This window comes from Collimonas arenae, assembly GCF_000786695.1.
Classification (GTDB): Bacteria; Pseudomonadota; Gammaproteobacteria; order Burkholderiales; family Burkholderiaceae_D; genus Collimonas; species Collimonas arenae_A.
In genome coordinates this window covers 3,514,951-3,745,636 of record NZ_CP009962.1, presented here as the reverse complement: position 1 = coordinate 3,745,636, position 230,686 = coordinate 3,514,951, and the positions used below count along the sequence as shown (strand labels likewise).

Genomic DNA, 230,686 nt, shown 5'->3' with positions numbered 1-230,686 from the left:
GCTTGACTGCATCTGCGCTGAACTGGCGTATTCCTTCGGCCAGTTTTTCAGTCGCCATCGCATCGTCATTCAACATAGTGCGGAAGCTGGTTTCATCCAGATCGATTTTTTTCACATCACTTTGCAGCGAAGCTTCCGGGCTGAGCTTGCGGCTTACCGGGGTATCGCTTTCCGCCAACGCCTGCAACAGGTCGGGACTGATGGTCAGCAGGTCGCAGCCAGCCAGTTCGACGATTTGCGCGGTGTTGCGGAAACTTGCGCCCATGACTTCGGTGGCGTAGCCGAACTTGCGGAAATAGCTGTAGATTTGCTTCACCGACAGTACACCCGGATCGTCGGCGCCGCTGTAATCATGACCGCTGGATTTTTTGTACCAATCGTAGATGCGGCCGACAAACGGCGAAATCAATTGCACGTTGGCTTCGGCGCAGGCGATCGCCTGCGGTAGCGAAAACAGCAAGGTCAGGTTGCAATGGACGCCGGCTTTTTGCAGCACTTCGGCGGCGCGTATCCCTTCCCAGGTCGAGGCGATCTTGATCAGCACGCGGTCGCGATCAATGCCAGCCGCTTCGTACAACTTGATCAGCGCATGGCCTTTGTCGATTGTGCCCTGAGTATCGAACGACAGGCGCGCATCGGTTTCGGTGGAAACCCGGCCCGGAATAATTTTCAGGATCTCCTGGCCGAAAGTGACCAGCAGGTGATCGATGATCTCCTTGGTCGACAGCTGTCCATGGTCTTTCACGGCCTGAGCCAGCAGAGGCTGGTATTCCGGCTTCTGCACTGCTTTCAGGATGAGCGACGGGTTGGTGGTGGCGTCGCGCGGCGCGAACGCTTTGATCGACTGGAAATCGCCGGTGTCGGCGACGATCGTAGTGAATTGCTTGAGTTGTTCGAGTTGATTCATGGCAGCGTAGAAAAGCAGAGACTGTTAATCGGAAATGCCTTTCTGCCATTCTACGCAATTTATCGGCTTATGCTACCGATACGGGCACCATGAAGATCTTACTTCTTTAATAATCATGCTTGCGCCAGGTTTCAGCTGATTCGTTCTTCTGTCTTGGCATCAAACAACACAGCCTTCGACAGGTCGAACGCCAATTGCATATCGTCCTTCGGTTTGGCCGCTGCGCGTGGGTGGGTACGGCAGGTCACGCGGGCGTCATTGAAGGTAGTAAAGACCAAGGTGTCCGGGCCGGTTGGTTCGGTCAGTTCTACCGTACAGCCAACTTCGGTCGGATGATAGTTGCTGTTGGTATCGCTGGCCTCCGAGATACGCGCGCTTTGGGCATCCGTAATGTGCTCCGGACGAATACCGAGAATGATCTCCTTGCCGATCCAGGCGTCGATTTCCGGTCTTTGCGTTTGCGCAGGGGCCAGCGGCAGCAGGGTCTTGCGGCCGGCATGCACCAGTTCGAACGCCGGGCCATGGCCATTGGCCACCAGGTTGCCGCGCATGAAATTCATCGATGGCGAACCAATGAAGCCTGCCACGAACAGATTGCTAGGATTGTCGTAGATTTCCTGCGGGCTGCCGAATTGTTGCACCACGCCGTCCTTCATCACGGCAATACGGTCGCCGAGGGTCATCGCTTCAATCTGGTCATGCGTCACGTACACAATCGTGGCGCCAAGGCGTTGATGCAGCAGTTTGATTTCGGCGCGCATCTCTACCCGCAGCTTGGCGTCCAGGTTGGACAGCGGTTCGTCGAACAAGAACAGCGATGGATCGCGTGCAATTGCGCGGCCCATGGCGACGCGCTGACGTTGTCCTCCGGACAGCAGGGCTGGCTTGCGGTCCAGCAGATGGGTGATTTGCAGCGTATTGGCGACCCGTTCCACGATCTGCTTTTGTTCGGCTTTAGGTACTTTGCGAATGCCAAGGCCGAACGAGATGTTCTCGCGCACTGTCATGGTCGGATACAGCGCGTAAGACTGGAACACCATGGCGATGTCGCGTTCTTTCGGCGGTACGTCGTTGACGCAACGGTCGCCGATCATGATCTGGCCTTCAGAGACTGTTTCCAATCCGGCGATCATATTCAGCAGGGTGGACTTGCCGCAGCCGGAGCCGCCGACCAGAATCAGGAACTGACCGTCTTCGATTTCGAGGTCGATGCCCTTCAGGACTTCGTTGCCGTTCGGGTAAACCTTGCGCACATTGCGAATTGATAAGCTTGCCATCTTTAACTCATTCCTTAAATTTATTCATTACACGATCGCGATGGAAGCAGCGACCGGACGCTTCGATTTAGCCTTTAACCGCACCTGCAGTCAGGCCGCGCACAAAATATTTTCCGGCCAGCAGATACACCACCAAGGTCGGCAGCGCAGCGATGATGGCCGCCGCCATGTTGACGTTGTATTCGGTAACGCCGGTAGAGGTATTCACCAGGTTATTCAACGCCACGGTCACAGGCTTGGCATCGGAACCGCCGAATACCACGCCGAACAGGAAGTCGTTCCAGATTTGCGTGAACTGCCAGATGAAGCAGACCATGAAAATCGGCAGCGACAGCGGGAAGATGATTTTGCGGTAGGTCATGAAGAAGCCTGCGCCATCGATGCGGGCCGCCTTGACGAGTTCTTCCGGCACAGTGACGTAGTAGTTGCGGAAGAACAGAGTGGTGAAGGCGATACCGTAGACCACGTGGACGAATACCAGTCCCGGTGTGGTGTTGGCCATACCGGCCATACCCAGCAGGCGTGCCATCGGCAAGATCACTACCTGAAATGGAATGAAGCAGCCAACCATCAGCGCAGTGAACAGGATTTCAGAACCGCGGAAGCGCCAGTGTGCCAGCACATAGCCGTTGAGCGAACCGATCAGGGTCGAAATCAAGACTGCCGGCACGGCCATCTTGATCGAGTTCCAGAAAAACGGTGCCAGCCCGTTGCAATCGACGCCGGTACAGGCGCTGCTCCAGGCCTTGCCCCAGGCGGCGCCGGTGGGCGACATCGGCAGCGACAGCAGGTTGCCGGAACGGATTTCATCCAGCGTTTTCACCGAGGTGCTCAGCATCACGTACAGCGGCGCCAGGTAGTACAGCGCGCACAGCACCAGCAGCGTGTAAATGATCACGCGGCCGGCAGTCAGTTTGCTGCCTTCGTTATAGATGGAATTGCTAGTGCTGTCAGCGGCCATTGCGGGCTCCTTTGGTTTCCAGGTACATCATGGGCACCAGCACTGCCAGTACGGTAGCCAGCATCATCATCGCCGATGCCGCACCCAAGCCAAGTTGACCGCGAGAGAAAGAAAATTGATACATGAAAATTGCCGGCAGATCGGAGGAGGTGCCTGGACCGCCTGCAGTCAGCGCCATCACCAGGTCGAAACTCTTGATTGCAATATGCGCCAGCACCAGCAGCACGCTGAAGAATACCGGGCGCAGCGCCGGGATGACGATGCGGCGATAGATGGTCGGCAAGCTGGCGCCGTCAACCATGGCCGCCTTGATGATGCTGTCGTCGATGCCGCGCAGGCCAGCCAGGAACAGCGCCATCACAAAGCCCGATGACTGCCAGACGCCGGCGATCACCACGGTATAAATGGAGAAGTCTGAGTTGACCAGCCAGTCGAAATGGAAATTGGCGAAGCCCCAGTCGTGCATCATTTTTTCCAGGCCCAGGCCCGGATTCAAGATCCACTTCCAGGCGGCGCCGGTCACGATGAACGACAGCGCCATCGGATACAGGTAAATCGCGCGCAATGCGCCTTCGGCGCGGATTTTCTGATCTAGCAAGATCGCCATGACGAGGCCGATCGCCAGGCAAAACAGAATGAACAGGCCGCCGAAAATGCCCAGGTTGGCGGCAGCTACCCACCAGCGGTCCAGGGCGAACAGTTCGACATATTGATTGAAGCCGGAAATTTCATAATTCGGCAGCATCCGTGAATTGGTCAGCGACAGCCACGCGGTTACCGCGATAAAGCCGTACACGAAGACCAGTGACAGGATAATAGTAGGCGACAATACCAGGCGTGGCAGCCAAGCATCGGCGATTGCCGCAATCCGCCCTTGTTGCTTGGGGGTGTGGCTTGGACTCCCGACAGCGGCTGCTGTATAGGGGAGGGTGTGATCGGACATGCAAGTCTCCTGAAGCAGGATCAGAGCCATGCCTGGCGGTGGCAGCCACTACCGGACATGGCGGGGGCCGGAATCGATGTTACTCGCTCCGGCCCCTGTTCTCATTTACTCTAATTAAACAATAAAAAACAGAATTATTGCGTCTTTGCTGCTTTTGCCAGCGCCTGGACTGCTGCTTGCGAGGTCATGTTGGAGTTCATGAACTTGGAAACCACGTCGAGGATAGCGCCTTGTACAGCTGAATTCACTGCCATGCCGTGCGCCATGCTTGGCTCCAGCGTGCCGGCCTTGTTGGAGGAAGCCATGTCATCCATCGATTTGGTGGCGCAGCTGTCGAACTTGGCGCGGGAGACATCGGAACGGACCGGGATCGAACCCTTGTTCAAGTTGAAGATCTCTTGAAATTCAGGGCTCATGATGGCGGTCGCCAAAGTCAGCTGGGCTTTTTGCTGTTCCGGATCCTTGACCTTGAACATAGCGATCGAGTCGATGTTGTAGGTGTAGGACTTGTCAGTGCCTGGTGCTGGAACGCAGAGGAAATCCTTGCCTGGCAGTTTGCCTGCGGCAGTGAATTCGCCCTTGGCCCAGTCACCCATGAACTGCATGCCGGCCTTGCCATTGATGACCATCGCAGTCGCCAGGTTCCAGTCGCGGCCGGCGGCGTTCTTGTCGATATAGCCCTTGATCTTACCCAGTGTATCGAAGGTCTTGATCATGGTCGGGCCAGTCAGGGTGGCCGGATCGAGCTTGACCAGCGCCTTGTTGTAGAAGTCGGCGCCGCCTACGCCCAGAGCGACAGTTTCAAACACAGTAGCGTCTTGCCAAGGCTGGCCGCCATGGGCAATCGCAATGAAACCGGCTTTTTGCATCTTGTCGGCAGCGTCAAAGAATTCTGGCCAGCTGGTCGGTGCTTTTGCGCCGGATTTTTTCAAGACTTCCGGGTTGATCCACAGCCAGTTGACGCGGTGAACGTTGACCGGAGCGGCAACATAGTGGCCTTGGTACTTCATGGTGTTGGAGACAACCTTAGGCAGTAACGAGTCCCATTTGCCTGGAATGGCTGCTGCATCGATATTTGCCAGAACGCCTTCCTGGCCCCATTCCTGGATCGATGGTCCTTTGATTTGTGCCGCTGTCGGAGGGCTGCCGGCGATCACGCGCGCTTTCAGCGCGGTCGTCGCGTTTTCACCAGCGCCGCCGGCAACTGCGAAATCCTTCCAGGTGACGCCCTTGGCTTCCATGATCTTTTTCAGCTCGGCGACAGATTTAGCTTCACCGCCGGAAGTCCAGTAATGGAGCACTTCAACTTCAGCCGCGTGAACTGCCGCGGCGCTGGACAGCAATGCAGTGGTTGCGAATACCGATTTTATTATTTGACTCAGTTTCATACTTGTCTCCTGTGTTGAGTTGCGCTTGTGATTAACTAACGTTTGCTTAACTTGCCTAATCTCTTACTTAATCTAACGCTCAATCAATGGTTGCTTGATTCGAACGCCTGATGTGGTGATCGCGTTGCCTTGGCTACTCTTGGTTTTCTCCTACCTTACTCCTGCCTAAAAATCTGTCCCATTGTGCACCTGGACGGAAATCCGTTGTTGTGCCGGCTGTTTGCGCAAAGCCTTGCCTGCGCATATTCCAGTCCATGTGTATCATGTGAAAACTAGTAAAACTACATGGACTTTTGAGTTTGCCTGCAAATAAGCCGGTTTTACTCTCTTCGCCGCTTGTAATTGTAGTAATGCTACATTAATATTGCAATATAAGTTTTTTATTTATTACAAAAATTTTGATGCAACCACATATTCCTTTTACATTTACCTTATTTGGCGCTACCGGCGATTTGTCGATGCGGAAGATTCTTCCTGCATTGTTTGTTGCTCATAGGGAAGGGAAGTTGCATCAAGATGGCCGTATTATCTGTGTAGCCAAACAGGATTTCAGCCAGGAAGACTATCTGGCCTGGGTGAGCAAGAGCGCCGCGCCCTATGTAAAGGGCAGTTTCGCCGGCGTCGACAATGCGCTGTGGCTAAGCTTTTTGGCGCGCCTGACTTATTTGCCGCTGGATTTACTGGACAGCGCTGGCTACCTGTCGTTGGCCAAGACGCTGGCCGCCGGCAAGGCGGTCTCGGTATTTTATCTGGCGACTTCGCCGGCGCTGTTTGAGCCGATTTGCGCCAATCTGGCGGCCAGCAAGATCGACTTGTCGCAAGCCCGCGTGGTGCTGGAAAAGCCGCTCGGCCACGATTTGATGTCTTCGCGCGCAATCAACGATGCAGTGGCGCGGGTGTTCGCTGAAGAGCAGATTTATCGTATCGATCACTATCTAGGCAAAGAGGCGGTGCAAAACCTGCTGGCCTTGCGTTTTGCCAATTCACTGTTCGAGCCGCTGTGGCGCCGTGAATCGGTGGCGCATGTGCAGTTGACGATTGCCGAACAGTTGGGCGTCGAGGGGCGTGGGGACTTTTATGATTCCACCGGCGCCATGCGCGACATGGTGCAAAACCATCTGCTGCAACTCTTGTGCATGGTGGCGATGGAGCCGCCTACTTCAATGGATGCCGATGCCGTGCGCGACGAGAAATTGCGAGTATTGCGCGCCTTGAAGCCGTTTTCTGCGGAAGACATGGAGCTTAAGGCGGTGCGGGGCCAGTATGTATCGGGAGCGGTAGAAGGGCAATCGGTAGCCGGTTACCAACAAGAGCCAGGCGTCGCTACACAATCGCAGACAGAAACTTTCGTCGCTTTGCATGCTGAAATCAACAACTGGCGCTGGGCCGGCGTGCCGTTTTTCTTGCGTACCGGGAAACGGTTGGCGCAACGTACGGCGGAGATCATCATTACCTTCCGGCCTATCCCGCACGCCATCTTGCCGATGCCGGGCGGCCAGCCAGGGACCAGTAGCAATCGCCTGGTCATCCGCCTGCAGCCGGATGAGTCAATCCAGCTGCATTGCCTGGCGAAGCAGCCGGGCGACGGCATGACTGTGCAGCCCGTGGCGCTGGACCTGGCGTTCGACCAGGCTTTCAAGCAGCGCCGGGCAGACGCCTATGAGCGCCTGCTGTTGGATGCGATCCGCGGGAACCTGTCTTTATTCGTTCGGCGCGATGAGCAGGAAGCCGCCTGGCGCTGGGTCGAGCCGCTGCTGCGCCATTGGGAAACCAGCGCCTCTGCGCCCAAACCTTATATGGCAGGGAGCTGGGGGCCAACCTCATCGTTTGCGATGATGGAACGGGCTAGTGCGCAATGGCCGGAAGATCGCTGAACACTGGATTCCGACTGACCAATTATTTTAAGAAGCGAGGCAGGCCGGTAGTTCACCGCCGCCATCCTACCAACAGTATTTAAGTGAAAGTTTTACACCATGTCTTCATCCACGATCATGAACGCTAGCGAGAATTCGGCTACTAGCTATCTGGATGGCCCGCGTTTGCTGGCAGATGTCGGCGGCACCAATGCGCGTTTCGCGCTGGAGCGTGCGCCGGGCCAGATCGACACGATTCAGACTTTGCGTTGCGCAGATTATGCGGAATTTCCCCTGGCGGTAGAGGCTTACCTTGCCAACAGTGCGCGTCCGCAAGTGCGACATGCCGCGATTGCGATTGCCAATCCGGTGCAGGGCGACGACATCAAGATGACCAATCACGATTGGGAATTTTCGATTGAAAATACGCGCCGCCGCCTGAATCTGGATACGCTGCTGGTGGTCAATGATTTCACTGCATTGTCGATGTCCTTGCCGCATCTGGAGCAGTCGCATTGTCTCCAGGTCGGCGCCGGTAGGGCGCTCAGTGGCGGTGTGATCGGGCTGGTCGGGGCTGGCACAGGGCTCGGTGTCGGCGGCCTGATTCCTACCGAGGGGCGCTGGATTGCACTGGGCAGTGAAGGCGGCCATGTCACCTTCGCTCCGGGGGACGCCCGCGAAGCGGCGGTGCTGGCTTATTGCTGGCGTACTTATTCTCACGTTTCGGCCGAACGGCTGGTGTCGGGTCCCGGCATCGAAATGATTTACCAGGCGCTGGCCGAGATGCAAGGCATCGCCAATCCAGAGCCGCTGCAGACGGCGCAAATTGTCGAACGGGCGCTGCAGGGCCAGGATGGCCTATGTATGGAAGTGGTCGAATGTTTCTGCGCGATGCTTGGCACGGTGGCGGCTGACGTCGCGGTCACCCTGGGCACGCTGGGCGGTTTGTATATCGGCGGCGGCGTAGTGCCGCGGCTGGGTGATTATTTCGCACGCTCGCCGTTTCGCGCACGTTTCGAAAACAAAGGACGCTTCAGCAATTACCTGGCGAAGATCCCGACCTTTGTCATTACCGCGCCGTATCCGGCGTTTGTCGGCGTCGCTGCGATCCTGTCAGAGCATCTTGGCGGCGGCAACGCCGTGCCTATCCTGGAAAAAATCCGCAAGGCGCGCGACCAGTTCTCTCCGGCCGAGCAAAAGGTCGCCAGCCTGATCCTGGCCCATCCGCGCGCCGTGATGAGCGAGCCGATTTCAGAAATCGCCCGCCGCGCCGATGTCAGCCAGCCGACCGTCATCCGCTTCTGTCGCACCATGGGTTGCCAAGGCTTGGCCGATTTCAAGTTGAAACTGGCCTCGGGCGTCACTGGCACGGTGCCGGTTGCGCACAGTCAGGTGCATGTCGGCGATTCTTCGCTGGATGTCGGCGTGAAGGTGGTCGACAACACCATTTCCGCCATGATGGAAGTGCGCGACAACCTCAATGCAGATACTTTGTCACGCGTGATCGAGGTGTTGAGCCAGGCTAGTCGCATCGAATTCTACGGCTTCGGCAGCTGCGGCCTGGTGGCAGAGGATGCGCAGCAAAAATTCTTCCGCCTTGGCATTCCGTCGTCGGCTTACACCGATCCGCAACTGCAGGAGGTTTCCGCCGCCATGCTGAAAAGCAGTGACGTCGTCGTGGTCATCTCGAATTCCGGGCGCCTGCGCCATTTGGCGCCTGCGGTCGAGGTCGCGGTGCATTCCGGCGCGACGATCATCGCTTTGGCGCCGAGCAACTCGCAACTGGCCAAGCGCGCTCATTACACGCTGGCGGTCGAGCACGACGAAAGCAGCATGATGCACATCCCGATGGTGTCGCGGATTCTGTTGTTGCTCCTGATCGACGTGCTGGCGGTGGGTGTCTCGCTCAATCGCTCCAGTCCGTTTGCCGAACTACAGCGCCAGGCCAAGCGTGGCATCCTGACCCATATCGCCTCGCTGGATGAGTCGGCCAGCGACAAGATTACGGCTGAAGGCGGCGGCAAGACAGTGCAGTCAACCCATGCCGATCAGGAGGTGACCTTGTCGCCGAACGTCATCTCGCATATCAAATAAGCCAAAACAAGGCCGCCACACTCTTCATGGAAGAGTGTGGCGGCTTCAGCAAGCTATTCTTGTTCCGCTCTTCCTCAGAAAACGTAACCTGTCTCTCAAGCTGATATGGGATTGATCTTTGGCGCGGATTGACCTTGTCGCCGGAGTTGTTTCGTCGCGAGACTAGATTATCCGCCGCAAGGTATTGTCGCGTTTGATGAAGTGATGCCATAGCGCCGCCAGGGCATGTAAGCCGATCACCCAGTAAAAGACATTTCCCAGCGTCTCGTGAACTTCCTTCACGGTCTTGGCTAAATCATGATCAGGTCCGACGATCGTGAACGCCCCAAGTCCCGCCAATGTAACTGGATGGCCGGCGAGATTGACGCAGAGAATCCCGAGTATAGGCTGGAGGATGATGAATAGGTACAGTAATAAATGTGAAGCCTTGGAAAGCAATTGCAGAGCCGGCAAAGCTGCCTCCGGCGCTGGCGGCTTCTGATAGCTGCGCCAGGCAACGCGAACTATCGATAACGCCAGTACGCTACAGCCCGCCCAGAAGTGCGTCGCAGTCCAGAATGTACGCGAATCGCTGCCTTTGGGGCCGCGCATTTCAATCGCCAGGTAAGCCACGGCGACCAACAGGAAAATAGCCCAATGCAACAAGATTGCCGGCCGTGAGAAACGTTCTTGCGGGGAGAGGGGAGGCATCGTCGCCATTCTGTAGAATATTCGAGCTGTGATTCTGTCACACCGTTTTTGCAAAAACAATGCGGATTGGTAACTGATTGTTGCGGAGATAAAGCGGCTGCGCATAAAAAATGCCCATTCGCACGCGAATGGGCAAAGTCTGGGAATTACCCAGGGACGTCTTTCACTAATGCCACTCTTCGCAGCAAGCACTACTAGGCAGTACTAACAAGGATAATTGACGCTCCGAGCTCAAGCGGCGCGCCAATCATGCTTGCTATCTTTAGAACGAGTGGCTGATACCAGTGTAGAACGTGCTTTGGTTCTGTCCAGTCAAGCCGGTGCTGTCGCCGGTTTGAACTTGGAAATCGGTGTTCGAACCATTGCGGATAGTGCCGACGCTCGCGTACAGCAGAGTGCGTTTGGACAAGCTATAGTTGGTGCCGAGCATGAACAGGTTTGCGCTGCCGACGTCGTGGTTAAGCTTGACGTGATAGGCTGCGCCGATCAGTGTCAGGGCCGGGGTCAACTGGTAGTTGGCGCCGAGCCAGAACTGGTTGGCTTTGTTGGCTGATGCCATTGTGCCTGGTGCGCCCAAAGGCTGTGCAGGTGCCGAAAGATTCTGCCAGCCGGCGAACAGTTTTACCTTGTCGAACGTTACGTTGCCGCCGACGGTAATTTCCTTGGAGCGCGAGAACAGGTCGTCATAGGCACCGTTTTGACTGCGTGCCGTATCGTACATCGCCAGGAATTCATAGTTCTGCACTGCATAGCCGATCGCCAGACCGGTGCTGTTGCCGATATTCGAGCCTGTCGGTCCGCGGGTGAAAGAACCTGCCGCTTCGCCAGCGCCGTACATGGCATGTACATAGAAGCCACCCATATCTGGTGTGATGTACTGGATCTGGTTGCTGGTTTGTGGCCAGTTGCGGCCTTTGAACAGGGTGGACGTACTCATGTTCTGCTGTCCGGTTGGATCGATGCTCCATACACGGTCACTTGGCAGTGCCAGGTCGCGCCCGATTTTCACGGTACCGAAGCCGCCGTTCAGGCCAACGTACGAGCGACGATTAAACAGGCCGCTGCCGTTGAAGCTGCCGGTGTCAGCCTGGAATCCACTTTCCAAGGTAAAAATCGCTTTCAAGCCGCCACCCAGATCTTCGTTGCCCTTGAAGCCGATCATGCTGGTACCCCATTCGTTGCCGCCTACACCCCATTGGCCGCCACGAACGATATTGCCATTTGCATCTTTGCTTACTTGATTGCTTTGGTAGTTGATGCCGGCGTCAACACGACCGTAGATGGTCACGTTGGTTTGCGCCTGGGCCTGGCTGGCAAAGGCGCAAGCCAGAACTGCTGCGACCGCGAGTGGCTTCGCCAACGGCATGGTTTTCAGAACAGATTTTCTCATTTCATCTCCTAAGTAAAAATGTGGCGTTGACCACTGCTTTCCGAGTCTTGTGTAGCTCGAAATTCTTGAATCGGACTTTGCTTGTTACGGGTACTTTGCGGCAGTACCTTACTTTGCGTATTTGCTTCGTTTATTGCCGATTTCTTTATTGGTAAAGATGGTAAACCGATTTGTGAAATATTTGTTTTATTTGTGTAGTTTTACTATATTTGTGTTGCTAATTTACAGCATCGCTTGCTTTTACATGCCCGTCATGGGCGTGTGTTGGGGGTTGCCGAGCTATTAAAAAATGTTTTGATTTGGTGATTTTTTATTTGTTTTTTTATGGAAATATTTTTTTCTGTATTTTTACTACAAGTAATTTTGATACATTTTTGCGGATTGATGCCGCAGTATGGATGCTCCGGCAATCATTCTAGGTTTTCTCCAGCAAGGCGCGAACCTGGGCCAGTTGCGGCGGTTTGGCGCCTGCATTGAGGCAAGCTGCCGAGCCGCAGGCCACGGAAAATTGCAGGTGTTGCAACCAGTCAGGGGTGACGGGCTGGCCGGAAGATGCCGGCGCTGCACTTGATTCCTGTATCAGTGAGTAGATCAATCCCGCAATACCGGCGTCGCCGGCGCCCACCGTATCGACGACAGTAATCGGCGGCGGCGTCACTTGCCAATGTTCGGCGCCGGCATGGATCGCCGCGCCCTGCGAGCCTAGCGTCAAGAGTATGGTCGCCGATGGGTTGAAGTCGCGCAGGGTAGCCAACGCCGCGTCGGTATCGTCGCTGCGAAACAGGCCGGCCAAGTCTTCATCCGAGACCTTGATGACATCTGCCAGTTGCGCCATTTTTTTTAGTACGCTGTCGTAGCGCTGGTCCATCACATTGCGGAAATTGGGATCGTAGCTGATCTTGACGCCGCGGCTATGCAAGTCCTCCGCCAGTTCGATCAGGCGTCCGGCCAACGGCGCGCGCGTCAGGCTGATACCGCCGAAATGAACCCATTGCACCGCTTGTTGCCAGCCGGCGGGCAACAAGTCTGGATCGAAAGCGAGGTCGGCGCTGTTGTCGCCGATGAAATTGTATTGGGGTGGCGTGGTTTCATACACCACCGCCAGCAGCGGCGACCGCGCCGCGCGCTGCAGGAAGCGTAAATCGAGTCCGCTTTCCTGGCTGGCTGCGTAAAGTTGATCGCCAAACCAGTCCTGGCTGATGGCGCCGGCAAAGGCGGACGAGGCGCCAAGGCTGGCGGCGGCGCGGGCTACATTCCATGTCGAGCCGCCGGTCTTGCTCAGCCACTGCTCTTCGCCTGTGCGTATCAGGTCAGTCAGGGCCTCGCCGGCGCTGATGAATTGGGGGAGGTTGGCGGCTTGGGCGGATTTCGTGGTCTCAGACATAAAAGCTTCCATACAATGTTGATCTATTCAGCAGCAAAGCCGCCTGCATTTTTGACGTTGCATATGCTTCATTCAAGCGGGCAGCCTACCGCTGCCAGCGATTCCAGGTAGGCGCCCATCGGATGATAAAAATCGGTCTTTCCATGGGGCGGCTTTTCCGGGCCGTAACGCACGTTATTGCGTTGCAGGATCCGATACCAGCCGCCGCGCGCCTGATCGATCAGATGCATGCTGCTGTATTCCCATAATTTGTTGTAGCTGTCCCAGTAACCAGCATCGCCGCTGCGTTGCGCCAGCAATGCCGCTGTGGCCAGCGACTCCGCCTGCACCCAGAAATACTTGTCGCTGTCGCAAACGCTGCTGTCCGGCGCCAAGCCATATACCAGTCCGCCGAATTCCTGGTCCCAGGAGGCAGGTATGGTGACGTCGAAAAGTGCTCGGGCGCGCGGCAGCAGCCAGCCGCTGTCGCCTTGCAGATGCTGGCTATGGCGTTCTAGCAGCAACAGCAATTTCGACCATTCGGTCATGTGGCCTGGCTGGAAACCCCACGGACGGAACATGTTGCTGCTGTCGTGACGGTTATATTCCCAATCGATGCTCCAGTCGGCGTGGTAGTGCTCCCAGATCCAGCCGTCGGCCAGCGCCGCCTGGCGCACGGTGATGTTGTGCGCGAGTCGTTCGGCGCGTAGCAGATAGCGCCGTTCGCCGGTCGCTTCAAAGGCCGCAATCAAGGCTTCGCAGCTATGCATATTAGCGTTCTGTCCGCGGTAGGAGGAAACAACGCCTTCGGGTGTCGCTTCGTCCGCATACAAGCCGTCGGCTTCCGACCAGAACAGTTTTTCCATCAAGTCGAAGGTGGCGCCTATGCCTTGCGCCGCCTCGCTGATGCCGATCCTGAACGCGTGCGCATGCGCCAGCAGGACGAAGGCTAGTCCGTAGCAATGCTGGGTGCGGTCAATTGCAGCGCCGTTTTCCAGGACCCAGGCATAGCCGCCGTAGGATGGCTGCCAATGCTGTTGCTGCAAAAAGCGCAGGCCGTGTCTTGCGGCTTCGCGGTATTCCTCCTTGCCATCAAGACGCCAGGCCAGCGCATAGCAAAACACCATGCGAGCACTGTTGACCAGATGTCGGCTGGCGTCGTCATAAATGCTGCCATCGTCATTGAGGTAGTGAAAAAAACCGCCTTTCGGATCAATGGCGCGCGGATGGAAAAAAGCAATGTCGCGCCGCATGCGATCGCGCAGAAACTCGGGATCGCGATAGTCGGGCGGGGAGGAAGCAGGTCTCATGTCTATAATTTTTATAGGTTTATTGCTGAGGCAGGCCTGTTTGGGGGCGCGTCGTTAGCGAAAAAACGAATCAAACTGCATGTCGAACTGTTGCAAGGCTTTCTGGGCGTTCTGCATTTTCTTGCGGAATTCCGGGCCGCGTTTGAGCGCCAGGCCGACCGCCAGGATATCGATCACGACCAAGTGCGCCAGCCGCGCCGAGATCGGCGTGTAGGGATCGATATTGAAGCTCAGGTCGATCGGCACCAGCACTGTCGCCAATTCCGCCAACGGTGTGCCGCTCGGTCCCAGTACGATGATGTCGGCGCCGCCTTTTTTCGCCAGTTGCACGCTGCGTAACAGCGCCGCATTGCCGCCGCGCTGGGAGATGGCGACCACGCAGTCACCGGGTTGCAGCAGCGATGCGGCGATACTGTGGATATGCGGGTCGGAATAAGCGACAGTGGGGACACCGGAGCGGAAGAATTTATGCTGGGCGTCCGCCGCGACAATGCCCGACGTGCCTTGGCCGTAGAATTCGATCTTGTTGGCCTTGAGCAGAACGTCCAGCGCTTGCTGGATCGCATCGGCGCTCAGGTGGTTGCGCAGGTCGAGCAGGGTGTTGATGGAGCGGCTGCAAATCTTGTTGACCAGATCGGCTGCGATATCGTCTTGCGCCAGCATTTCATTGGCGCCTGGCAAGGCCACCGCCAGGCTTTGCGCCAGCTTCAGCTTGAAGTCGTGCCACCCTTCATAGCCGATGGCGCGGCAAAAACGCACTACTGTCGGCTCCGATACTTGCGCGTTCTTTGCCAGGGCAGTGATGTTTTCTGCCAGCGCCAGCTGGGGGTTGTCGAGAATGGTTAGCGCGACCTTTTTCTCCGACTTTGACAGCAAGTCGATCTGGGTCCGGATCGCGTCCAGTAGCATCGTCATTCAGAATCCCGGTGGATCATAGTTCTGGCAGCGCTTCTTCGCGCCATTGCAAGCCATCGCGTGCAATCAAGGCGCTGGAAGCTGCCGGGCCCCAGGTGCCAGCGGTGTAGGGAATCGGTTCGTCTTCTTCCTGATCCCAGAATTCCAGGATCGGCTCGACCCATTCCCATGCCGCTTCCAGTTCGTCGCTGCGCATGAACAAGGTCAACTGGCCGCGCAAGACATCCAGCAACAGACGTTCGTAGGCCTCCATCCGCGGCGATTTGAAGCTCTCGCGGAAATTCAGCTCCAATTCGACAGGCTTCAGGCGCATGCCGTCGCCCGGGGTCTTCGCCATCAGGTTCAGGGTCAGGCCTTCGTCCGGTTGCAAACGAATCACCAGGCAGTTTGGCTCAAAGCTGCTGTTGGGCTGAGCAAAAATTGAATGCGGAATAGTCTTGAAGCGGATCACGATCTCCGCCAACTGGTCGGCCATGCGCTTGCCGGTGCGCAGGTAAAACGGTACGCCGGCCCAGCGCCATGTATCGACTTCGGCTTTCAGCGCGACGAAGGTTTCTGTGCGTGAGTGCGGGTTGGCGTCCGCTTCTTTGCGATAGCCGGGTACGGCGACGCCTTCGACGTGACCGGAGCGGTATTGACCGCGCACCACGTTTTGCGCCAGGGTAGTCGGCGTAAAGCGCTTCAGCGAGCGCAGTACCTTGAGCTTTTCATCGCGTACCGCATCAGGGGTAATCGATACCGGCGGTTCCATGGCGACGATGCAAAGTAGCTGCAGCAAATGGTTTTGCAGCATGTCGCGCAAGGCGCCGGAAGTTTCGTAGTAGCCCATGCGATTGCCGACGCCGAGTTCTTCGGCGATGGTGATCTGTACGTCGGAAATCCATTCGCGACGCCACAGCGGTTCGAACAGCACATTGCCGAAGCGCAGCGCTAGCAGGTTTTGCACGGTTTCTTTGCCGAGGTAATGGTCAATACGGAAAATCTGCGATTCGGAAAATACCTGGCCGACTTCGGCGTTGATTTGCTTGGCGCTGGCGAGGTCGCGGCCTAGCGGCTTTTCCAGCACCACGCGCGAGTTCGAGGTGGCAAGGCCGCAGGCAGCCAGGTTCTTGCAGATTTTCGAGAACAAGCTAGGCGGCGTCGCCAGGTAGAACACATTGGTAATCGCATGATCGGGCCGCATTGCCTCGACCAGGGATTTGTAGGAAGCCGCATCGGTGGCGTCCATGGCGACGTACTTGATGCGTTTGCAAAAACGCTGCCAGACTGTGGCATCAAAAGTTTCCTTGCTGATGTGCGGCCTGGCGTCTTGTTCCACGTGCTTGATGAAATCGGCGTCGCTGCTCTCGTGCCGGCCGATGCACAGGATGCTGGCATCCGGCGGCAGGTCGTTGGCGCGGTCGCGCGCGTACATTGCCGGTAATAATTTACGCATTGCCAGGTCGCCGGTGCCGCCAAAAATTGCTAAATCAAATTCTGCAAGAGCCATGATAAATGAGACCTATAAGTTACTGCCGCTATGAGGAGTTAGGTGCTGGATGAAAGATTTTGCGTACTTTTATCCTGCGTGGAAAATATGACTACAAAGCTTTGCGCGCCATCGCAATCAGGCCATTGGTCGAGCTGTCATGGCTTTGCGGGGCCGGCGTGCCGGTCAGTTCGTTGAGGATGTTGCTGGCCAAAACCTTGCCCAGCTCAACGCCCCATTGATCGAAGCTGTTGACACCCCAGATCACACCCTGAACGAATACCTTGTGCTCATACAAGGCGATCAGTGCGCCCAGGTTGGCTGGGGTCAGCGCGTCCATCAGGAGCGTGTTGCTGGGACGATTGCCTGGGAAAGTACGATGCGGCAGCAGGGCGGCGATCTGTTCGGCCGACATACCCTTGGCTTGCATTTCCGTCTGAACTTCTTCCGCGTTCTTGCCACGCATGAAAGCTTCCGACTGGGCGAAGCAATTGGCCAGCAGCGCGGCTTGATGGCCTGGCAGTTGATGACTGGCGCTCAAGGTCGCAATAAAGTCGACAGGGGTAATGTCGCTTCCTTGATGCAGCAGCTGGAAATACGCGTGTTGGCCGTTGGTGCCAACATTGCCCCAGATAATAGGGCAGGTGGCAATCTCCAGCGTACTGCCGTCAAGAGCGACGCGCTTGCCGTTGCTTTCCATTTCCAGTTGTTGCAGATACGAAGGAAAATTGCCCAGGTCCTGGTGATAAGGTGCAATCGAGACCGAGCGGTAATCGAAGAAGTCGCGATACCAGATTCCCAGCAAAGCCATGATGACCGGCATATTCTGTTCCAGCGGTGCGCTTTGGAAGTGCTGGTCCATTGCATGGGCGCCGTCCAGGAATTCGCTGAAGCGGTCGAAGCCGACCGCCAGGGCCACCGACAGACCAATGGAAGACCATACCGAATAACGGCCGCCGACCCAGTCCCAGAATGGGAACATGTTGGACGGATCGATTCCGAATGCAGTGACGCCTTCTACATTGGTGGAGACGGCGACAAAATGCTTGCGCAGATCGGACTCTTGCGCGCCCACGCCGTTTTGCAGGAACCAGTTGCGCGCTGAATGCGCGTTCATCATGGTTTCTGCGGTGGTGAACGTTTTTGATGCAATGACAAACAAAGTTGTGCGTGGATCAACTTGCTGCAGCACGGCGTCCATATCGTCGCCATCCACATTGGACACGAAATGCAGATGCAGGCCGGCTTGCTGATAGGGGCGTAGCGCCTGGCACACCATCTTGGGGCCGAGATCGGAGCCGCCGATGCCTATGTTGACGATATCCGTGATCGGCTTTCCGCTATATCCCAGCCATGCACCGGAACGTAATGCGCCGGCGAACGTCTTAATTCTTTGTAGTACGGCGTGGACATCGGCGCTTACTTGCTGGCCGTCGATTGCCAATGCCGGCTGGGCTGGTGCGCGCAGGGCGGTGTGCAATACGGCGCGATGCTCGGTGGTGTTGATTTTTTCACCGGCAAACATCGCCGCACGCCGGCTTTCAACCTGGCGTTCGCGCGCCAGGGCAAACAGATGCTCCATGGTTTCTGCGGTGATGTTGTTTTTTGCATAATCAAGGAATATGCCGGCTGCTTTGAGGGAGAATTGTTCAAAGCGGGGTGGGGCGGAAGCGGGGGCAAACAGATCACGCAACGATCGGTCTTTGATTGCCGCGTAATGGGCATGCAAGGCTTGAAAGCTGGCGGTAGTATGAAGCGCTGTCAGTGGCATATCCGGAGTCTTTATGGTAGGTCAGGAATTTATACGACTATACAACAGTTGGCGGTAATTTCACTACAAATTATTTTGTAATTTATTGAAATGAGGTAACTTTAAGTCGATTGGTCAAGGTTTTGATCTATCGCTTTCTCATTCGCTTATCCGCTTTAGCTATTGTGCGCCGTATAGCTGGGTTTCTAGTCTTAGGCAGGGTTGCCCGGTTTCAAAAAAACACAATCGAACGAGGTTCGGGTTCGTAAGTTAACGTTGCAATGATATTTTTGTAGTAAAATTTCAAATCGTCTACTGTTTCAAGGATTTTAATCATGACTGTTCAAGCCAGCGTCGCCAAAGTCACCGAACGCATTATTGCGCGCAGCCAGCCTTACCGAAGCGCCTATCTGGCGCGTCTGGAGCACGCGCGCCGTCAGGATGTACAGCGCGGTGCGCTGTCCTGTACCAATCTTGCGCACGGTTTTGCCGCATTTCCAGTCAACGATAAATTGAGGCTGAAACAGGACAAAAGTTCATCGGTAGCGATTGTCTCTTCCTACAACGATATGTTGTCTGCCCACCAGCCATTCGAGCGCTATCCGCAAATCATCAAGGATGCAGTCCATGCCGCGGGTGGCGTCGCCCAGTTCGCCGGCGGCACGCCCGCCATGTGCGACGGCGTGACGCAAGGGCAACCTGGCATGGAATTGTCTCTGTTTTCACGCGATGCGATCGCCATGGCGACGGCGATTGCGCTGTCGCATAACATGTTCGACGCTGCGGTCTACCTCGGCATCTGCGACAAGATCGTCCCCGGCCTGTTGATCGGCGCCCTGCATTTCGGTCATTTGCCGGCGGTGTTTATTCCCGGCGGTCCGATGACCAGCGGCATGAGCAACAAAGAGAAAGTACGGATCCGCCAGCTCTACGCGGAAGGAAAAGTCGGCCGCGCCGAATTGCTGGAAGCGGAAGCGCAGTCCTATCACAGCGCCGGCACCTGCACTTTCTACGGCACAGCCAATAGCAACCAGATGCTGATGGAGGCGCTCGGTTTGCATCTGCCTGGCTCCGCATTCATTACGCCGAACACGCCGCTGCGCGATGCCTTGACTGCCGAGGCGGCGCGCCAGGCCTTGAGGATCACCGACCGCGGCAACCAATACCTGCCGGTCGGCCACGTCGTCAGCGAGAAGAGCATCGTCAACGCCATCGTTACATTGCTGGCGACAGGCGGTTCGACCAACCACACTTTGCATCTGGTAGCGATCGCCAAGGCAGCCGGTATCGTCATCGACTGGAACGATTTCGACGCCTTGTCGGCAGTCGTGCCGCTGATCACCCGGATTTATCCGAACGGCGACGCCGACGTGAATCATTTCCATGCCGCCGGCGGCACCGGTTTCGTGATTCGCGAATTGCTGGACGCTGGCCTGATGCATGAAGATGTCAAGACCATCCTGGGCGACAGCCTGCGCGCGCATTGCGCCGAACCGTTCCTGGAGGGCGAAACAGTCGTGTTCAAGGCAGCGCCGGAAAAGAGCGGCGATGATTCGGTCGTACGGACCGCCGCTGCGCCGTTTTCCGCCGACGGCGGCTTGCGTTTGCTGACCGGTAACCTGGGCCGTTCGGTGATCAAGATTTCCGCCGTCAAGCAGCAACACTGGGTGGTGCAGGCACCGGCGGTAGTGTTCCATTCACAAGACGCCTTCATGAAAGCCTTCCGAGCCGGCGAGTTGGACCGCGATTTCATTGCAGTATTGAGTCATCAAGGCCCGCGCGCCAACGGCATGCCGGAATTGCACGCGCTGACGCCGGCGCTGGGGATTTTGCAGGATGCCGGCCGCCACGTGGCGCTGGTCACTGACGGCCGCATGTCGGGCGCTTCCGGCAAAGTGCCGGCGGCTATCCATGTCACGCCGGAAGTATTGGCCGGCGGCCCGCTGGGTTTGGTGCGAACTGGCGACATGATCCGCCTCGATGCCGAGAAAGGTATACTGGAGGCGTTGGTGCCGGCCGAGGAATGGGCGCAGCGCCAGCCACTGGAAATCGACCTGTCCGCCAACCATGTCGGCATGGGCCGTGAACTGTTTGCGATGTTCCGGACCACGGTCAGCGCGGCAGAAGAGGGCGCAACCAGCTTCGGCCTGCCCCCTGCGATACCGGCCTCGGCAGAAACTGCAGAATCAGCACAACAACCACAGAAAGCAACGCTATGACATCCTCCAATCTCCTTTATGGCAACCAGTTGCTAGATATCATGCGCGCTTCGCCGGTAATTCCGGTGATCGCGATCGACGACATCGAACATGCGGTGCCCCTGGCCAAGGCGCTGGTGGCAGGCGGCATTCGCGTACTGGAAGTGACGCTGCGTACGGTGCACGGCTTGCCGGCCATCCGCGCCATTGCCGAGCAGGTGCCAGGTGCGATTGTCGGCGTTGGCACCTTGACGCAAGCAGATGAATTCGTCGCTGCACGCGATGCCGGCGCGGTGTTTGGCGTTTCGCCGGGTCTGACACAAGCCTTGATCGCCGCAGCTAAAGCGAGCGGCCTGCCGCTGTTGCCTGGCGTGATGACCCCGTCTGAAGTGATGGTCGCGCGTGAAGCCGGTTTCCGGCAGTTGAAGTTGTTCCCGGCAGTGCCTGCGGGTGGCGTCGGCATGCTGAATGCGATTGCCGGTCCTTTGGGCGATGTGACTTTTTGTCCGACCGGCGGCATTTCGCTGGAAAGCGCGCCGGACTTCCTGGCATGTAAAAACGTCGCCTGCGTTGGCGGTTCCTGGCTGACGCCGAAAGACGTGCTGAAATCCGGCGACTGGGCACGTATTACTGCGCTCGCGGCGGCTGCCAGCAAGCTGCGCAAGGCACTTTGATAGCAATTCCCCTCTGAGAATACGGGTATGGTTTTTCAATCATGTCCGTATTCTTGACGCGGCCTTCTCGCCGTCATTCCTGCTTGTTCTCCGCCGTACTTCTCTAACTTTTCCCTCTTAGATATACCCACATATTCATTGCTTTAAAGGTATGTCATTTTCGTCTTCAGACATTCCGGTAATAGCTTTTGTAAATCCCATTACTGGACGTCATCAAGAAAAATTGTTAGAATGACTCCCTCTCAACAACATCGTGCTTTCTCAACAGCACATTTTTGGGTTTCGTGGCTCGCGTCAGCGGGTTGTCTCATGCTCCGGCAGCGCCGGAGTTTCAGTTAGCGTCGGGGAATTATTCCTCGCATTCTGTACCGCCCCATGCGGTAGTCGGCTCGTTCAATGTCCTCCCTGCGGGAAGACCGGACGGGATCATAAAAAATTAGTTGTATGTCGCGCTGACAGGTTCCGGCTATGCCGTTGCGTGTTCGGTGGTCATTCAATATGCATCGCCAGAAAAGTCGGATTTGCGATCACGGGCTAGCGCTTGTGCTCGCCGCAGATTTCTATCGGCGATGCTTATGGAAGGAAAAAGCATGACAAATCGCTATCGCAACGCCATGATTGGCGCTGCCCTTACCATTCTGGTAGTGGCAGCCATTGGCTGGTCGATTGGCCCCTCGGTCATCCGTCAATACCAGGGCGACCTAGTCTATTACACCGGCCGTCATCTGGTGCTGGTTGGCTGGTCGCTGTCACTGTCGCTGCTGTGCGGTATTCCGGCGGGCATCCTGCTGAGCCGGCCATACTTTGCCAGGCATGCAGAAAAGTGGATGCAGATTTTCAATATCGGCAACACCATTCCTTCCATGGCAGTCCTGGCGCTGGCGCTGGCTTTGTTCGGCATTGGCGACAAGCCAGCCATCATCGCGCTGTGGCTAGCGGCGTTACTGCCTATCGTGCGCAATACCTATGAAGGTTTGAAGCAGGTTTCGCCTTCGATGAAAGAAGCCGCCAAAGGCATTGGCATGAAGCCGCTGCAGGTACTGTTCCGGGTTGAGCTGCCGAATGCCTTGCCGATTGTCGTCGGCGGCGTCCGCACTGCGCTGGCGATCATTGTCGGGACTGCGCCTTTGTCGATCCTGATCGGCGGCGAAAGTCTGGGTGGCCTGATCTTTCCAGGCATTTATCTGAACAACCAAGGGCAGTTGCTGCTGGGCGCTACCGCCACCGCAGTGCTGGCATTGATGCTGGACGCGATCGTTTCGCTGGGTAGCAATGCATACCTGAGCAAGCGCGGACTGCTGCGCTGATCCACCCCTAATCGGACAAGGAAAATAATATGCAATATTTATCAAGGGCGGCATCACGCGTCGGCGTTCTGCTCGCGCTGCTCAGCAGCCTGTTCAGCATGACGCCCGCCAGCGCAGACAATCTGGTGGTCGGTGGCAAGAATTTTACCGAGCAATTGATTTTGTCATCCATGACGCAGCAATACCTGAGCGCCAAGGGCTATGCGGTTGACCTGAAGAATGGCTTGGGCACCACCATCATGCGGCAGGCGCTGGAAAGCGGCCAGATCGATATCGTCTGGGACTACACCGGCACCGCGCTGATCGTCTACAACAAGATCGACGAAAAACTGGACCAGGATCAATCCTATGAGAAGGTCAAGGAACTCGACGCTGCCAGGAATCTGATCTGGCTCAAGCCATCCGCCTTGAATAACACCTATGCCTTGGCGGTGCCGCAAAAGCGCGCCGAGGAAGAGGGTCTGAACACGATCGAAGATCTGGCCAACAGCATCAACCAGAGCCATCAGCAAGATCCCGATAAAAAATACCTGATCGGCGTCGACTTTGAGTTTGCCTCGCGCCCTGACGGCCTGGAGCCGTTGCAAGCGTTGTATGGCTTCAAGTTCGGCCGCAGCGAAGTGAAGCAGATGGATGCCGGCCTGGTGTACACCGCCTTGCATAACGACCAGCTGAATGTCGGCCTGACTTATTCTTCCGACGGCCGAGTGCAGGGATTCAACCTCAAGCTACTGGAAGACAACAAAGGCTTCTTCCCGTTCTACAGCGCGACGCCGATCGTGCGCAAGGAAATCCTTGACGCCAATCCTCAACTGGCGGAGCAGTTGAACGCACTGTCGGCAAAAATCGACACCGCCAAGATGACCGAGATGAATAAAAAAGTGGATATCGATCAGTTGCCAATAGCCCAGGTAGCCGCGGATTTCCTGCGCGCCGAAGGCTTGATATGAGAGGTGCAGAATGACATTTTTTAATTATCTGTTTAGCGCCTGGCCGGAAATCCTGCACCTCACCATCCAGCACCTGATGCTGGTTGGCATCGCGGTCGGCCTGGCGATCCTGATCGGCGTGCCGCTCGGTATCGTGATGATTCGCCACCGCTGGCTGGCCAGTCCGATGATGGGTGTGGCGACCGTCATCCTGACCTTGCCATCGATTGCCTTGTTCGGCTTGATGATCCCGTTGTTCTCGCGCTTCGGCCAGGGCCTGGGGCCGCTGCCGGCGATCACTGCGGTGTTCCTGTACTCGCTGTTGCCGATCATGCGCAATACCTATCTGGCGCTGGATGGCATCGAGCACGGCATCAAGGAAGCCGGCATCGGCATCGGCATGACCTTCTGGCAGCGGTTGCGGCTGGTCGATCTGCCTTTGTCGGTACCGGTCATCTTGGGCGGCGTTCGTACTGCCGTCGTCATGAATATCGGCGTGATGGCCGTGGCGGCGATTATCGGCGCCGGTGGCCTGGGCGTCCTGATCCTGCATGCCATCAGCCAGAGCAACATGCAAAAACTCGTAGTGGGCGCGGTCTTGATCAGCTTGCTGGCGATCGTCGCCGACCTGCTGCTGCAATGGCTGCAGCGCCTGCTTACACCGAAAGGAATGCAAAAATCATGATTCAACTCGATCAACTCAGTAAAGTATTCACGCAAAAAGACGGCAACAAGGTCAAGGCTGTGGATGAAGTCAACCTGACGGTTGCCGAAGGTGAAATCTGCGTTTTCCTGGGACCTTCCGGTTGCGGCAAGACCACTACCTTGAAAATGATCAATCGCTTGATTACACCGAGTTCCGGCCGCGTGCTGTTGAATGGCGAAGATACTGCCGATATCGATGCAGTGACCTTGCGCCGGAAAATCGGCTATGTGATCCAGCAGGTGGGTTTGTTTCCCAACATGACCATCGAAGAAAACATCACAGTGGTGCCGCGTCTGCTGGGCTGGGACAAGAAGCGCTGCCATGAACGCGCAACCGAACTGATGGCAATGGTGGCGCTCGATCCCAAGCGTTTCCTGAGCCGCTATCCGCGCGAGATGTCGGGCGGGCAGCAGCAAAGGATCGGCGTGATTCGCGCGCTGGCGGCAGATCCGCCGGTGTTGTTGATGGATGAGCCGTTCGGCGCGGTCGATCCGATCAACCGCGAATCGATCCAGAACGAATTCTTCCAGATGCAACGCGCACTCAACAAGACCGTCATCATGGTCAGCCACGATATCGACGAAGCCATCAAACTGGGCGACAAGATCGCGATTTTCCGCGCCGGTAAGCTGGTGCAGGTGGATCATCCTGATACCTTGCTGGCGCGGCCTAAAGATGAATTCGTCGGTTCCTTCGTCGGCCAGGATGCGACCTTGAAACGTCTGCTGCTGGTGCGCGCCGGCGACGCCGCCACTACCTCGGCAACGGTGCAGGAGGATGCCTGCATGACGACTGCGTACGGCGTGATGGATGAGAACGACTACCGTTATGTGACCGTCACCAACGCCGCCAATCATGCGTTGGGTTATGTCTCGCGGCGCGATGCGCGCGGCGGCGGGCAGGGCGCTTGTATCGAAAAAATGAAGCCGTTTACCGTCAGCGCGGCGCCGGATGAAAACCTGCGCGTCGTGTTGTCGAAGATGTACAAGCACAGCACCAGCTGGATGCCGGTAATCGATCAGGATAATAGCTATCTGGGCGAGGTGACCCAGGATTCGATCGCCGACTATCTCAGTTCCGGCCGTTCGCGCGCCAAGTAAATCTTTCTGTCGTGAGTCAATCAGCGGGGGGGGGGGGGCTCAGGGTTTTGCGCCGGGTTTTGCACGATAAGCGCAGACCCCGCTTAGCATTTACAATGTCGGGTTTTGCTACTTGACGTTGTCATTCAAATCTATGCGCTGGTATTCAAGGTGGGTTAGCAAGGTTGGCGGGGCTAGCGCATGACGACTGGCGTGATTGCTTTGGTATTGTGCGCAGCCTTGCTGCATGCTTCCTGGAACGCCATGCTGAAAAGCAGCGGCGATCGTTTGTGGGCCATCACCCTGATGACGATTGGCTCTGCGGCGGCTGCGCTGCCCATCGTGTTGTGGGCGCCGATGCCGGCGGCTGCCAGCTGGCCCTATATCCTGATGTCGGTGGCGCTGCATGCCGGCTACAACCTGTTTCTGGTCCGCGCCTATCGGGCCGGCGATTTCGGCCAATCCTACCCAATTGCGCGCGGCTCATCGCCGTTGCTGGTTTCCCTAGGTGCGGCTTTTTTTGCCGGTGAGCAGTTGGGTGTTTTGACGCTCATTGGGGTTGCCCTGATTTCGCTCGGCATCATTAGCCTGGCCCAAATCAAATTCAATAACAAGCGCAACCTGGACGGTCACCGCCAATGGGACGCGCCTTTGTCTGCATTTACCACTGGCTTGTTCATTGCAGGCTATACCATCGTCGACGGCCTCGGTTCACGCCTGGCTGGCAGTGCAGCATCCTACGCTGGCTGGATGTTCTTGCTCGATGGCCTACCCTTGCTGGTGATTTACTTGTCGCTGCATGGTCGCCTGCCTGCGGTGGTGGCCACGCGTGCTACCTGGAACGCGCTCGGCGGCGGCGTCATGTCGCTGCTGGCGTATGGCATTGTGATCTGGGCGATTACCCTGGCGCCGATGGGACCGGTATCTGCATTGCGTGAGACGTCGGTTTTGTTTGCCGCGCTAATTGCGCGCATGTTCCTGGGTGAAGCCTTGACCTTCCGGCGGCTGTCTTCGTGTGCCGTGATTGCAGCGGGCGCGGTGATGTTAGGATGGGCGTCCTGAGCTATCGCGGACATCGTGTAAGCAAGCTGCAATGAAAAAGGCCACTGGAAATTCCAGTGGCCTTTTTCTTTAATGCACGGCGATCATGCGATCGCCTGGCTTGCTTGGCTGATTAACGGTCGCCAAACGAGCGACGTGCACCGCTGTCGTTCGAGCGGTTGCCTTTGTAGCCGCCACCGCCGCCTTCTTTACGTGGTGCGCCTGGCTTGCTGAAAGTACGGCCGCCCGGCTTTGCGCCGCCACGGTTATCGCCTGGTTTCCAGCCACCTGGTTTGTGGTTCGAGCGTGGCGCCGAAGCGCTGCGCTTTGGTTCGAAACCTTCAACGACATCGACAGGGATCAATTGCTTGGTGAAGCGTTCGATACGCTTGACGTTGACGCCTTCAGCGTGGTTCACCAGCGATACTGCAACGCCGTTACGACCGGCACGGCCGGTACGACCAATACGGTGAACATAGTCTTCCGGGAACTTCGGCAGATCGTAGTTGAATACGTGGGTGATTGCAGGAACGTCGATACCGCGCGCGGCAACGTCGGTCGCAACCAGCACACGGACTTGACCGCGACGCAGGCTGTCCAGGGTACGGTTACGCGCGCCTTGATGCATGTCGCCATGCAGGGCGGCGGCAGCGAAGCCGGCGATATTGAGGCGATCGGCGATCGTATCGGCGTCACGCTTGGTCGCTGTAAATACAACAGCCTGATCCATAGTGACGTCGCGCAGCAGGTGGTCCAGCAGGCGATTCTTGTGCGACAGGTCGTCGACGAAGTGAACCTTCTGTTGGATGTTTTCGTGCTTGCTGGCGGAACCGGCGATCTGGATGATCATCGGGTTCTTGGTAATGCGCTTTGCCATGTTGCCGACAACGCCATCCAGCGTAGCCGAGAACAGCATGGTTTGACGAGTTTCTGGAGTTGCGTCAACGATTTTTTCGATGTCGTCGATGAAGCCCATGTCCAGCATGCGGTCAGCTTCGTCCAGCACCAGGATTTGCAGTTGCGAGAAATCGATCTTGCCGGATTCCATGTGGTCGATCAAACGGCCAGGTGTCGCCACCAGGATTTCCGGATTCTTGGCCAGCAATTGCATCTGCTTCGGATAAGGCATGCCGCCCAGGATCGAAATCGCCTTGACGCGCTTCATGTGCGAACCGTATTTGTCGGTTGCGGTAGTAACTTGCAAAGCCAGTTCGCGGGTCGGCGTCAGCACCAGCATCTTTGGCTGTGCTGGCTTGAAGCGTGGACGCTCGCCGCGTGCGCGGGAGGCTTGCATTTCTTGATTAGGGGTCTTGTTGCCGGCTGCAGGGGCAGCCTGCTGCTCGGAAGCGAATTTGTGGAGGGCAGGCAGCATGAATGCTGCGGTCTTGCCGGAGCCGGTTTGCGACGAAACCATCAGGTCGCGGCCTTCGATAGCGGCCGGGACTGCTTGTTCTTGAACAGCGGTCGGCTTGGTGTAGCCAGCCTCGGTCAGTGCTTTGATAACGGACGTGTGGAGGCCAAGTGATTCAAAAGTCATTTTTCTTCTTTCGTAAAGTGCAGCGTCATAAGCTACAAATAATCGCGCAAACTATCGACCAGCGACGAATGCAGCGAACGCAAAAAAGCAACGCCAACCAACGAAATGACTAAGAGACAAATACAAAGAAATTTCGGCACAAAAGCTTTGCGCCGGGACGGTGTCAGGATCGACACACAAGGCGGGAGGGCTTTTACAATGCAATGTCCCAATTTGAGGCCAGGACACGCTTAGGCTTGCGCAGCTACATATTATTTTTTTACAGCAGGTTTTTACAGCGCACCGGAAACTGGATATGATCGTGAATCAGTATGCTGTCTGCGCTCGTTATTGCAACGCAGCACAGAATAATACAATACTTTTCGGCTTGGCGCAGCTTATTCATGCAATTGCCTGGAATATGTCGTTGATTTGTCGCTATAACGTTGTTTGTCGGGGCTGTGTTTTGGCCTTTTACAGATTCAGATACAATCAAATATTTACTAATCAACAATAGGAGTGGTGCATGGATAATAACGATGGTGAACAAAGGGCAGCATTGGGAATTGTCTGGGCGATCGTTGGCGTGGTCGTGGTGGCAATGTTGTTGCTGGCTGGTTATTTTGGCGTCACTGCAGGTAAAGGTGCTGACAAACCAGCCGCAACGGTGGCAGCACCAGCCACAGCCGCGTCTGGCGTTGCCGCAGGCGCAGAAACCGCAGTTGTCGGCGTTCCTGCCGTTGTGAAAATCCTCTTTGAAACCGGGAAATCCGAAGTCCCTGCCAGTGCCGCCACTGATCTCGGCCCCGTCGAGATGTATCTGAAAGCGAATCCGGCCGCTACGGCTGCGGTTTCCGGTTTTCACGATGCTAGCGGCAATGCCGACGTCAATGCGGAAGTGTCAAAAGATCGCGCCAAGGCTGTGCGCGCGGTACTGGTCGCGGCTGGTGTGGAAGAGGCCCGTGTGACACTGGACAAGCCGCAGGTTTCGTTGGCGGGCGACGATGCCGGCGCCCGCCGGGTCGAGGTGACTGTTCATCAGTAACCGGCCTTAATCCTCAGCGCAAACAAAAATCCCGGCATGATATGCCGGGATTTTTTTTCGGCCTGCATTTCTGTCAGGCGCAATTCCTTGCTAGCACAGAATTACTCGGCGATGCCGCCCACCACATGCGAGAAGCCGCCATCGACGTAGGTGATCTCGCCAGTGATGCCGCTGGACAGGTCCGACAACAAGAACGCGGCTGCATTGCCGACGTCTTCCACCGTTACATTGCGGCGCAACGGCGCGTGCTCGGCGACAAAACCCAAGATTTTGCCAAAGCCCTTGATGCCGCTGGCGGCCAGGGTTTTGATCGGTCCAGCGGAAATGCCGTTGACGCGGATGCCCTTAGGGCCTAGCGAACCGGCCAGGTAGCGGACGCTGGCTTCCAGCGATGCCTTGGCCAAGCCCATCGTGTTGTAGTTAGGGACCACGCGTTCCGAACCAAGATAGGTCAGGGTCAGCAGCGCCGAGTTCGGGCGCAGCAGCGGAATCGCCGCTTTTGCCATTGCCGGGAAGCTGTAGGCTGAAATATCATGCGCAATCTTGAAGCCTTCGCGCGACAAACCGTCCAGGAAGTCACCGGCAATCGCATCGGCGGGAGCGAAGCCGATAGCGTGCACCAGACCGTCCAGGTGGTCCCAGGATTTGCCGAGGTCGGCAAACAGGGCGTTGATTTGTTCGTCGCTACCGACGTCGCAGTCGAAAATCAATTCGCTGTCGAATTCTTTTGCAAAATTGGTAATGCGTTCCTTGAAGCGGTCGCCGACATAGGTAAACGCCAGTTCGGCGCCTTCGCGTTTGCAAGCTTGTGCGATACCGTAAGCGATTGAGCGGTTAGACAGCAAACCGGTGATCAGAATTTTTTTGCCTTGCAGGAATGCCATATTGACTCCAGATGTGCGCGCCGTTTGCATTGCGGGCGCTTGGTGGTGTACTTGAACTTCTTAACGAACAGGGCAAGATTGTAGGGGTTCGCCGCGCTGAGGGCAACCATGCCAGTATTTCGAATAGTCTTGTATTTCAGGCTTCTACGACAAATTTTAAAAAAGCCCCATGGCGCTGGGCAGCGGCGCCATGGGGCTTTTTAATACGAGAACATCGAATTGCCTCGATAAATATTAGCTGCAATCAGCTGCGCGAGCCTCTGGCGGAAGCCAATACCACCGGCTTGCCGTTCTTTTTCGCGGCCACCTTGTTTTTGCCGCTCGCAGCTGCGGTGTGATAACGGACATTGTGACCAGATTTTTTGCCGCCGGAGCTTGACGCCACCATGCGGTTCGGCACTTGCAACTGCAGGCTTTGGCCGCGGCTGACGCCATCATGATGCAAGCCATTCCAGGCTTTCACCTGGCTCACGCTGACGCGATAGCGCGACGCGATCGACGCCAAAGTGTCGCGCTTGCCGACTTTGACATAGATGCGGCGGCTTTCCGGTGCATCCGGGGTTACCGCCATGGTGGCATTGTCGGCGACTTCAGCGGTGATATCGGTATCAGAAGCTTCGGTTTTCGGTACGAGGATGGTGGAGCCGGCTTTCAGCAGCATCTTTGGCGGAATGTGATTGACTTCGCGGATGACGGCTGGGGTTGTATCGAATTTGGCCGCGATGGTTTCAATCCGCTCACGGGCGCTGCCGACGGTATGCGAAGTCCACGATGACAGCGTCTGGGTAAATTTGGTGAGGTTATTCTTGAATTTTTCAGCGTTGCTTTCCGGTAGCAAGATCTTGGTATCCGCGCTACCGATAATGACCGGGCGGTTGAATTGCGGATTCAGGGCCTTGAATTCGTCCAGCGACAATTCCGCCAACTGCGCCGCAACCTTGACGTCGATATCGCGCGTCTTGCCGATCGTCACAAAGTAAGGCTGGTTGTCGACTTTTGGCAACGCGATGTTATACATTTCCGGCGCAGCAATAATGTTCTTCACTGCTTGCAGCTTGGGAACGTAATTGCGGGTTTCGGCCGGCATCAGAGGTGCCAGGCTGTTGAAATCGGTCGGCAAGCCGGCGGCCTGGTTCTTGTTGATGGCGCGCTGCACCGATCCTTCGCCCCAGTTGTAGGCGGCCAGCGCCAGTTGCCAGTCGCCGAACATGCCATACAGTTTTTGCAGATAGGTCAACGCAGCGTCGGTCGAGGCCAGGACGTCACGGCGCTCGTCCTTGAACATGTTTTGCTTGAGGTTGTAGTCGCGTCCGGTAGATGGTACGAACTGCCACATGCCAGCTGCCTTGGCGCTGGACAGGGCTTCCGGATTGAAGGCCGATTCGATGAATGGCAGCAGCGCCAGTTCGGTCGGCATGCCGCGTTTTTCCAGCTCTTGGACTACATGAAACAAATAGCGGGAAGCGCGTACCGTGGTGCGCTCAAAATATTCAGGCCGGGCGCTGTAGAAATCGGTCTGGTTGACCACCTGCTGGTTATCCAGGTCGGGAATGGCGAACCCTTTGCGTATCCGTGCCCAAATATCGACTTGCTCCATGCCAAGCATGCCAGCGCTGGGGTCGTTCGGATCGATCAAGCTGAAAGTGGGGGTATAGATGGAAATGTCGTTGGCGTGAGCCAAGAGCGGAGTGCCAAAAAAAGCCAGTGCGGCGAAGGCGAATGTCTTGAGTTTTAGCTGGTACATGGGTTCAATTTATGTGACCGGGATGTCATCGACCGGTAATAATGGAATAACCGCAGTGTACGTAAGGCGGTTTTCCCCCGTCAAGCAGAAATTGCATTGTTACATGCGTTAAGTGATTGATTTATTAGGTATTACTTTCCGGAAATCGATATGCGGAGACTATCTAACGACCAACTACAATGAATCGTTCCGATTAACTTCATTCCTGGTGGCATTATTTGAAACCGTTTTTCCATTCCCGCAATGCAGCAAAAGCCGCTACCGGACCAGTTTCCAGCTGTTTGGCCGTGAGGCGGCCGCTGTCATTGAGGCTGGCAATAATCGTTGGCTGTTGGTAACGGAGGAAGGGGTTGGTGGCATTTTCCAATGCAATGGTCGAGGGAACCGTGGCTTGCTGGAGGTCGCGTTTGGCTTGTTCGTTTGCCATGCGGGCCACCAACTGGGCATTGTCTGGCTCTACCGCCAAGGCAAAGCGCAGATTCGAGATGGTATATTCATGAGCGCAGTAGACTAAAGTGTCTCCCGGCAACGTGCTTAGTTTTGCCAGGGAGCTGACCATCTGGCTCGGGCTGCCTTCAAACAGGCGTCCGCAGCCGCCGGCAAACAGGGTGTCGCCGCAAAATAGCCAGGGATGGCCTTGCGCCACGTAGGCAATATGACCGCTGGTGTGGCCGGGAACATCTATCACTGAAAGGCTTAACGCCAGTTCCGGAATGGTGGCGGTATCGCCCTCGGCCAGTCCTTGAGTGACGCCGGCGATGGTTTCGCCTGCAGGACCAAATACAGGGACTTTGAAATGTTGCAGCAAAGTTTGTACGCCGCCGGCATGGTCAGCATGGTGATGAGTCAGTAAAATAGCAGCAAGTGTCAGGCCATGTGCTTCGAGTGAGGCCAGAATCGGCTGTGCATCGCCAGGGTCGACCACTGCGGCATGGCGGCTATTGTGAATCAGCCACAAATAATTGTCGTTAAACGCCGGTACTGCCAACACACTCAACGATTTATTTAATAAGGCAGGCATGGGAAATCCGTCAGCAGAAAAGTCCATTATAGCGCTCGGCCCCTGGCTGCAGACACCCACCGGCAGTTACATGCTGGAATGGGAGCAGGCGCGCCTGGACGCGATGACGGCGGATATCTTCGGCTTCAACGCAATGCAGATCGGTGTACCGCAAATCAAGGCGCTGCAGGCCAATCGCATGCGCCATAAATGGTTGACGGACAGCCGCTTGCCGGAGGCCGGCGAGGCGCAGTCCGGTATAGTGGTGACCCACGATTTTGCAGAATTGCCGTTTGCTTCGCAAAGCCTGGATCTGGTGGTGTTGCCGCACGTGCTGGAATTTGCCGCCGAGCCGCACCAGATTTTGCGTGAGGTCGAGCGGGTGCTGATTCCTGAAGGACAAGTCATCATTTGCGGCTTTAATCCCGCCAGCCTGTGGGGAGTCCGGCAGACGGCGGGTCGCATGTCCGGAGCGCATTTCTTGCCGCAAAATGCTGAGTTCATCAGCTTACTGCGTCTGAAAGACTGGTTGAAGTTATTGAACATGGAAGTTAACCGTGGCCATTTCGGCTGCTATGCGCCGCCATATACCAGCAGCAAATGGCTGCACCGTTTTGCTTTCATGGAAAAGGCCGGCAATCGCTGGTGGCCGTATTTCGGCGCTATATATATTGTGCAGGCGGTCAAAAGAGTCAAGGGCATGCATTTGGTCGGTCCGGCTTTCAGCAAGCAGGCCATCAAGGCTGCGCGCGGGGTGCCTGCCACCAATAAGATTCATAAGACGGATCAAGCTGGTATTGAGTAATAACGATTTTCGGAGAGCAACCCGTACGCGGGCTGTGACAACAACAAGTAGTGAAAGTGAAGCAAGCAAGTATGGATAAAGTAGAAATTTTTGCCGATGGCGCATGCAAAGGCAACCCCGGCACTGGTGGTTGGGGGGCGCTGCTGGTGGCGGATGGCAAGGAAAAGGAATTGTTCGGCGGTGAACGCAATACCACCAATAACCGGATGGAGCTGAAGGCGGTCATCGAAGCGCTGACCGCCTTGACCCGCCCATGCGAGGTAATTGTGTTCACGGATAGCCAGTACGTGCAAAAAGGTATCAGCGAGTGGATTCACGGCTGGAAAGCGCGCGGCTGGAAAACCGCAGCGCGCGAACCGGTAAAGAACGTCGACTTGTGGCAGGCGTTGGATGCGGCGCAGGCGCGGCATAAGATCGAATGGCGCTGGGTAAAAGGGCATGCAGGCCATGTCGGCAACGAGCGCGCCGACCAGCTTGCCAATCGTGGCGTGACGACGGTTTTATAATGCAGCGATGAAATCGTCGCAGCTTTATCTGCGGCGATTTTTATGCGGCGTGTTTTTATGTTTGTATTGAAGAGTAAGTGACCATGCGACAAATTGTTCTGGATACCGAAACTACCGGTCTCAATCCGCGTACCGGCGACCGCATCATCGAAATCGGTTGCGTCGAATTGATGAACCGGCGGCTGACCGGTAATAATTTTCATCGCTATATCAACCCCGAGCGCGATTCGGAAGAGGGCGCGCTCGCAGTCCACGGCTTGACGACGGCATTTTTGAGCGATAAACCGAAGTTTGCCGAGATTTTCGATGAACTCCGCGAGTACACGCGCGGCGCCCAAGTCATCATCCACAATGCTCCCTTCGATTTGGGTTTCCTCGACGCTGAATACAAACTCCTGCGCCAAAGCCCATTCTCTAGCGATGTCGCTGGCGTGATCGATACGCTGGTGCAGGCCAAGGAAATGTACCCGGGCAAGCGCAACTCCTTGGATGCCTTGTGCGATCGCTATGGCATTTCCAACGCCCATCGCACCTTGCACGGCGCGCTGCTGGACTCGGAATTGCTGGCTGAAGTCTATCTGGCGATGACACGCGGCCAGAACAGCTTCAGCATCGATGTCGGTGGCGGCCACAATGATGTAGACGGTGGCGGCGCAACGCTGGAGTTGTTGCCTTTGGCGGAAATTGTAGTGCGCGCAGCCAATGAAGAAGAACTGGCCGCGCATGAGTTGCTGCTAAACGGCTTGGATAAGGACGCCAAAGGTACGTGCATATGGCGCAAACCCGCCCCCGAACCCGCAGAAAACATGCCATAAAAGTGCTCTCGTAAAAAATCTGCACAAGACACTAGCCACGGACAAGATTTGCTATTATAATTTCGCTTCTTTAGGCGCGTAGCTCAGCTGGTTAGAGCACTACCTTGACATGGTAGGGGTCGTTGGTTCGAGTCCAATCGTGCCTACCAGTATTCTCGGAGTTGTTGGGAATGCTGGGATAGTTCTGGATTAATTCAGAATTGATCAAGAAAAATCTATTGTAGGAAATGCTGAATGGAAGCCCGATATGGCTTCCATTTTTGCTTTCTGCCTCTCGCGATCTGCACATTAATCCCTTTGCATCGACGCTGAACAGCATCTTGGCTGAAGCATGTCCCATTTGCTGAGCAATGTAGGCGAAATTCACGCCGACCGTCAGCGTCATTGTGGCGTATGTGTGCCTAGTCTAATAAGTGCGGCGCTCCCTAATTCCAAGTTTCTTCAGCGTCGGCTTCCAATAATGATCTCTTTGCGAGCGTTCGTCATGCCAAGCGTTCCCGGTATTTGGATTGCTGAATATGTCGGATTTTTTCAAATAGGTATACGGTTTCTGTGCCTTCAAGGCAGCGATAGCACGTTTTACTAGGTCGACATTGCGCATTTCGTGCATCTTGAGACTTTTCTCTCGTCCTTTGAATGTTCTGGCCCTTTGTACTTTAATGGTGGCATGGTGCCAGTCGATATCTGCCCACTTCAGCGCAATGAGTTCTTCCGGACGCATTCCAGTCAAAAACGCAAACTCGAAATAATTCGCAACCTGTGGGTCGTACTCCTTCTTCATGTCGCGGAAGATTGCTTCCATATCTTCAGTGGAAAGCGGATCTGGCGACGCCTTTTGGTGCTTCGCGTTTTTTATTTCTTCCAACGGATTGTCCAGATTCTTGATGTCGCAACCGGCGAGGGTGAAGACCCCGCGCAAAGGAATCCCATTGACTCGGGCAGCCAACTGGGCGATGCCGATTAATAATGCCATGGCAGAGTTCGGTATTGATTCGCTGGCGCGGCAAGCCATGTTTATCCCTCAGATTGGTCACGAGTCAGCGCGTCTGACACAACTTGTCGAAAACTTGAACTACCATACCGACCGTATTCGCGCCATCGAGAATGCGTCGACGGCCGGATCCCGGTGGCGGTTGCTGGTCGGTCGTGCAGATGAGCTTGCCAGCAATCCTGAGCGACTGGGAAATGTCGTCTATGGCGGGCGCCTGGAGAACGGCGCAGAGGGTACCGGCGATGGCTACAGCTTCCGCGAGCGCGGTCTGATTCAAACGACGGGGCGGAGTAACTATGCCGCCTAGATGATCCTGGACATCGATTGCGTAGAACATCCGGAATTGCTCGAGCAACCGGTTGGTGCCTGCCGTTCTGCCGGTCGGTTCTGGAAAACCAACAATCTCAACAAATGGGCAGACGTCGGCGATTTCGACGGTGTGTGCGACCTGGTCAACCTTGGACGCAAGACGGCTGCAGTTGACGACGCGAACGGATACGCCGATCGGCTTGCTATTTATGAGCGCGCACGGAGGGTATTGATATGGGGTTGACGCTGGTGGGATTGTGGAAATTGGTGTGCACCGTGCTAGGTTGGCTATGGAACATCTTGCGGGCTCTTTTTCTGGCGGGGGCGTTGTTCATTGTTGGCAACATGCGCGGCGCTGGTCGAGTTCGCGTTGCATGGACAAAGGAAACCGAGCAGCGAAACGAATTGGCGCGCGAAACGGCGCGCGCCAGAACGGAAGTTGTTGCGCAAACCGAGATCGTGTATCGCGATCGGATCAAAAAAATTACATCAAGGAAGAGAAAATTGAAAAGCAAATGCCGATCTACATTATCGAAGTTGATAACAGTCGCTTCGCTGTCAATACTAGCTTCGTACGTCTCTACAATGCCGCTTGGTCAGGCGAGTCTACCGGACTTGCCGTCGAGTCTGACCGTGAACCCGCCGGAATTTCGCTTGCTGAAGTCGCTGCAGTCGAAACCGGTAATGCCACAAGTTGCATTGCCTGGAGAGAGATAGCTCTTGGGATGCGAAAGCATTATGGTGATTTGAAACGGTAAACTAATGATTCAATTTGAGCGTTAGGCAAGTCATTCATTTGGAATATATGTTGGTTGGAACAGCGTGTTTGTCATAGTTAGAAACAGGTAGGGTTGATTGCCTGCTGTCGCTCCTCAATCCGCTTTTTTGGCGGGCGATATTTTTGACGAATCAGTCGTTGTCAGCATCGAATTGAATCCCGATGACTGTATGAGATAACCGCAAATAATCGGGTCCGATTTATGGCAGAAAGTGTCTGTAGGTAAGTGGCGTACGTCCGCTCCAACGCTGGAATGCGCGAGTGAATGCGCTTTGTTCGGAATACCCTAGCAATTGGGCGATTTCAACTAATTGTAAGCGTGGATCGAGCAGATAATGCTCGGCCAGGCGATGACGAATTTCCTCGCGTAGCGCGCGGAAATTGACTCCACTTTCATCAAGGCGGCGTTGTAATGTGCGTGACGAGACATGCAGTTCGTTGGCTACTCGTTCTAATTCGGGTTCGCCTTCGCGAATAAGGCGCGCAATGCATCGGCGTACAGCCTGCTCGAAGTCGTCAGTTTGAGGAAGCTCGGCCAGCATTGTAGCTGCTTGCTGCTCCAGTACGTGCAACAACGATGCGTCTGGTTGACGTAATGGAGAAGTCAACCGATCTAAAGGAAAACGTACGGTTGTGGTCGCTTGCTCAAAAAGCACTGGACAGCCAAACCAGTCACGATAAGGCTTGAGGTCCGGTGGCGCCTGATTAACAAAACCAACTTCGATCAGAGAGCCCCGCAGCCCAGTGACGTCACGCGCGAATTGTATCAATCCGGTAATTGCACATTCATCGACAAGCGCTCCAGGGCGACCACGTTCCACACCCCATTCGAGTTTCACTTCGAAACCTTGTGCTGTCACGTGAAGCGGATTCGTATCATAGAGTAGGCGATGGTAGTGTTGCATGCGTGTCAGCGCAGCGGCTAAGTGCGGACACGCTAACAATACATATCCCATCACGCCAAGATGTGCAGGTGTAATAGTTTGGCCTAGATGTAAACCAAGCAGAGGGTCGTTCAAATGCTCTGCAGCTCGTTCTAATAAAACCCTCCAACGTCCCACTGGATATCGCAGTAAGCCACGATCGGCCGCTTCTGGAACTTCTTCTCCGAGCAAAACTGCCGCGTCTATACCTTTTTTTTCGAGATGCTCATATAGCAGACGTACATAGGTACTAGGAACTACGCCTCGTGCGGAGACTTCTGATTTTGGTTTTGACATGGCGCGAATTGTTAGAGATTTGCCGATCCTAGTCAAGTTCCTCAACGGTTCGCGGCCTTACAAGCCATATAAAGAAAGATGGTTTCCGCGTGGAACTAAAGGTGTTTTAGTTGTTTTTTTTAGGAGCAATCTTTAGAAGACGCCAACGGTAATGCAGTCTAGTTTAATTTCTTCTTCTGGCACAAATTGTTAAATTTTTGGCGCTGCTTGTCAAGCTTAAGTACGACTCGACGCCATAAAATTTCAACGTCACAAAGTTCCTTTACGTGTGTGATTTCTTTGTCGAGTAAACGAAATTTGGAATACATCATGAATATCCGAGACGACCAATGGGAAAAAATAAAGCCACTGCTACTCGGTAAAAAAGGCGAGGCGGGAGCTCATGCCAGAGACAACCGGCTATTTATCGACGCAGTCCTGTGGCATATCTCTACTCAATGCAACTGGGGGGATTTGCCATCCAAATTTGGTAAGTGGAATACCACTTATATGCGTTTCAAGCGTTGGAACGAAGGTGGCGTCTGGCACCAGTTGGAAGAAGAGCTACGTGACATCCCGGAGCTGTGCGAAATCATAAAAAAAATTGCAGTCTATGGTGATCAACGAAGTCAACAAATAAAACAGAAAGCTGCTAGAAAAAGCACTCGGAAAATTTACAGGGAGTCTATAAAAGCGGCAAAAGAGAGCAGTAAGAAGTCAATAAGTGAAGATGAATCAACCTTGCATTGGTTGAGTTTGTTTGATGGAATTCACGCCGTGTAATGCATGGCTACGTATGGGTTTTTCGGTGACTCACTTTCCTGCGCGAGCGACGGATGAACTGAGAACTCGAGTATCTAAAAATAGAATGTGGGAGGAAATATGAATAAGATATATCGAGTCATTTGGAGCCGGGCTGTTGGTCGGTGGTGTGTGGTTGGTGAGTTAGCCAAGAGCCGCAGCAGAGATAAGAGCGAATCGAAAAATGGCATTGCTAAAGGGGTGATGGTCGCGGTAGCTATCGCAGCGGGACTTGGTGGTGAGGCTCTGGCGGCACCATCTTATGTAGGTGGTATATTTACATCGGTGGGTTATGGTAGCGGTGGTAGCACAGGAAGTGGGACTATGCACTGCAGCGACACTATCTATCAGACCTATGGGCAGGGGAGTAGCTCGTATGGCTACAGCGGTGACTCCCAGGACGGCGTCGGAAATACATCGCTAAATTACTATGGCTCCAACACTATATGCGGGAGCAGCGATGCCAGTACGCAGACGAATAGAATTTTAGCTTACGCAAATAATCCGACGTCCAATGCCACTAATCTAACTATCGGCGGTACGCTTTACGCGAATACTGCCGCGTACTTACAAAACGCGAATATTCATAACCTCACTGTCACGGGTAGTTTTTCTATGCCGTATTTTGTGGCAAACACTTCACTCGCAAGTGGGACGGCAACAGGGACCGATTCTATCATTGCGGGATTTGGTGGTACGTCTGCTGCTGGGGCAGATTCGATTGCTGTTGGTAGTAATGCTATTGCTTCGGGCGCCAATACGATCGCTATGGGCTTAAATACTACAGCATCGAATCCGAATAGTGTAGCAATCGGATCGGGATCTACGGCGACGACACCGGGCGTGAACACCAGTAGTGCTGTAGTAGGCGGCGTAACATACAATGGGTTCGCCGGCACGGTGCCAGCTACTGCTGGTACCTTTAGTGTCGGATCCGGGGGGAATGAACGTCAGATTACCAATGTTGCGGCAGGTAGAATTACCGCAGGCTCGACTGATGCTATCAACGGGTCAGAATTGTATTCTGGCTTGAGCACCACGAACAGCAATATCACTTCGCTGTCGACCTCGGCATCGACAGGGATCAGTGCCAACGCCAGCAACATCGGTTCGTTGTCGACCGGCTTGAGCACGACCAATAGCAATGTGACGTCGTTGTTGACCTCGACATCGACCGGCATCAGCACCAATGCCAGCAACATCGGCTCGTTGTCGACTGGTTTGAGCACGACCAACAGCAATGTGACGTCGTTGTCGACTTCGACGTCAACCGGTATCAGCACCAACGCCAGCAACATCGGTTCGTTGTCGACCGGCCTGAGCACCACCAATAGCAATGTGTCATCGTTGTCGACCTCAGCCTCGACCGGCATCAGCACCAACGCCAGCAACGTTGGCTCGCTGTCGACTGGGTTGAGCACGACCAACAGCAACGTGACCTCGCTGTCGACTTCGACATCGACTGGCATCAGCACCAATGCCAGCAACATTGGTTCGTTGTCAACCGGCCTGAGCACGACCAATAGCAATGTGGCTTCGTTGTCGACGTCGACATCGACTGGCATCAGCACCAATGCTAGCAACATCGGTTCGCTGTCGACGGGGTTGAGCACCACCAATAGCAATGTGTCGTCGTTGTCGACCTCGGCCTCGACCGGCATCAGCACCAACGCCAGCAATATCGGTTCGTTGTCAACCGGCCTGAGCACGACCAACAGCAATGTGTCGTCATTGTCGACCTCGGCCTCGACCGGCATCAGCACCAATGCCAGCAACATCGGCTCGTTGTCGACTGGTTTGAGCACGACCAACAGCAACGTGACCTCGCTGTCGACTTCGACATCGACTGGCATCAGCACCAATGCTAGCAATATCGGTTCGTTGTCGACTGGCTTGAGCACGACCAACAGCAATGTGACGTCGCTCTCAACGTCGACCTCAACCGGTATCAGCACCAACGCCAGCAACATTGGTTCGCTGTCGACTGGTCTGAGCACAACCAATAGCAATGTGACGTCGTTGTCGACGTCAACATCGACCGGTATCAGCACCAACGCCAGCAATATCGGTTCGTTGTCGACCGGTCTGAGCACGACCAACAGCAACGTGACTTCGTTGTCGACGTTGACCTCGACGGGAATCAGCACCAACGCCAGCAACATCGGTTCGTTGTCGACCGGTCTGAGCATGACCAACAGCAACGTGACTTCGTTGTCGACGTCGACCTCGACGGGAATCAGCACCAACGCTAGCAACATCGGTTCGTTGTCCACTGGCTTGAGCACGACCAACAGCAATGTGACCTCGCTGTCGACGTCAACATCGACAGGTATCAGCACCAATGCCAGCAACATCGGTTCGCTGTCGACTGGTCTGAGCACAACCAATAGCAATGTGACGTCGTTGTCGACGTCAACATCGACCGGTATCAGCACCAACGCCAGCAATATCGGTTCGTTGTCGACCGGTCTGAGCACGACCAACAGCAACGTGACTTCGTTGTCGACAGGGATCAGTACCAACGCCAGCAACATTGGTTCGCTGTCCACTGGCCTGAGCACGACCAACAGCAACGTGACCTCGTTGTCGACTTCGGCGTCGACAGGGATCAGTACCAACGCCAGTAACATTGGTTCGCTGTCGACTGGTTTGAGCACCACCAATAGCAATGTGACGTCGCTGTCGACTTCGACATCGACAGGGATCAGCACCAACACCAGCAATATCGGTTCGTTGTCGACCGGCCTGAGCACCACCAACAGTAACGTGACATCGCTGTCGACTGGCCTGAGCACGACCAATAGCAATGTGACGTCGCTGTCGACTTCAGCCTCGACTGGGATCAGCACCAACGCCAGCAATATCGGTTCCTTGTCCACGGGCCTGAGCACGACCAACAGCAACGTGACCTCGCTGTCGACGTCAACATCGACAGGTATCAGCACCAACGCCAGCAATATTGGTTCGTTGTCCACAGGCCTGAGCACGACCAATAGCAACGTGACCTCGCTGTCGACGTCAACCTCGACAGGGATTAGCACCAACGCCAGCAATATCGGTTCCTTGTCCACCGGTCTGAGCACGACCAACAGCAACGTGACGTCGTTGTCGACCTCGACCTCGACCGGCATCAGCACCAACGCCAGCAACATCGGTTCCTTATCGACCGGCTTGAGCACGACCAACAGCAATGTGACCTCGCTGTCGACGTCGACTTCGACCGGCATCAGCACCAACACCAGCAACATTGGTTCGTTGTCGACTGGCCTGAGCACGACCAATAGCAATGTGACGTCGCTGTCGACTTCAGCCTCGACTGGGATCAGCACCAACGCCAGCAATATCGGTTCCTTGTCCACGGGCCTGAGCACGACCAACAGCAACGTGACCTCGCTGTCGACGTCAACATCGACCGGTATCAGCACCAACGCCAGCAATATTGGTTCGTTGTCCACAGGCCTGAGCACGACCAATAGCAACGTGACGTCGTTGTCGACTTCGGCATCGACCGGCATCAGCACCAACGCCAGCAACATCGGTTCGTTGTCGACTGGTCTGAGCACGACCAATAGCAATGTGACGTCGTTGTCGACTTCAGCATCAACAGGGATCAGCACCAACGCCAGCAACATCGGTTCGCTGTCCACTGGACTGAGCACTACGACTAGTGGTATATCATCACTTTCAACGGGAATTACCTCTTTATCAACCGGTGTCGCCAATTCGGTTCAGTACGACAATCCAGGGCATACCAAGGTAACGTTAGGAGGTGTTGGTGCCACGACGCCTGTGACTCTCACCAATCTTGCAGCAGGTGTGAACCCTACTGATGCGGTGAATTTCAGTCAGTTGACGTCGCTGTCGACTTCAAGTTCGACCGGGATTGCGTCCTTGTCGACGGGATTGAGTACGACGAATAGCAATGTTTCTTCGCTATCGACGTCTACCTCGACCGGCTTGAGTACAGCAACCAGTGGGATTGCGTCGTTGTCGACAGGGTTGAGCACGACAAATAGCAGTGTTTCTTCGCTATCGACATCGACTTCAACCGGCTTGAGCACCACGAATAGCAATCTGTCGTCGCTGTCGACATCAACGTCGAGTGGCTTGAGTACGACGAAAAGCGGTATTTCTTCCTTGTCTACGGGGTTGAGTAGCACTAACAGCAATGTCGCTTCGCTGTCGACGGGCTTGTCGTCGTTATCGACGGGATTGAGCCAAATTGGTTCTCTTTCAACGGGGCTGGTCGCTATCGTTTCAGGAAATTCTTCTATGTCGACCGCGTTGAGGCCGTTGGTAGCCGAATCGAATGCGGCCGCTGCGAATGGTGGAATGTTGGGCGGAACCACGATGGGTGGCTCCAACGGTGACGGCACGATGCGGACGCGCAGCACCAGTGGCACAGCCATCAAGACAGTCACGGCAGCAACTTGCACCACCGTCAATGGCATTGACGCCACTAGCACTGGCTTGTGTGCGCAAGCGACCAAAGATGGCGCAACAGCGCTTGGTTCGAATGCGCAAGCGACCGACGCCAACACCACTGCAGTCGGCTTCCGTGCCTTGGCTTCCTCGGCGGGCTCGGTGGCCATCGGCAACAACGCTCAAGCGACCGGCGATCCAACCGTCGCAGTCGGCCAAAACTCACTGGCGTCTGGCAATAACTCTGTGGCGATGGGAGCAGGGTCGCAAGCGACTGGCAACAACTCTGTAGCGCTGGGCGCAGGTTCTGTCGCAGATCAGGATAACACGGTGTCAATAGGTTCTCCTGGTAGCGAACGTCGCATCACAAATGTGGCTCCGGGCATCAATCCAACTGACGCTGTGAATGTTTCACAATTGACTAACGTGCAGAATCAGGTCGGAAATGTTCAACGGATAGCCTACAGTGGGGTAGCTATGGCGGGCGCATTATCGGGACTGCCACAAGTTGAACCTGGGAAAATATTCTCATTAGGCGCTGGCCTTGGTAACTATGCCGGCTACACGGCACTCGCAATTGGCATGAGTGCTCGTTTGGGCCAGAATACCATCGTCAAGATGGGGGTCAGTGCCACGTCAAGCGGTACGTTAATTAACGCTGGAGTGGGGTACTCGTGGTAACGATGAGTACAGACGGTTTGCCTAGGGTGATCTCTGGGTAAATCATACATTTGGCAGAGTCAGTGAAGATAATATGCTAGATGTCATCGATGGACTAGGGGCGGTTAGTTCTCCGATACATCCGGAGTCTTTTTTAGGGAGGCCATGATGGTATGCAGTATCAATTTAAGTGTCGTGGCCGCAAGTGAAGATGGAAAAATCAATTTTTCTGACTGCTGTGAGATTTTTGTCCATGCCTTGGTAGATTCTGAGATTGGGCCTAACGGAGGGGAAGGGGACATATCTTTGGCGATTAATCTCAAACGTCAAAATTTGGATGACATATTAGGTCTGTATATCGACGGTGAACGCAATATTGACACTCTTCGGCTTTATTGTGAAATGGCGTTGAATCATTACAGAGCAAAAATATTGGAATGAAGTATGAACGTTCACCAACCTGCAATAGAAGCGTTCCGTCGAATCACACATCGCTCAAGTTCGTCGATGAATCATGCTCAGCAGCCGTGTAAAGGACCATGCACCAAGTCATCCCCATTTGTCTAAAATATCGCAGACGTGCGCGAATACGCCTATGGGCTTAGAGTCGAACTTCGACGAGGATTTTCTGCTTTGCGTTACTAAAAATGACAAACACCCCTTGCCTCTAGTTGTACATGCTGTTTTTTCATGGGTCAGCTTCGGTGTTCTGGTATGGTTGCGGCTGCCTTGTCTAAAGTACTCACTATCGAATGAAAACACGTATTTTGATTTACCCCGAATTTGCTGTTCCCGCGGATTTGCGTTTGCAAGTATTGAAATTACAGGAAATAGAATGGCCGACTGCTGAAGCCATCGTTCTTCAAACAATACATGACCCTGATTTACGTCCACTCTCATTGATACTGGTTGCTGATGGTAGAGTGCTCGCCGCACTAGATATTCTGTCTAAGGACATCGACCATCTGAACCAGCGCTATGCGGTAAGCGGATTAAGCTGTGTAGTTACTTCCTCGGACGTTCGAGGTAAGGGCTACGGTCGGAAGCTTGTCGTCGCCGCACGAAATGAAATGGAAAAGAGCGCTGCCGATTTGAGTCTCTTTACCTGTGATCGACCACTTCAGAATTTCTACGAAAGTTGTGGCTGGCAAGTGTTAACCGAAGCGCCGCTTATTGGCGGCACGCCGGACAGCCCATTTCCAAGCGATCAGTTCGATAAGGTAACGATGGCATATTTTTTTTCCGATAAAGCTACGCGGAATGCGCAAGCGTTCAATCATTGTCGCATTGCTCTGTATCCCGGCGAAGTCGATCGACTCTGGTAACCGAGTTCGACTGCCTGAATCTCTTTCTATGGCACATTGATTAGCTACAACGGTTGGAGCCAGCCATGTCGAAAATGCTCCGTCGTAATCAACCAAGACCACGAACCAAGGGAAACATGAGTTGAAAACTGTATTCGATATTTGTCGTTATTACCCCTAAAGTACCTGTGTTACAGGTTCATAGCCTATCAGAATCTGTACTGGATGCTACTGGCCGAGTAGGCTACAAAAAAGCCCATTGCAATTATGGGCCATCTTCCGTCTTTCCTACTGAGCAGCGGATTAGAAGCAAGACGGCGCTGTTTCGACGGGGCCTTCTGTACAATAAAATTCGCCTTTTTTGTTGAAGCCAACTGCGCATCCGCAGAGGGCGAAAAGTAATGCCAAAGCCATGGCTATAATCCCGAACCTAAATTTCATTTAGAACCTCTCTTGTCTACAGAATTTTCACGTCACACAGTAACTCTTCCAAATTTATTTACCTCACCCATTTCAGTTAGGCGAGAGAATGTCGCAGCCTAAACCTGGGTCGCGCTACCTTGCACGGTCGTCTTGAAAGTAGAATCGATCGGCGTGCCATGCTCGTCGATCCACACGGCCTCGTATCTTTATCGTTCCGAGTTTTGCAAACGCTTTATCGACCTAAGCCTTGATCACTGAATAAGGCTCAGGAATGCAATCCTTATCGTTACATCTTACTGCCACTTTTGACAGCTTTACGGTGAGCTATTTTAGATCCCATACTTGGGTAGTGGGCCGAACTTTGTTCTAAGCGTTGTCAAAAATGTCGTTGCTTGGCTGACTGATGCCTGAAATAGCGTCAAGAAGACTTTTAACGGGATTGGTAGCTGGATTTCGGGATGGTTTTAACAGCGTAGCGGACGCCACTCTGCCTTTGTTTTGTTCGGGGATGTTTGTTGTTGTGTCGATTGATGTAGAGATATTTAAAGGCCTCTTCACGAATCACCCCGGATTTCCGAATCACTAATTCGAAAGAAAGGAAACCGCAATGACTATTACCAGTAAAGATTGGCACGCATGCCTGGTTCGATAGACGCGCCTCTCCTTTTTTAAATTCGATTATTGGTTCTTGATCTTGCGCCACAGTGTGGTGCGGCTGATGCCGAGGTATTTGGCTGCTGCTTCGCGGTTGCCGCCGAAGCGGGCCAGAACTTGTGTGATGTTTTCAGCCTTCTCTGGTGCGGCGCTTGTGGTTGCTGGCGCGATTGCAGGTGTTGGCATCGAAGCCTGGATAAATTCCGGTGCGACGCTGATGATGAAAGCGGGAGACAGCGCCTGTAGCGGTTCTGCCGCAAGGAACAGCGCCAGTCTTTCCATCAGGTTGCGTACTTCGCGCGCATTGCCGGGCCAGTTATGGGCGCTGAGCAAGGGTGCGCAGGCGACGATCTCGGCGTGCAGGTTCGGATGCGGCCGGGCGCCCAGGGCGGCCAGTGCTTTTTTCAGGCACCATTCGGCCAGTGCGATCAGGTCGTCGGGGCGCTCGCGTAGCGGCGCCAGCGTCAGGCGCAACACGGCCAGACGATAAAACAGGTCGGCGCGGAAACGGCCTTCGCGAATGCGCTGTTCCAGGTCGCAATGGGTGGCGCTGATGATGCGTACATCGACCGGAATCGGCCGGGTGCCGCCGACGCGTACTACTTCGCGTTCTTCCAGCACCCGCAGCAAGCGGGTTTGCAGCGTCAGCGGCATTTCGCCGATTTCATCCAGAAACAGCGTGCCGCGATGAGCCGCTTCGAACAGGCCGGCGTGCCCGCCGCGGCGTGAGCCGGTGAATGCACCTTCTTCATAGCCGAACAATTCCGACTCCAGCAGCGATTCCGCAATCGCGCCGCAGTTGACCGCGACAAATGGCTTGTTGCCGATGAGCGCGCGCGGATTTTCACGGTGAATCGCTTGCGCGACCAGTTCCTTGCCGGTGCCGGTTTCGCCCTGGATCAGCACCGTTGCCTGCGATTTGGCGTACAGCACGATCGATTGGCGCAGGGTTTCCATTGCCGGCGAATCGCCGCGCAAGTCGTTGACGCCATGTTTGGCGCGCAGCGTGTCGGCCACAGGTTTGCTGCGGCTATGGCTCGATTCGAGTCGCGTCAGGTGCGCGATTTCCAGCGCATCGTCGAAGGCCTGGCGGATCGATGCGGCGGAATAGACGAATACTGCCGCCAGCCCGGCTTCTTCAGCAAGGTCGGTGATCAGGCCGGCGCCGACAATCGCCTTGACGCCGCTGGCCTTGAGTTCGTTTATTTGCGCCCGCGCATCTTCTTCGGTTGCATAGTCGCGTTGCCGAATGTTAATGCCGAAGGCATTCTGGAATTCCTTGAGCGCCGGCATCGTCGACTGGTAAGTGATAATGCCGATGTCGGGAGTGATCCGGCGTGCGCGTGACAATGCCTGCAGCACATCGAAGCCGCTGGCCTTGGCAATCACGACCGGTACCGATAGCCGGCTTTTCAGATAGGCGCCGTTGGAACCGGCGGAGATCACTGCGTCGCAGCGCTCGGTTTTCATCCGTTCACGTATGTAGCGCACGGCCTCGTCGAATCCCAGATCGATAGGTTCGATCGTCGCGCGGTCGTCGTATTCCAGCGTAATGTCACGAAACAGGTCGGACAGGCGCGAGACAGAGACGGTCCAGATTACTGGTTTGTCGCCAGGGTTGCCGGCATCGCTGGCATCACGTCGGGCAGGGGCTGGGGATGGCATGTTTCAAATATGTTTAATGGATGCGTTTCAATGTTTGTGAATGTAACACGAGATGAAACGTTTTTTTGCTTGTCTAGACATTTTGGCGATTTGATTTTTTGTCATTTTGTTTCGTAAATCATTATTTTTATTGATTTATTTTAATTTTCAGGGTCCCTGTCCGGTTTTCGCATTTTGCTTGGCACAGTGATTGCTGTATATCTATAAAGTCCCAGTGCAGACATCTGCATGAAACAAATTTGCCATCCATCAGGAGAAGACATGAGTCAATATTCCGCAGGCGCGGCCTTTCGCAAGGCAGTACAAGAAGAGTCCCCGTTGCAGGTGATCGGCGCGATCAACGCGAACCACGCGTTGCTGGCCAAACGCGCGGGTTTCAAGGCGATTTACCTGTCTGGCGGCGGCGTCGCTGCCGGTTCGCTTGGCTTGCCCGACCTCGGCATCTCCAATCTGGACGATGTGCTGACCGACGTGCGTCGCATCACCGATGTCTGCGACCTGCCGTTGCTGGTCGATGTGGATACTGGTTTCGGCGCTAGCGCATTTAATGTCGCGCGTACCGTCAAATCGATGATCAAGTTCGGCGCCGCAGCGATTCACATCGAGGACCAGGTCGGCGCCAAGCGCTGCGGCCATCGTCCAAACAAGGAAATCGTCAGCAAACAGGAAATGGTCGACCGTATCAAGGCGGCAGTCGATGCCCGTACCGACGAGAATTTCGTGATCATGGCGCGTACCGATGCACTGGCAGTCGAAGGACTGGAATCCGCGCTGGATCGTGCGATGGCCTGTGTCGAAGCTGGCGCCGATATGATCTTCCCGGAAGCGATTACAGAGCTGGCGATGTACAAGCAGTTTGCCGCCGCCGTCAAGGTGCCGGTGCTGGCCAACATCACCGAATTCGGCGCTACGCCGCTATTTACGGTAGAAGAGTTGAGGTCAGCCGATGTCGGTCTGGTGCTGTATCCGTTGTCGGCCTTTCGTGCAATGAACAAGGCAGCCGAAAACGTGTACACCGCAATCCGCCGCGACGGTACCCAAAAGAATGTGGTCGATACCATGCAGACCCGCATGGAATTGTATGACCGGATCAACTATTACGATTTCGAGCAGCATCTGGATGCCTTGTTTGCGGCCCAGAAAAAATAAGACAACGCCTTAGTTACCTATTAATTACCGCGTCATTAGACCAATTCATTACACCGATTCTTTTCCGCCAGGAGATAAAAAAATGAGCGAAGCACAAGTACCCGCACAAACATCCGCTTTCAAGGTAAAAAAATCCGTCGCGCTGTCTGGCGTGACCGCAGGTAACACTGCGCTGTGTTCCGTCGGCAAAACCGGCAACGATTTGCACTATCGCGGCTACGACATCCTGGATATCGCAGACACTTGCGAGTTCGAAGAGATCGCTTATTTGCTGGTGCACGGCAAGTTGCCGACGGCTGCCGAACTCAAGGGCTACAAGGCAAAACTGAAATCCTTGCGCGGCTTGCCAGCCAGCGTCAAGGCCGTGCTGGAAGCGCTGCCTGCTGCATCGCATCCGATGGACGTGATGCGTACCGGCGTCTCTGCGCTCGGCTGTACCTTGCCCGAGAAAGACGACCACAATGCGCCGGGCGCACGCGACATCGCCGACCGCCTGATGGCGTCATTCGGCTCCATGCTGCTGTACTGGTATCACTTCAGCACCAACGGCAAGCGCATTGAAGTCGAAACCGATGACGACTCCATCGGTGGCCATTTCCTGCACTTGCTGCATGGCGTGAAGCCATCCGCTGCCTGGGAAAAGGCGATGCACGTCTCGCTGATTCTCTACGCAGAACATGAGTTCAATGCGTCTACCTTTACCAGCCGCGTGATTGCCGGCACGGGCTCTGATTTTTACTCTGCGATCACCGGCGCGATCGGCGCCTTGCGCGGCCCCAAGCATGGCGGCGCAAATGAAGCAGCGTTCGAGATCCAGAAGCGTTACGACAATCCGGATGAAGCAGAAGCAGACATCCGTAGCCGGGTGGAGAACAAGGAAGTCGTGATCGGTTTTGGCCATCCGGTGTATACAGTGTCCGATCCGCGTAACAAGGTCATCAAGGAAGTCGCGCGCAAGTTGTCAGTGGAAGCCGGTTCGACAGCGATGTTCGATATTGCCGAACGCCTGGAAACGGTGATGTGGGATATCAAGAAGATGTTCCCGAACCTGGACTGGTTCTCGGCTGTCTCTTACCACGTGATGGGTGTGCCGACAGCGATGTTTACGCCATTGTTCGTGATTTCCCGCACTTCCGGCTGGGCCGCGCACGTGATCGAACAGCGTATCGACAACAAGATTATTCGTCCTTCGGCCAATTATGTCGGTCCGGATAATTTAGAGTTCGTCCCTATCGGGAAACGCTAGTCGTTTGAGCAGGAATACCGGCCCGGATGCCTAGCCGTCCAGGCCGGCGCAAGCAAAGCCTGAAGCCAGCCCCTGATCGCCACTCTTTTTTTTGACTGAACCATGAACACAGCAAACCGTAAACCACTGCCCGGCACTCAGCTTGATTTTTTCGATACACGGGCCGCGGTCGATGCCATCCAGCCTGGCGCCTACGACAAGCTGCCGTACACCTCGCGCGTGCTGGCTGAAAACCTCGTGCGCCGCTGCGATCCGGCGACGCTGACCGCATCCTTGCAACAGTTTATCGAACGCAAACGCGATCTGGACTTTCCATGGTTCCCGGCCCGTGTGGTGTGTCATGACATTCTGGGACAGACCGCATTGGTCGATCTCGCGGGTCTGCGCGACGCTATCGCCGCCCAAGGCGGGGACCCCGCCATGGTCAATCCGGTCGTGCCGACGCAGTTGGTGGTAGACCACTCGCTGGCAGTTGAATGCGGTGGCTTCGATGCTGACGCATTCGATAAGAACCGCGCCATCGAAGACCGTCGTAACGAAGACCGCTTTGACTTCATTAACTGGACCAAGAAGGCGTTCAAGAACGTCGACGTGATCCCGCCGGGTAACGGCATTCTGCACCAGATCAACCTCGAGCGCATGTCGCCGGTGGTGCAGGTAAAAGATGGCGTTGCCTTCCCGGATACCTTGGTTGGTACCGATAGCCACACCCCGATGGTGGATGCGCTGGGCGTGATCGCCATCGGCGTGGGTGGCCTGGAAGCTGAAAGCGTGATGCTGGGCCGCGCCTCGTGGATGCGCCTGCCGGACATCATCGGCGTTGAGCTGAAAGGCAAGCCGCAGCCGGGTATCACTGCGACCGACATCGTGCTGGCGCTGACCGAGTTCCTGCGCGCGCAGAAGGTCGTCTCCTCTTATCTAGAGTTCTACGGTGAGGGCGCTTCCCATCTGACGCTGGGCGACCGCGCGACCATTTCCAACATGGCGCCGGAGTTCGGCTCCACCGCCGCGATGTTTTACATCGACGAGCAAACCATTAAATACCTGAAGCTGACCGGTCGCGACGATGCGCTGGTCAAGCTGGTGGAAATCTATGCCAAGGAAACCGGCCTCTGGGCCGACAGCCTGAAGAACGCCGAGTACGAGCGCGTCATCACGTTCGACCTGTCCTCCGTAGTGCGTAATATTGCCGGACCATCCAATCCGCACAATCGGGTGCCGACCTCCGAGCTGGCTGCACGCGGCATTAGCGGCAAGGTAGAGAATGAACCCGGTCTGATGCCAGACGGCGCTGTGATCATCGCCGCCATCACCAGTTGCACCAACACTAACAACCCGCGCAACATGATTGCCGCTGGTTTGCTGGCGCGCAACGCGAACGCCCGTGGCCTCACTCGCAAACCTTGGGTAAAGAGCTCGCTGGCGCCAGGCTCCAAGACAGTCGCGTTATATCTCGAAGAAGCAAAACTGTTGCCGGAACTGGAAACACTCGGCTTTGGGGTCGTGGCCTTTGCCTGCACCACCTGCAACGGCATGAGCGGCGCGCTGGATCCGGTCATCCAGAAGGAAGTGTTGGAGCGCGATCTGTACGCGACCGCGGTCCTCTCCGGCAACCGTAACTTCGACGGTCGTATCCACCCGTACGCCAAGCAAGCGTTCCTTGCCTCGCCGCCGCTGGTGGTGGCTTACGCCATTGCCGGCACTATCCGTTTCGACATCGAGAAAGACGTCCTGGGTATCGATGCCGATGGCCACCCTGTGACCCTGAAGGACATCTGGCCGTCTGATGAAGAAATCGATGCCATCGTCGTTGCCAGCGTGAAGCCAGAGTTGTTCCGCAAGGTCTATGAGCCGATGTTCGCGGTGGTTGCCGATACCGGCGAGAAAGTCAGCCCGCTGTATGACTGGCGTCCGCAGACTACCTACATCCGCCGCCCGCCGTACTGGGAAGGGGCACTGGCTGGCGAGCGCACGATGACAGGCATGCGTCCGCTGGCGGTGCTGGGGGACAACATCACTACCGATCATTTGTCGCCGTCGAACGCCATCATGCTCGATAGCGCGGCGGGTGCGTACCTCGCCAAGATGGGGTTGCCTGAGGAGGACTTTAACTCCTACGCGACGCATCGTGGCGATCACCTCACCGCCCAGCGCGCCACCTTCGCCAACCCGACTCTGAAGAATGAAATGGTGCGCGAGGGAGGGCAACCGAGTGGCAAGGTCAAAGCGGGTTCGCTGGCCCGCGTCGAACCGGATGGCAAGGTACTCCGCATGTGGGAAGCCATCGAGATTTACATGGAACGCAAGCAGCCGCTGATCGTGATCGCCGGCGCCGACTATGGCCAGGGTTCCTCGCGTGACTGGGCAGCCAAAGGCGTGCGGCTGGCGGGTGTGGAAGTGATCGTGGCTGAAGGCTTTGAACGCATCCACCGCACCAATCTGGTCGGTATGGGCGTATTGCCGCTGGAATTCAAGCCTGGCGTCAATCGCAACACGTTGAGCATCGACGGCACGGAAACCTTCGACGTGATCGGTGAACGGACTCCGCGTGCAACGCTGACGCTGGTCATCAATCGCCAGAACGGCGAACGGGTGGAGGTGCCGGTGACCTGCCGTCTCGATACTGCGGAAGAAGTGTCGATCTACGAAGCAGGCGGCGTGTTGCAGCGTTTCGCTCAGGACTTCCTCGAATCCTCATCGGTCTCGGCTACGGCTGCGGCCGTCTGACGCAGCATTTATTCATTGTGATTCTGTGCGGTACAGGGATGTGCCGTACAGACTAACCAGGACAATATCACCATGGCTCACGTACCTCAGATCAAGATTGCCGCTACCTATATACGCGGCGGCACCAGCAAAGGGGTGTTTTTCCGCCTTCAGGATTTACCCGAAGCAGCGCAGGTGCCGGGGGCTGCGCGTGACGCGTTACTGCTGCGCGTTATCGGTAGCCCGGATCCTTACGGCAAGCAGATCGACGGCATGGGCGGGGCGACCTCGAGCACGAGCAAGACGGTCATTCTGTCCAAGAGCGGCAAGCCCGGTCACGACGTCGATTACCTGTTCGGTCAGGTAGCCATCGACAAGGCATTTGTCGACTGGAGCGGTAACTGCGGTAATTTGTCCGCAGCGGTTGGTTCATTCGCAATCAGTAGTGGCCTGGTTGATGCTAGCCGTATTCCGCAAAACGGCCTGGCGACTGTGCGTATCTGGCAGGCGAACATCGCCAAGACTATCATCGCCCATGTGCCGGTCACCAATGGCGCTGTGCAGGAGACCGGGGATTTCGAGCTCGACGGTGTGACCTTCCCTGCAGCAGAAGTACAGCTCGAATTCATGGCCCCGGCAGCCGACGAAGAGGGCGGAGGCGGATCAATGTTCCCCACTGGAAATCTGATTGACGACCTTGATGTTCCGGGAGTCGGCACGCTCAAGGTCACCATGATCAATGCGGGCATCCCGACCATTTTCGTGAACGCAGAGGCGCTCGGCTACACGGGCACCGAGTTGCAGGACGCCATCAACGGCGATACCGAGGCATTGAACAGGTTCGAGACCATTCGTGCGCATGGCGCATTACGCATGGGGCTCATCAAGCACATCGACGAAGCAGCCAATCGCCAGCATACCCCGAAGGTGGCCTTCGTCGCCAAGCCAACCGGTTACGTTTCCTCCAGTGGCAAGCAGGTCGCCGCCGTCGATATCGACTTGCTGGTACGTGCGCTGTCCATGGGCAAATTGCATCACGCTATGATGGGGACGGCAGCCGTCGCCATCGGCACAGCGGCTGCGATACCAGGCACGTTGGTGAACCTCGCCGCAGGCGGAGGAGCGAAAAGCGCGGTGCGCTTTGGGCATCCTTCAGGCACTTTGCGGGTGGGTGCGGAAGCCAGCCAGGAAAACGGCGAATGGAGTGTGACCAAAGCCATCATGAGCCGCAGCGCCCGCGTGCTGATGGAGGGATGGGTGCGTGTGCCCGGCGATGCGTTTTGAGTATACGTTGAAAATTTACTAAAAACCTTCTCAAGTTATCGGTTGTATTATTATTATGGTTCCGTTGTAGGAAATACTGAATGGAAGCCCGATATGGCTTCCATTTTTGCTTTCCGCCTCCTGAATTTCTCGCTGCTTTTATTTCGTCGATAAAAAATCAATAAAAGGGTATTGAAAATCACTCGGGCATCGCCATATCGATATTGTCTTCTCCAACTCTCCCTAAGTTTTGGATTTAACCCGCTACCGCGAGGCAGGCGGGTTTTTTTTGTCCAAATGCTTCGTATCTGTTCACGATGGACCCTTTGCAAGGGGAGTGAAACAGTTTTTCGGCGACTCCGCGAAGGGACTTCGATTTGATAATATGCGTTGGTGTTGTCATTTGGAAAAATGCTAGTCGTGTTCATGCCAACTATGACAGATGCCGCCATGATGATAAAACTGAATGAATTGCTGGTGCGCCTGTGAACCTGACTGTCGATTTCGATTCAAGTACTACCATTGGCTTAAGCTTTTGTTTTTTCGCTTCTCGCGAAAGCGGTTTTTTGTTTGCCTTTAACTGGTGTCCGCCAGAGTCCGGTCAATATTGAAATGGCTTTTTCTAACTCCTTGGAGAGTGAATGAAATTTATGCATGAGCAGTCAGAGGATGGTGTCACCGAGCGTCTTTTTGACTTGACCGTCGCCGGCGCGCTGGTGCCAGGTGTGCTTTGGACGCCTGAAGCGGCTGCAGGTCCGCGGCCGTTACTGTTGATAGGACATGGAGGATCGCAGCACAAACTGTTTTCGCCACTGGCGGCCTACGCAAAAAATTACGCAAGGGCTTTCATTATGCTGTGGTGATGATCGACGGGCCTGGCCATGGCGCGCGGACCACGCCGGAACAGAGCGCTGGTTTCGGTGAAAAAGTCCGGCAGCAGATGAGTCGCGGCGAAGGTCTTGGCGGTGCGATTTTGGAGCAGATGACACAATGGGCGGTTCAGGCAAAACCTGAATGGCAGGCGGTTCTGGATGCCGTGCAATCTCTTGACTTCGTCGGCAGCGACGGGCCGGTGGGCTATCTTGGACTTTCGATGGGGGCGCTGAGCGGCATTCCGTTGGTCGCTGACGAACCGCGGATCAAGGCTGCGATATTTGGCCTGGCTGGTTTGCATGAGGGTAGCCATGGATTGGCAGAGGCGGCCCGAAAGCTCAATGTTCCAGTCGAGTTCCTGTTGCAATGGGACGATGAAATGGTGTCGCGGCAAGCTGCCATGGCGTTGTTCGATGCCATCGGATCGGCGGAGAAGACGCTGCATGCGAATCGCGGCGGGCATGGCGGCGTACCGCCCTTCGAACGTTCTGGCTGGATGCAGTTTTTCAGCCGTCATCTGGGACCGGCGGTCATCTCGTCGTAACGTCGGCCCAGCATTCTTAAGGCATGCGCTTCCAGATCGAATAGGCCATGGTGTCATTGCCTGATGCCGCGGCCGGCACCGAGTAGCTCACGACGCCGTTCTTGATCGTATAGTCACGTATTTGTTGCGTTCCTTCCCAATCAGAAGATTTTTCATGGTTTGATTTATTCTGTGGCGTCAGCCTTTGGCCACCAACATAGGCTGGCCATGCGTTCCTGTCGCTGAAATCCCAGGGATTCGTAAAGCCTGGCAGCGTGATGATTTTCATCGGCAACCATCACCAGCCTTGCTGCGTGCCTGAACGCATCCTCGGCAACATGATGTACAAGGGTTCGGCAGATTCCCCGGTTGCGATACTGCGGGTGTGTAAAAATTGCTTGAAAGCGGCCGGATTCTTCAGTGAAGAAGAGGCCGAGATTGGCGACCTGCTTATCTTCGACAAACGCACCCCACCAGTTGCCTTGGTTGTCGCGGATCATTTTCTGGTACATCGCTTGCAACCCGGATAGATGGCTCAGGAACTCCCGCTCGGGAAAGTGGCCAGCGTTTTCGGCAATCTTCATTGCCGTCCAGTCGGACCAATCAGCAGAATGCATGTAGGGGCGGATCGTGATTTCCCGATTTTTTTGATTTGGCGCGATCAGATCCGCAGGCTGAGCAATGAGAACGGCGCTTTCATGGAAGTCATAGCCGGCTTGGATAAATGCATCAAGCGTCACCGGCGAATCTTCAAGCACCGGCCATAGAAAAGTGCGATGCTTGATCAGCGGCGGCAGCCCGACCAGATTGCCAAAATCGGTTTCCAGCTTTGGACGGTCTTGATTGTGTGGTGCGCGCTCAAGCAATAACAGGTTGCCAAAGTAGTAATCGGGAGAGTCGGGGGTCTGCACCACCGTGTATTCCGCGTGTTCCGTGATTTCTCCCTTGACGCTATTGAACATGAGTTCAGTCAAGATGCCCCAGTGCGGAGATTTCTTTTCTTGATTTTTCATCGTGAAATAAATGTGGGCAAGCGGGCGCAGTCATTCCTCCGGCAAAATTGGGGGTAATTCAGATGAGCTTTTTTCTTGCGTTTGTCACGTCAATACTGCGCTAACATAAGCTAATCATTAATCACCTAGCCATCTAACGCGTCCGATGATTTCTGCACCGAAGAAAGCGCTGATTGTCATAGTGGTCGCATGCATCCTGATTGCGTTGGCTATTTTTCTCAGCCTTGCCTACGACAAGCGCAAATGGATAGAGTCATGCGTAAGCGGCAATGAGCTTTTCAGCAAAGAACAGACCGTGCAAATTTGCGAGCTACAGTACGTTAAATCCCAAAAATAGGGCCACGCGAAGGGATCGGTCTAGGCCGGATCAGGCCTGCGTTAAGTTACAGGACGACACAAGACAACTGGCCATGCTGCCGATAAGCGGGCTGACAAAAGAAAATGGGAGCACATTGCTGCTCCCATCTTTTGATTTTGCCGATTGCTCGCGATTGATTCGTTCCGACAGGACGAATATCGCTACAGACTTAAGGTCCCAGCGAATCTTTGGATAACTTGATTTTTATGCTTAACTGACGAAAAATTCTTAGGCTCTCCGTAAGTTATCGTTCATCAAGGATTCTGGATGTTGGACGCTTGCTTGCCTTTAGGGCCGTCCGTCACGTCGAACTTTACTTTTTGACCTTCTTTGAGCGTCTTGAAGCCGTCCATCTGGATAGCGGAGAAGTGTGCAAACAAATCTTCACCACCGCCGTCAGGCGTAATGAAACCAAAGCCTTTGGAGTCATTGAACCACTTAACAATACCTGTTGCCATGATAATCTCTCGAATAATTACACATCATATTAGTGCCAAAGCGATAAGCTTTTCACTAACTAATTTACACACGATCAAACTTTATAGTGTGGCCACGCACTCAGACTAATAGCGTAAAGAGGTCGCTTCTGTACGCTAACCAACTTAAGCCAGTTCGTCAATAGTGAATATGCATCGATAGTGTTGTTTTCATACCAATTCTGCGCCAGGCATGATGAAAATTGAATGGCGTGCGAGGCGCTTACGGCCACCCGCGTCGTTTCGCTGTCAGCGGACAGTGGCCAGAGTTTGTAAGAATTGTTCTCGCCACCAGTGCACATCGTATTGGCGGATATTCGCCAGCAGAGCCTTGTGGCGCGTCTGACGCTCAGCCAGCGGCATTTGCAAGGCGCGCTGGATTGCTTGCGCAGTGCCGGCAATATCGTAAGGATTGACCAGCAGCGCCTCCTTCAATTGTTCTGCCGCGCCAGCGAAACGGGAAAGAACCAGAACGCCCGGATCGGTCTCATCTTGCGCTGCAATAAATTCCTTGGCGACCAGGTTCATGCCATCGCGCAGCGGCGTCACCAGCGCGACATCGCAAGCGCGGTACAAACCGGGCAGCCGTTTGCGCGCGACGGTGCGATGAATGTAGCGTATCGGCATCCAGTCGAAATCGCCGTAATTGCCATTGATTGCGCCGCACAGGCTTTCCAGCTCATGCTGAATATCGGCATAGGCGTCGACGTCTTCGCGACTCGGCGAGGCAACCTGGAGCAAGGTCGCGCTATGCTGGTTTTCAGGATATTCGCGCAATAGCTCATTGAAAGCGCGTATCCGCTGCGGCAGGCCTTTTGAATAATCCAGGCGGTCAACGCCGATCAGCAAACGGCGTCGCGAATATTCGGTGCGGGTATTCTCAAATGTCTCGACCGCTTCGCGCGCAAGACCCATGCGTTGAAAATCATCGACATCGATCCCGATCGGAAAGGCGCCCGCCTTGACAGTGCTGTTGAAGGCGCGGAATTGGCCGGCGCCGATGGTTTCAGCGGTGGCTTCTGCTTTGACGTAATGCGAGAAATTCAGTAGATCGGCCTCGCTCTGGAAGCCTACCAGATCATACGCGAACAGCGCCCGCATCAACCATTCATGGGAGGGAATCGCTGCCAGAATCTGTTGCGGCGGCAGCGGGATATGCAAGAAAAAGCCGATCCGGTTGTCGCAGCCCATCGCGCGTAACTCAGCCGCGAGCGGGATCAGATGATAATCGTGGATCCAGATCAGATCGTCCGGCTTGAGTAGCGGCATCAGTTTGCGGGCAAACAGATGGTTGACGCGGCGGTAGCCGTTCAGATAACCGGATTCCAGGTGGGCCAGGTCGAGCCGGTAATGAAATACCGGCCACAGCACGCCGTTGGCATAGCCGCGATAATAGGCATCGTGATCTTCCTGGCACAAATCCATTTCGACTAGTGTGACCGGACCGGCTTGGTGCACATGCATCTCGCCTTCGCCGGGGGTACCTTCCTTGATTATGGTGCCGCTCCACCCGAACCAGAGGCCGCCGGTTTTTTGTAGCGTTTCGCCCAGCGCGACAGCTAGGCCTCCTGCCGCGGGTTTACGCGGATCTGCAAGCCGGTTGGATACTACGACCAGGCGCGACATAAACAGGTTCCTTTCTCGGTATTGAACACTAGGAAGGGTTGAGGTTGCCTGGCCTAGCTAGATAGCGCTCTCCCAGGCAACAGACAGGCGCATGGCGCAATTGATGATGCCGACCATGGAATAAGTCTGCGGAAAATTACCCCACATCTCGCCCGTGACCGGATGTGTATCTTCCGACAGCAGCCCGAGATGATTACGTGCCGCCAGCATGGCTTCGAAAATCTCGCGCGCCTGCTCTTTCCGACCGATGCGGGCCAGCGCATCGATGCGCCAGAAGGTGCAGATATTGAATGCCGTTTCGGGCCGGCCGAAATCGTCTGGCGCTTCGTAGCGTCGCATGTAAGGGCCGTCGCATAGATACTTTTCGAGCGTGTCGACGGTGGCGATGAATCGTTCATCGGTAGGCGCCACCAGACCGACTTCGACCATCAACAGCACGCTGGCGTCGAGGTCGCGGCCACCGAAACTTTCGGCATAAGCTTGCCGTTCTTCATTCCAGGATTCGGAGAGGATGCGCTCGCCGATCGTCGTTGCCCGCTGTTGCCAGTAGCCGGCGCGATCCGGCAGCTCCAGCTTGGCGGCGATCTTGGCCAGGCGGTCGCAGGCAGCCCAGCTCATCAACGCCGACGAGGTGTGGATCCGCGACCGGGTGCGCAGTTCCCACATGCCGGCGTCCGGCTGATCGTAGAGTGTGAACGCGCGTTCGCCGACGGCTTCCAGATGCGTAAACTGTTCTACGCCGGAACGGTGCAGCAGGCGTTCATCATGAAACGATTGCGCCGCGCCGAGGATGATATTGCCGTAGACGTCGTGCTGGAAATGCTCGTAGGCCTGGTTGCCGACTCTGACCGGCGCATGATGGCGATAGCCGGGCAGGTGGTCGAGTATCACTTCAGGCAAGGCTTGTTCCAGGCCGATGCCATACAAGGGCTGGACATGGCCGCCGGCGCTGCGCACCACGACATTGCCGAGCCAGCGCAGATAGTCTTCCATGGTGCCAAGCTCAGACAGGCTGTTAAGCGCGCGCACCACAAAGAAAGCGTCACGTAGCCAGCAATAACGGTAGTCCCAGTTGCGTGCGCTGCCAGGCGCTTCTGGAACGCTGGTCGTCATGGCGGCGATGATCGCGCCGGTGTCTTCGTACAACGATAGCTTGAGCGTAATCGCAGCGCGGATCACAGCCGCTTGCCATTCCAGCGGCGTAGCTAGTGTCCGGCTCCAGCCACGCCAGTAAGTCAAGGTCTCTTGTTCAAGATGACGTGCTGTATCGCTGATGCCCTCGCTCATGGTTTCATCGGGGCCGAGTATGAAGTTGAGCGGACGGCTGACGACGAATGCGGTTTCAGTCAGAACATAGCTGAGCGGAGCGTCGGTATTGAGGCGCAATGTCTGTGTCGCACCGTTGTAGCGTATGTGATTGCTGCCGCGTGTGATGACAGGTATTTCGCGGCCCCAGTCGAAACGCGGGCGCAGCAAGACGCGCAGGCGCGGCGCGCCTTTCAGCGGCTGTATGCGGCGGACGATGCACAACGGCCGGAAGAAGCGGCCGCGGCTGGCAAAGCGCGGTGCAAAGTCGGTGATCTCCACGCCTTGTCCCAGCGTGTCGAACAAGCGTGTGTGCAGCACCGCAGTATTGGGTTCATACCATTGCTCGCTATGCGAGAAACTCTCCAGTTGGAAACTCCAGATGCTGCCGTCGGCGGTCGGGTCGAGCAGGGCGTTGAATACAGGGTCGCCGTCGAAGCGCGGCAGGCAGCACCAGACGATACGCCCCAGTTTGTCGATCAGGGCGTTAAATGAACAATTGCCGATAACGCCGAGGTCGAGTGAGGAAGTAGAGGGGATTGCAGCATCGGCGACCGACATTGCCGTGGAGAGCGTGCTCATGACTTCTTTCCTCCGTTTAGTTATTGCATTATCAGGGCCAGCATGGCGCGCACCGCGGCGGCGCTGGCCAGGCGTGCGTGCGCCTGGCTGTCGCCTGGTCCGACCTTGATGCCGAGGCCGCCGCCTTGTGCAGACTGAACCCACGCGAAGCCGGCTTCATCGGTAATATCGTCGCCGATGAATACAGGGCGACGGCCGGCGAATGGCGCTTCTTGCATGAAAGCGGCGATTGCGCTTCCTTTGCTGATATCGGCAGCCTTGGCTTCGACCACCATCTTGCCGCGCAACATGACAAATCCTTGCTCCTGCAGTAGCGCTTCGGTCATCGCCAGCAGGCAGGCATGTTCGCATTCCGGCGCGCGCCGGTAGTGCAAGGCTAGCGCGCCGCGTTTGACTTCCAGCAGCAAGCCGGGATGCCGGGAGACCAGTGGGCTGAGATAGGGCAGCAAGCGTTCGACGGCTGGCACAGGGAGATACGTCAAGCGGCCATCGGCGCTGCGGCGCTCAACGCCGTGGACGCCGGCCGCAGGCAGGCGCAACGGCGCGAGGAAATGATCAATTTCCTCCAGCGGCCGGCCGGTGACGATTGCTAGCGCACCATCGGCAGCATGTTGTAGTCGTTGTAAATGTGTTATCAGGTCCGGTGGCACCCATACGCTCTCCGGGCGTGGAGCGAGATCTACGAGCGTATTGTCGAAGTCAAGAAATAGCGCATCAACGGCAAAATCGTAAGCATCATTTTGTGGAGGCATGCTATCTATGGTGGATTAATCAAGAATTAGTTCCCATGACAAATATGACGCATGCCAGTTTGATATCGAAGCGAGGTCATTGGACGCGTGTGTGAGCTTTAAAATCCTTGCGCTTTCATTGCCTCCAGCTCCATGGCGGCATTGCGCTCTTCACTGGCTTCGATCGGTTCCATTTCATCGTCGACGAACGTAGCTGCGCGCTCGGCGGCAATTTTTGCGGAATCCAGGTTATCGCCGAACTCTTCCTCGTCTCCGCCCGGGGGCTCCAACATGTCTTTCAACATGGCGCGCAGCTCCGGCGTATCCCACGCTTCGCCATGACGTTTCTTGACAGTGATGTAGTGACGGATTTCCGCGTCTTGCTCGGACGTCAACGGCAACCCGCGAAAGCTGGTTTTCGGATCAATATCGGCCATGATGTAACTCCCGAGAGGCTCTAGGAGTGAGTGTAGACCTATTGTGACCGCAAGTGCAATCGGAGGAGATTGGTACGATGTCCGGCAACCTGGCTGACAATTTATAGCTTGGGAATCCTGATCCGGCTTACCATCAGCGCGCCCGACGCCGCAAACATCAGCACCAACGGATGAAACTGAAAGCCGCCCACATATACGACGCCGAACCACAATTGCTCGCCTAGCGCGCCATACCATGCGGCAGCGGCCAGCACCAATACCAGCAGCATGGAAGTCGGGATCGGCGTGCCTTCGAAATACTTTACCTTGTCGCCGCCGTCGGACAGTTTTTCCGAAGTGACGTTGTAGCGCGCCAGGCGCGATACGCCGCAGGCGACAAAAAACACCAGGATGATGCGGTCGACCAGTCCCTGCATGCCGCAGCCATAGGCAATGATCGCGGGTGCCACGCCGAATGAAATCACATCGGCCAGAGAATCCAGCTCGCGCCCCATGGCGGAACTTTGCGCACGCCAGCGCGCAATTCGGCCATCTAGGATATCGAAAACCAGTGCCGCCGGAATCAAGGCGCAAGCGATCAACAGGTGCATCACTTCGCGGTTCTGCAGATAGGTCATTACGGAAAACAGGGAGCCGACGCCGCAAAATGCGTTGCTCAGCGTGAACCAATCGGCGAGATGGAACTCGCGGATCATCGAAAACGGTTTTGGTTTGGTCATTACTTCAATTCGCAGTGTGATAGTGGAAACAGGCAGAGGTTAAAAATACCTGTGCCAAATCTATCACATACCGCGAGGAAACCGGTATCCGTTGTTTGGACCGATTGAGTTATGAGCCTGCCAAAACGGTGTTCTTTGTCAGATGTTCAATGGCGGCGTGCCTTCCTTGAACAGCTTTCCAAGCTGGCTCCGCAATTCTGGCGTATCTTCGTGCTGGTGGACGCTTACAGCGTGCTGGACTGCGGCTTCCAGCAATTCGGTATCGTTGTCTGCGGAAATCGCTACCGAACAATGACTATCGCTGGGGTATTCGCGGCAATCGATGTATTTGCGTGACATGGTGTACTCCTTACTGGCTGTCATCGGATGTTGGCGCTTGTGACGCATGACGTCAAATTCTTGCTTCCAGCACCAGGTTGAACGGTGTTTCTGTCGCCCGGCGGAAGTGACTGAAACCCCCTTTGCTGACAACATCTTTCAAGCGCGCTTCCCCGGCTTGCGCTCCGAGGCCCATTTGTCCATCTTGCGATAACGAAGCAGGAGTACAGATCATGGTCGAGGCGGCGTAGAAAATACGCCCGACTGGATTGAGGTTGTCCTCGGTCTGGTCGTTGGCAAAAGGTTCCACTATCATCCAGGTGCCATCGGGACTTAACGATTGCCTGACGTGGGCGGCGGCGCCAATTGGATCGCCCATGTCGTGCAGGCAATCGAAAAAGGTGACCAGCTGGTAATTGTGGCCAGGAAAATCTTTTGCGGCAGCAACCTCAAATCTCGTCCGGTCTGCGACTCCGGCTTTTTCTGCAGCGTCGCGCGCGCGGCGGATCGATGGCTCATGGTAATCAAAGCCAACAAAGGTCGAATCAGGATAAGCTTGCGCCATCAGCACCGTTGAAGCGCCGTGACCGCAGCCAACATCCGCGACCGATACGCCAGACTTCAGTTTTGCCTCGACGCCTTCAAGCGCAGGTATCCAGGCGCTGACCAGATTGGCCGCATATCCAGGTCGGAAAAATCGTTCTGTGCCGTGGAAAAGAGCGTGGTTATGCTCATGCCAACCGACGCCTTTACCGCTGCGAAAAGCCGCCTCGAGTATGGGTAAATCGCAAAACATCGATTCGCATACCTGGAAGAAGCCGGGAATGAATACAGGACTGCTGTCGTCGGCGAAGCATAGTGCTTGTTCGGCCTGCAGCTCATAGGTTTTGGTGGCGGGAGTGTATTCGAGGAAGCCAGCTGCCGCTTGTGCAGCCAGCCATTCGCGCAAGTAGCGTTCGGTCATACCCGTGCGGGTCGCCAGTTCGGCGGAGGTCATCGGACCTCGCCCTGCCATCGCTCGATATAAACCAAGTTTGTCGCCAAGCAAAATCAGCGCGGCCGATGCGACCGCTCCGAACTCGCCTACCATACGGCCCATGAAATGTTGAAGTCGCTCTTGATCGATAGCCATGATGTGTCTCCTCATCATCAGCCAGAACGCAATTTTGCCGTTGCTATAGATGCTTGATCCCACTAATCCAGTGATTTCAAACGGCCTCCGGCGAGCACGCCGGAAAATAAATACTAGGCATCAAAAAAACGTTTGTCAACGCTGAGTTCATCCCTGTTATCAATTCATTCGGCACCCTTGGAATCACTCATTTCACAATGATGTTTCGCGTCAAGTTATTGCTGAAAATCATTCGGAAAATGAGAGACATGTTTAATAAGATTCTGCCTTGGCAAGTACCGGTTGAGCGCGGTACATATCAGGGAACAGGCGTTTGAGATCGTCGATCTTGGGCAAGTCGTTGATGACGATATACGGATAGCTTGGATTGCGCGTCAGGAAGTTTTGGTGATAGGACTCTGCCGGATAAAAGCCGCGCAATGGTTCTACTTTCGTCGCCACCACGTTGCTGAACACCTTGCTGTGGTCGAGTTGCGCCACATAGGCTTGCGCAACCTTGCGTTGCATGTCGTTCGCCGGGAATACCGCAGAGCGATACTGGGTGCCGCTATCCGGTCCCTGGCGGTTCAGTTCGGTCGGGTCGTGCGCCACTGAGAAAAATATCTGCAGTAGCTTGCCGTAGGTAACCTGGGTTGGATCATAGGTGATCTGCACTGATTCCGCGTGGCCGGTATCGCCGTCGCTAACACGGTTATATTGGGCCGTATCGCGGCTACCTCCCGAGTAACCGGAGACCACATTGGTGACGCCGCGTACATGCTGGAATACGCCTTGCACGCCCCAGAAGCAGCCTCCGGCGAGCACTGCGGTCTCCGAATGCGTGCCGGCGGCGACCTGTTCGTCGCTGACGGGTGCAGGAACCACCTTTGCGGCCTCGGATGAAAAGGCCAGGTTCTGGCTTAGCAGCACGGCTGCGCCTAGCCAGAGCACGCTGCGCAAACGCTTACTCCAGGATGAAGACGGGATTGCAGTTGCTTGTTTGATTTTTGTTGGCAAGTTGTCCATGATGGTCATCCTCTTCAGTGTGATCAGTGTGATAAATAGTGCTGGGCTGGTATTTAGTCGACAAAGGCTGGATTTCCTTACGACGGAAAGCCACTATTTCCATGTATCTTTGAGGTTGGGCTGGCCGCGCGAGAGCGCGATGTTGTTTCGATAAATTTTTTCATGGCAACATGCCGCAGGCAGTTTCCTGTCTGCCGATATTCGATACTTGATACTTATCTACGAGAGAGAGTGTATGACGGTTTCAATAAGGCCGCCGGTTGCTGCTGACTACGCCGCGATAGCGGTATGGATTCCCGATGCGGCCGCCTGCGCGCGCTGGGCCGGGCCGCAACTGACATATCCGTTCGACCCGGAGCAACTGCCGCAACTGCTGCAGGTGCAGCCTGGCGCCAGCTTTGCACTGTGTCAGGGTGATGCCGGTCTTCTCGGCTTCGGTCAGTACCGCTTGCGTCAGCCCGGTGTCGCTCACTTGTGCCGTATCATCATTGCGCCTTCAACGCGCGGCAGAGGTCTGGCGAAAGTCTTGTGCCGTCTGCTGATGGAAGAGGCAAGCCGTACCGCTGCGGCACAGGCTGCGACCCTACGCGTATATCGCGACAATCCTGCGGCCTGCGCTGTTTATACTGAGCTGGGGTTTGTCGAGGTCGAGGCTGAGTCGACCACCGAGGTGCTGTGGATGGAGAAGCAAATCAGCCACGCTGGCTAAGCGACGTAGCCTGTGGCGAGGGACGTAAGAATGCGTTCCTGAGCCAGGCATTCACGGGCTCGGAATAGAAGCGCGCGATCAGGCCAGCCACGATGGCGGAGAGAATCAGGAACAGGGTCAGCGCCGGAAGTTTCCAGGCATACGGCATGGCGCCTTTGGGGACGAAGCTGCGCATCAGCCCCAAAACGACGATATGGAACAGGTATAGCTCATAGCTGTGCCGTCCCAGCCAGCGGATTACACCCAGCATGCGATTCTTTTTCAGCCACGCCGGCACATTTTCATTGCGGGCGCCCAGTAACAATACGGCGGTGCCGGCGGCGATCAGACTGAAGCCAAAAATCTCGTTGCCATCGATGCCACGCAGATAGACCGTTACTACCAGGCATGCGGCGGCAATCTGGGTCAAGCGCCATGCGATCCCCTTCAGGCGCAGCTTGTCGGCAAACAGCGCAGCAAAACAGCCAAAGGCAATCGCATCGAAACAGGCCGCATACGCATACATGAAATAGATTTCGTCGTCAGTATGGAAGCTACGGTAGATCGGGCCGATGATGATCGCCAGCGTCCATACGGCAGCGATTGCCCATTGCCGTTTTAAGCCAAAGCATAGCAGTGGGAACACCAGGTAGAACACTTCTTCCACCGACAGCGACCAATAGATATTCATCGCATAGTTGAAATACCAGGCGTGCTGCATCAACACGTTGTGCCAAAAGGTCAGGACTGACAGCACCGCCAGCGGCATGTTGACAGCCGGCCATCCGGGCTTGGCGACGTTGATGAATTCCGGCTGGCCGAGCAAGCCCAGTACGACAATTGCAGCGAGCGCCACCAGCAGGCAGGGGAGTATCCGCGCCATGCGGAAAATATAGAAGCGCGGAATATCAACCTGGCCAAGGTTGCCGTAACGCTTGATCGTGGTAGAGGTAATCAGGTAACCGGAGATGACGAAGAACATCGTGACGCCATAGTTGCCGTTGATCGTCAGCGCACGGATGGCTTCCTTGGAAAGCAGATAGCGCAGCGGACTATCTGATAACGCATAGGATAATTGGTAGTGCAGCAGCAGGACCAGGCAAATTGAAATCCCTCTTAATACATCTACTCTGAAGTTGCGGGAATCATCAAGAGTCATGGATTTTCATTTCCCGGCGGGTTTTTGATAGAGCCGATTTTACTGTCGATTTATACGCGGCTGCGAAACAAAGCGTCTATTTTCTCTCTGTGCCTAGCCGTTGCTTGTCGCCGACGGCAACAAGTGCAGCTGGGCGTATTGCAGCAGCATGATAGTTTTGCCGTCGGCGATTCCACCGTCGGCGACCATCTGCAACGCGCGTTCCAGCGGCAGTTCCAGCACTTGTATATCTTCTCCTTCCGCTTGCAGCCCGCCACCAGCGCTGATACGTGAATCGGGCTCATATTCGGCGACGAAAAAATACAGTTTTTCGGTGACCGATCCTGGGCTCATGAATGCTTCGAATATTTTTCGGACATCGTGCACGCGATAACCGGTTTCCTCTTCGACTTCCGCCCTGATGCGCTGTTCCGGACTTGCGTGATCGAGCAGACCGGCTGCGGTCTCGATCAGAAAGCCATCGTGTCCATCGCCAAAAGTAGGAAAGCGGAACTGGCGGATCAGGATGACGCTGCGGCGCTCGCGGTTGTAGAGCAGGATGGTGGCGCCGTTACCGCGATCATAGGTTTCGCGCGTCAGGGTTTGCCAGCTGCCGTCGCTGCGGCGGTAATCGAAGGTGGTTTTCTTCAGAAGATACCAATCGTCCGACAATACCTCGACGTTGCGGATCTTGATTCTGCTGGCGTTGTCATCGTGCATGGGAAATCTCCTGATGGATTGTTTGCGTGAGCTTGCGTTGCTGTAATTTATCATGCAATATCGTGAAATATCAAGAAAAAACGTGCAAATCAACCGATACATAATCTATGCTTACTCTGCAACGCAAGCAGCACCTGCTGGAAATCCTTGAGCGAGATGGTCAGATCGTCGCCAAAACGCTCAGTGAGCAACTGGGCCTGTCGGAGGACACGATTCGGCGCGATTTGCGCCAACTGGCGAAGGAAGGCTTGCTGCAACGCGTGCATGGCGGCGCTCTGCCTGCCTCGCCGGCGCTGGCCGCTTTTGCCGAGCGGCAGCAGATATCGCCTGATGCCAAGCCGGCCATCGGGCGCGCTGCCGCCGCCATGATTCAACCTGGCCAAGTGGTGTTCATCGATGGCGGCACCACGGCAGTGCAACTGGTGCGACAGTTGCCGCAGGCTTTGCAGGCGACGGTGGTGACGCATAGCCCATCGATAGCAATCGAGCTGGTGACCTATCCGCACATTGAAGTCATCATGATCGGCGGCCGCCTGTTCAAGCACTCGATTGTTGGCGTCGGCGCGGCAGCGATCGAGGCCATCGGAAGGATTCGAGCCGACTTGTATTTCATGGGCGTATGCAGCTTGCATCCCGAAGCCGGCATCAGCACCGGCGATTTCGAAGAAGCCTGCATAAAGCGCGCGCTGAGCGATGCGGCGACGAAAACAATAGTGCTGGCTTCGCCGGAGAAGCTGGACACTGCTTCTCCATTCCAGATTGCGCCACTGAACCAGGTCAGCGAGATTGTGGTGAATGCGGGAGTAGCGGACACGCTGATCGCACCATATCGAAAGATGGGAATAGCGATTACCCTGGCTTAGCTTTTTGCCGGTATCTGGATATAATCAAGGCCTTCATCAGGAGGATTTTCGACATGAACAACTAATACTGCCATGCCCAGCATGGCCTTGATCGTCCCGATTCAATATGAAGAATCGGAGTCCGAGCCTAACTGACAGGAGTATTAACCATGCCGAAATCCGAGCCATTCAATCTGCTCGCCCACAACGCCGCAGCGTGGGACCTCCAAGCTTTGTCCGACAGTCCATGGTCGCAACCGGTCGGCAGCGACGTCATCACCGCCGCCCGTGAGGGGCAATGGCAAATCCATCTGACGCCCAGCCCGTTGCCAGCCGACTGGCTAGGCGATATATGCGGGAAAAGAATATTGTGCCTGGCTTCTGCAGGCGGTCAGCAAGCCCCGGTGTTGGCTGCGGCGGGCGCTGACGTCACTGTGTTCGACTTGTCCCGCGAACAATTGGAAAAAGATCTCGCGGTCGCCCATCGCGATGGTTTGTCACTGGACATTGTGCAAGGCGACATGCGCGATCTGTCGCATTTTTCTGATGCAACGTTCGATCTGATTTTCCATCCAATTTCCAATCAGTACGTTCCCGATATCCAGCCGGTATGGAAGGAATGTTTTCGTGTTCTACGATATGGCGGAGAGTTGCTCGTCAGCTTTTTCAATCCCGCGGTTTTTATCGCTGATCGGGATCCCGTCTATGCGGCGCAAGGCTTGGTACGACCGCGCTTCAGCGTTCCATACTCAGATCTAGAAGATTTGGATAGTGTTGCATTGGCGGCGAAACAAATGCGCCGTGAAGCCATGGTTTTTGGTCATAGCCTGGCAAGTCAGATCGGCGGCCAGCTCGCTGCCGGCTTTGCCCTGACGGGGTTTCTGGAAGAAATTCATCCTAATCCTCGCTTTGAAATCGAGAAATTCATGCCGAGTTTTATTGCGACGCGAGCGATGAAGCCTTAGTTGTTTTATAAGTCTTTCACTATAATGAATTCACCTGCTTGCGTAAATTCTTATATAAACATCCATGCGCCATATCAATCCACCAGACCTGTCACACGAACTTGTTTTCCTGCGTCCGCTAAGTAGAGATGATGCGGATGCTTGGTATGCGTATCTGACCATGCCGCATGTGCTGGAACATACCAGCTGGCAGCTTCGTTCCATTGACGATCTGTTGCAGAAATTCGACGCCATGGAATCAACGAATCCGGCATCTGAGCTGCGCTTCGCTATCGTACTGCGCAATACTGGCGCGCTGGTCGGAACGATCGGCTTTCACAGTTTGTCGCTAATGAATCGGACCGCAGAAATCGCGTATGACCTTGCGCCGGATGTTTGGGGTAGAGGCATTGCGCCATCGGCATGCATGGCGATGGTGGACTGGGCTTTTGCGCGTCTCGGTGTGGTACGGGTACAAGCTACTGCGCTTGATTCAAATGTCCGCACAGTCAGGGTGTTGGAGAAATGCGCTTTCCAGCGAGAAGGCTTGTTGCACAACTTCAGGATGGTGCGTGGCGAATCGCGAAATTTCTGGATTTACGCGCGCATCAATCCGAATCCTACTAGCGCAAAGTCCTAGCCTCGCGCTAGGCTGGTTTTACCAGGCCAGTTTCGGCGAGGCGTGCTTCGGAACGGTCGCCCAGCAGATAGCGTGGTCCGCTGCCGCGTCGTTGCGCCGTATCTTCCGGATTGTAGAGCGCACACTTTTTAAGCGACAGGCAACCGCAACCGATGCACGAGGTGAGCTGATCGCGCAATGCGGTTAGCGTGTCTATGCGCTGTTGCAGAAGCGGTTGCCAGGAACGCGACAGGCGTTCCCAATCCTGCTTGGTTGGTGTGCGTTGCAAGGGCAGGGTAGACAAGGCCAGTTTGATTTCTTCAAGGCTGAGTCCTACCGTCTGAGCCACCCGGATGAATGCTACCCGGCGCAGCACATCCCTGGAGAATTGGCGTTGCCGTCCTGTCTCTCGCTTGCTGCCGATCAAGCCTTGTTCTTCATAAAACCGCAATGCACTGGCTGCGACGCCGGAGCGTTTTGACAGCTCGCCGATGGTGATCAATATGTCATTCATGCTGTTCCTCGAAATTCCTGTTGACTTCAAGTTTACTTGAACTTTCATACTTCGGCTGTTGATATCGTTTCCGGGGCCATGCAATGAGCGAACTAATCCACGACCTGACACTTCAGCAGCTACTCGATGCCAACGGCCGTTTTGCGCTGAACGGCAAGGGCACGACGAATCATTGTCCGATGGCGCTCTGCGCGCTTGCCGCCATGGGCGCACAGCCGGCGCGCTTGCATGAATTCTTTGAGCAATGGATGCATCGCTTTGCGGTGCCGGACGCCACACCCGTTGTGCGTATAGAACGCGGATCTTGGCCGGAATATATTAGCCAGCCCGAAGCTTTTGCCGCCTTGCGTTTGTGCTTCCAGGAATGGATCATGGCAGAGGGAGTGGATGCAGTAATCGCGCAGATATTCAGCCAACTGCCATTTGCGCCGGCCAGCGGCGCATTTCACGCAATAATCCGGCTTTCCTATGGACTGGAAGCGATGCACGACGGCGAGATCGCGGCCGGCCTGGCGGCGCTGGTGAGCGGTAATCTTCCTATCGAAATTGACATCCGTGATCGTCCCCCAGCGGCGTCCGTCAACGCTGGCCTGACGGTACTGTCGGATGTATTGCACGGCGTCGAATTCAAAGGCGACATGATTACAACGCGCTTGCGAGCGGTGGCGGTGAGTTCCTTGTTTCGATCGGCGCTGTCGGCGCCGCCGAAGCTGACGCCGCTGAATGCGCAGCTGCTGGATGATATGGCGCGCGCGGCGATCCAGCTGTATTGGCAAACAAATAATTTCACAGCATTGCATATGGTGACCGGCTTACACGCGGTGCGCCGTGTTTTCAGCCATTTGCCCGAAGCAATTGCGGAGAGCCTGCTGCCGGATTTATGGAAAGCTTTCTGTGCCGCTTATGTGTCGATCGGGGCGCCGCCGGTTACCGATGGCGCCGGCTATTCTCTTGCGGATGGCGCCGATCCGTGGCCGCGGCTGTTCAGACTGGCGCTGGCATCCGATGACGATCACGATATCAAGACTGTGTACACATGCTATTGCGAGAATTTGCGCGCTCCTTCAACCTTGTATCATGCCGCAGCTGCAAGAAGGGTCAGGCATTTTGGCTGATATCTTGCGGCGGATTCATGCTAAATTTTAGACTTGAATTCTCTAACCAGCTGTTACGCCAGCTTTGGGTCCGCCGCCATGATCGACACCATACAAACAGTTGAATCCCGTGATCTGGATGAACTCAGGATGTTGACGGAACGGGTCATCGTCGCCGACACGGTAACCGGTGATCTTGCCTTGCAAATGGAACTGATTCATAACGTTCATCAAAACCTTGACTGGTGGCTGGCAAACCGAGAGCACTGCTGTCACCTTAAATATACGCGTGACGGCCAAACCGTCGCCGTGGTGCTGGTCAAGAATTTCTGGAATCTCTGCAGTCTGTTTGTGGTGCCAGAACTGCATCGCCAGGGCATTGGCCGTGCGCTCATCCTGGCGGCTATCCAGCAGTGCCGCGCGCTGACAGACAGGTCGGCCATCCGCCTTAATTCCGCACCCAATGCGGTGGCGTTTTATGAATCCATCGGATTCTATCCGGAAGTATGTACAAGAACGCTGCCGCCGGGATTCAAAGCCATGGCGCTTCAATTGTGAGCTGCGCACAGTCATTCTGCCTTGACTTCTAGTATCTTGTCGCATTGCGGTGAAAATTCTGGAGTCAAATCAAAAGGAGCAGGAGATGAGTGAACAACTGAGTGAACAACCGAGTGAGCAACCGACATCAAAGAATGCCGAAGGCGTGTTCGAGCCTTTCGATATCAGCCGCGTGCCTTGGGTAGAGTTCGCGCGCGGGGAACGCTTCGGCTTGCGCTACCAGCATCTCAGTTCGTTTGGCGGCGCCACGCAGATCGGGGTGGCCAACGAGGTGCTGGAACCGGGCAAGCAAGCCAACCAATCGCATTACCATTTGCTCGAAGAGGAGCACATTTTTGTCCTGGAGGGTAATTTGACGCTGGAGTTGGGGGAGCAGACCTTTGAACTCACTGCCGGACATTATGTTTGCTTCCCGGCCGGTCAAAAGGTTGGGCACGCGCTGATCAATCGCTCTTCCGCACTATGCCGTTATCTGGTCTTCGGTAATTCACATCAAGGCGATGTCGCGATTTTCCCGCAGACGGGGAGAGTGGACGTGAAGCTCATGAAAAAAAACTACCGCGAGTCGGCCACCATGGAATATTGGGAAGGTGTCGATGTTGGCCGGGAGTCGTCGCAGGATGGTGCCGCATAAAGGCGAGGCGTGTTCTAAACCTGGCTTAGCACTTGGCAAAGAACATCTTGGTCTTGGCGTCCTTGCGTTCCTTGTCTATCCACTCCCTGGTCTGGACCGGACTTTGTTGCGCATTGACACGTCCTTTGCGCGCAACGCGCTCGTCATCCATGCGGTCGAGCTCCTGTACGCGGTCTTGCAAGCGCCGGCATTCTTCGCTGGCGCCCGGTTTGGCATTGTCCAGCGATACGCGCGCGCCACTTTCCTGGGCTTGGGCGATGGAAAAACAGGCTGAGGCCGACAGCATGGCAAAGGCGATTGTTTTTTTGACGTTCATGTTTATCGTTGAATCCTATGTGGAATGCATGCGCGAAGGGCAGTCGACAGGCTCAATGACGTTGTCGATCACCCGGTAAGTTAGCGATGGCGATGATCGCCGCCGTCCCGGTAATCGCGATGACCGCCGCGTCGGTGATCGTAGCCTCCGCGATGGCCGCCACGCTGCCAGCCGCCGCGTCGCAGCTCCCAGCCGTTGCGGCCATGCTGCCACTGTGGCCGGTCGTAGCGATAGCCATTACGCGCACGTTCCCAATGACCGCCAGCCCAGACATGGCGGCGGCCATCCCAGTTCCAGTAACCGGGCGCCCACAGGTAGCCAACCCGCGGCGGCGGCACGATCTCGTATCTTGGCGGCGGTGGCGGCACGCCTATCGTAATATTCACGCCGACCTGGGCCATGGCTTGACTTGGCAACAAAGCGGTCGCGCTGACCGTAACCAGCGCGAGTGCGCATAGTAGAGATTTCATTGGTAACTTCCCGTGTTGTTCGTTGGGCTAACTATACCTGTGATTGACGAAGCGCCAAGTAATGATGCAATTGATTACACTCATTACTGATCGAATATGATTGCGCATGGCGTTCCGTGCTTGCTGCTGCATTGCTGGTTTTTGCCGGGTTTGCTCACACTGTCAACGGAAGCACCAATCCTGCGCGTCGCCGCGTGTTCATTCTGAGAGGAGGCTTCATGCTGCATACCTGCATCGATCACTTGGTTGTTGTCGCCGGAACGCTGGCGGAGGGTATGGAATATGTACGCCAGGCGCTTGGCGTAGAACTTGAAGCCGGCGGTGAACATCCGCGCATGGGCACCCACAATTGCCTGCTGCGGCTTGGTGACGGATTGTTCCTCGAAGTGATTGCCGTCAATCCTGGCGCGCCGCCGCCAGATCGGCCACGCTGGTTCTGGCTTGACTCCCTGGATCACGATGCGTCGCCAAGGCTGGCGACCTGGGTCGTTCGCACCAACGATATTCACGCCGTGGTTGCTGCGTCTCCAATTGCACTTGGAACGATTGAGCCGATGACGCGCGGCCAACTGAACTGGCTGATCACGATTCCTGGAGACGGCAGCCTGCCTCTCAATGGCGTCGCACCGACATGCATCGAGTGGCAGGCACAGCAGTCGCATCCCGCGAGCAGGCTGCAGAATCGGGGTTGTTCCCTGCTGCGGCTGGAGGCATATCACACCGAAGCGCAGCCCATCAACGACATGCTGACTTTGGTCGGTTTCCAAGGGCCGTTTGCCGCGATTCCTTTGGCCGCCGACGCGCAACCATGTCTGATTGCTCATATTCAGACACCAGCGGGGTTGCGCCAATTGGGTCTTCCTCTTGGCGATATCGGTAGTTAGCGCAGTTGTCTGGGCGTGTTTAATGACAACAAATTTACGTTGCTAGGTCGTTGGAACATAGCTTCCCATGCCAATCCTGTGAAAAGTGTTGTTTGTCAGCATTTTGTCAGGTTTCTTTCAGGTTTTTGACAGGATAGCGCTGTAATGTGTAGCAGTCCCAGTTTGGGGCCATATACGGATCTCTGTAAAAATTGATCGCATGTGCCAGATTCCTTGTTGACTGCTTTTTGTTAATAACCGGCGTTATTTCGATGTTTACAAACTCATTATTGCTGCGGCGCCCAGCTCCTGTGCTTTCAATATCCCCACTATCTCAAGCGCTGACGACTTCCCAGCCTGCAGCGCCAAGCTAAACCGGCGTCGCCAGTGCGATCTGGCTCCGGTTGCAAAAATACTATTCGTCCGTCGTCCGTCTTCCGTTTTGAGATGCATCACGGCGTGGAATGACGTGAAAACCGATCTTTCAATACGAGCACCATCATGAAAAACACTTTTATGCAGCGCAAGCCCCTAGCGATTCTTGTCATCGGCGCGCTGATCATCGCCGGAATCGCGATTGCCGGCTGTGATCGCCAAGGTAAGGCCGCGGCCGCCGAAGCGAATGCCGCCGCCACGCCGAATTTCATCAGGCAGGGCGACCGCATCACGATCCCACAGCGCTCGCCATTGCGTTCGCGCCTCGCTGTGCAAGCAGTCGCTTCGCTGGACGCCGTGCATGCACTGGAGCTGCCAGCACAGGTCGAGGCCGATCCTGCGCACACCACCAATATCTTGCCGCCGGTGGCTGGCAAGGTGCTTGAACTGAAGGTTGGCCTCGGCGATCACGTGCACAAAGGACAGTTGCTGCTCATAATGACCTCAGGCGATTTTGCCCAGGCGACCTCCGATCTGCAAAAGGCCCGCGATGCGCTGCAACTTGCCAAGCACATCGTAGAGCGGCAGCGTGGTGTGCAACAAGCGGGCGCCGGTGCCGCCAAGGACCTGGAACAAGCCGAAAGCACATATACGCAGGCCCAGGCCGAATTTTCGCGTGCCGATACGCGCCTCAAGTCACTGAGCGCAAACGGCGCGACGGCGGCCGACAGCGGTGGCCAACGCCTCAATCTGGTTGCTCCTACCTCTGGCAGTATCACGGCGCTATCTGTTAGCGCCGGGCAAAGCGCCAACGATCCGAACGCAGCATTGATGACGATCGCCAATCTGGAGAACCTCTGGATCACCGCTAACGTGCCTGAAAACATGTTGTCCTCAGTGAAGAAAGGACAGGCAGTGAACATTCGTTTGCCGGCTTATCCCGGCGAACAGTTCCATGGCACGGTATCGTTCATCAGCGATATCTTGCAGCCCGACACGCGTCGCGCGCTGGTTCGCATCGCAGTCTCCAACGCAGATGGCAAATTCAAGCCCAACATGTTTGCCAATGCTTCCTTCGCGGTAGCCCAGGCAGCACAGCCGGTGGTGCCGACTTCCGCGCTCTTGATGAACAACGACAACACCACCGTGTTCGTAGAAGTGGCGCCGTGGACGTTTGTGCGCCGTACGGTAGAAACCGGATTCGAAGAAAACGGCAGCGCACGTATCCAAAACGGCTTGAATATCGGCGACCGCGTGGTGACCAAAGGCGGAGTGTTGCTCAATGATTAACAACATTGTCCGCTTTTGCCTGCACAAGCGTTATGCCGTGATTCTGGTGACGACCCTGGTTGCGCTGTTTGGTTATTATTCGTGGACCCGAATGGCTGTCGAGGCATACCCCGAGTTGGCCGATGTACAGGCCCAAGTCACCACCCAGGTCTCCGGGTTGGCCGCAGAAGAAATCGAACAGCAGATCACGATTCCCCTGGAGCGCGTATTGAGCGGTACGCCGGGACTGGTGAACATGCGTTCGTCGTCGACCTTTGGCTTGTCCCTGATCACCTTGACGTTCAAAGACGGCGCCGAAGATTATTGGGAACGTCAGCGTGTCACCGAGCGCATCGCCACGGCGACGCTGCCGACCGGCGTCGCGCCGAGTCTTGATCCCGTCAGTGGGCCATCGGGCGAGATTTATCGCTACACACTCGAGTCGGATAGCAAAAATCTGATGGAGTTGTCCGAGATTCAGCGCTGGATCGTGATGCCTGCACTGAAACAAGTGCCGGGGATTGCCGATGTCAATAATTTCGGCGGCTTCACCATGGAGTACGAGCTCGAGGTTGACCAGAAACAATTACAGCGTTATGGCGTTGCGCTGTCTGATGTGACGACTGCAATCAGCAACAACAACACGAATGCAGGCGGTAGCCGCATTACGCGCGGCGAACAAGGTTATGTGGTGCGCGGTATCGGCATGATGCATAGCCTGACCGATCTCGGCAATGTGGTGGTCAAGCAAGTCAACGGCGTGCCTGTGCTGGTGCGGGATTTGGGTAAGCTGCAAAACAGCCATCAGGAGCGGCAAGGGATTCTTGGCAAGAACAACAATCCGGATGCGATCGAAGGTATTGTACTGTTGACCAAATATCAAAATGCTTCCGAAGTCATCAAGCTGGTACACGCCAGGGTCGATGAGCTGCAAAAGCAGCTGGCGCCGCAGGGCGTCAAAATCGTTCCCTATATCGATCGCGACGACCTGATTGAGTTGACCATACACAAAGTAAGCCATACGGTGCTGGAAGGGATCGGCCTGGTATGCATCGTGCTGATCCTGTTCCTGGGCAGCCCGCGCAGCGCGCTGGTGGCGGCTGTGACGATTCCGCTGGCGCTGGTAGCGGTGTTCATCATGATGTACATCACCAAGATGCCGGCCAATCTGTTTTCCCTGGGCGCTATCGACTTCGGCATTATTGTCGATGGTGCGATTGTGGTCACCGAGGCCATCCTGCGACGGCGCGAAGCGAAGCCCACTGAAGAGCTGACCCAGGCAGAAGTGCGGGCTGCGACCACTGAAGTGATCCGGCCGATTTTCTTCGCTACGCTGATCATCATCAGCGCCTATCTGCCGCTGTTCGCTTTTGAGCGCGCTGAAGGGAAATTGCTGTCGCCAATGGCGTTCACCGTCAGCTACGCATTGATCGGAGCGTTGTTGTGCAGCCTGGTGCTGGTGCCTGGACTGGCTTATATGGCCTTGCGCAAGCCGCGCAAGATCTTTCATAACAAGCCGCTCGAGTGGCTGAGCGCTGGCTATCGCAATACCTTGGGACGCTTGTTGCAGAATGCATGGGTGTCGTACACGATAGGCGTCGTCGCGCTGGTGGGAGTGATCCTGTTGGGCATGGCCACCGGCCGTGAATTCATGCCGGTGCTGGACGAAGGCACTTTGTGGCTGCAAGTACAGCTGCCGTCCGGCCTGTCGTTGGAAAAGGCTAGCGAAATGGCCGGTGAATTGCGCCACGCCTTACTTGAGTTTCCGGAGGTGGCCACTGCCGTCACCCAGCTCGGCCGCAGCGACGACGGCACCGATCCGTGGACGCCGTCGCACATGGAGGTGCCGGTTGGCCTGACGCCATACAGCAGCTGGAAGAATGGCGAGACCAAGGCGCAGTTCGTAGAACGCCTGAACGAGCGTTTCAAGAAAATGCCCGGCTTTTCCATTGGCATCAGCCAGCCTATCAGCGATGGCGTCAACGATGCGGTAGGCGGCGCTCACAGCCCTTTGGTGATTCGTGTGTATGGCGACGATTTCAAAGAGCTGCGCCGTATCGGTAACCAGATTGTAGGCGTGCTGCGCGGTGTGCAAGGAACTGCCGATGTCTCCATTTTCCAGGAGCCGCCGGTGCCGCAGATGGTGCTTGATATCGACCGTGCTGCCGCCGCACGCCTGGGCATCAATGTCAGCGATATCACCAGCCTGATCCAGACTGGCATGGGCGGCGCGTCCGTGACGCAAATGTATGTGGCGGACCGGATGTATAACGTGACGGTACGCTATCCCAAAGCCGAGACAAATACGCCGGAAGCCCTGGGCAATTTGTTGCTGACTGCGCCAGGCGGTGCACGCATTCCATTGTCTCAGGTAGCGCACATTCATACCGCGAACGGTGAAAGTACGATTACCCGCGAGAATACGCACCGGCAGTTGACCGTGCGCCTGGACTATGCGAATCGCGATCTGTTGTCGTATTACGAGGACGCAAAGGCTAAGGTTGCGCAGAACGTCCATTTCGATAACAACAAATATCGCCTCGAATGGGCTGGCCAGTTTGAAAACCAGGCACGGGCGCAGGCGCGGCTGATCGTGGTGTTCGGCCTGGTGCTGGCGTTGATGCTGATCATCTTGTTTGCCGGCTTTGGCAAGTTGCGGCAGGCATTGTTGATACTTGGCGTGGTTCCGCTGGCGGCGCTGGGAGGTTTGATTGCGCTGCACGTGACCAACAGCACCATCAACGTCGCCTCCGGCGTCGGCTTCATCGCCTTGTTCGGCGTGGCGGTGCAGAACGGTATCATCATGGTGTCCAATATCAACCGCGTGCGGCAACAGGGCATGGCTTTGCAGGAAGCGGTGCTGGCAGGCGCCTTCGAGCGTTTCCGTCCAGTGCTGATGACGGCCACCGTCGCGTCGGTCGGCATGCTGCCGGCGGCGCTGGCGACCGGAGTCGGCACTGACGTCCAGCGTGGTTTGGCGACAGTGGTGGTGGGCGGCCTGATCGTGGCCACCATGCTGACCTTATTCATTTTGCCGGCGTTCTATTATTCGCTGGAGAGCTGGGTGGAGCGTCGCCGCGGCGTCGGCGAAGTGCGCGATGGCCGCTGACCGGGCCGGCAGGTTATACCGTCGCATGACGGCTGGGGCGATGTAATCCAAGGCGCCTCCAGCCGTTTGCGGTTGAACCAGACAAGAATCTTGAGCAGGTAAAAACATGAGCACAGTTAAATCGCATTCAAAAGCCTGGACCGCAGGCGCACGCCTCGGACCAGCATCCGCGCTGGCATTGGTTCTGGCTTTATCCGGCTGTGCCGCCGGACCGGATTTCAAACAGCCGGAAGCGCCTGCGGTAAAAGGCTACACCAAAGAGCCGTTCGAAGCCAAGACAGCATCGGCCGCCACAGTCGGCGGCGACGCCCAGCAATTTGTCGAGGGCATGGATATCCCGGCCGAGTGGTGGACCTTGTTCAAATCACCGGCATTGAATACGGTGATCGAACAAGCGCTCAAGGCTAATCCGGACCTGAAGTCGGCGCAGGCGGCGTTGCGTGCCGCCCAAGAACAGGTAACGGCGCAGCAGGGCGCCTATTACCCGAGCGTAAACGCCAGTCTGGCGCCGACCCGCCTGAAACAGCCGTTGTCGGCCGGGCAGGGGCCTTCGCCGCTAACGTTGACTACTGCGCAGGTCAGCATTTCCTACACGCTGGATGCTTTCGGTGGTAACCGGCGTCAGGTTGAGGGTTTGCAGGCGCAAGCCGAACAGCAAAAATTTCTGCTGGAAGCGGCCTATCTGACGCTGACTTCGAATGTGGTCGCTGCCGCCGTGCAGGAAGCCGCGTTGCGGGCGCAGATCGCTGCGACACGGGAGGTGGTCAAGGTACAAAGCGAATTGCTGATGTTATTGCAGCGCCAGTATCAACTGGGCGATGTGGCCCAGGCTGACGTCCTGGTACAACAGGCGGCGCTGGCGCAGACCAGGGCTAGCCTGCCACCCCTGCAAAAATCGCTGGCGCAGCAGCGTGATCTCCTGACTGTCCTGGCAGGGCGTTTTCCGAGCGAAGAGTTGGAGCAGAAATTTGATTTGGCCAGCCTCAGCTTGCCGCAGCAACTACCGGTCAGCCTGCCATCCAGCCTGGTTCAGCAAAGGCCCGACGTACGTGCCGCTGAAGCCCAGTTGCATGCGGCCAGTGCCGCTGTCGGCGTAGCTACCGCCAATATGTTGCCGCAGATTACCTTGAGCGCAAATATCGGCAGCGCGGCAGCCCAGTTTGGCGATCTGTTTACTTCCGGCACCGGACTGTGGGGACTGGTTGGCGGCCTGACGCAGCCGTTGTTTGCCGGTGGCGCGTTGCTGCACAAGAAGCGCGCCTCGGAAGCCTTGCTAGACCAGGCAGCGGCGCAGTATCAAAGCACCGTGATTCACGCCTTCCAGAATGTGGCGGATAGCCTGCGTGCCTTGCAATACGATGCCGATGCACTGCAAGCGCAGTATCTGGCTGAGCGCGCGGCGGCAAACAGCCTGGAAATTTCCCGCAAGTCGGTACAGCTTGGCGCAGCCACGCCGCAGACCTTGTTGACCGCGCAACAAACCTACCAGCAGGCTGTGATCGCGTTGGCGCAGGCGCAGGCTGCGCGTTTTGCCGATACGGCTGCGTTGTTCCAGGCTTTGGGTGGTGGTTGGTGGAATCGTGGCGAACCATTGGCTGCTGCTGCAACGAAGTAAGCTAAATCTGCCAGTCGCGTCTGCAGCGTGATTTCGGCAGATTAGCAACACCCCGTGTTGCGCACTTGCCATGTCCCATAAATTTTCTGGTATGATCGGCAGCATCCAGTTGTCGTCTTTCGGGCGAGTCAATTGAAATCAATTCAACATCTGTAAGAGCGAGAAAGGCATCCCGGTTATGACACCGCGAACTACCACCACAATTTGTGAGCGACGCTAGTCGAGGCCTTTTTCTACCTGCATGATGAAAAAGCGCGGCTGGTCCGCGTTTTTTTTCGTCCGCATTTTTGTGAAACACAAAAACAAACACATTCAATTCAATCCGGTGTGGTCTAAGTGACCGCCGATATGGGGCTCAAAATGATAGCAGTCAAACTTCCCGATGGTTCACAACGTCAATTCGAAGCACCGCTGACTGTGGCGCAGGTCGCCGCCAGTATCGGCGCAGGCCTGGCCAAGGCGGCGCTGGCCGGCAAGGTCGATGGCAAGCTAGTGGATACTTCTTTTCTGATCGAGCGCGACGTCGAGCTGGCAATCGTCACTGACAAGGATGCAGACGGCCTGGAAGTGATCCGCCATTCGACGGCGCACTTGCTGGCGTACGCGGTCAAGGAATTGTTTCCTGACGCACAGGTGACTATCGGCCCGGTGATCGAAAACGGGTTTTACTACGATTTCGCATACAAGCGCCCGTTTACGCCGGAAGATTTGCTGGAAATCGAAAAGAAGATGGCTGAATTGGCCAAAAAGGATGAGCCGGTCACGCGTAAGGTTGTGGCGCGCGATGAGGCGATTGCCTATTTTGAATCAATCGGCGAAGCCTATAAGGCGGAGTTGATCGGCTCGATTCCGCAAGATCAGGAAGTCTCCCTTTATACAGAAGGCAAGTTCACCGACTTGTGTCGCGGCCCGCACGTGCCATCGACTGGCAAGCTGAAGGTGTTCAAGCTGATGAAGCTGGCCGGCGCTTACTGGCGCGGCGATGCGAAGAATGAGATGTTGCAGCGTGTTTACGGCACTGCCTGGGCCAAGAAAGATGAGCAAGAAGCTTACCTGCACATGCTGGAGGAGGCGGAAAAACGCGACCACCGCAAGTTGGGTCGCGCACTGGATCTGTTCCATTTCCAGGATGAAGCACCAGGCTTGATTTTCTGGCATCCGAAGGGCTGGACTATCTGGCAGCAGGTTGAACAGTTCATGCGCCGCGTTTACCAGGACAATGGTTATCAGGAAGTCAAGGCGCCGCAGATCCTGGATCGTTCTTTATGGGAAAAGACAGGTCATTGGGATAATTACCGCGACAACATGTTCACGACAGAATCGGAAAATCGCAGCTATGCGCTGAAGCCGATGAATTGCCCCGGCCATATCCAGATTTTCAATTCCAGCCTGCACAGTTATCGCGATCTGCCTTTACGCTTCGGTGAATTCGGCCAGTGCCACCGCAATGAGCCTTCGGGTGCTTTGCACGGCATGATGCGGGTGCGCGGTTTTACCCAAGACGACGGTCATATTTTCTGTACAGAAGAGCAAGTGCAGGAAGAGGTCGCGGCCTTCGATAAAGTGGTGCGCAAGGTCTATGCCGATTTCGGCTTCATTGAAGTGGCGGTTAAGCTGGCTTTGCGTCCTGAGAAGCGGGTGGGCGAAGATGATGTGTGGGACAAGGCTGAAAATTCCTTGCGCGAGGCAATCCGTGCCTCGGGCACTGAGTGGGAAGAGTTGCCGGGCGAAGGCGCGTTCTACGGTCCGAAAATCGAGTACCACCTGAAAGATTCCATTGGCCGTTCCTGGCAGTGCGGCACCATGCAGGTTGACTTTTCGATGCCCGGCCGGCTCGGCGCGGAATATGTGACTGAAGACAACGGCCGTAAAGTGCCGGTCATGCTGCACCGGGCAATTGTCGGCTCCCTGGAGCGTTTTATCGGTATGTTGATCGAAAATCATGCCGGTGCGATGCCCTTGTGGCTTGCTCCGGTGCAAGTTGTTGTTTTGAATATCTCCGACGCCCAGGCCGAATATGTGCAGAATGTTGCACAAACGCTGAAAAAACAAGGGTTTAGGGTAGAGACTGATTTGCGTAATGAGAAGATTACCTATAAAATACGGCAGCATTCTTTGCAGAAGCCGCCTTATATATTGGTTGTCGGTGATAAAGAGCGGGATGCAAACACAGTGGCCGTGCGAGCGCGGGGCAATGTCGATCTGGGCGTGATGCCTATCGACGTACTGGTGGAGCGCCTCAAGAACGAGGTTGAAACCAAAGCCTGAACGGGGAAACCCTAAGCGCCAGAGCACGGCTTAATTATTTGATTTTTAAAGGAAACTGCAATAGCTACGGACAAGTCACATCGCATCAACGGCGAAATTACTGCGCCAGAATTGCGCTTATCCGGTGTCGAGAACGAAGCACTCGGTATCGTCAGCCTGGCTGAAGCCTTCCGCCTGGCGGAAGAGGCGAACGTTGACCTGGTGGAAATCGCACCGACAGCACAGCCACCGGTAGCCCGTTTGATGGACTACGGCAAGTTCAAGTACCAGGAGCAGAAGAAGGCCCACGAAGCCAAGTTGAAGCAGAAGGTCATTCTGGTAAAGGAAGTTAAATTCCGCCCGGGTACCGATGATGGCGATTACAACATCAAGCTGCGCAATTTGACTCGTTTCCTGGACGAAGACGGCGACAAGGTCAAAATCACATTGCGGTTTCGCGGTCGTGAAATGGCTCACCAGGACATCGGCATGCGCATGCTGGAACGTTTGAAAGCAGATCTGGAGCCGTACGGACAGGTTGAGCAGTGGCCGAAGATGGAAGGGCGCCAGATGATCATGATCATCGGCCCGAAGAAGAAAAAGTAAGACAGATTTTAGGCTTCCCGGATAAGTCATTGTCCGGGAAGCCTGAATCGCAGCAGACCAGATTCTGCTGCAAAATCTGGCCGTGGCAGTTGGGCGGCTGGGTTTAAACAAGTGAGAGCAGGCATCCAAGCGTAACGTCATGTTGCCACCTGCAATCATGTTAAAAAAGGAGCTGTCCTTAAAGGACAGATAGTGTCATGCCAAAAATGAAGACAAAAAGCAGCGCTAAGAAGCGTTTTCGCGTACGTCCGGGTGGTACCGTTAAACGCGGCCAAGCTTTCAAACGTCACATCCTGACCAAGAAAACTACCAAGAACAAACGTCAATTGCGTGGTTCAGTCGGAGTCCATGATACAAACATGGTTTCTGTTTCGCGCATGTTGCCGAACGCTTAACCTCACTCATAACTAAGGAGCTATTATGCCTAGAGTAAAACGTGGGGTCACAGCAAGAGCCCGTCATAAAAAGATCCTGGTGCAAGCCAAGGGTTACCGTGGTCGTCGCAGTAAAGTCTACCGTGTTGCCAAGCAAGCAGTCATGCGCGCTGGTCAATACGCATACCGTGACCGCCGCAACAAGAAGCGCGTATTCCGTGCATTGTGGATCGCCCGTATCAACGCCGCTTCCCGTGAGCATGGCGTAACATACAGCGTATTCATGAATGGTCTGAAGCGTGCTTCGATCGAACTGGACCGCAAGGTTCTGGCTGATATGGCAGTGATGGACAAGCCAGCGTTTGCTGCGATTGTCAATCAAGTCAAGGCCAACATCGCTGCGTAAGTTTCTTATGTAGTTTTGCCGCCGCCGCGCAGTTCTGCGGCGTGGCAATCCCGAGCGGGGCAGAGGTCAACACCTTGTGCCCCGTTTGTGTTTTTAACCGCTGGTTTTTTGATTTGACCAGCGTATTTCGGCTTCATTGGAGCAGGAAAACTGCATGAACTCCCTAGAACAACTAGTAACGCAAGCCCAGGCTGATTTCACCGCCGCCGTCGACGCCGCCGCACTGGAAAATGCGAAAGCCAAATATCTGGGCAAGACCGGCCAGATCACCGAGCAAATGAAGGGACTGGGCAAGCTGGCTGCCGACGAGCGCAAGGCGCAGGGCGCAGTCATCAATTACGCCAAGGAACAGATCGAAGCTGCGCTGACTGCGCGCCGTGACGCCTTGGCCAACGCGCAGATGCAAGAGCGTCTGAATGCAGAAGCGATCGATGTCACCTTGCCGGGCCGCGGCCGTGGCGTCGGCGGTATCCATCCTGTGATGCGTTCATGGCAGCGTATCGAAGAAATTTTCCGCTCGATCGGTTTCGATGTGGCTGACGGCCCCGAAATTGAAACCGACTGGACCAACTTTACTGCCTTGAACAGCCCGGAAAATCACCCGGCGCGTTCGATGCAGGATACCTTTTACATTGAAGGCAAGGACACTGAGGGCAAGCCGCTGCTGCTGCGCACCCACACCAGCCCGATGCAGGTGCGTTACGCGCGCATGAGCAAGCCGCCGATCAAGGTCATCGCCCCGGGCCGTACTTATCGCGTCGACAGCGACGCCACCCATTCGCCGATGTTTCATCAGGTCGAAGGTTTGTGGATTGCCGAAGACATCAGCTTCGCCGACCTCAAGGGCGTCTACCTGAATTTCGTCAAAGCATTCTTCGAAACCGACGATCTGCAAGTGCGTTTCCGCCCATCGTATTTTCCATTCACCGAACCTTCGGCCGAGATAGATATTGCCTTCGGCAGCGGTCCGCTGAAAGGGCGCTGGCTGGAAGTCTCGGGCGCGGGCCAGGTGCATCCTAATGTGGTGCGCAACATGGGCCTGGATCCGGAACAGTTTATCGGTTTCGCGTTCGGCTCCGGTATCGAACGCCTGACGATGCTGCGTTATGGCATCAACGATCTGCGCCTGTTCTACGAAGGCGATCTGCGTTTCCTGAAACAATTTAACTAAAAGCTCCTCGCCGAAGACGCTGGCATTGTTTTTCAGTCGCGCCGTATTCAAGCCGGCTAGCCAGCGTTCCCTGCTTCTGTGACTAAAGGTTTTTGAAGGTTTTACCTATGCAATTCTCTGAAAGCTGGCTGCGTTCCATGGTCGATCCGAAGATGACTTCGGACGAATTGTCCCATTTGCTGACCATGTCCGGTCTCGAAGTGGAAGAGGTCGAGCCGGTCGCGCCGCCCTTTACCAATATCGTGGTGGGTCTGGTGGTTGAGACCGCCAAGCATCCGAATGCCGATCGCCTGAATGTCTGCCAGGTTGACGTCGGTACCGGAACTTACTTGAACATCGTCTGCGGCGCGCCGAACGTGCGTCCCGGCATCAAGGTGCCTTGCGCCATGGTTGGCGCCATTTTGCCGCCGGGAGCGGACGGCAAGCCGTTCGAGATCAAGCTGGGCCAATTGCGCGGCGTCGAGTCGCAGGGCATGTTGTGCTCCGCGCGTGAATTGAAGCTGTCGGAAGACCATGGCGGCTTGCTGGAATTGCCGGACGATGCGCCTGTGGGCCAGAATTTCCGCGATTACTACGAGCTGAACGATCTCAAGTTCACCATCAAGCTGACGCCTAACAAGGCGGATTGCCTGTCGGTGCTGGGTGTGGCGCGGGAAGTATCGGCATTGACCGGTACCCCGCTCAGGCAGCCTACCTACAAGACCGTCGCGGCGACCATCACTGAAACATTGCCGGTCAAGATTTCGGCGCCGGACCTGTGCGGCCGTTTCTCCGGCCGCGTGATTCGCGGCTTGAACGCCAAGGCGGCGACGCCGCAATGGATGAAGCAGCGTCTGGAGCGCAGCGGCCAGCGTCCGATCTCGGCTCTGGTTGATATCTCCAACTACGTCATGCTGGAACTCGGCCGGCCAACCCACGTATTCGATCTCGACAAGATCCACGGCTGCCTCGATGTGCGCTGGGGCAAGGCGGGCGAATCGCTCAAGCTGTTGAATGGCAATACCGTCAGCGTAGACGACTGGATCGGCGTCATTGCCGATGACCAGCAAATCGAATCGCTGGCTGGCATCATGGGCGGCGACGCCACGGCGGTTTCGCTGGAAACGCAAAACATTTATCTGGAAGCGGCTTTCTGGTGGCCGCAAGCGATACAGGGCCGTGCACGCCGTTTTAATTTCTCGACCGATGCCGGTCATCGTTTCGAGCGCGGTGTCGATTTTGCCACTACGGTTGAGCACATCGAGCGGATTACTGCCTTGCTGGTCGAAATTTGCGGCACGCCTGAAATCCAGGTCGGTCCGGTCGACGATCAAAGCGTCAACTTGCCAAAGCGTGATGCGGTCAAGGTGCGTACCTCGCGTGCGATTCGCGTCATCGGCGTGCCGTTGTCGGACAGCCAGATCGCCGATATCTTCACGCGTCTGGGTTTGGCGTTTACGCAAGAGAACGGTGTGTTTTCGGTGACGCCACCGTCGTATCGTTTCGATATCGAGATCGAGGAAGACCTGATCGAGGAAATCGCCCGCGTCTATGGCTTTGAAAACATCCCGGCCTTGCCGCCGGTAGCGCCGAATGCGATGTATATCGCGCCGGAGAACCAGCGTTCGCTGTTCACCATCCGCCGCCAATTGGCGGATCTGGATTATCAGGAAGTGATCAACTACAGCTTTGTCGAAGAAGCATGGGAAGCCGATTTTGCCGGCAACCTGGCGCCGATCAAGGTAGTCAATCCGATCGCCAGCCAGATGAGCGTGATGCGCTCGACCCTGCTCGGCAGCCTGATTTCCAACGTCAAATACAATCTGAACCGCAAGCTGAACCGAGTACGGATATTTGAAACCGGTGCGGTCTACATGCGTGACGAAGCGATACAGAACGGTCCTCTGGCGGTAGCTGGTTTCGCGCAACCAAAGCGCGTCGCCGGTCTGGCTTACGGCCCGCAAGCCGATGAGCAATGGGGCCAGGCCAGTCGTACTGTCGATTTCTTCGATGTGAAGGCTGATCTGGAAGCCTTGTTTGCACCGGTGGCTTTGCGTTTCGCCAAGATTGAGCATCCGGCGTTACATCCGGGCCGTGCGGCGCAAGTGCTGCTGGGCGATAAAGCTATCGGTTTCATCGGTGAATTGCATCCGCGCCTGCAACAGAAATATGAACTGCCTTTGGCGCCGGTCATGTTCGAAGTCGATGGCTTGGCGTTGCAGCAACGGCAAGTGCCAGCGTACGTCGAAATTTCGAAGTTCCCAGCCGTGGTGCGCGACCTTGCAGTGGTGGTAAAACAAGCGGTTTATGCGCAGGATTTACTGGATGTTTTTGCTGCTGAGCAGCAAGGAAACCCAGCATGCCGAATTCTGCAAGCCATTGTTTTATTTGATGAATATCATGGCAAAGGACTGGAAAATGACGAAAAAAGTCTTGCTTTCCGTTTTACCTTGCAAGATACTGAAAACACCCTCCAAGATGACACCGTAGAAGCCGCCATGTCTGCTTTGATCGCTGCTGTCAGCAAGGTGCCAACAGCAAAATTACGCGCTTGATTAGCCCCAAATCGCATAATTGACAATAAAACCTGCAGTAAAAAGCCGGATGAACGCGATGGCAGTAACAAACGCGTCGCCGGCGGCAGTAATCCAAGAAGACAGGGGTGTAACGACAGAATGAACAATATGCAGACAGTAGAATTTGAATCCGTTCTGGACGCCGATCTGAACCGGGCCATGCGTGAGGCGCAAGCTCGTTCGCAGGCAGAAAAGAATTTGCCGACACTGACCAAGGCGGAACTGGCTGAACTTTTGTTTGAGCAGGTTGGTCTTAACAAGCGTGAAGCCAAGGACATGGTGGAAACGTTTTTCGATGAAATCCGCGATGCGCTGGAGCGCGGCGAGTCGGTGAAATTGTCGGGTTTCGGCAATTTCCAGTTGCGCGACAAGCCGCAACGTCCGGGCCGCAACCCCAAGACCGGGGAAGAAATCCCTATTACTGCACGGCGCGTGGTGACCTTTCACGCCAGTCAGAAACTCAAGGGCATGGTTGAAGCCGCAAGCCTGCAACCCATCCAGCCTATTCAACAGTTTGCAGCCGCTCTTCCAGCTAATTCATGAACGATCGCGTTAGTAAGTCCGAGCTTGTCGTATTGCCGCCGATTCCGGCCAAGCGTTATTTCACCATAGGCGAAGTCAGCGACCTGTGCGGCGTCAAGCCGCATGTGCTGCGCTATTGGGAACAGGAATTCACCCAGCTCAAGCCAGTCAAGCGACGTGGCAACCGCCGTTATTACCAGCACCATGAAGTGCTGTTGATTCGCCGCATTCGCGAGCTATTGTATGAACATGGCTTTACTATCAGCGGCGCGCGCAACAAGCTCGATGGTCGCCTTGGCGCTGCGGCGGAAGCCGAGCAAGCCGCTGAAGCCAAGCAGCAGGAGCTGAATATTCTCGAAGTGCGTCACGAGCTGGAGGAGATTCTTGCCTTGCTGATACCCAAAACAGAGTCAGCTGTTGAGTAAATACTGAAGTGCAGAGGGGAGAGAAATCTCCCTTTTTTTGTATACGGAATATTCCGGCTGCACCTTATTTGATCCTTATTCGTCTATCCAATTTATTATGCTCAGCGATCCGCGCTTCCCCAACCTCTTCATCCTCAACCATCCTCTGATCCAGCATAAGCTGACGCATATGCGGAGCAAAGAAACCTCGACCCGGACTTTCCGCCAGCTGCTGCGCGAAATTACGCTGTTGATGGGATATGAAATTACACGCGACTTGCCGTTAACCACGCAGCTGATCGAAACACCGATGCAAAGCATGGAAGCGCCGGTGATTGCCGGACGCAAGCTGGCGGTGGTGCCGGTGCTGCGCGCCGGTATCGGCATGAGCGACGGCTTGCTGGATTTGGTGCCGTCGGCACGGGTCGGGCATATCGGCGTGTATCGCGATCCGGATACGCATCAGCCGGTGGAGTATCTGGTGCGATTGCCGGATCTGGCGGAGCGGATTTTTATTGTTTGCGACCCCATGGTGGCGACCGGTAATTCGGCGGTGCATGCGGTCGATGTACTGAAGAAGCGCGGCGTCGGCGATGAGCAGATCATCTTCCTGGCCTTGGTGGCTGCGCCTGAGGGCGTGCAGGTATTCCAGGATGCGCATCCTGGCGTCAAGCTGTATGTGGCGGGACTGGATTCGCACCTGGATGCCCACGCGTATATTGTTCCCGGCTTGGGCGATGCCGGCGACCGGATTTTCGGCACCAAGTAAATAAGAGGCTGTTGAAAAATTAACCTGGCGTTGTTGCCCTTGCAGGGCGCGCCCGGGCTTGCAAGCCCGGGTCGTTTCGCAGGCAGACGACAGTGTCGTCTGAAACCCCTGCTACACCCTCCTAGCCGTACTACTCGTACTGTCTTCGTCGGAGCGCCTAGCCATCTTAATTTTGCAACAGCCTCTAAGTGATTAAGTGATTAAATAGGTCGGAGTTTTTCGGCGATGCTACTGCCGAAAAAATCCGACTTGTTTAGGCACTGCATAGTACATAAGGTTGCCAGCGACGGCGGGCAACCTACTATCGCTACATCAACCCAGTAATTTCAAAACCTGCTCCGCCACGGCAACCGAAGACGCTGGATTCTGTCCCGTAACCAGATTGCCATCCACTACCGCATAGCTTCCCCAATCTGCAACCTTGCTGTAATTTCCGCCCAGTTTCTTCAATTCGTCTTCCACAAGAAATGGCACGATATCGGTCAATTGCACCGCAGCTTCTTCGCTATTCGAAAAGCCGGTAACCTTCTTGCCCTTGACTAGCGGCGAGCCGTCTTTGGCGCGTGCATGACGCAATACGCCGGGTGCATGGCAAACCGCCGAGACGGGCTTGCCGGCCGCATGCATGGTTTCGATCAGCGCGATCGAGTTCTTGTCTTCCGACAGGTCCCACAAGGGACCGTGACCACCAGGATAAAACACAGCATCGTAATCGGCAGCCTGCACCGTCGATAACTTGATGGTCGAGGCCAGTGCGGCTTGCGCGGCGCTGTCTTTGCGGAAGCGTTCGGTGGCTTCGGTTTGTGCATCCGGCTCGTCGCTTTTTGGATCCAACGGCGGCTGGCCGCCATGCGGCGAGGCCAGGGTCAGCTTGGCGCCGGCATCCAGGAAAGCATAGTAAGGGGCGGCAAATTCTTCCAGCCAGAAGCCGGTCTTCTTGCCAGTATCGCCGAGTTGGTCGTGCGAGGTCAGTACCATTAATATGTTCATACGAGTTCCTTTTACATTACGATAGGAAAAATTTAAACTGAAGGCTTATTCGTCGCCGCTGCGTATCACCAGCTTGCCGAAATTCTTGCCTTCCAGCAGACCGATAAATGCCTGCGGTGCGTTCTCCAGGCCATCGATGATGTCTTCACGGTATTTCATCTTGCCGGCGGCGATCCAGCCACTCATTTCCTTGAAAAATTCCGGATAGCGCTGACCGTAGTCGTCGAAGATGATGAAACCTTGTAGCTTGATACGACGTGTCAGCAGACGCCGCATCAGCGACGGCAGGTGGTCCGGGCCTTCCGGCTTACCGGTGGCGTTATAGCTGGCGATCATGCCGCACAGCGGTACCCGGGCACGCGTATTCAACAATGGCAGGACCGCCTCGAACACGGCGCCGCCGACGTTTTCAAAATAGACGTCGATACCTTTGCCGCAAGCGGCAGCGAGTTGTTGTGGAAAATCGGCGGCGCGATGGTCGATACAAGCATCGAACCCGAGTTCCTCCACGGCGTATTTGCATTTGTCGGCGCCGCCGGCAATCCCGACTACACGACAACCCTTGAGCTTGGCAATCTGGCCGACCACCGAGCCGACCGCGCCGGTGGCGGCTGCCACCACCACGGTTTCACCGGCTTGCGGTTGGCCGATGTCGAGCAGGCCCATATAGGCGGTGAAGCCTGGCATGCCAAGCAAGCCCAGCGCATAGGATGGCCTGCCCAGTTTCGGGTCCAGCCTGGTCAGGCCTTTGCCGTCGGACAGCGCATAGTCTTGCCAGCCGCTGTAGCTCAGCACCAGGTCGCCCACTTTGTAATCTGGATGTTCGGATGCTTCGACCTTCGATACCGTGCCGCCAACCATGATCGCTCCGACTTCGACCGGAGCCGCATAGGAGGGGGCATCGCTCATGCGACCGCGCATGTAGGGATCGAGCGACAGATAGACAGTACGCAGCAGTACCTGGCCTGCCGCGGGCACGGGCACCGGGGTTTGATCGAGTTTGAAATTCGCTGCAGTCGGGGCGCCATGCGGGCGCGAGGCCAGCAAGATGCGGCGATTGACGGCTTTACTTTGTGGCATGTTCGCTACTCCTTCAATGGGGTGAATGCCGGCGGTGTTTTGCCGGCGTGGATGGAATCAGTAAAGCGTAGTCGAAATAAATTGAAGTTCAGTCTTACAACGCTGCTTCGAGGATCTTGCGGCTGACTTCCAGCGTATGGTCCTGGTGCTCGCCGAGCCTGGTCATGCCGTGCTGCTTGAGCTGTTCCAGCACGGTTTCGACGGCCGGCTGGCTCAGTTCATAGTCGGACAAGCGAGTCTTGATACCCATGCTTTCAAAGAATTCGCGGGTGCGATCGATGGCGAGGTCGATGCGCGCATCTTCGCTGCCTTCGGTAATTTGCCAGACGCGCTCGGCGTATTGCAGCAGTTTGGCGCGTTTGCTTTCACGGCGCACCGCCAGCAAAGAAGGCAGTACGATGGCCAGAGTGCGGGCGTGGTCGATATCGTATTGAGCGGTCAACTCATGACCAATCATGTGGGTCGCCCAGTCTTGCGGCACGCCAGCGCCGATCAGGCCATTGAGCGCCAGCGTCGCTACCCACATCAGGTTGGCGCGGGCGTCATAGTCGTTCGGTTCAGCCAGCACCTTTGGTCCGGTTTCGATCAGGCTCAGCAGCAGGCCTTCGGCGAAACGGTCTTGCACCTGGCCTTGTACCGGATAGGTCAGGTATTGTTCGACGGTGTGGACAAAGGCATCGACCACGCCGTTGGCGATTTGCCGTGGCGGCAGTGTGAAAGTCTTGGTTGGATCGAGAATCGAAAATTGCGGGAAGACTAGCGAGCTATGGAAGGCCAGCTTGGCCTGTATCGATTTGCGGGTGACGACGCCGCCGTTATTCATTTCTGAACCGGTTGCGGGCAAGGTCAGCACGCTGCCGAAGGGCAGGGCGCTAGTAATGTTGGTGCCGCGCTTGATCGCGATATCCCAGGCTTCGCCTTCAAAATTGGCTGCTGCGGCGACAAACTTGGTGCCGTCGATGACCGAGCCGCCGCCAACTGCCAGCAGGAAATCGATCTTCTTGGCACGTACCTGTTCAACCGCTTGCATCAGTGTTTCATAGCTTGGATTCGGTTCGATCCCGGAAAATTCGTGGACTTCGCGCTGCCCAAGTGCAGCTTTGACTTCGTCCAGGGTACCGGTTTTCTGGGCGCTCGCGCCGCCGAACAGGACCAGTACGCGCGCGTTTTGCGGTATCAGCGTGGATAATTTGGCGATGGTCTCGCGGCCAAAGACGATCTTGGTAGGATTATAGAATTCAAAATTCAGCATGTTGTTTCCTTTGGGGGAGTAAGCCGCTCGAATCATCGAGCGATAAAAACGACGTCGTTTGCAAATGCGCAAGTTGGCGTGATGACGATGTAAGGGGGTTCAGGGCGAAGCCAGGGTGTTGACCGTGATTTCCATGGCGTTTTCGAGGGGACTGCGGTCACGTTGCAATTTGGCCAGAAGGCTGGCGCCCAGCCATAATTGATAAAGCATTTGTGCAGCTTTCTGCGGCTCCAGTTCAGGCCGCAAGGAACCATCTGCGATACCCTCTGCGATGCAGGCGGCCAGCCGGGCCATCACTTGCCGGGTGCCTTCGCACAAGACCAGGCGCATATCTTCCGAGAGATCGGCGACTTCCGCGCTCAGCTTCACTACCAGGCACTTGTGCATCGCTTCTGCGCCGGACTGCGTTTCGAGCCAGTGGCTCCAGTAGCGTAGTAAACGGTCTCGCGCCGACTCCGGTACGGGCTGCACGGTATTTTGCAGGACCTGATCCAGCGCCTGCAGATAATCTTCTACGTACTGTTCCATCAGCTCGCGGCCGTATTGCTCCTTCGAGCCGAAGTAGTGATAGAACGAGCCTTTGGGTATCGCCGCAGCACTCAGAATCTCGCTTAGTCCGACTCCGGAGAAGCCTTTGACGGCGATGATCTTTTGTCCTGCATCGAGGATGTGGCGCTTGGTAGTGTCGTAAGTTGTCCGCATGGTTTGGCTATTCTAACTCAAAATTAGACCGGTCGTCTAACGACGTTGAAAGCAACTAATTTTCATTAATCAGATGTTAAAGCAGGTAGATTCGATACTTGGATGTTATCCAGTCATGCTTTATCGACGTCTATTCATGTTTACGCATATCCGTTATGCTGATGGCGTTTATTGTGCAATTTTCATATTTGTTTGGAAATTGGCATTTTCCTACCCTTTTAGCGCCGCCCATGACATCCCGCACCAACCATCATCTTGATACCTACCTGCTGCGTGTGCTGCACACTTTGCTGGTAGAGAAGAGTGTCTCGCGCACCGCCATCAAGCTGGGCCAGTCGCAGCCGACCATCAGCAATACGCTGAAGCGTTTGCGCGAGCTGACCGGCGACGCCATCCTGGTGCGCGGCAAGACCGGCATGGTGCCGACCGAACGCGGTCAGGAGTTGCTGGCGCTGGCGAAACAAGGTTTGGAAGTCATTGAAAAAATCGCCGCGCCGGTGGCTGCATTTGAAGCCGACAGCACTTCGCGCGTATTTCACATTGGTACGCCGGACTACCTGAACATGCTGCTGATCCCCTCGATCATCGAGCAACTGCGCAAACGTGCACCCGGCGCCAGCCTGATGGTGCATGCGCTGGACGCTAACCTGGACTATGCCAGCGCGCTGGAAACAGGGCGTTTTGACATGGTGATCGGCAACTGGCCGGATCCGCCCGAGCATCTGCACCTGGCGCAATTATTCGATGACGATGTGGTGTGCATGATGCACCGCGATCATCCGGTGGCGAAGAAGGGTTTGACGCTTAAATATTATCTGGAAATGCCGCATCTGGCGCCGACACCCTACATCGAAGGGCACCGTAGCGGGATCGATGCGGCGCTGGCGGAGCAGGGCTTGAAGCGCAACGTGCAGGTGACGATTCCGTACTTCGCACTGGTGCCTCACGTGCTGTCGAAATCCGATTTGATTTTTACCACTGGCCGCCAGTTTGCCGAGCACATCATCGAAGACTGGCCGATCGGCATGTTTACCTTGCCTTTCGATATGCCAAAGATGCGCTTCTACATGCTATGGCATGCGCGTTCGCATGTGGCGCCGGATGTGGTCTGGCTACGGCGCCTGATTGCCGAAGTGGCGGCCGGCCTGGGGAAAACCTCTGCAAAGCAGCCGGTGCCGCACATTCTCTAGATGAAACATGTGCAGCACCGGTCTGGTTTAGTTCTTTAGTTTATTTTTCACTGTAATCAACATCCGGCCGTTGCGGCGATTTGCGTGAGGTGGCGCGCATGTACTGTGGCGCCCACGAAGTGACGTCGTGCAGCGCATCGGCTGCATGCAAGGGCCAGTACGGGTCACGCAACAATTCACGCGCCATCAATACCAGGTCGGCCTGCTCGCTGCGCAGGATATGCTCGGCCTGGCCGGGATCCGTAATCATGCCGACCGTGCCGCTGGCGATGCCGGCTTCGTGCTTGACCCTGGCCGCGAATTTGGTCTGGTAGCCGGGACCGACCGGAATACTGGCGCTGGCGATGTTGCCGCCGCTGGAGACATCGATCAGGTCAACTCCGGCTTCGCGCAACAGACGGCTCAAGGCCACGGTTTCGTCATCGTTCCAGCCGCCATCAATCCAGTCGGTGGCTGACAGGCGTACCAGCAACGGCAGTTCTTGCGGCCAGACTTTGCGTACCGCTGCTACCACTTCAAGCACCAGTCGCGCACGGTTTTCAAACGAGCCGCCATATTCGTCGCTGCGCTGATTGCTGATTGGCGACAAGAACTGATGCAGCAGGTAGCCGTGCGCTGCGTGAATCTCAACCACCTTGAAGCCCGCTTTGTGCGCGCGTACCGCAGCATCGGCGAAGGACTGGATCACACTCTTGATGCCGTCGATGGTGAGTGCGGTGGGCGTGGTATAGCTGACGTCAAAAGGAATCGCTGATGGTCCCTCCGTGTGCCAGCCGCCTTGTTCCGGCTCGACGCGGCCTTGTTGTTCTGCCCAGGGACGCCAGACACTGGCTTTGCGCCCGGCGTGCGCCAGCTGGATGCCGGCGACTACGCCTTGTTGCTCGATAAAGCGAGTAATGCGGCTCAACGGCGCAATATGCTCGTCTTTCCAGATACCCAGGTCTTGCGGCGAGATGCGGCCCTGCGGCACTACCGCGCTGGCTTCAAAGATGATCAGACCGGCGCCGCCGACAGCACGGCTGCCCAAGTGCACCAGATGCCAGTCATTGGCGAAGCCGTCTTCCGCCGAATACTGGCACATTGGGGCAACGGCGATCCGGTTGGCCAACGTCACACTGCGTAACTGCAAGGGAGAAAATAAGATGCTCATGTTCTTTTCCAGTTGGGTTGGTCAGGCAAGTTTGCTGAGGAGTTGATTACGAATCGGCATGGATATTGAATTGCAGCGCCGCCAGGCTGGCGTACAAGCCGTTTTGCGCAACCAGTTCGGCGTGGTTGCCGGTTTCGACTACATGGCCATGTTCCAGCACGATGATGCGGTCAGCACGTTGCACAGTCGCCAGACGATGTGCAATCACCAGCGTCGTACGGCCAACCATCGCCGCTTCCAGCGCGCCTTGCACTGCGCGTTCCGATTCGGCATCGAGCGCGCTGGTGGCTTCATCCAGCAACAGCAGCGGCGGATTTTTTAGCAAGGCGCGGGCAATCGCGATGCGCTGGCGCTGACCACCCGACAAACGCACGCCGCGCTCGCCGAGGAAAGCCTTGTAGCCTTCCGGCAGGCGTTCGATGAATTCGTGCGCCGCCGCCATTTTTGCTGCAGCGATCACTTCAGCGTCTGTTGCGTCGACGCGGCCATAGCGTATGTTTTCCATCGCATTGGCGGAGAAAATAATAGTGTCTTGCGGCACGATACCGATGGCTCCGCGCAATGTATGTAGGTCGAGATACTTGATGTCGACGCCGTCGAGCTTGATACTGCCTTCTTGCGGATCGTAGAAGCGCAGCAGCAATTGGAACAGGGTGGTCTTGCCAGCGCCGGAAGGACCGACCACAGCCACCGTTTCTCCTGGCCGGATATCCAGCGACAAGCCGTGCAACGCGGCACTCTCAGGCCGCGACGGATAGCGGAAGCCGATATTCGCCAGTGTCAGCGCCGCGCCTTGCGCCGTGCGTGGTGGCAGCGAATCGGGCAGCAGCACCGATTGCACCGGCGATTGCGCCGCCAGTAATTCCAGCAGGCGTTCAGTGGCGCCGGCGGCGCGCTGGGCGTCGCCCATGACTTCCGCCAGGGCGCCGATAGAGCCGGCCAGCAGGGCTGCGTAAAGGATGAACTGGCCCAGCTCGCCGCCGCTCATGCGGCCTTGGACTACCGCATGGGCGCCTAGCCACAGCACGAATACGATGGCGCCGAACACCAGCAGGATCGCCATCATGGTCAGCAACGAACGGGCGCGTATTCGCGCCATCGCGGTGCTGAAAGCATTTTCGATCGAGATGTCGAAGCGACGCGCCTCGATATTCTCATGGGTGAAGGCCTGCACGGTCGGCATGGCGTTGAGGATTTCTCCGGCCATGGCCGAGGCGTCGGCGACCCGGTCTTGCGAATCGCGCGACAGCTTGCGTACGCGCCGGCCATACCAGACGATCGGTAGCACCACCAACGCCAGCATCACCAGGATAATCGCGCTCAGCTTGACGCTGGTAATGAACAACATGACCATGCCGCCGATGAACAACAAGGCATTGCGCAGCGCCATCGAGATACTGGTGCCGACCAGCGCCTGGATCAGCGTGGTGTCGGTGGTGATGCGCGACAGCACTTCGCCGGTCTTGGTGGTTTCGAAGAATTGCGGGCTTTGCGTCACCACATGCGAATACACTGCGCTGCGCAGATCGGCAGTGACGCGCTCGCCTAGCCAGGACACCATATAGAAGCGCGCCGCCGTGGCCACGCCCAGGACGCAGGCGACGCCGAACAGCGCCAGGAAATACATGTCGATATGGCTGGCGCCCTGGATGCCGCCGGTGCTGAAGCCGAGATCGATCATTTGCCGGAACGCGTAGGGAATCGCCAGGGTGGCGCCGGCCGCCACTAGCAGCGCAATACTGGCCATTGCAAATTGCCGTTTGTAGGGAGCCAGGAATGGAACTAATCCGATGAGTGTACCCAGACTGCGTTTTTGAGGTTCTTTGGAGGTGATGGTTGTCATGTTGGATTCTGTATGGGCCGCCGTTGAACCTGGCCCTGCGGTTTTGCCTGGTGTTTACATTAAGCTGGGATCCTACAGCACGCCAGCGGATTGCGGAAAATGTCTGTAGCGGTTTCCTGTGCATTCATATTGCAATACGTCAAGAGATCGAGCGCACTTTGCGATCTATTCAACGCAAGCTTCAACCATTTATCGATTATCGATATACTTGTCCAGTGCCTAGCGCTTGACCAGCAGTTTGCTAGTGTAGTGGATGTTGCGCGATGGCGCAGGATTCCGCTACGGAGAACGTGAAATTTTGTAGCTGAACAAGCAACTAAATATGTCGTTCCAACGATTGCTATCTCAGGAGAATCCCTTGGCTCAACTGCGACAATCAGCGCATCCGGAAAACTGCGTGGCGCAAGACGAGGTTGAACAGCAACTGGTCGCCGGCTTGCTGTCGCCGCATGCGCATACCTCACCCAAATACCTTTACGATGTCCTTGGCTCACGCTTGTTTGCCGCAATTTGCGAACTGCCCGAGTATTATCCGACGCGTACCGAAGCGGCGATTTTCGAGCGCTATGCAAGCCAGATTGCCGTTGCAGTCGGCGCTGACGCAACCCTGATCGATTTGGGCGCGGGGAATTGCAGCAAGGCGGCGCGCCTGTTTCCCAGCCTTCGGCCGAAACAGTATGTGGCTGTCGATATCTCAGAGAAATTCCTGCAGGAGGCAGTCAGCGCGCTGCGCCAGCAATTCCCACAGATCAGAATGACTTGCCTTGGAATGGATTTTTCTTCCGAACTGGCTTTACCGCTGGCGATAGGGCAGCACCGACGCCAGTTTTTCTATCCGGGTTCCTCGATCGGGAATTTCGCTCCCCTTGAGTCATTGAAATTCCTGCATCAGATCCGCAAGGCAATCACCGGCAGTGACGGCGGCCTGCTGATCGGAGTCGATCTGGTCAAGGACAAACCGATCCTGGATGCCGCCTATGACGATGCGCTGGGTGTCACCGCGGCCTTCAACCTGAATCTGCTGCATCATCTCAATCGCTTGCTGGACGCCGATTTCCGGCCGCAAGACTGGCGTCATCGGGCTTTCTATAATGAAGAGCAGCATCGCATAGAAATGCATCTGGAAGCGCGCGAAGACCTCATCGTCCATTGGCGGCAGGGCGGCATACGCCGCTTCGCGCAAGGCGAACGGATCCATACGGAGAGCAGTTATAAATACACGCGGCAGGGCTTTATCGACATGCTGCAGCAAGCCGGATTCGGCAAGGTGCAAACCTGGAGCGACGAGCGCAACTGGTTCATGGTGTGCCACGCCCAAGTTGCTTGAACGCGTAATGTAGAAACGGGATGGCAATGGATATGGCAATACACATCGCGGAACCTGATACAGGCCGCCAGGCAATGACGGATTTGGCGCAAGCGTTTTCCAGCGTGCGTGAGCAGTCTTGCCGGCTGGTGCAACCCTTGTCGGCGGAAGATTGCTGCGTGCAATCGATGCCCGACGCCAGTCCCGCCAAATGGCACTTGGCGCACACCACCTGGTTTTTCGAAACCTTTATCCTGGAGCGTTTCGAGGCGGGCTTCCGGCCGTTTCATCCTGCGTTTCGAGTACTGTTCAATTCCTATTACGAAGGGGTCGGCGAGAAGCACCCGCGCGCCCAGCGCGGCATGATCACGCGACCCTCGCTGGAGGAGGTGCTGGCTTACCGGAAAAACGTCGATCAGCGCCTGCTGGCCTTGCTGGCGCAAGCGCTGACGCCCGAGTTTGGGTGTGAGCTGACGATGCTGGTTGAACTAGGCTTGCAGCACGAGCAGCAGCATCAGGAATTGCTGTTGACCGATATCATGCATCTGTTGTCGATGAATCCTTTACTTCCGCCTTATCTTTCCTCTGCCGCTGTGACGGATGCAGGCGCAGAGCGAATAGCCAGCGCGCTGCAATGGCAATCATTCGAGGCCGGAGTTATTGAGGTTGGACATAAAGGTGCGGGATTTTTTTTCGACAATGAAACGCCACGACACCGTCAGTTTGTAGAATCATTCTCAATGGCGTCGCGGCTGGTCACCAACGCTGAATTCCTGGCGTTCGTGGAAGATGGCGGTTACAACAATCCTCTGCTATGGCTGTCCGCTGGCTGGGATTGGGTGGCGCAGCAGAAAATCACGCGGCCCTTATATTGGCAAGATGCGCATGCCCAATTCGATTCTGCCTGGCGAGAATTTACCTTGCAGGGCCTGCAGCCGCTGGCTTTGCACGACGCTGTAACCCACCTTTCCTTTTTTGAAGCAGAAGCTTATGCACGTTGGGCCGGCACCCGTTTGCCGACCGAGGCGGAATGGGAATGTGCCGCAGCATATTCTGGCGCTGCAGCGGGAGCCGATTATTTCGGCGTGGCCTGGCAATGGACTACCAGCAGCTATGCGCCATATCCAGGTTACATGGCATTGCCGGGCGCGGTGGGCGAATACAATGGCAAATTCATGGTCAACCAGTATGTATTGCGCGGCTCTTCGGTGGCAACGCCGGCCGGCCATGCGCGCCTGAGTTATCGCAATTTTTTCCCCGCCACCGCGCGCTGGCAGTTTAGCGGGCTCCGGCTGGCGCGTTCTTGAGCGATTTTTTTCAGTTCTTGCAGTCCGGGAAAATAAACTCCTTGCTCAATTGCTCGATCAGGAAATCAACAAATACCCGCACCGCCGGCAGCAAACCTCTTTGAGTGGGATAGACGATCTGCAGATGACCGGACGGCATGCGCCAGTCCGGCAGCACGTGCACCAGCGCACCTTGCTCCACCTCTTCGATGCAGTACTCGGTCGGCAGCATGGTCAGGCCCAGGTTGCGTAGCGCTGCCCGTTTGCGCAGCGCGAAATCCTCCACTGCCAAGCGCGGCTCGCTCACCAGCTCGTAACGTTCCTTATCCGGCCCGTCTAGAGTCAGGTGGATACGCCGGTCATGGTCGGCAGCGCCGAGAAGGGGTAATTTCTCCAGGTCGCGCGGGTGTGTCGGCGCGGGATATCGGGACATCAGCGCCGGCGTCGCCACCAATACCGCCGAGGCAGCCCGTAGCCGCCTGGTAGCGAGATTCGGATCTTCGTCATCGGTTGCCCTGACGCGTATCGCGACATCCACGCCTTCCTCTAGCAGATTGACGCGGCGGTTGGTGAACAGCAGATCAATATTCACTTTGGGGTAGCGTTCCAGGAAAGCTGGCAGCGCATTGGCGACTTCGGACTGGGCAATCGCCACCACGCAACTTGCCCTTACTGTCCCGCTCGGCTCCGCCAGCGAGCTTGTCACGGCCAGTTCGGCCGCCTCTGCAGCGGCAATCATCTCCTGGCAATGCTGATAGTAGCGGCTACCTAGATCAGTGAGGGCGATACCGCGTGTGTTGCGCTGAAGCAAGCGCGCGCCTAGCCGGATTTCCAGTTCGGAAATGCGCCGCGACAAACGCGATTTCGGAATGCCTAGGCTGCGGCCGGCGGCAGTAAAGCCGCCTTGCTGCACCACGTTGGCGAAAAAATAGAGATCGTTCAAGTCTTGCATGACTGTCATTCATTGTTCTGTATGTGGAACAATATATCTTATTTTTGACCACTAGTTCTATTTTTGAGATGGGATTAGGATGTGCTTAATGATTCAGCGATCAGCGAATCACGGTTTTTATCAAACTCTCTGGCATCGAGATATTACGGATCGCTATAGATTTTGACCCACTCTCAATTTTATCGAACGGTATATATCATGAAACTATTACACATCGACTCCAGCATTCTCGGCGACGCTTCAGCTTCCCGCCAACTGACCAGCGAAGTAGTGGCAACCCTGCAAGCCGCGGATGCAGATCTTGACCTGACCTATCGCGATCTGGGTAAGGACGTGACCGTCCATTTGTCAGGCGCGACATTCGCAGCCAAGGGCACGCCTGCTGAAAAGCGCAACCTCGCGCAAAAGCTGGAAGTGGAACTGAACGAAGCGATTCTCAATGAATTCCTGGCAGCGGACGTGATTGTGATCGGCGCGCCAATGTACAACTTTACAATCCCGACCCAGCTCAAGGCATGGATCGACCAGATTTGTGTGGCCGGTGTGACTTTCCGCTACACGGAAAAAGGTCCTGAAGGCCTGGCCAAGGGCAAGCGCGTCATTATTGTTTCGACCACCGGCGGCAAACATGCCGGCACGCCAACCGGCATCGCCCATGAAGAATATCTGAAATTGGTATTCGGTTTTATCGGCATCACCGACATCGAAGTGGTGCGCGCGGATGGCCTGAACTATGGTCCTGAGGCCAAGGAAGCCGGCTTTGCCGCAGCACGTTCGCGCATCGGCAACCTGACCAGCGCAGTAGCCTATGCCTGATTGTGTCTGATTGTGCCTGATATGCAGCCTGGATAGGCTTGCACAAAAAAACCGCTACCTGATACCAGGTAGCGGTTTTTTGTTTGCCGCTCGTGACAGCGCTTGGTTAGTTGTAGCGCGGCGGGCAATCATTGGTAACTGATGCCCCACGAGATGATGTGAGCTGAAAGTACGGTAATACTTAGCCTGCACGATACCTGCTGCCGCGTGATCGCCGCGGCAACCGGATATAAAACTGCTCTTTATGCCGCCGCGGCGCTGCTGCCGATTTCCTGGTTGGCGGCGTTGCCGGCGATTTCAATCTGGCGGTTGACCGCACTCAGGATCGCCTTGAACGATGCCGTCAAGGTATTGGCGTCGATGCCGACTCCGAAACCGGTAGGCGCGTCGTTCAGGCGCAGTTCGATATAGCTGGCGGCTTGCGCATCTGCGCCGGCGCTGATGGCGTGTTCATGGAAATCCATCAGTTTGATGTCAAGTCCTAGCGCATTGACGAAGGCATCGATCGGGCCGTTGCCGTGGCCGCTGCTAGTGTGCTGCTGGCCGTCGCGTACGATATCGATATCGATCTTGACCGGCTGCGTCTGGCTGGAATCTTCGCTCATGCGATGGCCGCGGTAGACGTAGGGTGTTTGCTTGTCGAGGTATTCCTGCTTGAAGATATCGTAGATGTCGCTGGCGGCGATTTCCTTACCGGTAGCGTCGGCGGCTTTCTGGATCGCGCGGCTGAATTCGATTTGCAGGCGGCGCGGCATCGCCAGGCCGTATTCCTGTTCCAACAGATAGGCCATGCCGCCCTTGCCGGATTGGCTGTTGATGCGGATCACGGCATCGTAGCTGCGGCCGAGATCGGCCGGGTCGATCGGCAAGTAAGGGATTTCCCAGATGGCGTCAGCCTTTTGCGCGGCGAAGCCTTTTTTGATCGCATCCTGATGTGAGCCGGAGAAGGCGGTAAACACCAGGTCGCCGACATACGGGTGGCGCGGGTGGACCGGAATCTGGTTGCAGTCTTCAACGCACTGGCGGACTTCGTCGATGTCGGAGAAATCAAGCCCGGGATTGACGCCTTGCGTGTACAAGTTCAAGGCCAAAGTCACGAGGTCGACATTGCCGGTGCGCTCGCCATTCCCGAACAGGCAACCTTCAACCCGGTCGGCGCCAGCCATGACGGCCAATTCGGCGGCAGCGACGCCAGTGCCACGATCATTGTGCGGATGGACGCTGATGATGGCGGCGTCGCGGCGCGCCAGGTTGCGGTGCATCCATTCGATCTGGTCGGCAAACACGTTCGGCGTGCTGCATTCGACCGTGGTTGGCAAGTTCAGAATTACTTTGCGGGTTGGAGTAGCTTGCCAGGCGTCGACTACCGCATCGCACACTTCCTTGGAAAAATCCAGTTCAGCCATGCTGAAGGTCTCCGGCGAATATTCATAACGCCATTGAGTCTCTGGGCGGGCGTCGGTCAATTCCTTGATAAGGCGGGTGCCGGAGACGGCGATTTCCTTGACTTCATCGCGGCTCTTATCGAACACGATACGTCGCCAGGCCGGAGCGATCGGGTTGTACAGGTGAACGATGGCTTGCTTTGCATTTTTGAGCGAATCAACGGTGCGGCGGATCAAGTCTTCGCGTGATTGCGTCAGGACAATGATGGTGACGTCGTCGGGGATATGGTTTTCTTCGATCAGCTTGCGTACAAAATCGAAGTCGGTTTGCGAACCGGAAGGGAACCCGACTTCGATTTCCTTGAGGCCGATCTTGACCAGTAATTTGAAGAAGCGCAGCTTGCGCTCGGCGTCCATGGGCTCAATCAGGGCCTGGTTGCCATCGCGCAGATCGGTACTCATCCAGATTGGCGGCGCGCTGATGATATGGTTGGGCCAGGTGCGATCGCTCAACGGGATCGGCGGAAAAGGGCGATATTTGACAGCAGGGTTGTGCAACATCATGGTAAGCCTCTCTGGGAGCTGGTTAAGTGAGACAAATACGTGCGCTAAATACGTGCGCTGTAGCAAGTAAAACTAAAGAAACTAGGCGGAAAATGAAACCGGATATGTCGATGGCAGGAGGGTTGCCTGGCTGCCACTCGAAAAAATTAACGCGAGGCCAGGCAACCGATCGGTAGCTTTAGCAGGGATAGCGATAGCGAGCAGATGTGTACAGCGGGGATCGCGGCAAGCGTGATGGCGGTGCAGGTGATTGTTGGGTGCTGTGTGCAGTACATGGAATCGGGCTCTTTAACATCGAAATCCCTGATCGGAATTTCAGTTTTACTACTGTGATTTCTTGTCTGGCGGTGTTGCCGCCAAGGTATCCCCGTCAGAACGGGGCGAGATCATAGTGCGCGTAGTAGCGATAGCGCTAGTAGCGGCACTAGCAGCATAGCTGGCAGCAGGCCAGGAATCTGCAGTAGGGAGCGGGATTGGATGCGCGGAGAAGACATGCACTTAATGTATGAGATAAGGTCGAGGCTTGTCAAGCGCCAGTTGGCGTCATGCTGAAAATAGTGGGGAATGCGCGAAGATGTTGCGTTCCGGCAGCAAATCCCCTGGCCGTATTAGCGCGTGCCAAACAAGCCGATTAAACCGATGACAATCAGATACAGCGCAATGATGTAGTTCAGCAGTCTTGGAATCGCCAGGATCAGAATACCGGCGATCAGCGAAACGATGGGGGTCAGGTGCATGGTGGCAAACATGTGCATTCCTTTTTCGGGTGGCGAATGAGGCGTTGCATTCAACCCAATGGTATGCCGCACGCTGTTTTTCCGTTGTAGGACAACGCCGCCTGGGGGCGTAGGAAAACACTGAATCTGGTAAAAAAACGGCTTGGCTAGCCACTGTTTCAGGAGGAGAAACCGTCACAGTGTTGGCTAATGCCGATAAGGACACACACTCCGTCAATTACACGAACTGAAACTTGGCGGTTGGCGTCAGCAACGGGCAGGTCGTCGGCGCAAACCATTTCAGAACGCATAGAAGACGGATTTACTCCCTTCCCGGGGAATGCATTGGCGGCTTCGACATGCTGCCGAAATACGCAGGTTGATCGGATACTCGCCGGCACGCATATATGCCGCCAGCAATCTATTGCTTATAGCGCGCGGGTGCCGGAAATCAGGCGGGTAATAAACGCCGAGCGCTCGTTTTTTTGCTTGGGTAGCGCACGTTCAATCATCGAAGTCCATTGCTCCGATAATTGCTGGCACGTGGCGCGCAGCACGGGCGCCAGTTCTGGCCAGTCTGACAGCGTGCGCAAGTGCCGTTCAATGGTCCGGGCCGATTGTACGCAGGCGTCGGTCGCCAGATTGTGCATATTGTACTGAGATATCAGATGCAATACCGCCGATATCAGGAGTTCGGGCGGAGTACGGTAGCTCTCGGCCGTAGGCGAAGCACCTTCTGTTGGATCGCGAGGACTTATCATCAAATGCTCCTTGATCGAATTAACTTAAATGGTAATGATTCTCATTTAAATTATTATCCAGAGCGAGTTTGAATGCAAGCACTTTGCGGTTTTTTTAGCAAAAGCATGGATTTGATGCAGCGGGCAGAGGCAAAATGTTGCGGATACTCAGGGCTTGGGATTACGTGCAGGCGGGGGTATGAGTAGATAGGGAAGGCAGGACATTATGCATTCGACGCCATCCTGGCCCGTTTGCCTGAAGCCTGCTGCTTCATACAGCCTTTTCGCAGGGTTGCCTTCCAATACCCGCAATACGGTCGGTAAGTTATCGCTCCGGGCCTGGGTCAAGACCTTGTCAAGGATGAGCCGGCCCAGTCCTTGGCCTTGAAATTCCGGAACGATCTGGATCTGTGCGATATACCATTGGCCAGGCTCGCGATAGGCTTTCAGTAACCCGATGTCTTTGTTTTTGATTGCGACGATTTGCGCATGTTCAAACTGAAACAGGATGCGCGCTAGCTGCGAGGCGTCGTCGCGTGCCGCGTTCACGCGTATCAGGTGCTCGGTCATGGTCGCGTGGCGTAGCGCGGTCAGAAATGGTACGTCGGCTCCGGTCGCAGGCCTGAATTCGAGAAGCGTTTCTGTCGCCATACTCTTCCTTTAGATTCCTTTAGACGCTCATCGGCGCTACGGCCAACAAACTCATTTGTTCACCAGATGTTTCGGTACAGAGAGCGTCAGCACCGCCCCCAGCAACAATGATGCCGCTAGCACATACATGCCGCTGTTGGTGCTGTGGGTCTGGTCTTTCAGCCAGCCAACGAGATAAGGGCTGACGAAACCAGCCAGGTTACCGAGCGAATTGATCAATGCAATCCCGGCCGCCGCCGCTGCGCCGCCGAGAAACGCGGTCGGCAGGCTCCAGAACAGCGGCAGCACTGTAATGATGCCGATAGTCGCCAGCGTTAGCGACGACATAGCCAGGAAGGTGTTGTGGTCATATATCGTGCTCAGGATCAGGCCAACGCTGCCCAGCAGCGCCGGGATCGCTACATGCCAGCGCCGCTCGCGGCGGGCGTCGGCGCTTTGGCCGATCAGGATCATTGCGATTGCCGCTGTGGCGTATGGGATAGCGGTCAGCAAGCCGATGTTGAAGGTGTCTGTGACGCCGGTGGTTTTGATGATTGTCGGCAGCCAGAAGCTGACGCCGTACAGGCCCATGACGAAACAGAAATAGATTAGTGTCATCAGCCACACCTTGGGATTGGCGAACATCTGGCCGAGGGAGACTTCCAGTTTCTGGCTGGCTTCTGCATGGATTTGCGATTCCAGCAATTGCTTTTCCTCTTCGCTCAGCCAGTTGGCGCCACGAATCCGGTCTTGCAGATAAAGGAGCACGACTACACCTAGCAGCAACGACGGAATCGCTTCCAGAATGAACATCCATTGCCAGCCTGCCAGGCCGTGCACGCCTGGCATCGCCTTCATGATCCAGCCCGACAGCGGACCACCGATGACGCCGGAAATCGGCACACCCGTCATGAACAACGCCGTCATCTTGCCGCGCCGGTGAGCCGGATACCAATAAGTGAGATACAAAATAACGCCGGGGAAGAAGCCAGCCTCGGCGACGCCGAGCAGAAAGCGCATCGCATAAAAAGTGGCCGGGCTGTCGACAAAAATCATGGCGCCGGAGATGAGGCCCCAGGTAATCATGATGCGTGCAATCCATAGCCGAGCGCCGACCCGATGCAAAATCAAGTTACTGGGTATTTCAAAAATGAAGTAACCGAGAAAAAAAATCCCGGCGCCAAGGCCATAGACGGTTTCACTGAATTTCAGGTCGTTGAGCATTTGCAGCTTGGCGAAGCCGACATTCACCCGGTCCAGGTAGGACGCGACATAGCAAAGGAATAGCATCGGCAGCAAACGCCAGGTGACCTTGGCGTAGGTGGCGGTTTCAAAGGCGCTGCCGGCTGTTGTGTATGCTGGGCTTGAATGGTCTGACATGTCTCTTTGCCTATTGGTCTAGTTATAAGAGGCTGTTGCAAAATTAACCTAGCGTTGTTGCGTCGGGGCGGCCATCCGCTCCTAGCCGTACTGCTCGTACTGTCTTCGTCGGCGCACCTGGCCATCTGTGTTTGCAACAGCCTCTAAGAAACGACGGAGAGGATTTCAGCGTGACTGGATTGATGCGCAATGTATTGTAGCCGCCTCCTGATGAAATGGCTATTTGCATAGAGGGCGGTTAGTGCAGCCATGCGGATGCCAGGTGAAATGCATAAACTGGAAGGGGAAAGGACGCTGCGCCTCGCATTGCTTGGCGCAGATCGCCGAGTGATAGATACAGATACGCTACGGTTTGCGGCAGCTGAGATCGCCGCGCAGATACCAGTCTGCACGCGGTTCCGCTTCCAGTGCTGTGCCGGGCGTTGCTGGCGGAATCCTGGCGTCGAGCAGGACAAACTGCCAGCAGCGCCTGGCCTGGTCACGGAAGTAGACCGGTTTGCCCGGTTCTGCCGCGAGTTGTGTGGCAGGTCCTTGGATATACATGACGCCGTTGCTGTCGCGTTGCAGCCGGTAGCCCGGTACCAGCTCACGCTGGAGCGGGCCGTTGGCAGTGATCATGAGCCATGGAGCCGTGCTGCGAGGACGGCTCAGATCCAGCGTTTCGATCGCCCCTGCCGGATGCAGGGTGCGATCGATTTCCACCTGCTGCTTGCCCAAATGTCTGGGCAGGTCGTCAGGCCAGGGCGAAATGCTTGCTACTCCCTGCTGGCCCATGTCAATCACCAGCGCGCCCGCCGCGTTCACATCCAGATGCTTTACCTGCAGCGTCTGTGGCTCGAATGGCATGCCGTCAAAGCGCAGCGGCACAGTGGCGCCAAAGCTGGCGCAGCTGAAAAGCAGGGCGCCCGACAGGCACAGTTTGAGGGACGGTAGCAAGCATTTCCTCATCGCGCCGACCTGCTCATGCTAGCCAGGTCCTGCAGCAGGTTTGCTGGTGGTGCGTCTTCCTTGACCAAGGTTCCATAGCGCCGTCCGGGTTTGATCCTGCCGCTTACCTTGGCTTGTGCGCCATTGGCGTTAGGGACGACATCGCTATGTGAATTGAGCACCAACTGCAATGCAGTCCAGTCGTCGTTGTCCTTGATGACGGTATAGCCTGTGCCGTTCAGTTGGAATGCATAGGCCTTTTTCTGCTGCACTCCATCGACATTCCAGTCGCCGTAGGCGCCAGCGTCGTTGCCGCGGCCGATATTATCGCTTTCCAGCAAGGCTGCCTGATTCATGCCTGCTCCTGAACCGTTCGAATAGTCTATCTTGAAGTTGTCTGTAACTGGGCCGTCGACGATGACTCTGAAAGGCATCTTCTTGGCGGCATAGCCAGGCACGGCGCTGTTGCCGGTGGTGTTCATCGCATAGTACCAGCGTTGCGTCGGTCCCATTCCCTTGGGATTGAGCGGCAAGCCGTTCAACTGGTAGAGATAGTTCATGATGCTGAAATAGTTGGGCTTATAGTTGGCATCTTCGAAGCCGCCATGATGCAGGTCGAGCGTATGCCCGAATTCATGCATGATGGTGCCGGCCTGGTAGTTGACCAAAACATTCTTGTTGGCCGCCGCGCTCAGGTCCAGGTTGGCAAAACCCCATTGACCAAGCGTCACCAGGAATTTATTGCCGGGAAGTTCAGCGATGCCCGAGCTGCCTGAAGAACCATTGGCATTTTGCGAGGACGCCATCAGCATATAGCGGAACACCGGCTTGCGGCGTACATCCAGCGAGCCGCTGGAATACTGGTAGAGAGAGCCGCAGTTTGCATTTTGCACTTGCGGCGTATCCGTGCAGGATTCAAACGGTTGCGCGTGGCTGACGTCGCCGGACAGGTTGAAGTCGTCGGGGGCCAGGGCGGTATTGAACAGGTTGCCAGCATCAAAATGTATCTTGATATTGTGGCTCTGGAAAGCGTCGACTACTTTCTGCAGTGCCTCACGGCGCGGGCTCAGGGCTGGATCATTGCTGGTCATGTAGTCGACCTGGAGAAACAGGTCGCGCTGACCCTTGCGGGCGCCGAGCGTATACAGGTCGAGGCCGGCGAAGGTGCCGCCGTCTACCTTGGCGGTATCGGGAATGCCGTCATTGTCGCTGTCCACGGTGCCTGCAGGTACGTCATTGGGACCACCGGGCGTCGGAAATGTAACCAGGGTCCAATCCGTCTTGGTTGCGCTGACGGCGAAGTTCTGCGCGCCGCTCAAACGTACAATCGAGCGATCGAAATTGTCGAGCGGATCAAGCGTGGTCGTGGAGATGTAGTTGGCCAGCGCAGGAAAGGCGGCGACATTATCGCCGCTCCACGCGCCGTCCGTAGTTGGTTTGGTTTGCTCACTGCCGAAGCGCACAAAATCCGCCGTGCTGTTGTCGGCGACGCGCAATAGTTCGACGAAGCCGGCTTTGTCGGTCCAGTACGGCAGGTAGTTGACGTCTTGGGCGTTGGCCTGCGTCGCTGCGACGGTTTGCAGGATATATGCGGATTTGTCGGAGTCCTTCAGGTAGGAGGAGGGTTTTCCAGCCACAACAAAATAGCCGCCTGCGGGAATCGTTACGTTCGGCAGGTCGAACGTAATCGGGTTCGCGCTCAGCGCCTTGCTGGCGCTATCGACCCCGTTGGCACGCAGCCGATAGTCGCTCAAATTGATCGTTGCCGTTGAATTGTTAAAAAGCTCGACCCAACTCACACCATCGGTGCCGCGATAATTCGCGGCTACTTCACTCAGGTAGAGGCCCGGAGCGACAGGGGCGGCAGGCGTGGCGGAAGTCGCCAGCAATTGTGCGGATGGTGCCTTTTGTGCCGCCGACGCACCGGCCTTTACCTGCGCGTTGATGGCGTTGCCACCGCCGCCGTCGCCGCAGGCACTGAGAACCAGAGAAAGAACCAGAGGCAATGACGTCCGTGCTATTTTTTTTGATTTGAATCTGAGCATGAAGGAATTCATAGAATAGCTTTCAGTGATGAGAAATGATTAATCTTTGCACCATGAGGAGGACGGATAAGTCATTCATTGGCAAAAACTAGCTGCTGGCTGGCGGTGGGCGATATCTGCGGGTCCGGCGTACCTCCTGCGGTGAATTTGTTGGGGCGGCGAGAGGGACGTTCATTAGAGTGCCGCTTTGCCTCCCTTATTAGCGTTGCCCGTCGAAGCGCAAAAAAGGGACATGTTTCGTCAAATTATTTATATGAATATGGGTGAAGTGATTTTTCGGCTGGTGACTTCGAAGACGTATTTGTTACCGGATATTCCTACCGTTGCGGTTCCATGTTCTATACTCGACTTGATAACAGGAGTCAGTTCAGGAGCCAGTTGCCGACAACCGACGTCGCCTGCAAAATGACAAGCGCAAATTAACAATCAACATCTTTGAGGCCCGCGTTTTATGGAACTGCGTCAACTACGCTATTTCGTCGCCATCGTCGATCACGGATCGCTGTCGCGCGCCGCCCGGGTCTTGCATATCGCCCAGCCGGCGCTTACCCAGCAGATCAAGCAACTGGAAGACGAACTGGCGGCACAGTTGTTGCACCGTTCCGCGCAAGGCGTGATCGCCACCGACGCCGGCAAGATTTTCTACGAGCATGCGCAAGCGATCCTGAAGCAGGTGAGCGATGCCAGGTCTGCTGTCGCGCAGTCTACGGACAAGCCAACCGGCACTGTCGCCCTCGGTATCCCGCAAAGCGTTTCCGGCATCCTGGCCCTGCCTTTGCTGACCGCGATGCGTGCCAGATATCCGGATATTTCGCTGCAGCTGACGGAAGAGCTGACCGGTAATCTGATCGAACAATTGAAAACCGGCCGCATTAACCTGGCGGTGTTGTTTGATGACGGTCAGCTGACGTCGTTTGCCACGACGCCGCTGGCGGAAGAGGAAATGATGTTTATCACGCGTACCGGCTCGCAATATGCAAGCGCACGCCGTTCAGTGACGTTTGCCCGCGCCGCCAAGGCAAAGCTGATATTGCCAGGCATGCAGCATGGCGTTCGCCCACGCATCGAAAGCATTGCCCGGGCCGCCGGGCTGGTGCTGGAGAACGTCATCGAAATCAGTTCAGTGACTATCATGAAATCGGCCATCCTGGCCGATATCGGCGCCACTATCTTGCCGGTGGCGCCCTTGCTGCCCGAGATTCGGCGTGGCGAAATGACGGCTTATTCGATCAGCGGAGAAAAATTGTCGCGCACATTGACGCTGTGTGCATCAAAGAATATTCCGCTCACCACTGCGGCGGCGGCAGTCGAGCGGCTAGTGCTGGAAGTGACCGATGAATTGTGCCGCAGCGGCGAATGGCTGCATGCGAAGATTCTGGCGCGGCCGGTATAGCATAAAGCCGAGCCATCGTTTTTTCTTATATCCCTATCCAGAATCAGTATTTCCTGTTATCGCTGATGCTCCCTTAGACTTTAGTCACAGCAGGGGGAAGCATGTACTGCGATGGCCGTCATCATGGCCGTAGCGTTTGCCAGTCGGATATTTTATCGAGTGTCCACATGGCAAATCTTTCCGGATTATCCTTCCGGGAAAGGGTTTGAAAAATCGCGTACGTCACACAATTTGCTGGCATCCCGGGAATCTGTGCTGCGGCTCCGCCTTGATCGAGCGGAGCGAGCCGGAATCACACTGCACGCTGGGATAGCTTGGTTTGCCCTCAGTGCTGGCTTGCCTGCAAAGATGCTAGCCTGTCATGCTCGGCAAATACTTCCTTGGCTGCAAACATGCCGTTCAATGCCGCTGGAAAGCCTGCGTACAATGCCATCTGCATGATCGTTTCGGTAATTTCCAGGCGCGACAGGCCGACATTCAGCGCTGCCGCCAGATGCACTTTCAATTGCGGCTGGGCCGTGCCTAGCGCCGTCAGGGCGGCTACCGTCGCTAACTCTCGTTGTTGCAGGTTCAACCCGGGCCGCGAGTAGATTTCACCGAAGCCGAATTCAATAACGTAGCGGCCCAGATCGGGGGAGATGTCAGCCAGGCTGTCTATCACCTTTTCGCCGGCGATGTCGTCAACTTCCTTCAAGCGTTGCAAACCGCGTTCGTAGATACCTTGTTCCATGTAATGCTCCCGATAAGTTATGTGTCGATCGTGGCTTTCAGCTGTTCTTCCTGGCTGGCATAGTGCGCAATTTTTCCGCGCAACATCTCCAGGGTGTCTTGCAATACCAAAAGATCGGCTTCCAGCGTTGTGGCATGCTGCTCCAGCAATGCCTTGCGTTCTGACACACTTCCCAGGCGGTCCCCCAGCCTGCGCAGCTCCGCATAGCGCAGCATCTGTTGTATCGACATCCCGGTAGCGCGCAACCTGAGCAGGAATTCAATCCAGCGCATGTCTTCCTGGCGGTACAAGCGATGTTGATTGCTTTGCCTCGGGACAGGATCGATCAAACCTATCTTTTCGTAATAGCGCAAAGTGTGGGTGCTGAGTCCGGTGGCTGCCGCTGCTTGTTGAATCGTATTGGAAGTGGCCATGGAATAAAGTGTAGAAGTTAGAGTGCGCTCTAGGTCAAGCATTATTATTGCAGCAGTTTGCCTGAGATGCCGCGCGCGGATCAACGCAAATACATGCCGACCGTTTAAAATTGGCGCTAAATTATCGGGGCTTGCAATAACGGCAACGATCGGTGACCAAGCCATGGTTCGGCACGGATGTCAGATGTGATGAAGGATGCAATGCATATTCTTTTGGTGGAAGATGATTCGGTGCTGGCGGATGGCATTCTGCGCCTGTTCAAAAGCCATGGCATGGTGGTCGATGTGGTTCAGAACGGCAACGATGCCGATGCGCTGTTGCAGCGTACGGAAATCTCCGCCGTGGTGCTGGATATAGGCTTGCCGGGGATCGACGGTTTTGAAGTGATCCGCCGCCTTCGTGCGCGCGGCAGCAATGTGCCGGTGCTATTGTTGACGGCGCGCGATTCGGTGCAAGACCGGGTCTATGGACTGGAACTTGGCGCCGACGACTACCTGGTCAAGCCGTTCGCGACGCAGGAGCTAGTTGCGCGGGTGCGCGCGCTGTTGCGCCGTAGTGCGCCGCAACCGCTGGAAATGCATCTGGGCGGCTTGTCGCTGAATACATCATCGCGTCGCGCAAAGATCAATGGCAAGACCATCGATCTGTCGGTGCGCGAGTGGGCAGTGCTGGAATATCTGTTGCAGCAGGCATCGCGGGTGGTGTCGCGGCAGCAGATCATCGACGCCATTTTGCCGTGGGGTGCGGAGCTGACGCTGAATGCCGTAGAGGTATACATCTCGCGCATCCGTCTGAAGATTGCCGATGCCGGGATTGAAATCCGCACCATACGTGGTTTTGGCTATATGTTGGAAAAAGTCGAGCCGTGAGCAAGTCCAGTATGCCCAGCATCCGTACGAGTCTGTTGAAGTGGCTCGTCGTACCGCTACTGACAGTCAATATTATCGGCGCCGGCCTGACGTACTGGCTGGCCTGGATTCCAGCACAGATTGCGTTCGACCAGAGCCTGGCTGACGCCGGCTGGGCCATGATTCCGCGCTTGCATGAGAATGGCGCGCAAGTCGAGATCGACTTGTCGCAGCAAGCCGAGCAAGTGTTGCGGGTCGATCACTTCGACGCCATCTTCCTGGTGGTGCGCGACCGACAGGGCAAGCTGTTGGCAGGAGATGCTGATTTCCCTGTGCTGCCCGAGCGCGAAGGGCTGAACGAGCCGGTGCCGTACGACGGCGTCATGCGTGGCGAGCCAGTGCGTATCGTCGCTCTGAAGACCATGATCGGCAAGCAGCCGGTACATATAGGCGTGGCCGAAACACTGCGCAAGCGCACCCATATTCGCTCAGTGATATTTTTGGCCCTGTTGTTGCTGGAAGGGGTGTTGACGATGGCGTTGATGGCGGCCATCTGGCTGGCGATCAGCAAAGGTTTGCGGCCCCTGAAGAGAATGAGGGCAGACCTGAATGCGCGCAGCCGCGACGATTTGTCTGCGCTAGATGAAAAGCAGGTGCCGTTCGAGTTGAGTCCGGTGGTCAAAGCCATTAACGGCCTGTTGGACAGGGTGCAGCTGGACGCCAAGGCGCAGCAGAACTTCCTGGCGAATGTTGCGCATCAGTTGCGTACGCCGCTGGCCGGCTTCAGGACGCAGCTGGAGTGGCTGTTGCAAAAACATGCCGGTGAACCTGAAAGCGCACATTCGATTGTCCTGATGACATCGTCCACCGAGCGCATGATCCGCCAGACTAATCAATTGTTGACCTTGGCCCGTGCCGAACCGGCGAAATTTGAAAAAGAACGATTGCGCGTAGTGGAAATGAACAAGCTGGTCGAAGGCTCGGTCCAGCATTTTGTCGAAGAGGCGCACAAGAAGAATATCGACCTGGGATTCAACCTGCAGCCGACGCGAGTGATGGGAGATCATTTCTTGCTGAGCGACCTGATTGATAACCTGATTGACAACGCTATCCGTTATTCGCCGCGTGATGGCACCGTGACTGTCAGTACCTTGCAGGGCAAGGACGGCGGAATTTTTTCAGTAGAGGATTCCGGTCCGGGGATTCCGCCTTCGGAGCAGGAGTCGATTTTCAAGCGCTCACACCGGCTTGATGACCGCGTTGCAGGCAATGGCCTGGGGCTGGCCATCGTGCGTGATATAGCCAAGGATCACGGGTCCAGAATTACGGTCGAGCCGGGCGCAGCAGGCGGCACGATCTTTTCGGTGCATTTCCCCTTCCCAATTCTGGGCACTCCTTCAAAGCTGCCCATTTAAGCGCATCGCAGGTGCAGCAAATTCTTCCGCAAACTGCTGATCGCTCGCACCGGCAGCACATAGGCTGTTTGCTGTCGAAATAGTAATACTATTTTTGGGGCAGTAAGTCTGGGGACAACAATATGCACTAAATCGTTCCCCGGGAAAACAAATTTTACTCTTGTTACTTTTTGAGACGGTTTGTTGTTGTATGCAGATTACGCTTGCCCACTTCTCTTTCCAAAATCAATTTCTTTCCGGTAATTTAAATCCCGAGCAATCGCTCCTCCGAATGGTGCGCTGCACTTGGTGAGCCGCGCGGAGAGGCATGGTCTCAGTGTTGAATGTTTTGTGGCATGTTTGTTGCTTTCTATGTGTTTGTGCAGAAATATTTTTTTGCGGTATGTAAGAGATGCGCGAGAAAAGCTCTGCAAGAAGTGACTTACTGCAAAGGAAGCCTGCGTTGCTGTTGTGCATGGTTTCCGTTGCATCGCTCAAAAGGCGATTAACAAATCTGTTTGATTTTTACAAAACTTAAAATTTCTGCTCTGAAACTTACCCATAGGGAGTTTGTAATGATAAAAGAAAGAAAGTTGCCTCGCACGCTGCGACTGATGTTTTCAGGCGGTGTGGCTGTCGGGTTAGGATTGATGGCCCATTCAGTGCAGGCACAGGAGACAAAGTCGGACGATTCATCGCAACAAATGCAGCGCGTTGAAATTACCGGTTCATCCATCAAACGTATCAACAAGGAAGGTGCGCTACCGGTCCAGACGCTGACGCAGGACGATATTGCAAAGACAGGCGCCACCAACGTCGCCGATTTGATCCAGGCCTTGCCTGCGATGCAAGGATTTATTCCAGCATCGAGTTCAGTCAACGGCGGCGGAGCCGGCGTGGAAACTGCGTCCATTCACGGCATTGGCTCGGGTTATACCTTGGTGTTGCTGAACGGCCGGCGTATTGCCAAGTCGGCGATCGCCAACAATGACTACGCGGTCAATCTCGCGAGCATTCCGTTGTCGGCCGTAGAGCGCGTTGAAATTCTGACCGACGGCGCTTCGGCGTTGTACGGTTCCGACGCTATTGCTGGCGTCGTCAACTTCATCCTCAAGAAAAATTCCACCGAGACGGTCATTAGCGGCAACTACAACTCGCCGCTCAAATCGGGTGGCAAGAGTTATAACGTCGGTATTTCAAAAGGCTTTGGCGATCTGGATAAAGACGGCTACAACGTATTGCTGGCGTATAGCCACGATGAGCAAGCGTCGCTTAATGCCAATCAACGGAGTTTTTCCAACAGCGGTATCGTGCCATTCAGTGTTGGCGGCCAAAATTATGCGCTGTATCAACTGAGTAGCAATACGGCGCCGGCTGGTGTCACTGTGCTGGACAATAATAACAATGCCACGCAGTTTTCACCCGATTTCTTGAAAAACGGCGTTTGCTCAACGAACACTTTCCTGTCTGGAAAATACTGTAAATATAACTATGCGGCGACAGTTGAGCTGATCCCGAAATCGACGCGCGACAGTTTTGTGGTGTCGAGCAACTGGAAGCTTAATAGCGACACGACGCTGTTCGGCGAAGCCATGTTGTCCAAATATTCGATTTTTCCGCAGTATGCACCGCCGGCGCAGCCGCTTAATTTACCGGTCAACGGCGCACTGTATACCAAATACGTAACACCGTATCTGGCGCAACTTGGCATCGATCCGGCCAACGTGTCGAGCGCGTCGATAGGCCTGCGTCTGTTTGATACAGGTGGCCGTAAGGATGAATATCGGACCGATGCATTGCACTTGGCATTTGGGGTTGACGGCAATGCATTTGGATGGGATTACAACGCTTCCTATACCCATTCGCAAAACAGGACCTATGACAATGCCCTTGGCGGGTATGCCAGTAACAACACGTTTACCAGTATCGTCAACTCGGGCGCCTATGATCCATTCCAGCCGCCAGGGTCTTCTGTAGCCATACTCGCGCCAGCCGTCTTGCACCAGACCCTCGACCAGGCCACTTCAAAGCTCGATATCCTCAATGCACATGCCTCGCATGATTTTTTCAAGCTGCCGGGGGGCACATCGCAAATCGGTATAGGCGTGGAAGCGACCAAAGAATCGCATACCGACAGTCCTAGCGCGATTCTGCAAGGTCCAAACGCGCTGCAGCCTACCTATACCGACACCATTATCGGCGGCGGCAGCGGTTCGTTGCCATTCTCGGCAAACCGGATGAACTACGGTACCTTCGCTGAGTTGCTGTTGCCTGTGGTGAAAAATCTGGATGTGACAGGTGCACTGCGTTACGACAGCTACGACGCGGCAAAAAACAACAATACTTTCGATTCAGCCGGTAATCCGCTCGGGGCCTCAACCGAGGGCAACTCTTCCAGCAAGGCGACGTACAAGATTTCTGCTCGTTGGCAACCGGTCGATTCGCTGTTGGTGCGCGGCTCCTATGGCACCGGCTTCAAGGCGCCAACCCTGGCGCAGATTACTTCGCCGATCACCTTCACCGGCAATACGGCAGGCTCCTATGCATGCCCGTTTTCGTCGCCTGATCCACGGGCGGCCGGTTGCCAGGGCGTGACCCAGTACGATGTGCTGCAAGGCGGCAATCCAAACACCGGTTCAACTGGTCTGAAGCCGGAAACATCGAAGCAAAGCACCATTGGCTTCCGTCTTGAGCCAATACGCAATCTGTCGATTGGTTTCGATTTCTGGCAAGTCAGCATCAAGAACCAGATCAGTGTCTTGCAAGAAGCCATCGCATTCGGCAATCCGCAGACTTATTCGAATCTGTTCACGCTGTTCAACGATCCGATTTCGGGTTCGCCGACCGTTGCTTTCTCGGAAGTGCCAATCAATCTGGCTAGTGCAAAGTACCAAGGTATCGACTGGGATCATAGTTTCAAGACCAAGACGCCTATTGGCGACATGAGTCTGCAATGGACCGGTACCTATATGCTCAAGGCACAGCAGGATTTCCCAGGGACTGGCATACAGAGCAGCCTGGGCAAATACGGCGCTGACCAGAACGTGGTGTTCCGTGTGATTTCACGCTTGGCGGCTTCGTGGAAGCAATCGGATACATGGACCCATACGCTGATTGCCAATTACCGTTCCGGTTATCACGATGAAACGTTTCTTGCCAGCGATGCTACAGTCCGTATCGTCAATCCTGATGGTTCCTATGGTGCGTTCGTCTCCATGCCTAACCACAACGTGGCGTCTTACACCACGTTCGACTGGCAAACCAAGTTGACCGTGAAAAAGGGCTTCGAAATCACAGCAGGCATCAAAAACCTGTTTGCTCGCACTCCGCCGCTGTCGCTGATCATTGCGGGCGGTGGCAATCAGGTTGGCTATGACGCCCGTTACACCGATCCGTTGGGGCGTCAGCTCTATCTGGTAGGTTCCTACAAGTTCTAAGCAAAGCCCGCTCCGGGTTAATGCTACCGAGCTGGCCGGACGCGATGTTTGCGTCCGGCTTTTTCATGCCCGCTGTAAAAATCCTTTGAATTCATAGAGTGGATTTCCTGTCTCAAAATGTTTCACTGAAGAACTGATAAGATACCCTGATCATCTGATGTGAAACAGGCAGCGTGATGGCTGCCGTATTTCTGACAGGAAGATCTGCCCATGAACCTAGCAAGCCGTCCAGCAGTGCTGGACTTGATCGGCAATACCCCGATGATAGAAGTGACGCGGCTGGATACCGGCTGCTGTCAATTGTTTCTCAAGCTGGAATCGCAAAATCCAGGCGGCTCCATCAAGGATCGCATCGGCTTGTCGATGATCGACGCGGCCGAGAAGGACGGTCGCCTACAGGCCGGCGGCACCGTGATTGAAGCCACTGCCGGCAACACAGGTCTCGGCTTGGCGCTGGTGGCCTGCGCCAAAGGTTATCAGGTGATCCTGGTGGTGCCGGACAAGATGTCGGTAGAAAAAATCCAGCACCTGAAAGCCTTGGGCGCGCAAGTCCATATTACCCGTTCCGATGTCGGCAAAGGCCATCCCGAGTATTACCAGGATGTCGCGGCGCGGTTGGCGCGCGAGATACCGGGATCGTTCTTTGCCGACCAGTTCAATAATCCGCATAATCCGCTGGCGCATGAACAAAGCACCGGCCCCGAAATCTGGCGGCAATGCGAGCAACGGCTCGACGCCATCGTTTGCGGCGTCGGTTCGGCCGGCACGCTGACTGGCCTGACGCGTTTTTTCCGCAGCGCGCAGCCGCAACTGGAGTTTGTGCTGGCCGATCCGCAAGGATCGATCCTTGCGGAATATGTGAACACAGGAAAGATCACGTCGACGCCAGGTTCCTGGGCCGTCGAAGGCATCGGCGAAGATTTCGTCCCGGCGATTGCCGACCTCTCCGCCGTCAAGCATACCTATACCATCAGCGACGAGGAAAGTTTCCGTAGCGCGCGCGAACTGGTACGGGCAGAGGGCATTCTTGGTGGCTCCTCTACCGGCACCTTGCTGGCGGCAGCCTTGCGATATTGTCGCGAGCAGACCACACCCAAGCGTGTGGTGACCATCGTCGCCGATACCGGTACGCGTTACCTGTCCAAGGTATACAACGACAACTGGATGCGCGACCAGGGTTTGCTCAAGCGCGAAATACTTGGCGATCTGCGCGACATCATCGGCCGCCGCTACGCCGACGGTGGCGTCATCAGCGTCGCATCTGGCGACACCCTGATGACGGCGTTCAACCGCATGCGCAGCGCCGAAGTGTCGCAGTTGCCAGTAATGGCAGAGCAGGGCCAGCAAGTGGTCGGGATTATCGATGAATCCGATCTGCTGCTCAAGGTTGCCGCCGATCCAGCCCATTTCAGCGATCCGGTCAGCAGCACCATGACCAGCGCCATAGAAACGCTTGCGCCCGATGCCGGCCTGCCTGCTTTGCGCAGCACGCTGGCGCGCGGCCTGGTCGCCATCATTGCCGACGATCGTCAGTTTCATGGCTTGATCACCCGTTTCGATTTACTCAATCATCTTCGAAGGAGTCTGTTATGAGCAACGATAAAGAGCGCGATCACACTGCCGGCATGCATTTCGCCACACGGGTGATCCACGCCGGGCAATCGCCCGATCCGTCGACCGGCGCCATCATGCCGCCGATCTATGCGACGTCGACTTTTGTGCAACAAAGCCCGGGCGTGAACAAAGGATTGGATTACGGCCGTTCCCATAATCCGACCCGTTGGGCGCTGGAGCGCTGCGTCGCCGATCTGGAGCAGGGCGCGCAGGGTTTCGCCTTTGCTTCCGGCATGGCCGCCGCAGCCAACGTTTTGGAATTGCTGGACGCCGGCGCGCATGTGATCGCCGGCGATGATTTGTATGGCGGTACGTTTCGTCTGTTTGACAAGGTGCGACGCCGCAGCGCCGGCCTGTCGTTCAGCTACGTCGACCTGATTGATCCGAAAAATCTGCTGGCGGCGATCCGGCCCGAAACAAAAATGGTCTGGGTTGAAACGCCAACCAATCCGATGCTGAAACTGGCCGACCTGGAAGCGATCGCCAAGATCTGCCGCGAGCGCGGCATCATCGCGGTGGCCGACAACACCTTCGCCAGTCCGATGGTGCAACAGCCGCTGACGTTGGGCTTTGACGTGGTGCTGCATTCGACCACCAAGTATCTGAACGGCCATTCCGACATCATTGGCGGCATTGCCGTGGTAGGCCGTGAGCCGCGCCAGGCGGAGTGGCTGGAACGTCTCGGTTTCCTGCAAAATGCGGTCGGCGCCATCGCCGGACCGTTTGACAGTTTCCTGGCTTTACGTGGCATCAAGACCCTGGCGTTAAGAGTCGAGCGGCATTGCCAGAATGGCCTGGAACTGGCCAACTGGCTGGAAAGCCTGCCGGAAGTCAGGCGGGTCCATTACCCCGGCCTGGTCTCGCATCCCCAGCACACGTTAGCGCAGCGTCAGATGCAAGGCTATGGCGGCATTATCTCGGTCGATCTGAACACCGATCTGGCCGGCGCCAAACGCTTTCTCGAACGTTGCGAAATTTTTGCGCTGGCCGAGAGCCTGGGCGGCGTCGAAAGCCTGATTGAACATCCCGCCATCATGACGCATGCAACCATTCCGGCCGCGCATCGCGCTACGCTGGGGATCAGCGATTCGCTGATCAGGCTGTCGGTCGGGGTCGAGAATATCGCGGACCTGAAGAAAGATTTGCAAAATGCTTTTGCAGCGATGAAATCGTGACCGACCAACTGAAAGATTGGGAAGCACGGGTAGCATCGTTGTGGAAACGGGCCGATGAGATAGCACCTGAAGACCTGGTGACGCGGATAGATGCGCTGGCAGCCGAGCTGCCTGCGCATGATCCCGTGGCGATGTTCGAGCGTGCTTGCGCGCGCGACACCGCCGGCTTTGAGGCGGAAGCGGAACCGTTGTACCGGGCGGCTCTGGCCAGCGCGCAGCTGGATCCTTATCGGCAGGCGCGTGCGTCTATTCAACTGGGTAGTACCTTGCGTTTGCTGGGCCAGCTGGAAGAGAGCGAACACTTGATCACGGCCCAGCTTCAACGTTATAAGGATCCGGCCTATGGCATCGCTTTGTATGACGAGACCCGCGCCACGCTGGCGCTGACATATCTGTTACAGGGACGGGCAGTGGAGGCCGCCTGTCTTGCATTGACTACGCTGGCGCCGCATTTGTCGCGCTACAACCGTTCGGTCGCAGGAAATGCCGCGGAAATCCTCAAGAGTACCAAGCTGGATTCCAGCTGGTCCTGATTTTTGCTGGAAACACTGGGGATTTCCACAAGATAAAAAGCCCCGGCCGCGTGCATACGCAAGCGGCCTGGGCTTTTTCCTTTCTGCGCTTACTGGTAATTAACCACCAGTGAAGCTCCGCTGACTGCGCGGTAGGCGTTCAGCAACAGATAGTAGGTTCCGGCGCCGGGCGCACCGATCGTGATGCTTTCGGCGTTGCTGCTGCCATCGGATTTGGCGTCGAAAGTGGTGGTGCTTGGCGTCGCACCCAGCTTGGCATAGATATCGCCATCACCGCTGCCGCCGGACAGCTGGAAGTTCAGGTTCCTGGCGCCGGCCGGGACGGTGATGCTGTACACATTACTGCCACCGCTGGCAACGGTGATGCCATTTACCGGAACGCCCTTGACCAGGACGTTGCTACTGCCGGGGCTGCAGCTGACGCCAACCGCATTGAACGCCGTGGTCACGTCGGCTACCAGATAACCGCGATTGGCTGCCGCCTTCTCGACGCCGCAAGCGCCCTGGTTAAAGGTGCTGTTGGCAGTCCAGTACAGATGATTGGCGTCGGCCATCACCTCAAACGCCTTGCGGGTACTCCAACCGGCAGTGGTCGCCAGCAGGTAGAAGGCCTTGTTGTAGACCCCGCTGCTGTAGTGCACGTCGAGGCTGCTGGTATAGTTTTTGGCGTTGTCTATCGAGCCGCCGTCCTGGGGCGGATTGGCCATGTAGCGAAGCGCGCCGCTACCCTTGAAAATGTCGGCGCCCACCAGAAAATCATTCTTGCCCTTCATGTAGTTTTCTGCAGCTTCACCGGCCATGTCCGAGAAGGCTTCGTTCATGCCGCCTGACTGACCGCTATACACCAGGCCGGAATTCTGCTCGGTGAAACCGTGGCTGATTTCATGACCGGAAACGTCCAGCGCCACCAGAGGGTAGAAGGTCGAGGCGCCATCGCCGAAATTCATGGCGCTGCCGTCCCAGAACGCATTTTCATAGTTGCTGCCGTAGTGGACTTTCATGTACAAGGTCTGGCTGATCGGCCGCAGGTTGAGCCAGGCCTGGTACATATTGAAGACGACATTGCCGAAGTAATGTGCGTCGTTCAGCGGAGAAAATGCGCCATTGACCGCCTTGTAAGTGTTGCGCGGGCAGTTGAAGCGAAACGGCGTGCTGCCGCTGCTGCCGTTTTGCAGATCGACGGTGATGACGTTAGGCGTCACCATCGCGCAGTTGTTATCGACGATCAGCGGGCCGTATTTACCACCGGTCTGGTATTCGTATTGTCCGGTCTTGGCATTGCCGCCGGGGCCGCTGGCTTCGTAATGGGCGATGCCTTCCCATTGCTTCAGTACAGCGCCGCTGTTGGCGTCGATGATGTAATACGGACGGCTGGGTTTGGCGCTGCTCTTGTTGACGAATGACACTACATAGATCAACTGCGCCACGTTGTTCTGTCCCAGCTGGACATACAGTTTGGCTTGTTCATTTTCAGTCACCGCCGCACGGGCAATGGACTTGGCTTGCAGCAGCACGTCGGCGGCGGCGTACACCGGCTTGGCGCTGGGCAGGTCGTTGTCGATGTTGCGCAGTAAGCTGCCCGACATCGCCGGCTGCACCTGATTGGCGGCGCGCTGCTCGACAATCGCCTGGTCCCATACCGGCACGCCCTGGAAGTATTGCTGGTAACGAGTGACGACTTTGCCATTGGCGTAGTTCTGGCTGCGCAGCGGTTTCAGTTCGTCGCTGCTGAGTCCGAGAAAAGCCTGGGCGCTAAGCGGACCGCTTTGCTTTGCGGCTTGGGCCGGCGGCGTGTAGCTCTCAAGATCTATGCGATCGGCCGCCATTGCGCTTGCGCTTGCGGCCAGGAACAGTGTGAAAAACAACGGGCCTTCGACGTGACGTAAAACTGGTTTCATGGTATCTCACTCTCTTGAAATTGATACGTGGATAATTCATAAGGTGACCAGATACTTCGCGAACAAAAACACGACCGGCTATCCAGGGCGTCCATGACATCCAGCTCAAGCGATTCATAAAGCAGGATCGCTTGCGCCCGATGTCATTGTTTCAGCACTTTTAAGGAACTGTTGACGGTAAGGATGACGGCGATGAATTTCATATATGTAAATACGCAATATAAGTTACGCATTGTTACAAACTGAAATGTCATGCGGTAACTTACACTTGTTTTTATTGCCAAAATAGCTGTTATTTCTTACAGGAAATATGTGTTTTTTCCTGATTGCGAGAGAGTTTTCATGAGAGCGATGCTGGAGAAGTCCCATTTCGTTGAAGTACAATAATAAATATGAACAATGTTTTACTTGTTGAATGGAAATAAAATGACAACCAAACCTCTATTTGCAGCGATTGCCTGTGCTGTGCTTGCTGCCTGTGCCGTAGGCGCACATGGCAATGCCTATGCGCAGGGCTACGGGCAGGGCGGCTATGGTTATCCTCCTGCGCCGGGTTACGGCGGCGGCTATGGCGATAGTTACGGCGATGAGAATGGGCTGCCGCCAGGCAGTTACCTCCAGTCTTGCCGCGATATTGTCGTCAGGCGCGGCATGCTGGAAGCGACCTGTGGCGGCGACAACGGCGGCAGACGCACAGCCATCCCGCTGAATTCGTGCAGAAGCGGGAATTTTGAAAATATCAACGGCAACCTGCAATGTGCAGGCGGCGGCGACTATGGTCGTAATAACAGAGATTTACCGCCGGGGACCTATTTGCAGTCCTGCCGCGACATCAGAATTCGTGGCGACGTGCTTGAAGCCGTTTGCGGCAGCGGCAATGGCAATGTGCGCACTTCCATCTCGCTGTATTCATGCAGGAGCGGGAGTTTTGAAAACATCAACGGCAATCTGCAATGTACTGGCGGCGGAGGTGGCGGTGGCGGCCGTAACAACAGGGATCTGCCACCAGGCAGCTATCTGCAATCCTGCAGCGATATCAGCATACGCGGCGGAGTGCTTGAAGCAAGTTGCGGCGGCGGCGACAATCGCCGGGTGCGGTCGTCAGTTTCCTTGTCTTCCTGCAGAAGCGGCAGCTTCAGCAATATAAACGGCTATCTGCAGTGCGATAGGTGATGCGGTCGACCCTGCGCAGGGTCGGTTGTCTTGCGCAGGGTTGCCGAACCGTGCTTTTGCCGGCTTCCGGTATCGTTTTTCTTGAATAGCACTATAACAAATCCACACTCAGCAAATTGACGTAACAACTCTCGCGCGTGGTGCTCACAAAATCCACCAGATACGGCTGCTGCGACACCTCCGGCAGGCAGGCCGCATATAGCCGTCCGGTTAGTCCTTTTGTGGTAATACGTTTGGCCAGCACATAATCACGCGTCAGGTAATTCTGCGCCGCCCAGATCGGCAAGGTGGCGATGCCGCGGCGGCTGGCGACCAGTTGCAGCATCGCTACCGTCAGCTCGGTGGTGCGGCGCGCGGTCTGGATGCCGGCCGGTTTTAGTACCTGGCGCACTACATCCAGCATGTCGTCCGGCACCGGATAAGTAATCAGGGTGTCGCCAGCAAAATCTTCCGCCACCAGGTATTCCTTGCCCGCCAAGGGGTGATCGTGCGCCACCAGGGCGACGATCTCAAAACTGAACAAGGCGTGATAGTCGACCTTTTCGTCGGGATCGACTTCCGCCACGATCGCCACATCGGCCCGGTGTTCATACAGCAGGCCGACCGGATCGGCCTGGAAGCCGGAGACGATATCCAGTTCGACCTCCGGCCAGCGTTTACGGAAAATATCCATGGCCGGCATCAGCCAGTCAAAACAGGTATGGCATTCCACCGCGATGCGTAACTGGCCGGCCACGCCTTGCGCCATGCGCACCAGGTCGCGCTCGCTTTCCGCCACTTGCGGCAACACCATATCCGCCAGCTTCAGCAAGCGTTCACCTGCGGGGGTGAACCGTACCGGCACCGATTTACGCTCGAACAAGGTTGTGCCGTGATGATCTTCCAGTTGCTTGATCTGGTGCGATAGCGCCGACTGGGTCACGTTGAGCAAGGTAGCCGCCCGTAGCAGGTTGCCGGCTTCGCGCAGGGCGTGCAGGGTTTTCAGATGACGTAATTCCAGGATCGATTGCATAGGGTGTCTAAAAAACCATAAAACAGATGTATGAATGAAATTCAAGTTGATTCTTAATATTTATCGTTTGAATCATAATTCATGCTGGCCCAAGATGCGAGTCATCGAACATGTTTTTATTGGAGATTAAGATGGCTTTGGCACACGTATTAGGTTTTCCGCGCATTGGCGCACACCGCGAACTGAAGTTTGCCCAGGAATCATTCTGGAAGGGCGCTTCCGATGAAGCCGCCTTGCGCGCTACCGGCGCCACCTTGCGTGCACGCCATTGGCAAGCCCAGGCCGATGCAGGCCTCGATTTCGTCACCGTCGGTGATTTTGCGTGGTACGACCAGGTGCTGGGCACGCTGGCGCTGCTGGGCGCGATTCCAAGCCGCTTCGGCTTCGATCCGAAACAGCTGACCCTGGCCGACTATTTCACATTGGCGCGCGGCAGCAAGCAGCATTTTGCGATGGAAATGACCAAATGGTTCGATACCAATTATCACTATCTGGTGCCGGAATGGGCTGCCGACGTGCAGTTCGACGGCGGCGTCGACTGGCTGCACGACGAAATCGCAGAAGCGCGCGCGCTCGGACACAAAGTAAAAGTGGCGCTGGTCGGTCCGTTGACCTTGCTGTATCAAGGCAAGGTCAAGTCCGGCATCGCCAACAAGCTCGACCTGTTGCCTAAGGTAGTGGCCGGTTACCAGAAATTATTGCAGCGTTTGCAGGCAGCCGGCATTGAGGCGGTACAGATCGATGAACCAATCCTGGCGTTGGAGCTGGATGCGGGTTGGCGTGACGCCTTTGCGCCGACTTACGCAAAACTCAAAGACAACGCGCCGGCCCTGTTGTTGACCACGTATTTCGGCGAAGTCAGCGAGCATGCAGAACTGTTGCGTACATTGCCGGTAGCCGGGGTCCATCTGGACCTGGTGCGGGGCGCGGGCCAACTGGAGCAGATCGCTGCCGGCTGGCCGCAAGACAAGGTGCTGTCGTTGGGCGTGGTCGATGGCCGCAACCTGTGGCGTACCGACCTGGACCAAGTACTTACCGGGCTCAAGCCTTTGCAGGCGCAACTGGGAGATCGTTTGTGGGTAGCCTCAAGCTGCTCGCTGCTGCATGTGCCGGTCGATCTGGCCAATGAACCGAAGCTGGATGACGAGCTGAAAAGCTGGCTGGCGTTCGCCACCCAAAAGCTGGCGGAAATCGTCGCGATCAAGCAGGCGTTGAACGGCAAGGCTGCTGAAGTCGAAGCGCAATTCGTGGCGTCGCGCGCCGCGCAAGCCAGCCGCCGCAGCTCGACCCGCATTCACAACCCGCTGGTGCAAAAGCGCCTGGCAGCAGTCACCGCGGCTGATGCCGAGCGCTCAGCCGGTTTCGATGCCCGTATCGCCAAACAGCAAGCCAAATGGCAATTACCGGCATTCCCGACCACTACCATCGGTTCATTCCCGCAAACGACGGAAATCCGCCAGGCGCGCGCCGCCTACAAGCGGGGTGAAATCGGCCACCTGGATTACCTCGACAAAATGCGCGAAGAAATCCGCGTAGTTGTGGAAAAGCAGGAGCAGCTAGGCCTCGACGTGCTGGTGCACGGCGAACCGGAACGCAACGACATGGTCGAGTATTTCGGCGAACAGTTGTGGGGTTACACCTTCACCGCCAACGGTTGGGTGCAAAGCTACGGCTCGCGTTGCGTCAAACCGCCAATCATCTACGGCGATGTCTATCGTCCGGAGGCAATGACCGTTGGCTGGAGCCAGTTTGCCCAGACCCTGACCAGCAAGCCGATGAAGGGCATGCTGACCGGTCCGGTGACGATGCTGCAATGGTCATTCGTGCGCGACGACCAACCGCGTGAAACTACCGCACTGCAAATCGCCCTGGCGTTGCGCGATGAAGTGTGCGACCTGGAAAAGGCCAACATCGGCATGATCCAGATCGATGAACCGGCTTTTCGCGAAGGCTTGCCGTTGAAATCGCGTGACTGGCCGCATTATCTCGATTGGGCGGTGCGCGCATTCAAGATCAGTGCTGCCGGCGTTGGCGACGAGACCCAGATCCACACCCACATGTGCTATTCGGAGTTCAACGACATCCTGCCGTGGATCGCTGCGATGGATGCGGACGTCATCACGATCGAAACGTCGCGTTCTGACATGGAGCTGCTGGATGGCTTTGGCGAGTTTGCCTATCCTAACGATATCGGCCCGGGCGTCTATGACATCCACTCGCCGCGGGTGCCGCAAGTCGACGAAATGGAGCGTCTGCTGCGCAAGGCGCGTGGCGTGATTCCAGATACGCGTTTGTGGGTCAATCCGGATTGCGGCCTGAAGACACGCGGCTGGCCGGAGACTTATGAAGCATTGGAAAACATGGTGCTGGCAGCCAAGCGTCTGCGCGCGACGGTGGAGCAGGAGCGTAAGGCTGCATAAAATCCAAGGGCGGTAAATAGAAGAGGGGGCGAGTAAATGATTTACTCGCCCCCTCTTGTCGTTAGCGCAGCGCTACCAGATAACGCGTCGCTACCAGACTGCTATCCGTTACAAGGCCTGGCTACGCAACTTCCTTGGCGCTGACAATCGATTTCGACACCAGGCCATACTCGATCGCTTCCGGCGCCGACATCCAGAAATCGCGGTCGATATCAGCCGTTACTTTTTCCAGCTTCTGTCCGGTTTCCTTGGCGATCAGGGCGCCGATTCTTTCACGTACGCGAATGATTTCACGCGCCTGGATCGCAATATCGGATGCCTGGCCGCCGACGCCGCCGCTCGGTTGATGAATCAGGAAACGGGTGTTTTGCAGGCAGAAACGGCGTTCTTTCGGTACCGACAGGAATACGTTGACCGCCGCGCTGCCAACCCAGCCGCTGCCGATCATATTGACAGGAGCGTCGATGAAACGGATCACGTCATGGATCACGTCGCCCGATTCTACATGGCCGCCTGGAGAACAGACCAGGAAATTGATCGGCGCCTTGGATTCGCCGGAGAGGGCGATCAGCTGGCGCACGATATCGCGCGCCACGGTATCGTTGATCTGGCCGAACAGCAGGACGGTGCGTGACTTGAATGCTTTCTCTTCCAGGAAGGCGTCGCGCTGGGATGGGTTGGTTTCCACTTTTTCTTCCATGATATATATGCCTCTAAGGTGTTAGGGAATTCATTTATTGCAAAAGAGCCAGTGTAAACCAAAAAAGCCCCCGCACATTGCGAGGGCTTCTTTTGTCAGTGTTGTTTGACTGTTGTCATCACAATCAGAAGGCTGGCACCACTGCGCCTTTGTATTTGTCTTCAATGAATTTCTTCACTTCCGGCGAGTTCAGCGCTGTTGCCAATTTTTTCACGGCAGGGCTGTCCTTGTTGTCGGCGCGCGCCACCAGCAAGTTGGCGTAAGGCGAATTCGCATCTTCGATGAACAGCGAATCCTTGACCGGGTTGAGCTTGGCTTCGATCGCATAGTTGGTGTTGATCAGCGCCAGGTCGACCTGGTTCAGCACGCGTGGCAAGGTTGCTGCTTCCAGCTCCTTGAATTTCAGGTGCTTGGGATTCTCAATGATGTCTTTTTGCGTAGCCGAGATATTGCTTGGGTCTTTCAGTTTCAACAGGCCCTGGCGCGACAGCAGCAGCAATGCGCGGCCGGAATTCGACGGGTCGTTAGGGATGGCGACGGTTGCGCCGTCCGGCAGATCGGCCAGTTTCTTGTACTTGGTGGAGTAGCCGGCGAACGGTTCGACGTGAACCCTGGCGACCACTACTTCGAGATCGTTCTTGTGGTTCTTCTTGAATTCGTTCAGGTACGGCAGATGCAGGAAGAAGTTGCCATCGACCCGTTTTTCATTGGTTTGCACCGCAGGCTGGACGTAATCGGTGAATACCTTGATTTGCAGATCGACGCCTTCCTTGGCCAGGATCGGTTTGACGAATTCCAGGATTTCGGCGTGTGGCACCGGGGTGGCGGCGATCACAAGCTTGTCGGCGGCTTGCGCCGGTGCAATCAGGCCAAAGGTGGAGAACACGGCGGCAACCAGTCCGAGCGATAGTGAAAATTTGCGTAACATATAAACTCCCTTGTTGGATTTTTAAAAATAGTGACGAATGATTGAAGCAAAAATTATTTACGCGTGAAGTGTTGCACCAGCCGGTCACCGGAAAATTGCAGCACCTGTACCAGTACCACCAGCACGGCCACGGTAGTCACCATGACTTCAGTCTGGAAGCGCTGGTAGCCGAAGCGGATCGCCAGGTCGCCAAGACCGCCGCCGCCGATCACGCCGGACATGGCGGCGTAAGACATCAGGGCAATCGCGGTCACCGTGGTGGCGGCGATCAGGCCAGGCAAGGCTTCCGGCAGCAAGGCGCCAAAGATGATCTGGCGATTGTTGGCGCCCATCGCCTGGCAAGCTTCCACCACGCCGCGGTCGATTTCGCGCAAGACGTTTTCCACCAGTCGCGCAAAGAACGGTGCGGTGCCAAGCACCAGCGGCGGAATCGCGCCCAGTACGCCAAGTGAAGTGCCGACCAGCAGCACCGTGACGGGGATCATCACGATCAGCAAGATCAGGAACGGCACTGAGCGCAACACGTTGACGATCAGCGATAGCACGCGGTAGATGCCGCGCTGTTCCAGCAACTGGCGCTTGCCGGTAATGAACAGCAGGATTCCGAGCGGCAGGCCGAGCAAGATTGTGAACAGCAGGGAAAAGCCGGTCATTGCCAGGGTTTCCCAAGTGGCTTGTCCGATGTCGGCCCAGTCGATGAGAGAGAAATCCATCATCCTGGATTCCTTGGTTGAACAGGCGCGAGTGCGCAATCTTGCCTGTAGCGTTCGTCAACTGTCCGACGACTTTCATCGAATTGAAATATGTGTGTATTCATCTGCTTTTTCAGAAATAAGTAAGCGATCAACCGAGGAATCCAGAATTAGTCAAAACCTCATGCCGAATATTATGTTGATCGAGTGTGGTGAACACTTGCGCCACATCAGCCGGTTCGCCGCGCAATTCCACCAGCAGCTGGCCGTAAGGCGTGTCCTTGATGTGGGCGATGGTGCCCTGCAGGATGGTGATCAACGCCGGCGTCGCTGCTGCGATACTGCTCAGGATCGGTTGGTAAGTGATATCGCCAACGTAAGTCAGACGCACAAGCAGGCCGCGCAAATGCGCATGGCTTTCGGTTGTCGGCGGCAGCAACGCGGTCTCGGCGGAAAATGGCGTACTTTCCGCCACCATGCTTTGCGTCACCGCGTGCTGTGGATGGAGGAACACTTCCGCCACATCGCCGCTTTCTACGATATGACCGCCTTCGATCACGGCCACGCGGTCGCAAATAGTACGGATCACCTGCATCTCATGCGTAATCAGGACGATGGTCAGGCCCAGCTTGCGATTGATGTCGAGCAGCAGGCGCAGGATGGCTTGCGTGGTTTCTGGATCCAGGGCCGAGGTGGCTTCGTCGCACAGCAGCAAGTGCGGCGTGTTGGCCAGGGCGCGCGCGATGCCGACGCGCTGTTTCTGGCCACCCGACAGTTGCGCCGGATATTTGTCGCGATGCTCGCTGAGGCCGACCAGCGCCAGCAGCTCGGCAACTCGGGCGGCGCGTTCTTGCTGCGTGTACTTGCCGGTAATTTTCAGCGGCCAGTCGATATTGGCGGCGACGGTCTTGGCGTTGAGCAGGTTGAAATGCTGGAAGATCATGCCGATGCGCTGGCGCAGGCGATGCAGGCCATTGTTGTCGAGCGCGGTGATATCTTCATCCTCGACGAATATTTTGCCGCCGGAAGGACGCTCCAGCATGTTGAGGGTGCGGATCAGCGTGCTTTTGCCGGCGCCGGAGCGGCCGATAATGCCGAAAATTTCACCTTTTTGGATATGCAGATTGATGTCGGACAATGCGGCGATGGCGGGTGCCTGGCTTTTTGCATTGTGCGGAGGATAGGTTTTATGCAGTTGCTCAATACGAATCACGGATTTGCTTCAGGTGTGTCAGTCAGGCGTGCAATTTTATCAGCGTCGCTATATACGCCAAAGTTATATATCGTTATGTGCATATAACAATCCTGTTGTTAGGAAATGCTGCATCACCTAACGTTACCGCATAAATGTAGCTCGGCGACAACATGCAAAAAATGCCTTTTTATGGCATAGTGAACACACTATGAAAGCACTCAAGAGCGCACTGGCCAAAAGAGTTCTCGCTGATCCGAGCGCGAAGCTGCAACTGCGCGCTTATCTGGCAAGCAAGAACTCGAAACCCTCCGTGTCCGCATCTGCCGATGCCGACGACGTGATCAGCTTGCACTCAGCGCAAGAGGGTACAGTCTTGTACCGTCTTAGCGTTGTACCCAAGGCCGCTTGAGCGGTACGACGAACGTAGCCGATGAATGTAGCGCTACCTGCTTTAATCGTCTTCCTGCTGTTACTCCCCGGTTTTATTGCCCGTTCGCGCTTCAAGCGCGCCGAACGCATTTCTCTCGATTATTCCCCGTTCGGCCAAATTGTCACTGAGGCAATGCTGTGGAATTGCGTATTCCACCCGCTGTGGTTGCTCGCATCCGCATGGCTGTTCGGGCGCACCTTGCAGCCGTTGTTGTTGCTTGAATTGCTATCCTCCGATTCCGCCAGTCAGGCCAAGGCGATCCAAGGGATTGCAGCGCAGTTTTCCTGGATCTGCGGCTATTTTCTGAGTTTGTATGCCGGTTCGTGGATCGTGCCGAATGGCTTTCGGCTGATGATTACGCGTTTTCGGCTGGATCGCGCCAACGCCGGCTGGTTTGTGCCGTGGTTGCGGTTTAACCAGGCGCCTTGGTATTACCTGTTGACCGGCGCCGACTTCGACGAGGATGAGCGACCGGACCTGATTGCGGTTTCCGCAATCGTCAATGTGGCCGGGCAGGCAGTGCTGTTTACCGGCATCCTGGATAATTTCTTTGTCGACGCCAATGGCAGCCTGGACCGTCTGATCCTGGAGCAGGTGATGCGGCGTCCGTTGTCGGCGGACAAACCGGACGGTGCCACCACTGCGGAAGAGCTGGAGCGTTTCTATGTGGTCGAAGGCGATTATTTTGTCTTGCGCTATAGCGAAGCGATCACCTTGAATATCGAATATATCAAGTTCGACAAGCTGGCAGAGAACATGACGTCGGAGCTAGCGCTGGCCGCGGACGCCATGGGTTACGTCGACGCACTGGATTAATTTACCGTCCCTCCGGGGAGAGCGCTAAATGATCATTTCCTCACGTCAGACCGGCAAACGATATGGCTAATCGCGTAACTGCCGCAAGGCCGGTTGCAGCAGCATCAGCATGGCAAACAGCGACAAGGCCGCGCCGCCGGCAATGAACAACTGGGACGGCGTCACGAAACGGATCAGGTAGCCGGCAATCAATGCCGACAGCGGCGCGCTGCTGATCAGGATCAGCATCAGCAAGCTGAGAACCCGGCCCTGGAGCGCGTTCGGAATGCGGCGTTGTATCCATGTAAACAAACCAACCTGGACATAGCCGGCGCCAATGCCGACCATGATCATCAGCGCCAGCCCGAATTCCAGCCGGTGGATGAATCCCATGCCCAGCACGGCCATGCCGGTCAGGCCGTCAATCAGGCAGACGGTGACGCCCAGCCTGGAGACTTTCCTGGCGCGCAGTCCGGAACAGATGATGCCGATCAGCTGTCCCAGGCCGTTCGCTGCGATCAACATGCCGAAGGCCGAGGCGCCGCCGCCCAACTGGCGATCGACCCATAAAGGCAGGCCGACCTGGACCGGGCCGGCTACCAGCAGGTTGACTACCGCCCAATAGCTGATCAGCACCTTCAGCACCTTGTCGGACCATAGCCATTTCGCGGCGGGGACGATGGTGGCGAGTAGCGGCATATCGCCAGGTTGTTGCGAAAGATCTGATTGCAGCCGCTGTCGCAAGCGTGGCACGGTGAGCGCCGCGACCAGGAAGCAACAGGCATTGAGCAAGAAAACCAGGCCCAGGCCATCCGTCAGGGTTGCCAGCAGTCCGGCCAGAAGCGGTCCGCCCAGTAGCGAAATCTGGGTTGCACCCATGAGTATCGCGTTGGCCGATTGCAGCTGTCGCGGGTCGATCAGCCGCGACAAGATGGCGACCCGGGCTGGAATCGCAAATGCGCCGACCAGCCCCAAGCCGCAGGCAAACAGATACATCATCCACAACGTCAGAAAATCGTATAGGGCCATCACGCCTATGCCTGTCAGCAAGATGACGCCGACAGCAGAAGCGCAGATCAGCACCATACGCGGCGAATGACGGTCTACCAACACGCCGGCGATCACCAGAAACAGGATTTTCGGCAAGGCCATGGCCGCCAGCACCAGGCCAAGCGCAGCGCTGTCGCTACTCAGTTTCAGGACCAGCCATGGCAATGCCACGGTCGTCAGCTGTTCTCCCAGGAAAGCGGTGAGGGAGCCTGTCATCAGCAGCAAGAAGCCACCGTGCCTGAATACCGGAGGCAACCTCGCCTGATCAGTTGCGGGCGCATCGTCTATTGCAAGTTCATTCGTCATTTCGGTCATGGCGGGAAGCTGTGTTTTCCAACAATCTGGTGCGTGCGGGCCGCGGCAATCTTTACTCAGCGTGTCAGCCATCGGCTGGCTTGACCGAAAACAAGACAGAATAGTCTACTTGGATTTTGTGCGTCGCAACACCCTGTTAAAAGTGACAGTTTCGGAGTTTTTTACTTTCTGTACAGTAACAATGTTGCCTCGTCTCCGATTTGCAATGCTGTCATTTTTTTTGTCTGGCGATCAGGAATGCGGCGATTGGCCGGCTTCCCGGTGGCCGCATCAAATCTCAGCCGGGGTCCACCACAATCTTGTTTCATCTGTCACGAGAACCCCATGCGCGCGCTCATCCATCCGCAGCTTTGCCCATCCTAGTCGTCGTTGTCGACATCTGCCCGCAAGACAATGCCTGAATAAAGTCCGGCACCTGCGGCCCTACTGGCTGTCGCGGGACCATCGCTCTTCACTATTTTCCATTGCTGTCACACCACTGCCAAGAGGGTTTCCATGTCGAATCCGGTCGAAACAACTGCTGCACCAATCGCGCTGTCCAACGACATACACATGTCTACCCATGAACTTTCATCGGTGCAGCAAGTGGTCTGGCTGGACCAGATGCTCAATCCAGCCATCCCTTACTACAATATCGGCTTGTCGGCAGTTATCGATGTCCCGGTCGACCCTAGCATTTTGCAGCAAGCTATCCATGAGTTCGCCATGCATAACGATGCGTCGCGGCTGGTGCTGGTAAAAGCGCCAGGCGTCGCCCGGCAGCGGATTCTACCCTCGGTGGATATTGTTCTGAAGATATCTGACTTTTCCGGTGAAGCCGATGCAGAGCAACGCGCACGCGACTACGTGGAGCAGGTATTCAAGCAACCCTTCGATTTGTATGGCGGCCTGCTCTGGAAAACGGAACTGGTTTGCATCAGCCCCAGCCGTTATCTCTGGTTGTTGTGCTATCACCACCTGGTCGCCGACGGCATCAGTACCTCGCAGAGTTTCGCCAGTATCGCAAGTGGCTACAACCGGTTGCTAGGACTAGATACGACAGTCGCCGAAGCGGCGCCTTCCTATCTCGATTTCATCGCTAAAGACCGTGACTATGCGACTTCGTCGCGCTTCGCGCTCGACAAGGAATTTTGGCGCAGCCGTTTTGCACAGCTGCCGGCGCGGCTGGTCAACGGCGACAGCGCGCTCGCAGCCAAAGATCTGGCGCCCAGCGAGCAGGTGTACTGGTCGCTCTCGCGCGCGCAGTTCGATCAGCTGACTGGGTATGCAACGGAGCACGGTTTTTCCGCCTCGGATTTCGTGCTGGCCCTGATCAGCGTGTACTTTGCGCGCATCCAGGATCTGGATGAAGTGATCATCGGCGTACCCGTGCATAACCGCGGCAGCGCCCGAGAAAAAGCCACATTCGGCATGTTTTCCTCGATTATTCCGGTCTGGATCGCGCTGGACCGGCAGCAGCCGTTTGCCCAGGCAATGGCGGCCGTGGCCAAGGAAATGCGCCGCTGCTACCGTCATCAGCGCTTCCCGATTGCCGAAATCAACCGCGCTCTGAACGTGGTGCAAAACGGCTATCGCCAGCTGTTCGACGTATCGCTCTCCTTCGAAGTCTTCAATACCGATTTCCCCATGGCCGGCGGAATGGCCAGCGGCGTCAAGCTGGATCACGGCTACGAACAGACGCCACTGGCCATGTCGGTGCGGGATTTTCACGCAGGCCAGGATGTGCTGATTGTCTTCGATTACAACACGCGGCATTTCACGCGCGATGAAGTCGTGGCGATACAAAGTCGCATGGCATTGCTGATGGACGCCATTCTTGCTGGCGCTGATAGCGCGATCGAGCAGTTACCGCTACTTACCGCAGTGGAACGCGAGCAGATCGTAGACGGCTGGAATGCGACCCGGGCCGAGTATGCCACAACCTTGTTGCCGCAGTTGTTTGAGACGCAAGCGGAGCAGACCCCGCAGGCCTTGGCGGTGGAGCAGGGCCTGCAGCAACTAAGCTATGCCGAACTGAATCGCCAGGCCAACCAGCTGGCGCATTATCTGCGCGAACTGGGTGTACAGCCGGAGGATCGAGTCGCGATCTGCGTCGAACGTAGTGTGGCAATGGTGGTGGGAATGCTGGCGGTACTGAAGGCCGGTGCTGCCTATGTACCGTTGGATCCGGCCTATCCGGCTGACCGCCTGACGCATATGCTGAGTGACAGTGCGCCGCGCGTGGTGCTGACGCAAGGCGGGATAAGCGGCGCGTGGCAGCAGGTGAGAGCGACGATTGCTGCAGACTTGCCGGTTCTCGATCTGCGAGCGCCAAGCTGGACCGGCTATCCGCAGCACAATCCGGATAGCAGCCATATGGCGCCGTCAGACCTGGCTTACGTGATCTATACCTCCGGTTCGACCGGCTTGCCGAAAGGCGTGATGGTCGAGCATCGCAACCTGGTCAATCTGGTGCACTGGCACTGCGACGCATTTGATGTCAAAGCGGGTCAGCGTACGTCTTGCGTGGCGCGCCTGGGGTTTGACGCTGCGGTGTGGGAAATCTGGCCAGCCTTGAGCGCCGGCGCTAGCTTGCTGCTGCCGGAACGCGACGACGATGCCGCAACGGTGCTGGCATGGTGGCGTCAACAATCGCTCGATGTGGGCTTCCTGCCGACGCCGATGGCGGAATACGCCTTGCGTAACGGCATCGTCAATCCACAACTGCGCCACCTGCTGACTGGCGGCGATCGTTTGCGTTACGCGCCGCAGAACGGTCTACCGTTCTCGCTGATTAATAATTACGGCCCGACTGAAGCTACGGTGGTCGCTACCTCGGGACGTTTGACTTCGGACGATGGCATTTTGCATATCGGCCGGCCGATTGCCAATACCCAGGTCTATCTGCTGGATGCGCAAGGCGAACCGGTGCCGGTCGGCGTCACCGGTGAGCTGTATATCGGTGGCGCCGGCGTAGCGCGCGGCTATCTGAACCAGTCTGAGCTGACCGAGCAACGTTTCGTTCCGGATCGCTTCTCGTCTGTTTCTGGAGCACGGCTATACAAGAGCGGCGATCTGGCGCGTTGGCAAGCCGACGGCACGCTGGTTTACCTGGGGCGCAATGACTTCCAGGTCAAGCTGCGCGGCTTTCGCATTGAACTCGGTGAAATTGAAGCCCAGCTGGCGGCGCATCCGGCGATTAGCGAAACAGTCGTGATCGTACGGGAAGATACACCCGGCGATCAGCGCCTGGTAGCGTACATCGTCGTCAACCAAGAGGCCGAGACCGAGACCCTGCGTACGCACCTGAGCAACAACCTGCCTGACTACATGGTGCCCGCAGCCTACGTCACGCTGGCGTCGTTGCCGCTGACAGCCAACGGCAAACTTGACCGCAAGAACCTGCCCGCACCGGATAGCGATGCTTACGCCTTAAGCGGCTTTGCCCCGCCGCAGGGAGAGACCGAAATTGCGCTAGCGGCGATCTGGGCCGAACTGCTGCAGATTGAGCGCATTGGCCGCCACGACAATTTCTTCTCGCTCGGCGGCCATTCGCTGCTGGCGGTGACGCTGATGGAACGCATGCGCCAGCAAGGTTTGCAGGCCGAGGTACGGGCGCTGTTTGCCGCACCGACCCTGGCCGGACTGGCGTCGGCGATCGGCGTCGAAAGCGGGCTGGTGACGGTTCCAGCCAATCTGATTCCACCTGACTGCGCAACCATCACGCCGGCCATGCTGCCGCTGGTGAATTTGAGCAGCGAGGAAATTGCCAGGGTGACCGAACGTGTTCCGGGAGGCGCAACCAATGTGCAGGATATCTATCCGCTGGCGCCCTTGCAGGAAGGGATATTGCTCCATCATCTGATGGCGAAAGAAGGCGATCCGTATCTGCTGGTCGGAATGACCGGTTTCGACACGCGGGAGCGGCTGCAAGCTTATCTGGCCGCTTTGCAAAACGTGATACAACGGCACGATGTGCTGCGTACCGCCATCGTCTGGGAAGGCGTACCGGAGCCGCTGCAGGTGGTGTGGCGCAACGCGCCGCTGGTGCAGGAAGAACTGATCCTCGATCCGGCCGATGGCGATGTCGCACGCCAGCTCAGGGATCGTTTCGATCCGCGCCATATCCGCATCGACCTGTCGCAGGCGCCGCTGATACGGACCAGCTTTGCCTACGACTCGGTGCAGCGACGCTGGGTGCTGCTGACATTGATACACCATTTGATTAACGATCACACCACGTTGGAAGTGGTGCGTGAGGAGATCGCCGCGCACTTGCAGGGCCAAGAGGCGCTTTTACCGGCACCGCTGCAGTTCCGCAATTATGTAGCGCAAGCCAGGCTAGGCCGCAGCATAGCCCAGCACGAAGATTTTTTCAGGGAAATGCTGAACGGGGTTGACGAAACTACCGCACCTTTCGGCTTGCTGGAAGTGCATGGCGATGGTGACGGTTTGGAAGAAGACCGGGTGCACATCGGTGTGGCGCTGTCACAACGTCTGCGGCGGCAGGCGCGGCAACTGGGCGTGAGCGCGGCCAGCCTGTGCCATTTGGCATGGGCGCAAGTGTTGGCACGGGTCGCCAGCCGCAGCGATGTGGTGTTCGGCACAGTGCTGTTCGGCCGTATGCAAGGCGGAGAAGGTGCTGACCGCATGATGGGTTTGCTGATCAACACGCTGCCGTTGCGGATCAACATCGACCAGCAAAGCGTTGCCGACAGCGTGCGGCGCACTCATGCCTTGCTGGTGGAATTGATGGAGCATGAGCATGCCTCGTTAGCGCTGGCGCAACGGGCCAGCGCAATCGTTGCGCCGCAGCCCTTGTTCTCAGCCTTGCTCAATTACCGTCACAGCGTGCGTGACGATGCATCGCCTGCGGAGCAAGCCGCATGGCAGGGCATCACCCAGATTTCAGGAGAAGAACGCAGCAACTATCCTCTGGGCATGTCGATTGACGATCTCGGCTCAGACTTCGCTTTGACTGCACAAGTGACGCCAGAGATAGGTGCGCGGCGCGTGTGCAGCTTCATGGAGACGGCGCTGGAAGGCCTGGTGAACGCATTGGAGACGACCCCGCAACGTGCTATCAACAGCATCGATGTGCTGCCGGCGGCAGAGCGTCATCAAATCGTCTCAGACTGGAACGTGACGCAACAAGCGCATCCGGGGGAGTTGCTGCCACAACTGTTTGAGGCGCAGGCTATCCGGACTCCGGAAGCGGTGGCGGTGACGCATGGCGCGGAACAACTGACTTATGCCGAACTGAATCGCCAAGCCAACCAGCTGGCGCATTATCTGCGCGAGCTGGGCGTACAGCCGGACGACCGTGTGGCAATTTGCGTCGAGCGCGGCGTGGCGATGGTAGTTGGCTTGCTGGCGGTACTGAAAGCTGGCGCAGCCTATGTGCCGCTGGATCCGGCTTATCCGGCCGACCGCCTGACGCATATGCTCAACGACAGTGCGCCGCGCGTGGTGCTCACGCAAGGCGGTATCGGCGGCAGCTGGCAGCAGGTAAGGGCGACGGTTGCGGCGGATTTGCCGGTGTTGGAATTACAGGCGCCCGGTTGGTCTGCCTATCCCGAGCATAATCCGGACCACAGTCATTTGCGGCCATCCAACCTCGCATACATCATTTACACATCTGGTTCGACCGGTACGCCGAAGGGGGTGATGGTTGAGCATCGCAACGTCACGCGGTTGTTTGCTGCGACCGACGACTGGTTTCATTTTGATGCGGAAGACGTCTGGAGCCTGTTTCATTCCTTTGCTTTTGATTTTTCGGTATGGGAAATCTGGGGCGCCTTGCTGCATGGTGGCCGCCTGCTTGTGGTCCCGCTGGACATTGCGCGCTCGGCGGAAGATTTTTATCGCTTGTTGTGCCAGGAAAAAGTCACGATCCTCAACCAGACCCCGAGCGCTTTTCGCCAGCTGATTGCTGCGCAAGGCGCCAGCGCGGAAAGTCATCGGCTGCGCCATGTGATTTTCGGCGGCGAAGCCTTGGAGCCGTCGACTCTGGCGCCCTGGTATGCGCAAAGCCGGAACAGTAATACGAAATTGATCAACATGTACGGGATTACGGAAACCACCGTCCACGTCACCTATCAGCCGATCACGGCGGCCGATTCCGAACGCGGCGGCGTCAGCCCGATTGGCGTGCGGATTCCCGACCTGAGTTTATATCTGCTGGATGCGCAGGGCGAGCCGGTGCCTGTGGGGGTGGCAGGCGAAATGCATGTCGGTGGCGCCGGCGTGGCGCGCGGTTACATGAACCGGCCTGACCTGACTGAGCAGCGCTTCATTGCAGACCGTTTTTCATCCGTCGCCGGTGCACGCTTGTACAAGAGCGGCGACCTGGCGCGTTGGCAGGCCGACGGGACGCTGGTATATCTGGGCCGGAACGATTTCCAGGTCAAGATCCGCGGCTTTCGTATTGAGCTGGGTGAAATTGAAACGCAGCTGGAAAGCCATCCGGCGATCCGCGAGGCGGTCGTCATAGCCCGCGAAGATACCCCCGGCGACAAACGTCTGGTGGCTTACATCGTCGTCAATCCGCATGCCGCTACGCAGGATGCCAAAGAGGCAAGCGCAGAGACGTTGCGCGCGCACCTGAGCAACAACCTGCCGGACTACATGGTGCCTGCCGCCTATGTGACTTTGGCGTCGCTGCCGCTGACAGCCAACGGCAAGTTGGACCGCAAAGGTTTGCCTGCACCCGCCGGCGACGCCTATGCCGCGAGCGGCTATGTCGCGCCGCAAGGAGAGACCGAAATTGCGCTGGCGGCGATCTGGACCGAACTGCTGCAGATCGGGCGCATCGGCCGCCACGACAATTTCTTCTCGCTCGGCGGCCATTCGCTGCTGGCGGTGACGCTGATGGAGCGCATGCGCCAGCAAGGTTTGCAGGCCGAAGTGCGGGCGCTGTTTGTCACGCCGACCCTGGCCGGACTGGCGGCGGCGATCGGCGTCGAAAGCGGGCTGGTGACGGTTCCGGCCAATCTGATTCCACCTGACTGCGCAACCATCACGCCGGCCATGCTGCCGCTGGTGAATTTGAACAGCGAGGAAATTGCAAGGGTGATCGAGCGCGTTCCGGGCGGCGTAGCCAATGTGCAGGATATCTATCCGCTGGCGCCCTTGCAGGAAGGGATATTGTTCCATCATTTGATGGCAAAGGAAGGCGACCCATATCTGCTGGTCGGCTTGACCAGTTTCGACACGCGAACCCGACTGGATAGCTATCTGTCGGCATTGCAAGGCGTGATACAGCGGCATGACGTGCTGCGCACCGCTGTCGTCTGGGAAGGTGTACCGGAACCGCTGCAAGTTGTATGGCGCAACGCGCCGCTGGTGCAGGAAGAACTCATCCTCGATCCGGCCGATGGCGACGTTGCGCGCCAGCTCAGGGCTCGCTTCGACCCGCGCCATACCCGCCTTGATTTGTCGCAGGCGCCGTTGATACGGACCAGCTTTGCCTACGATCCGGTGCAGCAGCGTTGGGTGATGCTAACCCTGATGCATCACTTGATCAGCGATCACACCACGCTGGAAGTGGTGCGCGCCGAGATCGGCGCGCACCTGCAGGGTCAAGAGACGCTGCTGCCGGTGCCCCTGCAGTTCCGCAATTATGTGGCGCAAGCCAGGCTGGGCAGCGCCACCGCGCTGCATGAAAATTTCTTCAGGACGATGCTGGGAGAGGTTGACGAAACCACCGCCCCTTTTGGCTTGCTGGAAGTGCATGGCGATGGCAGCGGCGTGGAGGAGGGGCATGTACAGCTTGACGCGGCGCTGTCGCAGCGCTTGCGGCGGCAGGCGCGGCAACTGGGCGTGAGCGCGGCCAGCCTGTGCCATATGGCGTGGGCGCTTGTGCTGGCGCGGGTCGCCAACCGCCGCGATGTGGTGTTCGGCACAGTGCTATTCGGCCGCATGCAGGGTGGCGAAGGATCCGACCGCATGATGGGTTTGCTGGTCAACACGCTGCCGTTGCGGATCAACATCGCGCAGCAGGGCGCGGCAGACAGTGTGCAGCATGTGCATGCTTTGCTGGCCGATCTGATGGAGCACGAGCACGCCTCGCTTGCGCTGGCGCAACGGGCTAGCGCAATCGCTGCGCCACAGCCTCTGTTCTCGGCCTTGCTCAATTATCGTCATGGCGCGCAGGGCGAGGCATCGCCCGCCGAGCTGGCGACCTGGCAAGGCATTAGCCAGATTTCTGGAGAAGAGCGCAGCAACTACCCCCTGAGCTTGTCGGTTGACGATCTCGGATCAGGCTTCGCTTTGACTGCGCAAGTGACGCCAGAGATAGGTGCGCGGCGCGTATGCAGCTTCATGGAGACGGCGCTGGAAGGCCTTGTGAGTGCATTGGAGACGACGCCGCAACGCGCCATCAACAGCATCGATGTACTACCGGCGGCAGAGCGCCATCAGATTGTGATCACCTGGAATGCAGCACATTCCAGCGTGCCGGCGCTGGCGTTGCCGCAATTGTTCGAGGTGCGGGCGGCTGAGACGCCGGACGCATTGGCAGTGGTGCATGGCGCGCAACAATTGAGCTACGCCGAACTGAATCGCCAGGCCAACCAGTTGGCGCATTATCTGTACGAGTCGGGTGTCAGGCCGGCAGACCGGGTGGCTTTGCATATGGACCGCTGCACGCAGTTGATTGTGGCGGAACTGGCGATCCTTAAATGCGGTGCGGCCTATGTGCCGATAGATCCGGCCTTGCCGGACGAACGCAAGATATTCATGGCCAATGACAGCGGCATCGGTCTGGTGCTGGCGCTGAACGGCGGCCGCTGGCCGTCACTGGCAGGCGTGTTGCGCATCAATCTGGACGATGCGGCGGTAGTGGCTGCGGCAAGTGCACACGCCACCGGCAATCCGACGCCAAACAGCGATGACGAGTCGATTGCCTACATCATGTACACCTCGGGTTCAACCGGTCAGCCGAAGGGGGTGATGGTGCCGCATCGTGGCATCAAATGTCTGGTGCTGGAGAATAACTACGCGGCATTTAACGCCAGCGACCGCCTTGCGTTCGCCGCCAATCCGGCTTTCGATGCATCGACTATGGAAATCTGGGCAGCCTTGCTGAATGGCGCTCGCATCGTCGTGATTGACAAAGATGTTTTCCTCGATCCGCTGCGCCTTGCCGAACGGCTCGAGCAGCAAGGCGTCACTACCTTGTTCCTGACGACGGCTGTGTTCAACCAGTGCGCGGCCATCGTGCCGGGCGCATTCAGCAAGTTGCGCTACCTGCTGACCGGCGGTGAACGTTGTGATCCGCAGGCCTTCGCGCGTGTCATGGAGGCCGGTAAACCGCAACATCTGATTCATTGTTATGGACCAACCGAAGCGACCACTTACGCCACAACCTATGAGGTCAGTGCAATCGACGCTGGCCGCGAAACCATACCGATAGGCCGGCCGCTCGCCAACACTCAGGTCTATCTGCTGGACGCGCAAGGAGAGCCAGTGCCGGTCGGCGTCGCCGGCGAGATCTGCATCGGCGGCATGCAAGTGGCTTGCGGTTACCGGAACCGGGCCGAATTGACGGCGGAGCGCTTTGTCGCAGACCGCTTCTCCGGCAAGGCTGGCGCGCTGCTGTACCGTACCGGCGACTTGGCGCGCTGGCAGGCGGACGGCAACCTGGTGCATCTGGGTCGCAATGACTTCCAGGTCAAGATCCGCGGCTTCCGTATTGAAATGGGTGAGATCGAAAGCCAGCTGGCGGCACATCCGGCGATACATGAAGCGGTGGTGATTGCGCGCGAGGATACGCCGGGCGACAAGCGGCTGGTGGCCTATATTGTTGCAAAAATTCCGGCCAATGAGGGCGATGCCAGTACGGCAGATGACGTGGCAGGGGAGCTTGACGCCGAAGCGCTGCGAGCGTATCTGAGCATTAACATGCCGGATTACATGGTGCCGGCGGCTTATGTGATGCTGGCTGCACTGCCGCTGACCGTCAATGGCAAGCTCGACCGCAAGCATTTGCCCGCGCCGGATAGCGATGCCTACGCAGTAAGCGGCTACGTAGCACCGCAAGGGGAGACGGAAACCGCGCTGGCGGCAATCTGGTCGGAGTTGCTGCAGATCGGGCGCGTCGGTCGTCATGATAATTTTTTCTCACTCGGCGGTCATTCCCTGCTGGCGATACAGCTTATTTCACGGCTGCGGCATGCCTTCAACGTCGAGGTGGCGGTCAGCACACTGTTTGCACATCCGTTGCTGTTCGATTTTTCGACGCAGCTGCTGGCCAGCAGTGTCAGCGTCCGGCCGCAGTTGACGGCCAGCATCGGTGCAGAAAGGGAGTTGCTATCGTTCGCGCAGCAACGGCTATGGTTCCTGGAGCAGATGGGCGGCATCAGCCATGCCTATCACATTCCGTTGGCCTTGCAATTGCGTGGCGAGCTCGATCGGGTTGCCCTTGTCCAGGCGCTGGAGCGCGTGATATTTCGGCACGAAGCATTGCGTACCCGTTTTGTGGCGCAAGAGGGGTTAGGTGCGATACAGCAGGTGATGGCGGCAGAGACCACTCACTTCCAGCTGATCGAGCACGACTTGCGGCACCATCCGGAACGCGATGAAGAGCGTGAGAGGCTAATCGCAGAAGATGCTGCGACACCCTTCGACCTGGCGCAAGGGCCGCTGATCCGTGGCCGTCTGCTGCAAGAGACGCGCACCCAGCACACCTTGCTGATCACGACCCACCATATTGTGTCGGATGGCTGGTCGACGGCGCTGCTGATCAACGAAATCAGCGCCTTGTATAACGCCTACTGCGAGGGGCGGCATGATCCTTTGCCAGCCTTGACGATCCAATATCCAGACTACGCGGCATGGCAGCGGCGCTGGATGCGTGGGGCGGTGCTGGAGCAACAAACAGCTTACTGGAAGCAAAGTCTGGCAGGAGCGCCTACCTTGCTCGAACTGCCGACCGACTACCCACGGCCGCCGCAGCAAGACTATGCCGGGGCATCTGTCGACATTGTGCTGGATGCGAGCCTGACGCGACAATTGAAATCCTTGAGCCAGCGCCATGGCGCTACGCTATACATGACCTTGTTGGGTAGCTGGGCCCTGTTGATGGGGCGGCTGGCGGGGCAGGACGATGTGGTCATTGGCACTCCGGCAGCGAACCGCAGCCAGCAGGAAGTGGAGGGATTGATCGGTTTCTTCGTCAACACGCTGGCGCTGCGGATCAATCTGCCGCGTCAGGCAAATGTGGCGATGCTGCTGGCGCACGTGAAAGAACAGTCGCTCGCGGCGCAACAATATCAGGAAGTGCCATTCGAACAAGTGGTGGAGCATGCCCATCCGGTGCGCAGCATGGCGCATAGCCCTTTGTTCCAGGTGATGTTTGCATGGCAGAATGCGCCGCAGGGCGATTTGCAACTTGCCGGCCTGGAGCTGGCGCCGCTTGCCATCCGTCATGCCACGGCAAAGTTCGACCTGACCTTGTCGCTCGGCGAAGCCGGTGAACACATTGCCGGTTCGCTGGAATATGCGACGGCATTGTTTGAGCGCGGCACGGTGGAGCGCTACCTCGGATATTGGCGGCGCCTGCTGCAGGCGATGGTCAGCGACGACATGCAGCAGATTGCGCGCCTGCCATTGCTGGACCAGGATGAACGCCAGCGTGTGCTGACGGAATGGAATGCCACGCAGGTGTCTTATCCGGATCGTGAGCGGCTGTTGCATCAGCTTTGCGAGGCGCAAGCCGAGCGGACACCGCAAGCGGTGGCAGTGCAGCAAGGTGAGCAGCAACTGAGTTACGTTGAGCTGAATCGCCAGGCCAACCAGCTGGCGCATTATCTGCGCGAGCTGGGCGTGCAGCCCGACGATCGGGTGGCGATCTGCGTTGAACGCAGCCTGGCGATGGTGGTCGGTCTGCTGGCGGTGCTGAAGGCAGGTGCTGCCTACGTTCCTTTGGATCCGGCTTACCCGGCTGACCGCCTGGCGCATATGCTGGCCGACAGCGCGCCGCGCGTGGTGCTGACGCAAGACGGCATCAGCGGCGCGTGGCAGCAGGTGAGAGCGACGATTGCAGCAGATCTGCCGCTGCTGGATCTGCAAGCGCCAGGCTGGAGCAGCTATCCCGATCACAATCCGGACAGCCGCCATCTGCAATCGTCGGACCTGGCTTATGTGATCTACACCTCCGGTTCGACCGGCAAACCGAAGGGGGTAATGAATGAACACAGCGGTGTCGTCAACCGCATGCTTTGGATGCAGCAGGCTTACGGCCTGGCGCCGCATGACGTGGTGCTGCAAAAGACGCCTTTCAGTTTTGACGTCTCGGTCTGGGAATTCTTCTGGCCGCTGATGGTCGGCGCCAAGCTGGTCATGGCCAAGCCTGACGGCCATAAGGATCCCGCCTATCTGAGCGAGATCATTCGCAGCGCAGGCGTCACCACCTTGCATTTCGTGCCATCGATGCTGCAGGTATTCGCTGCCCACGAGGAAGCGCGCAATTGCAGCAGCATTGTGCGCGTGATGTGCAGCGGCGAGGCGCTGCCGGCTTCGCTGGCCAACAGTTTCCAGCAACTGCTGCCACAAGCCGGGCTGCACAATCTGTATGGGCCTACCGAGGCAGCTGTGGATGTCACTGCCTGGACCTGCGTGGCAGGAGACACCCGTTCTCTGGTTCCTATCGGCAAGCCGATTGCCAACACCAGTATTTATATCCTCGATAACGAGGGCGAGCCGGTGCCTGTCGGTGTGGCAGGAGAATTGCATATTGGCGGCGTACAGGTGGCGCGCGGCTACCTGAACCAGCCTGGGCTGACCGAACAACGCTTTGTCCCGGACCGCTTCTCGTCATTGTCCGGCGCTCGGCTATACAAGAGCGGCGACCTGGCGCGGTGGCAACCCGACGGTACCCTGGCATACCTGGGGCGCAATGACTTCCAGGTCAAGATCCGCGGCTTTCGGATTGAACTGGGCGAAATAGAAACCCAGCTGGCGGCACATCCGGCGATTCGCGAGGTGGTCGTGCTGGCCCGGGAAGACGTTGCGGGCGACAAGCGCCTGGTGGCTTACCTTGTCGTCAATATGCCGGTGGAGATTGAAACCTTGCGCGCGCATCTCAGCATCAACCTGCCGGACTACATGGTGCCGGCTGCCTATGTCATGCTGGCGGAGTTGCCGTTGACCGCCAACGGCAAGCTGGACCGCAAGAGCATGCCTGCGCCAGCTGGCGACGCCTATGCCGCGAGCGGCTATGTGGCGCCGCAAGGGGAGACGGAAATCGCTTTGGCGGCCATCTGGTCGGAGCTTCTGCAAACCGACCGCATCAGCCGTCACGATAATTTCTTCTCGCTCGGTGGGCACTCGCTGCTGGCGGTGCAGATGATTTCGCGGCTGAGAAAGGCGTTTGGCGTCGAAGTCGCACTGAACACGGTGTTCATGCATCCTTTCCTAGCTGACTTCGCCGCCAGGTTGTCCGGCAGCGACACCCGCATCCGGCCGGTAATGACGGCGATCAGCGGCGCCGAGCGCGAAGTGCTGTCGTTTGCGCAGCAGCGTCTGTGGTTCCTTGAGCAAATGGGCGAGGTACGCCAGGCTTATCACGTGCCGCTCGGTTTGCAGTTGCGCGGCGAGCTTGACCGTGTTGCCTTGATTCAGGCGCTGGAGCGGCTGGTGTACCGGCATGAAGCATTACGTACCCGCTTTGTCGTGAAAGAGGGGGCAGGGGCGATACAGCAGATCACTGCGGCCGATCTCAGCCATTTCCATCTGGTCGAACATGATTTGCGCCATCATCCCGAGCGGGATGCGGAACGCGAGCGTTTGATTGCCGAAGAGGCAGCGCTGCCTTTCGATCTGGCGCAGGGACCGCTGATCCGCGGCCGTCTGCTGCAAGAAGCGCGCACCCAGCATACGCTGCTGATTACGATGCACCATATCGTGTCGGACGGCTGGTCGCTTGGCGTGCTGCTTAACGAAATCAGCGCGCTATATAGCGCTTACCACCAGGGTGAATATGATCCGCTGCCGGCCTTGACAGTACAGTATCCCGACTATGCGGCATGGCAGCGGCGCTGGATGAGCGGCGCGGTGCTGGAACAGCAGATCGCCTACTGGAAGCAAAGTCTGGAGGGGGCGCCAGGTTTGCTGGAGCTGCCAACCGATTATTCTCGTCCTTTGCAGCAAGACTATGCCGGCGCCTGGGTGGAAACGGTGTTGGACGAAGACTTGACAAAAAAACTCAAGTCCCTGAGCCAGCGCCACGGCAACACACTGCACATGACGCTCATGAGTAGCTGGGCCTTGCTGCTGGGGCGGCTGGCGGGCCAGGACGATGTCGTTATCGGCACGCCGACCGCCAACCGCAATCAGCAGGAAGTGGAAGGCCTGATCGGATTTTTCGTCAATACGCTGGCGTTGCGGATCCGCCTCCCGGAGCAAGCCACGGTGGCGATGCTGCTGACGCAAGTCCGGCAGCAGTCACTAGCGGCGCAACAGCATCAGGAAATCCCGTTCGAACAAGTCGTGGAACATACCCATCCGGTGCGCAGCCTGGCGCACAGTCCTTTGTTCCAGGTCATGTTTGCATGGCAGAACGCACCGCAAGGGGCGCTGCATCTGCCCGGGCTGGAGCTGACGCACTTGCCCTTCAAACAGATGACGTCGAAATTCGACCTGACCTTGTCGCTGGGTGAAACGGGCGATACGATTACCGGCGTGCTGGAATATGCCACAGCCTTGTTCGAGCGGAGCACCATAGAACGCTATCTGGGTTATTGGCACCGCCTGCTGGAAGCCATGGTCCGCGATGAGACGCAGCAGATAGCGCGCCTGCCGTTGCTGGGCGAAACCGAACGTCACCAGATAGTGAAGGCGTGGAACACAACCGCTGCCCACTTGCCAGCGCCAGCGCTGCCGCAGCTGTTCGAAGCGCAAGCGGCCAAGGCCCCGGACGCACTGGCGGCGGTGCATGGCGCGGCGCAGCTAAGCTATGCCGAGCTGAACCGCCAGGCCAACCAGTTGGCGCATTACCTGCGCACGCTTGGCGTCAAGCCGGCGGACAGGGTGGCCTTGCATCTGGATCGTTCGTTGCAACTGATTGTTGCAGAGCTGGCGATTCTCAAATGCGGAGCAAGCTATGTGCCGATCGATCCGAGTCTGCCCGACGAGCGCAAGATATTCATGGCCAGCGACAGCAGCGTCGGCCTGGTGCTGGCCATGCTTGGCGATGAGTGGCCAGCGCTGGCGTCGGTGACCCGCATCGATCTGGACGATGCCGCGGTAATGGCAGTTGCAAGCGCACACGCTACCGTCAATCTGGCGCCAGGCAGCGACGATGAATCGATTGCCTACATCATGTACACCTCGGGTTCTACCGGCCAGCCGAAAGGCGTGCTGGTGCCGCAACGAGGCATCAAACGTCTGGTGCTGGATAACGGTTACGCCGCATTCGATGCCAGCGACCGCATCGCATTCGCCGCCAATCCGGCCTTCGATGCTTCGACGATGGAAATCTGGGGCGCCCTGTTGAACGGCGGCCGCATCGTCGTGATCGATAAAGATGTTTTCCTTGATTCCTTGCGTTTCGCAGTGGCGCTGGAACAACATGGCGTTACCACACTGTTCCTGACGACGGCGGTATTTAACCAGTGTGCAGCGGTGGTGCCGGAAGCTTTCAGCAAATTGCGTTATTTGCTGACCGGTGGCGAGCGTTGCGATCCGCTGGCTTTTGCCAGCGTCATGGAAGCTGGTAAGCCGCAACACCTGATCCACTGCTATGGGCCGACAGAAACCACCACCTACGCCACAACCTATGAAGTCGAGAGATTGTATGCAGGCCAGGAAACCATCCCGATAGGACGACCGCTTGCCAATACCGAGGTTTATCTGCTGGATGCGCAGGGAGAACCGGTGCCGGTCGGCGTCGCCGGCGAGATCTACATCGGTGGAGCGGGTGTGGCATGCGGCTACCTGAACAGGGCCGAGCTGACGGCCGAGCGCTTTGTCGCGGACCGTTTCTCCGGCCGGCCTGGAGCGCTGCTGTATCGCACCGGCGACCTGGGGCGTTGGCAGGCAGACGGCAACCTGGTGCATCTGGGGCGCAATGATTTCCAGGTCAAGATCCGCGGTTTCCGTATCGAGCTGGGCGAGATCGAAGCCAGGCTTGTTACGCATCCGGCGATCCGCGAAGCGGTGGTGATTGCGCGCGAAGACAAGCAGGGCGACAAGCGCTTGGTCGCCTATATCGTGACCGATGAAGATGGCGATGCCGAAGCCTTGCGCTCCCACCTGAGCGCCGGCATGCCTGAGTATATGGTGCCGGCAGCCTATGTCAGGCTCGCAGCGTTGCCGCTGACGCCCAATGGCAAGCTGGACCGCAAGAGCTTGCCTGCGCCCGATACCGATGCTTATGCGGTGGCTGGCTATCTGGCGCCGGAAGGAGAAATCGAAAGCGCCTTGGCTGAGATCTGGTCGGAATTATTGCAGATCCCGCAGGTCGGCCGTCATGACAATTTCTTCGCCCTGGGTGGCCATTCGTTATCGATCCTGCAAGTGGTGACTTTGCTGAAGAAAAAGGGTGCGCGAATTTCGGCCAGCGATGTATTTACCTACCCGACCGTCGCTGCCCTGGCCGAGCATATTGCGCAGATGAATCCGCTGGAAACCGAGAATCGCGCTGTGCTGGTGCGCTCAGGCGGCCGCCAGCGGCCGCTGTTCATGATGCACGAAGGTTCCGGCCTGCTGATCTATGCACATATGTTGGCGCTGCATATCGACCCCGGCATTCCTGTCTACGGACTGCCGCCGGTGCCATCGGAAAGCACGCCGCTGCTTGACGTGCAGAGCATGGCGGCGCGTATGCTGGGATTGATCAGGGAAGTGCAACCCAATGGCCCTTATCGCGTGGCCGGCTGGTCCTTTGGCGGTATCCTGGCCTACGAGGTTGCGCAACAGTTCATCAGCGCCGGCGAACAGGTGGAGTTCATCGGATTGTTCGATACCCACTGCGCGATCGGCGAGGATGAGGAGAGGGAAGAGAAGCTGGGCGACAAACAGCTGATGCTGGCGCTGCTGCAAGCCGCCGCCAGCAACGATCCGCTACGGCAGGCCGCGATGGACAAGTTGAAGGCGGTTTCGGCCGATGTCGATATTCCAACCTTGCTGCAGATGGCAAGGCGCAATGGCCTGTTCCCGTCCGGCTTTTCCTTGCAGGGCTTGCTGCAACTGATGGGAAACAGCCGCACCCTGATTCGCGCCTATGCCGATTACGCCGCACAGCCGATCAGCATCCCGGTGCATTTGTATAGCGCCGAGGGCGACACTGTCAATGAACCTCTGCGCGGTTGGGGGAGGGTGCTATCGGAGCTGCAGCTGCGATTTGTGCCGGTGCCGGGAACCCATCAATCGATGATGATTTCGCCGCATATCGAGGTATTTGCGCAGGCGCTGAATGGCGCATTGCAGCCAGCTGTGCTGGAAGGACGGGTGGCGACGCTGCAGCTTTGATTGATCTGTTTTAGTTGATGCGCTGCGGCGGCTAGAACAGGATTTGTTCAAGCCGCCGTAGCGGGCTGTCTTTCAGCTTGCCGTCAATGTTTCGCCAGGCCAGCGCTGCCGTTGCCGGAAGACGGGTGGCGTAATTGCGGTCGGCATTTTGCCAGCCTGCGCAACGGCGTTGTTGCTGGTTAGCGCGCTATAAATTTCTGCCAAACGGCATGCAATCCGGCCATGGCCCGCGCTATCGGGCAGGATGCGATGACTGCGCTGGTAAAAAATATAGTGATCGCACGTTATACGCAGCAAGGCTGTGATCCATAGCCGGTCTTGTATCAGGTTTCTGGCGCGGCTAACGTCGGCGCGCATCCATGCTTCGGCTGCGGCGGCCGGATCACGGTCACGGCTAAAATCGAGATAAGGCAGCTCGCCGGTGAAGCTGGCGGCCACCAGCTGACGCGGCCCGTGCTCGGTCAGCAGCATTTGCAGGCGTGCTGCTTCGGTTTCATTTGCCACGGTTTGCATCGCGCCCAGAAAATGGGCGAGATGGATTTCGCCATGAATGTCAATGGCTTCGGCGAGGTTGAAATTGGCGGCTGCGGATGCGCATCCGGCGTTTTGCCAGATTGCCATTTGACCCGGGTTCAGCACCGAGGCGGCTATCGGGTGGGCGACGGTATTCAGGAGAGTCTCCATCTTGTGAACAAAATCGGCGACGATTCGCAGCCTGCGCGGCGGCCTGGGCAACCCAGGTGGCCAAGCGCTTCCTGCGGGCGATAGAATATAGCGCGCCGGTTTCTGCTTTGCTAGCTATAAAAAGTGACAGTTGGTCTAAACCGGTGCTTGATGATAAAAATCACGCCCGGTGTTCGTCTCTGCTGGCATTTTGCAAATTTCCCATGTCGGATGATCAAGGCAGCGGAAAAACCAGGCAGGTGGTGGTGGCATGGGCATAGATCTTGCCGTCGACATCGATAATATTGGCTTCAGCCACGCCGACCCTGCCGCCGACCTGAATCGTCTTGCCGATGGCGCGCACAGGACCGGTTTTATCGGTCAACGCCCGGATCAGGTTAACCTTCAGCTCCAGCGTGGTGTAGCCGCTGCCCTTGGGCAGGGTGGATTGCACCGCGCAGCCTAGCGCTGAATCCAGCAAAGTGCAGAAGTAGCCGCCATGTACGCTGCCGATCGGATTGTAATGCTGCTTGCCTGGGGTGCCTTGAAACACTACGCGGCCAGGCTCCGCCTCCAGCAGCGTGAAATCAAGTGTTTGCGCAATCGGCGGAATCGGCAATTCGCCATCCAGGATGCGTTGTAAAAATTCAACACCGCTGTATTGCTTCAATTGTTCCGGTGACGCGACGCCGGGGGCGGCCAGTTTGGCGCGTACGGCGGCTTCTTGCGCCAGCCACTGCGCTACGGTTTCTTCACGGGTGGACATTCTCTCTCCAGTTGACGTTGCAGATTTGCGGGACCGCGCCATTATGCCTCGTCGTCTTGAACGGCGCTGCCAACGGCGCGCAATGCTGCTCTGCACGATGGGTAATGATTGTAGACAGAGTTGTATATGTGTAGTATTGAGACAACAAAAGAGCACGACCGTGCGTTTATATAAGGAGATGTGGTTATGAAATCGCTACGCCGAATCGCAGTTGCTTCTGTCTTTTGCTGTTGCATACCGTTGGGGCAAGCCCATGCTTCGCTGTTCAACCTGTTCGGGTCCTCTGCGGCCAGTACTTACGCGCAAACCAAGTATCCGATTGTGCTGGTGCACGGACTGGCCGGTACTTCCAAATATTTCGGCATTGTCGACTACTGGTGGCAGATTCCAAGTGATCTGCGCGCCAACGGCGCCACCGTCTACGTTGCCGACGTGTCCGCCTTCAACAGCGATGAAACGCGTGGCGAAGAGTTGCTGAAGCAGATCAGCAGCGTGCTGGCCGCGACCGGCGCGGCCAAGGTCAATCTGATCTCGCATAGCCAGGGCGGCACGACTTCGCGCTACGCTGCTGCGGTCAAGCCGCAATGGGTGGCCTCGGTCACCACCATCGGTACGCCGCACGCGGGAACGCCGGTAGCCGATACGGTCAACCTGGCGCCGCAGGCCCTGAAGAATCTGCTGGCCGACGGTACCTCGGTACTGGGGCAACTGCTGAGCCTGTTCGTCGGCAATCCGCAACCGCAGGATCCGCTGGCGGCCTTGAGCGGCCTGACCACGGCCGGTGCGGCGAGTTTTAACCGCAATTATCCCAGCGCCGGCGTACCCGCCAATTGCAGCGTGAACGGCGCCACGTCGGAAGTCCGAAGCGGCAACACCCAGTTGCTGTATTCGTGGACTGGCAACCAGGCCGCCACTAACATTCTCGATGTTACCGATCCGGTCATGGTGCTGGGTAGTGTCATCATCAAGACTGCTGGCGGCGGCGATAACGATGGCCTGGTGCCGGTATGCAGCGCGCGCTTCGGCCGCGAACTGGGAGTGTATGGCTGGAACCATCTGGACGAGGTCAACCAGTTGTTCGGCTTGCGCGGCCTGTTTAGCGCCGATCCGGTGGTGACTATCAGGACTCAGGCCAACCGGCTTAAGACCGCCGGCTTGTAGGCGGATGCCAGATGCAAACCAGACACAGGTTTTTCCTGGCGCTCGTGATTGTCGTCGCTGGTTTGCTTGCTGCGGCGTTGCTTTGGTTCCGTTCGCCGGAACCGGCAACGGCAACGGCCGTCGCCGGCATGCCACCAGACGTGCGGACAATATCGTCGAATCACGTCGGCCCCGGCCGGTGGAGCGCAGCAGCTACGTCAGAGCCGGCCATGGCCGATACCAGTCCGCCGCCAGGTCTGGCAGTGGATGCGAATCAGCATCTGCAGGTCAACCGTGCCTTGCGGGATGTGTTCGATTATTACCTGTTGGGAGGCTTGCCTGGTTCTCGGTCAGAACATTTGGCGCAATTGCTGGCCTACCTGAAAAGCGGTTTGCCGGCATTGGCCTATGTCGACGGCGAGCGTTTGGCGCGCGCCTACGTGGCCTACCTGGCGGCCCACGACGCATTGCTGGAACGGCAGAGCGTGCCGGTGATTACGCCGGACAGCAAGATGGCGGCGCTAGACGCCGATCGCATGGCGGTCTGGCTGTCGCAATTATCGCGTTTGCGGCAAGACAGGCTGGGAATAGATGTGGCAAAGATCTGGTTTGGCGATGAAGAAGCCGAGTCGCAACGCATGCTGGCGGCTTTGCGCAGCGGGACCAGGATCGGCTTAAATGCAGGGGCGGCCGATCCGGTGCAAAAGGGCTTTGACGATCTGCGCCAGCTACGGCAGCAGGGCGCTAGCCAGCAAGCACAGCACGACATGATGGCGCAGCAGTTCGGACCAGCGGCGGCGCAGCGCTTTGACCAGCTTGGACAGGAGGAGCAAGCCTGGCAAGAACGTTATGCCGCCTATCGTCAGGCCGCCGATCAGATACGCCAACAGAGCGGCACTGCGGAAGAAGACCGTAACCGGCAGATCGAAGTCTTGCGCAACCAGGCCTTTAGCGATGATGCTGAACGTATGCGGGCGCAGGGGATGGACCGGCGTTGAGATGCGGTGGAGTACTGCGGTGAAGGAAGTGGCGGGCGCTGTACGCCCGCCACCTTTTCCTGGATCAGGATTCGTTCGCCAGCGGCGCGGCTTTTGCCTCCGTCGCATGCTCTCCCTTGAAGAAACGCAAGGCCCGCTTGCCCCAGTTATCCAGATAGCTGTAAGCCACCGGCACCACCACCAGCGTCAGTAGGGTCGAGGTAATGATCCCGCCAATCACGGCGCGTCCCATCGGGGCCTGGGTTTCGCCGCCATCGCCGAGGCCGAGCGCCATCGGCAGCATGCCGAAAATCATTGCCAGCGTAGTCATCAGGATAGGCCGCAGGCGTACCTGGCCTGCGGTCAGGATGGCGTCGTATTGTGAGCAGCCGCCACGCTGTTCGCGGTTGCTGAAATCGACCAGCAGGATCGCATTCTTGGTGACCAGCCCCATCAGCATGATGAAGCCGATGATGGAAAAGATATTCAAGGTGCTGCCGGTAATCAGTAAAGCCAGGAACACGCCGATCAGGGAAAACGGCAGCGAAGCCATGATCGCGATCGGCTGCAGGAAGCTGCCGAACTGCGAGGCCAGGATCAGGTAGATGAAGATCACCGCGATACCGAGCGCCGCCATCGCTGAACCAAACGCTTCCTGCATGTCCTTGGTGCGGCCGCCGACATCGAAGCGGTAGCCTGGCGGCAGTTCAATCTGCTTGATCACGGCTTGCACTTCGGTGCCGACGTCGCCGGACGGACGGCCTTCGACGTTGGCGTAGATGCCGATACGGCGCTGCAAATCCTGGCGCTTGATCACGCGCGGGCTGGAGGAGTGCACGAATTCCACTACTTGCCGCAACGGCACCATGATCGGCTTGCCTTCGCTGTCGAGATTGCTGCTGGCGACCGACAAGTCGCCGAGATCGGCGATTTTCTGGCGGCCCGATTTCGGCAGCTGCACGTTGACTTCATAGTTTTGCCCGTCAGCGGCCAGCCAGTGGCCGTTGGCGTCGCCTGAGACAAACGGCCGCAAGGCCGCGCCGATCTGCTGCACGCTCAGGCCGAGGTCGCTGGCCAGGGTATTGTTGACCTTGATGGTGATCGACGGGTTGGCAGCAGTCAGGCTGTTCTCAAGGTCAGTGATCCCTTTGATCTTGCCGATCTTCAGCATCACCTGGTCGGCGATGGCGCTCAGCTTGTCGGTTTCCGGGCCTAGGATCGCAACATAGATTGGTTTATCCCAGCCCACCGATAATTCGATGCCGGGAATCGATTTCAAGCGCTCGCGGATATTCTTTTCGACGTCCTTTTGCGAGATGCGATGGCTTGTATTGCGATCGGTCAGGGTCAGATTCATGTCGGCCGCATTGCGGCCATCGTCGGTGCCGACTGTCGTGCTGATGGTGTCGATTTCAGGCATCTTGCGCAGCGCGTCTTCGATCTGGTGCATCTTGCTGTCGGTATAAGCCAGGCTGGAGCCGACAGGCGTTTTGAGCTTGAGCGCGATGAAGCCCTGGTCGGTATCCGGAATGAATTCGGTGCCCACTAGCGGCGCCAGGAACAGGCTGCCGACAAACAGCGCCAAGGCCAGGCCAAGCGTGGCTTTACGCCAAGCCAGTGCACGCTTCAGGATGCGGCCATAGATCCCATGGACGCGCTCGATCAGGTGTTCGATGGCAGCCATCATGCGTCCCAGCCAGGGAAAACGCTTGAAGCGGTTCTCCGGCGGGTCGGGCCAGATCGAGGACAACATCGGGTCCAGCGTAAAGCTGACGAACAAGGACACCAGCACCGCCACAGTGACGGTGACGCCGAACTGCAGGAAGAAGCGGCCGATGATGCCCTTCATGAAAGCGACCGGTACGAACACGGCGACAATCGCAAAGGTGGTCGCCATCACCGCCAGGCCGATTTCCTGGGTGCCGTCGCGGGCTGCTGTGACATGGTTTTTTCCCATATCCAGATGGCGTACGATATTTTCACGAACCACGATGGCGTCGTCGATCAGCAGGCCGATGCACAGCGACAGCGCCATCAGGGTCATGAAGTTCAGTGTGAAACCAAAGGCGTGCAGGGCGATGAAGCTGGCGATCACAGAGATTGGCAGGGTCAAGCCGGTAATGATGGTGCTGCGCCAGGAGTGCAGGAACAGGAACACGATCAGCACCGTCAGCGCTGCGCCTTCCAGGATGGTTTCCTTGACGCGGTCGAGCGAGCTCTTGACGTTGTCCGAGTTGGCGTGGACGATCTTGATCTCTACGTCCTTCGGCAACTGCGTCTTGAGAACTTCCACCTCATCCCTGACGCCATCGCCGACGGCGACGATGTTGGCGTCCTGGATCTTGGTGATGTCCAGGTTGATGGCGCGCTGGCCGTTAAAGCGCGAGATCGAGGATTCTTCACGTTCGCCGTCGCTGATCTGCGCCACCTGATCGAGATAGACCGGAGCGCCGCCGCGGCGTGCGACGATGATCTGGCCGAAGGCGCGCGGGTCTTTCATCTTGCCCTCCAGCCGCACCAGCTGGTCGGAGACGCCGCGCGTGATCAGGCCGGCCGGCATGTCCTGGTTGGTGGTCTGGATCGCATTCAAGACTTCATCGACGCCGACTTTTTGCGCCGCCATCTGCTCCGGCTTGAGATTGACCAGCACTTGGCGGCTGACATTGCCGCCGACATCGATCTTGGCCACCCCCGCCACAGCCTGCAAACGCTTGACGATGATTTGTTCGGTCAGGGTGGAGAGGTCGCGCAGGCTACGCGTTTTCGACGTCACGCTGAGGGAAGCCAGCGGTTGTGTATTCAGCGTATCGCCACGGACAATGAACGGGTCCTTGGCGTCTTTCGGCATGCCGGGCCGGATCTGGGCGATCTTGTCGCGCACTTCCTGCACCGCCCGGTCCATGTTGACGTTCAGCTCGAACGTCACCCAGGTCGAATTGCGGCCTTCATAGGAACTGGAAAGGATAGACTTGATGCCGCTCACCGAATTGATCGTATCTTCGATCGGCTTGGTGATGTCGTTCTCGACTGCCTCCGGCGAGGCGCCCGGATAGCGCATCTCGATCAGCAGGCCCGGAGTCTGTATGTCCGGCATCTGCTCCAGCCCCAGTTCCTGGTAAGAGAACAGGCCGAGCACCAGCAACGCCACCATCACCATGGTAGCGAATACCGGATGGTTAATACTGATTTTGGTTATCCACATGGCTGTTCTATCTCCTTAGCTGGCGCGTTTGGCGCTCACGGCTTCCACCATCTTGACTGCGCTGCCAGGCTTGACGCCATCCAGCTTGACCACGATGACATGCGCGCCTGGTGCGAGACCTGAGGTCACTTCGGCCAGGTTTTCATCGTCGTTGCGCAAGCCCAGCGTCACCGGCTGCGCTACGATCAGATTGTTTTCGACCGCATAGACCATATCGACGCCGTTTTCCCGGCGCAACGCGGTCAGTGGCAGCAGCGGCCGCACCGCAGATTTCTGCAAGGTGATTGAGCCCTTGGCGAACATGCCGCCTTTCAGTGCGCCGTCGCTGTTATTGACGGCGATATACACCTTGATGGCGCGCGAACCGGCTTCGGTAGCGGGATTGATACGGGTTACCTTGCCTGAAAAACGGCGCTCTTGGAAACCGTCCACCGCAAACGCCACATCCTGGCCCAGTTTGACTCGCGGAATCTCGCTGGCGGGCACCTGGGCTTCCAGCGTCATCTGGCTCAGGTCCATGATGGAGAACAGCGGCGAATCGGGCGAGACCTTGTCGCCTTGCTGGATCTCGCGCTTGCTGATGATGCCGTCTATCGGCGCATGGATGGTGGCGTCGTCCATTGCCCGTTGGGCGATTTCCAGTTGCGACGAGGCTGATTTGACGGTTGCTTCCGCGACTTCCACGCTGTTGTGCGCGGTATCGAAGGCATTTTGCGAAATGTATTTTTGCTTCAGTAGCATCTGGTTGATGTCGTGATTCTTGTTGGCCAGCGCCAGCTTGGCCTTGGCTTCGTCCAGCGTGGCTTGCTGGGTGGCGTAGCGTGCCCGCAGGTCAGCGCTGTCGAGCTGGGCGATGACCTGACCGCGTTTGACTTGCATGCCTTCACGCACCAGAGTTTCGCGCACTTCGGCGGCGACCTTGGATTTGACAGTGGCTTGCGCCAGCGGCGTCAGCGATCCCGACAGCGGCAAGGTAATCCGCAGCTCCCGGGCATCGATCAGCGCGACATCGCTGGCAGCCAGTTCGAATGTACGCTTCTTTGGCTGCTCGCTGCTGGCCTGTTTGGCGTCGCTGTCCTTGGCCCGCAGGGCAAACCAGCCGCCCCCTGCAAGCGCCGTCATCAGTAACAGGATCACCGGCTTGCGCCAGCCGAAACGTGAGCGCGAAGGCGCAGGCGAGACCAGGGGCGAGGATGAATTTGTCATGATTACCGTTGTAAATGTGACAGGCCAGGGAAAAAGTCGTGGCATATTATGGAGGAACTTGCATTAGCCGCGTAGAAACATTTTGCATACACCATGCTATTTGACGCATTGGTTCGGAGTCACCCGAATGCCGACGCACAACTACTGATCTTCGTGCTCTGGCATAGCTAATAAATCGTGCAACTGTGTTGCAATTGTCTTGCAAGCAATGCCGATTCGCGATTACACTCTCTGCTTGCAGTTCCGGATTTTATTTCCTGCTGGCAAAGCGGGCTTATATCAGCAGGCTTACATCGCAACAGGCTTACATCGCATGCTTCGTCAAACCAGATCAACTCAATCGTCGTCGCGGCAGCCAGCGCGTGGGCTGGGTGCGTCTGCGGTTTGGAAGGGTGGAATGACAGCTTGCTGGATCGGGGCGTCGCCATGCGCCTGATTGTCGAAACGCATTTTCATGCGCGACGCCGGTTCAGACTGCGTTTGCAGCAGTGCGCCTTGTGGCTGGCGCTGGCGATCCTGGTGCTGCAATTGGTCGGGATGGCGTTCCACAATCACAGCCTGGCCGAAAATTCGACCGATTGCGTCAGTTGCGATCTTGCTGCCGATTTTCCTTCTCCTGTTCCTTCCAGCCCGGTGCCGGTCCTCACGCCGGTCCTGATCTTTGCTTATAACAGCACGGTCGAGCCGGTCTATGCATTTACTCCCGCGCAGAAGCAATATCTGACGCCGCATTCCCAAGCTCCGCCGTTCTCCCCGGTTTGACGTTTTACCATTTGTTTCGACCCCGGGCGGCTTGACCCAAAGCTGCCTGCATCGGTTTTCCGGCTGTCTGCTCACGTTGCGCCATGCCGGATGCCTGGTCGAGTTACTCGTCTTATCGGAGTTTGAGAATGAAAACACGCTTGTTGCGCCGACTAAAATTAGGCGCCCTGATTGCGCTCGCTTACGGCTTTGCCATACCCGCTATCGCCACTGCTGCCGATGTGCAGTCCGCCCCGAAACAAATCAGCGGCGCCGTCCACGACGCGCTCGGCCATCCCTTGCCGGACGCTACTGTGGCCTTGAAAGACGCTACCGGCAAAACGGTCGGTACGACCAAGAGCGATCAGCAAGGCCATTTTGTCTTTAGCGACATCGCGCCCGGCAGCTATGCCATCAGCGTTGGCAAGCCATCGTTCCAGTCGGAAAACGGTACAGTCACGGTGGCTGACGAAAATGGCGCCACCGCCGACGTTACCCTGAAGGCCAGCCAGACCGGCACAGTCAACGCCAGCAATGCGGTGGTTGTCACCGCTGACCGCCTGGACCGGGCTCGCAACGGTATCCAGGTCGAAACCGGCAGCAGCATCTATCGCATCGGCCGCAAGGAAATCGCCGCGATGCCGCAAGGTGAAGATACGGCATTCAATGAAGTCTTGTTGCGTGCGCCCGGCGTCGCACAGGATTCCTTCGGCCAACTGCACGTGCGCGGCGATCACGCCAACCTGCAATACCGTCTCAACGGCATCATCCTGCCGGAAAGTATTTCCGGTTTCGGCCAGACCCTGGATACGCGCTTTGTCGACAGCGTCAGCGTCTTGACCGGCGCCTTGCCGGCGCAATACGGCTACCGCACCGCCGGCGTGGTCGATATCCACACCAAGACCGGCGAGCTGGCCGATGGCGGCAACATCGGCGTGCAGATCGGCAGTAACAACACGCGCCAAGTCAGCGGCGACGTCAGCGGCAGCACGGATTCTTTCAGCTATTACATCAACGGTTCCTTCGAGAGCAATAACCTGGGCATCGAAAACCCGACCGGTTCGTCTACCGCCTTGCACGACCGCACGTTGCAAAGCAAGGCCTTCGGTTATTTTTCCTATCTGCTCGATCCGGATACGCGCGTCAGCCTGATCCTGGGTAATTCGGATGGTCGTTTCCAGATACCGAACAGCGCTGGCAAGACGCCGCAATTTCAGCTTGACGGCGTGACCGACTATCCATCCGCCAACGTCAATGAACGGCAGCATGAAACCAACCGTTACGGCATTCTTGCTCTGCAGGGGAAAATCGGTTCCGACATCGATTACCAGGTGGCGGCCTTCAGTCGCTACTCCAAGGTGCTGTTCGAGCCGGACCAGGTCGGCGACCTGTTATATACCGGCGTTGCGTCGCGTGTGTTGCGCACTGGCCTGGCCAACGGCTTGCAGGCAGATGCCAGCTATCGCCTCAATGCCAGCCACACTATCCGCGCCGGGGTCAATTACACGCGCGAGAATTTGAAAAACAGCGACAACTCGCTGACTTTCCCGGCCGACGATAGCGGTGCGCAATTGGCTACGCAGCCAATTTCCCTGGCTGATAGCAGCCAGAAGACCACCAACCAGGCTGGCATCTACCTGCAAGATGAATGGAAGCTGAACGACAAGGTGACTGTCAACTACGGTGCCCGCACCGACAAGGTGAATGCCTATGTGAGCGCCAGCCAGTTCAGCCCGCGCATCGGCGTGGTGTACCAGATGACGCCGCGGACCACCTTCCATGCCGGTTACGCCAAATATTTCACGCCGCCTGCCAGCGAACTGATCGGCGCTGACACCATCGCCAGTTTCAACGGCACCACCAATGCTTCGCCTACCAGCCAGAACGATCCGGTGCAGGCGGAAAGCTCGGATTATTTCGACCTCGGAGTCAATCATCAGCTGACCCAGCACGTGACGCTGGGGCTGGATGGTTACTACAAGAAGGTCAAGAACCTGCTGGATGAAGGGCAATTCGGTTCGGCGCTGCTGTATACACCGTTTAACTACCAGCAGGGCAAAGTCTACGGCCTGGAGCTGACCCTGAACTACCATAAGGACGACCTGTCGGCTTATCTGAATGTGGCGCGCTCCGTCGCGCTGGGCAAGAACATCGTCTCCAGCCAGTACAACTTTGGCCAGGATGAGCTCAGCTACATCTCCAACCACTGGGTGCACCTGGATCACGACCAGGGCATCACCGCGTCCACCGGGGTTTCTTATTTGTGGCATAGCACGACCTGGACTGCGGATGCCTTGTTCGGTAGCGGCTTGCGCAGCGGTTTCGCTAACACGGATCACTTGGCGGCGTATACCGAAGTCAATCTGGGCGCCAGCCATGTATTTAGCGAGAGCCCGATCGGCAAGGTCACGACTCGCCTGAGCGTGATCAATCTGTTCGATAAAGTGTATGAAATTCGCGACGGTTCCGGTATCGGCGTCGGCGCGCCGCAGTACGGACAGCGCCGCGGCTTCTATCTGTCGATGACAAAATCATTCTAAATAAAGCCGGTTTTTTAGTGGACTAGGCCATGATGGTCAGGGCGGGGAGCTTGCTCCCCGCTTTTTTTTTGCATTTTTCAGGATGCGCAATTTGCGTTTCATAATATGAAATATGAAAATGCATGGCACCATTTTCATATTTCATTCTCAGAAATTTTATTCCACATCGCGAAAATTAAAAACTAAGTCATTGAATTTAAAGTAAATAAAAATACTTATATGTCTTATATAAGACATTGTTGCCTCGCACAGATAGGGCTACTATTTAGTCATCGGATTTGATTTCACTTTTTGTTTTTAACAGGAGAACGACGATGACTACACGTGAACAGCAAGTCGCAGCACTGGCCAAGGACTGGGCCGAGAATCCACGCTGGAAAGGCGTTACCCGCAATTACTCGGCGGAAGACGTGGTTCGTTTGCGCGGTTCGGTACAGATCGAACATACGCTGGCAAAGCGTGGCGCCGACAAATTGTGGACGCTGCTGCACGAAGAGCCATTCGTCAACGCACTCGGCGCGCTGACCGGCAACCAGGCCATGCAGCAGGTCAAGGCAGGCCTGAAAGCGATCTATCTGTCGGGCTGGCAAGTCGCCGGCGACGCCAACCTGGCTGGCGAAATGTATCCTGACCAATCGCTGTATCCAGCCAACTCGGTGCCGCTGGTGGTCAAGCGCATCAACAATACTTTCCAGCGCGCTGACCAGATCCAATGGTCGGAAGGCAAAAACGATATCGACTTCTTCGCGCCTATCGTGGCCGATGCCGAAGCCGGTTTCGGCGGCGTATTGAATGCCTACGAACTGATGAAATCGATGATCGATGCCGGCGCTGCCGGCGTTCACTTCGAAGACCAGCTGGCATCCGTCAAGAAGTGCGGCCACATGGGCGGCAAAGTACTGGTGCCAAGCCGTGAAGCCGTTGAAAAGCTGAACGCTGCGCGTCTGGCAGCCGACGTTTCCGGTACATCGACACTGGTGATCGCCCGTACCGATGCCGAAGCAGCTGACTTGCTGACTTCCGACGTCGACGAAAACGACAAGCCTTTCCTGACCGGCGAGCGCACTGTCGAAGGCTTCTACAAGACGCGTCCAGGCATCGACCAGGCTATTTCGCGCGCTCTGGCTTATTCGCCATACGCCGATCTGGTCTGGTGCGAAACCGGCAAGCCGGACCTGGCCTTCGCCAAGAAATTTGCGGAAGCAGTGCACGCCAAGTTCCCAGGCAAGATGCTGGCTTATAACTGCTCGCCATCGTTCAACTGGAAAAAGAACCTGGACGACGCCACCATCGCCAAGTTCCAGAAAGAGCTCGGGGCCATGGGTTACAAGTTCCAGTTCATTACGCTGGCCGGCTTCCATGCATTGAACTACTCGATGTTCAACCTGGCGCACGGTTATGCGCGTAACCAGATGTCGGCTTTCGTCGAGTTGCAGGAAGCGGAATTCGCGGCAGCCGACAAGGGCTTTACCGCGGTCAAGCACCAGCGCGAAGTCGGCACCGGTTATTTCGATGCGGTGACCCAGGCCATCCAGCAAGGCCAGTCGTCGACTACTGCTTTGCACGGCTCGACCGAAGATGAACAATTCTTCGAAGCCAAGGTTGCTTGATATAAAAGTTTATTGACCGCCGGCTTACCGGCAGACCGCTGGTGTTATCTCGGCAGTGGTTCAGAAGGCCGCATCCCACAAGGATGCGGCTTTTTTTATTCGACGAGAAGTTCAGGCCGGCGGCAGCGGCAGCATATTGGTCGCCTTGATTTCATCCAGGCAGACGCTGGAGCGGACGCCGCTGACGCCGCGCATGCGCATCAGCTTTTCCATCAGAAAATCCGACAACTCTTTCAAATCGTGCGCGGTCACCTTCAGCACGTAGTCAAAATCCCCGGTAATCGAGTAGCACTCCAGGATCTGCGGCCATTCGTTGATGGCGGCTTTGAATCCCGACAAGTCGTTGATATGGCCTTTTTCCATCGATACATGGACGAAGGCAATCACAAACAGGCCCAGGCTGGCTGGACTTAAGCGGGTTTCATAGCCTACGATGAAGCCAGCTTCCTCCAATCGGCGATGGCGCCGGTGGCACTGCGGTGCCGACAGGTTGACGGCTTCCGCCAGCTCCAGATTGGACACGCGGCCGTTCTGCTGCAAAAAAGTTAACATTTTTCGATCGATTTGATCGATATCAATTTTGTGCAATTTATTCTCGATTTCCGGAAGTATGGAGAAATTATATTTCATAACCGTATAAAAATCGGCCGCAACTCGCAAACCAATTTTTAGCGTTCAAAGCTATACTTTTTTCAAAATAAACTATGTAGCGACATGGGAGCAAGTCGGAATATACCCCTGTTGCAATATAATAAAGAGGCCGATTTCCGGCAACCAAACTGACTCATTTGGAGACAAAGTCATGAAATTTCCTTTCTTGCGTACCGCTATTGCGTCTGTAGTCTTGCTCAGCCTGACAGGTGTATCCGCTTCTGCCACCTACGCCGCCGACAAAACGGTGGTGGTCACTGCCATCGTTGAACACCCGGCGCTCGACGCCGTGCGCGATGGCGTCAAGGACGAGTTGAAGGCAGAAGGCTACGAGGCCGGCAAGAATCTGAAGTTCGAATACCAAAGCGCACAAGGCAACACCGGCACCGCGGCGCAGATCGCCCGCAAATATGCAGGCAGCCAGCCGGACGTAGCGGTGGCGATTGCAACCCCGTCGGCCCAGGCGCTGGTCTCCGCAACCAAGACCGTACCAATCGTCTACGCAGCAGTGACTGACCCGGTCGCCGCCAAACTGGTGAAGAGCTGGGATGCTTCCGGCACCAATGTCACCGGCGTTTCCGACGTCTCGCCGCTGGACCGCCAGGTCGCTCTGATGCGCCAGGTAGCGCCGAAAGCCAAGCGCATCGGCATCATCTATAGTCCTGGTGAAGCGAATTCGGTATCGATCGTCGAAGCCTTGAAAAAACAGCTGGCCGGCACCGACTTGACTTTGGTTGAAGCCGCTGCGGCTCGCACCATCGATGTACCAAGCGCCGCCCAAAGCCTGATCGGCAAGGCTGACATGATCTACGCACCTACCGATAACAACGTCATGTCGGCATTCGAAGGCATTGTCAAGGTAGCGGAACAAGCCAAGTTGCCAGTTGTGGCTGCAGATACCAGCGCGGTAAAACGCGGCGCGGCAGCTGCCATCGGCTTGAACTACTACGACCTGGGTCGCCAGACCGGCAAGATCGTCGTGCGTATCCTGAAGGGCGAAGCACCGGGCAAGATCGCATCGCAAACCAGCACCACATTTGAGCTGCACGTGAATCCTAAGGCTGCGCTGAAACAAGGCGTGACCTTGCCAGCGGAATTGATCAAGTCTGCCAAAGTCGACGAATAAAACGCCTGCGGATAGCTGTTGTAGCTATCCGCTTGTTTTCTGTTTGCAGATGTTGGTTTACCTGATTTTGCGTGTTTTAGCTGAGTCGCCGCCGATCCTCCACGGATTGCCGCGGCGGCCGGTTCCGCAGCTTATTTAAGGATGTTTATGTCGCTTATCGCTTCGCTTGGCGCCATCGAGATCGGCCTGATTTTCGGTCTGGTCGCGCTTGGCGTGTTCTTGTCTTTCCGTGTCGTCAATTTTCCCGACCTGACGGTCGATGGCAGTTTTCCCCTCGGCGGCGCAGTTGCCGCGACCCTGATTGTCTCTGGCTGGAATCCTTTCCTGGCCACCTTCGTCGCGCTGCTGGCCGGCGGTGTTGCAGGCTGCGTAACGGCTTGCCTCAATGTATATCTGAAAATCATGCAATTGCTGGCCAGTATCCTGGTGATGATTGCGCTTTACTCGGTCAACCTGCGCATCATGGGCAAACCTAACGTGGCGCTGATCAGCGAACCGACGGTGTTCAGCATGATCAATATCGGCGATCTTCCCGATTACTGGGTGCAGCCGATTGTCATGGCAGTGATTGTGCTGGTCGCCAAGCTGCTGCTGGACGCTTTTTTTGCTTCCGAGACCGGGCTGGCGATGCGCGCCACCGGCGCCAATGCGCGTATGGCGCGTGCCCAGGGTATTTCCACCAACCGGCAAACGGTATGGGGCCTGGCGATTTCCAATGCGCTGGTAGCGCTGGCCGGGGCACTGTTCGTGCAGACGCAGGGCGGCGCCGATATCTCGATGGGCATCGGCACCATCGTGATCGGGCTGGCGGCGGTGATTATCGGTGAAACAGTGGTGCCGGCGCGTAGCCTGGTGATTACCACTGCAGCCTGTATTTTCGGCGCCGTGCTGTATCGCTTCTTTATTGCACTCGCGCTGGACATGGACTTCATCGGCCTCAAGGCGCAGGATTTGAATCTGGTGACGGCAATGCTGGTTGGCTTCGCCTTGCTGATTCCTAATTTCAAACGTAGCTTCGGCCGCATGCGCGGCAATCCAAAAAACAAACCTTCCGGCGTTAGCAGCAGTAACGCCCTGGCGGCCCGGAAAGGGGAAAACTGATGTTGCAGCTCGATAATCTGGAAATCACTTTCAACCCTGGCACGCCGATCGAAAACAAGGTCTTGCGCGGTCTTTCGCTGGAGATTCCGTCTGGCCAGTTCGTCACGGTGATCGGCTCCAACGGCGCCGGCAAATCAACCATGCTCAATGCGGTCAGCGGCGACCTGATGGTCGACAGCGGCAGTATCCGGATCGACGGCGCCGATGCGACGCGGCGCTCAAGCTGGCAGCGCGCCGATCTGGTGGCGCGCGTGTTTCAGGATCCGATGGCGGGTACCTGCGAGAGCCTGACGATTGAGGAAAACATGGCGCTGGCCTGGAAGCGGGGCAGTGCGCGCGGCCTGCGGTTTTCTCTCAACCGCAGCATGCGCGAAGTATTCCGCGAAAAACTCAGCATCCTTAATCTCGGCCTGGAAAATCGCTTGTCGGACCGCATGGGTCTGTTGTCCGGCGGCCAGCGCCAGGCGGTCAGCCTCCTGATGGCGTCGCTGCAACCTTCGCGCATCTTGCTACTGGACGAGCATACCGCCGCGCTGGATCCGAAAACCGCCGCCTTTATCTTGTCTCTGACGGCCAAGATCGTCGAATCCAGCCAGCTGACAACGATGATGGTGACGCACAGCATGCGGCAGGCGCTGGACTACGGTACGCGCACCGTGATGCTGCACGAAGGCAAGGTGATCTTGGATGTGCACGGCGAACAGCGGCGCGGCCTGGATGTGCCGGATTTGCTGAAAATGTTTGAAACCACACGTGGTGAAAAAATCGACGACGACAAGCTCTTGCTAGGCTAAGCGGGGGCGGTCGTCATAACCAGAGACCAGAGAAGTATCAAGGAGAAGTATGAAAGCTTTACTGAACGCGTTTGAAAGCAAAGCGCCGGAAATCGTCTTTGAATGGCATGACGCCGAAACCCCCGCACGCGGCTGGATCGTGATCAACTCTTTGCGCGGCGGCGCTGCCGGCGGCGGCACCCGCATGCGCAGCGGCCTCGACCGGCGCGAAGTGGAATCGCTGGCCAAGACCATGGAAGTCAAGTTCACCGTCTCCGGCCCGGCCATCGGCGGCGCCAAATCGGGTATCGATTTCGATCCTGCAGATCCGCGCAAGGCAGGTGTCTTGAGTCGTTGGTACAAGGCCGTCACACCTTTGCTCAAGACTTACTACGGCACCGGCGGCGATCTGAATATCGACGAAGTGCATGAAGTGATCCCGATGACCGAACGCTACGGCCTGTGGCATCCGCAAGAAGGGATCGTCAACGGCCATTTCGAGCCTAGCGACAAGGAGCGGATCCAGAAAGTCGGCCAATTGCGCATGGGTGTGGCCAAGGTAGTGGAAGATGGGCGCTATACGCCGCAAGCCAGCCGCAAATATCTGGTGGCCGATTTGATCACGGGTTGGGGGGTGGCGGAATCGGTGCGTCATTACTACCGTTTGTATGGCGGCAGCGTCGAAGGCAAGCGCGTGATCGTGCAGGGTTGGGGCAATGTCGGTTCGACTGCGGCGTATTACCTGGCCAAGGCCGGCGCGCGCGTGGTCGGCATCATCGACCGCAACGGCGGCCTGATCAATGCCGACGGCTTCAGCTACGAAGAAATACATGGCTTGTTCCTGGCCAAGCAGGGCAACCAGCTGGTCGCAGAAAACATGCTGTCCTTTGAAGCGTGCAATGCAGCGATCTGGAGCACTGGCGCCGACATCTTCCTGCCATGCGCCGGCTCGCGGCTGGTCAAGCAAGAACAAGTTGACCAACTGATCGCCAATGGCCTGGAAGTGGTTTCCAGCGGCGCCAACGTGCCGTTTGCCGATAGCGATATTTTCTACGGTCCGATCTATGAGTATGCCGACAACCGGGTGGCGGTGATTCCCGATTTCGTCGCCAACTGCGGCATGGCGCGCGCCTTCGCTTTCCTGATGCAGAGTCAGGTCGAAGTATCCGACGAGGCCATCTTCGGCGATGTGTCAGCCACCGTCGCAGCGGCGCTGGAAAAATGCCACAGCAATTCGGCCAGCACTACCGGTATCGCCAAAGTGGCTTTTGAAATCGCCTTGCAACAACTGATTACGCCAGAAACGTCGGAGACTGCCGCCATCACACAATGATGTTAGCCAATCCGATTTGACCCAGTCCACCAGACTTTAATTATCCAGGAGTGCCTTATGTCCGACCTTTTTGAAAATCCCATGGGCCTGTGCGGCTTTGAGTTTGTCGAGTATGCATCGCCGCTGCCGAATGTGATCGAGCCAGCCTTTGAAGCCATGGGCTTCGTCAAGGTAGCCCGCCACCGTTCCAAAGACGTGACGCTGTATCGCCAGGGCGATATTAATTTCATCATCAATCATGAGCCGCATAGCCCGGCGCAATATTTCGCCGCCGAACATGGCCCGTCGGCCTGCGGCATGGCGTTCCGCGTCAAGGACGCACACAAGGCTTACCAGCGCGCGCTAGAACTGGGCGCCGAACCGATGGACATGAAGACCGGCGTGATGGAGCTGCGTTTGCCTGCGATCAAGGGCATCGGCGGCGCGCCGCTGTATCTGATCGATCGTTTCACGCCAGGTAAATCGATCTATGACATCGACTTTGAATTCATTGAAGGCGTGGACCGCAATCCGGTCGGTGCCGGCCTGAAAACCATCGACCATCTGACCCACAATGTGTACCGTGGCCGCATGGCGCACTGGGCCGCCTTCTACGAGCGACTGTTCAATTTCCGCGAAGTGCGCTATTTCGATATCAAGGGCGAATACACCGGCCTGACATCGAAAGCGATGAGCGCGCCCGACGGCAAGATCCGCATTCCTTTGAATGAAGAATCGTCCAAAGGCTCGGGCCAGATCGAAGAATTCCTGATGCAGTTCAGCGGCGAGGGTATCCAGCATATCGCGCTGGCGACCGACGACCTGGTGAAAACCTGGGATGCTTTGAAAAAAATGGGCACCAAATTCATGGTGGCGCCGCCGGCGACTTACTACGAGATGCTGGAAGGGCGCTTGCCAGGCCATGGCGAGCCAGCCGACCAGTTGCAAATGCGCGGCATCCTGCTGGATGGCGTTTCCAGCAATGAAGGCCGACGCCTGCTGCTGCAAATCTTCTCAGCCAACACGCTGGGCCCGGTATTTTTCGAATTTATCCAGCGCAAGGGCGATGAAGGCTTCGGTGAAGGCAATTTCAAGGCCTTGTTCGAATCGATCGAGCGCGACCAGATCCGCCGTGGCGTTTTGAAGGCCGAATAAGTATTTGAGTGATGCAAGTTGTGTTTTCGCAACAACTTGTCTTGCGGGAAAGTTGTCCTGCTATGATGGCGGGGCAGCTTTACCCTAGCAGTGCCGAAATGGCGGCGCTGCCGCAGTTGTAGTAGGCAGTAGCGGTAAAGCGACGGCGTAGGCAACGGCAATGCCGTGATCCTGACGCTGTCGTAAAAATTCTAAAAATGATTAATCCTATGGAGACGTGCATGAAAAAATATTCCTTGTTGCTGGTAGCGGCGGGCCTGGCTAGTAGCGGCGCGATGGCGCAGACTAGTGTCACCATCTACGGTATCGTCGATACCAGCCTGCGTTATATCAGCAGCGACAACGCCGCCGGACAAAAAAACTTTGTGGTCACCAATGGCGCGATCTCCAACAGCCGCCTGGGTTTCAAGGGTACTGAAGATCTGGGCGGCGGCCTGAAAGCAATTTTCCGTCTGGAAAACGGTTTCAATTCCGATAACGGCAGCATGTCCAGCTCCGGCGTCTTGTTCAGCCGTCAATCGTATGTCGGTTTGACCGGCAGCTTCGGCTCCATCACCCTGGGCCGTCAACAAACTCCGTTGTTCGACCTGATGGCTGATCACTTCGATCCGCTGACCGTCGGCAATTACGACCAGAACGCGTGGATGCCGGCTGGCGCCACCCTGATCCGCAACTCCAACATGATCAAGTACTACGGCACATTCGGCGGGTTCGCCGGTGGCCTGAGCTACGCTGCGGGTGAGAAGGCTGGATCGATCAAACAAGGCAGCCAGATCGGCGCGACCGGACAGTACACCATCGGCGGCTTCTCGGTTGGCGCTGGCTACCAGCAAACCGTCAGCCCGACCAATACCGACTGGAAGGACACGACTTACAACCTGAGCGCTTCCTACGCATTCGGCGCAGCCAAGGTGTTCGGCGGCTACTATCGCATCAAGGATAGCACCGGCACTACACCGGCTTATTTCGGCGTGAGCGGCAGTGCAGCTTCCATCAACGGCGGTATCGGCGGCGTCCAGCGCCAGGACAATGCTTACTTCCTGGGCGCGACTTTCCAAGCAACTCCAGCCTGGTCGCTGACAGCAGCCGGCTACTATGACAAGAGCAAGAACGTCACTGTGGCTTCCCTCGGCAACCTGGGCGACGGCAGTCGTTACGCGCTGGTCGGCGTGGCGGAATATGCCTTGTCCAAACGTACCCAGGTGTACGGTACGGTCGACTACAACAAGGCTAAAGATGCTGCCTTGTCGGAACTGGTTGGCAAGGATAGCGTGACTGGCGTTGGCGTTGGTATCCGTCACATTTTCTAAATAGCGGAATCGCAGCTGCCGTAGCCGGCGGCTGATCGTGGAAGTGATAGAACAAGTGATAGAACGATGAAAAAAGCGCAGGACCGATTCGGTCCTGCGCTTTTTTTATGGGATTGCTAGTCGGTTGGCCTGGAGATGCTGCCGTCGCGGATTTCGAATATCTCGTCGCCCAGCAGTGCGAGATCGGCTGGGTCGTGCGTGATCACCATCATGGGCACGTTGAGCCGGTGTTGCAGCTCCGATAACTCGTAGCGCATCTTTTCGCGCAAGCTCAGGTCGAGCGCGGAAAACGGTTCATCCAGCAGCAGAATGTCCGGCTCAAGCACTAGCGCCCGCGCCAATGCCACACGCTGGCGCTGGCCACCGGAAAGCTGGTGTGGATAGCTGTTGGCGGTGGCGCTCAACTCGAACGAGGTCAGCCATTTCTGCACCGCCGGATGTTCCTGCGGACGGCGCATGTTGGTGCTGCCCGAGCGCAGGCCGAAGGCGACGTTCTGCGCTACGGTAAGATGCGGAAACAGGGCATAGTCCTGAAACAGATAAGCCACTTTGCGCCGTTGTGGCGGCAGGCAGATCTTGGCCGTGCTATCGAACAGGATATTCTGCTTGAGGCGTATCACGCCCTCGTCGGGCGTCAGCAAGCCGGCAATCGCGCGCAAGGTCAAACTTTTGCCGGCGCCGGATGGACCGTACAACACCACTCGGTTGCTCTCGGTGCGCAAGGCGATATCCAGGTTGAAGCCGCGGTCGTCGGCCTGCATGTGCTTGCGGATGTTGATTTCTATAGCCATGGCGTAGTCCTCATGACTCTCGGCGGCGCTGGCTTTTCGGCAGCAGGCGGCCGGCGATCAGCAACACCACGATGCAGGTGGCGGAAGTGATTAGCACCAGCAGATTGGCAGTCTGGTCGTCGCCGGCTTGCACCGCTTCATAAATCGCCACTGACAAAGTCTGGGTGCGGCCGGGAAGGTTGCCGGCGATCATCAGCGTCGCGCCGAATTCGCCGAGCGCACGGGCGAAGGCCAGCAAGACGCCGGCCAGGATGCCTTTGGAGGCGAGCGGCAAGGTGACGCGAAAGAACACTCCGGCCTCTGAAACGCCGAGTACGCGGGCGGCGTTTTCCAATTGCGAATCGACGTTCTCGAAGGCTGCGCGTGCGGATTTGAGAACTAGCGGAAAGGCGACGATGGTGGCGGCGATCACTGCGCCTTGCCAGGTGAAAACCAACTCGATGTCCCATTTCTCCAGCCAGGCGCCGAATACGCCGCGGCGTCCGAGCAGCACCAGCAGATAGTAGCCGAGTACGGTCGGCGGCAGCACCAGCGGCAAGGTCAGGACGGCATCGACCAGATCGCGTGCCGGCGAGCGCCAGCGCGACAAACCATAGGCCGCGGCAACACCGAACAGCATATTGAGCAGGGTGGCCCAGCCCGCGACTTTCAACGACAGCAAAAGGGCTACCCAGACACCGCTGTTCATGACTTCTGCTTTCTATTCACCTTGGTGCTTACCCCGGATGCTCTGTCGGAAGGCTCGACGATAACACTGCGTCATCAGGGTTTCAAGAAGCCGTAGCGTGCCAGCGTGGCCTGGCCGGTGGGTGACAAAACATAAGCGACGAATTTGGCCGCCATCTCAGCCTGCTTGGTATTGGTGGTTACCGCGATCGGGTAGCTCACCGGTGTTTGCGAAGGCACGCGCAAGGCGACTTTCACCTTGTCGGGCATGATCGCGGCATCGGTAGAAAACACAAAGCCGGCTTCGACTTCGCCGCGCGCCACGTAATCCAGGCTTTGCCGCACATTTTGCGCCGGCACACCCTTGGCCGATACGGCATCCCATAAATTCACATGTTCCAGCGCCGCCTTGGTATAGCGGCCGACCGGCACCGACGCCGGATTGCCATAGGCCACGCGTTTTACTGCGGGCAGGGTCAGGTCTTGCAATTGTGCGATAGGCAGCGTGCTGTCAGCCGGCACGATCAACACGATCTGGTTGTTTGCGAAATTCTTGCGGCTCGCAGGTTGCACCGCTTTTTCCGATTCGGCCTTGTTCATGGCTTCCTGGTCGGCCGAAGCAAACACGTCGGCCGGCGCGCCCTTAATAATCTGCTGTAGCAAGACATCGGAAGCGGCGAAGTTGAGCAGCACCTTGGTATCCGGATTTTGCGCTTCAAAAGACTGGCCCAGTTCCTTGAAGGCATTGGTCAGGCTGGCCGCAGCCGAAACCACCAGGTCGGCGGCATGGACTGCCGGCGTCAGCAGGAAAAGGGGAAAGGCGCTAGCTATAACAAGGCGTTTGAAGCGGCACAACATCGCAGTATCTCCTGGGCGGAAAGTGGCAAAATGGAAAGCGAAATATATGGCAGGATATAGCGTTAGTCAACTTGTCAAATTAGTATAAGTAGTATGTCGGCAGGATGCACTTTTCTACGGAGAATGGTTGCCGACAAAATATCCATATTCAAGCTACCTCCTTGCTACAATCCCGCCTATGGCAAATTCCAAATCGATACGGCTCAGAGTGTTGCAAGGCGAGATCATCGCCTTCGGTCCAGGCAAGGCGGCGCTGCTGCTGGCGATACAGCAAAGCGGCTCAATTTCTGCGGCGGCGCGCGCAATCGGCATGTCTTACCGGCGCGCCTGGTTGCTGGTCGAGGCAATGAACCAGTGTTTCAAGCAGCCTTTGGTGGCGACTGCAACCGGCGGCGCCAAGGGCGGCGGGGCGCAGGTGACCGCGACGGGACAGGAAGTCTTGGCACATTACCAGGCGATGCAGGCCAGGGCTGAGGCTGCAGTGGCGGCCGACATGGCGTATTTTGCCGGCTTGATGGCGCCGCAGGGCAGTCCTGCTCCTACGCCAGAGCACTAAGCCGACTGCTAGCGACTGCCAACGACAGACAGCACCCCATCACGCCCACTTTGCCATCACACACCATGCTTTCAAGTAGCACATCTCGCAGCACGCTCCTCAGATACCGGATCCGCCTGCAGCGCCTGTTCCATTTTTCAGAAAGCCATTCGATGCTGCTGTGGGCCGCGGTGGTTGGCTTTTTGGGCGCTTTGGCCACTATATTGTTCCGCGAGTGCATTTACGGTTTGCAGCATTTGCTGACGGGCCAGAGCGGCAGCTTTGTCGCCATGGCCAAGAGTCTGCCTTGGTGGGCGCGGTTGGCGTTGCCGGCCTGCGGCGGCTTGGTGGCGGGCGCGATCCTGATTTGGGCGAAGCGCATGCCATCCAGCGCCACCTCGGATTACATGGAAGCGGTAGCGATCGGCGATGGCAATATCCCGGTGCGGGAGAGTCTGCTGCGCAGCTTGTCTTCGCTGGCGACGGTGGTGTCAGGCGGTTCGATCGGGCGCGAAGGGCCGATGGTGCAACTGGCGGCGCTGGCGGCGTCGCTGGTCGGCCGGTTTACCCATTTCAGCCCGGCGCGCTTGCGTTTGCTGGTGGCGTGCGGCGCGGCGGCGGGGATTACCTCGGCCTATAACGCGCCGATTGCCGGCGCGTTTTTTGTGACAGAGATCGTGCTGGGCGCGATTGTGATGGAGAGTTTCGGGCCGGTAGTGGTGGCTTCGGTGGTGGCCAACATCACCATGCGCGAGCTGCCCGGCTATCACCCGGCCTATGAGATGCCGCCGTTCCCGCCGGTCGCAGGGATGGAGATATTGTGGTTTGTGCTGCTGGGGATCATGGCTGGCGTCGCCGCCCCGCAATTCTTGCGCCTGCTGGCGTTTTCCAAACAAGCGTTTACCAAGACGGCATTGCCTTTGCCGCTGCGGCTATGCGTGGGCGGTTTGCTGGTCGGGTTCATTTCGATCTGGATGCCGGAAGTCTGGGGCAATGGCTATAGCGTGGTCAATTCCTTGCTGCATACGCCATGGCTGTGGTGGAGCGTGCTGCTGGTGTTGGTACTGAAGGTGGTGGCGACATCCATCACCACCGGTTCCGGCGCGGTCGGCGGTATCTTTACGCCAACCTTGTTTGTCGGCGCCGCCATCGGTTATCTGTTCGGACAGGTGTTGCACGCGCTGATGCCAGGGATGACATCGGCGCCGTTCGCGTATGCCATGGTGGGCATGGGCGCGTTTCTGGCGGCGGCTACCAGTGCGCCGTTGATGGCGATCCTGATGATTTTCGAGATGACCTTGAGCTATCAGGTGGTATTGCCATTGATGTTGTCCTGCGTAGTGGCATATTTTGTGGCGCGCAGCATTAACGGCGCTTCCATGTACGACATCACCATCAAACGCAACCGCGATGCCCAAGAGCGGGTGCGGCTGCGCGGCATCCACATGAGCGAGCTGATCCGGCCGGCCGATACCGTCTTGCCGCTGACGGCGTCGTTCGCCGAAATCAGCGGACTGTTCCTGAAATATCCGGTGAAATATATTTATGTCGTCGATCCGCGCAACCGCTATTGCGGTGTGGTTGCGCTGCAAGACATTACTTCCTGCCTGCTGGACAAGGCCGACACCGAAGCCAAGATGGCTGCGGATTTTGTGCGGCGTGAGTTCTTGCATGTTGTGACGCCGGACATGTCGCTCGGCGACGCATTGCAATCGTTCCTGGACCATCAGGGCGAACGGCTGCCGGTAGTGCGCAGCCACGAAGACCCTGAGCTGCTGGGAGCGGTCTACAAGACATCGTTACTGGATGCGTATTTCCGGCTGGACCGTTCGCACGCATTGCGAGCGTAGCAGGGACGGCTTTGCAGCAGGTACTTAGAGGCTGTTGCAAGCACACTTGGCGTTGTTGCCCCTGCAGGGCGCGCCCGGGCTAGCAAGCCCGGGTCGTTCCGCAAGCAGACGAAGTGTCGTCTGAAATCCCTGCTACACCCTCCTTGCCGTACTACTCGTACTGTCTTCGTCGGAGCGTCCAGCCATCTGTGTTTGCAACAGCCTCTTAAAATATTTTTTTACCAACATTTCACATAAGTTTGCATCTCAATCGCTGCGGATGACCAGGCTTTGCTCTATATTGTGCGGTGGGCTGGCAGATTCGCTTAGCGTAGCTGGCTTGTATCCCATATCAACCTTGAGGAGCATCAATGGAAATTCTGGGGACAATCATCGTAGGTTTCATCGTCGGCGTGATCGCTAAACTGATCCATCCCGGACGTGAGAACATGGGTTTCATCGTAACGACTTTGCTGGGTATCGCGGGCTCGTTCCTGGCCGGTTACGTCGGCCAAGCCTTGGGCTGGTACCACGCCGGCCAAGGCGCAGGGTTTATCGGATCCATCGTCGGCGCGTTTGTGTTGCTGGTGATTTATGGATTCGTCAAAGGTAAGGCGGCCAACTGATGCTAGAACGCCTGCCATGGCGCAAGCCCGCCAAGCAGACAGCGGGGAGCTTGAGCGTCCTCATCCCCGCTTCTGAAACTGCACTGCACGCGGTGCGCCTGCGCTGTCGCCAGATGGTGGCCAAGCGGGCGCTGCTGTCGGCGGGCGCTTCCGCCTTGCCGGTCATGGGCGTCGATATCGCAGTGGATATCCATCTGCTGTCGCGCCTGATCGAAGACATCAACGCCGCCTTCGGCCTGACGCCGCAGCAGATTGAAAAACTGCAGCCCAAGCTCAGGGTAGCCACTTACAGTACCATTGTCGGCCTCGGCAGTACGTTGGTAGGGCGAGTGGTGACGCGTGAACTGCTGTTGAAAATACTGACACGCAGCGGGGTCAAGATCGTTTCCAAAAATGCTACCAGGCTGGTGCCGATCGCCGGGCAGATGGTATCGGCCGCGATCGGTTTTTCTGCTTTCCGGGCGATAGGCAACAAACACATTGAAGCTTGTGTCGAGGTGGCCGAACAGATGTTGAAAGTGCAATCCATCGACGAATAGATGGCTTTTTGGCATCGGCGTCGTTTTGCGGCAATCCGGGGTGCAAGACGCTTCTAACTTCGTCATCGGATGCGGCAATGTTAGAATGCTGGTCGTTTACGCGGCGCAACGCTAATAATTACAGCTATTACAGCTTCGCCAGCGGCTTTACCGCACTTCTACCCGTCAGTCCGGCCTGCATTTATGTTTACCGTGCTTGGCCGCCGGCCTGTAGAGTGTGGCAACACACTTCACCACGATAGAGTCCCCTATGTTGAGTTACCGCCATGCCTTCCACGCCGGCAATCACGCCGATGTGCTGAAGCACTTGGTCACCATCCAGTTGTTGCGTTACCTGGGCCAGAAGGATACGTCCTACATGGTCATCGATACCCACGCCGGCGCCGGCGTGTATGCACTGGATGGCGGCTATGCCTCGAAAAACGCCGAATTCGAGAGCGGTATCAGCCGCCTCTGGGACCGAAAGGACCTGCCACCTGCAGCGGCCGAATATGTCGATGTGGTCAGGCAGTTGAATCCGGATGGCAAGCTGCGTTACTATCCCGGTTCGCCGTATTGCGCTGATGCCGTCATGCGCGAGCAGGACCGTTTGCGTCTGTTCGAATTGCATCCTAGCGACGGCAAGATCCTGACCGACAATTTCCGCCGTCTTGAAGCCGAACGCAATCCGCGCGGCAATGGCCGCGGCAAGCGCGTCATGATCCATCTGGGCGACGGCTTCCTCGGCCTCAAGGCTTTGTTGCCGCCGCCATCGCGCCGCGGCCTGGTGCTGATCGATCCGCCGTATGAGGTGAAAGACGATTACCGTCTCGTCAAGAACACCATTGAAGATGCATTGGTCCGCTTTTCCACCGGCACCTATGCCGTCTGGTATCCGGTGCTGAACCGCATGGAGTCGCGGCAACTGCCGGACAAGCTCAAGCGCATGAAAGCGAATGGCTGGCTGAATGTCACGTTGACGGTCAAGACGCCGTCGCCGGATGGCTTCGGCTTGCACAGCAGCGGCATGTTCGTGATCAATCCTCCATGGACACTGGAGCCGATGCTCAAGGAATTGATGCCTTATCTGGTCAAGGTCATGGGCACCGATTCCGGCGCCGGCTTTACGCTGGAATCGGGACAAACCAAGGCGGTCGATACCGGTACCCGCCGCGTATAAAGGCAAGAGCCGGAGGCATTGGCCGTAACGGCCTTGCCGTCAGATTTCCGGTTTGAAATTCAAGACCGCACCGTTCATGCAGTAGCGCAGGCCGGTAGGTTTCGGGCCATCGTTAAATACATGACCCAGATGACCGCCGCAGCGGCGACAGTGCACCTCGGTGCGGGTCATGCCGAGCGTGCTATCGGTTCTGGTGGCTACGGCATTCGGCAGCGGCTGCCAGAAACTGGGCCAGCCGGTGCCGCTGTCGAATTTGGTCTTGGAGGAGAAGGCCGCGAGGTCGCAGCCGGCGCAAGAAAAGGTGCCAACCCGTTTTTCATGGTCAAGCGGACTGGAAAACGGCCGTTCGGTGCCTTCTTGCCGCAAAATCGCATATTGGGTCGGATTCAGTAGATGTTTCCACTCAGCATCGGTATGCATGACTTCATAGGTTGCCGCCGCCGTCGCCCGCCAGCCCAGTGCGGCAAGTAATCCACCTGTCAGCAAAGTCCTGCCGGCCCTGAATATCATGTTGCGTCGCGTTAGCATGGCAATATCTCCTTAGATCGCTTCATACATTCAATATACGAAGAAACCCCGAGCATGGATGCAGCTGGTTTCAATTCACAGTTTGCGCTGATTTGTGCTTGGCTGCACGGTCTTGTTTGGGACTGCGCTGGAAACGGTTGCGATAGGCGCGCGAAAAATAAGAGGGCGATTCGAAGCCGCAAGCGACGCACACCGCAGTAATGCTCATTTCGCTCTGTTGCAATAGCTGGCGCGCCTGCTCAAGCCTCAGGCCAAGATAGAAGTGGGTCGGGGTGACACGCAGGTGGGTACTGAACAGACGCTCCAGCTGACGCCGGGTAACGCCGATGGACGCTGCCAGTTGGTCGGTGGAGAGCGGTTCTTCCAGGTTCATTTCCATCAAGCTGATGACTTGCACTGTTTTCAGGTTGTGTACGCCGTAGCGCACGCCGATCTGCATGCGTTGATGATCGGATTGCCGGCGGATCTTGCTCATCACGAATTGCTCCGAGACGGCAGTCGCCAGTTCTGCGCCATGCTGACGGGCGATCCAGTCCAGCATCATGTCGATGCCCGCGGTACCGCCAGCGCAAGTCAGGCGCCGATGCTCATTCTCAAATAACTCCTGGGTCACTGTCATGCCAAGGGAAGGGTAACGCTCCTTGAACGAGGCGGCGGCTTCCCAGTGCAGCGTGATTTTCTGCCGTTGCAGCAAACCGGCTTCGGCTAGCAGGAAGCAGCCGGTATCGATGGCGCCCAAGGTAGCGCCGGACTGGTCCAGCTTGCGCAGCCAGGCGCCGATTGCAGGGTGATAGTAAGCCAGCGGATTGAAACCGGCGACGATGAACAGGGTATCCACTTGCTTAACGCTGTCAAATGCCGCCTCGGCATTAATCGACATGCCATTGCTGGCCAGCACCGGGCCGCCGTCGACGCTCAGAATCCGCCATCGATACGGGACGCCGGAAAAGCGATCGCCGAGGAAACGATTGGCGACGCGCAAGGGTTCAAGCACCGAGGCAAAGCCCATGACGGAGCACTCCGGCAATAGCAGAAAGTCGATCTGACCAGGAGCATGGCCGGGAAGGGATGTCATGCGTATGTATATGCGTGTGTTATGCGTATAAGGTGGCGGTTGGCTTCGTTGGATGATAGACCAACTGTACGTATTACGAAAAAATATCTGAACCGAGGTCGCCGCAGCCTAAGGACAGGTCGTAATAGGTCGAGTCATGCTTTTCCCTCGCAGGTAAATTCTGTCCTGCAGATATAGGAGGAGACATGATTTCATTTCTATGCAGACGTTGCGTGATGGTTTTGCTTTGCCTGCTAACGTTGCAGGCGTCGCCGGTTTATGCACAAGAGCCGGAAAGTTGTCGTCAGGTGCGCTTCGCCGATATCGGCTGGACCGATATCACGGCGACCACGGCGCTGGCGTCGCTGTTGTTCGACAGCCTGGGCTACAAGCCGACTACCCGCAACGTTTCCGTGCCGATTTCGCTGGTCGGCCTGAAGAATCACCAGCTTGACGTCTCCCTCGGCTACTGGGACCCGATACAGACGCAGAGTGTCGAGCCGCTGCTCAAGGCCGGTAGCTTTGTCATGCTGGACAAGCCGAACCTGGTGGGCGCCAGAACCATGCTGGCGGCGCCAAGCTATGTCGCCGACGGCGGCCTGAAAAGCGTAGACGATATCGCCAAATATAAAGATCAACTGGACGGCAAGATATACGGGATAGAGCCCGGCAGCAGCGCCAATAGCAAGATCCAGGCAATGATAGACAAGAACCTGTTCGGCCTGGGTGGCTTCAAGCTGGTGCAATCGAGCGAGGCCGGCATGCTGTCTGAGGTGCAACGCGCTGCGCGCCAGAATAAATGGATCGTGTTCTTCGCCTGGGAGCCGCATCCAATGAATATCCAGATGAAGCTGACCTATCTCACCGGCGGCGACAGCGTCTTTGGCGTCAACTCCGGCGCGGCGCAAGTGCATACGCTGGTGGCGAACGACTATCTCGTGCGTTGCCCCAACGCCGGCAAGCTGATCTCCAACCTGCAGTTCACGACCGATATTGAAAATCACCTGATGGCTTCCATCATGGCCAAGACGGATCCCGCCACGACCGCGAGGGAATTTCTCCGCAAAAATCCGCAGATGCTGGAGAAATGGCTTGCCGAGGTTAGCACTTTCGACGGTCGCGACGGTTTGCAGGAGGTCAAAAAGCATTTGGCAATGTAAGGTCGGCCAGCGCCGCTCACCACCCCCATCAAGGAATCACGCAATGAATAATGAAGTCATTGTCACCTGCGCCGTCACCGGCGCCGGCGATACTGTTGGCCGCCATCCGGCTATCCCCGTTACGCCGCAACAGATTGCCGCCGCCGCAGTAGAGGCCGCCAAGGCTGGCGCCACCGTCGTCCATTGCCATGTGCGAGATCCCGCCAGCGGCAAGCCTAGCCGCGATCCAGAGCTGTACTACGAATTAGTGGATCGGATCCGCGCTTCCGGGGTCGACATGATCCTCAATCTGACCGCCGGCATGGGAGGGGACCTTGAGATCGGCCCTGGCGAAGAGCCGATGCGCTTCGGACCCGGCACCGATCTGGTGGGCGGGTTGACACGGTTGATCCATATCGAGCAATTGCTACCGGAAATCTGCACCCTCGATTGCGGCACGCTGAATTTCGGCGATGGCGATCAGATCTACGTTTCCACGCCCAACCAGTTGCGGGCCGGCGCCAAGCGCATCCAGGAACTGGGCGTGAAAGCCGAGCTGGAAGTATTCGATACCGGCCATTTGTGGTTCGCCAAGCAAATGGTCAAGGAAGGCTTGCTCGGCGAGATGCCCCTGTTCCAGCTCTGTCTTGGCATTCCATGGGGCGCGCCGGCCGATACCGGCACCATGAAAGCCATGGTCGACAACATGCCGCCCGGTGCGATCTGGGCCGGTTTCGGTATCGGCCGCATGCAGATGCCGATGGTAGCGCAGGCGGTTCTGCTGGGCGGCAACGTGCGGGTCGGGCTGGAAGATAATCTGTGGCTGGATAAGGGCGTCTACGCAAGCAACGGCAGCCTGGTCGAACGCGCCGTCGACCTGGTTGCCAAACTGGGAGCCAACACCCTGACACCGGAGCAGGGGCGGAAAAAGCTCGGCTTGATCAAGCGCAGATAACTTAGCCACCATCGACTATTGGAGCAACGGGATAAAACCATGATCACTGATATCAAAATTTTTGCTGCGCTGGGTGTAGGCGTCATCGGCAGCGGTTGGGTCGCCAGGGCGCTGGCGCACGGCCTGGACGTGGTGGCCTGGGATCCGGCGCCGAACGCCGAGCAACAACTGCGGGACAGGCTGGCGAATGCATGGCCTGCGCTGGAGCGGCAAGGCTTGCACACGGGCGCTTCGCTGGCTCGCCTGCGTTTTGTGGCGACGGTCGAGGAATGCGTGCGGGATGTCGATTTTGTCCAGGAAAGTGCGCCGGAACGAATGGAGCTGAAAATCGACCTGCATGCAAAGATCAGCGCCGCGGCCAAGTCGGACGCCATCATCGCCTCGTCGACCTCGGGTTTGCTGCCCTCGGACTTTTATGCCGACGCCAAAAATCCGCAACGCTGTGTCGTCGGCCATCCCTTCAATCCGGTGTATCTGTTGCCGCTGGTGGAAGTGCTGGGCGGCCAGAAGACGACGCCGCAAGCAATCGACGCGGCGCTGAAAATCTATAGCAATCTCGGCATGCGGCCGCTGCACGTACGCAAGGAAGTGCCGGGGTTTATTGCAGACCGCTTGCTAGAGGCAGTCTGGCGCGAAGCCTTGCATCTGGTGAACGACGGCGTAGCGACTACCGGCGAGATCGATGACGCGATCCGCTTTGGCGCTGGCATCCGCTGGTCTTTCATGGGTACTTTCCTGACCTACACGCTGGCTGGTGGCGATGCCGGCATGCGGCACTTCATGCAGCAGTTCGGGCCGGCGCTAGAGTTGCCGTGGACGAAACTGGTGGCGCCGCAACTGACGGATGCGTTGATCGAAAAAGTGGTCGATGGCGCCAGCATCCAGCAAGGCCAGCGCTCGATCAAGGAACTGGAGCGCTATCGCGACGATTGCATCATCAGCGTGATGAATGCGGTCAGGGACGCCAAGGAGCGCCATGGCTTGCAATTCGGGGAATGACATGGCTGACGCAGAACCGATTCCTTCCACTTCCTTGCAACTGTACTGCGATGTGGTGCGCCCGGAGTGGGTGGACTATAACGGCCATCTGCGCGATGCGTTTTACATGTTGATTTTTAGTTTTGCGACCGATGCTCTGATGGATTACATCGGCCTGGATGAGGCCGAACGGCAGCGCTCCGGTTCATCCTTGTACACGTTGGAAAGCCATATCAATTATTTGAAAGAAGTGAAGGCCGGCGCCTTGGTCAGGGTGCAGACCCGGTTGCTGGCGCACGACGCCAAGCGCCTGCAGATCTACCATTCCATGCATCTGGCAAATGCGGAGGAAGCGCTGGCTGCCAGCGAACAGATGCTATTGCACGTCGATATGCGCGGCCCCGCAGCCACGCCTTTTGCCGATGCGGTTGCGCAGCGCTTGCACGGGATATCTGCAGTCCTTAGCCAACTGCCATCGCCCCAATACACCAGCAGGCAGATTCGCATGAAGTAAAGCTTTTAGGTGATGTTTTAATTTTATGCATTTTTGGTCGATTGAATACTTTCCGTTGGGCTATACTGCTGCATTTTCGACAACGGAGTTGACGTGACGATCAGATCGCCCTTGCGCTTGATGCTTGCAGTGTTTTTGGTATTGTTCTTTAATCTGGCGCACGCCGATAACCAGGCAAACCAGCCCGGTACGGTATTTCAGGACTGTACAGACGGCTGTCCAAAAATGGTGTGGCTGCCGACCGGATCGTTCAGCATGGGATCTGAGGCCAGCGAAACCGGCCGCTTTGGCAACGAAGGCCCGGTCCACACGGTGACTATCGCCTATCAACTGGCGGTCGGGCAAAGCGACATTACCCGTGGCGAATTCGCCCAGTTTGTGAAAGAAACCGGCTACAACGCAGATAGCGACTGCTACGCCTAGGAGAACGCCCACTCTGTGTTTGTCAATGAAACCTGGACTGTTGCAGCCAGCCGCAACTGGCGCAAACCGGGCTATGTGCAAGAAGATAACCATCCCGTGGTGTGCGTCAACATGACCGACGTTACCGCCTACGCAGCCTGGTTAAGCGGCAAAACGCAAAAAGCTTACTGGCTCCTGAGTGAAGCAGAATGGGAATACGCCGCGCGCGCCGGCACCAAATCGGCCCACTACTGGGGCGACGATGCGGTCATGGCCTGCCAGTTTTCGAATGTCGCTGACCAGTCCTGGAAGCCAGTTTCCTCGGCCAGCAAGGAAGTGCCGTTCAATTGCCAGGATAATTTTGCGCAGACTTCGCCGGTCGCCAGCTTCAAGCCGAATCAATTTGGACTCTACGACATGCTGGGGAACGTCTGGCAATGGACATCCGACTGCTATGCCGATAACTACGCCGCCAGTCCTGTCGATGGCAAACCGGCCACAGGCGGCCAGTGCGCCGGTCGTGCGTTGCGCGGCGGTTCATGGGATTTTGGTCCGCGATACGTGCGCTCCGCGCGCAGGTTGCGGACGCCGCCGGCATTCCGCAAGAATGAAGTCGGGTTCCGCCTCGCTGTAGTGGCCTCCGCAGCAACTGCTCCTACTGTATCCATCGGGCAATAAGTACAAGCATTATTGCCAATAGCCCCTGTCATGTTGGCAGGGGCTAGTTACGTTTCCTCGCGCTGGCCATCCCTGATAGATTTCCGTTGCTGTTTCCTGGGCGTATTTTTTGCAATGTGCCCCCAACGCCATCTCTCCCTTGTCAATGCCCGTGCAACATGTAGGGTATTGCGCAGTTTTTACGTATCGACAGAAGATTAGACGGATAATGCGGATCCTGTTTTAATCACGCCCGGATTTCCAGACGCAATATGCGGGTGTGTTGTCTATTTGATATGGCGTCGACACAATAATGACAACTACGAAAAAAAACACTCCATCGGCCGGGAGCCGGGTAGCGCTGCACACTAAAAGAAAATTACTGATTACCTTGATCGCCGCTGCGACCGCCAGCATGGCGCATGCGCAAAGCGATCCGGAACAGAAAAACAAGCCGGCTGGCGATGCTGGGCAGGGCGTTCAGCCACAAACCACCCAGCAACAAGCCGATTCCGTGTTACCGACCGTGACAGTGACCGGCGCAGGAGCAGCTACCGATAGTTATCGCAAGAAGTCAGCCTCAGTCGGCAGCTTCGGCGAAGCCTCCTTGCTCGATACGCCCGCTTCGATTTCCGTGATCACCCGCAGTCAGCTGGACGACCAGCAGTCGCGTTTGCTGAGCGATGTCGTACGCAACGATGCGACAGTGGGAGACAACTATGCGCCGGTCGGCTACTACGAAAATTTTAGCATCCGCGGTTTCCCGTTGGACCTGGCGTCCAGCTACCAGATCAATGGCATGAGCATCGCCGGCGAGCAAAATGTAGCGCTGGAAAACAAAGAGAGCGTGGAGATACTGAAAGGACTGGCGGGTTTGCAAAGCGGCATGACGCCGCCGGGTGGCCTGGTCAACTACGTCACCAAGCGTCCCGCCGATGTGCGCTCCGTCACGCTGGAAACCGACTCGCGCGGTTCGCGCTACCTGGCAACCGATATCGGAACCTTGTTTGGCGAGCAAAAGCAATTCGGCTTGCGCATCAATGCCGCTCACGAGAGCCTGCATTCGTACGTTAACGACGCCGACGGCGAGCGTAATTTCGCTTCGCTGGCTGCGGACTGGGTGATCAGCCCGCAAGCGCGCCTGCAGTTCGACGCGGAGTATCAGCATCGTGAGCAACGCTCCGCGCCGGGTTATCAACTGCTTGGCGGCACTGTGGTGCCAAGCAATGTATCGCCCGAAAAGCTACTGGGCGCGCAGCCATGGGCCAAACCGGTGACGATCAATTCAGTGAATCTGAATCTGCGCCTGGATCTCGATCTGACGCCGGATTGGCATGCCTATGTGGCGGCCAGCCGCAGCCGGGTGGTGATCGATGATAACTCTGCCTTTCCCTACGGTTGCGGCTATGGCGTCACTTGCGGCGCGGGCGGTACGCCGGCCCGTTATTTCAGCGCTAACGGCGATTTCGACATCTACGATTACCGTTTTCCGGATGACACGCGACGCAACGACCAGTTGCAAGCAGTACTGCAAGGCCGTGTGGATACAGGCAGCATCCGCCATGACCTGACCTTGGGTGCAAGCACCTTCCGCCGCACGGTATCGCAGAGCGATGGCGTCAACGACTATGTCGGCAGCGATAATATCTATAATCCGAATCCGATCGTCTATGCGCCGTCGCCACTGACGCCGGATGCATCCACGCTGCGGCTGGATAGCCGGCAAAAGGCGCTGTTTGCGGTTGACCGCATCAGCCTGACGCCGAAATGGCAATTGATTGCCGGCGCACGTCAGGTATGGGTGAATGAACGGGCGCTGGATGGAACCGGTGTAGTGACACGCACCACCGACAAATCTCTTTTGTTGCCGCAAGTCGCGCTGGTCTACAAACCGCAAGCCGACCTGTCTCTCTACACCAGCTATAGCAAAGGCTTGACGATGGGCGGCCAGGCGCCGTTCTGGGCCGAGAACGGCTACGCTTTCCTGGCGCCGACCGTGTCGCACCAGGTCGAAGCCGGCGTCAAGTACGACTGGCGCGACGAGCTCAGTTTCAGCGCGGTGTTGTTCCAGATGACCAAGCCGTATGAATATCCGAAGCCGGACGCAAATGGTTTCACCTACACGCAGCAGGGCACGGAAACTCACCGGGGAATCGAGTTGAGCGCGGCCGGCCAGGCCAGCAAGCAGTTGCGCCTGACCGCGAGCCTGGCCTTGATCCAGGCGCGGGCCGAAGATACCGGCACCGCAGCGTATGATGGCCATCAGGCTATCAATGTGCCACGCCTGCGTGCGGCTTTCTATGCTGCCTATGCGGTGCCGCAGGTCACTGGCCTGACCTTGCTCGGCGGCTGGCAATATAGCGGCAGTAAAGTGGCGACGCGCGAAGGCAATGTCGATGTTCCGGCCTATAATTTATTCGATGCCGGCCTGCGCTATAAAACCAGCTTGTCGGGGCATCCGACGGTGATACGTCTGAGCGTGGACAATCTGTTCGACAAGCGTTACTGGAAAGACGTCGGCGAATATTTCGGCGACAGCTACCTCCATCTGGGCGCGCCGCGTACTGCGCGGCTATCTGTCCAGTACGACTTTTAATCCCGGCAAGGTTCTGCATGAAGGAAGTAAAACCAGATACCGCAACGGACCTCCCGGCAGTGCAGAGTCACGGCATGGGGCTCGAGGCGGTACAGCCGAGCTGGCCGTCATTGACGCTGGATGAAGTCGCGCGCTTGTTGGATCATTATCCGCAGGCCGGCGCTGTCACGCACATTGGTTGGCACAGTCCACGGCCTTTTTCCAGCGCCTGCGTGGCTGACACCGAATCGGGGCCATTGTTTATCAAGCGCCTGCTGCGAGAGATAAGGACCCCTGACGAGCTGATGGACGAGCACCGCTTCATGGCGCATCTGCGGCGTCATGGACTGGTCGTCGGCGAAGTGTTGAACGCCAGCGATGGCCGTACGGCGTTTGCCGATGGCAGCTGGACTTACGAAGTGCAGCGGTTGGGGCAGGGCGTCGACCGCTACCGCGACGCCACTTCATGGACCCCGTTCCTGAATTGCGAGGATGCCGCGGCGGCAGGGCGCGAGCTGGCTGCGCTGCATCTGGCGGCACGTGGTTATGATGCGCCGGCGCGCTCTACCAAATTGCTGGCGTCCGGTTTTACCTTGCTCAATACAGAGCAGCCGCAAGCTGTACTCAGCCGTATCCAGGCTTACATCCAGAAGCGGCCAGCGTTGACAACCTATCTGGCGCAACGCGACTGGCGCCAGGATGTGACGCGCGTGCTGCTGCCATTCCATGCTTCTCTCAGTCCCTTGCTGTATGGCTTGACGCCGCTCTGGACGCATAATGACTGGCACGCCTCCAATCTTCTATGGCAAGCCGACGGCGAGCCCACTGCCGTCAAGACGGTGCTGGATTTCGGCCTGGCCGACCGCACTTGCGCGGTCTACGATCTTGCCAATGCCATTGAGCGCAATGTGATCGAATGGCTGGCATTGCCTTTGGCTGATGGCGATCAGCGTCATCTGGTGCATATCGACCAGCTGGATGCGCTGCTGGATGCCTATGAAGCAACAGCGCCTTTGTCGGCGCTGGAGGCAGCTGCATTGCCGGCTTTATTACCTTTGGTGCATATCGAGTTTGCGCTGTCCGAGTTGGCGTATTTCCATGGCGTGCTGCATTCAGCCGAAAACGCGGCGCTGGCCTACGATACTTACTTTCTTGGCCATGCCGCATGGTTCAACAGTGACGCCGGCCAGTATCTGCTGGATCACCTGCGAGGCCGTGCTGCCCGTAAAACCCATCAACAGGAGCTTTGATGTCAGCTTTGGAAATCTGCGCCGTCATAGTAAGCGCCCTGGCCGTCTGGCTTACTGCGCGCCGCCATCTGTGGTGCTGGCCGATTGGTCTGGTCTCGGTGCTGTTGTATGCGCGGATTTTTTTCACAGCCAAACTGTATTCCGACCTGTTGCTGCAATTGATCTTCGCCGTGATGCAGTTGTACGGCTGGTGGCAGTGGAGCCGCGCCGCGCCGGACAGTCTCGACAGCCATAGCCAGATTAGGCCGCAACGCTTGCCGCTATCCGGCTGGCTTGCGGGTTTGCTGGCGGGGATCTGCGGCAGCGTCTTGCTGGGCTATGTGATGGCGCGGTTTACCGATGCCCACATCCCCTGGCTGGATTCCACACTGACCAGCTTCAGCCTGGTTGCACAGTTCTGGATGGCGCGCAAATTCGTCGCCAACTGGTGGTTGTGGATCGTAGTCGACATCGTCTATGTCGGCGTATATGTCTATAAAGACCTGGACCTGACCGCAGGCTTGTATGCTGCTTTCATCGTGCTGGCCGTCATCGGCTTGCGTAGCTGGCAGCAGGAGCTGGTTGCGCACGAGCGCAGCTCTGCCGCCGGCTTTGCCTGAACGCTCGCTACACCATAGCAACGTCAGATGCCAAGGTTCTGGGCCCAGGCCAGCGCCGACAGATGCGCCAGGTTGACTTCTTCCGGACTGATATCGAGTGAAGCGGACAAGGGGCCAATCAGCGGCGAATTCAGCTCGCAAGCCTCTGCCAGCGCCACATACTGTCCATAGCGGCCGGAGCGTGTCAGTAACGCCGCGGCTACTTCGTCGGATAGCTTGATGCCGGCCAGGACCTCCTTCATGTCGACCCCGAGCAGGCGATCCAGCAAGGAAAAGATGCCTGCTACGAACAGGTTTTCCGATTCACCGCGCGGCAAATGCCTTTGCCCGAGCAGTTCGGAAAAGCGACCGCGAATGATCGCGGTTTCCATCAGCACCGGCGAATAACCGCTGCTGCTGGCGGTGGCCAGCAATAATGACAGCCATTGGAACAAGGCTTCGTAACCCAGTAGGGCCAGCGCCGCACGCAACGAATGCACCTCCGATTTCAAGCCGAACGCCGCTGAATTGATAAAGCGCAGCAGTTCGTAGGAAAGCCCCGGATCGCGCTTGAACACTTCTTCGATTTTCTGAATGTTCTCGTTCCTGGCGACCAGGTTCATGATTTGGACGATGATCTGCTGTGCCGGATTCAGTCCCTTGGCGCGATTGCCTGGACGCGGGGTAAGGTGCAGCTTGCCGATAAATGCATCCAATCCGAGCATGGCGCAGGCGTCGTAGTCCTGCCAGGTGGTGACCGGCCGCCCGAGCATGCGCAGCGACGATTTCTTCAAGGTAGCGTAACCCCGCGCCTGCGTCGCAAAGTCACCGGCGGAGAAACGCACTTCAACGTGTGAAATATCGGCCGGCAGAGCGCTGCTCGCAAGGTCGGCGTCGCGCAGCGAAATACCGTAGCCAGCGGCCCGCAAGGCCTGTACCCGCGCGAGGACGGCGGCATCTTCCAGATCACCGGGCTTGAGCGTCAACACGACGCTGGCGGGCGGCATTCTTTTGATTGCGTCGCTGCTGAGCATGGCCGGCGCCACCGCCATGAAAAGCTTTTTGTCGCCCAGTCGCCAGCCAGATTTCTGGCTGCTCAGCTGGTCGGCAACGAAAGACAGCAAAAAATGTAAATTTTCTTCATTTTCCTGCGGACTGGCGTTACTGGTGTCCTGCCACGTCAGCTCGTAACCGACGACTCCCTGTTTTGGATCAAGCAATGGTTCTCGAACGATGAAATTTTCATTACGCATCTTGGGTTTTCATGATGAATGGGGGCGGGTAGGCAAGATAAATAGTCGCGGAACGGTACTTGAACCCTGTCTGAAACTGTTAACGGCGCTTTTTTGTGAAAGTTGAGGAAAATCACCACTCTTTTTGCCGGTGAATGTTTCGCAATGTTGCCAATTGTTGCAATCATGCGACAAATTCTTACATTTGTTTTCGGCATTCTGAAAATTTCTGTCGATAAATCTAGTTGCTCTCGAGATTGATGACTTACGTCAACACTGGCTGGAAAGGCAGGCCAGAAGCAGGGTTCTCTAATTTGATTGATTTTCATTAATCATTATTTATTTGCCAATAATCAAGAGAATTGGCGTTTTATATTTCCTTTCAAAAATTAGTGTTTGTTAGTAATTGTTAAACATTGTCGTAATTGTATTTTTGTGAACTTTTTCCCTTAAAATGTGTTTCGCCGTGTTGGCAATTCATTAACTTGAATCGAACATCCACTTTTATATTTGAGGGTAAAAAATGAAACAAATGACTATCGCTAAGTTGGTTGCCGTTGCTGCTGCAGGTTTGTTGTCCCAAGCAGCCTTCGCTGACGGCGGCACTGTGAATTTCAACGGCCAGATCACTGCTTCGCCTTGCTCGATCGCTCCATCCAGCCAAAACATTACCGTGCCTATGGGGACTGTGGCCCAATCGGCGCTGAACGGCGCTGCTGGTAAAAAATCTCCCATACCATCGAAATTCCAGATCCTGTTGCAATGCGTGAGTCTGCCTAAAACTGGCGCAGCCGTAACTTTCACCGGTACCGCCGATGCAAACGTAACCGACGACCTGGCCCTGGCTAACGCCGGCGCGGTTGGCGTGACTACAGCACAAGGTGTGGCGATTGAATTGGGTGACTCAGCCGGCACCAAGATTCCTCTTGGTTCGGCATCGGGCACTTACGTTCTGGGCACGGGTGACAATCCTCTGAACTTCCAGGCGGTTTACGTTTCAACCGGCCCTACGGTCACTACCGGTCCAGCTAACGCGACAGCGCAGTTCGTTGTTACTTATCTGTAATTGACGCGCTTCGTAACAATCCTAAAAGAGCATTGCCTCGTTTCGCCATGCATGGCGAGATGAGCAGCCCACCGCCCTAGGCGACCGGGTTTTGAGGATGGGCCGGCTTGCCGCAACGGTAGCGGCAGCCGACCATCATTTTTCCGCAACATCCATGCACCAATTTGTGAGCACGTGAGAGCGTCTTGTGCTTGCTTAGAAATTTGTGCATAGAACATTTTGACAGACGAGGCCTTCCATGTTGAATCAACGACTTTTTACATCCGCGCTAGCCGGCGGCGTGCTGGCATTCAGTGCGCTGACTGCGAATGCCAGCGTGGAGCTGGGCGGCACCCGGGTGATCTTCGGCGAGAAGGACCGGCAAGCGTCGATTCCCTTGAAAAACACGGGCACCTCGCCTTATGTGGTGCAAACTTGGATCGACGCTGGCGAAGGCAAGAACAAGACGCCGCTGCTAGTGACGCCACCCCTGTCACGGATGGACCCGGGCGATCAAAACATTTTGCGTATCGTCCGCGTTGGCGGCGATTTGCCGGCTGACCGCGAATCGGTGTTCTGGCTCAACGTCAAGGAAATACCTGAAAAATCGGACCAGCCGAATGTGCTGCAAGTCGCTGTGCGCACCCGCATCAAGGTGTTTTACCGGCCAGTCGGCCTGGCAGGCAAACCTGGCGAAGCGTCTGGCCTGGCCACATTTTCCGTGGTGCCTGGCGAAAACGGTAAAGGCGCCGCGCTCAGGGTCAACAACCCGAGCGCCTACAACATCACGTTTACTGGTTTCAAAATCAACGGCAACAAAGAGCAGACCAAGGCTGGCATGGTGCCGCCTTTCGGCGCCAGCGATTTTTCGTTGACCACGATTGGCGTGCCGCAGGCGATTGATGTCAGTTACACCACGATCAACGACTACGGTGGCGAATCGCCGGAAGTGGCGACCAAGGTAGCGGTTGGCAGCGCTGCCGCGCCACAGCCGCCGCAGCCGGCTGTTCCTGCAGCCGTACCGGCCGCAGGTAAGTAACGCCTTCGTCATCTCCCAGGTAACTACCACTAGATCCTGTCAAGGCAAGTCAGCCTGCCGCGCAAGGCAGAAACAAAGGAAGGGAAAGCTGTGATCAGATTGTCGCATCAACGCAAACCGATACGCTTGGCACTGTCGGCAATTACGCTGGCCGTGCTGGCGCAGGTGGCGCACGCACAAGGCCAGGGCGGCTCGGTATTCAACGAGCAATTTCTGGATATCGGCGGTGAACAAAGCCGCGCCGATTTGTCCCTGTTCGCGTTCGGCAATCGGGTTCTGCCTGGTAGTTATCTGGTTGACGTCAGCCTCAATGAAAGCAGCGTTGGGCAGAGCCAGGTGATTTTCGTCGACAAGGAGAAGGATGACGGCCAGGTTGGCAACAAGAATGCCCAGGCTTGCATCACGCGCAGCATGCTGGAGGGCTGGGGCGTCAAGATTGAAGTATTCCCGGCCCTGATGGCGGCCGGCGACCAATGCGTCGACCTGGCGAAGGCGATTCCCGGTTCCAGTGTTTCCTACAATGGCGAGAAACTGCTCTTGACGATCAGCATTCCGCAAGCCGCCATGAAGCGTCAGGCACGCGGCGCCATCAGTCCCGACAAATGGGACAAAGGCATCAATGTCGCCATGCTGGATTATCAGTTGTCCGCAGCACGCTATGACGGCGGCAACACGATCAATAACAGCATCACCGATTTCAACGCCAACCCCGGCACCGCGACCACGCAGACACGCAATACCTTGTATGCAGGCCTGCGTGGCGGCTTCAACCTGGGTGATTGGCGCTTCCGCAATTTCTCGACCTATAACCGCGGCGTTGACGGTGAAGGCCATTGGCAGTCGGTGACTTCCTACCTGCAGCGCGATATCACTTCGTTGAAAGGCCAGTTGACCATCGGCGACAGCACCACGCCCGGTAATTTCTTCGATGCCTTCCAGTTCCGCGGCGTTCAGCTGGCCTCCGACGATGGCATGTTGCCGGACAGCCAGCAAGGCTACGCACCGACCATCCGTGGCGTGGCGCAAACCAACGCCCGAGTCACGGTGCGCCAGAACGGTTTCGTGGTGTACAGCACTTACGTTGCGCCCGGCCCGTTTGTGCTGGACGATTTGTATCCAACGTCGACCAGCGGCGATCTGGAAGTGACGATTACCGAAGCCGATGGCCGCGAAACCAAATTCCGCCAGGCGTTCTCGGCGGTGCCGACCTTGTTGCGCGAAGGCGTCTGGCGCTACAGCGTGACCGGGGGGCAGTATCGTAACGGTTATTCGGCCTTCAATACCGGTTCCGGCAACGCCAAGCCGAACTTTGTGCAGGGCACGCTGGCGCGTGGTTTGGGCAAGGAATACTCGGTGTACGGTGGCCTGATTGCGTCGGATGTTTACCAATCCGTGCTGATCGGTGCAGGCAAGAATTTGCGCGACTTCGGCGCGATCTCTGCAGACTTGTCGCAAGCTCACACCAAAGGACCGTTCAACCAGAGTTACGACGGCCAGTCGCTACGCTTTTTGTACGCAAAATCCTTTGAGAACTACGGCACCAGCGTGCGCATGGCAGGTTATCGTTATTCCACCGGCGGCTTCCGTACATTCCAGGAAGCGGCGCAAATGCAGGACCTGCAAACCGGCCAGGTGCTCAACAACCGTCGCAGCCAGTTGCAGCTGGAACTGGCCCAACAGCTGGGCAGCAAGGGCGGCACCGCCTACGCTTCGGCACAACAGCAAAGCTATTGGGGCACCGATCAAAAAACGCGCCTGATCCAGATTGGCTATTCGAATTTTTACAAGCAGCTCAACTATAGTATTTTCTATAACTACAGCAGCAATATCTACGGACCGTCGAACCGGCAGTTGATGGCCACCGTGTCGATTCCGCTGGGCGATAGCCGATCCTACGCGCGTTACACGGTAGCCAAGGGCAACAACGGCGAAGTGACGCAGCAGGCGAGCGTCTACGGTTCCACCCTGGAAGACGGCCGCCTGACGTATAACGTTACGGCCGCGCATTCGAACCAGAGCGACAACAGCGGTAGTGCTTCTGCCAGTTATCTGGCGCAATACGGCCGGGTCGATTTCGGCCGCGCGCAGGGTTCCGGCTACGGCCAGACTACCCTGGGCCTGGCCGGCGGCGTGGTGGTGCATGGCGGTGGCGTTACTCTGTCACAGCCTTTGGGGGAAACTATGGCGCTGGTGGAAGCGCCGGACGCCGCGAATGTCGGCTTTGAAGTTTATCCGGGTGTACGCACCGATAGCCGTGGCAACGCAGTGCTGGCCAATCTCAGTCCGTATCGGATCAACCGTGTGGCGGTGCGTACCGAGGATCTGGGCGACAACGTCGAAATCAAGAATGCGGCATTGGACGTGGTGCCGACCCGCGGTGCGGTGGTGCTGGCGAAGTTCGAGACATCGATTGGCTTGCGCATCATGTTGAACCTGAGCGACAAAGACGGCAAGCCGTTGCCGTTCGGCGCCAAGGTTGAAAACGAAAAAGGACAGCAGATGGGCATCGTCGGCAGCGAGGGCCAAACCTTCATCACGGGAGCCAAGGAAGCGGGCGTATTGAGCGTGAAATGGGGCCAGGGCGCGGCTGAACAGTGCAGTATCAAATACCAGGTGCCGGCCGAGAAAAATCCGGCTCCGATCCGCGAGTTGAATGGACAATGCGAATGACCACGAAACTATCGTTAAATAAAGCCGGAGGCATCAGGCAGGCTCTGGCATGGATGGCGCTTTCTGTCGCTGTACTACTGAGCGCAGCCAGTGCGCAGGCCGCGTGCTTTCGGTCCCCCGGCGCCACCGAGAAAATCATCCAGATGGACATGGGAACGGTGGTGATCCCGAACACCGCCGCCATTGGTGCTGTTTTCGCCACCAAGAGTTTCACCATTCCTATCAGTGGAGCAACCGAAACGTCGTGGATTTGCAGCAACGGCGGCGGTTATGTTACCGGCAGCATGCTGCAAGGTTCGCCGGTGGCCGGCATGCCTAACGTTTATACCACCGCGGTGACCGGCGTCGGCATCAGACTGTCGCGTCAGATTACGGGCATAGGGCAGACTTATTATCCCCACGTCATCAATATTGCCAACGGCACTAATGCAGTGTTCCGAAGCCCGTCGTATTTCACTGTCGAGCTGATCAAAACGGCTAACAAGACCGGTAACGGGCCACTGGCGGCGGGCACCTATACTACCTATGTCGGCAACGGCGACAACATATCCGCCATCACCTCGATCTTGTCCGGCAACGGCATCACCATCATCACTCCATCGTGCACAGTCGACGCCGGATCGAAGAATGTGGTGGTGAACTTGGGTTCCGTTTCCACTGGGAGTTTCAAAGGTGTTGGTTCGCCTGCTGGCAGCCAGCCTTTCAATATCAAGCTCAATTGCCAACGCGGCGAAAATGCTCAGAACACCATTTTGCTGAACATGACGGCAACCGCGGATCCGTCGAATAGCCCTGGCGTGATGCAACTGACGCAGGGTGCCGGTGTGGCGACAGGCGTAGGGATCCAGATCCTGGATAAAAACGGCGCTCCGGTGGTATTCGGTACAGCCGCTATCGTTGGTCCGTCTGCCGATATCCAGTACGTGGTGCCATACACGGCCCGCTACTACCAGACTGCAGCAAAGATCACCACTGGGCAGGCCAATGGCGCGGCAACTTTCACCATCGAATACCAGTAGTGGCGGTACTGCTTTAATTGGTCAATAGGGCGAAGCCCGGCAAATGAGGAATGCATGAAGAGAGCACAAACAACGATCGCCAGGTTCAATGGTGTTTTGGCATGGCTGGCGTCGCTGGGATTGTTGGCGTTGCTGTCGCTGTTCTTTATCAGCGATGCGAAGGCCGCTTGCGTGCGGCCGGCCGGCGCCACCGAGAAAATCATCCAGATGGATATCGGCACGGTGGTCATTCCCAACAACCTGGCGATTGGCGGCGCCATCATTCCACCGAAACAGTTCACGATCCCGATTTCCGGGGCATCAGAGCCGGCATGGACCTGCGTCGGCGGCGGCACGGCGACCGGCAGCATGCTGCAAGGTACACCTGTGCCGGGTATGCCAAATGTCTATACAACGGCGGTCGCCGGCGTCGGGATTCGCTTGTCTCGCCAGATTACAGGAATTGGCCAGACTTACTATCCGCATGTGCTGACCTGGAGCACTACGACCAACGTAGTGTTTCAAAGCCCTTCTTATTTTACGGTAGAGTTGATTAAGATCGCCGCCAAGACCGGTAACGGACCGCTGGCCTCTGGCACATACACCACCTATGTCGGCAATGGCGATGGCAAATCCGCGATCACCTCGATCTTGTCCGGCAATGGCATTACCATCATTACTCCTTCATGTACGGTGGATGCGGGCTCGAAGAATGTGGTAGTGAATTTCGGCTCCGTCTCGACCGGGAGTTTCAAAGGCATCGATACACCTGCAGGCAACCAGCCTTTCAATATCAAGCTCAATTGCCAGAGTGGCGAGAATGCGCAAAACACGATTTTGCTGAGTCTGTCGGCCACCCAGGACCCCTCAAACAAGGCAGGAGTATTGCAGTTGACGCAGGGCACAGGCGTGGCGACCGGCGTCGGTATCCAGATACTGGATAAAAACAGCCAGCCGGTGAAGTTCGGCACTGCCGCGACGGTCGGGCCTTCCGCCGATATCCAGTATGTGGTGCCGTTCACGGCCAGGTATTACCAGACTGCCGGCGCCATTACCACCGGGCCGGCCAATGGTACGGCGACTTTCACGGTCAGCTACCAGTGACCGCCGGTGCTGATTAGGGTTTGACCGATGCAGCGCGTTGCTGCAGCAAGCTCAGCCAGCGCTCACCGCATTCGGCATCGCTGATGCACAGGGCATAGTCGGTGACGGTGCGGGCAGCGCGTTCCAGCAGCTGGATATCGGCCTCATGCTGGCGCGCCACATGGGGATCTTCCAGGAACAGGACACGCCGGCATTGCTGGCGATCCAGGATCAGCTCAGCGATTTGGGCGTCGCCTCCGAGAGGGCCGCTGAGGAAAGGCTTGACCCAGTTGCGTCCGGCTTCTTCTCCCTTAATCTTTTGCGCCAGCTTGTTGAGCAGGCTGCCGGTGGTGCCGGTGGCGCAACGGAAGGCAAATTGATCCAATAAGGCAAAATGGCGTTCTGCGATGTCCAGCATGCGTTCCTTCATGGCGTCGTGGGCGATCAGAGCGATGCCTTCCTGCGCCAGGTCGAAGCTCGGGTCGAGCTGCGGGTTCGGTGCGGCGCCAACTGCCATTGCTTCCAGTTCCAGCCATTCGCGGGCGCCAGCCAGCGTCGACAGGAACGGTTTGCCATGAATCACGCATTGCCGTTTCAGGGCCACCGCCTCCGGAAAAGTGGAGGAGGGATCAACCGGATCCATCAGGTAGATCACTGCGTCCAGGGTTCGCGCCGGATCGGCATCGACCACCCGCGACACCAGTTTCATCAGGCCGCCATGGCGGCCGTATGGGAAGCGTTCGATATGCGGATAGTCTTTCAATAAACCCAATTGTTCCATCGCATCCAGCGTCCGTCCGACCACGATCAGTTGCGGCTGTAGATGTTGTTCGATGATATGACGGCTGCCGTTAAGCAGCTGCGCCAGCGCCGACTCCTGGCCGTGCTGGTGGCTACGGCTGGTGGCGAGGCCAATGCGAAAGGGTGCAGGCTGGCGGGAGGCGTTGCTGGAAGAATTGGCAGGCATATAACGGAATTTTGGGTCGGCTCGGGCAACATTGCACCGGGCTGACTTTACCATATTGCCGAGGCGGCAAAGCTCCCGCCCGAGGGCAAAATCGCCAGCCGGGGTGTAATTGGATCTACAATGTCAGCTATGAACAAGGCATTTGTTAAAGAATCAGAAGGCGATGACGATGATCTGGAATTCGGATTGCCGCCGATCCCGCCTGGCACAAAGAATTACATGACGCCTGCAGGCTATCAGCGCATGAAAGACGAGTTGTTGCGCCTGATCGACGTCGACCGGCCCGAGGTGGTGCGGATTGTGTCCTGGGCCGCCTCCAACGGCGACCGTTCGGAGAACGGCGATTATATTTATGGCAAGCGGCGCTTGCGCGAAATCGACCGCAGGATCCGCTTTTTAACCAAGCGCCTTGACCTGGCCGAAGTGGTCGATCCAAGCGTGCATCACGGCCGTGACCAGGTGTTTTTCGGCGCTACGGTTACTTATCAGAATTTAGCGGGTGAGGAGCATACCGTGACCATCGTCGGCATCGACGAGCTTGATCCCTTGCACGGAAAAATCAGTTGGATTTCACCCGTGGCGCGCGCCCTGACCAAGGCGCATGAGGGGGAGACTGTCACCTTCATGACGCCGGCGGGCCTGGATGAATTGGAAATACTGCTTGTCGGCTATCCTGAACCCCGGCCTTGAATTTGCGTCAGCTGGGGGGCGTTTTCCCCAGCCCGTCTTTACGGCTTGCTTATCGTTTCTGATACTGCTGGCTGCCAAACAGGATATCCCTTGCCTTGTCATCCGTCAGCGGTTTGCGTGCCGATGCCAGCACTTCGACGCCACGCTTGACCGCCGGCCGTTCGCTAATGGTGTCGAACCAGGCTTTCAGGTGAGGATAGTCGCTCATTTCGATACCCTGGTTTTTCCAGGAGCGAATCCACGGGAAAGTGGCGATGTCCGCGATCGTATATTCATTGCCGGCCAAATAGGGGTGCTGCGACAATTGCTTGTCGATGACGCCATAGATGCGCTTGGCTTCGTTGGTATAGCGATTGACTGCGTATTCAATTTTTTCGGGTGCGTAGATGCGGAAATGGTGAGTCTGGCCCAACATCGGTCCAACGCCGCCCATCTGGAACATCAGCCATTGCAAGGTATTGAATTTCTCGCGGTCGGTATGACCGAGAAATTTGCCGCTCTTGCTTGCCAGGTAAATCAGGATTGCCCCCGATTCAAACAATGAAATCGGCTTGCCGTCCGGACCGTCGGCATCGACGATGGCCGGAATCTTGTTGTTCGGCGAAATCGACAGGAAATCCGGCTTGAACTGGTCGCCTGCGCCGATATCAACGGCGTGCGCTCGGTACGGCAGGTCAAGTTCTTCCAGCATGATGTGGATTTTGTGGCCGTTTGGAGTAGCCCAGCTATAGACGTCGATCATGATGGTTTCCTTTTATTGTGAGTTACGGCTTGTAATGTGATTACGGTTTGGTCAGATTTTTGCTAGCCGGTCCAGCGCCAGTTGCAGCGTCTGGTCTTGTTTGGCAAAGCAGAAACGGACGATTCCCGATTCGCGCGGCGACTGGTAGAACGCCGAGACCGGAATTGCCGCAACGCCGATTTCCGAGGTCAGCCAGATCGCAAAATCGGCTTCGCTCAACGATGAAATGGCCGAGTAATCGACGCATAGGAAATACGTGCCGTCCGCCGGCAGCAGTTTGAAGCGGGTATTTTTCAGTCCGTCGCGGAACAGGTCGCGCTTGCGTTGATAGAAAGCCGGCAGATCAAGGTAGGGGGCGGGATTTTGCATATATTGCGCAATCCCGTGCTGTACCGGCGTATTGACGGTAAAGACGGAGTATTGATGGACCTTGCGGAATTCCGCCGACAGCGCCGGCGGCGCCGCCACATAGCCGATTTTCCAGCCGGTGACGTGATAGGTTTTGCCAAAGCTGGAGACCACGAAGGCACGCGCGGCGAGTTCGGGATGGCGGCAGACCGATTCATGGCGGGCGCCGTCAAACACCATGTGCTCATAGACTTCGTCCGACAGTATCAGGATGTCGGTGCCGCGCACGATGGTCTTCAGCGCTTCGATGTCCGCCAGGCCCAACACGCTACCGGTCGGATTGTGTGGAGAGTTGATCATGATCATCCGCGTGCGCGAATTTACCGCCGCCGCAATCCGGTCCCACGGGATGCTGTAGCCGTTCGCGCCAAGCACCATCTGCACCAGCACCGGTTTGCCGCCTGCCAGTTCGATCGCCGGTACATAGCTGTCATAGGCCGGCTCGATCACGATGACCTCGTCGCCCGGATGGACCGCGCACATGATCGCTGTCAGCAAGCCCTGGGTGGCGCCGGCGGTGACCGTGATATCGGTGGCCGGATCGTATTGATGGCCGTAGACGACGCCGATCTTGGTGGCGATGGCCTGGCGCAGGGCTGGCACGCCTGGCATCGGCGGATACTGGTTGAAGCCGCTTTTCATGGCGTGGCTGACGGCGTCGACCAGTGCCGGATCACAGTCGAAATCGGGGAAGCCCTGGCCCAGGTTGACCGCGGATTTTTCGCTCGCGAGAGTCGACATTACCGTGAAAATGGTAGTGCCGACGCGGGGAAGTTTGGAGTTGAGCGGGGCGGTTTCGGTTTTGCTGGTGGAAGCTATTGAATCACGTTTCATCTGCTGGCAATCTTGGCTAATGTCTGAAATTCGCATTTTAGCGTTTTGTTGCTGAGTGCACAGCGACGCAACTAATTGTGATTCTCGCAATAGTGGCGGAGTGCAGGTTCCTGCGGACGCGTCGCGACCTAAGGGACAGTTGGCGTTGCAAGGCTCCAAGCCTGGGGTGGAATGATGGCAAACAGCCCGATCTTGGCCGTCTTGCGTGCCAGTTTCAGCAGCGCCTTGTCCTTTGTGATCAGGGTGGTGGCATGGGCGCCCAGCGCCAATTCCAGGAATTTCTGGTCGTCGCGATCAGTGCAGAGCGGCAGGCGGATATCGGTGCGCGGCGCCAGCGCTTCAGCCTCCAGACAGGTAATCAGGGCGTCGAATTCTGCGTTGAAACCCGGACGGGTGTCATCGGTGACAGGCAAATGGCTGTAATGCAAAACCATTTGCCACTCCAGGCGGCAGTCTGCGCGCGTTACGGCTTCCACAGCGCCGCTTTGCAAGGCTGTCATCAAGCCATGCCAGCGCGGGTCGCGAAAGACGAATAAATCGAGGCAGACATTGGTGTCGATGACGATCCGCGGCCTGTTTGGCTGGGGTTGAGTCGCTGTCGGTAAATCTTGGTTCATGCAGGTTTCCATCAATCGGTTGCGCGCATTCTACCTTGAGCCGGCTTCCAGCAAGCGTGAGAACGTTGCAGCGAACAGGTGGACGTCGCCGGGCCAGCGGGCGGAAATGTAATTGCCATCGGTGACAACGAAGGCCGGCCGGCTGTCGCTGGCGCTGTCGCGGAACAGGCCGCTGCTTTTGCGGAAGAAATCAGGCGCGCCGGGGGACGTGTCAAGAAAATCATCCGGCTGCGCCAATACGCGGGTCACTTCGGCCTGGACGCTACGATACCCGGATGCTTCGCCGCTGTGCTCGCCATAGGTACGATAGTAGGCAGGATCCCAGAAGCGGCCGCAGAATCTCATCAGGTTCCAGGCGGTTTGTTCCAGTTTCCAGGTCAGGGCAGTGGTTTTGCGGCCGTATAGAGCCGATTTCCCGCTGCGCGGCGAGCGGCTGCGGGCAGCCAGGACGACGCCGTGGCAGATGGCTGCGACCGGTTTGCCGCTATCGAAAAAAGCACCGACGAAATCTTGCAGCGGCTGGCTTTCCAGGTAAGCCAGCATGCCGCGCGCACGATGGCCGCCAGGCAGTAACAGACCATCGTAATCGGTAGAAACTAGCTCCGGGTAACTAAGTGGCGTCAGGAACCCCTGGTCGCTGCACAGCGCGGCGTAATCAGCACGTGCGGCCGCATTGGCGCGCAGAGTCAGGCCCAGTAGTTTTATTTTCTTGAGCAGGGGGATAAATCCCCATGCATCCAGGCCCTCGCCGGAGAGCATCAACGGATCTGCCGCAGCAGGCTGGCCATCGGGCGTGGCGAATATCACCCGATGACCCTGTGTGATCAAGATGCGCCAGGAAACCGCGACCTCACTCGGATCGAAATCCAGATTCGGGATCGGTATCAGGACAGTTCGTGGAGCAACGCTCATGACAGGCTAATTAACGGTTCTTGGAATTTTTTTAGAAGGAAGGCGGTGGCTAGACAAGCACCGTACCTTTGCTTATGCTGCCATGCTACAACTAAATATCCATTTCAAGGGAAAACTGAGACGATGAAAGTTCTAGAAACCGAACGCCTGATTTTGCGCACCTTGAATGGCGACGACGCCGAGTTTTACCTGCGGCTGATTAACCAGCCGGCGTGGCTGCAGTTTATCGGAGACAGGGGAATACGGACGGTGGAGGCGGCGCGCGCTGCGATTCTGAGCGGCCCGATGACGGCGCAGGAGAAGTACGGCTTCAGTTTTTACATGACGGAATTGAAAGAAGACGGACAGCCGATGGGAATTTGCGGTCTGATCAAAAGAGAAACTCTGGATGATGTCGATATTGGCTACGCCTTCATGCCGGAGTTCTGGGGCAAAGGCTATGCTTTGGAAGCCGCCTCGGCGGTGCTGGAGTACGCCAATCGCGTTTGCGGCCTGCAGCGGGTTGTGGCGATCACTTCGCCTGACAATTATTCTTCAATCCGCTTGCTTGAAAAGATGGGGTTGAAATTTGAAAAGATGCTGAAGCTGAAGAACGACGATTCGGATACCAAGTTGTTTGCCTATCAGTTCTAGTCACTGCGGTTATCTTCCCGGCTTTGTCGTGCTATGGTGGAAGCTGTTGATTCCACTTCAGGAGGCATGATGAAGCTGATCGAACCGGACGAAAAAAACGATTTTCACGCGATTTTGCAAGCGCAGCATCTAGACGCCGGCGACTTTGAATTGCATGAAATAGACACCACCGATCCCAAAACCGATGAGATTTTTGCGCTGACCGGTTTTGTCACCGTCAGCAGAAAATCCAGCGAACGGAAGAAGCAATATCCGATCGGCGACGGCAGCATCTGGGTTGCCGAATTCGAGCGGGATTTGCTGCAAGGTGTTTTTAACTGATTTTCGCGATCAGCGCCGATGGCATTGTTTCGGTATCATTGCGGACATTCTTTTGTATATTTGGATGTTCACAATGCTGATTGTCTTGTCGCCCGCAAAATCCCTTGATTACACTACTCCCAGCACGACAGATACTCATACCACCCCCGATTTCATCGATCATTCGGCCGAGCTGATCAACGTGCTGCAAAAGCTGTCGCCGGACCAGATCGGCAGCATGATGAAAATCTCCGATCCGCTGGCGCAGCTGAATACGGCGCGCTTCGCTTCCTGGTCCAGAAACTTCACCAGCGCCAATTCCAAGCAGGCGATCATGGCTTTCAACGGTGATGTCTACGAGGGCCTGGATGCCGCTACCCTGAATACTACCCAGTTGAACTACGCGCAAAGCCGTATCCGGATTTTGTCCGGTTTGTATGGCGTCTTGCGACCGCTTGACCGGATGCAGCCGTATCGCCTGGAGATGGGCACTAGCCTGGCCAACCCCCGTGGCAAGAACCTGTATGCGTTCTGGGGCGATACTGTAACCCAGGCACTGAACGTCCAGCTAAGCCGGCAAAAGGGTAAGACACTGGTGAACCTGGCGTCGGAAGAGTATTTCAAGGTGGTGCGGCCGGCGGTGCTGGATGCCAGCATCGTGACGCCGGTGTTTGAAGACTGGAAGAATGGCAAATACAAGATCATTTCTTTCTACGCCAAGCGTGCGCGCGGCTTGATGGCGCGTTATGCGACGCTGAACAAGATTACAGATGCGGAGAAGCTGAAGGCTTTCGATCTGGGCGGCTATCAATATATCCCGCAGGATTCGGATAGCCGGCGTTGGATGTTCCGGCGCCGTTTGGCGGACTGAGCTGCGGCGTTAGAGGTGGCGATAAACGATTGCGCATAGAGGAAGAATATGGTTGTGAACGAAGCGACTGCAACTCCCGCACTGGCCGTTACCTACAAGGATATCGCTGCCGCTGCCAAGCGCCTGGAGGGCCTGGCTTATGCTACGCCGGTGCTGACTTCCAGCCAGGCTGACCGGCAGGCGGACGCCAGCATTTTCTTCAAATGCGAAAATTTCCAGCGTGTCGGCGCGTTCAAGTTCCGTGGCGCCTATAACGCCATCAGTTGCCTGACCGAGGAACAAAAGCAGCAAGGCGTGGTGGCTTTTTCATCCGGCAATCACGCACAAGGCATGGCTCTGGCAGCGCGCATGTTGGGCGTGCACGCTACCATCGTCATGCCGAGCAATGCGCCGGCGATGAAGTTGGCCGCCACACGTGAATACGGCGCCGAAATCATTTTGTACGATCGTGAACGCGAAGACCGCGAGGTGATTGCCGCGCGCTTGTCTGACGAGCGTGGTTGCGCCGTCATTCCTGCCTACGATCACCGTGATGTGATTGCCGGGCAAGGAACGGTGGCGAAGGAGCTGTTTGATGCAGTCGGCCCCCTCGATTACCTGTTTGTCTGTACGGGCGGCGGCGGTTTGCTCTCCGGTTGTGCAATTGCCGCAGCGCATTTGTCGCCCGATTGCGTTGTTTTCGGGGTGGAACCGGAAGCCGGGAATGATGCTCAGCAATCTTTGCGAAGTGGCAAGATTGTGCACATTCCTGTACCGGATACCATTGCCGACGGTGCTCAGACGCAACATATCGGCAAGCTGGTATTGCCGATACTGCAAGCCCACGTGAAAGACATTTTGACGGTCAGCGACGATCAGTTGCGGACCCAAATGCGGTTCTTTGCCGAGCGAATGAAGATCGTGGTGGAGCCCGCCGGTTGTCTGGCCGCTGCTGCGGTCATGCATCGTGCCATTGAATTCTCCGGCGCAAAAGTGGGGGTGATCGTGAGTGGCGGCAATGTCGATATGGATCTTTTCTCGCGCTCTATTGCTGCTGCGAAAGCATTTTCTGATATCGTTGCACCTTGAATTTGTTGTTGTCAGGAAAATATTAAGCGCAGATTTGTCAGGCTTTATGGCGAAAAATGCCATTTCTACGCGCCCTAAACATTTCTTGCCGGTTTGACCGCATTCCCCCCAGCGCGTTAGAATGCCGGGTTATTGAAAACCTGGGCTTTGCCAAATATGCGCCGTAAACTTGTAGCCGGTAACTGGAAAATGAATGGCAGTCTGGCCGCCAACGCTGCTTTGCTGGCGGAAATCAAGGCTGGCATGGCTGCTGTTGCTGTCTGTGATGTGGCGTTATGTGCGCCGGCGCCTTATTTTGCGCAATGCCAGGCGGAGCTTGCCGGATCGGCAATTGCCCTTGGTGGCCAGGACGTGTCGGCCCATGCCGCAGGCGCGTATACTGGTGAAATCGCGGTCAGCATGTTGCAGGATTTTGCTTGCCGCTATGTGATCGTCGGCCACTCCGAGCGGCGTGCTTACCATGCGGAGACGGATGAGCTGGTGGCGCAAAAGGCATTGCGCGCCTTGCAGGCGGGCGTGACGCCGATCGTCTGTGTGGGGGAGACCCTGGGCGAGCGCGAAGCTGGCCAGACCGATACGGTGGTTGGCCGCCAGTTGCAGGCAGTGTTGAATGTGCTGGAAGCAGGGCAGGTAAGTGAGATCGTGGTGGCCTACGAGCCGGTATGGGCAATTGGCACCGGCAAGACGGCGACGCCGCAAATGGCGCAAGATGTGCACATGGCCTTGCGCGCCAAGCTGGCCGAAAAGAATTCCGCGGCTGCGGTGGAGGTAAGGATTTTGTATGGTGGCAGCATGAAGCCCGAGAATGCAGTCGAATTGCTGGCCATGCCGGATATCGATGGTGGCCTGATTGGCGGCGCCGCGTTGAAAGCGGCTGATTTCCTGGCGATCGTTGCTGCAGCCCGATAGTCTGGATTTGGATTAAATAAGTACGTATTTTGTATCTGGTAAATAAAGCATCAACTCTCCTTGGAAATCATTAAATGAACACAGTATTTAATATCATTGTCATCGTTCAGGTGTTGGCGGCGTTGACGATTATCGGCCTGGTGCTGCTGCAGCATGGCAAGGGCGCTGATATGGGGGCGGCTTTCGGCTCCGGCGCTTCCGGCAGCCTGTTCGGCGCAACCGGTTCCTCGAACTTCCTGTCGAAGTCGACCGGCTTTGCGGCGGCGCTGTTCTTCATCGCCACCCTGGCGTTGGTCTATCTGGGTAATCACCGCTCGGTAGCCACTGGTGGCGTGATGGATAACCTGCCGGCGGCTACTGCGCCTGCATCGGCTCCGGCCTCGGCGGCGGCTGCTGCTCCGGCTGCAGCTGATGCCGCCATTCCGGCAACATCGGCGACCCCAGCTGCGGCTGCTGCGGCGCCTGCGAGTTCAGCGGCAGCCGTGCCTGCGGCATCGACCGGCAGCGCGCAGTCGAATCAAATTCCGAAGTAAGTATCGACAGTTATTCGCAATAAATGGCAATAAATAGTAGTAAAGAGAGCAGGATTTGACGCCGCCTGGCGAAATACTCTGCTCTCTGCAATTTAGTCTTGGTTTTAGAGTGAAATTGCTGACTTTTAATCGTTTTGTGCATTGAACAAAAGTACTAAATCAGGTTAAAATGCACGCTTATGCCGACGTGGTGAAACTGGTAGACACGCTATCTTGAGGGGGTAGTGGCGAAAGCTGTGCGAGTTCGAGTCTCGCCGTCGGCACCAAAGAATACGAGGCCAGCAACGGTTGCCCCTGCGCTGGCTTTTTGTCGAGGAACTTGTAGTGTGGTTTGCTGGATTGGGGGCGTCAGGTCTGAGATTTCAGATCCGCAAATCATTCTGCTAATCGTTTGAACTACTGGCGCATAATCGTGAACCTCGAAAATTATTTTCCCGTCCTGCTGTTTATTCTGATCGGTATCGCGGTTGGTGTTGCACCGCAATTGCTAGGTCGGATACTTGGGCCGCATCGGCCCGATTCCCAAAAAACTTCTCCTTACGAATGCGGCTTTGAAGCGTTCGAAGATGCGCGCATGAAGTTCGATGTGCGTTACTACCTTGTCGCCATTTTGTTCATTTTGTTCGATCTGGAAACCGCTTTTTTCTTCCCGTGGGGGGTTGCCATGCGCGACCTCGGATGGCAGGGCTTTATCACGATGATGGTGTTTATCGCCGAATTCGTGGTTGGCTTCTGGTACATCTGGAAACGCGGCGCTCTGGATTGGGAGTAAGTCATGTCTATTGAAGGCGTATTGAACGAAGGCTTTGTCACCACAACTGCTGACAAGCTGATCAACTGGACCCGTACCGGCTCGCTGTGGCCGATGACGTTTGGCCTGGCCTGCTGTGCCGTCGAGATGATGCATGCTGGCGCCTCGCGCTACGACATGGACCGTTTTGGTGTAATCTTCCGTCCGTCGCCACGTCAGTCCGACGTGATGATCGTGGCTGGCACGCTGTGCAACAAAATGGCGCCGGCCTTGCGCAAAGTGTACGACCAGATGCCAGAGCCGCGCTGGGTGATTTCGATGGGTTCCTGCGCCAACGGCGGCGGTTACTACCATTATTCGTATTCGGTGGTGCGCGGTTGCGATCGCATCGTGCCGGTGGATATTTATGTTCCTGGCTGCCCGCCGACTGCTGAAGCGCTGTTGTACGGCATCATCCAGTTGCAAAACAAGATTCGCCGCACCAATACGATTGCGCGTTAAGAGAGCACCATGACGACCAAACTGGAAACCCTGGAAGCCGCCGTGCGCAATGCGCTTGGCGACGACCTTCAAAGCCTGACAGTGGCCTTTGGCGAGATCACCATCATCGTCAAGGCTGCGAATTATCTGTCGGCGATGCGCGTCCTGCGCGATCACGCCGATACCCGTTTTGAAGAGCTGATCGACCTCTGTGGCGTCGATTATTCGACCTACGGCGAGGGCGCATGGGATGGCGCGCGATTTGCCGTGGTATCCCACCTGCTGTCGATTGCGCACAACTGGCGTTTGCGCGTGCGCGTGTTCGCACCGGATGACGAGATGCCGGTGGTGGCCTCGCTGACTGATATCTGGGCATCGGCCAACTGGTACGAGCGCGAAGCATTCGACTTCTTCGGCATCCTGTTCGAAGGCCACAACGACTTGCGCCGCATCCTGACCGACTATGGCTTTATCGGCCATCCGTTCCGCAAGGACTTCCCGGTTTCGGGTTATGTCGAGATGCGCTACGACGCCGAGCAGAAGCGCGTAATTTATCAACCCGTAACGATCGATCCGCGCGAAATCACGCCGCGGGTGATTCGTGAAGAACATTACGGGATCAAATAATGGCAGAGATTAAGAACTACACGCTGAACTTCGGCCCGCAGCATCCGGCCGCGCACGGCGTTTTGCGCCTGGTGCTGGAGCTGGACGGCGAAGTCATCCAGCGCGCCGACCCACATATCGGCCTGCTGCATCGCGGCACCGAGAAGTTGGCGGAACAAAAAACCTATCTGCAATCCGTACCGTACATGGACCGTCTCGACTATGTGTCGATGATGTGTAATGAACACGGCTATGTGATGGCGATTGAGCGCCTGCTTGGCCTGGAAGTGCCGTTGCGCGCCCAGTACATCCGCGTCATGTTCGACGAAATCACGCGCCTGCTGAACCATTTGATGTGGATTGGTGCGCATGCGCTGGACGTCGGCGCGATGGCGGTCTTGCTGTATGCATTCCGCGAACGTGAAGATCTGATGGATTGCTACGAAGCCGTTTCCGGCGCGCGTATGCATGCGGCTTACTATCGTCCGGGCGGCGTTTATCGCGACCTGCCGGACACAATGCCGCAACACAAGGCATCGCTGGTGCGTAACGCCAAGGCGATCAGCGCCCTCAATGAAAACCGTCAGGGCTCCCTGCTGGACTTCATCGAAGACTTCACCGTGCGCTTCCCGAAATACGTGGATGAATACGAAACCCTGCTGACTGACAACCGTATCTGGAAACAGCGCCTGGTCGGCATCGGCGTGGTCTCGCCGGAGCGCGCCAAGGCGATGGGCTTTACCGGCGCCATGTTGCGTGGTTCCGGCGTCGAGTGGGATTTGCGCAAGAAGCAGCCGTACGAAGTGTACGACTTGCTCGACTTCGACATCCCGGTCGGCAAGAACGGCGATTGCTATGACCGTTATCTGGTGCGCGTGGAAGAAATGCGCCAGTCCAACCGGATCATCAAGCAATGCGTAGAATGGCTGCGCAACAACAACGGTCCGGTGATGACCACCAACCACAAGGTTGCGCCATCGTCGCGGGTCGACATGAAATCCAACATGGAAGAGCTGATTCACCACTTCAAGCTCTTCACCGAAGGTTTCCATGTGCCGCCGGGCGAAGCGTATGCCGCGGTGGAGCATCCGAAGGGCGAATTCGGCGTGTACATCGTCTCGGATGGCGCCAACAAGCCGTACCGTTTGAAGATCCGCGCACCTGGCTTCCCGCATCTGCAAGGTTTGAACGAAATGGCCAAGGGCCACATGATCGCCGATGCCGTTACCATCATCGGTACGCAAGATATCGTTTTCGGTGAAATCGACCGTTAAGTGCATCAAGTAAGCCTGCTAAGTCTGCTGTTACCAATTAACTATCGCGCAAAGCATCGCGCACGAATGGCCAACACATGTTGTTAAGTCAAGATACATACAAAAAGATCGATCGCGAAGTAGCGAAATTCCCCGCCGACCAGAAACAGTCGGCGGTGATGGCCGCACTGGCGATTGCGCAAGACGAAAAGGGCTGGCTGGCGCCGGAAACCATGCAGGATGTCGCAGACTATCTGGACATGCCGGCGATCGCGGTGCAGGAAGTCGCGACCTTTTACAATATGTACAACACCAAGCCGGTCGGCAAGCACAAGATCAGCATCTGCACCAACCTGCCTTGCCAGCTGTCCGGCGGCGAGCGGGCTGCGGAGCATTTGAAGCACAAGCTCGGCATCGGTTTCCGCGAGACCACGGCCGATGGCCAGTTTACGCTCGTTGAAGGCGAATGCATGGGCGCTTGCGGCGATGCGCCGGTGCTGCTGGTGAATAACAAACGCATGTGTAGCTGGATGTCGAACGAAAAGATTGACGGCTTGCTAGAGGAACTCAAGAAATGACCAGCTTGCACAATCGTCATATCAATCCGCTGATCCTGGCTAATCTGGACGGCAACAACTGGCACTTCGCCGATTACGTCAAGCGTGGCGGCTATACCGCCCTCAAGCGTATCCTGTCTGAAAAAATCACGCCGGAACAAGTCATCGCAGAACTGAAAGCCGGTTCGCTGCGCGGCCGTGGCGGCGCGGGTTTCCCGACCGGCCTGAAGTGGAGCTTCATGCCACGCCAGTTCCCGGGCCAGAAGTACTTGGTCTGCAATACCGACGAAGGCGAGCCGGGCACATTCAAAGACCGCGACATCATTCGCTACAATCCGCATTCGCTGATCGAAGGCATGGCCATCGGCGCTTACGCCATGGGCATCACGGTCGGCTACAACTATATTCACGGCGAAATCTGGTCCGGCTATGAGCGCTTTGAAGAGGCGCTGGAAGAAGCTCGGGCCGCAGGTGCCCTGGGCGACAAGATTTTCGGCAGCGAATTCAATTTCCAGTTGCACGCGTTCCACGGCTACGGCGCTTACATCTGTGGCGAAGAAACCGCCTTGCTGGAATCGCTCGAAGGCAAGAAGGGACAGCCGCGCTTCAAGCCGCCTTTCCCTGCCAGCTTTGGCTTGTACGGCAAACCGACCACGATCAACAATACCGAGACTTTCGCTGCGGTGCCGTTCCTGCTGAACATGGGCGGCGAAGCCTATGCGGCGCTGGGCAAACCGAATAACGGCGGCACCAAGATTTTCTCGATTTCCGGCGACGTTGAAAAGCCGGGTAATTACGAAGTGCCGCTGGGCACTCCGTTTTCGACGCTGATGGAACTGGCCGGTGGCATGCGCGGCGGCAAGAAGATCAAGGCAGTGATCCCTGGCGGTTCATCCGCTCCGGTGATCAAGGGCGACGTCATGATGGATACCGATCTCGATTACGATTCGATCGCCAAGGCCGGCTCGATGCTCGGTTCAGGCGCCGTGATCGTGATGGACGAAACGCGCTGCATGGTCAAATCGCTGTTGCGCCTGTCGTACTTCTATTTTGAAGAGTCGTGCGGCCAGTGCACGCCATGCCGCGAAGGCACGGGCTGGCTGTACCGCCTGGTTCACCGCATCGAAACCGGCCATGGCCGTCCGGAGGACATGGACCTGCTGGATACGGTTGCCGGCAACATCATGGGGCGCACCATCTGTGCGCTCGGTGATGCGGCAGCGATGCCGGTGCGTGGTTTCCTCAAGAATTATCGCGAAGAATTTGAATATCACATCGAGCATAAGCATTGCTTGGTGCCAAGTTATCAATAATTGCGGGACAGAGGCGGCCTGCGTTGGCTTTAAGAGCCACCGTAGCGTGGCTAATTACTCTGTCCTCAACTAATCAGATAAAACGGTTGAGTTGCAAAGAACAGCAGTAGCGCGACGAATTGCTCTGTTTTCAAATGATCATGAATGATGGTCGATGACGGCATCAGCAAATACTCTAAGCAAGAACACTTAGGCAAGAAAAGCAAAAGCCATGGTTGAAATCGAAATAGACGGCAAGAAAGTGGAAGTCCAAGAGGGCAGCATGGTAATGGATGCTGCCAACAAGATTGGTACTTACATTCCCCATTTTTGCTATCACAAAAAACTCTCCATCGCGGCTAACTGCCGCATGTGCCTGGTCGAGGTGGAAAAAGCCCCTAAGGCCCTGCCAGCCTGCGCCACGCCGGTGACCGCCGGCATGATCGTGCGCACCGCCAGCGACAAGGCGACGACCGCGCAGAAGAGCGTGATGGAATTCCTGCTGATCAATCATCCGCTGGATTGCCCGATCTGCGATCAGGGCGGCGAATGCCAGTTGCAGGATCTGGCGGTCGGCTACGGCAAATCGTCTTCCCGCTACGAAGAAGAGAAGCGTGTCGTGGCGCCGAAAGACGCCGGTCCGCTGATCTCCATGCAGGAAATGAGCCGTTGCATCCAATGCACGCGCTGCGTCCGTTTCGGCCAGGAAATCGCCGGCGTGATGGAGTTCGGCATGGTTGGCCGCGGCGAGCATTCCGAGATTACTACCTTTGTCGGCAAGACCGTCAACTCGGAATTGTCCGGCAACATGATCGATCTGTGTCCGGTCGGTGCATTGACTTCCAAGCCTTTCCGTTACAGCGCCCGTACCTGGGAATTGTCGCGTCGCAAATCGGTCAGCCCGCATGATGGCCTGGGCGCCAATCTGGTGGTGCAGGTCAAGTCCGGCAAGGTGATGCGCGTACTGCCGCTGGAAAACAACGACGTCAATGAATGCTGGATATCGGACAAGGACCGTTTCGCCTATGAAGGCTTGAACAGCGCCGAGCGTCTGACCAAGCCGATGCTGAAGCAAGACGGCAAGTGGCAAGAAGTCGAATGGCAAACTGCGCTGGAATATGTCGCGCACGGTCTGCGTAACATTCGCCACGAGCACGGCGCCGATGCGATTGCTGCTGTCGGCACGCCATATTCGACCCTGGAAGAATTGTCGCTGCTGCAAAAAGTAGTACGTGGCATGGGTTCGGAAAATATCGATTTCCGTCTGCGCCAATCCGACTTCGCCCTCGACGGCAAGGTCACGCCATGGCTGGGCATGTCGATCAACGAATTCGCGCAATTGAATCGCGTTTTCATGATCGGTTCGTTCCTGCGCAAGGATCATCCTTTGCTGTCGGCGCGCTTGCGCCTGAGCGTCAAGCGCGGCGCCAAGCTGAGTATCCTGCACGCAACCGACGACGACCTGCTGATGCCGGTCGCTAACAAGATTATCGCGGCGCCGTCGGCTTGGTTGTCGGCGTTGAGCCAGGTCGCAGTCGCTGTGGCGCAAGCCAAGAGTGTTGCTGTTCCTGCCGGGTTCGACAATGTCGAGCCTTCAGCCGAAGCCAAGCAAACTGCCGCCAGCCTGTTGTCGGGCGATGCGAAAGCAGTCATGCTGGGTAATGCAGCAGCGCAGCATCCACAAGCCTCGCAACTGCATGCGGTTGCGCAATGGATTGCACAACAGACTGATGCCAAGTTCGGCTATATGACCGAGGCTGGTAACACTGTCGGCGGCTATTGGGCGAATGCCTTGCCAGCTGCTGGCAAGGGTCGTAATGCGCAACAAATTTTCGCGCAACCTCATAAAGCCTATGTCTTGTTGAATGCTGAGCCTGAACTGGACAGCTTCGACCCGCAGGTGGCTGTCGCTGCGCTGAAGCAGGCTGAAATGGTTGTCGCAATGTCGGCTTACAAGCATGGTGCCGACTATGCAGACGTCTTGTTGCCGATCGCGCCGTTCACGGAAACTTCCGGTACTTTCGTCAACTGTGAAGGCCGCGCTCAAAGTTTCAACGGTACCGTTCGGCCTATGGGCGACGCTCGTCCGGCCTGGAAGGTGTTGCGCGTGTTGGGTAACTTGCTGGGCTTGGCAGGCTTTGACTATGACACTTCGGAAGCGATTCGCGACGAAGTGCTGGGTACCGGTGAAGTCGCTGCAGCCAACTTGGCGGCGCGCCTGAACAATGCCTGCGACCTGCAACCGCAAGCTGGCGCACAAACTGCGAATGGCGCACTCGAGCGTATTGCCGATGTGCCGATCTATTTTGGCGACGCCGTCGTACGCCGCGCCGCATCGCTGCAGGAAACCGTTGACGGCCAAGCGCCGCAAGCGTGGTTGCCGGCAGCGCTGGCAGCAAAACTGGGTGTTGCCGGTGGAGACCGCGTGACAGTAAAACAAGGGCAGGGCGTAGCTTCGCTGCTGGCGGCGATTGATGCCTCCTTGCCGGAAAATGTGGTGCGGGTAGCCGCTTCGCATGCCTCGACCGCAGCCTTGGGTGCGATGTTCGGTTCTATCGTAGTGGAGAAAGCATGATGGATCATTTCATCGCCACCATCAATGCAACCGGCGCCGGCTGGTTCGGCGTTATCTGGCCGCTGATCTGGAACCTGATCAAGATCATCGTCGTGGTCGTGCCGTTGCTGCTGTGCGTAGCCTACATGACTTATTGGGAGCGCAAACTGATTGGCTGGATGCATATCCGCGTCGGTCCTAACCGGGTCGGTTTCGCAGGCTTGCTGCAGCCGATCGCCGACGCCGTCAAGCTGTTGCTGAAAGAAGTCACGGTGCCGGCGCGCGCCAACCGGGTATTGTTCTTCATCGCACCGATCATGACCATCATGCCAGCCTTGGCGGCCTGGGCTGTGGTGCCCTTCGGTCCTGAGACCGTGCTGGCTAACGTCAACGCCGGTCTGCTGTTCGTGATGGCGATTACCTCGATGGAAGTCTACGGCGTGATCATCGCCGGCTGGGCATCCAACTCCAAGTACGCTTTCCTGGGTGCGATGCGCGCTTCGGCGCAGATGGTGTCCTACGAAATTTCGATGGGCTTTGCCCTGGTCATCGTACTGATGGTATCGGGCAGCCTGAACTTGACTGATATCGTGATGGCGCAGAGCAAGGGCTATTTCTACGATCACGGCGTCGGCTTCCTGTCCTGGAACTGGCTGTCCTTGTTCCCTGTGTTCCTGATTTATTTCATTTCCGGCATCGCCGAAACCAACCGTCATCCGTTTGACGTGGTTGAAGGCGAATCGGAAATCGTAGCCGGTCACATGATCGAATACTCGGGCATGTCGTTCGCAATGTTTTTCCTGGCTGAATACGCCAACATGATTCTGGTGTCGATCCTGACAGCTCTGCTGTTCATGGGCGGCTGGGCTTCGCCTGCTGCGTTCCTGGACTGGATACCAGGCTGGATCTGGCTCGGTTTGAAGACCTTCTTCATGTTGTCTGTGTTTATCTGGGTACGTGCCTCGTTCCCGCGCTATCGCTATGACCAGATCATGCGCCTGGGCTGGAAAGTATTCATCCCCCTGATTCTCGTCTATCTGGTGATTGTCGCAGCCTGGATTCAAAGTCCATGGAATATCTGGAAGTAATGGAAGGTATAGAGTAAATGGAAGCCATCAAGGATTTTTTCGGCAGTTTGATGCTGCTGGAGCTGATCAAGGGATTGCGCCTCACCGGCCGCTACCTGTTCGCACGCAAGATTACGGTGCTGTTCCCGGAAGAGAAGACGCCGCAGTCGCCGCGTTTTCGCGGTCTGCACGCGTTGCGCCGCTATCCGAACGGAGAAGAGCGCTGCATCGCTTGCAAACTGTGTGAGGCAGTTTGCCCGGCAATGGCGATCACGATTGAATCGGAACAGCGTGCAGACGGCTCTCGCCGTACCACGCGCTACGATATCGATCTGACCAAATGCATTTTCTGCGGTTTCTGCGAAGAGTCTTGCCCGGTCGATTCGATCGTCGAGACCCACATTCTGGAATATCACGGTGAAAAGCGTGGCGATCTGTACTACACCAAGGAAATGTTGTTGGCGGTGGGTGATCGTTACGAACCTGAAATCGCCGCGGCGCGCGCCGCGGACGCTGCATACCGTTAATCTGTCTTACAGCGCGTTCTTATTGTGCTGTGGTTGTGAAAAATTGAATTATTTGCGGGACCGGGTTACATCGCCAGCAGAAAATCGCGTGGCGAATTACCCGGCCTCCAACCAACTAACGCTAGCTTGTAGCGATTAGTGAAGCTTCTTTAGCCGACTTTTTGGGCCATTATGGAATTTAAGACCTTCTTGTTTTACGCGTTCTCCGTGGTGCTGGTATTGGCCTCGCTGCGCGTTATCACCGCCCGTAATCCAGTGCATTCCGCGCTGTTCCTGGTGTTGTCGTTCTTCTCGGCGGCCGGTATCTGGATGCTGCTCAAGGCTGAGTTCCTGTCGATCGTGCTGGTGCTGGTGTACGTCGGTGCGGTGATGGTGCTGTTCTTGTTTGTGGTGATGATGCTGGATATTAACCTCGAAAAAATGCGTGAGGGATTCTGGGGTTATTTTCCGCTTGGGGCCACAGTCGGCACCATCATCGTCCTGGAAATGGCCGGGGTCATATTCCACGGTTTCCAGGGCAGCGATGCCGATGTGCCAGCCATCTCGGCCAACATCGGCAATACCAAAGAGCTGGGCAAGCTGATCTATACCGAGTACGTATTCGCCTTCGAAATTGCCGCCGTGATCTTGCTGGTGGCGATTGTGGCAGCGGTTGCACTGACCTTGCGCCGTCGTAAAGACAGCAAGTATTTCTCGCCGGCTGCTGCGGTCAAGGTCAAGAGCACCGACCGGGTACGCATCGTCAAGATGAAGTCGGAAGATAAGGTCGATCCAATTGCGCCGGCAGTACCTGTTGCCGCGCCTGCCACTCCACCAGCAACTCCGCCTGCACCGGCGGCGCCACAAAAATAACAAGGACGCAACATGGTACTTTCGCTCGCTCACTATCTGATCCTTGGTGCGATCCTGTTCTCGATCGGGATCGTCGGCATTTTCCTCAACCGCAAGAACCTCATCGTATTGCTGATGGCAATCGAATTGATGCTGCTGGCGGTGAACATGAATTTCATCGCCTTCTCGTATTACCTCGGCGATGCGGCAGGGCAGATTTTCGTTTTCTTTATCCTCACGGTAGCGGCCGCAGAATCGGCAATTGGTTTGGCCATCCTGGTGGCGTTGTTCCGTAATCTGGACACCATCAATGTGGAAGATCTGGACAGCCTCAAAGGCTGATGACGAGGTTTGTCCCGGTAGCCGTTGCTGACGGGGCATGGAATACGCAGACAACAAATAACGAATAAAGATAAGGTTCATCATGGCGGGGCAACTTAACCCACAATTACTTCTTGCCGTACCGTTGGCACCCCTGGCTGGTGCTGCGATCGCGGGCTTATTCGGTACCAAATTCTTCGGTAATCTGGTCGGTCGCAAGACCTCGCATACGGTCACGATCTTGGGCGTGCTGATCGCCTTGATCATTTCCGTGCAGACCTTGCTGCAGGTAATCGATGGCGCCACATTCAACGGTACCTTGTACACCTGGATGACGGTCGGTGGCGTCAAGCTGGAAGTCGGTTTCCTGGTCGACAGCCTGACGGCGATGATGATGTGCGTGGTAACCTTTGTTTCGCTCATGGTGCATATCTACACCATCGGCTACATGAAAGACGACGAAGGCTATAACCGCTTCTTCTCCTACATTTCGCTGTTCACGTTCTCGATGCTGATGCTGGTCATGAGCAACAACTTCCTGCAGCTGTTCTTCGGTTGGGAAGCAGTGGGCCTCGTGTCGTACCTGCTGATCGGTTTCTGGTATACCCGTCCGACGGCGATTTTCGCCAACATGAAAGCCTTCCTGGTCAATCGTGTCGGCGACTTTGGCTTTATTCTCGGCATCGGTTTGCTGCTGGCGTATTCCGGTTCGATGAACTACACCGAAGTGTTCGCGCAAAAGGGCCTGCTGGCGCAAATGACTCTGCCGGGAAGCAACTGGATGTTGTTGACGGTTGCCTGTATCTGCCTGTTCATCGGCGCCATGGGTAAATCCGCACAGTTTCCGTTGCACGTCTGGCTGCCTGATTCAATGGAAGGCCCGACGCCGATTTCCGCGCTGATCCACGCGGCGACCATGGTAACTGCCGGTATCTTCATGGTGACCCGCATGTCGCCGCTGTTCGAACTATCGGATACCGCCTTGTCGTTCATCCTGATCATCGGTTCGATTACTGCGCTGTTCATGGGTTTCCTCGGTGTTATCCAGACCGACATCAAACGCGTCGTGGCGTACTCGACCTTGTCGCAGCTTGGCTACATGACTGTGGCGCTGGGTGCATCGGCTTACTCTGTGGCAGTGTTTCACTTGATGACGCACGCTTTCTTCAAGGCTTTGTTATTCCTTGGCGCCGGCTCGGTGATTATCGGTTTGCACCACGATCAAGACATGCGCAACATGGGTGGCTTGCGTAAATACATGCCGATTACCTGGATTACATCGCTGATCGGATCACTGGCGCTGATCGGTACGCCGTTCTTCTCAGGTTTCTATTCAAAAGACAGCATTATCGAAGCGGCGCACGCATCGACCCTGTTCGGTTCGGGCTTTGCTTATTTCGCCGTGCTGGCCAGCGTATTCGTGACTGCCTTCTATTCGTTCCGCATGTACTTCATGGTGTTCCATGGCGAAGAGCGCTTCGGCAAGGCACATGACGATCATGGTCACCACGCTCCGGCGCACGCAGTGAGCGATGCCCACGATGCCCATGACGCGCATCACGACGATGCAGAGGAAGAGCACGAACATCATGGCCTGGCGCCAGGCCAGAAGCCGCATGAGTCGCCTTGGGTTGTGACATTGCCGCTGATCTTGCTGGCGATTCCATCCGCCGTCATCGGTTTCTTTGCGATCGAGCCGATGCTGTTCGGCAGCTTTTTCAAGGACGTAATTTTCGTCAACGAAGCGCATCATGCAATGGAAGAGTTGCGCACCGATTTCCACGGTCCGGTTGGCATGGTGGCGCACGCATTCAGTTCAGCGCCGTTGTGGCTGGCGATTGCCGGCGTGGCAGCAGCTTACTATTGCTATATGGTCAATCCGCGCTTGCCTGCGGCGATCAAGCAGAAGTGTGGCCCGATCTTCACGCTGCTCGACAATAAATACTATATGGACAAGTTCAACGACGTGGTCTTCGCCGGCGGCGCCCGCATGCTGGGTCGTGGCTTGTGGAATGCCGGCGACCGTGGCCTGATCGATGGCCTGATCGTCAACGGCAGCGCCAAGGCCGTCAACTGGTTTTCGAAAATTACCCGTCTCTGGCAATCCGGCTATATCTATCACTATGCATTCGTGATGATTATCGGCGTGCTGGGTTTCCTGGTTTGGTTCATGCCGTTTCCGTTTGCCAAATAAGCTGGGCGAGCTTAGTCAACTCTCAGCAAACTCAGCAAGGTAGATAAATAATAAATATGATGCAGTCAACTTTCCCTCTTCTCAGCCTCGCGATCTGGTGTCCGGTCGCGTTCGGTATCCTCGTCCTGGCCGTAGGTCGCGACGATAATCCAACCCTGGTGCGCTGGCTTTCGCTGCTAGGCGCAGCGGTCAGTTTTGTCGTGACTTTGCCGATCGTGCGTCAGTTCGACAACGGCCTCCAAGGTATGCAGTTTGTTGAAAAGTCGGTGTGGATCGACCGCTTCAACATCAATTATTTCCTCGGTATCGACGGCATTTCGTTGTGGTTCATTCCGCTGACCGCATTTATCACGGTGCTGGTGGTGATTTCTGCATGGCAAGTGATCGAGAAGAAAGTCGCGCAATACATGGGCGCTTTCCTGATCTTGTCGGGCCTGATGATCGGTGTCTTCTGCGCGCTGGACGGGATGCTGTTCTATGTATTCTTCGAAGCCACGCTGATCCCGATGTTCATCATCGTCGGTGTCTGGGGTGGTACCAACCGGGTGTATGCGGCGATCAAGTTCTTCCTGTACACGCTGATGGGTTCGCTGCTGATGCTGGTCGCATTGCTGTACCTGTATTTCCATTCCGGCACTTTCGAAATCCTGACCTGGCATCAGCTGCCGCTGGATATGTCGGAACAGATTTTGATCTTCCTGGCTTTCCTGATTGCCTTTGCGGTCAAGGTGCCGATGTGGCCGGTACATACCTGGTTGCCTGACGCTCACGTTGAAGCGCCAACCGGCGGCTCAGTAGTGTTGGCGGCCATCATGCTGAAGTTGGGCGGTTACGGCTTCCTGCGTTTTTCGCTGCCGATTACACCTGACGCCAGCCACTATCTGGCAGGTTTCATGATCACCTTGTCGCTGATTGCCGTCATTTATATCGGTCTGGTAGCGCTGGTGCAAAAGGACATGAAGAAGCTGATTGCCTATTCGTCGATTGCGCACATGGGTTTCGTTACGCTCGGTTTCTTTATTTTCAATGACATCGGTTTGCAGGGCGGTATCGTGCAAATGATTTCGCACGGCTTTGTGTCCGGCGCGATGTTCCTGTGTATCGGCGTGTTGTATGACCGCATGCATACCCGTGAAATCTCGGCCTACGGTGGTGTCGTGAACGTGATGCCGCGTTTCGCTGCCTTGTTTGTGCTGTTCTCGCTGGCCAACTCCGGCTTGCCAGGCACGTCCGGTTTCGTCGGTGAATTCATGGTGATTCTGGGGGCGGTCAAATTCAATTTCTGGATTGGCCTGCTGGCGGCGACTGCACTGATTCTCGGCGCAGCGTATTCGCTGTGGCTGGTCAAGCGGGTGGTGTTCGGCGCTGTAACCAATTCGCACGTGAAAGAAATGCTGGACCTGAACAAGCGTGAGTTCGCCATGCTGGGTGTGCTGGCGATTGCCGTTATCGCGATGGGCCTGTATCCGGCGCCATTCACCGATGCCATGCAGGTATCGGTGGCGGACCTGCTGAAGCATGTCGCGATCACCAAGTTAAATTGATGAGTTGCGGGGCAGAGGTGGCCAGCGCAGGTTTTACGTGGCGCCAAAAGGCGACAAGTTACCCTGTCCGGGCGACTCTGTCCTCAACTGACTAAGAAGTACAGTGTACAAAAATAAGCGGCAAATAAATGAATAACATGAATCTGATCCCTGTTTATCCGGAAATCTTTCTGCTGATTGCGACCTCTGTCGTACTGCTGATCGATATGTTCGTTTCGGATGCCAAGCGCCATATCACCTATTACCTGACGCTGGCCGTGCTGGCGGTGTGTTTTGTATTGACGCTGGGTGCATTTGAAAGCGGGGAGACGGTTTATACCTTCTACAACATGTTTGTCTCCGACCCGCTGAGTTGCCTGTTGAAGCTGGTTTCTTATGTAGCGGTGGCGATGACCCTGGTGTATTCGCGCCGTTATGTGAGTGAGCGCGACATGGTTGGTGGTCATCTGGGCGGTGAGTTTTATCCCTTGGCCTTGTTCACGTTGCTGGGACAGATGGTAATGATTTCCGGCAGCAATTTCCTCAGCATCTACCTTGGCCTGGAGCTGATGTCCCTGTCGCTGTACGCGATGGTCGCTTTGCGTCGTGAAAACACTTCAGCAACTGAAGCGGCGATGAAATATTTCGTGCTGGGCGCGATGGCTTCCGGTTTCCTCTTGTACGGTATGTCGATGTTGTATGGCGCCACTGGTTCGCTCGACCTGGTTGAAGTGGCTCGCGCCGCGGATTCCGGCGGCATCAACCATACCGTGCTGGTATTCGGCGTGGTATTCGTGGTTGCCGGCCTGGCGTTCAAGCTGGGCGCAGTACCGTTCCATATGTGGGTGCCAGACGTATATCAAGGTGCGCCGACTGCAGTTACCTTGTTGCTGGGTGGCGCTCCTAAGCTGGCGGCTTTTGCAATCTGTTTCCGTTTGCTGGTGGAGGCACTGTTGCCGCTGGCGGTCGACTGGCAGCAGATGCTGACCGTGCTGGCGGTGTTGTCTATGGCGATCGGTAACATCACTGCGATTGCACAGACTAATATCAAGCGCATGCTGGCATACTCGACCATTTCACATATGGGTTTCATGTTGCTCGGCTTGTTGAGCGGCGTGGTCGACAACAATCTATTCTCGTCTTCCAACGCATACAGCTCAGCCCTGTTCTATGCGATCACTTATGTCATGACTACGCTCGGCACTTTCGGCGTCATCATGCTGCTGTCGCGCGCCGGTTTTGAGGCTGAAAGCATGGATGACTTCAAAGGCTTGAATCAACGTAGCCCTTGGTTCGCCGGCGTGATGCTGGTGTTGATGCTCTCGTTGGCAGGGATTCCGCCGCTGATGGGCTTCTACGCCAAGCTGTCGGTATTGCAGGCAGTGATCGGTACGCACCAGATCTGGTTGGCTGTGGTTGCGGTGCTGTTCTCGCTGATTGGCGCTTTCTACTATCTGCGCGTCATCAAAATGATGTATTTCGATGAGCCGCAAGACCGCGCTCCTATCGTCGCCCACGCTGACGTCCGTGTATTGCTGAGCCTGAATGGCTTGGCGGTATTGGTGTTGGGCCTGTGGCCTGGTTTGCTGATGGATGCGAGCAATCTGGCCATCGTGCGTACGCTGGCCGGCTTCATCGCCAGAGTTACTTCCTGATCTGGCAAAATCACAACGTGAACGTTTCTCTCTCCAGCCTGTTCGTCATCCTGCTTGCACTGCTGGCAGCGAACCTGCCGTTCTTTAATGAACGCTTGTTCGCGCTGGTTCCGCTCAAGTCTGGCGGTCAGGGTGAGGCTGCGGTAAAGCCGATTTGGGTGCGTTTGCTTGAGTTGCTGGCACTGTATGCGTTGGTCGGCCTGTTTGCCTATGTGCTGGAAGCAAATATCGGAAATACCTTTACGCAAGGCTGGGAGTTTTATGCCGTGACCGGTTGCATGTTCCTGGTGCTGGCCTATCCTGGTTACGTATTACGCTACCTGAAGAAACACCGCTGAAACTATGCGGTTTGAACAGGGGGAGGCTGTACTAGTCCCTTGCCAGCGTCTTCCAGTCCAGCACGCAGCGCAGTCTGCGCATCCAGGCATTACAATTCCCTCTAATCAGCATCTTTCACTTTCCACTATTTCGCTGGAGCGTTCGCATGGATAGTCACCTCAAAGAAACCCGGATCGCAACTGCCGTAGCTTATGATGGTCATTTTCTCAAAGTGCAACGCGACAAGGTCGAACTGCCAGACGGCAAAGCCACCACGCGTGAGTACATCAAGCATCCCGGCGCTGTCGTGATCTTGCCGTTGTTTGAGGATGGCACGGTATTGCTAGAGCGGCAATACCGCTATCCGTTGGAACGAGTCTTCATTGAGTATCCCGCAGGAAAAATTGATGAAGGCGAAGATCACCTGAGTTGCGCCAAGCGCGAGTTGTTGGAAGAGACGGGCTATACCGCCACGGAGTGGCAACACGTCTGCACTATCCACAATGCGATCGCCTATTCCGACGAGCATCTGGAACTGTTCCTGGCGCGCGGTCTGGTTGCGGGTGAGCGCAAGCTCGATGACGGCGAATTCCTTGATGTATTCAAGGCGCCGCTCACAGACATGCTGAGCTGGATAAAGGAAGGGAAGGTCACTGACGTTAAAACCGTCATCGGTACTTTCTGGCTTGAAAAAATTATCGCAGGAAACTGGAAGCTGCCTTAGTACATTGTACAGATCACCAGCTCCGGATCGGCATTGAGCCGGATTGGCAAGCTGCTGCATCCGACTCCGCGGCTCACGATCAGGCTACCGTTGAGTTCCGTTTCATACCTGCCAAAATGATATTTTCGGCACATCGGGCCTGACGGTACGATGATCGGCCTGCCGTTCGGCAAGGCGATCTGGCCGCCATGCGTATGTCCCGCTACGCTGAGGTCAAAGTGCTGCCCATCCAGCAGCAGCAAGCCATCGGGTGCGTGCATCAGCAGTATGCGTATGGCCCCGGCATCGGCGACGGTTTGATCTATATCCGGGGCCCCGGTCCAGGGATCGTCCAGGCCGCAAATCGAGACGGCTTCATAAGGCGCTGGCAGCGGACGATTCTGGTTGACCAGGACATTCACTCCGGCTTCGTGCAAGATGCCGCATAATTCCGTATCGTCCACCCATAAGTCATGATTTCCCATCACGGCATATTTTCCGAATCGAGGTTGGATGCCCGCTAGTCCATCCTTGAGTATTTCGGCGTAGTGCGCGTGAGCCGAAACAAAATCCCCGCCAAGCAGCAGGACGTCAGGTTGTTGACGGTCGATTTCGTCGAAAAGCTCTTCAAATATTTGGGGATGCGTAGTCGGGCCGGCGTGGAAGTCGGACGCAAATGCTATACGCAACGGGGACGCCAGTTTTTTTTCCGGCGATAATTCGATGGCGTAGTGCGAGACGCTTAAGCTGCCATGCAAGCCAAGGCGATAGCTCCACTTGGCGAAGATGCCGCCGAGCAGCAACGCATCAAGGATGCGTTCGCTTCGCCTGCGTGCCGGGTAATTGTGCTTTCCGCGCCAGATTGTCATTGGGTGAATATAAAAAGGCTGCAACCGCAGCCTTTAAGATGATATTACATGTTTGGATAGTTCGGCCCGCCGCCGCCTTCCGGCGTCACCCACACGATATTCTGCGTCGGATCCTTGATGTCGCAGGTTTTGCAGTGCACACAGTTTTGCGCATTGATTTGCAGGCGCTCGGTATTGTCGTCGTTAGTAACGAATTCATAGACGCCGGCAGGGCAGTAACGTGTTTCCGGACCCGCATAGTCGCGCAGGTTGACGTTCACCGGCACTGTGGGATCCTTCAAGGTCAGGTGGATCGGCTGGTCTTCAGCGTGGTTGGTGTTGGAAATGAATACCGACGACAGGCGGTCGAAGGTCAGCTTGCCATCCGGCTTTGGATATTTTATCGGCGAATAATTGGCGGCCGGCTTCAGGCATTCGTGATCGGCATGCGTGTGGCGCAAGGTCCACGGCGCTTTGCCGCCGAATACAACCTGATCGATACCGACCATCAAGGTGCCGAGATACAGGCCCTTGCTCATCCAAGGTTTGAAATTGCGCGCCTTGTGCAGTTCTTCGCGTAACCAGGATTGTTCGAACGCCTGGCTGTAAGCGGTCAGTTCGTCAAACTGGCGGTTGTTGCCCAGCGCTTCGAAAGCTGCGTTTGCCGCCAGCATGCCGGTCTTGATCGCCGCATGGCTGCCCTTGATGCGGCTAGCGTTGAGGAAGCCGGCGTCACAACCGATCAAAGCGCCGCCCGGGAAGGTCAGCTTGGGCAGCGATTGCAGGCCGCCGGCGGTAATTGCGCGGGCGCCGTAGGAAATCCGCTTGCCGCCCTGGAAAAACTTGCTGATTTCCGGATGCGTCTTGTAGCGCTGGAATTCTTCATAAGGCGACAGATAGGGATTCTCATAAGCCAGGCCAACCACATAACCGACCGCTACCTGGTTGTTTTCCAGGTGGTAAAGGAAAGAGCCGCCGTAGGTCTGGGTATCCAGCGGCCAGCCGGCCGTATGGACCACCAGGCCCGGCTGGTGCAGCTTTGGATCGATTTCCCACAATTCCTTGATGCCGATGGCGTAGGTCTGCGGGTCCTTGCCTTTATTGAGGTCGAATTTCGCCATCAGCTGCTTGCCCAGATGGCCGCGCGCGCCTTCCGCAAACAAGGTGTATTTTGCGCGCAGTTCCATGCCGAGCTGAAAAGCGTCGGTTGGTTGGCCGTGGCGATCCACGCCCATGTTGCCGGTGGCGACGCCCTTGACCGAACCGTCTTCGTTGTACAGGACTTCAGCGGCCGGAAAGCCGGGAAAGATCTCCACGCCCAGGGTCTCTGCCTGCTGGCCCATCCAGCGCACTACATTGGCTAGCGAGATGACGTAATTGCCATGATTCTGGAAGCAGGCCGGTAACAGCCAGTTAGGTGTCTTGTAGGCCTTGTTCTCAGTTAGGAACAGGAAGCGGTCTTCGCTGACCTCGGTGGTCAGCGGCGCACCCAGTTCTTTCCAGTTTGGCAGCAGTTCGGTCAGGGCTTGCGGGTCCATCACAGCACCGGACAGGATGTGGGCGCCGATTTCGCTGCCTTTTTCCAGTACGCAGACGGATACTTCACGTCCTTGTTCCGCGGCCTGCTGTTTCAGGCGGATTGCCGCCGCCAAGCCAGCCGGACCGCCGCCGACGACAACGACATCGTATTCCATCGCTTCGCGTGGACCGTATTGCTCGAGGAGGTTCTGCTGGTTTTGCCCTGGGGTTGGAGTCATTGTCTCTTTGCCTATAATGGAGGACTTACGCAAAATCCCGCCAGCGGCGTTATGCCGTCTGGCAGTACCTTCGTACTATCTTCGTCAGCATACCTAGCTGGCGACATTTTGCGTAAGTCCCGATTTAATTTTCGAACGGATGTGCTAATTGTCGGGGATTTTGCGGCAGAATGCTAGGTTTCGTCGGTGCTTAGTAGGGTTCCTCGCATGGTATCCGACGATACGGCACAGTATTCAGGAAAGTTAGAACCATGGAAACCAAAAAACACGTCCACACCACCCGTATCGCCATGCGCTGGGGCGATATGGATGCACTCGGTCACGTCAACAACACGATTTACTTCCGTTATATGGAGCAGGCGCGGATCGAATGGCTGCAGCAGCTCGGCAGTGATTTCGACTCGCGCCACGGTCCGGTGTTGGTCAACGCGCAATGCAGCTTCTTGCGTCAATTGAAATATCCTTGTGAAGTCGAAGTCAAATCCTACATCGGCGCCATCGGCCGCTCCAGTTTCGAAGCCAGCTACGAAATCCGCCGCGCCGATATGCCGGATGTGGTGTTCGCCGAAGGTACTGCGAAGATTGTCTGGGTCGATTTCGACGCGGAAAAATCGATGCCCTTGCCGGACGACCTGCGCCAATTGCTGACTAATCCTGTATTGTCCGTCTAGACCTTAAAATCGTTCCGCCTGCGTAATGCCAAGCAGGCGGTGCACCAGTTCGCTGGAAGTCGACGCTTCAAATTTCTTCATCAGATTCGCCCTGTGCATTTCCACTGTGCGTGGGCTCAGACCGATCTGCTTGCCGATCAGCTTGCTGGTTTTCCCTTCCACCAGCAGCGCAGCAATTTCGCGCTCGCGCGGCGACAACACTGCCGAGGCGCGGCGCTTTTCACTCAAGTCTTCAAAGGTCCAGATACCGGCTGCATGGGTATCTTCCGGCACCAGCGCGTGGCCGGTGACATGGCACCAGAACAACTCGCCGCTGGCGCGCCGCATGATGCGCTCATCCGAATAGATGCCTTTTGCGTTCATGATCGGAACGATGCGCGCTCCGGTGCGTTCAAACTCATCCTGGGTCGGGTACAGTAGCTGGAACGACTGGCCGTTCAATTCCTCCGGCTGGTAGCCGAACATCCGCGTCAGCGCCAGGTTGCACACTTGCATGATGCGGCGTTCGGAAACGCACATCCCTATCGGCGCATGGGCAAAGATAGTCTGATAATCAATAGCGGAATTAGACAAAAGATAAGAATTCGTAGTTTTACGGTATTGTTGGAAGCATTGCTTCGTCATATGCTAACAGACCAAGAGCAAAGCAATAATGGCTAGAGTTTACACAAACAGGAGGCATGGCATGAACAAAGTTTATCCTGACGCGGCAAGCGCGTTGGCCGGCATAGTCAAAGATGGCCAGACCATCGCCGTAGGCGGCTTCGGACTGTGCGGTATCCCCGAAGCACTGATCCTGGCGTTGCGCAATTCAGGCGTGAAACAACTGACCGCGATTTCCAACAATGCCGGCGTCGACGGCTTCGGCCTCGGACAATTGCTGACCACCCGTCAAATCAAGAAAATGATCGCCTCTTATGTTGGAGAGAACAAGGAATTCGAGCGCCAATACCTGGCCGGCGAACTTGAGCTGGAATTTACGCCGCAAGGCACCCTGGCGGAGAAATTGCGCGCAGGCGGTGCCGGCATCCCCGCATTTTTTACTAAAACCGGTGTCGGCACCCTGGTCGCCGAAGGCAAGGAAATACGTGAATTCGACGGCGCCAAATATGTGATGGAGCGTTCGCTGGTAGCTGATGTTTCTCTGGTTAAAGCCTACAAGGCTGATCGCAGCGGCAATCTGGTGTTCAACAAGACTGCCCGCAATTTCAATCCGAATGTCGCCATGGCCGGCAAGATCACCGTGGTCGAGGTGGAGCATCTGGTGGAAGTCGGCGAGATCGATCCGGACCAGGTCCACACGCCAGGCATATTTGTGCATCGCATCGTAGTCAATGCGACGCCGGAAAAGCGGATCGAACAGCGCACTGTTCGTCCAGCACAATAAAACGTAGACCAGGAGAACAAAATGGCATGGACACGTGACGAAATGGCCGCGCGCGCGGCGCAAGAATTGCAAGATGGTTTCTACGTCAACCTCGGCATTGGTTTGCCGACGCTGGTTGCCAATCATGTACCGAAAGAAATCGAAGTCTGGCTGCAATCGGAAAACGGCTTGCTCGGCATTGGTCCGTTCCCGACCGAAGACGCAGTCGACGCCGACCTGATCAACGCCGGCAAGCAGACTGTGACGTCGCTGCCGGGATCGGCATATTTCAGCTCTGCCGATTCATTCGCGATGATACGCGGCGGTAAAATCAACATCGCCATTCTCGGCGCGATGCAGGTTTCCAAAAATGGCGACCTGGCCAACTGGATGATTCCTGGCAAGCTGGTCAAAGGCATGGGCGGAGCGATGGACCTGGTGGCCGGCGTGGGCCGGGTAGTGGTGCTGATGGAGCATGTGGCCAAGGCCAAGGACGGCTCGACTTCGCACAAGATTCTCGACGCTTGCAACCTGCCGCTGACCGGCGTCGGCGTGGTGAACCGCATCATTACCGATCTGGGTGTGATGGACGTGACGGCGCAAGGCTTGAAGGTGATCGAACTGGCGCCGGACGTGAGCCGGGAAGACATTGTTGCGCAAACCGGTGCTGAGCTGGATCTGAGCGCACTGCACTGAGACGGGAATAAGCAGCCGGATTCTTTCCGGATAAAAGCGGCGTTTGACACTTGGTGTCAGACGCCGTTTTTCTTTTCGTGCACGTACATCAGCCCTAATCTTTCAGGTAAGGTGCAAGGGTGGGGTCATATGCGATAAGATGTTGCATATCCGCAAAGCAAAATGCGCTGCCCGGCTAGCCCGGAGCGCAAGTTTGCCGTCGCCCAGCAAGCTTTAACCGAAACGGGGTTCGAATGACCATCGCCACGCACAAGTCTGTTCAATGTATTTCTCCCTCCGGCCTGCATAAAATGGCCTATCAGGAATGGGGCGATCCGCACAATCCGAATGTGTTGCTGTGCCTGCATGGCGTGACCCGCGTATCGGACGATTTTGACCAGCTGGCGCGTGCCGTCTGCGACACCTATCGGGTAGTGTGTCCGGACATCGTGGGCCGCGGTCGCTCAGGCTGGCTGCGCGATCCGCAATACTATGTACTGCCGCAATACCTGAACGATGTGGTTACTCTGTTGGCGCGTCTCAACGCCGAAACCGTCGACCTGGTCGGCACTTCGATGGGCGGCCTGATCGGTATCGGCCTGGCTTCGCTTCCGGAAAATCCAATACGCAAACTGGTCTTGAACGATGTCGGTCCCAGCCTGAATCCGGATGCGATGGGGC

At 56.6% G+C, this 230,686-nt stretch carries 193 protein-coding genes, 2 tRNA genes and 2 pseudogenes (2 of these 197 running past the window's edge); 120 read left to right on the top strand and 77 right to left on the bottom strand.

Going from position 1 to position 230,686, the window contains the following annotated elements; all coding sequences use genetic code 11:
• The 5 genes from tal to LT85_RS16405 all read right to left on the bottom strand — a co-directional run.
• Nucleotides 1-907, bottom strand: the 5' portion of a protein-coding gene (tal, locus tag LT85_RS16425) for a transaldolase (protein WP_038490793.1). The gene continues 29 nt to the left of window position 1, outside the view; only the first 907 of its 936 coding nucleotides appear in the window; it begins with the start codon at nt 905-907; its stop codon lies off the left edge, out of view.
• A 131-nt stretch (nt 908-1,038) separates the two neighbouring features.
• Complete coding sequence (locus LT85_RS16420; RefSeq protein ID WP_038490790.1) at nt 1,039-2,184, bottom strand: ABC transporter ATP-binding protein; 1,146 nt, start codon at nt 2,182-2,184, stop codon at nt 1,039-1,041.
• Between the two features lie 67 nt (nt 2,185-2,251).
• The gene (locus LT85_RS16415) at nt 2,252-3,145 is read right to left on the bottom strand and encodes a carbohydrate ABC transporter permease (protein ID WP_052135261.1); all 894 of its coding nucleotides are present in this window, start codon (nt 3,143-3,145) and stop codon (nt 2,252-2,254) included.
• Entirely contained in the window at nt 3,135-4,088 is a 954-nt protein-coding gene (locus LT85_RS16410; protein ID WP_038490787.1) for a carbohydrate ABC transporter permease, read from the bottom strand. Before LT85_RS16410 ends, LT85_RS16415 begins: the two co-directional genes overlap by 11 nt.
• A gap of 134 nt (nt 4,089-4,222) precedes the next feature.
• Complete coding sequence (locus LT85_RS16405; protein ID WP_038490784.1) at nt 4,223-5,476, bottom strand: ABC transporter substrate-binding protein; 1,254 nt, start codon at nt 5,474-5,476, stop codon at nt 4,223-4,225.
• A 401-nt stretch (nt 5,477-5,877) separates the two neighbouring features.
• On the opposite strand from LT85_RS16405, the gene zwf (LT85_RS16400) reads away from it, so the two are divergent.
• Together zwf (LT85_RS16400) and LT85_RS16395 are read left to right on the top strand one after the other, a co-directional pair.
• Nucleotides 5,878-7,350, top strand: coding sequence for a glucose-6-phosphate dehydrogenase (gene zwf / locus LT85_RS16400; RefSeq protein WP_038490781.1), 1,473 nt, complete (start codon nt 5,878-5,880; stop codon nt 7,348-7,350).
• A gap of 99 nt (nt 7,351-7,449) precedes the next feature.
• Complete coding sequence (locus LT85_RS16395) at nt 7,450-9,423, top strand: glucokinase (protein ID WP_052135260.1); 1,974 nt, start codon at nt 7,450-7,452, stop codon at nt 9,421-9,423.
• 162 nt (nt 9,424-9,585) lie between these two features.
• On the opposite strand, the gene LT85_RS16390 is transcribed toward LT85_RS16395, so the two are convergent.
• From LT85_RS16390 to pgi, 7 genes are all read right to left on the bottom strand, one after another.
• Nucleotides 9,586-10,113 (bottom strand): cytochrome b, encoded by a 528-nt coding sequence (locus tag LT85_RS16390; protein ID WP_038490778.1) that lies wholly within the window; start codon nt 10,111-10,113, stop codon nt 9,586-9,588.
• A gap of 262 nt (nt 10,114-10,375) precedes the next feature.
• Nucleotides 10,376-11,503, bottom strand: coding sequence for a porin (locus LT85_RS16385; RefSeq protein ID WP_038490775.1), 1,128 nt, complete (start codon nt 11,501-11,503; stop codon nt 10,376-10,378).
• Nucleotides 11,504-11,918: 415 nt separating this feature from the next.
• Nucleotides 11,919-12,887 (bottom strand): carbohydrate kinase family protein, encoded by a 969-nt coding sequence (locus LT85_RS16380; RefSeq protein WP_156117554.1) that lies wholly within the window; start codon nt 12,885-12,887, stop codon nt 11,919-11,921.
• Between the two features lie 68 nt (nt 12,888-12,955).
• Nucleotides 12,956-14,176 (bottom strand): AGE family epimerase/isomerase, encoded by a 1,221-nt coding sequence (locus tag LT85_RS16375; RefSeq protein ID WP_038490774.1) that lies wholly within the window; start codon nt 14,174-14,176, stop codon nt 12,956-12,958.
• Nucleotides 14,177-14,230: 54 nt separating this feature from the next.
• Nucleotides 14,231-15,085: an SIS domain-containing protein gene (locus LT85_RS16370; RefSeq protein ID WP_038490771.1), complete on the bottom strand. Its 855-nt coding sequence runs from the start codon at nt 15,083-15,085 to the stop codon at nt 14,231-14,233.
• 22 nt (nt 15,086-15,107) lie between these two features.
• Nucleotides 15,108-16,580, bottom strand: a complete 1,473-nt coding sequence (zwf, locus tag LT85_RS16365; RefSeq protein ID WP_038490768.1) for a glucose-6-phosphate dehydrogenase — start codon at nt 16,578-16,580, stop codon at nt 15,108-15,110.
• A gap of 91 nt (nt 16,581-16,671) precedes the next feature.
• Entirely contained in the window at nt 16,672-18,330 is a 1,659-nt protein-coding gene (pgi, locus tag LT85_RS16360; RefSeq protein ID WP_038490765.1) for a glucose-6-phosphate isomerase, read from the bottom strand.
• 314 nt (nt 18,331-18,644) lie between these two features.
• On the opposite strand from pgi, the gene edd reads away from it, so the two are divergent.
• The 7 genes from edd (at nt 18,645) to LT85_RS16325 (ending at nt 26,264) form a co-directional block, all read left to right on the top strand.
• Entirely contained in the window at nt 18,645-20,528 is a 1,884-nt protein-coding gene (edd, locus tag LT85_RS16355; protein WP_038490762.1) for a phosphogluconate dehydratase, read from the top strand.
• Nucleotides 20,525-21,181 carry a bifunctional 4-hydroxy-2-oxoglutarate aldolase/2-dehydro-3-deoxy-phosphogluconate aldolase gene (locus LT85_RS16350; RefSeq protein WP_052135258.1) on the top strand — a complete coding sequence of 219 codons (657 nt, stop codon included), beginning with the start codon at nt 20,525-20,527 and terminating at the stop codon, nt 21,179-21,181. Before edd ends, LT85_RS16350 begins: the two co-directional genes overlap by 4 nt.
• Nucleotides 21,182-21,795: 614 nt before the next feature.
• Nucleotides 21,796-22,488: an ABC transporter permease gene (locus tag LT85_RS16345; RefSeq protein ID WP_038496528.1), complete on the top strand. Its 693-nt coding sequence runs from the start codon at nt 21,796-21,798 to the stop codon at nt 22,486-22,488.
• Nucleotides 22,489-22,517: 29 nt separating this feature from the next.
• Nucleotides 22,518-23,438, top strand: coding sequence for a glycine betaine ABC transporter substrate-binding protein (locus LT85_RS16340; RefSeq protein ID WP_038490759.1), 921 nt, complete (start codon nt 22,518-22,520; stop codon nt 23,436-23,438).
• Between the two features lie 10 nt (nt 23,439-23,448).
• Nucleotides 23,449-24,102, top strand: a complete 654-nt coding sequence (locus tag LT85_RS16335) for an ABC transporter permease (protein WP_038490756.1) — start codon at nt 23,449-23,451, stop codon at nt 24,100-24,102.
• Nucleotides 24,099-25,223: an ABC transporter ATP-binding protein gene (locus LT85_RS16330; protein WP_038490752.1), complete on the top strand. Its 1,125-nt coding sequence runs from the start codon at nt 24,099-24,101 to the stop codon at nt 25,221-25,223. Before LT85_RS16335 ends, LT85_RS16330 begins: the two co-directional genes overlap by 4 nt.
• A 180-nt stretch (nt 25,224-25,403) precedes the next feature.
• Entirely contained in the window at nt 25,404-26,264 is an 861-nt protein-coding gene (locus LT85_RS16325; protein ID WP_038490749.1) for a DMT family transporter, read from the top strand.
• A 112-nt stretch (nt 26,265-26,376) separates the two neighbouring features.
• Here the strand turns inward: LT85_RS16325 and LT85_RS16320 are convergent, their stop codons facing one another.
• Nucleotides 26,377-27,780 carry a DEAD/DEAH box helicase gene (locus tag LT85_RS16320; RefSeq protein WP_038490746.1) on the bottom strand — a complete coding sequence of 468 codons (1,404 nt, stop codon included), beginning with the start codon at nt 27,778-27,780 and terminating at the stop codon, nt 26,377-26,379.
• A 505-nt stretch (nt 27,781-28,285) separates the two neighbouring features.
• Here LT85_RS16320 and LT85_RS16315 point away from each other — a divergent pair.
• The gene (locus LT85_RS16315; RefSeq protein WP_038490743.1) at nt 28,286-28,804 is read left to right on the top strand and encodes an OmpA family protein; all 519 of its coding nucleotides are present in this window, start codon (nt 28,286-28,288) and stop codon (nt 28,802-28,804) included.
• A 101-nt stretch (nt 28,805-28,905) separates the two neighbouring features.
• On the opposite strand, the gene fabI is transcribed toward LT85_RS16315, so the two are convergent.
• From fabI to gloB, 3 genes are all read right to left on the bottom strand, one after another.
• Complete coding sequence (gene fabI, locus LT85_RS16310; RefSeq protein ID WP_038490741.1) at nt 28,906-29,688, bottom strand: enoyl-ACP reductase FabI; 783 nt, start codon at nt 29,686-29,688, stop codon at nt 28,906-28,908.
• Between the two features lie 244 nt (nt 29,689-29,932).
• Nucleotides 29,933-31,432, bottom strand: a complete 1,500-nt coding sequence (locus LT85_RS16305; protein WP_038490738.1) for a transglycosylase SLT domain-containing protein — start codon at nt 31,430-31,432, stop codon at nt 29,933-29,935.
• 214 nt (nt 31,433-31,646) lie between these two features.
• The gene (gloB, locus tag LT85_RS16300) at nt 31,647-32,453 is read right to left on the bottom strand and encodes a hydroxyacylglutathione hydrolase (RefSeq protein ID WP_038490735.1); all 807 of its coding nucleotides are present in this window, start codon (nt 32,451-32,453) and stop codon (nt 31,647-31,649) included.
• On the opposite strand from gloB, the gene LT85_RS16295 reads away from it, so the two are divergent.
• The 4 genes from LT85_RS16295 (at nt 32,452) to LT85_RS16280 (ending at nt 34,707) form a co-directional block, all read left to right on the top strand.
• Nucleotides 32,452-33,237 (top strand): class I SAM-dependent methyltransferase, encoded by a 786-nt coding sequence (locus tag LT85_RS16295; protein ID WP_038490733.1) that lies wholly within the window; start codon nt 32,452-32,454, stop codon nt 33,235-33,237. The two genes, gloB and LT85_RS16295, sit on opposite strands and share 2 nt — an antisense overlap.
• A gap of 71 nt (nt 33,238-33,308) precedes the next feature.
• A complete protein-coding gene (gene rnhA, locus LT85_RS16290) occupies nt 33,309-33,743 on the top strand; it encodes a ribonuclease HI (RefSeq protein ID WP_038490730.1) in 435 nt (144 codons plus the stop codon).
• An 83-nt stretch (nt 33,744-33,826) separates the two neighbouring features.
• A complete protein-coding gene (gene dnaQ / locus LT85_RS16285; protein WP_038490728.1) occupies nt 33,827-34,558 on the top strand; it encodes a DNA polymerase III subunit epsilon in 732 nt (243 codons plus the stop codon).
• Between the two features lie 72 nt (nt 34,559-34,630).
• Nucleotides 34,631-34,707, top strand: a tRNA-Val gene (locus LT85_RS16280).
• 257 nt (nt 34,708-34,964) lie between these two features.
• Here LT85_RS16280 and LT85_RS16275 read toward each other — a convergent pair.
• A complete protein-coding gene (locus tag LT85_RS16275; RefSeq protein ID WP_052135256.1) occupies nt 34,965-35,531 on the bottom strand; it encodes a tyrosine-type recombinase/integrase in 567 nt (188 codons plus the stop codon).
• Between LT85_RS16275 and LT85_RS27190 the strand changes: the two genes are divergently transcribed.
• The 3 genes from LT85_RS27190 to LT85_RS16265 are packed head-to-tail and all read left to right on the top strand — an operon-like array spanning nt 35,530 to nt 36,575.
• The gene (locus LT85_RS27190) at nt 35,530-35,856 is read left to right on the top strand and encodes a hypothetical protein (RefSeq protein ID WP_052135255.1); all 327 of its coding nucleotides are present in this window, start codon (nt 35,530-35,532) and stop codon (nt 35,854-35,856) included. The two genes, LT85_RS16275 and LT85_RS27190, sit on opposite strands and share 2 nt — an antisense overlap.
• A complete protein-coding gene (locus LT85_RS27185; protein WP_052135254.1) occupies nt 35,857-36,102 on the top strand; it encodes a hypothetical protein in 246 nt (81 codons plus the stop codon).
• Nucleotides 36,093-36,575 carry a hypothetical protein gene (locus LT85_RS16265; protein ID WP_038490724.1) on the top strand — a complete coding sequence of 161 codons (483 nt, stop codon included), beginning with the start codon at nt 36,093-36,095 and terminating at the stop codon, nt 36,573-36,575. The genes LT85_RS27185 and LT85_RS16265 overlap by 10 nt, the downstream gene beginning before the upstream one ends.
• A gap of 261 nt (nt 36,576-36,836) precedes the next feature.
• Here LT85_RS16265 and LT85_RS26100 read toward each other — a convergent pair whose 3' ends face one another.
• Nucleotides 36,837-37,856: an AraC family transcriptional regulator gene (locus LT85_RS26100; RefSeq protein WP_081992451.1), complete on the bottom strand. Its 1,020-nt coding sequence runs from the start codon at nt 37,854-37,856 to the stop codon at nt 36,837-36,839.
• Nucleotides 37,857-38,165: 309 nt separating this feature from the next.
• On the opposite strand from LT85_RS26100, the gene LT85_RS25500 reads away from it, so the two are divergent.
• The 4 genes and pseudogenes from LT85_RS25500 (at nt 38,166) to LT85_RS16235 (ending at nt 45,043) form a co-directional block, all read left to right on the top strand.
• Nucleotides 38,166-38,618 (top strand): transposase, encoded by a 453-nt coding sequence (locus LT85_RS25500; RefSeq protein ID WP_052135253.1) that lies wholly within the window; start codon nt 38,166-38,168, stop codon nt 38,616-38,618.
• A 90-nt stretch (nt 38,619-38,708) separates the two neighbouring features.
• Nucleotides 38,709-43,739: pseudogene (locus LT85_RS27575) on the top strand (YadA-like family protein); the annotation flags it as partial.
• A 144-nt stretch (nt 43,740-43,883) separates the two neighbouring features.
• A complete protein-coding gene (locus tag LT85_RS16240; RefSeq protein ID WP_038490714.1) occupies nt 43,884-44,159 on the top strand; it encodes a hypothetical protein in 276 nt (91 codons plus the stop codon).
• Nucleotides 44,160-44,470: 311 nt separating this feature from the next.
• On the top strand, nt 44,471-45,043 hold the full coding sequence (locus LT85_RS16235; protein WP_038490711.1) for a GNAT family N-acetyltransferase: 573 nt from the start codon (nt 44,471-44,473) through the stop codon (nt 45,041-45,043).
• A gap of 1,080 nt (nt 45,044-46,123) precedes the next feature.
• Here LT85_RS16235 and prpR read toward each other — a convergent pair.
• Complete coding sequence (gene prpR / locus LT85_RS16230) at nt 46,124-47,764, bottom strand: propionate catabolism operon regulatory protein PrpR (RefSeq protein WP_038490708.1); 1,641 nt, start codon at nt 47,762-47,764, stop codon at nt 46,124-46,126.
• A 261-nt stretch (nt 47,765-48,025) separates the two neighbouring features.
• Between prpR and prpB the strand changes: the two genes are divergently transcribed.
• The 6 genes from prpB (at nt 48,026) to LT85_RS16205 (ending at nt 55,545) form a co-directional block, all read left to right on the top strand.
• Entirely contained in the window at nt 48,026-48,913 is an 888-nt protein-coding gene (prpB, locus tag LT85_RS16225; RefSeq protein ID WP_038490705.1) for a methylisocitrate lyase, read from the top strand.
• 82 nt (nt 48,914-48,995) lie between these two features.
• Entirely contained in the window at nt 48,996-50,159 is a 1,164-nt protein-coding gene (gene prpC / locus LT85_RS16220; protein WP_038490703.1) for a bifunctional 2-methylcitrate synthase/citrate synthase, read from the top strand.
• 102 nt (nt 50,160-50,261) lie between these two features.
• On the top strand, nt 50,262-52,886 hold the full coding sequence (gene acnD / locus LT85_RS16215) for a Fe/S-dependent 2-methylisocitrate dehydratase AcnD (RefSeq protein ID WP_038490700.1): 2,625 nt from the start codon (nt 50,262-50,264) through the stop codon (nt 52,884-52,886).
• Between the two features lie 72 nt (nt 52,887-52,958).
• Nucleotides 52,959-54,149 carry a 2-methylaconitate cis-trans isomerase PrpF gene (prpF, locus tag LT85_RS16210; protein WP_038490697.1) on the top strand — a complete coding sequence of 397 codons (1,191 nt, stop codon included), beginning with the start codon at nt 52,959-52,961 and terminating at the stop codon, nt 54,147-54,149.
• 620 nt (nt 54,150-54,769) lie between these two features.
• Nucleotides 54,770-54,991, top strand: coding sequence for a hypothetical protein (locus LT85_RS26955; RefSeq protein ID WP_216595021.1), 222 nt, complete (start codon nt 54,770-54,772; stop codon nt 54,989-54,991).
• On the top strand, nt 54,991-55,545 hold the full coding sequence (locus LT85_RS16205; protein ID WP_216595020.1) for a lysophospholipase: 555 nt from the start codon (nt 54,991-54,993) through the stop codon (nt 55,543-55,545). The genes LT85_RS26955 and LT85_RS16205 overlap by 1 nt, the downstream gene beginning before the upstream one ends.
• Before the next feature lie 164 nt (nt 55,546-55,709).
• On the opposite strand, the gene LT85_RS16200 is transcribed toward LT85_RS16205, so the two are convergent.
• The 10 genes from LT85_RS16200 to msrA all read right to left on the bottom strand — a co-directional run bounded on the left by LT85_RS16200 (nt 55,710) and on the right by msrA (nt 65,226).
• Nucleotides 55,710-56,537: a GNAT family N-acetyltransferase gene (locus LT85_RS16200; protein WP_038490694.1), complete on the bottom strand. Its 828-nt coding sequence runs from the start codon at nt 56,535-56,537 to the stop codon at nt 55,710-55,712.
• A 612-nt stretch (nt 56,538-57,149) separates the two neighbouring features.
• Nucleotides 57,150-57,353 carry a cold shock domain-containing protein CspD gene (gene cspD, locus LT85_RS16190; RefSeq protein ID WP_038490688.1) on the bottom strand — a complete coding sequence of 68 codons (204 nt, stop codon included), beginning with the start codon at nt 57,351-57,353 and terminating at the stop codon, nt 57,150-57,152.
• 267 nt (nt 57,354-57,620) lie between these two features.
• A complete protein-coding gene (otsA, locus tag LT85_RS16185) occupies nt 57,621-58,997 on the bottom strand; it encodes an alpha,alpha-trehalose-phosphate synthase (UDP-forming) (protein WP_038490686.1) in 1,377 nt (458 codons plus the stop codon).
• Between the two features lie 57 nt (nt 58,998-59,054).
• Nucleotides 59,055-60,884 carry a glycoside hydrolase family 15 protein gene (locus LT85_RS16180; protein WP_038490683.1) on the bottom strand — a complete coding sequence of 610 codons (1,830 nt, stop codon included), beginning with the start codon at nt 60,882-60,884 and terminating at the stop codon, nt 59,055-59,057.
• A gap of 20 nt (nt 60,885-60,904) precedes the next feature.
• Nucleotides 60,905-61,636, bottom strand: a complete 732-nt coding sequence (gene otsB / locus LT85_RS16175; RefSeq protein WP_038490680.1) for a trehalose-phosphatase — start codon at nt 61,634-61,636, stop codon at nt 60,905-60,907.
• Between the two features lie 98 nt (nt 61,637-61,734).
• Nucleotides 61,735-62,052: a hypothetical protein gene (locus tag LT85_RS16170; RefSeq protein WP_038490677.1), complete on the bottom strand. Its 318-nt coding sequence runs from the start codon at nt 62,050-62,052 to the stop codon at nt 61,735-61,737.
• A gap of 101 nt (nt 62,053-62,153) precedes the next feature.
• Nucleotides 62,154-62,771: a CDP-diacylglycerol--serine O-phosphatidyltransferase gene (pssA, locus tag LT85_RS16165; protein WP_038490674.1), complete on the bottom strand. Its 618-nt coding sequence runs from the start codon at nt 62,769-62,771 to the stop codon at nt 62,154-62,156.
• Between the two features lie 138 nt (nt 62,772-62,909).
• Nucleotides 62,910-63,110: a DUF1059 domain-containing protein gene (locus tag LT85_RS16160; protein ID WP_038490671.1), complete on the bottom strand. Its 201-nt coding sequence runs from the start codon at nt 63,108-63,110 to the stop codon at nt 62,910-62,912.
• A 52-nt stretch (nt 63,111-63,162) separates the two neighbouring features.
• Nucleotides 63,163-64,221: a class I SAM-dependent methyltransferase gene (locus LT85_RS16155; RefSeq protein WP_038490670.1), complete on the bottom strand. Its 1,059-nt coding sequence runs from the start codon at nt 64,219-64,221 to the stop codon at nt 63,163-63,165.
• A gap of 252 nt (nt 64,222-64,473) precedes the next feature.
• The gene (msrA, locus tag LT85_RS16150) at nt 64,474-65,226 is read right to left on the bottom strand and encodes a peptide-methionine (S)-S-oxide reductase MsrA (protein ID WP_038496523.1); all 753 of its coding nucleotides are present in this window, start codon (nt 65,224-65,226) and stop codon (nt 64,474-64,476) included.
• A 235-nt stretch (nt 65,227-65,461) separates the two neighbouring features.
• Here msrA and LT85_RS16145 point away from each other — a divergent pair, with 235 nt between their 5' ends.
• The gene (locus LT85_RS16145) at nt 65,462-65,935 is read left to right on the top strand and encodes a GNAT family N-acetyltransferase (protein ID WP_038490666.1); all 474 of its coding nucleotides are present in this window, start codon (nt 65,462-65,464) and stop codon (nt 65,933-65,935) included.
• Here LT85_RS16145 and LT85_RS16140 read toward each other — a convergent pair.
• Together LT85_RS16140 and LT85_RS16135 are read right to left on the bottom strand one after the other, a co-directional pair.
• Nucleotides 65,919-67,073, bottom strand: coding sequence for an acyltransferase family protein (locus tag LT85_RS16140; RefSeq protein ID WP_038490664.1), 1,155 nt, complete (start codon nt 67,071-67,073; stop codon nt 65,919-65,921). The genes LT85_RS16145 and LT85_RS16140 overlap by 17 nt on opposite strands.
• Before the next feature lie 93 nt (nt 67,074-67,166).
• Nucleotides 67,167-67,772 carry an NUDIX domain-containing protein gene (locus LT85_RS16135; RefSeq protein WP_038490662.1) on the bottom strand — a complete coding sequence of 202 codons (606 nt, stop codon included), beginning with the start codon at nt 67,770-67,772 and terminating at the stop codon, nt 67,167-67,169.
• A gap of 107 nt (nt 67,773-67,879) precedes the next feature.
• Here LT85_RS16135 and LT85_RS16130 point away from each other — a divergent pair, with 107 nt between their 5' ends.
• The 3 genes from LT85_RS16130 to LT85_RS16120 all read left to right on the top strand — a co-directional run bounded on the left by LT85_RS16130 (nt 67,880) and on the right by LT85_RS16120 (nt 70,198).
• Entirely contained in the window at nt 67,880-68,635 is a 756-nt protein-coding gene (locus tag LT85_RS16130; RefSeq protein ID WP_038490660.1) for a DeoR/GlpR family DNA-binding transcription regulator, read from the top strand.
• Between the two features lie 149 nt (nt 68,636-68,784).
• The gene (locus LT85_RS16125) at nt 68,785-69,579 is read left to right on the top strand and encodes a class I SAM-dependent methyltransferase (RefSeq protein ID WP_038490658.1); all 795 of its coding nucleotides are present in this window, start codon (nt 68,785-68,787) and stop codon (nt 69,577-69,579) included.
• A gap of 64 nt (nt 69,580-69,643) precedes the next feature.
• Complete coding sequence (locus tag LT85_RS16120; RefSeq protein ID WP_038490655.1) at nt 69,644-70,198, top strand: GNAT family N-acetyltransferase; 555 nt, start codon at nt 69,644-69,646, stop codon at nt 70,196-70,198.
• 7 nt (nt 70,199-70,205) lie between these two features.
• Here LT85_RS16120 and soxR read toward each other — a convergent pair whose 3' ends face one another.
• Nucleotides 70,206-70,691, bottom strand: coding sequence for a redox-sensitive transcriptional activator SoxR (soxR, locus tag LT85_RS16115; protein ID WP_038490652.1), 486 nt, complete (start codon nt 70,689-70,691; stop codon nt 70,206-70,208).
• Nucleotides 70,692-70,774: 83 nt separating this feature from the next.
• Between soxR and LT85_RS16110 the strand changes: the two genes are divergently transcribed.
• The 3 genes from LT85_RS16110 (at nt 70,775) to LT85_RS16100 (ending at nt 72,977) form a co-directional block, all read left to right on the top strand.
• Nucleotides 70,775-71,806 (top strand): questin oxidase family protein, encoded by a 1,032-nt coding sequence (locus LT85_RS16110; RefSeq protein WP_038490649.1) that lies wholly within the window; start codon nt 70,775-70,777, stop codon nt 71,804-71,806.
• Between the two features lie 78 nt (nt 71,807-71,884).
• A complete protein-coding gene (locus LT85_RS16105) occupies nt 71,885-72,343 on the top strand; it encodes a GNAT family N-acetyltransferase (RefSeq protein WP_081992444.1) in 459 nt (152 codons plus the stop codon).
• Nucleotides 72,344-72,428: 85 nt separating this feature from the next.
• Nucleotides 72,429-72,977, top strand: a complete 549-nt coding sequence (locus LT85_RS16100) for a cupin domain-containing protein (protein ID WP_038490644.1) — start codon at nt 72,429-72,431, stop codon at nt 72,975-72,977.
• Nucleotides 72,978-73,002: 25 nt separating this feature from the next.
• Here LT85_RS16100 and LT85_RS16095 read toward each other — a convergent pair whose 3' ends face one another.
• On the bottom strand, nt 73,003-73,293 hold the full coding sequence (locus LT85_RS16095) for a hypothetical protein (RefSeq protein WP_038490641.1): 291 nt from the start codon (nt 73,291-73,293) through the stop codon (nt 73,003-73,005).
• Nucleotides 73,294-73,373: 80 nt separating this feature from the next.
• The gene (locus LT85_RS16090; protein WP_038490639.1) at nt 73,374-73,763 is read right to left on the bottom strand and encodes a YXWGXW repeat-containing protein; all 390 of its coding nucleotides are present in this window, start codon (nt 73,761-73,763) and stop codon (nt 73,374-73,376) included.
• Nucleotides 73,764-73,981: 218 nt separating this feature from the next.
• Between LT85_RS16090 and LT85_RS16085 the strand changes: the two genes are divergently transcribed.
• The 13 genes from LT85_RS16085 (at nt 73,982) to upp (ending at nt 90,048) form a co-directional block, all read left to right on the top strand.
• A complete protein-coding gene (locus tag LT85_RS16085) occupies nt 73,982-74,647 on the top strand; it encodes a VOC family protein (protein WP_038490636.1) in 666 nt (221 codons plus the stop codon).
• A 480-nt stretch (nt 74,648-75,127) separates the two neighbouring features.
• Nucleotides 75,128-76,291 carry an efflux RND transporter periplasmic adaptor subunit gene (locus LT85_RS16080; RefSeq protein ID WP_038490633.1) on the top strand — a complete coding sequence of 388 codons (1,164 nt, stop codon included), beginning with the start codon at nt 75,128-75,130 and terminating at the stop codon, nt 76,289-76,291.
• The gene (locus tag LT85_RS16075; RefSeq protein ID WP_038490630.1) at nt 76,284-79,379 is read left to right on the top strand and encodes an efflux RND transporter permease subunit; all 3,096 of its coding nucleotides are present in this window, start codon (nt 76,284-76,286) and stop codon (nt 79,377-79,379) included. The genes LT85_RS16080 and LT85_RS16075 overlap by 8 nt, the downstream gene beginning before the upstream one ends.
• A 106-nt stretch (nt 79,380-79,485) precedes the next feature.
• Complete coding sequence (locus LT85_RS16070; RefSeq protein WP_052135250.1) at nt 79,486-80,994, top strand: efflux transporter outer membrane subunit; 1,509 nt, start codon at nt 79,486-79,488, stop codon at nt 80,992-80,994.
• A 360-nt stretch (nt 80,995-81,354) separates the two neighbouring features.
• Nucleotides 81,355-83,262, top strand: coding sequence for a threonine--tRNA ligase (gene thrS / locus LT85_RS16065; protein WP_038496516.1), 1,908 nt, complete (start codon nt 81,355-81,357; stop codon nt 83,260-83,262).
• A gap of 60 nt (nt 83,263-83,322) precedes the next feature.
• On the top strand, nt 83,323-83,847 hold the full coding sequence (infC, locus tag LT85_RS16060) for a translation initiation factor IF-3 (RefSeq protein ID WP_081992442.1): 525 nt from the start codon (nt 83,323-83,325) through the stop codon (nt 83,845-83,847).
• 197 nt (nt 83,848-84,044) lie between these two features.
• The gene (gene rpmI / locus LT85_RS16055) at nt 84,045-84,242 is read left to right on the top strand and encodes a 50S ribosomal protein L35 (protein WP_038490625.1); all 198 of its coding nucleotides are present in this window, start codon (nt 84,045-84,047) and stop codon (nt 84,240-84,242) included.
• A gap of 25 nt (nt 84,243-84,267) precedes the next feature.
• Nucleotides 84,268-84,627: a 50S ribosomal protein L20 gene (rplT, locus tag LT85_RS16050; RefSeq protein WP_014005489.1), complete on the top strand. Its 360-nt coding sequence runs from the start codon at nt 84,268-84,270 to the stop codon at nt 84,625-84,627.
• Nucleotides 84,628-84,781: 154 nt separating this feature from the next.
• Nucleotides 84,782-85,798: a phenylalanine--tRNA ligase subunit alpha gene (gene pheS, locus LT85_RS16045; RefSeq protein ID WP_038490622.1), complete on the top strand. Its 1,017-nt coding sequence runs from the start codon at nt 84,782-84,784 to the stop codon at nt 85,796-85,798.
• Nucleotides 85,799-85,905: 107 nt separating this feature from the next.
• Complete coding sequence (gene pheT, locus LT85_RS16040; protein WP_038490618.1) at nt 85,906-88,332, top strand: phenylalanine--tRNA ligase subunit beta; 2,427 nt, start codon at nt 85,906-85,908, stop codon at nt 88,330-88,332.
• 120 nt (nt 88,333-88,452) lie between these two features.
• Nucleotides 88,453-88,896 carry an integration host factor subunit alpha gene (locus LT85_RS16035; protein ID WP_014005494.1) on the top strand — a complete coding sequence of 148 codons (444 nt, stop codon included), beginning with the start codon at nt 88,453-88,455 and terminating at the stop codon, nt 88,894-88,896.
• Nucleotides 88,893-89,300 carry a MerR family transcriptional regulator gene (locus tag LT85_RS16030; RefSeq protein WP_038490615.1) on the top strand — a complete coding sequence of 136 codons (408 nt, stop codon included), beginning with the start codon at nt 88,893-88,895 and terminating at the stop codon, nt 89,298-89,300. The genes LT85_RS16035 and LT85_RS16030 overlap by 4 nt, the downstream gene beginning before the upstream one ends.
• A 97-nt stretch (nt 89,301-89,397) precedes the next feature.
• Nucleotides 89,398-90,048, top strand: coding sequence for a uracil phosphoribosyltransferase (gene upp, locus LT85_RS16025; RefSeq protein WP_038490611.1), 651 nt, complete (start codon nt 89,398-89,400; stop codon nt 90,046-90,048).
• 312 nt (nt 90,049-90,360) lie between these two features.
• On the opposite strand, the gene LT85_RS16020 is transcribed toward upp, so the two are convergent.
• The 4 genes from LT85_RS16020 to LT85_RS16005 form a co-directional block, all read right to left on the bottom strand.
• Nucleotides 90,361-91,038 carry a type 1 glutamine amidotransferase domain-containing protein gene (locus LT85_RS16020; protein WP_038490608.1) on the bottom strand — a complete coding sequence of 226 codons (678 nt, stop codon included), beginning with the start codon at nt 91,036-91,038 and terminating at the stop codon, nt 90,361-90,363.
• A gap of 45 nt (nt 91,039-91,083) precedes the next feature.
• Nucleotides 91,084-92,118, bottom strand: a complete 1,035-nt coding sequence (locus LT85_RS16015; RefSeq protein ID WP_038490605.1) for an NADP-dependent oxidoreductase — start codon at nt 92,116-92,118, stop codon at nt 91,084-91,086.
• Between the two features lie 94 nt (nt 92,119-92,212).
• Nucleotides 92,213-93,370: an iron-containing alcohol dehydrogenase gene (locus LT85_RS16010; protein WP_038490602.1), complete on the bottom strand. Its 1,158-nt coding sequence runs from the start codon at nt 93,368-93,370 to the stop codon at nt 92,213-92,215.
• A gap of 99 nt (nt 93,371-93,469) precedes the next feature.
• Nucleotides 93,470-94,072 (bottom strand): TetR/AcrR family transcriptional regulator, encoded by a 603-nt coding sequence (locus tag LT85_RS16005; protein WP_038490600.1) that lies wholly within the window; start codon nt 94,070-94,072, stop codon nt 93,470-93,472.
• A gap of 230 nt (nt 94,073-94,302) precedes the next feature.
• Between LT85_RS16005 and LT85_RS16000 the strand changes: the two genes are divergently transcribed.
• Nucleotides 94,303-95,262, top strand: a complete 960-nt coding sequence (locus LT85_RS16000; protein WP_038490597.1) for a LysR family transcriptional regulator — start codon at nt 94,303-94,305, stop codon at nt 95,260-95,262.
• A gap of 40 nt (nt 95,263-95,302) precedes the next feature.
• Here LT85_RS16000 and LT85_RS15995 read toward each other — a convergent pair whose 3' ends face one another.
• Both LT85_RS15995 and LT85_RS15990 read right to left on the bottom strand, forming a co-directional pair.
• Nucleotides 95,303-96,412 carry an NADH:flavin oxidoreductase/NADH oxidase gene (locus LT85_RS15995; RefSeq protein WP_038490593.1) on the bottom strand — a complete coding sequence of 370 codons (1,110 nt, stop codon included), beginning with the start codon at nt 96,410-96,412 and terminating at the stop codon, nt 95,303-95,305.
• Between the two features lie 46 nt (nt 96,413-96,458).
• Nucleotides 96,459-98,255 (bottom strand): ABC transporter transmembrane domain-containing protein, encoded by a 1,797-nt coding sequence (locus tag LT85_RS15990; RefSeq protein WP_038490590.1) that lies wholly within the window; start codon nt 98,253-98,255, stop codon nt 96,459-96,461.
• Between the two features lie 358 nt (nt 98,256-98,613).
• Here LT85_RS15990 and egtD point away from each other — a divergent pair, with 358 nt between their 5' ends.
• Together egtD and egtB are read left to right on the top strand one after the other, a co-directional pair.
• On the top strand, nt 98,614-99,582 hold the full coding sequence (egtD, locus tag LT85_RS15985; protein WP_253273564.1) for an L-histidine N(alpha)-methyltransferase: 969 nt from the start codon (nt 98,614-98,616) through the stop codon (nt 99,580-99,582).
• 32 nt (nt 99,583-99,614) lie between these two features.
• Nucleotides 99,615-100,868, top strand: a complete 1,254-nt coding sequence (egtB, locus tag LT85_RS15980) for an ergothioneine biosynthesis protein EgtB (protein WP_437177273.1) — start codon at nt 99,615-99,617, stop codon at nt 100,866-100,868.
• A gap of 10 nt (nt 100,869-100,878) precedes the next feature.
• Here egtB and LT85_RS15975 read toward each other — a convergent pair whose 3' ends face one another.
• A complete protein-coding gene (locus LT85_RS15975; protein ID WP_216595018.1) occupies nt 100,879-101,808 on the bottom strand; it encodes a LysR substrate-binding domain-containing protein in 930 nt (309 codons plus the stop codon).
• Between the two features lie 189 nt (nt 101,809-101,997).
• Between LT85_RS15975 and LT85_RS15970 the strand changes: the two genes are divergently transcribed.
• Nucleotides 101,998-102,615 carry an FMN-dependent NADH-azoreductase gene (locus LT85_RS15970; protein ID WP_038490585.1) on the top strand — a complete coding sequence of 206 codons (618 nt, stop codon included), beginning with the start codon at nt 101,998-102,000 and terminating at the stop codon, nt 102,613-102,615.
• Nucleotides 102,616-102,857: 242 nt separating this feature from the next.
• Here LT85_RS15970 and leuA read toward each other — a convergent pair whose 3' ends face one another.
• The 7 genes from leuA to LT85_RS15940 form a co-directional block, all read right to left on the bottom strand.
• Nucleotides 102,858-104,564: a 2-isopropylmalate synthase gene (gene leuA, locus LT85_RS15965; RefSeq protein ID WP_038490582.1), complete on the bottom strand. Its 1,707-nt coding sequence runs from the start codon at nt 104,562-104,564 to the stop codon at nt 102,858-102,860.
• Nucleotides 104,565-105,172: 608 nt separating this feature from the next.
• On the bottom strand, nt 105,173-105,313 hold the full coding sequence (locus LT85_RS26075) for a DUF3096 domain-containing protein (protein WP_081992438.1): 141 nt from the start codon (nt 105,311-105,313) through the stop codon (nt 105,173-105,175).
• A gap of 395 nt (nt 105,314-105,708) precedes the next feature.
• The gene (locus LT85_RS15960; protein ID WP_038490579.1) at nt 105,709-106,041 is read right to left on the bottom strand and encodes a hypothetical protein; all 333 of its coding nucleotides are present in this window, start codon (nt 106,039-106,041) and stop codon (nt 105,709-105,711) included.
• Between the two features lie 147 nt (nt 106,042-106,188).
• Entirely contained in the window at nt 106,189-106,671 is a 483-nt protein-coding gene (locus LT85_RS15955; RefSeq protein ID WP_052135249.1) for a GNAT family N-acetyltransferase, read from the bottom strand.
• Between the two features lie 51 nt (nt 106,672-106,722).
• Nucleotides 106,723-108,030: an MFS transporter gene (locus LT85_RS15950; protein WP_038490576.1), complete on the bottom strand. Its 1,308-nt coding sequence runs from the start codon at nt 108,028-108,030 to the stop codon at nt 106,723-106,725.
• Between the two features lie 345 nt (nt 108,031-108,375).
• Complete coding sequence (locus LT85_RS15945) at nt 108,376-108,966, bottom strand: hypothetical protein (protein WP_038490573.1); 591 nt, start codon at nt 108,964-108,966, stop codon at nt 108,376-108,378.
• A gap of 8 nt (nt 108,967-108,974) precedes the next feature.
• Nucleotides 108,975-111,002 (bottom strand): lamin tail domain-containing protein, encoded by a 2,028-nt coding sequence (locus LT85_RS15940; RefSeq protein WP_172656992.1) that lies wholly within the window; start codon nt 111,000-111,002, stop codon nt 108,975-108,977.
• Nucleotides 111,003-111,453: 451 nt separating this feature from the next.
• Here LT85_RS15940 and LT85_RS15935 point away from each other — a divergent pair, with 451 nt between their 5' ends.
• Entirely contained in the window at nt 111,454-112,395 is a 942-nt protein-coding gene (locus LT85_RS15935; protein ID WP_038490567.1) for a LysR substrate-binding domain-containing protein, read from the top strand.
• Nucleotides 112,396-112,720: 325 nt separating this feature from the next.
• Here the strand turns inward: LT85_RS15935 and LT85_RS15930 are convergent, their stop codons facing one another.
• Together LT85_RS15930 and LT85_RS15925 are read right to left on the bottom strand one after the other, a co-directional pair.
• A complete protein-coding gene (locus LT85_RS15930; protein ID WP_038490564.1) occupies nt 112,721-113,125 on the bottom strand; it encodes a carboxymuconolactone decarboxylase family protein in 405 nt (134 codons plus the stop codon).
• 17 nt (nt 113,126-113,142) lie between these two features.
• Nucleotides 113,143-113,538 carry a MerR family transcriptional regulator gene (locus LT85_RS15925; RefSeq protein WP_038490563.1) on the bottom strand — a complete coding sequence of 132 codons (396 nt, stop codon included), beginning with the start codon at nt 113,536-113,538 and terminating at the stop codon, nt 113,143-113,145.
• A 201-nt stretch (nt 113,539-113,739) separates the two neighbouring features.
• On the opposite strand from LT85_RS15925, the gene LT85_RS15920 reads away from it, so the two are divergent.
• From LT85_RS15920 to LT85_RS15895, 6 genes are all read left to right on the top strand, one after another.
• A complete protein-coding gene (locus LT85_RS15920; protein ID WP_038496500.1) occupies nt 113,740-114,408 on the top strand; it encodes a response regulator transcription factor in 669 nt (222 codons plus the stop codon).
• Between the two features lie 11 nt (nt 114,409-114,419).
• Nucleotides 114,420-115,802 carry a sensor histidine kinase gene (locus LT85_RS15915; protein ID WP_038490558.1) on the top strand — a complete coding sequence of 461 codons (1,383 nt, stop codon included), beginning with the start codon at nt 114,420-114,422 and terminating at the stop codon, nt 115,800-115,802.
• Between the two features lie 554 nt (nt 115,803-116,356).
• A complete protein-coding gene (locus LT85_RS15910; protein ID WP_038490555.1) occupies nt 116,357-119,218 on the top strand; it encodes a TonB-dependent receptor domain-containing protein in 2,862 nt (953 codons plus the stop codon).
• A gap of 210 nt (nt 119,219-119,428) precedes the next feature.
• Nucleotides 119,429-120,811, top strand: coding sequence for a pyridoxal-phosphate dependent enzyme (locus tag LT85_RS15905; protein WP_038490552.1), 1,383 nt, complete (start codon nt 119,429-119,431; stop codon nt 120,809-120,811).
• Nucleotides 120,808-122,007: a trans-sulfuration enzyme family protein gene (locus tag LT85_RS15900; RefSeq protein WP_052135248.1), complete on the top strand. Its 1,200-nt coding sequence runs from the start codon at nt 120,808-120,810 to the stop codon at nt 122,005-122,007. The genes LT85_RS15905 and LT85_RS15900 overlap by 4 nt, the downstream gene beginning before the upstream one ends.
• A complete protein-coding gene (locus LT85_RS15895; protein WP_216595017.1) occupies nt 122,004-122,540 on the top strand; it encodes a tetratricopeptide repeat protein in 537 nt (178 codons plus the stop codon). Before LT85_RS15900 ends, LT85_RS15895 begins: the two co-directional genes overlap by 4 nt.
• A gap of 89 nt (nt 122,541-122,629) precedes the next feature.
• Here LT85_RS15895 and LT85_RS15890 read toward each other — a convergent pair whose 3' ends face one another.
• Nucleotides 122,630-124,438, bottom strand: a complete 1,809-nt coding sequence (locus LT85_RS15890) for a M4 family metallopeptidase (protein ID WP_038490549.1) — start codon at nt 124,436-124,438, stop codon at nt 122,630-122,632.
• A gap of 426 nt (nt 124,439-124,864) precedes the next feature.
• On the opposite strand from LT85_RS15890, the gene LT85_RS15885 reads away from it, so the two are divergent.
• The gene (locus LT85_RS15885) at nt 124,865-125,611 is read left to right on the top strand and encodes a CVNH domain-containing protein (RefSeq protein ID WP_038490544.1); all 747 of its coding nucleotides are present in this window, start codon (nt 124,865-124,867) and stop codon (nt 125,609-125,611) included.
• 91 nt (nt 125,612-125,702) lie between these two features.
• Here the strand turns inward: LT85_RS15885 and LT85_RS15880 are convergent, their stop codons facing one another.
• Nucleotides 125,703-126,623, bottom strand: a complete 921-nt coding sequence (locus LT85_RS15880; protein ID WP_038490541.1) for a LysR family transcriptional regulator — start codon at nt 126,621-126,623, stop codon at nt 125,703-125,705.
• Nucleotides 126,624-126,754: 131 nt separating this feature from the next.
• On the opposite strand from LT85_RS15880, the gene metE reads away from it, so the two are divergent.
• Nucleotides 126,755-129,043, top strand: a complete 2,289-nt coding sequence (gene metE / locus LT85_RS15875) for a 5-methyltetrahydropteroyltriglutamate--homocysteine S-methyltransferase (protein ID WP_038490539.1) — start codon at nt 126,755-126,757, stop codon at nt 129,041-129,043.
• Nucleotides 129,044-129,164: 121 nt separating this feature from the next.
• Here the strand turns inward: metE and LT85_RS15870 are convergent, their stop codons facing one another.
• The 4 genes from LT85_RS15870 to LT85_RS15855 form a co-directional block, all read right to left on the bottom strand.
• Entirely contained in the window at nt 129,165-129,743 is a 579-nt protein-coding gene (locus tag LT85_RS15870) for an ATP-dependent Clp protease proteolytic subunit (RefSeq protein ID WP_038490536.1), read from the bottom strand.
• A gap of 124 nt (nt 129,744-129,867) precedes the next feature.
• Nucleotides 129,868-130,671: a MetQ/NlpA family ABC transporter substrate-binding protein gene (locus tag LT85_RS15865; protein ID WP_038490534.1), complete on the bottom strand. Its 804-nt coding sequence runs from the start codon at nt 130,669-130,671 to the stop codon at nt 129,868-129,870.
• 53 nt (nt 130,672-130,724) lie between these two features.
• Nucleotides 130,725-131,384, bottom strand: coding sequence for a methionine ABC transporter permease (locus tag LT85_RS15860; RefSeq protein WP_081992790.1), 660 nt, complete (start codon nt 131,382-131,384; stop codon nt 130,725-130,727).
• A 130-nt stretch (nt 131,385-131,514) separates the two neighbouring features.
• Entirely contained in the window at nt 131,515-132,576 is a 1,062-nt protein-coding gene (locus LT85_RS15855; protein ID WP_038490528.1) for a methionine ABC transporter ATP-binding protein, read from the bottom strand.
• 190 nt (nt 132,577-132,766) lie between these two features.
• Here LT85_RS15855 and LT85_RS15850 point away from each other — a divergent pair, with 190 nt between their 5' ends.
• Nucleotides 132,767-132,967: a hypothetical protein gene (locus LT85_RS15850; protein WP_038490525.1), complete on the top strand. Its 201-nt coding sequence runs from the start codon at nt 132,767-132,769 to the stop codon at nt 132,965-132,967.
• Between the two features lie 21 nt (nt 132,968-132,988).
• Nucleotides 132,989-133,804, top strand: coding sequence for a hypothetical protein (locus LT85_RS15845; protein ID WP_038490522.1), 816 nt, complete (start codon nt 132,989-132,991; stop codon nt 133,802-133,804).
• Between the two features lie 66 nt (nt 133,805-133,870).
• Here the strand turns inward: LT85_RS15845 and LT85_RS15840 are convergent, their stop codons facing one another.
• Complete coding sequence (locus LT85_RS15840; protein ID WP_172656991.1) at nt 133,871-135,139, bottom strand: MFS transporter; 1,269 nt, start codon at nt 135,137-135,139, stop codon at nt 133,871-133,873.
• A 504-nt stretch (nt 135,140-135,643) separates the two neighbouring features.
• Between LT85_RS15840 and LT85_RS15835 the strand changes: the two genes are divergently transcribed.
• Nucleotides 135,644-152,599: a non-ribosomal peptide synthetase gene (locus tag LT85_RS15835; RefSeq protein ID WP_052135246.1), complete on the top strand. Its 16,956-nt coding sequence runs from the start codon at nt 135,644-135,646 to the stop codon at nt 152,597-152,599.
• 72 nt (nt 152,600-152,671) lie between these two features.
• Here the strand turns inward: LT85_RS15835 and LT85_RS15830 are convergent, their stop codons facing one another.
• Nucleotides 152,672-153,283 carry a condensation domain-containing protein gene (locus tag LT85_RS15830; protein ID WP_038490518.1) on the bottom strand — a complete coding sequence of 204 codons (612 nt, stop codon included), beginning with the start codon at nt 153,281-153,283 and terminating at the stop codon, nt 152,672-152,674.
• Between the two features lie 214 nt (nt 153,284-153,497).
• Nucleotides 153,498-154,028 (bottom strand): PaaI family thioesterase, encoded by a 531-nt coding sequence (locus tag LT85_RS15825; RefSeq protein ID WP_081992434.1) that lies wholly within the window; start codon nt 154,026-154,028, stop codon nt 153,498-153,500.
• A gap of 186 nt (nt 154,029-154,214) precedes the next feature.
• On the opposite strand from LT85_RS15825, the gene LT85_RS15820 reads away from it, so the two are divergent.
• Together LT85_RS15820 and LT85_RS15815 are read left to right on the top strand one after the other, a co-directional pair.
• Nucleotides 154,215-155,189, top strand: a complete 975-nt coding sequence (locus LT85_RS15820) for a lipase family alpha/beta hydrolase (RefSeq protein WP_038490513.1) — start codon at nt 154,215-154,217, stop codon at nt 155,187-155,189.
• 11 nt (nt 155,190-155,200) lie between these two features.
• Nucleotides 155,201-156,166, top strand: coding sequence for a lipase secretion chaperone (locus LT85_RS15815; protein WP_038490510.1), 966 nt, complete (start codon nt 155,201-155,203; stop codon nt 156,164-156,166).
• A 64-nt stretch (nt 156,167-156,230) separates the two neighbouring features.
• On the opposite strand, the gene LT85_RS15810 is transcribed toward LT85_RS15815, so the two are convergent.
• A complete protein-coding gene (locus LT85_RS15810) occupies nt 156,231-159,347 on the bottom strand; it encodes an efflux RND transporter permease subunit (RefSeq protein ID WP_038490508.1) in 3,117 nt (1,038 codons plus the stop codon).
• A gap of 15 nt (nt 159,348-159,362) precedes the next feature.
• Nucleotides 159,363-160,553: an efflux RND transporter periplasmic adaptor subunit gene (locus tag LT85_RS15805; protein ID WP_038490505.1), complete on the bottom strand. Its 1,191-nt coding sequence runs from the start codon at nt 160,551-160,553 to the stop codon at nt 159,363-159,365.
• Nucleotides 160,554-160,958: 405 nt separating this feature from the next.
• On the opposite strand from LT85_RS15805, the gene LT85_RS15800 reads away from it, so the two are divergent.
• Both LT85_RS15800 and LT85_RS15795 read left to right on the top strand, forming a co-directional pair.
• Complete coding sequence (locus tag LT85_RS15800) at nt 160,959-161,315, top strand: hypothetical protein (protein WP_052135244.1); 357 nt, start codon at nt 160,959-160,961, stop codon at nt 161,313-161,315.
• A 128-nt stretch (nt 161,316-161,443) separates the two neighbouring features.
• Nucleotides 161,444-163,834 (top strand): TonB-dependent receptor, encoded by a 2,391-nt coding sequence (locus tag LT85_RS15795; protein WP_052135243.1) that lies wholly within the window; start codon nt 161,444-161,446, stop codon nt 163,832-163,834.
• A gap of 22 nt (nt 163,835-163,856) precedes the next feature.
• On the opposite strand, the gene LT85_RS27330 is transcribed toward LT85_RS15795, so the two are convergent.
• Entirely contained in the window at nt 163,857-163,979 is a 123-nt protein-coding gene (locus LT85_RS27330; RefSeq protein ID WP_301280468.1) for a hypothetical protein, read from the bottom strand.
• 169 nt (nt 163,980-164,148) lie between these two features.
• Between LT85_RS27330 and aceA the strand changes: the two genes are divergently transcribed.
• On the top strand, nt 164,149-165,444 hold the full coding sequence (aceA, locus tag LT85_RS15790) for an isocitrate lyase (RefSeq protein ID WP_038490502.1): 1,296 nt from the start codon (nt 164,149-164,151) through the stop codon (nt 165,442-165,444).
• 111 nt (nt 165,445-165,555) lie between these two features.
• On the opposite strand, the gene LT85_RS15785 is transcribed toward aceA, so the two are convergent.
• Nucleotides 165,556-166,032, bottom strand: coding sequence for an Lrp/AsnC family transcriptional regulator (locus tag LT85_RS15785; protein WP_038496480.1), 477 nt, complete (start codon nt 166,030-166,032; stop codon nt 165,556-165,558).
• A gap of 214 nt (nt 166,033-166,246) precedes the next feature.
• On the opposite strand from LT85_RS15785, the gene LT85_RS15780 reads away from it, so the two are divergent.
• The 6 genes from LT85_RS15780 (at nt 166,247) to LT85_RS15755 (ending at nt 172,872) form a co-directional block, all read left to right on the top strand.
• Nucleotides 166,247-167,221, top strand: coding sequence for an ABC transporter substrate-binding protein (locus LT85_RS15780; protein ID WP_038490499.1), 975 nt, complete (start codon nt 166,247-166,249; stop codon nt 167,219-167,221).
• 147 nt (nt 167,222-167,368) lie between these two features.
• Nucleotides 167,369-168,322, top strand: coding sequence for an ABC transporter permease (locus LT85_RS15775; RefSeq protein WP_038490496.1), 954 nt, complete (start codon nt 167,369-167,371; stop codon nt 168,320-168,322).
• The gene (locus LT85_RS15770) at nt 168,322-169,116 is read left to right on the top strand and encodes an ABC transporter ATP-binding protein (protein ID WP_038490493.1); all 795 of its coding nucleotides are present in this window, start codon (nt 168,322-168,324) and stop codon (nt 169,114-169,116) included. Before LT85_RS15775 ends, LT85_RS15770 begins: the two co-directional genes overlap by 1 nt.
• A gap of 49 nt (nt 169,117-169,165) precedes the next feature.
• Nucleotides 169,166-170,428, top strand: coding sequence for a Glu/Leu/Phe/Val dehydrogenase dimerization domain-containing protein (locus LT85_RS15765; RefSeq protein ID WP_038490490.1), 1,263 nt, complete (start codon nt 169,166-169,168; stop codon nt 170,426-170,428).
• Between the two features lie 57 nt (nt 170,429-170,485).
• The gene (gene hppD / locus LT85_RS15760; RefSeq protein ID WP_038490487.1) at nt 170,486-171,562 is read left to right on the top strand and encodes a 4-hydroxyphenylpyruvate dioxygenase; all 1,077 of its coding nucleotides are present in this window, start codon (nt 170,486-170,488) and stop codon (nt 171,560-171,562) included.
• A 221-nt stretch (nt 171,563-171,783) separates the two neighbouring features.
• The gene (locus tag LT85_RS15755) at nt 171,784-172,872 is read left to right on the top strand and encodes a porin (RefSeq protein ID WP_038490484.1); all 1,089 of its coding nucleotides are present in this window, start codon (nt 171,784-171,786) and stop codon (nt 172,870-172,872) included.
• 116 nt (nt 172,873-172,988) lie between these two features.
• Here the strand turns inward: LT85_RS15755 and LT85_RS15750 are convergent, their stop codons facing one another.
• The 3 genes from LT85_RS15750 to modA all read right to left on the bottom strand — a co-directional run bounded on the left by LT85_RS15750 (nt 172,989) and on the right by modA (nt 175,187).
• Entirely contained in the window at nt 172,989-173,663 is a 675-nt protein-coding gene (locus tag LT85_RS15750; RefSeq protein WP_038490481.1) for an ABC transporter ATP-binding protein, read from the bottom strand.
• A gap of 10 nt (nt 173,664-173,673) precedes the next feature.
• Nucleotides 173,674-174,351 (bottom strand): molybdate ABC transporter permease subunit, encoded by a 678-nt coding sequence (modB, locus tag LT85_RS15745; RefSeq protein WP_038490479.1) that lies wholly within the window; start codon nt 174,349-174,351, stop codon nt 173,674-173,676.
• A gap of 74 nt (nt 174,352-174,425) precedes the next feature.
• Entirely contained in the window at nt 174,426-175,187 is a 762-nt protein-coding gene (gene modA, locus LT85_RS15740) for a molybdate ABC transporter substrate-binding protein (protein WP_038490478.1), read from the bottom strand.
• A 178-nt stretch (nt 175,188-175,365) separates the two neighbouring features.
• Here modA and LT85_RS15735 point away from each other — a divergent pair, with 178 nt between their 5' ends.
• From LT85_RS15735 to LT85_RS15715, 5 genes are all read left to right on the top strand, one after another.
• On the top strand, nt 175,366-175,743 hold the full coding sequence (locus LT85_RS15735) for a winged helix-turn-helix domain-containing protein (RefSeq protein WP_038490473.1): 378 nt from the start codon (nt 175,366-175,368) through the stop codon (nt 175,741-175,743).
• A 65-nt stretch (nt 175,744-175,808) separates the two neighbouring features.
• On the top strand, nt 175,809-177,572 hold the full coding sequence (locus LT85_RS15730; RefSeq protein WP_038490471.1) for a ClcB-like voltage-gated chloride channel protein: 1,764 nt from the start codon (nt 175,809-175,811) through the stop codon (nt 177,570-177,572).
• Between the two features lie 350 nt (nt 177,573-177,922).
• Nucleotides 177,923-178,177 carry a GlsB/YeaQ/YmgE family stress response membrane protein gene (locus tag LT85_RS15725; RefSeq protein ID WP_038490468.1) on the top strand — a complete coding sequence of 85 codons (255 nt, stop codon included), beginning with the start codon at nt 177,923-177,925 and terminating at the stop codon, nt 178,175-178,177.
• Nucleotides 178,177-178,716 carry a hypothetical protein gene (locus LT85_RS15720; RefSeq protein WP_052135241.1) on the top strand — a complete coding sequence of 180 codons (540 nt, stop codon included), beginning with the start codon at nt 178,177-178,179 and terminating at the stop codon, nt 178,714-178,716. Before LT85_RS15725 ends, LT85_RS15720 begins: the two co-directional genes overlap by 1 nt.
• A gap of 250 nt (nt 178,717-178,966) precedes the next feature.
• Entirely contained in the window at nt 178,967-179,875 is a 909-nt protein-coding gene (locus tag LT85_RS15715; RefSeq protein ID WP_038490465.1) for a 23S rRNA (adenine(2030)-N(6))-methyltransferase RlmJ, read from the top strand.
• Nucleotides 179,876-179,914: 39 nt separating this feature from the next.
• On the opposite strand, the gene msrB is transcribed toward LT85_RS15715, so the two are convergent.
• Nucleotides 179,915-180,403, bottom strand: a complete 489-nt coding sequence (gene msrB / locus LT85_RS15710) for a peptide-methionine (R)-S-oxide reductase MsrB (protein ID WP_216595016.1) — start codon at nt 180,401-180,403, stop codon at nt 179,915-179,917.
• Nucleotides 180,404-180,473: 70 nt separating this feature from the next.
• The gene (locus LT85_RS15705; protein WP_038490459.1) at nt 180,474-181,478 is read right to left on the bottom strand and encodes a GlxA family transcriptional regulator; all 1,005 of its coding nucleotides are present in this window, start codon (nt 181,476-181,478) and stop codon (nt 180,474-180,476) included.
• A 215-nt stretch (nt 181,479-181,693) separates the two neighbouring features.
• On the opposite strand from LT85_RS15705, the gene choX reads away from it, so the two are divergent.
• The 8 genes and pseudogenes from choX to pnuC all read left to right on the top strand — a co-directional run bounded on the left by choX (nt 181,694) and on the right by pnuC (nt 190,526).
• The gene (choX, locus tag LT85_RS15700) at nt 181,694-182,617 is read left to right on the top strand and encodes a choline ABC transporter substrate-binding protein (protein WP_156117671.1); all 924 of its coding nucleotides are present in this window, start codon (nt 181,694-181,696) and stop codon (nt 182,615-182,617) included.
• A gap of 43 nt (nt 182,618-182,660) precedes the next feature.
• Nucleotides 182,661-183,551 carry a 3-keto-5-aminohexanoate cleavage protein gene (locus tag LT85_RS15695; protein WP_038490455.1) on the top strand — a complete coding sequence of 297 codons (891 nt, stop codon included), beginning with the start codon at nt 182,661-182,663 and terminating at the stop codon, nt 183,549-183,551.
• Nucleotides 183,552-183,590: 39 nt separating this feature from the next.
• Nucleotides 183,591-184,550, top strand: coding sequence for an L-carnitine dehydrogenase (locus LT85_RS15690; RefSeq protein WP_038490452.1), 960 nt, complete (start codon nt 183,591-183,593; stop codon nt 184,548-184,550).
• Between the two features lies 1 nt (nt 184,551).
• Nucleotides 184,552-185,043, top strand: coding sequence for a thioesterase family protein (locus tag LT85_RS15685; protein ID WP_052135239.1), 492 nt, complete (start codon nt 184,552-184,554; stop codon nt 185,041-185,043).
• 120 nt (nt 185,044-185,163) lie between these two features.
• Nucleotides 185,164-186,123 (top strand): annotated as a pseudogene (locus tag LT85_RS25485) (formylglycine-generating enzyme family protein).
• 292 nt (nt 186,124-186,415) lie between these two features.
• Nucleotides 186,416-188,698 carry a TonB-dependent siderophore receptor gene (locus tag LT85_RS15675; RefSeq protein ID WP_038490448.1) on the top strand — a complete coding sequence of 761 codons (2,283 nt, stop codon included), beginning with the start codon at nt 186,416-186,418 and terminating at the stop codon, nt 188,696-188,698.
• A gap of 17 nt (nt 188,699-188,715) precedes the next feature.
• Nucleotides 188,716-189,927, top strand: coding sequence for a phosphotransferase enzyme family protein (locus tag LT85_RS15670; protein ID WP_052135236.1), 1,212 nt, complete (start codon nt 188,716-188,718; stop codon nt 189,925-189,927).
• Complete coding sequence (pnuC, locus tag LT85_RS15665) at nt 189,927-190,526, top strand: nicotinamide riboside transporter PnuC (RefSeq protein WP_038490441.1); 600 nt, start codon at nt 189,927-189,929, stop codon at nt 190,524-190,526. Before LT85_RS15670 ends, pnuC begins: the two co-directional genes overlap by 1 nt.
• Before the next feature lie 23 nt (nt 190,527-190,549).
• Here pnuC and LT85_RS15660 read toward each other — a convergent pair whose 3' ends face one another.
• Nucleotides 190,550-191,758 carry an EAL and HDOD domain-containing protein gene (locus tag LT85_RS15660; protein WP_038490438.1) on the bottom strand — a complete coding sequence of 403 codons (1,209 nt, stop codon included), beginning with the start codon at nt 191,756-191,758 and terminating at the stop codon, nt 190,550-190,552.
• Between the two features lie 502 nt (nt 191,759-192,260).
• On the opposite strand from LT85_RS15660, the gene LT85_RS15655 reads away from it, so the two are divergent.
• From LT85_RS15655 to LT85_RS15635, 5 genes are all read left to right on the top strand, one after another.
• Complete coding sequence (locus tag LT85_RS15655; RefSeq protein WP_038490435.1) at nt 192,261-192,803, top strand: fimbrial protein; 543 nt, start codon at nt 192,261-192,263, stop codon at nt 192,801-192,803.
• A gap of 238 nt (nt 192,804-193,041) precedes the next feature.
• Nucleotides 193,042-193,821 carry a fimbrial biogenesis chaperone gene (locus tag LT85_RS15650; RefSeq protein ID WP_038490432.1) on the top strand — a complete coding sequence of 260 codons (780 nt, stop codon included), beginning with the start codon at nt 193,042-193,044 and terminating at the stop codon, nt 193,819-193,821.
• A 90-nt stretch (nt 193,822-193,911) separates the two neighbouring features.
• Nucleotides 193,912-196,491, top strand: a complete 2,580-nt coding sequence (locus tag LT85_RS15645; protein WP_052135235.1) for a fimbria/pilus outer membrane usher protein — start codon at nt 193,912-193,914, stop codon at nt 196,489-196,491.
• The gene (locus LT85_RS15640) at nt 196,488-197,510 is read left to right on the top strand and encodes a fimbrial protein (RefSeq protein ID WP_038490429.1); all 1,023 of its coding nucleotides are present in this window, start codon (nt 196,488-196,490) and stop codon (nt 197,508-197,510) included. Before LT85_RS15645 ends, LT85_RS15640 begins: the two co-directional genes overlap by 4 nt.
• A 54-nt stretch (nt 197,511-197,564) precedes the next feature.
• Nucleotides 197,565-198,593: a fimbrial protein gene (locus LT85_RS15635; RefSeq protein WP_052135234.1), complete on the top strand. Its 1,029-nt coding sequence runs from the start codon at nt 197,565-197,567 to the stop codon at nt 198,591-198,593.
• 13 nt (nt 198,594-198,606) lie between these two features.
• Here the strand turns inward: LT85_RS15635 and LT85_RS15630 are convergent, their stop codons facing one another.
• Nucleotides 198,607-199,539, bottom strand: coding sequence for a hypothetical protein (locus LT85_RS15630; protein ID WP_038490426.1), 933 nt, complete (start codon nt 199,537-199,539; stop codon nt 198,607-198,609).
• 129 nt (nt 199,540-199,668) lie between these two features.
• Between LT85_RS15630 and greB the strand changes: the two genes are divergently transcribed.
• Nucleotides 199,669-200,229: a transcription elongation factor GreB gene (gene greB / locus LT85_RS15625; protein ID WP_038490424.1), complete on the top strand. Its 561-nt coding sequence runs from the start codon at nt 199,669-199,671 to the stop codon at nt 200,227-200,229.
• 49 nt (nt 200,230-200,278) lie between these two features.
• Here greB and LT85_RS15620 read toward each other — a convergent pair whose 3' ends face one another.
• From LT85_RS15620 to LT85_RS15605, 4 genes are all read right to left on the bottom strand, one after another.
• Entirely contained in the window at nt 200,279-200,971 is a 693-nt protein-coding gene (locus LT85_RS15620) for a glutathione binding-like protein (protein WP_038490421.1), read from the bottom strand.
• 51 nt (nt 200,972-201,022) lie between these two features.
• A complete protein-coding gene (locus tag LT85_RS15615) occupies nt 201,023-202,213 on the bottom strand; it encodes a pyridoxal phosphate-dependent aminotransferase (RefSeq protein WP_052135233.1) in 1,191 nt (396 codons plus the stop codon).
• Between the two features lie 128 nt (nt 202,214-202,341).
• On the bottom strand, nt 202,342-202,830 hold the full coding sequence (locus tag LT85_RS15610; protein ID WP_052135232.1) for a putative toxin-antitoxin system toxin component, PIN family: 489 nt from the start codon (nt 202,828-202,830) through the stop codon (nt 202,342-202,344).
• A 30-nt stretch (nt 202,831-202,860) separates the two neighbouring features.
• Nucleotides 202,861-203,742: a type 1 glutamine amidotransferase domain-containing protein gene (locus LT85_RS15605; protein WP_038490418.1), complete on the bottom strand. Its 882-nt coding sequence runs from the start codon at nt 203,740-203,742 to the stop codon at nt 202,861-202,863.
• 123 nt (nt 203,743-203,865) lie between these two features.
• Here LT85_RS15605 and LT85_RS15600 point away from each other — a divergent pair, with 123 nt between their 5' ends.
• The 23 genes from LT85_RS15600 (at nt 203,866) to LT85_RS15490 (ending at nt 224,709) form a co-directional block, all read left to right on the top strand.
• Nucleotides 203,866-204,375 (top strand): GNAT family N-acetyltransferase, encoded by a 510-nt coding sequence (locus tag LT85_RS15600; RefSeq protein WP_038490415.1) that lies wholly within the window; start codon nt 203,866-203,868, stop codon nt 204,373-204,375.
• Nucleotides 204,376-204,441: 66 nt separating this feature from the next.
• Entirely contained in the window at nt 204,442-204,696 is a 255-nt protein-coding gene (locus LT85_RS15595; protein WP_367379776.1) for a transcriptional regulator, read from the top strand.
• Between the two features lie 73 nt (nt 204,697-204,769).
• Complete coding sequence (yaaA, locus tag LT85_RS15590; RefSeq protein WP_038490407.1) at nt 204,770-205,546, top strand: peroxide stress protein YaaA; 777 nt, start codon at nt 204,770-204,772, stop codon at nt 205,544-205,546.
• A 48-nt stretch (nt 205,547-205,594) separates the two neighbouring features.
• The gene (locus LT85_RS15585) at nt 205,595-206,614 is read left to right on the top strand and encodes a threo-3-hydroxy-L-aspartate ammonia-lyase (RefSeq protein WP_038490404.1); all 1,020 of its coding nucleotides are present in this window, start codon (nt 205,595-205,597) and stop codon (nt 206,612-206,614) included.
• A 156-nt stretch (nt 206,615-206,770) separates the two neighbouring features.
• Nucleotides 206,771-207,523: a triose-phosphate isomerase gene (gene tpiA, locus LT85_RS15580; protein WP_081992430.1), complete on the top strand. Its 753-nt coding sequence runs from the start codon at nt 206,771-206,773 to the stop codon at nt 207,521-207,523.
• Nucleotides 207,524-207,597: 74 nt separating this feature from the next.
• Nucleotides 207,598-208,056, top strand: a complete 459-nt coding sequence (gene secG / locus LT85_RS15575) for a preprotein translocase subunit SecG (RefSeq protein WP_038490399.1) — start codon at nt 207,598-207,600, stop codon at nt 208,054-208,056.
• Between the two features lie 181 nt (nt 208,057-208,237).
• A tRNA-Leu gene (locus tag LT85_RS15570) sits at nt 208,238-208,322 on the top strand.
• A 146-nt stretch (nt 208,323-208,468) separates the two neighbouring features.
• A complete protein-coding gene (locus LT85_RS15565) occupies nt 208,469-208,828 on the top strand; it encodes an NADH-quinone oxidoreductase subunit A (RefSeq protein ID WP_038496449.1) in 360 nt (119 codons plus the stop codon).
• Between the two features lie 3 nt (nt 208,829-208,831).
• Complete coding sequence (locus tag LT85_RS15560) at nt 208,832-209,308, top strand: NuoB/complex I 20 kDa subunit family protein (RefSeq protein ID WP_014005578.1); 477 nt, start codon at nt 208,832-208,834, stop codon at nt 209,306-209,308.
• A 9-nt stretch (nt 209,309-209,317) separates the two neighbouring features.
• Nucleotides 209,318-209,914, top strand: coding sequence for an NADH-quinone oxidoreductase subunit C (locus LT85_RS15555; protein ID WP_038490394.1), 597 nt, complete (start codon nt 209,318-209,320; stop codon nt 209,912-209,914).
• On the top strand, nt 209,914-211,167 hold the full coding sequence (locus LT85_RS15550; protein WP_038490391.1) for an NADH-quinone oxidoreductase subunit D: 1,254 nt from the start codon (nt 209,914-209,916) through the stop codon (nt 211,165-211,167). Before LT85_RS15555 ends, LT85_RS15550 begins: the two co-directional genes overlap by 1 nt.
• A 77-nt stretch (nt 211,168-211,244) precedes the next feature.
• Nucleotides 211,245-211,724, top strand: coding sequence for an NADH-quinone oxidoreductase subunit NuoE (gene nuoE, locus LT85_RS15545; RefSeq protein ID WP_038490389.1), 480 nt, complete (start codon nt 211,245-211,247; stop codon nt 211,722-211,724).
• Nucleotides 211,721-213,016: an NADH-quinone oxidoreductase subunit NuoF gene (nuoF, locus tag LT85_RS15540; protein ID WP_038490387.1), complete on the top strand. Its 1,296-nt coding sequence runs from the start codon at nt 211,721-211,723 to the stop codon at nt 213,014-213,016. The genes nuoE and nuoF overlap by 4 nt, the downstream gene beginning before the upstream one ends.
• A 211-nt stretch (nt 213,017-213,227) precedes the next feature.
• Nucleotides 213,228-215,570: an NADH-quinone oxidoreductase subunit NuoG gene (nuoG, locus tag LT85_RS15535; RefSeq protein WP_038490385.1), complete on the top strand. Its 2,343-nt coding sequence runs from the start codon at nt 213,228-213,230 to the stop codon at nt 215,568-215,570.
• Nucleotides 215,570-216,637 carry an NADH-quinone oxidoreductase subunit NuoH gene (gene nuoH / locus LT85_RS15530; RefSeq protein WP_038496447.1) on the top strand — a complete coding sequence of 356 codons (1,068 nt, stop codon included), beginning with the start codon at nt 215,570-215,572 and terminating at the stop codon, nt 216,635-216,637. Before nuoG ends, nuoH begins: the two co-directional genes overlap by 1 nt.
• A gap of 17 nt (nt 216,638-216,654) precedes the next feature.
• Nucleotides 216,655-217,143, top strand: coding sequence for an NADH-quinone oxidoreductase subunit NuoI (gene nuoI / locus LT85_RS15525; RefSeq protein ID WP_038490382.1), 489 nt, complete (start codon nt 216,655-216,657; stop codon nt 217,141-217,143).
• A 171-nt stretch (nt 217,144-217,314) separates the two neighbouring features.
• The gene (locus tag LT85_RS15520; protein ID WP_038490379.1) at nt 217,315-217,995 is read left to right on the top strand and encodes an NADH-quinone oxidoreductase subunit J; all 681 of its coding nucleotides are present in this window, start codon (nt 217,315-217,317) and stop codon (nt 217,993-217,995) included.
• Between the two features lie 12 nt (nt 217,996-218,007).
• A complete protein-coding gene (gene nuoK / locus LT85_RS15515; RefSeq protein WP_038490377.1) occupies nt 218,008-218,316 on the top strand; it encodes an NADH-quinone oxidoreductase subunit NuoK in 309 nt (102 codons plus the stop codon).
• A gap of 82 nt (nt 218,317-218,398) precedes the next feature.
• The gene (gene nuoL, locus LT85_RS15510) at nt 218,399-220,489 is read left to right on the top strand and encodes an NADH-quinone oxidoreductase subunit L (protein WP_038490374.1); all 2,091 of its coding nucleotides are present in this window, start codon (nt 218,399-218,401) and stop codon (nt 220,487-220,489) included.
• Between the two features lie 56 nt (nt 220,490-220,545).
• Complete coding sequence (locus LT85_RS15505; RefSeq protein WP_038490371.1) at nt 220,546-222,033, top strand: NADH-quinone oxidoreductase subunit M; 1,488 nt, start codon at nt 220,546-220,548, stop codon at nt 222,031-222,033.
• Between the two features lie 128 nt (nt 222,034-222,161).
• Entirely contained in the window at nt 222,162-223,667 is a 1,506-nt protein-coding gene (gene nuoN, locus LT85_RS15500) for an NADH-quinone oxidoreductase subunit NuoN (RefSeq protein WP_038490368.1), read from the top strand.
• A 17-nt stretch (nt 223,668-223,684) separates the two neighbouring features.
• Nucleotides 223,685-224,005 carry a DUF2818 family protein gene (locus tag LT85_RS15495; protein ID WP_038490365.1) on the top strand — a complete coding sequence of 107 codons (321 nt, stop codon included), beginning with the start codon at nt 223,685-223,687 and terminating at the stop codon, nt 224,003-224,005.
• A 146-nt stretch (nt 224,006-224,151) separates the two neighbouring features.
• Nucleotides 224,152-224,709 carry an NUDIX domain-containing protein gene (locus LT85_RS15490; protein WP_038490362.1) on the top strand — a complete coding sequence of 186 codons (558 nt, stop codon included), beginning with the start codon at nt 224,152-224,154 and terminating at the stop codon, nt 224,707-224,709.
• Here the strand turns inward: LT85_RS15490 and LT85_RS15485 are convergent.
• Together LT85_RS15485 and LT85_RS15480 are read right to left on the bottom strand one after the other, a co-directional pair.
• Nucleotides 224,706-225,557: a metallophosphoesterase gene (locus tag LT85_RS15485; protein ID WP_038490359.1), complete on the bottom strand. Its 852-nt coding sequence runs from the start codon at nt 225,555-225,557 to the stop codon at nt 224,706-224,708. The two genes, LT85_RS15490 and LT85_RS15485, sit on opposite strands and share 4 nt — an antisense overlap.
• A 44-nt stretch (nt 225,558-225,601) precedes the next feature.
• On the bottom strand, nt 225,602-227,293 hold the full coding sequence (locus LT85_RS15480) for an electron transfer flavoprotein-ubiquinone oxidoreductase (protein WP_081992428.1): 1,692 nt from the start codon (nt 227,291-227,293) through the stop codon (nt 225,602-225,604).
• 251 nt (nt 227,294-227,544) lie between these two features.
• Here LT85_RS15480 and LT85_RS15475 point away from each other — a divergent pair, with 251 nt between their 5' ends.
• A complete protein-coding gene (locus tag LT85_RS15475) occupies nt 227,545-227,964 on the top strand; it encodes an acyl-CoA thioesterase (protein WP_038490353.1) in 420 nt (139 codons plus the stop codon).
• A 3-nt stretch (nt 227,965-227,967) separates the two neighbouring features.
• On the opposite strand, the gene LT85_RS15470 is transcribed toward LT85_RS15475, so the two are convergent.
• Complete coding sequence (locus LT85_RS15470) at nt 227,968-228,537, bottom strand: PAS and helix-turn-helix domain-containing protein (protein ID WP_038496444.1); 570 nt, start codon at nt 228,535-228,537, stop codon at nt 227,968-227,970.
• A gap of 112 nt (nt 228,538-228,649) precedes the next feature.
• On the opposite strand from LT85_RS15470, the gene LT85_RS15465 reads away from it, so the two are divergent.
• The 3 genes from LT85_RS15465 to LT85_RS15455 all read left to right on the top strand — a co-directional run.
• On the top strand, nt 228,650-229,351 hold the full coding sequence (locus LT85_RS15465) for a CoA transferase subunit A (protein WP_038490350.1): 702 nt from the start codon (nt 228,650-228,652) through the stop codon (nt 229,349-229,351).
• A 21-nt stretch (nt 229,352-229,372) separates the two neighbouring features.
• Nucleotides 229,373-230,026, top strand: a complete 654-nt coding sequence (locus LT85_RS15460) for a 3-oxoacid CoA-transferase subunit B (RefSeq protein ID WP_038490347.1) — start codon at nt 229,373-229,375, stop codon at nt 230,024-230,026.
• Between the two features lie 233 nt (nt 230,027-230,259).
• Nucleotides 230,260-230,686: the start of an alpha/beta fold hydrolase gene (locus tag LT85_RS15455; protein WP_038490344.1), read on the top strand. It continues 440 nt past the right edge of the window; only the first 427 of its 867 coding nucleotides appear in the window; it begins with the start codon at nt 230,260-230,262; its stop codon lies off the right edge, out of view.

What these genes read in the sequence shown, in the direction of transcription:
- LT85_RS16420 (WP_038490790.1), bottom strand. Translation starts at nt 2,184, where the DNA reads ATGGCAAGCTTATCAATTCGCAATGTGCGCAAGGTTTACCCGAACGGC.
- LT85_RS16415 (WP_052135261.1), bottom strand. Translation starts at nt 3,145, where the DNA reads ATGGCCGCTGACAGCACTAGCAATTCCATCTATAACGAAGGCAGCAAA.
- LT85_RS16410 (WP_038490787.1), bottom strand. Translation starts at nt 4,088, where the DNA reads ATGTCCGATCACACCCTCCCCTATACAGCAGCCGCTGTCGGGAGTCCA.
- LT85_RS16405 (WP_038490784.1), bottom strand. Translation starts at nt 5,476, where the DNA reads ATGAAACTGAGTCAAATAATAAAATCGGTATTCGCAACCACTGCATTG.
- zwf (WP_038490781.1), top strand. Translation starts at nt 5,878, where the DNA reads ATGCAACCACATATTCCTTTTACATTTACCTTATTTGGCGCTACCGGC.
- LT85_RS16395 (WP_052135260.1), top strand. Translation starts at nt 7,450, where the DNA reads ATGTCTTCATCCACGATCATGAACGCTAGCGAGAATTCGGCTACTAGC.
- LT85_RS16390 (WP_038490778.1), bottom strand. Translation starts at nt 10,113, where the DNA reads ATGCCTCCCCTCTCCCCGCAAGAACGTTTCTCACGGCCGGCAATCTTG.
- LT85_RS16385 (WP_038490775.1), bottom strand. Translation starts at nt 11,503, where the DNA reads ATGAGAAAATCTGTTCTGAAAACCATGCCGTTGGCGAAGCCACTCGCG.
- LT85_RS16380 (WP_156117554.1), bottom strand. Translation starts at nt 12,887, where the DNA reads ATGTCTGAGACCACGAAATCCGCCCAAGCCGCCAACCTCCCCCAATTC.
- LT85_RS16375 (WP_038490774.1), bottom strand. Translation starts at nt 14,176, where the DNA reads ATGAGACCTGCTTCCTCCCCGCCCGACTATCGCGATCCCGAGTTTCTG.
- LT85_RS16370 (WP_038490771.1), bottom strand. Translation starts at nt 15,085, where the DNA reads ATGCTACTGGACGCGATCCGGACCCAGATCGACTTGCTGTCAAAGTCG.
- zwf (WP_038490768.1), bottom strand. Translation starts at nt 16,580, where the DNA reads ATGGCTCTTGCAGAATTTGATTTAGCAATTTTTGGCGGCACCGGCGAC.
- pgi (WP_038490765.1), bottom strand. Translation starts at nt 18,330, where the DNA reads ATGCCACTGACAGCGCTTCATACTACCGCCAGCTTTCAAGCCTTGCAT.
- edd (WP_038490762.1), top strand. Translation starts at nt 18,645, where the DNA reads ATGACTGTTCAAGCCAGCGTCGCCAAAGTCACCGAACGCATTATTGCG.
- LT85_RS16350 (WP_052135258.1), top strand. Translation starts at nt 20,525, where the DNA reads ATGACATCCTCCAATCTCCTTTATGGCAACCAGTTGCTAGATATCATG.
- LT85_RS16345 (WP_038496528.1), top strand. Translation starts at nt 21,796, where the DNA reads ATGATTGGCGCTGCCCTTACCATTCTGGTAGTGGCAGCCATTGGCTGG.
- LT85_RS16340 (WP_038490759.1), top strand. Translation starts at nt 22,518, where the DNA reads ATGCAATATTTATCAAGGGCGGCATCACGCGTCGGCGTTCTGCTCGCG.
- LT85_RS16335 (WP_038490756.1), top strand. Translation starts at nt 23,449, where the DNA reads ATGACATTTTTTAATTATCTGTTTAGCGCCTGGCCGGAAATCCTGCAC.
- LT85_RS16330 (WP_038490752.1), top strand. Translation starts at nt 24,099, where the DNA reads ATGATTCAACTCGATCAACTCAGTAAAGTATTCACGCAAAAAGACGGC.
- LT85_RS16325 (WP_038490749.1), top strand. Translation starts at nt 25,404, where the DNA reads ATGACGACTGGCGTGATTGCTTTGGTATTGTGCGCAGCCTTGCTGCAT.
- LT85_RS16320 (WP_038490746.1), bottom strand. Translation starts at nt 27,780, where the DNA reads ATGACTTTTGAATCACTTGGCCTCCACACGTCCGTTATCAAAGCACTG.
- LT85_RS16315 (WP_038490743.1), top strand. Translation starts at nt 28,286, where the DNA reads ATGGATAATAACGATGGTGAACAAAGGGCAGCATTGGGAATTGTCTGG.
- fabI (WP_038490741.1), bottom strand. Translation starts at nt 29,688, where the DNA reads ATGGCATTCCTGCAAGGCAAAAAAATTCTGATCACCGGTTTGCTGTCT.
- LT85_RS16305 (WP_038490738.1), bottom strand. Translation starts at nt 31,432, where the DNA reads ATGTACCAGCTAAAACTCAAGACATTCGCCTTCGCCGCACTGGCTTTT.
- LT85_RS16295 (WP_038490733.1), top strand. Translation starts at nt 32,452, where the DNA reads ATGGGAAATCCGTCAGCAGAAAAGTCCATTATAGCGCTCGGCCCCTGG.
- gloB (WP_038490735.1), bottom strand. Translation starts at nt 32,453, where the DNA reads ATGCCTGCCTTATTAAATAAATCGTTGAGTGTGTTGGCAGTACCGGCG.
- rnhA (WP_038490730.1), top strand. Translation starts at nt 33,309, where the DNA reads ATGGATAAAGTAGAAATTTTTGCCGATGGCGCATGCAAAGGCAACCCC.
- dnaQ (WP_038490728.1), top strand. Translation starts at nt 33,827, where the DNA reads ATGCGACAAATTGTTCTGGATACCGAAACTACCGGTCTCAATCCGCGT.
- LT85_RS27190 (WP_052135255.1), top strand. Translation starts at nt 35,530, where the DNA reads ATGGCAGAGTTCGGTATTGATTCGCTGGCGCGGCAAGCCATGTTTATC.
- LT85_RS16275 (WP_052135256.1), bottom strand. Translation starts at nt 35,531, where the DNA reads ATGGCATTATTAATCGGCATCGCCCAGTTGGCTGCCCGAGTCAATGGG.
- LT85_RS27185 (WP_052135254.1), top strand. Translation starts at nt 35,857, where the DNA reads ATGATCCTGGACATCGATTGCGTAGAACATCCGGAATTGCTCGAGCAA.
- LT85_RS16265 (WP_038490724.1), top strand. Translation starts at nt 36,093, where the DNA reads ATGGGGTTGACGCTGGTGGGATTGTGGAAATTGGTGTGCACCGTGCTA.
- LT85_RS26100 (WP_081992451.1), bottom strand. Translation starts at nt 37,856, where the DNA reads ATGTCAAAACCAAAATCAGAAGTCTCCGCACGAGGCGTAGTTCCTAGT.
- LT85_RS25500 (WP_052135253.1), top strand. Translation starts at nt 38,166, where the DNA reads ATGAATATCCGAGACGACCAATGGGAAAAAATAAAGCCACTGCTACTC.
- LT85_RS16240 (WP_038490714.1), top strand. Translation starts at nt 43,884, where the DNA reads ATGATGGTATGCAGTATCAATTTAAGTGTCGTGGCCGCAAGTGAAGAT.
- LT85_RS16235 (WP_038490711.1), top strand. Translation starts at nt 44,471, where the DNA reads ATGAAAACACGTATTTTGATTTACCCCGAATTTGCTGTTCCCGCGGAT.
- prpR (WP_038490708.1), bottom strand. Translation starts at nt 47,764, where the DNA reads ATGCCATCCCCAGCCCCTGCCCGACGTGATGCCAGCGATGCCGGCAAC.
- prpB (WP_038490705.1), top strand. Translation starts at nt 48,026, where the DNA reads ATGAGTCAATATTCCGCAGGCGCGGCCTTTCGCAAGGCAGTACAAGAA.
- prpC (WP_038490703.1), top strand. Translation starts at nt 48,996, where the DNA reads ATGAGCGAAGCACAAGTACCCGCACAAACATCCGCTTTCAAGGTAAAA.
- acnD (WP_038490700.1), top strand. Translation starts at nt 50,262, where the DNA reads ATGAACACAGCAAACCGTAAACCACTGCCCGGCACTCAGCTTGATTTT.
- prpF (WP_038490697.1), top strand. Translation starts at nt 52,959, where the DNA reads ATGGCTCACGTACCTCAGATCAAGATTGCCGCTACCTATATACGCGGC.
- LT85_RS26955 (WP_216595021.1), top strand. Translation starts at nt 54,770, where the DNA reads ATGAAATTTATGCATGAGCAGTCAGAGGATGGTGTCACCGAGCGTCTT.
- LT85_RS16205 (WP_216595020.1), top strand. Translation starts at nt 54,991, where the DNA reads ATGATCGACGGGCCTGGCCATGGCGCGCGGACCACGCCGGAACAGAGC.
- LT85_RS16200 (WP_038490694.1), bottom strand. Translation starts at nt 56,537, where the DNA reads ATGAAAAATCAAGAAAAGAAATCTCCGCACTGGGGCATCTTGACTGAA.
- cspD (WP_038490688.1), bottom strand. Translation starts at nt 57,353, where the DNA reads ATGGCAACAGGTATTGTTAAGTGGTTCAATGACTCCAAAGGCTTTGGT.
- otsA (WP_038490686.1), bottom strand. Translation starts at nt 58,997, where the DNA reads ATGTCGCGCCTGGTCGTAGTATCCAACCGGCTTGCAGATCCGCGTAAA.
- LT85_RS16180 (WP_038490683.1), bottom strand. Translation starts at nt 60,884, where the DNA reads ATGAGCACGCTCTCCACGGCAATGTCGGTCGCCGATGCTGCAATCCCC.
- otsB (WP_038490680.1), bottom strand. Translation starts at nt 61,636, where the DNA reads ATGCCTCCACAAAATGATGCTTACGATTTTGCCGTTGATGCGCTATTT.
- LT85_RS16170 (WP_038490677.1), bottom strand. Translation starts at nt 62,052, where the DNA reads ATGGCCGATATTGATCCGAAAACCAGCTTTCGCGGGTTGCCGTTGACG.
- pssA (WP_038490674.1), bottom strand. Translation starts at nt 62,771, where the DNA reads ATGACCAAACCAAAACCGTTTTCGATGATCCGCGAGTTCCATCTCGCC.
- LT85_RS16160 (WP_038490671.1), bottom strand. Translation starts at nt 63,110, where the DNA reads ATGTCACGCAAATACATCGATTGCCGCGAATACCCCAGCGATAGTCAT.
- LT85_RS16155 (WP_038490670.1), bottom strand. Translation starts at nt 64,221, where the DNA reads ATGGCTATCGATCAAGAGCGACTTCAACATTTCATGGGCCGTATGGTA.
- msrA (WP_038496523.1), bottom strand. Translation starts at nt 65,226, where the DNA reads ATGGACAACTTGCCAACAAAAATCAAACAAGCAACTGCAATCCCGTCT.
- LT85_RS16145 (WP_038490666.1), top strand. Translation starts at nt 65,462, where the DNA reads ATGACGGTTTCAATAAGGCCGCCGGTTGCTGCTGACTACGCCGCGATA.
- LT85_RS16140 (WP_038490664.1), bottom strand. Translation starts at nt 67,073, where the DNA reads ATGACTCTTGATGATTCCCGCAACTTCAGAGTAGATGTATTAAGAGGG.
- LT85_RS16135 (WP_038490662.1), bottom strand. Translation starts at nt 67,772, where the DNA reads ATGCACGATGACAACGCCAGCAGAATCAAGATCCGCAACGTCGAGGTA.
- LT85_RS16130 (WP_038490660.1), top strand. Translation starts at nt 67,880, where the DNA reads ATGCTTACTCTGCAACGCAAGCAGCACCTGCTGGAAATCCTTGAGCGA.
- LT85_RS16125 (WP_038490658.1), top strand. Translation starts at nt 68,785, where the DNA reads ATGCCGAAATCCGAGCCATTCAATCTGCTCGCCCACAACGCCGCAGCG.
- LT85_RS16120 (WP_038490655.1), top strand. Translation starts at nt 69,644, where the DNA reads ATGCGCCATATCAATCCACCAGACCTGTCACACGAACTTGTTTTCCTG.
- soxR (WP_038490652.1), bottom strand. Translation starts at nt 70,691, where the DNA reads ATGAATGACATATTGATCACCATCGGCGAGCTGTCAAAACGCTCCGGC.
- LT85_RS16110 (WP_038490649.1), top strand. Translation starts at nt 70,775, where the DNA reads ATGAGCGAACTAATCCACGACCTGACACTTCAGCAGCTACTCGATGCC.
- LT85_RS16105 (WP_081992444.1), top strand. Translation starts at nt 71,885, where the DNA reads ATGATCGACACCATACAAACAGTTGAATCCCGTGATCTGGATGAACTC.
- LT85_RS16100 (WP_038490644.1), top strand. Translation starts at nt 72,429, where the DNA reads ATGAGTGAACAACTGAGTGAACAACCGAGTGAGCAACCGACATCAAAG.
- LT85_RS16095 (WP_038490641.1), bottom strand. Translation starts at nt 73,293, where the DNA reads ATGAACGTCAAAAAAACAATCGCCTTTGCCATGCTGTCGGCCTCAGCC.
- LT85_RS16090 (WP_038490639.1), bottom strand. Translation starts at nt 73,763, where the DNA reads ATGAAATCTCTACTATGCGCACTCGCGCTGGTTACGGTCAGCGCGACC.
- LT85_RS16085 (WP_038490636.1), top strand. Translation starts at nt 73,982, where the DNA reads ATGCTGCATACCTGCATCGATCACTTGGTTGTTGTCGCCGGAACGCTG.
- LT85_RS16080 (WP_038490633.1), top strand. Translation starts at nt 75,128, where the DNA reads ATGAAAAACACTTTTATGCAGCGCAAGCCCCTAGCGATTCTTGTCATC.
- LT85_RS16075 (WP_038490630.1), top strand. Translation starts at nt 76,284, where the DNA reads ATGATTAACAACATTGTCCGCTTTTGCCTGCACAAGCGTTATGCCGTG.
- LT85_RS16070 (WP_052135250.1), top strand. Translation starts at nt 79,486, where the DNA reads ATGAGCACAGTTAAATCGCATTCAAAAGCCTGGACCGCAGGCGCACGC.
- thrS (WP_038496516.1), top strand. Translation starts at nt 81,355, where the DNA reads ATGATAGCAGTCAAACTTCCCGATGGTTCACAACGTCAATTCGAAGCA.
- rpmI (WP_038490625.1), top strand. Translation starts at nt 84,045, where the DNA reads ATGCCAAAAATGAAGACAAAAAGCAGCGCTAAGAAGCGTTTTCGCGTA.
- rplT (WP_014005489.1), top strand. Translation starts at nt 84,268, where the DNA reads ATGCCTAGAGTAAAACGTGGGGTCACAGCAAGAGCCCGTCATAAAAAG.
- pheS (WP_038490622.1), top strand. Translation starts at nt 84,782, where the DNA reads ATGAACTCCCTAGAACAACTAGTAACGCAAGCCCAGGCTGATTTCACC.
- pheT (WP_038490618.1), top strand. Translation starts at nt 85,906, where the DNA reads ATGCAATTCTCTGAAAGCTGGCTGCGTTCCATGGTCGATCCGAAGATG.
- LT85_RS16035 (WP_014005494.1), top strand. Translation starts at nt 88,453, where the DNA reads ATGAACAATATGCAGACAGTAGAATTTGAATCCGTTCTGGACGCCGAT.
- LT85_RS16030 (WP_038490615.1), top strand. Translation starts at nt 88,893, where the DNA reads ATGAACGATCGCGTTAGTAAGTCCGAGCTTGTCGTATTGCCGCCGATT.
- upp (WP_038490611.1), top strand. Translation starts at nt 89,398, where the DNA reads ATGCTCAGCGATCCGCGCTTCCCCAACCTCTTCATCCTCAACCATCCT.
- LT85_RS16020 (WP_038490608.1), bottom strand. Translation starts at nt 91,038, where the DNA reads ATGAACATATTAATGGTACTGACCTCGCACGACCAACTCGGCGATACT.
- LT85_RS16015 (WP_038490605.1), bottom strand. Translation starts at nt 92,118, where the DNA reads ATGCCACAAAGTAAAGCCGTCAATCGCCGCATCTTGCTGGCCTCGCGC.
- LT85_RS16010 (WP_038490602.1), bottom strand. Translation starts at nt 93,370, where the DNA reads ATGCTGAATTTTGAATTCTATAATCCTACCAAGATCGTCTTTGGCCGC.
- LT85_RS16005 (WP_038490600.1), bottom strand. Translation starts at nt 94,072, where the DNA reads ATGCGGACAACTTACGACACTACCAAGCGCCACATCCTCGATGCAGGA.
- LT85_RS16000 (WP_038490597.1), top strand. Translation starts at nt 94,303, where the DNA reads ATGACATCCCGCACCAACCATCATCTTGATACCTACCTGCTGCGTGTG.
- LT85_RS15995 (WP_038490593.1), bottom strand. Translation starts at nt 96,412, where the DNA reads ATGAGCATCTTATTTTCTCCCTTGCAGTTACGCAGTGTGACGTTGGCC.
- LT85_RS15990 (WP_038490590.1), bottom strand. Translation starts at nt 98,255, where the DNA reads ATGACAACCATCACCTCCAAAGAACCTCAAAAACGCAGTCTGGGTACA.
- egtB (WP_437177273.1), top strand. Translation starts at nt 99,615, where the DNA reads ATGGCAATACACATCGCGGAACCTGATACAGGCCGCCAGGCAATGACG.
- LT85_RS15975 (WP_216595018.1), bottom strand. Translation starts at nt 101,808, where the DNA reads ATGACAGTCATGCAAGACTTGAACGATCTCTATTTTTTCGCCAACGTG.
- LT85_RS15970 (WP_038490585.1), top strand. Translation starts at nt 101,998, where the DNA reads ATGAAACTATTACACATCGACTCCAGCATTCTCGGCGACGCTTCAGCT.
- leuA (WP_038490582.1), bottom strand. Translation starts at nt 104,564, where the DNA reads ATGATGTTGCACAACCCTGCTGTCAAATATCGCCCTTTTCCGCCGATC.
- LT85_RS26075 (WP_081992438.1), bottom strand. Translation starts at nt 105,313, where the DNA reads ATGTTTGCCACCATGCACCTGACCCCCATCGTTTCGCTGATCGCCGGT.
- LT85_RS15960 (WP_038490579.1), bottom strand. Translation starts at nt 106,041, where the DNA reads ATGATAAGTCCTCGCGATCCAACAGAAGGTGCTTCGCCTACGGCCGAG.
- LT85_RS15955 (WP_052135249.1), bottom strand. Translation starts at nt 106,671, where the DNA reads ATGGCGACAGAAACGCTTCTCGAATTCAGGCCTGCGACCGGAGCCGAC.
- LT85_RS15950 (WP_038490576.1), bottom strand. Translation starts at nt 108,030, where the DNA reads ATGTCAGACCATTCAAGCCCAGCATACACAACAGCCGGCAGCGCCTTT.
- LT85_RS15940 (WP_172656992.1), bottom strand. Translation starts at nt 111,002, where the DNA reads ATGCTCAGATTCAAATCAAAAAAAATAGCACGGACGTCATTGCCTCTG.
- LT85_RS15935 (WP_038490567.1), top strand. Translation starts at nt 111,454, where the DNA reads ATGGAACTGCGTCAACTACGCTATTTCGTCGCCATCGTCGATCACGGA.
- LT85_RS15930 (WP_038490564.1), bottom strand. Translation starts at nt 113,125, where the DNA reads ATGGAACAAGGTATCTACGAACGCGGTTTGCAACGCTTGAAGGAAGTT.
- LT85_RS15925 (WP_038490563.1), bottom strand. Translation starts at nt 113,538, where the DNA reads ATGGCCACTTCCAATACGATTCAACAAGCAGCGGCAGCCACCGGACTC.
- LT85_RS15920 (WP_038496500.1), top strand. Translation starts at nt 113,740, where the DNA reads ATGCATATTCTTTTGGTGGAAGATGATTCGGTGCTGGCGGATGGCATT.
- LT85_RS15915 (WP_038490558.1), top strand. Translation starts at nt 114,420, where the DNA reads ATGCCCAGCATCCGTACGAGTCTGTTGAAGTGGCTCGTCGTACCGCTA.
- LT85_RS15910 (WP_038490555.1), top strand. Translation starts at nt 116,357, where the DNA reads ATGATAAAAGAAAGAAAGTTGCCTCGCACGCTGCGACTGATGTTTTCA.
- LT85_RS15905 (WP_038490552.1), top strand. Translation starts at nt 119,429, where the DNA reads ATGAACCTAGCAAGCCGTCCAGCAGTGCTGGACTTGATCGGCAATACC.
- LT85_RS15900 (WP_052135248.1), top strand. Translation starts at nt 120,808, where the DNA reads ATGAGCAACGATAAAGAGCGCGATCACACTGCCGGCATGCATTTCGCC.
- LT85_RS15890 (WP_038490549.1), bottom strand. Translation starts at nt 124,438, where the DNA reads ATGAAACCAGTTTTACGTCACGTCGAAGGCCCGTTGTTTTTCACACTG.
- LT85_RS15885 (WP_038490544.1), top strand. Translation starts at nt 124,865, where the DNA reads ATGACAACCAAACCTCTATTTGCAGCGATTGCCTGTGCTGTGCTTGCT.
- LT85_RS15880 (WP_038490541.1), bottom strand. Translation starts at nt 126,623, where the DNA reads ATGCAATCGATCCTGGAATTACGTCATCTGAAAACCCTGCACGCCCTG.
- metE (WP_038490539.1), top strand. Translation starts at nt 126,755, where the DNA reads ATGGCTTTGGCACACGTATTAGGTTTTCCGCGCATTGGCGCACACCGC.
- LT85_RS15870 (WP_038490536.1), bottom strand. Translation starts at nt 129,743, where the DNA reads ATGGAAGAAAAAGTGGAAACCAACCCATCCCAGCGCGACGCCTTCCTG.
- LT85_RS15865 (WP_038490534.1), bottom strand. Translation starts at nt 130,671, where the DNA reads ATGTTACGCAAATTTTCACTATCGCTCGGACTGGTTGCCGCCGTGTTC.
- LT85_RS15860 (WP_081992790.1), bottom strand. Translation starts at nt 131,384, where the DNA reads ATGGATTTCTCTCTCATCGACTGGGCCGACATCGGACAAGCCACTTGG.
- LT85_RS15850 (WP_038490525.1), top strand. Translation starts at nt 132,767, where the DNA reads ATGAAAGCACTCAAGAGCGCACTGGCCAAAAGAGTTCTCGCTGATCCG.
- LT85_RS15845 (WP_038490522.1), top strand. Translation starts at nt 132,989, where the DNA reads ATGAATGTAGCGCTACCTGCTTTAATCGTCTTCCTGCTGTTACTCCCC.
- LT85_RS15840 (WP_172656991.1), bottom strand. Translation starts at nt 135,139, where the DNA reads ATGACGAATGAACTTGCAATAGACGATGCGCCCGCAACTGATCAGGCG.
- LT85_RS15835 (WP_052135246.1), top strand. Translation starts at nt 135,644, where the DNA reads ATGTCGAATCCGGTCGAAACAACTGCTGCACCAATCGCGCTGTCCAAC.
- LT85_RS15830 (WP_038490518.1), bottom strand. Translation starts at nt 153,283, where the DNA reads ATGGAGACTCTCCTGAATACCGTCGCCCACCCGATAGCCGCCTCGGTG.
- LT85_RS15825 (WP_081992434.1), bottom strand. Translation starts at nt 154,028, where the DNA reads ATGTCCACCCGTGAAGAAACCGTAGCGCAGTGGCTGGCGCAAGAAGCC.
- LT85_RS15820 (WP_038490513.1), top strand. Translation starts at nt 154,215, where the DNA reads ATGAAATCGCTACGCCGAATCGCAGTTGCTTCTGTCTTTTGCTGTTGC.
- LT85_RS15815 (WP_038490510.1), top strand. Translation starts at nt 155,201, where the DNA reads ATGCAAACCAGACACAGGTTTTTCCTGGCGCTCGTGATTGTCGTCGCT.
- LT85_RS15810 (WP_038490508.1), bottom strand. Translation starts at nt 159,347, where the DNA reads ATGTGGATAACCAAAATCAGTATTAACCATCCGGTATTCGCTACCATG.
- LT85_RS15805 (WP_038490505.1), bottom strand. Translation starts at nt 160,553, where the DNA reads ATGACAAATTCATCCTCGCCCCTGGTCTCGCCTGCGCCTTCGCGCTCA.
- LT85_RS15795 (WP_052135243.1), top strand. Translation starts at nt 161,444, where the DNA reads ATGAAAACACGCTTGTTGCGCCGACTAAAATTAGGCGCCCTGATTGCG.
- LT85_RS27330 (WP_301280468.1), bottom strand. Translation starts at nt 163,979, where the DNA reads ATGAAATATGAAAATGGTGCCATGCATTTTCATATTTCATATTATGAA.
- aceA (WP_038490502.1), top strand. Translation starts at nt 164,149, where the DNA reads ATGACTACACGTGAACAGCAAGTCGCAGCACTGGCCAAGGACTGGGCC.
- LT85_RS15780 (WP_038490499.1), top strand. Translation starts at nt 166,247, where the DNA reads ATGAAATTTCCTTTCTTGCGTACCGCTATTGCGTCTGTAGTCTTGCTC.
- LT85_RS15775 (WP_038490496.1), top strand. Translation starts at nt 167,369, where the DNA reads ATGTCGCTTATCGCTTCGCTTGGCGCCATCGAGATCGGCCTGATTTTC.
- LT85_RS15770 (WP_038490493.1), top strand. Translation starts at nt 168,322, where the DNA reads ATGTTGCAGCTCGATAATCTGGAAATCACTTTCAACCCTGGCACGCCG.
- LT85_RS15765 (WP_038490490.1), top strand. Translation starts at nt 169,166, where the DNA reads ATGAAAGCTTTACTGAACGCGTTTGAAAGCAAAGCGCCGGAAATCGTC.
- hppD (WP_038490487.1), top strand. Translation starts at nt 170,486, where the DNA reads ATGTCCGACCTTTTTGAAAATCCCATGGGCCTGTGCGGCTTTGAGTTT.
- LT85_RS15755 (WP_038490484.1), top strand. Translation starts at nt 171,784, where the DNA reads ATGAAAAAATATTCCTTGTTGCTGGTAGCGGCGGGCCTGGCTAGTAGC.
- LT85_RS15750 (WP_038490481.1), bottom strand. Translation starts at nt 173,663, where the DNA reads ATGGCTATAGAAATCAACATCCGCAAGCACATGCAGGCCGACGACCGC.
- modB (WP_038490479.1), bottom strand. Translation starts at nt 174,351, where the DNA reads ATGAACAGCGGTGTCTGGGTAGCCCTTTTGCTGTCGTTGAAAGTCGCG.
- modA (WP_038490478.1), bottom strand. Translation starts at nt 175,187, where the DNA reads ATGTTGTGCCGCTTCAAACGCCTTGTTATAGCTAGCGCCTTTCCCCTT.
- LT85_RS15735 (WP_038490473.1), top strand. Translation starts at nt 175,366, where the DNA reads ATGGCAAATTCCAAATCGATACGGCTCAGAGTGTTGCAAGGCGAGATC.
- LT85_RS15730 (WP_038490471.1), top strand. Translation starts at nt 175,809, where the DNA reads ATGCTTTCAAGTAGCACATCTCGCAGCACGCTCCTCAGATACCGGATC.
- LT85_RS15725 (WP_038490468.1), top strand. Translation starts at nt 177,923, where the DNA reads ATGGAAATTCTGGGGACAATCATCGTAGGTTTCATCGTCGGCGTGATC.
- LT85_RS15720 (WP_052135241.1), top strand. Translation starts at nt 178,177, where the DNA reads ATGCTAGAACGCCTGCCATGGCGCAAGCCCGCCAAGCAGACAGCGGGG.
- LT85_RS15715 (WP_038490465.1), top strand. Translation starts at nt 178,967, where the DNA reads ATGTTGAGTTACCGCCATGCCTTCCACGCCGGCAATCACGCCGATGTG.
- msrB (WP_216595016.1), bottom strand. Translation starts at nt 180,403, where the DNA reads ATGCTAACGCGACGCAACATGATATTCAGGGCCGGCAGGACTTTGCTG.
- LT85_RS15705 (WP_038490459.1), bottom strand. Translation starts at nt 181,478, where the DNA reads ATGACATCCCTTCCCGGCCATGCTCCTGGTCAGATCGACTTTCTGCTA.
- choX (WP_156117671.1), top strand. Translation starts at nt 181,694, where the DNA reads ATGGTTTTGCTTTGCCTGCTAACGTTGCAGGCGTCGCCGGTTTATGCA.
- LT85_RS15695 (WP_038490455.1), top strand. Translation starts at nt 182,661, where the DNA reads ATGAATAATGAAGTCATTGTCACCTGCGCCGTCACCGGCGCCGGCGAT.
- LT85_RS15690 (WP_038490452.1), top strand. Translation starts at nt 183,591, where the DNA reads ATGATCACTGATATCAAAATTTTTGCTGCGCTGGGTGTAGGCGTCATC.
- LT85_RS15685 (WP_052135239.1), top strand. Translation starts at nt 184,552, where the DNA reads ATGGCTGACGCAGAACCGATTCCTTCCACTTCCTTGCAACTGTACTGC.
- LT85_RS15675 (WP_038490448.1), top strand. Translation starts at nt 186,416, where the DNA reads ATGACAACTACGAAAAAAAACACTCCATCGGCCGGGAGCCGGGTAGCG.
- LT85_RS15670 (WP_052135236.1), top strand. Translation starts at nt 188,716, where the DNA reads ATGAAGGAAGTAAAACCAGATACCGCAACGGACCTCCCGGCAGTGCAG.
- pnuC (WP_038490441.1), top strand. Translation starts at nt 189,927, where the DNA reads ATGTCAGCTTTGGAAATCTGCGCCGTCATAGTAAGCGCCCTGGCCGTC.
- LT85_RS15660 (WP_038490438.1), bottom strand. Translation starts at nt 191,758, where the DNA reads ATGCGTAATGAAAATTTCATCGTTCGAGAACCATTGCTTGATCCAAAA.
- LT85_RS15655 (WP_038490435.1), top strand. Translation starts at nt 192,261, where the DNA reads ATGAAACAAATGACTATCGCTAAGTTGGTTGCCGTTGCTGCTGCAGGT.
- LT85_RS15650 (WP_038490432.1), top strand. Translation starts at nt 193,042, where the DNA reads ATGTTGAATCAACGACTTTTTACATCCGCGCTAGCCGGCGGCGTGCTG.
- LT85_RS15640 (WP_038490429.1), top strand. Translation starts at nt 196,488, where the DNA reads ATGACCACGAAACTATCGTTAAATAAAGCCGGAGGCATCAGGCAGGCT.
- LT85_RS15635 (WP_052135234.1), top strand. Translation starts at nt 197,565, where the DNA reads ATGAAGAGAGCACAAACAACGATCGCCAGGTTCAATGGTGTTTTGGCA.
- LT85_RS15630 (WP_038490426.1), bottom strand. Translation starts at nt 199,539, where the DNA reads ATGCCTGCCAATTCTTCCAGCAACGCCTCCCGCCAGCCTGCACCCTTT.
- greB (WP_038490424.1), top strand. Translation starts at nt 199,669, where the DNA reads ATGAACAAGGCATTTGTTAAAGAATCAGAAGGCGATGACGATGATCTG.
- LT85_RS15620 (WP_038490421.1), bottom strand. Translation starts at nt 200,971, where the DNA reads ATGATCGACGTCTATAGCTGGGCTACTCCAAACGGCCACAAAATCCAC.
- LT85_RS15615 (WP_052135233.1), bottom strand. Translation starts at nt 202,213, where the DNA reads ATGAAACGTGATTCAATAGCTTCCACCAGCAAAACCGAAACCGCCCCG.
- LT85_RS15610 (WP_052135232.1), bottom strand. Translation starts at nt 202,830, where the DNA reads ATGAACCAAGATTTACCGACAGCGACTCAACCCCAGCCAAACAGGCCG.
- LT85_RS15605 (WP_038490418.1), bottom strand. Translation starts at nt 203,742, where the DNA reads ATGAGCGTTGCTCCACGAACTGTCCTGATACCGATCCCGAATCTGGAT.
- LT85_RS15600 (WP_038490415.1), top strand. Translation starts at nt 203,866, where the DNA reads ATGAAAGTTCTAGAAACCGAACGCCTGATTTTGCGCACCTTGAATGGC.
- LT85_RS15595 (WP_367379776.1), top strand. Translation starts at nt 204,442, where the DNA reads ATGATGAAGCTGATCGAACCGGACGAAAAAAACGATTTTCACGCGATT.
- yaaA (WP_038490407.1), top strand. Translation starts at nt 204,770, where the DNA reads ATGCTGATTGTCTTGTCGCCCGCAAAATCCCTTGATTACACTACTCCC.
- LT85_RS15585 (WP_038490404.1), top strand. Translation starts at nt 205,595, where the DNA reads ATGGTTGTGAACGAAGCGACTGCAACTCCCGCACTGGCCGTTACCTAC.
- tpiA (WP_081992430.1), top strand. Translation starts at nt 206,771, where the DNA reads ATGCGCCGTAAACTTGTAGCCGGTAACTGGAAAATGAATGGCAGTCTG.
- secG (WP_038490399.1), top strand. Translation starts at nt 207,598, where the DNA reads ATGAACACAGTATTTAATATCATTGTCATCGTTCAGGTGTTGGCGGCG.
- LT85_RS15560 (WP_014005578.1), top strand. Translation starts at nt 208,832, where the DNA reads ATGTCTATTGAAGGCGTATTGAACGAAGGCTTTGTCACCACAACTGCT.
- LT85_RS15555 (WP_038490394.1), top strand. Translation starts at nt 209,318, where the DNA reads ATGACGACCAAACTGGAAACCCTGGAAGCCGCCGTGCGCAATGCGCTT.
- LT85_RS15550 (WP_038490391.1), top strand. Translation starts at nt 209,914, where the DNA reads ATGGCAGAGATTAAGAACTACACGCTGAACTTCGGCCCGCAGCATCCG.
- nuoE (WP_038490389.1), top strand. Translation starts at nt 211,245, where the DNA reads ATGTTGTTAAGTCAAGATACATACAAAAAGATCGATCGCGAAGTAGCG.
- nuoF (WP_038490387.1), top strand. Translation starts at nt 211,721, where the DNA reads ATGACCAGCTTGCACAATCGTCATATCAATCCGCTGATCCTGGCTAAT.
- nuoG (WP_038490385.1), top strand. Translation starts at nt 213,228, where the DNA reads ATGGTTGAAATCGAAATAGACGGCAAGAAAGTGGAAGTCCAAGAGGGC.
- nuoH (WP_038496447.1), top strand. Translation starts at nt 215,570, where the DNA reads ATGGATCATTTCATCGCCACCATCAATGCAACCGGCGCCGGCTGGTTC.
- nuoI (WP_038490382.1), top strand. Translation starts at nt 216,655, where the DNA reads ATGGAAGCCATCAAGGATTTTTTCGGCAGTTTGATGCTGCTGGAGCTG.
- LT85_RS15520 (WP_038490379.1), top strand. Translation starts at nt 217,315, where the DNA reads ATGGAATTTAAGACCTTCTTGTTTTACGCGTTCTCCGTGGTGCTGGTA.
- nuoK (WP_038490377.1), top strand. Translation starts at nt 218,008, where the DNA reads ATGGTACTTTCGCTCGCTCACTATCTGATCCTTGGTGCGATCCTGTTC.
- nuoL (WP_038490374.1), top strand. Translation starts at nt 218,399, where the DNA reads ATGGCGGGGCAACTTAACCCACAATTACTTCTTGCCGTACCGTTGGCA.
- LT85_RS15505 (WP_038490371.1), top strand. Translation starts at nt 220,546, where the DNA reads ATGATGCAGTCAACTTTCCCTCTTCTCAGCCTCGCGATCTGGTGTCCG.
- nuoN (WP_038490368.1), top strand. Translation starts at nt 222,162, where the DNA reads ATGAATAACATGAATCTGATCCCTGTTTATCCGGAAATCTTTCTGCTG.
- LT85_RS15490 (WP_038490362.1), top strand. Translation starts at nt 224,152, where the DNA reads ATGGATAGTCACCTCAAAGAAACCCGGATCGCAACTGCCGTAGCTTAT.
- LT85_RS15485 (WP_038490359.1), bottom strand. Translation starts at nt 225,557, where the DNA reads ATGACAATCTGGCGCGGAAAGCACAATTACCCGGCACGCAGGCGAAGC.
- LT85_RS15480 (WP_081992428.1), bottom strand. Translation starts at nt 227,293, where the DNA reads ATGACTCCAACCCCAGGGCAAAACCAGCAGAACCTCCTCGAGCAATAC.
- LT85_RS15475 (WP_038490353.1), top strand. Translation starts at nt 227,545, where the DNA reads ATGGAAACCAAAAAACACGTCCACACCACCCGTATCGCCATGCGCTGG.
- LT85_RS15465 (WP_038490350.1), top strand. Translation starts at nt 228,650, where the DNA reads ATGAACAAAGTTTATCCTGACGCGGCAAGCGCGTTGGCCGGCATAGTC.
- LT85_RS15460 (WP_038490347.1), top strand. Translation starts at nt 229,373, where the DNA reads ATGGCATGGACACGTGACGAAATGGCCGCGCGCGCGGCGCAAGAATTG.